182 protein-coding genes, 8 tRNA genes, 3 rRNA genes and 1 pseudogene (1 of these 194 running past the window's edge) are annotated in these 174407 nt (G+C 45.4%); 140 read left to right on the top strand and 54 right to left on the bottom strand.

The genetic code is table 11. The annotated features are described in order from the left end of the window. Positions 1-251: 251 nt before the first annotated feature. The 5 genes from ICN48_RS03755 to ICN48_RS03735 form a co-directional block, all read right to left on the bottom strand. Positions 252-1109, bottom strand: coding sequence for an FUSC family protein (locus tag ICN48_RS03755; protein WP_216152369.1), 858 nt, complete (start codon positions 1107-1109; stop codon positions 252-254). Further along, positions 1085-1990, bottom strand: coding sequence for a hypothetical protein (locus ICN48_RS03750; RefSeq protein ID WP_216152368.1), 906 nt, complete (start codon positions 1988-1990; stop codon positions 1085-1087). The genes ICN48_RS03755 and ICN48_RS03750 overlap by 25 nt, the downstream gene beginning before the upstream one ends. Further along, positions 1968-3029 (bottom strand): HlyD family secretion protein, encoded by a 1062-nt coding sequence (locus tag ICN48_RS03745; RefSeq protein WP_216152367.1) that lies wholly within the window; start codon positions 3027-3029, stop codon positions 1968-1970. The genes ICN48_RS03750 and ICN48_RS03745 overlap by 23 nt, the downstream gene beginning before the upstream one ends. Next, positions 2974-4422: a TolC family protein gene (locus ICN48_RS03740; RefSeq protein WP_216152366.1), complete on the bottom strand. Its 1449-nt coding sequence runs from the start codon at positions 4420-4422 to the stop codon at positions 2974-2976. Before ICN48_RS03740 ends, ICN48_RS03745 begins: the two co-directional genes overlap by 56 nt. Positions 4423-4549: 127 nt before the next feature. After that, positions 4550-5676, bottom strand: a protein-coding gene (locus tag ICN48_RS03735) for an IS3 family transposase (RefSeq protein WP_370624129.1) whose coding sequence is annotated in 2 segments (ribosomal slippage) — positions 4550-5409 and positions 5409-5676 — 1128 coding nt in all. Because the reading frame shifts where the segments join, the coding sequence is not laid out codon by codon here. A gap of 346 nt (positions 5677-6022) precedes the next feature. Between ICN48_RS03735 and ICN48_RS03730 the strand changes: the two genes are divergently transcribed. The 4 genes from ICN48_RS03730 to ICN48_RS03715 all read left to right on the top strand — a co-directional run bounded on the left by ICN48_RS03730 (position 6023) and on the right by ICN48_RS03715 (position 8809). Further along, the gene (locus tag ICN48_RS03730) at positions 6023-6952 is read left to right on the top strand and encodes a helix-turn-helix domain-containing protein (RefSeq protein WP_216152364.1); all 930 of its coding nucleotides are present in this window, start codon (positions 6023-6025) and stop codon (positions 6950-6952) included. A 149-nt stretch (positions 6953-7101) separates the two neighbouring features. Continuing rightward, entirely contained in the window at positions 7102-7539 is a 438-nt protein-coding gene (locus tag ICN48_RS03725; RefSeq protein WP_216152363.1) for a polymer-forming cytoskeletal protein, read from the top strand. A gap of 86 nt (positions 7540-7625) precedes the next feature. Further along, entirely contained in the window at positions 7626-8537 is a 912-nt protein-coding gene (locus ICN48_RS03720) for a M23 family metallopeptidase (protein ID WP_216152362.1), read from the top strand. Between the two features lie 110 nt (positions 8538-8647). Then, positions 8648-8809, top strand: a complete 162-nt coding sequence (locus tag ICN48_RS03715) for a BrnA antitoxin family protein (RefSeq protein WP_370624132.1) — start codon at positions 8648-8650, stop codon at positions 8807-8809. A 247-nt stretch (positions 8810-9056) separates the two neighbouring features. Here ICN48_RS03715 and ICN48_RS03710 read toward each other — a convergent pair whose 3' ends face one another. Together ICN48_RS03710 and ICN48_RS03705 are read right to left on the bottom strand one after the other, a co-directional pair. Further along, positions 9057-10664: an Arm DNA-binding domain-containing protein gene (locus tag ICN48_RS03710; RefSeq protein WP_216152360.1), complete on the bottom strand. Its 1608-nt coding sequence runs from the start codon at positions 10662-10664 to the stop codon at positions 9057-9059. Then, the gene (locus tag ICN48_RS03705; RefSeq protein ID WP_216152359.1) at positions 10657-10890 is read right to left on the bottom strand and encodes a hypothetical protein; all 234 of its coding nucleotides are present in this window, start codon (positions 10888-10890) and stop codon (positions 10657-10659) included. The genes ICN48_RS03710 and ICN48_RS03705 overlap by 8 nt, the downstream gene beginning before the upstream one ends. Before the next feature lie 156 nt (positions 10891-11046). Here ICN48_RS03705 and ICN48_RS03700 point away from each other — a divergent pair, with 156 nt between their 5' ends. Then, a complete protein-coding gene (locus ICN48_RS03700) occupies positions 11047-11271 on the top strand; it encodes a helix-turn-helix transcriptional regulator (RefSeq protein WP_255539444.1) in 225 nt (74 codons plus the stop codon). 148 nt (positions 11272-11419) lie between these two features. On the opposite strand, the gene ICN48_RS03695 is transcribed toward ICN48_RS03700, so the two are convergent. Then, positions 11420-11495 (bottom strand) — tRNA-Arg (locus tag ICN48_RS03695). Between the two features lie 103 nt (positions 11496-11598). Here ICN48_RS03695 and ICN48_RS03690 point away from each other — a divergent pair. Then, a complete protein-coding gene (locus ICN48_RS03690) occupies positions 11599-11826 on the top strand; it encodes a hypothetical protein (protein ID WP_255539443.1) in 228 nt (75 codons plus the stop codon). A gap of 52 nt (positions 11827-11878) precedes the next feature. Here the strand turns inward: ICN48_RS03690 and rsmI are convergent, their stop codons facing one another. Next, positions 11879-12772: a 16S rRNA (cytidine(1402)-2'-O)-methyltransferase gene (rsmI, locus tag ICN48_RS03685; protein ID WP_216152358.1), complete on the bottom strand. Its 894-nt coding sequence runs from the start codon at positions 12770-12772 to the stop codon at positions 11879-11881. Between the two features lie 103 nt (positions 12773-12875). Between rsmI and ICN48_RS03680 the strand changes: the two genes are divergently transcribed. Genes ICN48_RS03680 through ICN48_RS03670 form a run of 3 tightly spaced genes read left to right on the top strand, consistent with a single transcriptional unit; the run spans position 12876 to position 14534 of the window. After that, on the top strand, positions 12876-13478 hold the full coding sequence (locus ICN48_RS03680) for a phosphoheptose isomerase (RefSeq protein WP_216152357.1): 603 nt from the start codon (positions 12876-12878) through the stop codon (positions 13476-13478). A gap of 33 nt (positions 13479-13511) precedes the next feature. Continuing rightward, positions 13512-14162 (top strand): BON domain-containing protein, encoded by a 651-nt coding sequence (locus tag ICN48_RS03675; RefSeq protein ID WP_216152356.1) that lies wholly within the window; start codon positions 13512-13514, stop codon positions 14160-14162. A gap of 18 nt (positions 14163-14180) precedes the next feature. Further along, on the top strand, positions 14181-14534 hold the full coding sequence (locus ICN48_RS03670) for a c-type cytochrome (protein ID WP_216152355.1): 354 nt from the start codon (positions 14181-14183) through the stop codon (positions 14532-14534). Positions 14535-14555: 21 nt separating this feature from the next. Here ICN48_RS03670 and ICN48_RS03665 read toward each other — a convergent pair whose 3' ends face one another. Next, complete coding sequence (locus ICN48_RS03665; RefSeq protein ID WP_216152354.1) at positions 14556-15212, bottom strand: GNAT family N-acetyltransferase; 657 nt, start codon at positions 15210-15212, stop codon at positions 14556-14558. A 482-nt stretch (positions 15213-15694) separates the two neighbouring features. Here ICN48_RS03665 and ICN48_RS03660 point away from each other — a divergent pair. The 53 genes and pseudogenes from ICN48_RS03660 (at position 15695) to dsbD (ending at position 55816) form a co-directional block, all read left to right on the top strand. Then, positions 15695-17227 (top strand): 16S ribosomal RNA (locus tag ICN48_RS03660). A 58-nt stretch (positions 17228-17285) separates the two neighbouring features. Then, positions 17286-17362: transfer RNA gene (locus ICN48_RS03655), tRNA-Ile, on the top strand. Positions 17363-17392: 30 nt separating this feature from the next. Next, a tRNA-Ala gene (locus ICN48_RS03650) sits at positions 17393-17468 on the top strand. Positions 17469-17736: 268 nt separating this feature from the next. Next, positions 17737-20610, top strand: a 23S ribosomal RNA gene (locus ICN48_RS03645). 106 nt (positions 20611-20716) lie between these two features. Continuing rightward, positions 20717-20830: ribosomal RNA gene (rrf, locus tag ICN48_RS03640) — 5S ribosomal RNA — on the top strand. The 16S, 23S and 5S rRNA genes sit together here with 5 tRNA genes alongside, the layout of an rRNA operon. Before the next feature lie 105 nt (positions 20831-20935). Then, positions 20936-21020 (top strand) — tRNA-Tyr (locus tag ICN48_RS03635). 5 nt (positions 21021-21025) lie between these two features. Further along, positions 21026-21099: transfer RNA gene (locus tag ICN48_RS03630), tRNA-Gly, on the top strand. 21 nt (positions 21100-21120) lie between these two features. After that, positions 21121-21195, top strand: a tRNA-Thr gene (locus tag ICN48_RS03625). Positions 21196-21259: 64 nt separating this feature from the next. Further along, a complete protein-coding gene (gene tuf, locus ICN48_RS03620) occupies positions 21260-22450 on the top strand; it encodes an elongation factor Tu (protein WP_216152347.1) in 1191 nt (396 codons plus the stop codon). 27 nt (positions 22451-22477) lie between these two features. Beyond that, a tRNA-Trp gene (locus ICN48_RS03615) sits at positions 22478-22553 on the top strand. 20 nt (positions 22554-22573) lie between these two features. Beyond that, positions 22574-22951 carry a preprotein translocase subunit SecE gene (gene secE, locus ICN48_RS03610; RefSeq protein ID WP_216152353.1) on the top strand — a complete coding sequence of 126 codons (378 nt, stop codon included), beginning with the start codon at positions 22574-22576 and terminating at the stop codon, positions 22949-22951. A 7-nt stretch (positions 22952-22958) separates the two neighbouring features. After that, positions 22959-23531 (top strand): transcription termination/antitermination protein NusG, encoded by a 573-nt coding sequence (gene nusG, locus ICN48_RS03605; protein ID WP_216152352.1) that lies wholly within the window; start codon positions 22959-22961, stop codon positions 23529-23531. 166 nt (positions 23532-23697) lie between these two features. Next, positions 23698-24129 carry a 50S ribosomal protein L11 gene (gene rplK, locus ICN48_RS03600; RefSeq protein WP_068320088.1) on the top strand — a complete coding sequence of 144 codons (432 nt, stop codon included), beginning with the start codon at positions 23698-23700 and terminating at the stop codon, positions 24127-24129. Between the two features lie 2 nt (positions 24130-24131). Beyond that, positions 24132-24833, top strand: coding sequence for a 50S ribosomal protein L1 (gene rplA / locus ICN48_RS03595; RefSeq protein ID WP_071464433.1), 702 nt, complete (start codon positions 24132-24134; stop codon positions 24831-24833). 236 nt (positions 24834-25069) lie between these two features. After that, positions 25070-25588, top strand: a pseudogene (rplJ, locus tag ICN48_RS03590) (50S ribosomal protein L10); the annotation flags it as partial. 159 nt (positions 25589-25747) lie between these two features. After that, positions 25748-26122, top strand: a complete 375-nt coding sequence (gene rplL / locus ICN48_RS03585) for a 50S ribosomal protein L7/L12 (RefSeq protein WP_173941805.1) — start codon at positions 25748-25750, stop codon at positions 26120-26122. A gap of 227 nt (positions 26123-26349) precedes the next feature. Next, positions 26350-30450: a DNA-directed RNA polymerase subunit beta gene (gene rpoB, locus ICN48_RS03580; protein WP_216152350.1), complete on the top strand. Its 4101-nt coding sequence runs from the start codon at positions 26350-26352 to the stop codon at positions 30448-30450. A gap of 1 nt (position 30451) precedes the next feature. Continuing rightward, positions 30452-34714, top strand: coding sequence for a DNA-directed RNA polymerase subunit beta' (gene rpoC, locus ICN48_RS03575; RefSeq protein ID WP_216152349.1), 4263 nt, complete (start codon positions 30452-30454; stop codon positions 34712-34714). Positions 34715-34891: 177 nt separating this feature from the next. Next, on the top strand, positions 34892-35272 hold the full coding sequence (gene rpsL, locus ICN48_RS03570; protein WP_011901896.1) for a 30S ribosomal protein S12: 381 nt from the start codon (positions 34892-34894) through the stop codon (positions 35270-35272). 150 nt (positions 35273-35422) lie between these two features. Continuing rightward, positions 35423-35893: a 30S ribosomal protein S7 gene (gene rpsG / locus ICN48_RS03565; RefSeq protein ID WP_011901897.1), complete on the top strand. Its 471-nt coding sequence runs from the start codon at positions 35423-35425 to the stop codon at positions 35891-35893. 27 nt (positions 35894-35920) lie between these two features. Beyond that, entirely contained in the window at positions 35921-38023 is a 2103-nt protein-coding gene (fusA, locus tag ICN48_RS03560) for an elongation factor G (RefSeq protein WP_216152348.1), read from the top strand. A 51-nt stretch (positions 38024-38074) separates the two neighbouring features. Continuing rightward, a complete protein-coding gene (gene tuf, locus ICN48_RS03555; protein WP_216152347.1) occupies positions 38075-39265 on the top strand; it encodes an elongation factor Tu in 1191 nt (396 codons plus the stop codon). 133 nt (positions 39266-39398) lie between these two features. After that, positions 39399-39710, top strand: a complete 312-nt coding sequence (gene rpsJ, locus ICN48_RS03550) for a 30S ribosomal protein S10 (RefSeq protein WP_011901899.1) — start codon at positions 39399-39401, stop codon at positions 39708-39710. Between the two features lie 197 nt (positions 39711-39907). Further along, positions 39908-40564: a 50S ribosomal protein L3 gene (rplC, locus tag ICN48_RS03545; RefSeq protein ID WP_216152397.1), complete on the top strand. Its 657-nt coding sequence runs from the start codon at positions 39908-39910 to the stop codon at positions 40562-40564. 11 nt (positions 40565-40575) lie between these two features. Beyond that, the gene (gene rplD / locus ICN48_RS03540) at positions 40576-41196 is read left to right on the top strand and encodes a 50S ribosomal protein L4 (protein WP_216152346.1); all 621 of its coding nucleotides are present in this window, start codon (positions 40576-40578) and stop codon (positions 41194-41196) included. Beyond that, positions 41193-41507, top strand: coding sequence for a 50S ribosomal protein L23 (gene rplW / locus ICN48_RS03535; protein ID WP_216152345.1), 315 nt, complete (start codon positions 41193-41195; stop codon positions 41505-41507). The genes rplD and rplW overlap by 4 nt, the downstream gene beginning before the upstream one ends. Positions 41508-41509: 2 nt before the next feature. Further along, complete coding sequence (rplB, locus tag ICN48_RS03530) at positions 41510-42340, top strand: 50S ribosomal protein L2 (RefSeq protein ID WP_216152344.1); 831 nt, start codon at positions 41510-41512, stop codon at positions 42338-42340. A gap of 19 nt (positions 42341-42359) precedes the next feature. Then, positions 42360-42638: a 30S ribosomal protein S19 gene (gene rpsS / locus ICN48_RS03525; RefSeq protein ID WP_011901904.1), complete on the top strand. Its 279-nt coding sequence runs from the start codon at positions 42360-42362 to the stop codon at positions 42636-42638. 7 nt (positions 42639-42645) lie between these two features. Continuing rightward, positions 42646-42978 (top strand): 50S ribosomal protein L22, encoded by a 333-nt coding sequence (gene rplV / locus ICN48_RS03520; RefSeq protein WP_215392687.1) that lies wholly within the window; start codon positions 42646-42648, stop codon positions 42976-42978. 8 nt (positions 42979-42986) lie between these two features. Continuing rightward, positions 42987-43814, top strand: a complete 828-nt coding sequence (gene rpsC, locus ICN48_RS03515; RefSeq protein WP_216152343.1) for a 30S ribosomal protein S3 — start codon at positions 42987-42989, stop codon at positions 43812-43814. A 2-nt stretch (positions 43815-43816) separates the two neighbouring features. Beyond that, entirely contained in the window at positions 43817-44230 is a 414-nt protein-coding gene (gene rplP, locus ICN48_RS03510) for a 50S ribosomal protein L16 (RefSeq protein WP_011901907.1), read from the top strand. 14 nt (positions 44231-44244) lie between these two features. Beyond that, complete coding sequence (rpmC, locus tag ICN48_RS03505) at positions 44245-44439, top strand: 50S ribosomal protein L29 (RefSeq protein WP_216152342.1); 195 nt, start codon at positions 44245-44247, stop codon at positions 44437-44439. 12 nt (positions 44440-44451) lie between these two features. Continuing rightward, positions 44452-44721: a 30S ribosomal protein S17 gene (rpsQ, locus tag ICN48_RS03500; RefSeq protein ID WP_011901909.1), complete on the top strand. Its 270-nt coding sequence runs from the start codon at positions 44452-44454 to the stop codon at positions 44719-44721. A 183-nt stretch (positions 44722-44904) separates the two neighbouring features. After that, a complete protein-coding gene (gene rplN / locus ICN48_RS03495; RefSeq protein ID WP_015420241.1) occupies positions 44905-45273 on the top strand; it encodes a 50S ribosomal protein L14 in 369 nt (122 codons plus the stop codon). A 9-nt stretch (positions 45274-45282) separates the two neighbouring features. Then, positions 45283-45591, top strand: a complete 309-nt coding sequence (gene rplX / locus ICN48_RS03490; protein WP_011901911.1) for a 50S ribosomal protein L24 — start codon at positions 45283-45285, stop codon at positions 45589-45591. A gap of 16 nt (positions 45592-45607) precedes the next feature. Continuing rightward, entirely contained in the window at positions 45608-46150 is a 543-nt protein-coding gene (gene rplE, locus ICN48_RS03485) for a 50S ribosomal protein L5 (protein ID WP_046329383.1), read from the top strand. Between the two features lie 9 nt (positions 46151-46159). Then, a complete protein-coding gene (rpsN, locus tag ICN48_RS03480) occupies positions 46160-46465 on the top strand; it encodes a 30S ribosomal protein S14 (protein ID WP_011901913.1) in 306 nt (101 codons plus the stop codon). Between the two features lie 24 nt (positions 46466-46489). Beyond that, positions 46490-46885: a 30S ribosomal protein S8 gene (rpsH, locus tag ICN48_RS03475; protein WP_216152341.1), complete on the top strand. Its 396-nt coding sequence runs from the start codon at positions 46490-46492 to the stop codon at positions 46883-46885. A gap of 10 nt (positions 46886-46895) precedes the next feature. Continuing rightward, positions 46896-47429, top strand: a complete 534-nt coding sequence (rplF, locus tag ICN48_RS03470) for a 50S ribosomal protein L6 (RefSeq protein WP_215358832.1) — start codon at positions 46896-46898, stop codon at positions 47427-47429. Between the two features lie 13 nt (positions 47430-47442). Then, positions 47443-47796 (top strand): 50S ribosomal protein L18, encoded by a 354-nt coding sequence (rplR, locus tag ICN48_RS03465; protein ID WP_046329386.1) that lies wholly within the window; start codon positions 47443-47445, stop codon positions 47794-47796. Between the two features lie 18 nt (positions 47797-47814). Next, a complete protein-coding gene (gene rpsE / locus ICN48_RS03460) occupies positions 47815-48333 on the top strand; it encodes a 30S ribosomal protein S5 (RefSeq protein WP_011901917.1) in 519 nt (172 codons plus the stop codon). Between the two features lie 24 nt (positions 48334-48357). Next, positions 48358-48546, top strand: a complete 189-nt coding sequence (gene rpmD / locus ICN48_RS03455) for a 50S ribosomal protein L30 (RefSeq protein ID WP_215358833.1) — start codon at positions 48358-48360, stop codon at positions 48544-48546. A gap of 27 nt (positions 48547-48573) precedes the next feature. Further along, positions 48574-49014 (top strand): 50S ribosomal protein L15, encoded by a 441-nt coding sequence (gene rplO, locus ICN48_RS03450; RefSeq protein WP_215358834.1) that lies wholly within the window; start codon positions 48574-48576, stop codon positions 49012-49014. Between the two features lie 17 nt (positions 49015-49031). Continuing rightward, positions 49032-50369: a preprotein translocase subunit SecY gene (gene secY, locus ICN48_RS03445; protein WP_216152340.1), complete on the top strand. Its 1338-nt coding sequence runs from the start codon at positions 49032-49034 to the stop codon at positions 50367-50369. Positions 50370-50373: 4 nt separating this feature from the next. Further along, positions 50374-50592 carry a translation initiation factor IF-1 gene (gene infA, locus ICN48_RS03440; RefSeq protein WP_068320132.1) on the top strand — a complete coding sequence of 73 codons (219 nt, stop codon included), beginning with the start codon at positions 50374-50376 and terminating at the stop codon, positions 50590-50592. Positions 50593-50625: 33 nt separating this feature from the next. Then, the gene (gene rpmJ / locus ICN48_RS03435; RefSeq protein ID WP_012357167.1) at positions 50626-50742 is read left to right on the top strand and encodes a 50S ribosomal protein L36; all 117 of its coding nucleotides are present in this window, start codon (positions 50626-50628) and stop codon (positions 50740-50742) included. A 24-nt stretch (positions 50743-50766) separates the two neighbouring features. Further along, on the top strand, positions 50767-51132 hold the full coding sequence (gene rpsM / locus ICN48_RS03430; RefSeq protein WP_015420253.1) for a 30S ribosomal protein S13: 366 nt from the start codon (positions 50767-50769) through the stop codon (positions 51130-51132). A gap of 18 nt (positions 51133-51150) precedes the next feature. Further along, complete coding sequence (rpsK, locus tag ICN48_RS03425; RefSeq protein ID WP_011901923.1) at positions 51151-51558, top strand: 30S ribosomal protein S11; 408 nt, start codon at positions 51151-51153, stop codon at positions 51556-51558. Positions 51559-51674: 116 nt separating this feature from the next. After that, positions 51675-52298: a 30S ribosomal protein S4 gene (gene rpsD, locus ICN48_RS03420; protein ID WP_215358836.1), complete on the top strand. Its 624-nt coding sequence runs from the start codon at positions 51675-51677 to the stop codon at positions 52296-52298. A gap of 23 nt (positions 52299-52321) precedes the next feature. Further along, a complete protein-coding gene (gene rpoA, locus ICN48_RS03415) occupies positions 52322-53302 on the top strand; it encodes a DNA-directed RNA polymerase subunit alpha (protein WP_216152339.1) in 981 nt (326 codons plus the stop codon). A gap of 16 nt (positions 53303-53318) precedes the next feature. Next, positions 53319-53714: a 50S ribosomal protein L17 gene (rplQ, locus tag ICN48_RS03410; protein ID WP_068320139.1), complete on the top strand. Its 396-nt coding sequence runs from the start codon at positions 53319-53321 to the stop codon at positions 53712-53714. 69 nt (positions 53715-53783) lie between these two features. Beyond that, a complete protein-coding gene (gene cutA / locus ICN48_RS03405; protein WP_216152338.1) occupies positions 53784-54134 on the top strand; it encodes a divalent-cation tolerance protein CutA in 351 nt (116 codons plus the stop codon). Next, on the top strand, positions 54131-55816 hold the full coding sequence (dsbD, locus tag ICN48_RS03400) for a protein-disulfide reductase DsbD (protein ID WP_216152337.1): 1686 nt from the start codon (positions 54131-54133) through the stop codon (positions 55814-55816). The genes cutA and dsbD overlap by 4 nt, the downstream gene beginning before the upstream one ends. 16 nt (positions 55817-55832) lie before the next feature. Here dsbD and hemB read toward each other — a convergent pair whose 3' ends face one another. Continuing rightward, entirely contained in the window at positions 55833-56867 is a 1035-nt protein-coding gene (gene hemB, locus ICN48_RS03395; protein ID WP_370624128.1) for a porphobilinogen synthase, read from the bottom strand. Then, positions 56845-57510: a ribosome biogenesis GTP-binding protein YihA/YsxC gene (gene yihA / locus ICN48_RS03390; protein ID WP_216152336.1), complete on the bottom strand. Its 666-nt coding sequence runs from the start codon at positions 57508-57510 to the stop codon at positions 56845-56847. The genes hemB and yihA overlap by 23 nt, the downstream gene beginning before the upstream one ends. Before the next feature lie 114 nt (positions 57511-57624). Here yihA and ICN48_RS03385 point away from each other — a divergent pair, with 114 nt between their 5' ends. Next, positions 57625-58350, top strand: coding sequence for a cytochrome c (locus ICN48_RS03385; RefSeq protein WP_216152335.1), 726 nt, complete (start codon positions 57625-57627; stop codon positions 58348-58350). Between the two features lie 92 nt (positions 58351-58442). Here ICN48_RS03385 and lysA read toward each other — a convergent pair whose 3' ends face one another. Both lysA and ICN48_RS14060 read right to left on the bottom strand, forming a co-directional pair. Then, the gene (gene lysA / locus ICN48_RS03380) at positions 58443-59741 is read right to left on the bottom strand and encodes a diaminopimelate decarboxylase (protein ID WP_216152334.1); all 1299 of its coding nucleotides are present in this window, start codon (positions 59739-59741) and stop codon (positions 58443-58445) included. After that, complete coding sequence (locus tag ICN48_RS14060) at positions 59741-59932, bottom strand: lipoprotein (protein WP_216152333.1); 192 nt, start codon at positions 59930-59932, stop codon at positions 59741-59743. Before ICN48_RS14060 ends, lysA begins: the two co-directional genes overlap by 1 nt. Before the next feature lie 47 nt (positions 59933-59979). Between ICN48_RS14060 and cyaY the strand changes: the two genes are divergently transcribed. Beyond that, a complete protein-coding gene (gene cyaY, locus ICN48_RS03370; protein WP_216152332.1) occupies positions 59980-60357 on the top strand; it encodes an iron donor protein CyaY in 378 nt (125 codons plus the stop codon). Here cyaY and aroB read toward each other — a convergent pair. The 4 genes from aroB to ICN48_RS03350 are packed head-to-tail and all read right to left on the bottom strand — an operon-like array spanning position 60354 to position 63800. Next, a complete protein-coding gene (aroB, locus tag ICN48_RS03365; RefSeq protein WP_255539450.1) occupies positions 60354-61436 on the bottom strand; it encodes a 3-dehydroquinate synthase in 1083 nt (360 codons plus the stop codon). The two genes, cyaY and aroB, sit on opposite strands and share 4 nt — an antisense overlap. Positions 61437-61452: 16 nt before the next feature. Beyond that, positions 61453-61977, bottom strand: coding sequence for a shikimate kinase (locus tag ICN48_RS03360; protein WP_216152330.1), 525 nt, complete (start codon positions 61975-61977; stop codon positions 61453-61455). 12 nt (positions 61978-61989) lie between these two features. Beyond that, complete coding sequence (locus ICN48_RS03355; protein ID WP_255539441.1) at positions 61990-63111, bottom strand: secretin and TonB N-terminal domain-containing protein; 1122 nt, start codon at positions 63109-63111, stop codon at positions 61990-61992. After that, positions 63108-63800, bottom strand: coding sequence for a hypothetical protein (locus ICN48_RS03350; protein WP_216152329.1), 693 nt, complete (start codon positions 63798-63800; stop codon positions 63108-63110). Before ICN48_RS03350 ends, ICN48_RS03355 begins: the two co-directional genes overlap by 4 nt. Positions 63801-63941: 141 nt before the next feature. Here ICN48_RS03350 and ICN48_RS03345 point away from each other — a divergent pair, with 141 nt between their 5' ends. The 16 genes from ICN48_RS03345 to hisD all read left to right on the top strand — a co-directional run bounded on the left by ICN48_RS03345 (position 63942) and on the right by hisD (position 82508). Next, positions 63942-66278 (top strand): penicillin-binding protein 1A, encoded by a 2337-nt coding sequence (locus tag ICN48_RS03345; protein ID WP_216152328.1) that lies wholly within the window; start codon positions 63942-63944, stop codon positions 66276-66278. Between the two features lie 12 nt (positions 66279-66290). Continuing rightward, positions 66291-66995 (top strand): transposase, encoded by a 705-nt coding sequence (locus ICN48_RS03340; protein WP_216152327.1) that lies wholly within the window; start codon positions 66291-66293, stop codon positions 66993-66995. Positions 66996-67189: 194 nt separating this feature from the next. Beyond that, positions 67190-71935 carry a glutamate synthase-related protein gene (locus tag ICN48_RS03335; RefSeq protein WP_216152326.1) on the top strand — a complete coding sequence of 1582 codons (4746 nt, stop codon included), beginning with the start codon at positions 67190-67192 and terminating at the stop codon, positions 71933-71935. A 47-nt stretch (positions 71936-71982) separates the two neighbouring features. After that, positions 71983-73446 (top strand): glutamate synthase subunit beta, encoded by a 1464-nt coding sequence (locus tag ICN48_RS03330; protein ID WP_216152325.1) that lies wholly within the window; start codon positions 71983-71985, stop codon positions 73444-73446. A gap of 10 nt (positions 73447-73456) precedes the next feature. Further along, entirely contained in the window at positions 73457-74311 is an 855-nt protein-coding gene (locus tag ICN48_RS03325; RefSeq protein WP_216152324.1) for an ABC transporter ATP-binding protein, read from the top strand. Continuing rightward, a complete protein-coding gene (gene mlaE / locus ICN48_RS03320; protein ID WP_216152323.1) occupies positions 74308-75096 on the top strand; it encodes a lipid asymmetry maintenance ABC transporter permease subunit MlaE in 789 nt (262 codons plus the stop codon). Before ICN48_RS03325 ends, mlaE begins: the two co-directional genes overlap by 4 nt. 21 nt (positions 75097-75117) lie before the next feature. Next, complete coding sequence (gene mlaD / locus ICN48_RS03315; RefSeq protein ID WP_215360632.1) at positions 75118-75600, top strand: outer membrane lipid asymmetry maintenance protein MlaD; 483 nt, start codon at positions 75118-75120, stop codon at positions 75598-75600. Further along, a complete protein-coding gene (locus tag ICN48_RS03310) occupies positions 75597-76349 on the top strand; it encodes a VacJ family lipoprotein (protein ID WP_216152322.1) in 753 nt (250 codons plus the stop codon). The genes mlaD and ICN48_RS03310 overlap by 4 nt, the downstream gene beginning before the upstream one ends. Positions 76350-76423: 74 nt before the next feature. Then, positions 76424-77065 (top strand): phospholipid-binding protein MlaC, encoded by a 642-nt coding sequence (locus ICN48_RS03305; RefSeq protein ID WP_216152321.1) that lies wholly within the window; start codon positions 76424-76426, stop codon positions 77063-77065. 18 nt (positions 77066-77083) lie between these two features. Beyond that, positions 77084-77341, top strand: a complete 258-nt coding sequence (locus ICN48_RS03300; RefSeq protein ID WP_216152320.1) for a lipid asymmetry maintenance protein MlaB — start codon at positions 77084-77086, stop codon at positions 77339-77341. 5 nt (positions 77342-77346) lie between these two features. Then, entirely contained in the window at positions 77347-78099 is a 753-nt protein-coding gene (locus ICN48_RS03295; protein WP_216152394.1) for an ABC transporter ATP-binding protein, read from the top strand. Next, positions 78096-78884, top strand: a complete 789-nt coding sequence (locus ICN48_RS03290; protein WP_216152319.1) for an ABC transporter permease — start codon at positions 78096-78098, stop codon at positions 78882-78884. The genes ICN48_RS03295 and ICN48_RS03290 overlap by 4 nt, the downstream gene beginning before the upstream one ends. Before the next feature lie 32 nt (positions 78885-78916). Beyond that, positions 78917-79165 (top strand): BolA family protein, encoded by a 249-nt coding sequence (locus ICN48_RS03285; RefSeq protein WP_216152318.1) that lies wholly within the window; start codon positions 78917-78919, stop codon positions 79163-79165. 71 nt (positions 79166-79236) lie between these two features. Further along, positions 79237-80511, top strand: coding sequence for a UDP-N-acetylglucosamine 1-carboxyvinyltransferase (murA, locus tag ICN48_RS03280; RefSeq protein ID WP_216152317.1), 1275 nt, complete (start codon positions 79237-79239; stop codon positions 80509-80511). Between the two features lie 20 nt (positions 80512-80531). Next, on the top strand, positions 80532-81158 hold the full coding sequence (hisG, locus tag ICN48_RS03275; RefSeq protein WP_216152316.1) for an ATP phosphoribosyltransferase: 627 nt from the start codon (positions 80532-80534) through the stop codon (positions 81156-81158). A gap of 27 nt (positions 81159-81185) precedes the next feature. Further along, positions 81186-82508, top strand: a complete 1323-nt coding sequence (hisD, locus tag ICN48_RS03270) for a histidinol dehydrogenase (protein WP_216152315.1) — start codon at positions 81186-81188, stop codon at positions 82506-82508. A gap of 11 nt (positions 82509-82519) precedes the next feature. Here hisD and hisC read toward each other — a convergent pair whose 3' ends face one another. Next, a complete protein-coding gene (hisC, locus tag ICN48_RS03265) occupies positions 82520-83587 on the bottom strand; it encodes a histidinol-phosphate transaminase (RefSeq protein WP_216152314.1) in 1068 nt (355 codons plus the stop codon). A 109-nt stretch (positions 83588-83696) separates the two neighbouring features. Here hisC and ICN48_RS03260 point away from each other — a divergent pair, with 109 nt between their 5' ends. From ICN48_RS03260 to hisF, 5 genes are all read left to right on the top strand, one after another. After that, complete coding sequence (locus tag ICN48_RS03260; protein WP_216152313.1) at positions 83697-85025, top strand: RNA-guided endonuclease TnpB family protein; 1329 nt, start codon at positions 83697-83699, stop codon at positions 85023-85025. A 63-nt stretch (positions 85026-85088) separates the two neighbouring features. Further along, positions 85089-85676 carry an imidazoleglycerol-phosphate dehydratase HisB gene (hisB, locus tag ICN48_RS03255; RefSeq protein WP_216152312.1) on the top strand — a complete coding sequence of 196 codons (588 nt, stop codon included), beginning with the start codon at positions 85089-85091 and terminating at the stop codon, positions 85674-85676. Between the two features lie 60 nt (positions 85677-85736). Beyond that, positions 85737-86399, top strand: coding sequence for an imidazole glycerol phosphate synthase subunit HisH (gene hisH, locus ICN48_RS03250; RefSeq protein ID WP_216152311.1), 663 nt, complete (start codon positions 85737-85739; stop codon positions 86397-86399). Positions 86400-86417: 18 nt separating this feature from the next. After that, the gene (gene hisA, locus ICN48_RS03245; protein WP_216152310.1) at positions 86418-87179 is read left to right on the top strand and encodes a 1-(5-phosphoribosyl)-5-[(5-phosphoribosylamino)methylideneamino]imidazole-4-carboxamide isomerase; all 762 of its coding nucleotides are present in this window, start codon (positions 86418-86420) and stop codon (positions 87177-87179) included. Further along, a complete protein-coding gene (gene hisF, locus ICN48_RS03240) occupies positions 87179-87937 on the top strand; it encodes an imidazole glycerol phosphate synthase subunit HisF (protein ID WP_216152309.1) in 759 nt (252 codons plus the stop codon). Before hisA ends, hisF begins: the two co-directional genes overlap by 1 nt. An 8-nt stretch (positions 87938-87945) precedes the next feature. On the opposite strand, the gene ICN48_RS03235 is transcribed toward hisF, so the two are convergent. Together ICN48_RS03235 and ICN48_RS03230 are read right to left on the bottom strand one after the other, a co-directional pair. After that, a complete protein-coding gene (locus tag ICN48_RS03235; RefSeq protein ID WP_216152308.1) occupies positions 87946-88338 on the bottom strand; it encodes a type II toxin-antitoxin system HicB family antitoxin in 393 nt (130 codons plus the stop codon). A gap of 11 nt (positions 88339-88349) precedes the next feature. Then, complete coding sequence (locus tag ICN48_RS03230; protein WP_216152307.1) at positions 88350-88532, bottom strand: type II toxin-antitoxin system HicA family toxin; 183 nt, start codon at positions 88530-88532, stop codon at positions 88350-88352. Between the two features lie 135 nt (positions 88533-88667). Between ICN48_RS03230 and hisI the strand changes: the two genes are divergently transcribed. The 6 genes from hisI (at position 88668) to tatC (ending at position 91475) form a co-directional block, all read left to right on the top strand. Then, complete coding sequence (gene hisI / locus ICN48_RS03225; RefSeq protein WP_216152306.1) at positions 88668-89063, top strand: phosphoribosyl-AMP cyclohydrolase; 396 nt, start codon at positions 88668-88670, stop codon at positions 89061-89063. Positions 89064-89104: 41 nt separating this feature from the next. Then, positions 89105-89506, top strand: a complete 402-nt coding sequence (locus ICN48_RS03220; protein ID WP_216152305.1) for a phosphoribosyl-ATP diphosphatase — start codon at positions 89105-89107, stop codon at positions 89504-89506. A 2-nt stretch (positions 89507-89508) separates the two neighbouring features. Continuing rightward, complete coding sequence (locus ICN48_RS03215; protein WP_216152304.1) at positions 89509-89865, top strand: histidine triad nucleotide-binding protein; 357 nt, start codon at positions 89509-89511, stop codon at positions 89863-89865. A 16-nt stretch (positions 89866-89881) separates the two neighbouring features. Next, on the top strand, positions 89882-90103 hold the full coding sequence (tatA, locus tag ICN48_RS03210) for a Sec-independent protein translocase subunit TatA (RefSeq protein WP_216152303.1): 222 nt from the start codon (positions 89882-89884) through the stop codon (positions 90101-90103). A 67-nt stretch (positions 90104-90170) separates the two neighbouring features. After that, positions 90171-90647, top strand: a complete 477-nt coding sequence (gene tatB / locus ICN48_RS03205) for a Sec-independent protein translocase protein TatB (protein ID WP_216152302.1) — start codon at positions 90171-90173, stop codon at positions 90645-90647. 39 nt (positions 90648-90686) lie between these two features. After that, positions 90687-91475, top strand: coding sequence for a twin-arginine translocase subunit TatC (gene tatC, locus ICN48_RS03200; RefSeq protein ID WP_216152301.1), 789 nt, complete (start codon positions 90687-90689; stop codon positions 91473-91475). On the opposite strand, the gene ICN48_RS03195 is transcribed toward tatC, so the two are convergent. After that, positions 91451-92914, bottom strand: coding sequence for a tetratricopeptide repeat protein (locus tag ICN48_RS03195; RefSeq protein WP_216152300.1), 1464 nt, complete (start codon positions 92912-92914; stop codon positions 91451-91453). The two genes, tatC and ICN48_RS03195, sit on opposite strands and share 25 nt — an antisense overlap. Positions 92915-93122: 208 nt before the next feature. Here ICN48_RS03195 and ICN48_RS03190 point away from each other — a divergent pair, with 208 nt between their 5' ends. From ICN48_RS03190 to ICN48_RS03170, 5 genes are all read left to right on the top strand, one after another. After that, complete coding sequence (locus tag ICN48_RS03190; protein ID WP_216152299.1) at positions 93123-94352, top strand: porin; 1230 nt, start codon at positions 93123-93125, stop codon at positions 94350-94352. Positions 94353-94573: 221 nt separating this feature from the next. After that, complete coding sequence (locus ICN48_RS03185) at positions 94574-95479, top strand: amino acid ABC transporter substrate-binding protein (RefSeq protein WP_216152298.1); 906 nt, start codon at positions 94574-94576, stop codon at positions 95477-95479. 23 nt (positions 95480-95502) lie between these two features. Then, the gene (locus tag ICN48_RS03180; protein ID WP_216152297.1) at positions 95503-96291 is read left to right on the top strand and encodes an amino acid ABC transporter permease; all 789 of its coding nucleotides are present in this window, start codon (positions 95503-95505) and stop codon (positions 96289-96291) included. 23 nt (positions 96292-96314) lie between these two features. Next, the gene (locus ICN48_RS03175) at positions 96315-96983 is read left to right on the top strand and encodes an amino acid ABC transporter permease (protein ID WP_215362491.1); all 669 of its coding nucleotides are present in this window, start codon (positions 96315-96317) and stop codon (positions 96981-96983) included. Positions 96984-97017: 34 nt separating this feature from the next. Beyond that, a complete protein-coding gene (locus ICN48_RS03170) occupies positions 97018-97752 on the top strand; it encodes an amino acid ABC transporter ATP-binding protein (protein ID WP_216152296.1) in 735 nt (244 codons plus the stop codon). 18 nt (positions 97753-97770) lie between these two features. Here ICN48_RS03170 and ICN48_RS03165 read toward each other — a convergent pair whose 3' ends face one another. From ICN48_RS03165 to mscL, 3 genes are read right to left on the bottom strand one after another with little or no spacing between them, the layout of a single operon-like run. After that, entirely contained in the window at positions 97771-98958 is a 1188-nt protein-coding gene (locus ICN48_RS03165) for a Do family serine endopeptidase (protein WP_216152295.1), read from the bottom strand. Between the two features lie 10 nt (positions 98959-98968). Next, complete coding sequence (locus tag ICN48_RS03160; RefSeq protein WP_216152294.1) at positions 98969-101200, bottom strand: glycosyltransferase family 41 protein; 2232 nt, start codon at positions 101198-101200, stop codon at positions 98969-98971. 1 nt (position 101201) lies between these two features. After that, positions 101202-101624: a large conductance mechanosensitive channel protein MscL gene (gene mscL, locus ICN48_RS03155; protein WP_216152293.1), complete on the bottom strand. Its 423-nt coding sequence runs from the start codon at positions 101622-101624 to the stop codon at positions 101202-101204. A 137-nt stretch (positions 101625-101761) separates the two neighbouring features. Between mscL and petA the strand changes: the two genes are divergently transcribed. The 8 genes from petA to ICN48_RS03115 all read left to right on the top strand — a co-directional run bounded on the left by petA (position 101762) and on the right by ICN48_RS03115 (position 108086). Then, positions 101762-102364 carry a ubiquinol-cytochrome c reductase iron-sulfur subunit gene (petA, locus tag ICN48_RS03150; protein ID WP_216152292.1) on the top strand — a complete coding sequence of 201 codons (603 nt, stop codon included), beginning with the start codon at positions 101762-101764 and terminating at the stop codon, positions 102362-102364. Positions 102365-102374: 10 nt separating this feature from the next. Further along, positions 102375-103775 carry a cytochrome bc complex cytochrome b subunit gene (locus tag ICN48_RS03145; protein WP_216152291.1) on the top strand — a complete coding sequence of 467 codons (1401 nt, stop codon included), beginning with the start codon at positions 102375-102377 and terminating at the stop codon, positions 103773-103775. A 31-nt stretch (positions 103776-103806) separates the two neighbouring features. Next, on the top strand, positions 103807-104580 hold the full coding sequence (locus ICN48_RS03140) for a cytochrome c1 (protein ID WP_255539438.1): 774 nt from the start codon (positions 103807-103809) through the stop codon (positions 104578-104580). A gap of 98 nt (positions 104581-104678) precedes the next feature. After that, positions 104679-105290: a glutathione S-transferase N-terminal domain-containing protein gene (locus ICN48_RS03135; RefSeq protein ID WP_216152290.1), complete on the top strand. Its 612-nt coding sequence runs from the start codon at positions 104679-104681 to the stop codon at positions 105288-105290. A gap of 29 nt (positions 105291-105319) precedes the next feature. After that, positions 105320-105727 carry a ClpXP protease specificity-enhancing factor gene (locus tag ICN48_RS03130; protein ID WP_216152289.1) on the top strand — a complete coding sequence of 136 codons (408 nt, stop codon included), beginning with the start codon at positions 105320-105322 and terminating at the stop codon, positions 105725-105727. 17 nt (positions 105728-105744) lie between these two features. Then, a tRNA-Thr gene (locus ICN48_RS03125) sits at positions 105745-105820 on the top strand. A gap of 81 nt (positions 105821-105901) precedes the next feature. Next, a complete protein-coding gene (locus tag ICN48_RS03120; protein ID WP_216152288.1) occupies positions 105902-106567 on the top strand; it encodes a hypothetical protein in 666 nt (221 codons plus the stop codon). 13 nt (positions 106568-106580) lie between these two features. Then, complete coding sequence (locus tag ICN48_RS03115) at positions 106581-108086, top strand: tetratricopeptide repeat protein (protein ID WP_216152287.1); 1506 nt, start codon at positions 106581-106583, stop codon at positions 108084-108086. On the opposite strand, the gene ICN48_RS03110 is transcribed toward ICN48_RS03115, so the two are convergent. Further along, positions 108083-109408 carry an MFS transporter gene (locus ICN48_RS03110; protein WP_216152286.1) on the bottom strand — a complete coding sequence of 442 codons (1326 nt, stop codon included), beginning with the start codon at positions 109406-109408 and terminating at the stop codon, positions 108083-108085. The genes ICN48_RS03115 and ICN48_RS03110 overlap by 4 nt on opposite strands. A 196-nt stretch (positions 109409-109604) precedes the next feature. Between ICN48_RS03110 and ICN48_RS03105 the strand changes: the two genes are divergently transcribed. Then, entirely contained in the window at positions 109605-110189 is a 585-nt protein-coding gene (locus ICN48_RS03105; RefSeq protein ID WP_216152285.1) for a phasin family protein, read from the top strand. A 112-nt stretch (positions 110190-110301) separates the two neighbouring features. On the opposite strand, the gene rmuC is transcribed toward ICN48_RS03105, so the two are convergent. The 5 genes from rmuC to hemA form a co-directional block, all read right to left on the bottom strand. Then, on the bottom strand, positions 110302-111576 hold the full coding sequence (gene rmuC / locus ICN48_RS03100; protein WP_216152284.1) for a DNA recombination protein RmuC: 1275 nt from the start codon (positions 111574-111576) through the stop codon (positions 110302-110304). Positions 111577-111605: 29 nt separating this feature from the next. After that, positions 111606-111914, bottom strand: a complete 309-nt coding sequence (gene grxD, locus ICN48_RS03095; RefSeq protein ID WP_216152283.1) for a Grx4 family monothiol glutaredoxin — start codon at positions 111912-111914, stop codon at positions 111606-111608. 95 nt (positions 111915-112009) lie between these two features. Continuing rightward, the gene (prmC, locus tag ICN48_RS03090; RefSeq protein ID WP_216152282.1) at positions 112010-112852 is read right to left on the bottom strand and encodes a peptide chain release factor N(5)-glutamine methyltransferase; all 843 of its coding nucleotides are present in this window, start codon (positions 112850-112852) and stop codon (positions 112010-112012) included. Positions 112853-112876: 24 nt separating this feature from the next. After that, positions 112877-113956 (bottom strand): peptide chain release factor 1, encoded by a 1080-nt coding sequence (gene prfA / locus ICN48_RS03085; protein ID WP_216152281.1) that lies wholly within the window; start codon positions 113954-113956, stop codon positions 112877-112879. Next, complete coding sequence (gene hemA / locus ICN48_RS03080; protein ID WP_216152280.1) at positions 113957-115273, bottom strand: glutamyl-tRNA reductase; 1317 nt, start codon at positions 115271-115273, stop codon at positions 113957-113959. It lies immediately after the preceding gene. Position 115274: 1 nt separating this feature from the next. Between hemA and ICN48_RS03075 the strand changes: the two genes are divergently transcribed. Next, positions 115275-115571 carry a hypothetical protein gene (locus ICN48_RS03075; RefSeq protein ID WP_255539437.1) on the top strand — a complete coding sequence of 99 codons (297 nt, stop codon included), beginning with the start codon at positions 115275-115277 and terminating at the stop codon, positions 115569-115571. Here ICN48_RS03075 and ICN48_RS03070 read toward each other — a convergent pair. Genes ICN48_RS03070 through ICN48_RS03055 form a run of 4 tightly spaced genes read right to left on the bottom strand, consistent with a single transcriptional unit; the run spans position 115560 to position 120086 of the window. After that, positions 115560-116315 carry a uracil-DNA glycosylase gene (locus tag ICN48_RS03070; protein WP_216152279.1) on the bottom strand — a complete coding sequence of 252 codons (756 nt, stop codon included), beginning with the start codon at positions 116313-116315 and terminating at the stop codon, positions 115560-115562. The genes ICN48_RS03075 and ICN48_RS03070 overlap by 12 nt on opposite strands. A gap of 6 nt (positions 116316-116321) precedes the next feature. After that, on the bottom strand, positions 116322-118097 hold the full coding sequence (locus ICN48_RS03065; protein WP_216152278.1) for a M61 family metallopeptidase: 1776 nt from the start codon (positions 118095-118097) through the stop codon (positions 116322-116324). Positions 118098-118102: 5 nt separating this feature from the next. Further along, positions 118103-118819, bottom strand: a complete 717-nt coding sequence (locus ICN48_RS03060; RefSeq protein WP_216152277.1) for a DsbC family protein — start codon at positions 118817-118819, stop codon at positions 118103-118105. Further along, the gene (locus tag ICN48_RS03055) at positions 118812-120086 is read right to left on the bottom strand and encodes an FAD-dependent monooxygenase (protein ID WP_216152276.1); all 1275 of its coding nucleotides are present in this window, start codon (positions 120084-120086) and stop codon (positions 118812-118814) included. Before ICN48_RS03055 ends, ICN48_RS03060 begins: the two co-directional genes overlap by 8 nt. Positions 120087-120126: 40 nt before the next feature. On the opposite strand from ICN48_RS03055, the gene ychF reads away from it, so the two are divergent. Next, positions 120127-121221 (top strand): redox-regulated ATPase YchF, encoded by a 1095-nt coding sequence (gene ychF / locus ICN48_RS03050; protein ID WP_216152275.1) that lies wholly within the window; start codon positions 120127-120129, stop codon positions 121219-121221. A gap of 73 nt (positions 121222-121294) precedes the next feature. Here ychF and ICN48_RS03045 read toward each other — a convergent pair whose 3' ends face one another. After that, the gene (locus ICN48_RS03045) at positions 121295-121645 is read right to left on the bottom strand and encodes a hypothetical protein (protein ID WP_216152274.1); all 351 of its coding nucleotides are present in this window, start codon (positions 121643-121645) and stop codon (positions 121295-121297) included. Positions 121646-121750: 105 nt separating this feature from the next. Here ICN48_RS03045 and ICN48_RS03040 point away from each other — a divergent pair, with 105 nt between their 5' ends. Further along, positions 121751-122320, top strand: coding sequence for a hypothetical protein (locus ICN48_RS03040; RefSeq protein WP_216152273.1), 570 nt, complete (start codon positions 121751-121753; stop codon positions 122318-122320). On the opposite strand, the gene trpC is transcribed toward ICN48_RS03040, so the two are convergent. From trpC to rpe, 5 genes are read right to left on the bottom strand one after another with little or no spacing between them, the layout of a single operon-like run. Then, positions 122301-123104 carry an indole-3-glycerol phosphate synthase TrpC gene (trpC, locus tag ICN48_RS03035; RefSeq protein ID WP_216152272.1) on the bottom strand — a complete coding sequence of 268 codons (804 nt, stop codon included), beginning with the start codon at positions 123102-123104 and terminating at the stop codon, positions 122301-122303. The two genes, ICN48_RS03040 and trpC, sit on opposite strands and share 20 nt — an antisense overlap. 10 nt (positions 123105-123114) lie before the next feature. Beyond that, positions 123115-124140 (bottom strand): anthranilate phosphoribosyltransferase, encoded by a 1026-nt coding sequence (gene trpD / locus ICN48_RS03030; protein WP_216152271.1) that lies wholly within the window; start codon positions 124138-124140, stop codon positions 123115-123117. 17 nt (positions 124141-124157) lie between these two features. Then, a complete protein-coding gene (locus ICN48_RS03025) occupies positions 124158-124724 on the bottom strand; it encodes an aminodeoxychorismate/anthranilate synthase component II (RefSeq protein ID WP_216152270.1) in 567 nt (188 codons plus the stop codon). Continuing rightward, a complete protein-coding gene (gene trpE / locus ICN48_RS03020; protein WP_216152269.1) occupies positions 124708-126213 on the bottom strand; it encodes an anthranilate synthase component I in 1506 nt (501 codons plus the stop codon). Before trpE ends, ICN48_RS03025 begins: the two co-directional genes overlap by 17 nt. Next, positions 126213-126938 carry a ribulose-phosphate 3-epimerase gene (gene rpe, locus ICN48_RS03015; protein ID WP_216152268.1) on the bottom strand — a complete coding sequence of 242 codons (726 nt, stop codon included), beginning with the start codon at positions 126936-126938 and terminating at the stop codon, positions 126213-126215. The genes trpE and rpe overlap by 1 nt, the downstream gene beginning before the upstream one ends. A gap of 49 nt (positions 126939-126987) precedes the next feature. Between rpe and apaG the strand changes: the two genes are divergently transcribed. The 3 genes from apaG to ICN48_RS03000 all read left to right on the top strand — a co-directional run bounded on the left by apaG (position 126988) and on the right by ICN48_RS03000 (position 129426). Then, positions 126988-127362: a Co2+/Mg2+ efflux protein ApaG gene (gene apaG, locus ICN48_RS03010; RefSeq protein ID WP_216152391.1), complete on the top strand. Its 375-nt coding sequence runs from the start codon at positions 126988-126990 to the stop codon at positions 127360-127362. A 129-nt stretch (positions 127363-127491) separates the two neighbouring features. Beyond that, positions 127492-128622, top strand: coding sequence for a murein transglycosylase A (locus ICN48_RS03005; RefSeq protein WP_216152267.1), 1131 nt, complete (start codon positions 127492-127494; stop codon positions 128620-128622). 27 nt (positions 128623-128649) lie between these two features. Further along, positions 128650-129426 (top strand): enoyl-CoA hydratase, encoded by a 777-nt coding sequence (locus ICN48_RS03000; protein WP_216152266.1) that lies wholly within the window; start codon positions 128650-128652, stop codon positions 129424-129426. Between the two features lie 20 nt (positions 129427-129446). Here ICN48_RS03000 and ICN48_RS02995 read toward each other — a convergent pair whose 3' ends face one another. The 4 genes from ICN48_RS02995 to bioA are packed head-to-tail and all read right to left on the bottom strand — an operon-like array spanning position 129447 to position 134002. Then, positions 129447-130643, bottom strand: coding sequence for a M20 aminoacylase family protein (locus ICN48_RS02995; protein ID WP_216152265.1), 1197 nt, complete (start codon positions 130641-130643; stop codon positions 129447-129449). Between the two features lie 56 nt (positions 130644-130699). Continuing rightward, the gene (gene bioD, locus ICN48_RS02990) at positions 130700-131419 is read right to left on the bottom strand and encodes a dethiobiotin synthase (RefSeq protein WP_216152264.1); all 720 of its coding nucleotides are present in this window, start codon (positions 131417-131419) and stop codon (positions 130700-130702) included. Next, positions 131412-132659, bottom strand: a complete 1248-nt coding sequence (bioF, locus tag ICN48_RS02985) for an 8-amino-7-oxononanoate synthase (protein ID WP_216152263.1) — start codon at positions 132657-132659, stop codon at positions 131412-131414. The genes bioD and bioF overlap by 8 nt, the downstream gene beginning before the upstream one ends. Next, the gene (gene bioA / locus ICN48_RS02980) at positions 132656-134002 is read right to left on the bottom strand and encodes an adenosylmethionine--8-amino-7-oxononanoate transaminase (RefSeq protein WP_216152262.1); all 1347 of its coding nucleotides are present in this window, start codon (positions 134000-134002) and stop codon (positions 132656-132658) included. Before bioA ends, bioF begins: the two co-directional genes overlap by 4 nt. Before the next feature lie 89 nt (positions 134003-134091). On the opposite strand from bioA, the gene bioB reads away from it, so the two are divergent. The 19 genes from bioB (at position 134092) to lpxC (ending at position 155140) form a co-directional block, all read left to right on the top strand. Continuing rightward, positions 134092-135141: a biotin synthase BioB gene (gene bioB, locus ICN48_RS02975; RefSeq protein ID WP_216152261.1), complete on the top strand. Its 1050-nt coding sequence runs from the start codon at positions 134092-134094 to the stop codon at positions 135139-135141. 5 nt (positions 135142-135146) lie between these two features. Further along, positions 135147-135776, top strand: coding sequence for a 2-polyprenyl-3-methyl-6-methoxy-1,4-benzoquinone monooxygenase (gene coq7, locus ICN48_RS02970; protein WP_370624127.1), 630 nt, complete (start codon positions 135147-135149; stop codon positions 135774-135776). 304 nt (positions 135777-136080) lie between these two features. Next, complete coding sequence (gene mraZ / locus ICN48_RS02965) at positions 136081-136509, top strand: division/cell wall cluster transcriptional repressor MraZ (protein WP_216152389.1); 429 nt, start codon at positions 136081-136083, stop codon at positions 136507-136509. A 12-nt stretch (positions 136510-136521) separates the two neighbouring features. After that, positions 136522-137472: a 16S rRNA (cytosine(1402)-N(4))-methyltransferase RsmH gene (rsmH, locus tag ICN48_RS02960; protein ID WP_216152260.1), complete on the top strand. Its 951-nt coding sequence runs from the start codon at positions 136522-136524 to the stop codon at positions 137470-137472. Continuing rightward, positions 137469-137735, top strand: a complete 267-nt coding sequence (gene ftsL / locus ICN48_RS02955; protein WP_216152259.1) for a cell division protein FtsL — start codon at positions 137469-137471, stop codon at positions 137733-137735. The genes rsmH and ftsL overlap by 4 nt, the downstream gene beginning before the upstream one ends. Further along, complete coding sequence (locus ICN48_RS02950) at positions 137732-139504, top strand: penicillin-binding protein 2 (RefSeq protein ID WP_216152258.1); 1773 nt, start codon at positions 137732-137734, stop codon at positions 139502-139504. Before ftsL ends, ICN48_RS02950 begins: the two co-directional genes overlap by 4 nt. Beyond that, a complete protein-coding gene (locus tag ICN48_RS02945) occupies positions 139501-141051 on the top strand; it encodes a UDP-N-acetylmuramoyl-L-alanyl-D-glutamate--2,6-diaminopimelate ligase (RefSeq protein ID WP_216152257.1) in 1551 nt (516 codons plus the stop codon). Before ICN48_RS02950 ends, ICN48_RS02945 begins: the two co-directional genes overlap by 4 nt. Then, a complete protein-coding gene (gene murF, locus ICN48_RS02940; protein ID WP_216152256.1) occupies positions 141051-142499 on the top strand; it encodes a UDP-N-acetylmuramoyl-tripeptide--D-alanyl-D-alanine ligase in 1449 nt (482 codons plus the stop codon). Before ICN48_RS02945 ends, murF begins: the two co-directional genes overlap by 1 nt. Beyond that, on the top strand, positions 142490-143659 hold the full coding sequence (gene mraY, locus ICN48_RS02935; RefSeq protein WP_216152255.1) for a phospho-N-acetylmuramoyl-pentapeptide-transferase: 1170 nt from the start codon (positions 142490-142492) through the stop codon (positions 143657-143659). The genes murF and mraY overlap by 10 nt, the downstream gene beginning before the upstream one ends. A 13-nt stretch (positions 143660-143672) precedes the next feature. Further along, positions 143673-145295, top strand: a complete 1623-nt coding sequence (murD, locus tag ICN48_RS02930; protein ID WP_370624126.1) for a UDP-N-acetylmuramoyl-L-alanine--D-glutamate ligase — start codon at positions 143673-143675, stop codon at positions 145293-145295. Beyond that, complete coding sequence (ftsW, locus tag ICN48_RS02925; RefSeq protein WP_216152254.1) at positions 145292-146563, top strand: putative lipid II flippase FtsW; 1272 nt, start codon at positions 145292-145294, stop codon at positions 146561-146563. Before murD ends, ftsW begins: the two co-directional genes overlap by 4 nt. Then, positions 146560-147633 (top strand): undecaprenyldiphospho-muramoylpentapeptide beta-N-acetylglucosaminyltransferase, encoded by a 1074-nt coding sequence (gene murG, locus ICN48_RS02920; protein WP_216152253.1) that lies wholly within the window; start codon positions 146560-146562, stop codon positions 147631-147633. The genes ftsW and murG overlap by 4 nt, the downstream gene beginning before the upstream one ends. Continuing rightward, on the top strand, positions 147630-149066 hold the full coding sequence (gene murC / locus ICN48_RS02915) for a UDP-N-acetylmuramate--L-alanine ligase (RefSeq protein WP_216152252.1): 1437 nt from the start codon (positions 147630-147632) through the stop codon (positions 149064-149066). Before murG ends, murC begins: the two co-directional genes overlap by 4 nt. Then, the gene (locus ICN48_RS02910; protein WP_255539436.1) at positions 149059-150072 is read left to right on the top strand and encodes a D-alanine--D-alanine ligase; all 1014 of its coding nucleotides are present in this window, start codon (positions 149059-149061) and stop codon (positions 150070-150072) included. Before murC ends, ICN48_RS02910 begins: the two co-directional genes overlap by 8 nt. Continuing rightward, the gene (locus ICN48_RS02905) at positions 150069-150926 is read left to right on the top strand and encodes a cell division protein FtsQ/DivIB (protein WP_216152251.1); all 858 of its coding nucleotides are present in this window, start codon (positions 150069-150071) and stop codon (positions 150924-150926) included. Before ICN48_RS02910 ends, ICN48_RS02905 begins: the two co-directional genes overlap by 4 nt. A gap of 9 nt (positions 150927-150935) precedes the next feature. Continuing rightward, the gene (gene ftsA / locus ICN48_RS02900) at positions 150936-152165 is read left to right on the top strand and encodes a cell division protein FtsA (RefSeq protein ID WP_215321364.1); all 1230 of its coding nucleotides are present in this window, start codon (positions 150936-150938) and stop codon (positions 152163-152165) included. A 59-nt stretch (positions 152166-152224) separates the two neighbouring features. After that, the gene (ftsZ, locus tag ICN48_RS02895) at positions 152225-153565 is read left to right on the top strand and encodes a cell division protein FtsZ (protein ID WP_216152250.1); all 1341 of its coding nucleotides are present in this window, start codon (positions 152225-152227) and stop codon (positions 153563-153565) included. Positions 153566-153677: 112 nt separating this feature from the next. Then, the gene (locus ICN48_RS02890; RefSeq protein ID WP_216152249.1) at positions 153678-154178 is read left to right on the top strand and encodes a peroxiredoxin; all 501 of its coding nucleotides are present in this window, start codon (positions 153678-153680) and stop codon (positions 154176-154178) included. 47 nt (positions 154179-154225) lie between these two features. Continuing rightward, positions 154226-155140: a UDP-3-O-acyl-N-acetylglucosamine deacetylase gene (lpxC, locus tag ICN48_RS02885; protein ID WP_216152248.1), complete on the top strand. Its 915-nt coding sequence runs from the start codon at positions 154226-154228 to the stop codon at positions 155138-155140. Between the two features lie 31 nt (positions 155141-155171). Here the strand turns inward: lpxC and ICN48_RS02880 are convergent, their stop codons facing one another. Further along, complete coding sequence (locus ICN48_RS02880) at positions 155172-155702, bottom strand: hypothetical protein (RefSeq protein WP_255539435.1); 531 nt, start codon at positions 155700-155702, stop codon at positions 155172-155174. 24 nt (positions 155703-155726) lie between these two features. Between ICN48_RS02880 and secA the strand changes: the two genes are divergently transcribed. The 6 genes from secA to ICN48_RS02850 all read left to right on the top strand — a co-directional run bounded on the left by secA (position 155727) and on the right by ICN48_RS02850 (position 163877). Continuing rightward, positions 155727-158492 (top strand): preprotein translocase subunit SecA, encoded by a 2766-nt coding sequence (gene secA, locus ICN48_RS02875; RefSeq protein WP_216152247.1) that lies wholly within the window; start codon positions 155727-155729, stop codon positions 158490-158492. 170 nt (positions 158493-158662) lie between these two features. Next, entirely contained in the window at positions 158663-159121 is a 459-nt protein-coding gene (locus ICN48_RS02870) for a (2Fe-2S)-binding protein (RefSeq protein ID WP_216152246.1), read from the top strand. A gap of 13 nt (positions 159122-159134) precedes the next feature. Beyond that, complete coding sequence (locus ICN48_RS02865; RefSeq protein ID WP_216152245.1) at positions 159135-161258, top strand: molybdopterin cofactor-binding domain-containing protein; 2124 nt, start codon at positions 159135-159137, stop codon at positions 161256-161258. Positions 161259-161339: 81 nt separating this feature from the next. Continuing rightward, entirely contained in the window at positions 161340-162575 is a 1236-nt protein-coding gene (argJ, locus tag ICN48_RS02860) for a bifunctional glutamate N-acetyltransferase/amino-acid acetyltransferase ArgJ (protein WP_216152244.1), read from the top strand. Between the two features lie 15 nt (positions 162576-162590). Next, entirely contained in the window at positions 162591-163448 is an 858-nt protein-coding gene (locus ICN48_RS02855; RefSeq protein WP_216152243.1) for an ATP-binding protein, read from the top strand. 12 nt (positions 163449-163460) lie between these two features. Beyond that, positions 163461-163877 carry an NUDIX domain-containing protein gene (locus ICN48_RS02850; RefSeq protein WP_216152242.1) on the top strand — a complete coding sequence of 139 codons (417 nt, stop codon included), beginning with the start codon at positions 163461-163463 and terminating at the stop codon, positions 163875-163877. Here ICN48_RS02850 and zapD read toward each other — a convergent pair. From zapD to ICN48_RS02820, 6 genes are read right to left on the bottom strand one after another with little or no spacing between them, the layout of a single operon-like run. Next, positions 163874-164626: a cell division protein ZapD gene (gene zapD, locus ICN48_RS02845; RefSeq protein WP_216152241.1), complete on the bottom strand. Its 753-nt coding sequence runs from the start codon at positions 164624-164626 to the stop codon at positions 163874-163876. The genes ICN48_RS02850 and zapD overlap by 4 nt on opposite strands. An 11-nt stretch (positions 164627-164637) precedes the next feature. Next, complete coding sequence (coaE, locus tag ICN48_RS02840) at positions 164638-165324, bottom strand: dephospho-CoA kinase (RefSeq protein ID WP_216152240.1); 687 nt, start codon at positions 165322-165324, stop codon at positions 164638-164640. Next, on the bottom strand, positions 165279-165779 hold the full coding sequence (locus tag ICN48_RS02835; RefSeq protein ID WP_216152239.1) for an A24 family peptidase: 501 nt from the start codon (positions 165777-165779) through the stop codon (positions 165279-165281). Before ICN48_RS02835 ends, coaE begins: the two co-directional genes overlap by 46 nt. Next, positions 165779-166825 (bottom strand): type II secretion system F family protein, encoded by a 1047-nt coding sequence (locus tag ICN48_RS02830; RefSeq protein ID WP_216152238.1) that lies wholly within the window; start codon positions 166823-166825, stop codon positions 165779-165781. Before ICN48_RS02830 ends, ICN48_RS02835 begins: the two co-directional genes overlap by 1 nt. Next, positions 166816-167895, bottom strand: coding sequence for a GspE/PulE family protein (locus tag ICN48_RS02825; RefSeq protein ID WP_216152237.1), 1080 nt, complete (start codon positions 167893-167895; stop codon positions 166816-166818). The genes ICN48_RS02830 and ICN48_RS02825 overlap by 10 nt, the downstream gene beginning before the upstream one ends. Further along, positions 167892-169184 carry an HlyC/CorC family transporter gene (locus ICN48_RS02820; protein ID WP_216152236.1) on the bottom strand — a complete coding sequence of 431 codons (1293 nt, stop codon included), beginning with the start codon at positions 169182-169184 and terminating at the stop codon, positions 167892-167894. The genes ICN48_RS02825 and ICN48_RS02820 overlap by 4 nt, the downstream gene beginning before the upstream one ends. Positions 169185-169302: 118 nt before the next feature. Here ICN48_RS02820 and ICN48_RS02815 point away from each other — a divergent pair, with 118 nt between their 5' ends. After that, complete coding sequence (locus ICN48_RS02815; protein WP_216152235.1) at positions 169303-169818, top strand: methylated-DNA--[protein]-cysteine S-methyltransferase; 516 nt, start codon at positions 169303-169305, stop codon at positions 169816-169818. Between the two features lie 3 nt (positions 169819-169821). Here ICN48_RS02815 and ICN48_RS02810 read toward each other — a convergent pair whose 3' ends face one another. After that, on the bottom strand, positions 169822-170805 hold the full coding sequence (locus ICN48_RS02810) for a squalene/phytoene synthase family protein (RefSeq protein WP_216152234.1): 984 nt from the start codon (positions 170803-170805) through the stop codon (positions 169822-169824). Between the two features lie 118 nt (positions 170806-170923). Here ICN48_RS02810 and ICN48_RS02805 point away from each other — a divergent pair, with 118 nt between their 5' ends. Together ICN48_RS02805 and ICN48_RS02800 are read left to right on the top strand one after the other, a co-directional pair. After that, entirely contained in the window at positions 170924-172339 is a 1416-nt protein-coding gene (locus ICN48_RS02805; RefSeq protein ID WP_216152233.1) for a sodium:solute symporter family protein, read from the top strand. Positions 172340-172445: 106 nt separating this feature from the next. Next, positions 172446-173465 carry a 2-dehydropantoate 2-reductase gene (locus tag ICN48_RS02800; protein WP_216152232.1) on the top strand — a complete coding sequence of 340 codons (1020 nt, stop codon included), beginning with the start codon at positions 172446-172448 and terminating at the stop codon, positions 173463-173465. A 73-nt stretch (positions 173466-173538) separates the two neighbouring features. Here the strand turns inward: ICN48_RS02800 and ICN48_RS02795 are convergent, their stop codons facing one another. Next, positions 173539-174306, bottom strand: a complete 768-nt coding sequence (locus tag ICN48_RS02795; protein WP_216152231.1) for a fumarylacetoacetate hydrolase family protein — start codon at positions 174304-174306, stop codon at positions 173539-173541. 56 nt (positions 174307-174362) lie between these two features. Here ICN48_RS02795 and ICN48_RS02790 point away from each other — a divergent pair, with 56 nt between their 5' ends. After that, positions 174363-174407, top strand: the beginning of a protein-coding gene (locus ICN48_RS02790; protein ID WP_216152230.1) for a reductase. 885 nt of this gene lie beyond the right edge of the window; only the first 45 of its 930 coding nucleotides appear in the window; it begins with the start codon at positions 174363-174365; the stop codon falls past the right edge of the window.

The raw sequence follows: 174407 nt of genomic DNA, 5'->3' as shown, positions 1-174407 counted from the left end.
AGGCAAAATGCATTTCAGAGGAAGGTGCAAAAGCGGTCACGCTGATTCTGAAACAGGTGGTCACGCTCACTCTGAAATGACCGGTCATTTGCCTGAAATGGGTGGTCACGCTGGTCTGAAATACGCAGAAAGTACTAAAAAACTATGAATAACAAAAATGAGGATTGCGCTGAGCATAAAAACATCAATACCTCCGCCAAAGATATTCTCAGCATAAAAATTGAGTAGCTTGAGTGGGTTTTGAAAATTAGTCATGTTCTGTAGTTAAGAGACGTTATTTGAGTGAACTTGCTAAGGGCATTATTTAGCTTCAGCGCCCTTCTTTGAATCGTAGACTTTATTTTGGCCTGCATTTCGACAGGCTCCTGCTGGGCATAGGAGAGATCTAAAAGGAGCGATATCACTCTTTGTTGCACTCTATTAATCCTATTGGCAGCACGTAGCTCATTACACGGGCCGCCAAGTCCATACCCAGAAGCGGAGAGTAACTCTTCAAAAGATTCTGACTCTGCTTTTAGCGCCATTGCCTGATCGACACCTGCCAAAGTGCTAAGTTGAAAGAGATTCTTGGAAATACTAGCTGCAATTTTTTGAGTCGACTCTACTAACTCAACTCTGGCATTACGGACTCCATATACATATTTTTGAATAAACAAAAATAAAGTGATGCCCGCTAAAACAGCCATAAAACGTGCAATGAGAAACGATATTGGCTCAAAAGAGGTAAATGGCAGATTCATATATTCAAAATTAAGACAAATCGCCACGGTTACAACCATAATGAAGTAACGATAGTTTTGCTGAACAGCAAACCCCAACACATAAGCCAAAATAATGCCCACAAGAAACACAAGCTGATTGTTATATCTTAGGAATATTTCCAAAACTGTGGCTATTAGCAATCCAGCAATGGTGCCTATGATTCGGTTGCGGGACTTTTCTATTGTCAAACTTGCGCTAAAGGGTCCAATGATCGCAGTCACCGATACTGCTACCCATAATCCTTGATCCCACTGCAAAACTTGAGCAACTAGAAGTGAGAGAACAATTAGCCCCACGACCTGCAAAATTCTATTTTTAAAATTTAGGCTAGGCATTTTGAATTCCAATACTCAGCTAGATCTTTTATGGTAGCGGCCAATTTGGCATCTCTCAAAACCTCAGTGCTCTGCGTCAGCTTATCTAGCTCTATTACACGTGATTGGCAGATAGAACGATGAATTACATCAAGCACATCCAGCGTGGATTTGGCATGTATTTTTTGAGCAAATGAATTACCCCTGATCTGGAGCTGGAGTGACTTGAAGAATGGCATTAATCCATAGATGGCTGGCTGAACTTGCTCAGCCTGGTTTTGCATCGCCAACAAGCTCATCAAGGTCTGATTATCAAACTTGTTCAAATTTGAATCGCCCCCAATAAATTGGCGATCAGCCTCTATTAAGCGAAGCGCTGCACTTTTAATAACCCGATCATGAAGATTTGGAAAAAGAAGCAAAGCAAATAATCCTGCAGCAGCATATTCAAAATAGAATAGAGCGTGATTAATCACGCCATTAAGATCGGTTGCAACATCTCCCTCAAGCGAGACGATTCCGATCAGAATCAATATACCCACTACATTCGCGCTCATGCCATCTTTAGCAATGAGGCGGTAAAGAATCAACGACCATACTCCTACGCCGACCAATAAACCCCACTTGAAATAGGAAGCCAACCCAAAAATAGAGTTGGTAATGACGCAAAGTATGGCGATGCAAATGTAGCCTAGGACCTTTTTCTTACGGGAATTCATTGGCGGCAATTCAGTTGCTGCAACGGCAACAGCCGTAACTAGCATTTCTAGAACTGGAACTGTTGGTGATTTAAAGAATGCATTAACGATAAAAAGCACAACCCCAACATAAGCCACTTTTAAGGCTGACAGGCGGCACACCCAATAAGGGTCTGCCCGATCAAATAAGGGGCTACTGACCGCGTATACGAACATACGCAGACATCCCATTCTCAAGAGGATACTTAGGATCAGTGCTTGTTATTTCAATAATTACTGGAAGTCTTTGAGGAAGTAAAAGCCATTTATTTTCTGTGGCAATAATTTGATTACCCGTGAAGGGTTGGGTAATTTGCCTAGTAATGCCAAATGGATTGCTAACAACAACCCCTTCGAACGATTTGCTTCCAAAGTAGATTCTTGGGTATACCGTTACTTTGTCGCCCTGCTTTACGCCAGCCAAATCTGTTTCTTCGATATTGGCTTGGACATATACATTGCCGCCATTTACTAGAGTAAATAACGTTTCTCCGGGCGCTATATTTTTACCAATACCTAAAAAGACGTTTTGGACTTGACCATCCGTAAGAGCCTTAATTGTGGAATCATTTAAAACAATTTCTGCCTGATCTCTGGCGCTCTTTAATACTGTCAAATTATTTTTAGCCATCTCAACTTCGTATTGATCTATTTCCAGCTGATCTGCGAACCCTGCTGTGATATTTGCTTGAGCCTCAATCTTATGCTTCAAATCAGAGAGCTCAATTTGTGGAATGCCGCCTTTCACTGATGGATGATTTTTTTGGCGATATTGATTTTTAAGAATTTCTAAATTCTCTTTGGCTGCCTGCAAGTTGTGCTTTGTAAGATCAACTTTTTTGGATAGGGCTTTAATACTGGTTAAGCCTTTTTCATATTGCGCATCTGCAGCCTCAAAGAGTAATCTGTAGTTATCCGAATTTAGCTTTACTAAAGTATCTCCCGGCTTAACTACCTGCCCATTCTTAACCAAAACCTCAGCAACTGATCCGGCCACTTTCGAAGAAACTGGCGTTTGAATGCGGACAATGTAAGCATTGTCAGTTAATGTAAATAAAGAAGTTAAAAAGTATCCGATGGCAAGCAATCCACCCAAGGCGAAGATTGCTGTAGCAAAGTTGACCCTGCCCAATTTCTGACGCAAATTGAGCTGGGCAAGTTTACTTTTGAGTAGGTCGTACTGTTCCGTTAGATATTTCAAGATTTTGTTCTTCATAAATTGATCCACCGCCCATGCTTTGATATAACTTAGCCATTGCAATTAACTCAGTAAGCTTTGTCTGCGTTACTGCAGCATCTACCAAGTTATATTGGGCTTTATTTTCAAGAAACTGCGATTCAGAGAGTAAACCCTGCCGATACATTGACTCTGATATTTTCAAATTATTTTTAGCTTTAACAAATGCTTCAGTGTCATGCCATAGCTTTACTCTTTGGGCATCGTATGCAGATAACGCATCATCAGTTTCACGTAATGCAGAATTAACTATATCAATGTAAGCAATAGCAGCCGATCTATAAACTGCATTACTGGAGCTAATAGCCCCGATTATCTTAGGGTCAAGCACCAATGCAGCGTACGCAGCCTGAAAATTAGCATTTGAGCTGGCGTTTGATCCGTTCTGAGTGGTTTTTATATTAGTCACCAATGCGTTTAAGCTAATTGATGGAAACAGCGAACTGGCAGTCGCGGTCACCCCATAGTTTGTAGCATCTAATCTTGCCCTTGCAGCAGCAACATCTGGTCTAGTAGACACTACAGATGCCGGCATATTTCCTGGGGATGGGACATCGGTATTAATTTGATCCAATGATTGCTTGGTTTTAATTCGACCAATTCCTCTGCCCACCAGAATTAAAAGAGCATTTTGCGCAGCCTGATGATTTGCGTAGTTTTGTGCAAGCTGGCCTGAGATTGCATTTAACTCCAGCTCCAATTGATTCTGGCCATATTGAGTACCTAGGCCTCTTGCAGATAAAGAAGAGGTGATTTGAGCACGCTTTTTTAAAGACTCCTGCATATCCCGCAGTATCTGAGTCTGGCGTTCGGTTACCAGTACTGCTACATAAGCGGTAGTTACTTGGGCAATCATCGCCGTTCTAACCGCAAGGTAGTCGGCCTGAGAGGCCTCCAGTATTTGCCCTGCCTGATTTTGCCTGGCTGGCTGCTGCAATAAATTCACTACATAGGTGGGCAAAAAGCCAACAAAGCCTCCTATATTAGCTACTGGGACAGACAGTCCTTGGAAAAATAGCGTGGTATTGCCATTGATTGATCCCCCAAAAAAATTGAGAGAAGGTAGCCAGCCAAGTTTGATCGTATCAAGTTGTGCCTGAGCTTGCTCGATGTTATTAATAGACTGGAGTACTTGACGGTTATTTTTTAGACTCTCGCTGACGAGTTCATTTAACTCATCGCTTTTGAGCTGTTGCCACCATGGATACAGAGGCAAAGACTGTTCTTTGGAAACGTTTTGACTTGCAGGCCATTGATCTGGCAATGTAACCTGAGGTGGCGTACCGTCGCCATACATCATGCAACCATTTAAAGCGGCACAGATGACGTAGGCAGAAATGAATTTTGTCGTAGCAAAGACTTTGGGGGACATGCTCAAATTTAGGCCATCTAATGCAGGTTTATGAGTAATTTATTACCAATTATGACCCGCTTTGATAGAACTGGCTCTGCTCCTTTGAATAGTTTTCCCCAATTTATAAGTGGATTCTCTACTCTGCTTAAGCTGCCTTTAATGCTGGGGGCAGGATCTTAAAATACATCTCATCTGGAGTCATTCTATCAAGACTGGAGTGTGGCCTTTGGGTGTTGTACCAAGCAAGGAACTCCAAGATCTTACTTCTGGCATCGGCAACGGATTCATAAGCATGCAGGTAGACGTGGTCGTACTTCAGAGTTTTCCATAGTCTTTCAATGAAGACATTGTCCCGCCAATAGCCTTTGCCATCCATGCTAATTTGCGCCCCTGATTGGGTCACCAGACTAACAAAGGCTTCTGCCGTAAATTGACTGCCTTGATCGACATTCACGATTTGTGGATAGCCATGCTTTTGATAAGCCTCTTCTAGCACTTCTACGGCATGGCAGGCTTCTAGCGTAATAGCCACCTTAGCCGCCAATACTTTACGACTAGCCCAGTCAATCACGGCAGTCAGATACACAAAGCCTTTGGCCATGGGGATGTAGGTCGTATCTAAGGCCCAGACTTGATTGGCCCGGTCAATTTTCATGGCGCGTAGCAAATAAGGATAGATCTTATGTCCAGGATGCTTGGCGCTCGTGTTCTTCTGGCAGGATAGCGGAACAATGCCCATCTTCTTCATGAGCGTGGATACATGGCGTCTGCCGACCTTAAAGCCTTGGCGGTTTAGTTGATCGCGCAGCATCCTTGCTCCCATGGTGGGGTGTTGTAGATGTAACTCATCAATGTGGCGCATGATTGCCAAGTCTTTACTTGAGGCGGGTTTTGGCAAGTAATAGACCGTGCCACGGCTGATGTTCAAGAGTTTGGCTTGGCTACTAATGGGCAGTTCGTGATCTGGAGCAATCATTTGCCTGCGCTCAGCAACCCCGCTTTGCAAAGCGCGCTTTCCAAAAAATCATTCTCCAGTGCCAGCTGACCAATCTTGGCATGCAGCACCTTCAGATCCACAGGCGGGGTATTGGGTTCACCTCCAAAGACATCGGCTGCCCGGTCTACGAGCTGACGTTTCCATTCAGTAATCTGGTTGGGGTGGACATCATGCAGCACTGCTAGCTCTGCGATGGTCTTATCCCCAACAATGGCTGCTAGCGCCACTTTGGCTTTTAACTTAGGTGAGTGGGTACGTCTTGGTCGTCTTGCCATTTGCTCTCTCTACTTTCTGGCCTAAAGGGCCTATTAAAATAGCAGAGAATTCACTTATGGGGGTGTTCAGATTTGTGGGGCCAGTTCACTTGGAGTGGTACTAAAAATCAAAGCGGGTCATTTATCTGTCACGATGAATCGTAATGTGTGGTCACGATCGCTGAAATAGGCAGCTAGCCCATTCTAATATTTTCAAATCCCGTGCTACCTTTCGGGGTTGTCAAAGACGTTTGTCGGCGCGAAGAGTGGGTTTTGAAATTCCCCCCCCCCATAAGTATGGGATAGACAAGAGCAGAACCGGCCTGTATTTTTACGACTATCTAGACTTTAATGATAAGAGTTTAATGTGCCGAAAATTATTGGGAGTCGCTTCAAACAGGCCAGGGAGTCTCTAAACCTCTCCATTGAGGACTTAGTCAAAAAAACAACTTATTCCAAGCTTCAATTGCAGCAAATTGAAGAGGGCGGCCACAGGGCTTTCTATACTTTAGCAATTCAATTTCAGTGTGCGAAGAAGGTGGCGGATATTTTGGGCCTAAGCCACGAAGAGGCTTTTGAGGCCACCCAGAGTGAAATGCTAACAGGTGTAGACTCAGACTTAAGTTTGAATACATCGAAAATTCATGCAGATGCAATAAATGCCGATTGTAAATTGGTGGAGCTACGTCAACCGCAGAGCCAGCCATCCATGCCCGTCATCGATAACAAGAAAACCAAAAAAACAAGCGCAAAAACTTGGCCACTTTGGAGCATTGCGGTCGCTATGATTGTTGCTGTAATGTGTGCTGCTGTTCCCCCGATTTTAGAGGCTAAGCGGCCTGGGCTAGTTGCGGAAGAAAGCTCCGGGCCACCCCCTCCGGTGGAGCAGGCAGATCCAATGGATGAACTGGCTACGGCCCAGCCAGCCGAACGGCAAAGTCTAGAGCAATCCCAGGGATCTTCTGCTCCCCAAAAAAATACTACATTGTCTTGCCAACTGCCTGAATCACCCAATCTGAGCATCGCGGGGTATATTCCCTCAAAGGCAAGTAAACCAGGCAATCAAATATATGTGCTCAATAAAGGAGTGGCGCAAACCATTTGCTTTGAAGATGTTACCGGGAAGTTGCGCGAGCTTACAGTATTGCCAAACGAAGGCTTTAGTTTTTTTGGACGACCTCCTTTTAAAATTGTTTCAAAGACACTAAATCAATTTGAAATCTACTATCAGGGGTTCAGAGTGAGGCCAGAGCTGCTTGGTCAAGCCATTTCATTGAGCGAGCTTAAGATTGATTAGGATTATTTTTTGGCTAGAATTGCCTCCCCGCAATGATCAAGATCATGGGTAGCCAATCGAGAGGATTGGCAGAGTGGCCTGAATGCATTAGCAATTATGCCGCAACTTTTTTAAACAGGCCGCCACCCTTCATTATACAAAGAATGTCTATGTTTAAGAAAAAAAATTTAACCCTAGGGAAGTCTAATGAAAGTTTTGAATCCATTATTGGGGAATCTTTACGAATAGATGGCAATCTAATCATTAGTCAATGCATTCGAATTGACGGGGTGGTCAACGGCAATATCTTTCAGGAGGAGGGGATGGAGGCGACGATTGCTGTAGCCAAGGGGGCCAAAGTCACAGGCGATGTTCGTGCGCAGCATGTCATTATTTCAGGCGAGGTAAATGGCAACATTTTTTCGGCTAATCGGGTGGAATTATTAAACACCGCTCGCGTTCAAGGTGACATACGTTATGGCTCAATTGGCCTAGAGGTTGGCGCCAAGATTACTGGCAAGCTCGATGAAATAAATCAGCTTGATTATCCATCCTCGAGTGAATTGGTTATTGAGCAGGCTAAGAAAAAAAATCAGCCGGCTAATTAAGTTTTGATATGCAGTTATTTTGGGTATCAGGATCGGTTGGAAAAATTAGAAGGGTTAATCTAACCCTTAAAGCTCTTGGCATTGCTATGCTCCTCTTTTCGGCTTGCTTAATTTTCATCGGGGTGGGCTTGCAATATGCTGGGTTTCGGATGGCGGTTGAATACAACCCAAAGTTAGCTCGGCAACTTGGCAATCTTCATACTGCCGTGGAGATAGAAAACCTCAACTCTTTTTATCGCACTCGCCTAGTTGAAATTCAGGCGGAGCTTGATAGTCACCACAGGAAGGCTATTCAATTGCAGCTAGCTAATGAGAAGCTCATCGCTCTAGCCACTCCGCCAGCCATTATCAAGGAACGTGCTAATGCCAAATCCTTGGGCGGCCCTTACTTGCCCAATCGAGGCAAGGGCAATGATAATTTATCGGGAAGTCTGTTTGATGCTTTTGCAAGTATCTTATCTGGACTGAGAGAGGCAAATAATCACCTTGATCATGCTATTGAGCATGTCAATCAGCGCATTGCTTGGTTGGGTAGCAAGCCAATAGGCTTTCCCATTCAAAGGAATATTGATATCTCAAGCCCATTTGGCGAGCGTATTGACCCAATTAATCGTGGGTATAGCGCTCATCAAGGCATTGATTTTCAAGCCCCTATGGGGGCGCTGATTTTTTCCTCAGGAGTAGGCATTGTTGACAAGGCTGGCTGGGATAGCGAGTATGGCAAAGAGGTCATACTTAATCATGGGGATGGTTATTCCACGCGCTACGCCCATGCCAGTGAAATTTTGGTAACTAAGGGCATGAAAGTAGAGCGCTTAACTCCGATAGCCAAGGTGGGTAAAACCGGCAGGACTACCGGAGCGCATTTGCATTTTGAAATCTTGAAAGATGGTAAACCTACCAATCCAAACCTTTGGCTTGTGGGTTTGCGCCCTGAAGTTGGGCTAGGCGAGGCGACAGGGGACCCAGACAAAGAAAAGAGAGGAAAAGGACCATGAAACGCAACTTAGCCCTTACCAATAAAGAAGGTGAAGTAAGAGAATTGCCTTGCGAGGACTTCAGAGAGTTCAAATCTGCCCCAAGATGCTACCCACATACCTCATGAAAAATAGGGGTTTATGGCCCACAAAAAGCACCTAAAAAGGTGGCGGCTAACATTTGCCTATCACCCGATGCGATTCGGGAGCTCAAGACTGCTGGCGATAGATGGCAGGCTAGAGTTTCTGCTACTTTGCGCCATATCAGTAATGAACGTCCTATTGCTGGATAACATTTTGACATCGAGCAAGGGGTGATGAAATATTTTTTTGGAGTGTAAATTGACAACAAGGTATTGCAGTAGTTGCAACTCGACTCGGTTGATTGACGGTGGTCAAGTTGTGAGTTTTCGTAGCAGTGATGGAGCTATTCGTACACGCTGGCGCTGTCATGTGTGCATGAAGGCGGCCCAGAAAGTCAACACAAAGCTGGGCAAATGCTTTAGGTTGGTTTACAAAGCCTAGCTAACGATCTTCTCGCTAAGGTCTTCGCAATAACAGGGTCCCCGCTGGGTGATCTGAAGGTGGGATTGAGTTAACTTTAGGGGGCACAGAATGGCCCGAATGTTTGGCAATTTCTAACCAAGGATTGGCTATCAGCGCAGCATCGGCATTTGGATTTACCCGAGTGTCGGGTAGCTGATTTGGCAAATTCGGAGGGGCAAAAGGAGGCAACTTGGGTTGGTTTATTGCCTGAGGCTCGGGCAATTGTGGCGTTTGTTCAATTGCCTTAGTTGCTCGACTCTGAGTTTTCGGTAAATGATTCACTCCAATGCTGTTCGGATTTATACCTGAGTGGGCACTTACTTCATTGAGTGATTGGGGATCCACAATGGGGTGTGGCTGGTCTTGCATCTGCGCTGCCATGAGTCTTTCAAAGGCGCTTCCATCCTGGCGGGTCAAGTTTGGAATGAATCGTGAGTACACTCGAAAGAGCATCTCGGTGGTGGTGGTGTGTCCCATCTGACGTGCGATCCATTCGGGGGCTTCTCCAGAGGCCAACATGAGGGTGGCAAAGGTATGGCGAGTTTGATAGGGCACTCGCTTTTTCAGGCCCAACAATCTTAAGAGCGGATACCAAACTCGCTTAGAAATATTGCGATGAGAAATCGGTGTTCCCGCGCTGGTTGCAAAAACATAGACGCCCTGCCCTGTCACTTTGTGTTGAGCCAAGAGTGCATCAAAGACCATCTGAGACATTTGGATGTCGCGTTCGGATTCTCCGGTTTTGGGAGTTTCCTCATAGTCATTCACAATCGTCTCTTTTATGGAAATCGTACGGCGCTCAAAATCGACGTACTGCCATTTGAGGCCATCGATCTCACCAGTGCGAGTGCCGGTAAAGAAGCGAACAATGTAGTAATTCTTAAAGTCGGCCCGAACCGTGCGAAGAATATCTTGGACTTCTTGTATGGTGAATGGCTGAACATCAGTCTTACCCACTCTTAAGGGTTTGATATTGATAAAGGCCGGGGCAAATTCATATCGGTCGGCAGCCTCTGTCAATATCATCCGCAATGGAGTCATGATGTGATTAATGCGGGAAGCAGAAAGACTCTCTTTGTTCTTAATTCCCGGCAACTTAGCTAAAGATGCCCGAAAGGTAAGAATGTCACCCTTTTTGATTTCATTTACTGGTCTAGGGCCAAATTGATGAATTAGGGAGTTATTCAGTACACCTCTGGTGGTCGTTCTATGGGAACGCTTCCACCCTACTTCCATCTCTGAGTACCATTGATTGGCAAAGTCAGAGAACAAGGGCCCATTAGCTTGGGCTTGCACGGGGAGGGTTGTAATAGGGGTTGGTTGAGTCTTAAAAGAAGGGTCAATCCTTGATGGTATTGATTCTGGTGGCGATCCGTTTTCCAGCAATTCGATGGCAAGAAGCTGTTTACTGCCTGGAAAGTAGTCTCGATAGCAAAAGGTACGGCTCTTAATCTTGCCCGTAATTTCATCTAAAACCTTTTGCATCTTTTTGCGATTAAGTTTGGAGTCCTCTAATAGAGACTGCTCACGGCACCGCACCTTGAGGTATTGAAAGTCAAAGTACAGTAGCCCCGTTTCTTTTCTTACGCGGATATTAGGCATATAGGGCATCTCCTTGAGCCATTGGAATTGTCGAGATTGCAGCCATGGCTTTAAACATGTCTTGCTCCACGTTTTCCCAGATATAGAGAATCTTGCGACCTCCAAAAGGGCGGAAATAGTGGCGACCCTCTAATAAGACAGAGTCCTTGAGCTGATCGCGAATCGTGCGGGGGTCATATTTGATGCGAGCCGATAGCTCTTCGGTTGTTAGATAGGTGTTGTTCATAGCGGTAAAGCTCCTTTAAATTCATTACAATCAAATGATCATTTTGTAGTCATGAAGGCTAAAAGTGATCTTCTGTAGATCATTATATGCCTATTATGATCTATTGCAAGTATTTATTTATATTTGAAGATACATAATGATCTTTAGGAGACTATTTTGCGGATTTACCTGGCGCGGATGCTTGGAGAGCACAAGAAGAAGATTTCAGATGTAGTGAGGGACACTGGCGTGAATCGGGGTACGCTAACGCGGATGTATTACGAGAGGGTGGAAAGAATTGAGCTCGATGTGCTCGATATCTTGTGTGAATACTTTGGGTGCACAATTGCCGATTTATTAGAACCCCAGAAGCCAGGGACTAAAAATGACACAGAGGCTTAACTAAGCTAGTACTCAGCAGGGATTCTGTGCCAAATAATTTGTCACAGAGTTGGGCGCAGATTTGTCACACAGACAAAAGAAGAGGCGGAGAAAAAGCCCTGAGATTCACCCAAATTCAATAGAATCAAGGCTTAACGATATTACTTAGTGGTGCGCCCGGCGCGAATCGAACGCGCGACCCTTGGCTTCGGAGGCCAATACTCTATCCACTGAGCTACGGGCGCTAGTGAAAAACTGGTTTCTCTCATATTGTAAGTGCCTATAAGTTTAATCTCTAGTTATAATAAGTGTAAGGCAACCCTTAAAACCGTTAAACGATAAATTCTTATGAGCAACGAGCACGGAAATCTGATTAAGTCCCCAAAACAACTCATCATCATGGTGTTTGTAAGCTTTTTTGTGCCACTCATCATCATTTTGTTGTTAATGGTATTTGTGAACAATGGCAAGCGTGCAGATTCGGCTGCTTCTGCTGATCAAATCATTAAACCAGTTGCGCAATTGAATTTTAAAGATGCTAGTGAGCCTACGGCACCTGCAAGCAACGCTAAATAAATCTTTGACTTCTATAAAAAAGCTGGCCTTGTGCCAGCTTTTTTATTTCCATCTACTCGCTCTTTGCATCTAAGGCAACTTGATACGCCTCTTTCTTGCTGAGGCCTAATGTTTGCGAAAGAACGGCGGCAATTTCTTTGCTGCCGAGATAGGGGCTTAGTGCGCTTGCCCATAACAAAAGAGAGGAATGCTCGGGAGCCTCATCACCATTAGATGAGCGCCCTGCCACCACAATCACAAATTCACCCTTAAGGCTCTCTGCTGTGTCAAGCCAATTGGCAACATCTTGCGCCTGAAGTGATACAAGCTGCTCAAATTTTTTAGTTAACTCACGGCATACTAAAAGTTGACGACCGATCTCTAAATTTTTTGAGAGCAAAACCAAAGTCTCTTTAATGTGATGTGGTGACTCAAAAAAGATGCTTGCCTTTTTGCTGCTGGAAATATCTTGGATAAGTGCATCACGCCCTTTAGTTTTATTGGGCCAAAAACCCAAAAATTGAAAGCGACCTTCCGAGTTGTGCATTACGGAACCGGCTGCTGAAATCGCGCTTGAGACTGCACTTGCTCCCGGAATAGGTATGACTCTTAGGCCTGCTTTTTGAACCTCATTTACCAGCCTTGCGCCGGGGTCTGAGACTCCTGGCGTACCTGCATCTGAAATATATGCCCAACGCTCGTTGTTAGCCAGATGTTGGATAACAGTTTGTGCCCCAGTGATTTCATTGTGTTCATGTAGCGCTAAACATTTTTTATGAATGCCAAATTGCTGCAGTAGTGCTGCGCTATGTCTAGTGTCCTCACAAGCAATCCCATCGACTGCATTTAAAACATGCAGGGCGCGCAAAGTAATGTCACCCAAGTTGCCAATAGGCGTAGCAACCATATAAAGAGCCCCAGCAGGCAAATCTTGTTGTTTTAAAAAATCAAATGAGCTAATTTCCATGGGGGCTGCCTGAAAAGGTTAAACAATTAGCAAGAGGATACGTTGCTTTTGAGATATGCTGATTGCTACTGAAATTAGAGCATCTTTGGCGCATAATAATGCTATGGAAAAAGAGATTAATGAGCGTCTGCGTAAGCGCGCATCCCAGCATTTTTTGGACAGCATTGCTGTAAAGCAGGAGGCCGAAAAACTACTGCCAGAATCTGTTGCTAGGGGCGTACTGGCGATGGTGGATTGTTTGCGTGCTGGCGGCAAGGTAATGGCTTGCGGCAATGGCGGTTCTGCGGCTGATGCCCAGCACTTTGCGGCAGAGCTCGTTGGCCGCTTTGAGAGAGAGCGCCAAGAGCTGGCTGCGATTGCTCTGACAACAGATACTTCAATTTTGACGGCCATTGGAAATGACTACAGCTACGATGAGATTTTTAGTAAGCAAGTTCGAGGGCTGGGAAAAAAAGGCGACATTCTCATAGGAATTTCTACTTCTGGAAACTCAAAGAATGTCATCAAAGCAATTGAGGCTGCAAAGAAGATGGGAATCAAAATTATTGCGCTTACTGGCAATGGTGGCGGAAAAATTGCTCAGCTATTAGATCAAGACGATATTCATTTGTGCGCACCATCAACTCGCACTGCGCGCATTCAAGAAACGCACCTGGTTTTACTTCATGCCTTATGTGATGGTGTAGACCACGTTTTACTAGATTAAAAATTATTGTTACTTCAATATAGAAAAAGCCACATGAAAACCTCACTCATCAGAACATTGTTTCTCACAACTCTTGTTGCAACGCAGATCTCGGGTTGTGCGGTAGTTGCTGTTGGTGGCGTAGCAGCTAGCGCAACCATCATGGCAGATCGTCGAACCCCCGCAGTGCAAGCAATTGACAAGGGCATTGAGCTAGAGGCAGAGAATGCATTGGCAAAACGATTTGGTGATAACGCACACATTAATGTCACTGCATTTAACCAAAAAGTATTGCTTACTGGTGAAGTAAAAGATGATGACATTAAGAACGAGGCTGGCGCTTACGTAAAAGCAATGAAGAATGCACGCTCGGTCTTTAATGATTTGGTTATAGGGCCTAACAGCACCTACACATCACGCGCGAATGATTCCTATCTTGAGTCTAAGATCAAGTCACAAATGATTTTTACTGACCAGCTGCCATCAAACTCGATGGCTATTATTGCTGAAGGAAGCAGTGTTTACTTGATGGGTATCTTGACGCAAAGCGAAGCAGAGCTCGCCAAAAAAGTTGCAAGCAATACTAGTGGTGTAAAAGAAGTTTTCGTTTACTTTGACATCATTTCTCAAGAAGAAAAAATGCGTTTAGAAAAACAAGGTAAGGCCGATCAAACACAGCCTAGCAGCCCACCAAAATTCCAATAATTTTTATAGAGATTGGTGATGTTCAATAAGCGAGCAATCGTAAAAATAGTTTTTCTTTTTACGATGCTCGCTTTTTTAGTGCCGATTGCGCAAGCGACTGTTGAGGATGACAATGCATACGCTATTGCAAAGCAAAATGCCTGCTTAGGTTGTCATGCAATTAATAAAAAAATTGTTGGCCCAAGCTTTCAATCTGTAGCCGAAAAATATAAGAACACCCCAGGCGCACAAGCTTTTCTAAAAAATAAAATTGCCAAGGGCGGATCTGGTTCTTGGGGTGTAGTCCCTATGCCTGCCAATACAAAATTAAGTGACGCAGATTTATCAGCGCTAACTGGTTGGGTATTGCGTGGCGCACCCAGTAAGAACTAATGCAGGAATCGAATTAATTAATTAACGCGCAAGATCAGGTCTGCCTAAGAGCCACCACCATGCTTGGTTGGAGCGCTTGAGATTTTCTTTTAAGGCGTAATCGAGATCAGCCCAATGCACATTGGCAGCCTCTGCCACAATGGTCGCAGGACTCGCTGGCGGAAGCTTGAGACAGGCATCAGCATCACCATAAGCATATTCAACGGTCATCCCAGCCTTTTGTGCCAAATGCATCATCGCCTTGTTGTTGGCAAGGCAGTGCACATATAGAGTCTCTATGCGGGTATTGCGTGAATGCACTGCTGAGCGCTCCAAAAGAGCCGTGCCTAAGCCCTGAGAGCGGCCTTCAGGCAATACAGAGACCCCAAATTCAGCCGCACGTGCTTGACCCTTATGCTCTGGTAGATAGGCTAAATGTGCCATGCCAATAAGCTTAAGATTCAAATCAAACACACCAAAAACAACGTCTTTATTGAAATCAAGGTGTTCAACATAGTGACGAATAACCTCATGAGGGGTCTGTGTGCCAAAGCGCAAGCGCCTATCTTCATCATTTAGTTGCAATAAATGATTCAATATTTCTTGCCTATAACCGGCATGCAGCTCGCGCACGGGTACAGCCTGGCCAGCTGTATAAAGGCTCGAAGGCAAGTGGCTATTCGCTAATTTGTTGTTCATCAAACCATATTAGCAGTTATAGGTGAAAATTTCAGGGTTTTCCCTAGGTTTGTTGGAAAAAGGCTAAATAAACATGAAAAAACAGCATAATTTTTTGGCTGATTGAGGCAAAACACAAAAAAAATTGAAATTTTTTAAAAAAAGGTAATTTTTTTTCGAAAACTAAACCCTTGTTTTTATTGGGTTTATTTCCAAAGAAAGAAAAAACTTCACCTTTTTTAAGTAAAAGACTACGAAAGGTGTTGACGAACCTAAAAAAGTGGGATATAGTCTCACCTCTCTGCTGAATGTTTTACGAAATACGAAATAAGTCAGCCCTCTTTAAAAATTAGTCAACCGATAATTGTGGGTACTAAGTGAAAGCATCCAGTCCTTCGGGACAGATGTAAATAAATAGTACTCATAGACAGTAAAAAGATTTGGTTTTATTACCAAGTCAATTTCTTGAATGAGTGCGACGATCCGCAAGGATCACAGGAATTGAACTGAAGAGTTTGATCCTGGCTCAGATTGAACGCTGGCGGCATGCCTTACACATGCAAGTCGAACGGCAGCACGGGTGCTTGCACCTGGTGGCGAGTGGCGAACGGGTGAGTAATACATCGGAACGTACCTTATCGTGGGGGATAACGCAGCGAAAGCTGTGCTAATACCGCATACGCCCTGAGGGGGAAAGCGGGGGATCGAAAGACCTCGCGCGATTAGAGCGGCCGATGCCTGATTAGCTTGTTGGTGGGGTAAAAGCCCACCAAGGCGACGATCAGTAGCTGGTCTGAGAGGACGATCAGCCACACTGGGACTGAGACACGGCCCAGACTCCTACGGGAGGCAGCAGTGGGGAATTTTGGACAATGGGGGAAACCCTGATCCAGCAATGCCGCGTGAGTGAAGAAGGCCTTCGGGTTGTAAAGCTCTTTTGTCAGGGAAGAAACACCGGCTCTAACACAGTCCGGGAATGACGGTACCTGAAGAATAAGCACCGGCTAACTACGTGCCAGCAGCCGCGGTAATACGTAGGGTGCAAGCGTTAATCGGAATTACTGGGCGTAAAGCGTGCGCAGGCGGTTATACAAGACAGGCGTGAAATCCCCGGGCTTAACCTGGGAATGGCGCCTGTGACTGTATAGCTAGAGTGTGTCAGAGGGGGGTAGAATTCCACGTGTAGCAGTGAAATGCGTAGATATGTGGAGGAATACCAATGGCGAAGGCAGCCCCCTGGGATAACACTGACGCTCATGCACGAAAGCGTGGGGAGCAAACAGGATTAGATACCCTGGTAGTCCACGCCCTAAACGATGCTGACTAGTTGTTCGGGATTTACATCCTGAGTAACGTAGCTAACGCGTGAAGTCAGCCGCCTGGGGAGTACGGTCGCAAGATTAAAACTCAAAGGAATTGACGGGGACCCGCACAAGCGGTGGATGATGTGGATTAATTCGATGCAACGCGAAAAACCTTACCTACCCTTGACATGTCACTAACGAAGTAGAGATACATTAGGTGCTCGTAAGAGAAAGTGAACACAGGTGCTGCATGGCTGTCGTCAGCTCGTGTCGTGAGATGTTGGGTTAAGTCCCGCAACGAGCGCAACCCTTGTCTTTAGTTGCTACGCAAGAGCACTCTAAAGAGACTGCCGGTGACAAACCGGAGGAAGGTGGGGATGACGTCAAGTCCTCATGGCCCTTATGGGTAGGGCTTCACACGTCATACAATGGTGCATACAGAGGGTTGCCAACCCGCGAGGGGGAGCTAATCTCAGAAAATGCATCGTAGTCCGGATCGTAGTCTGCAACTCGACTACGTGAAGCTGGAATCGCTAGTAATCGCGGATCAGAATGTCGCGGTGAATACGTTCCCGGGTCTTGTACACACCGCCCGTCATACCATGGGAGTGGGTTTTGCCAGAAGCCGTTAGCCTAACCGCAAGGAGGGCGACTGCCACGGCAGGGTTCATGACTGGGGTAAAGTCGTAACAAGGTAGCCGTATCGGAAGGTGCGGCTGGATCACCTCCTTTCTAGAGAAAAGATGCTGAATCCTAGTGCCCACACTTATCGGTTGACAATAAAAGCCACGGGTCTGTAGCTCAGCTGGTTAGAGCACTGTGTTGATAACGCAGGGGTCGTAGGTTCAAGTCCTACCAGACCCACCACCAGCCAGAAACAAGACTTAGTGGGACGTTGGGGGATTAGCTCAGCTGGGAGAGCACCTGCTTTGCAAGCAGGGGGTCGTCGGTTCGATCCCGTCATCCTCCACCATCATCTAAATGTCAAAACTAAGCGATCCAACGATTGTTTAGTTTTGCCATTTATGGCTGTTCTTTAAAAATTTGAGTAAGCAAAGTGTCAAATGTTTCTTTGAGAGGACATTTGACAATGTAATAAGGGTAAAGATTGAATCATCAATCAGTAATACAAACGAGTTTTACCAAGTCCTTAACAAAGTACTTACAGTTTGGATTACGGCAAACATGTCAGAAGTAGAAGTAAAACCTATAACGGTTACTAGCAATGGTGCTCGTTATAGGATCAAGTGAATAAGTGCACATGATGGATGCCTTGGCGATTACAGGCGACGAAAGACGTTATAACCTGCGATAAGCCCCGGGGAGCTGGTAAATAAGCTTTGATCCGGGGATTTCTGAATGGGGAAACCCACCACTTTTGTGGTATCCATACCTGAATACATAGGGTATGAGAAGCGAACCTTGTGAACTGAAACATCTAAGTAGCAAGAGGAAAAGACATCAACCGAGATTCCCAGAGTAGTGGCGAGCGAAATGGGAACAGCCTTCTAGTGATATCTCAGTAATTAACAGAATGGAATGGAAAGTCCAACAATAAAGGGTGATAGTCCCGTATGTGAAAATTATTGAGTGGTACTAGGCTAGAGACAAGTAGGGCGGGACACGTGAAATCCTGTCTGAATATGGGGGGACCATCCTCCAAGGCTAAATACTCGTAATCGACCGATAGTGAACAAGTACCGTGAGGGAAAGGCGAAAAGAACCCCGGGAGGGGAGTGAAATAGATCCTGAAATTGTGTGCATACAAACAGTAGGAGCCTCGTAAGGGGTGACTGCGTACCTTTTGTATAATGGGTCAGCGACTTACATTCAGTAGCAAGCTTAACCGAATAGGGAAGGCGTAGCGAAAGCGAGTCCGAATAGGGCGCTAGTTGCTGGGTGTAGACCCGAAACCAGTTGATCTATCCATGGCCAGGTTGAAGGTGCGGTAACACGTACTGGAGGACCGAACCCACTAACGTTGAAAAGTTAGGGGATGAGCTGTGGATAGGGGTGAAAGGCTAAACAAAACTGGAAATAGCTGGTTCTCTCCGAAAACTATTTAGGTAGTGCCTCGTGTATCACTGTAGGGGGTAGAGCACTGTCATGGTAGTGGGGTCCATTGCGGATTACTGCGCCATAGCAAACTCCGAATACCTACAAGTGCAAGCACGGGAGACAGACATCGGGTGCTAACGTCCGGTGTCAAGAGGGAAACAACCCAGACCGCCAGCTAAGGTCCCTAATATATGCTAAGTGGGAAACGAAGTGGGAAGGCTAAAACAGTCAGGAGGTTGGCTTAGAAGCAGCCATCCTTTAAAGAAAGCGTAATAGCTCACTGATCGAGTCGTCCTGCGCGGAAGATGTAACGGGGCTAAGCATATAACCGAAGCTGCGGATCACAGCAATGTGATGGTAGGAGAGCGTTCTGTAAGCCTGTGAAGGTGTCTTGTAAAGGATGCTGGAGGTATCAGAAGTGCGAATGCTGACATGAGTAGCGATAAAGGGGGTGAAAAGCCCCCTCGCCGTAAGCCCAAGGTTTCCTGTTCAACGTTCATCGGAACAGGGTGAGTCGGCCCCTAAGGCGAGGCAGAGATGCGTAGCTGATGGGAACAAGGTTAATATTCCTTGACCATTGTTAGATGCGATGGGGGGACGGATCGCGGAAAGTTGTCCGGGTGTTGGAAGTCCCGGTTCTTGCGTTGGAGATGGCTATTAGGTAAATCCGGTAGCGTAATTCAAGGGCGTGAGACGAGCGAATTTATTCGCGAAGCAATTGGAAGTGGTTCCAAGAAAAGCCTCTAAGCTTCAGTCTAACAAGACCGTACCGCAAACCGACACAGGTGGGCGAGATGAGTATTCTAAGGCGCTTGAGAGAACTCAGGAGAAGGAACTCGGCAAATTTGTACCGTAACTTCGGAATAAGGTACGCCCTGGTAGTTTGACCCTGTACAAGGGGAGGACGAAAGGGTTGCAATAAAAAGGTGGCTGCGACTGTTTAATAAAAACACAGCACTCTGCAAACACGAAAGTGGACGTATAGGGTGTGACGCCTGCCCGGTGCTGGAAGATTAAATGATGGGGTGCAAGCTCTTGATTGAAGTCCCAGTAAACGGCGGCCGTAACTATAACGGTCCTAAGGTAGCGAAATTCCTTGTCGGGTAAGTTCCGACCTGCACGAATGGCGTAACGATGGCCACACTGTCTCCTCCTGAGACTCAGCGAAGTTGAAATGTTTGTGATGATGCAATCTACCCGTGGCTAGACGGAAAGACCCCATGAACCTTTACTGTAGCTTTGCATTGGACTTTGAATCGGTCTGTGTAGGATAGGTGGGAGGCGTTGATAACAGGATGCTAGTTCTGTTGGAGCCAACCTTGAAATACCACCCTGATTTATTTGAGGTTCTAACCTTGGCCCGTTATCCGGGTCGGGAACAGTGCATGGTAGGCAGTTTGACTGGGGCGGTCTCCTCCCAAAGTGTAACGGAGGAGTACGAAGGTACGCTTGGTACGGTCGGACATCGTACCTAAAGTGCAATGGCAAAAGCGTGCTTAACTGCGAGACCGACAAGTCGAGCAGGTGCGAAAGCAGGTCATAGTGATCCGGTGGTTCTGTATGGAAGGGCCATCGCTCAACGGATAAAAGGTACTCTGGGGATAACAGGCTGATACCGCCCAAGAGTTCATATCGACGGCGGTGTTTGGCACCTCGATGTCGGCTCATCTCATCCTGGGGCTGTAGCCGGTCCCAAGGGTATGGCTGTTCGCCATTTAAAGAGGTACGTGAGCTGGGTTTAAAACGTCGTGAGACAGTTTGGTCCCTATCTGCCATGGGCGTTGGAGATTTGACGGGGGCTGCTCCTAGTACGAGAGGACCGGAGTGGACATTCCGCTGGTGTACCTGTTGTTTCGCCAGAAGCATCGCAGGGTAGCTATGAATGGAAGAGATAACCGCTGAAAGCATCTAAGCGGGAAACTTGCCTGAAGATGAGATCTCCCGTAGGTTTAACCTACATAAAGGGTCGTTGAAGACCACAACGTTGATAGGTCGGGTGTGGAAGTGCAGTAATGCATTAAGCTAACCGATACTAATTGCCCGTTAGGCTTGATCCTATAACCAGCACTATTGTGTTGGATGTTTGCCAGATTTAATCTGCATCCTTATTACATGCTTACTCAAATAGAGTTGTTGATTTAATCAGCAACTCGACCCTCTACGCCCGGTGACCATAGCAAGTTGGAACCACTCCTTCCCATCCCGAACAGGACAGTGAAACGACTTTACGCCGATGATAGTGCGGATTACCCGTGTGAAAGTAGGTAACTGCCGGGCACCAATGCGACGCCCAGACCCTCTTAGGTCTGGGCGTTTTTACTTGTGCAAAGCGTTTAGAGATATTGACAGAAACTCCATTTGGAGTCAGAATATTGGGTTCGCGGAGGGGTGTCCGAGCGGCTAAAGGAGGCAGACTGTAAATCTGTTGGCTATGCCTACGTAGGTTCGAATCCTACCCCCTCCACCAGATGTGCGGGATTAGTTTAATGGTAAAACAGCAGATTTCCAATCTTCGGTCAAGAGTTCGATTCTCTTATCCCGCTCCAGAATTTGTTGCATTAGATTTGGCCCATGTGGCTCAGTGGTAGAGCACTCCCTTGGTAAGGGAGAGGTCGGCAGTTCGATCCTGCCCATGGGCACCATGTTTGATTTTATTAATTGTGTATTTCGTGTTTGGTTTAAGAGTTAACTAAAGGCAGATTAAAAATGGCAAAAGAAAAATTCGAGCGGACAAAACCGCACGTAAACGTAGGCACCATCGGTCACGTTGACCACGGTAAAACCACATTGACAGCAGCAATTGCAACCGTGCTTTCTAAAGCATTCGGTGGCGAAGCTAAAGCATACGATCAGATCGATGCTGCTCCAGAAGAAAAAGCACGCGGTATTACGATTAATACAGCACACGTTGAGTACGAGACAGCAAACCGTCACTATGCACACGTTGATTGCCCAGGACATGCTGACTACGTTAAGAACATGATTACTGGTGCTGCTCAGATGGACGGCGCAATTTTAGTTTGCTCTGCTGCTGACGGCCCAATGCCACAAACTCGTGAACACATCCTCTTGGCACGCCAAGTGGGTGTTCCTTACATCATCGTGTTCCTGAACAAGTGCGACATGGTTGATGACGAAGAGTTGTTAGAGCTCGTAGAAATGGAAGTTCGTGAGCTTTTATCTAAATACAAATTCCCTGGTGATGACACACCAATCGTTCGTGGTTCTGCTAAGTTAGCCCTTGAAGGCGACGAAGGCCCATTGGGTAAAGAAGCCATCATGAAATTGGCTGAAGCATTAGATACCTTTATTCCTACTCCAGAACGTGCTGTTGATGGCGCCTTCTTGATGCCAGTAGAAGACGTGTTCTCTATCTCTGGTCGCGGTACTGTAGTTACAGGCCGTATCGAGCGCGGTATCGTTAAAGTTGGTGAAGAGATCGAAATCATTGGTATCAAGCCAACACTCAAGACAACTTGTACTGGTGTTGAAATGTTCCGCAAATTGCTCGACCAAGGTCAAGCAGGCGATAACGTTGGTATCTTGTTACGTGGTACAAAACGTGAAGAAGTTGAGCGCGGCCAAGTATTGGCTAAGCCAGGTTCAATCACCCCACATACTCACTTTACAGCCGAGGTTTACATCTTGGGTAAAGACGAAGGTGGTCGTCATACTCCATTCTTTAACAACTATCGTCCACAGTTTTACTTCCGTACAACGGACGTAACTGGTTCAATCGAGTTGCCAAAAGACAAAGAAATGGTGATGCCTGGTGATAACGTTTCGATTACCGTAAAGCTCATCGCTCCAATCGCGATGGAAGAAGGTTTACGTTTTGCGATCCGTGAAGGTGGCCGTACTGTTGGCGCCGGTGTGGTTGCAAAGATTTTGGCTTAAGTAGTCATTTGTAATGAGTTTTTATAAAGGGGTGTAGCTCAATTGGCAGAGCGTTGGTCTCCAAAACCAAAGGTTGGGGGTTCGATGCCCTCCGCCCCTGCCACGATTTGAACTGAAAGCAAAATGTCTCATCAAACAGCAAGTCATTCTGAAGAAAAAAGCAGCTGGGTCACTGTACTCGCTGCTTTAATCGTCGTTGCAGCGTTAGTTTTGTACTACACGCTCGCTGATCAATCTATATTGATTCGTCTTGCTGTTTTATTTGGCGGCATCGCAGCTGCAGTTTTGATTGTGGCAATTTCTCCTGATGGGCGTCGTTTCATCGCCTACGCAAAAGATTCTTGGTATGAAGTAAAAAAGGTTGTTTGGCCAACTCGTAAAGAGACCACCCAAATGACTCTAGTCGTATTTGGCTTTGTTCTGATCATGTTCTTGTTTTTGTGGATTGCAGACAAATTGATTGAATGGCTAGTTTTTTCAGTCTTTTTGGGCTGGAAGTGAGTAAAAAATGATTGATTCTGAAGTAGCTACTAATCCACAGGCTACCGGCAATATGCGCTGGTACGTCATTCATGCTTATTCTGGAATGGAAAAGAGCGTGAAAAAAGGCCTTGAAGAGCGTATTGCACGCTCTGGTATGCCTGAGAAATTCGGCCGTATTTTGGTCCCTTCCGAAGAGGTTGTGGAGATCAAGTCCGGCACTAAGTCAGTTTCTGAGCGTCGTTTCTTCCCAGGATATGTCCTGATTGAGATGGAAATGACGGATGAAAGCTGGCATTTAGTAAAAAACACTCCAAAAGTGACTGGCTTTGTAGGTGGGGTTCGTAACCGCCCAAGCCCGATTTCCACTGCGGAAGTAGCAAAAATCATGGATCAAATGCAGGCTGGGGTGGATAAACCTAAGCCTAAGACCCTATTTGAAGTTGGCGAGATCGTGCGAGTTAAAGAAGGACCATTTGTTGATTTCAACGGAAATATCGAAGAAGTCAATTATGAGAAGTCAAGATTGCGCGTTTCTGTTACAATTTTTGGCCGCGGTACCCCAGTTGAGCTGGAGTTCGGCCAGGTAGAGAAGATGTAAAAACAAGGACTTAGTCCTTTTTTGCGGTAGCAGTAAAAGTTGTTTTAGATGGTTATTTAGATTTAGTAATTAACCGAGGAGCGGAGCTAGAAAGCCAAAAACTAGCGAAGCGTTTACTCAACAGCGGTCTTTCCTTATGAGGTTAGGCGCGCTTTAAGGAGCACACATGGCAAAGAAGATTATTGGCTTTATCAAGCTGCAGATCCCTGCAGGTAAAGCAAATCCATCACCACCCGTAGGTCCAGCATTGGGTCAACGCGGTCTTAACATTATGGAATTCTGTAAGGCGTTCAATGCTCAAACTCAGAGCATGGAACCAGGTCTTCCAATTCCAGTCGTGATTACAGCGTTTGCTGATAAGAGCTTCACATTCATCATGAAGACTCCTCCAGCGACCATCATGATCAAGAAGGCTGCGAAGATTGAAAAAGGATCACCACGTCCTCATACCGATAAAGTGGGTTCAATTACTCGTGCTCAAGCGGAAGAAATCGCTAAAGCAAAGATGCCAGATTTGACAGCAGCCGATATGGACGCAGCTGTTAGAACAATCGCTGGTAGCGCCCGTTCCATGGGCATCACTGTGGAAGGTCTCTAATCATGACTAAATTATCTAAACGCGTTAAAGCAATTCAATCTAAAGTTGATCGCAACAAGTTCTACTCATTAGATGACGCATTGAACCTCGTTAAAGAGTGTGCAACTGCTAAGTTTGATGAGTCAATCGACGTTGCGGTTCAGTTAGGTATTGATGCTAAGAAATCTGACCAAGTTGTGCGTGGCGCAGTAGTGCTCCCAGCTGGTACAGGTAAGCATGTTCGTGTAGCTGTTTTTGCTCAAGGCGAGAAGGCTGAGCAAGCTAAAGCCGCTGGTGCAGAAATCGTTGGCATGGAAGAACTTGCTGAGCAAATTAAAGGCGGCAAAATTGATTTCGATATTTTGATCGCATCCCCAGACACAATGAAAATTGTTGGTACTTTAGGTCAAGTATTAGGCCCACGTGGTTTGATGCCAAATCCAAAAGTTGGAACAGTTACTCCTGACGTTGCTACTGCAGTTAAAAATGCAAAAGCTGGTCAAGTTCAGTTCCGTGTGGACAAAGCCGGCATCGTGCACGCAAGCATTGGCCGTCGTTCATTTGAGCCAACTGCATTGAAGTCAAACTTGCTCGCATTGCTTGAGGCGTTGAATAAAGCAAAGCCACCTGCATCTAAGGGTATTTATTTAAAGAAGGTTGCCGTAAGCAGCACCATGGGTGCCGGCGTACGCGTAGACCAAGCATCGTTACAGGCGGCAGCTTAATTAGCTTGTAACAAAAAAGAACTTTGGGTCGACTCCCGCTCTTTGGGTGAGAGTCGAACATCAAAGACCGTTGGTGAATTAGTTGCTTGTAAAGAGTTAATTCTTAATCGTTACGAAAGTAATAGCCAGCGCAGATGGCGACCCTGAAAAGATTTTCACAAGAACTTTGTGAACAAATGATCAGACGCTGGTGTGTAACCCCAACTGGAAACAGTTGGTTTTTTAGGAGTTAAACCGTGCCTTTGAATGTACAAGACAAAAAAGCGATTGTTGCTGATGTCGGCGCTCAATTGGCTGGAGCTCAAACAGTCGTGCTTGCTGAATACCGCGGTATTCCAGTAGAGCAGTTGACAAAGCTACGTGCTAGCGCACGTGACCAAGGTGTATATCTTCGCGTTTTGAAGAACACATTGGCACGCCGTGCTGCACAAGGCACACAGTTTGAGCCTCTTGCTGATTCGATGGTTGGCCCCTTGATCTATGGCATCTCTGCTGATCCGATTGCTTCGGCAAAAGTATTGCAGAACTTTGCTAAGACTCAAGACAAGCTAGTCATTACTGCTGGCTTATATAACGGCAAGTTGTTGGACGTAGCGGGTGTTAAATCCCTCGCGTCTATTCCAAGCCGCGACGAGTTGTTATCTCAGTTGTTGGGTGTGATGTTGGCCCCAGTTTCTGCAATGGCTCGCGTATTGGGCGCAGTAGCAGCACAAAAGGCAGAAGGAGCACCTGCTCCTGTTGCAGCACCGATAGCAGAGGTAGTAGCAGCCCCAGCAGAAGTAGTTGCTGAAGCCGCCGCTCCAGAAGCAAGTGCTGAGCCTGCAGCCGCAGCCCCAGAAGCTGGAACAGAAACACCGCAAACCCCTGCCGCTGAATAAGCGACAGATTAACTATTTAAGTATTAGGAGCTAAAAATGGCGATTACTAAAGAAGAAATCATTGATGCAGTAGGTAGCATGTCCGTTATGGATTTGAACGACTTGGTTAAGGCGTTCGAAGAGAAGTTTGGCGTTTCAGCTGCAGCGATGGCTGTTGCTGGTCCTGCTGGTGCAGCTGGCGGCGCTGCTGCTGAAGAGCAAACAGAATTCACTGTTAACTTGCTCGAAGCTGGCGCAAACAAGGTTTCAGTAATTAAGGCAGTTCGCGAAATTACTGGTCTTGGCTTGAAAGAAGCTAAGGACTTGGTTGACGGTGCACCGAAGCCAATCAAAGAAGCTGTTGATAAGAAGACAGCTGAAGAAGCTAAGAAGAAGCTTGACGAAGCAGGCGCTAAGTCAGAAATCAAGTAACACAAACTTTTCTAACGCCTCCCAAAAGGAGTCGTTAGTTACGTTGGGTTTGATCTTTAGAGGTCAAACCCGATTTCATTTCTGATTGAAATCGGGTTTGCCTTCTGATACGACTGCAGAATGCAAGTTTGGTCGGACACTGAATCTATACGATTGAGTGTTGTCCGCCAGTGATTGGTAGTGGCCAATCGCCAAATCTTTGTACAGTCGCTGAATTCGGAGATGAAATGAACTATAGCTTCACCGAACGCAAGCGAGTCCGTAAAAGCTTTGCTAAGCGAGTAAATAACCACCAGGTTCCGTACCTGATCGCAACGCAGCTGGAATCCTACGCTAAATTTTTACAGGCTGAAAAGCCAGCAATGTCTCGTCTTACTGAGGGACTTCAAGCTGCCTTTACATCAGCATTCCCAATTGTGTCTAACAACGGCTATGCACGTATGGAATACGTGTCTTACCAGTTATCACAGCCACCATTTGACGTTAAAGAATGTCAACAGCGTGGTTACACATACCACTCTGCCTTGCGTGCAAAAGTTCGCTTGATTATTTATGATCGCGAAGCGCCTACTAAGGTTAAAGAGGTAAAAGAGAGCGAAGTCTACATGGGTGAAATTCCACTCATGACAGAAAATGGCTCTTTTGTGATCAATGGTACTGAGCGCGTGATCGTTTCTCAGTTGCACCGTTCCCCAGGCGTGTTCTTCGAGCACGATAAGGGTAAAACACATAGCTCAGGTAAGTTGCTGTTCTCAGCACGCATCATTCCTTACCGTGGTTCATGGCTCGATTTCGAGTTTGATCCGAAAGACATTCTCTATTTCCGCGTTGACCGTCGTCGTAAGATGCCTGTCACCATTTTGCTCAAAGCAATTGGTTTAAACAACGAACAGATTCTTGCTAACTTCTTTAACTTTGACCATTTCTCATTAACTGCTAACGGCGGTTCAATGGAATTTGTGCCAGAGCGTTTGCGTGGTCAGTTGGCTAGCTTTGATGTGCTCGACAAGAATGGCGTTGTTGTCATTCAAAAAGACAAGCGTATCAATGCAAAGCATATTCGTGAACTCGAAGCTGCTAAAACTAAAACAATCGCTGTACCAGACGACTATTTAATTGGTCGTGTAGTGGCACGCAATATTGTTGATCCAGATTCTGGTGAAATCTTGGCCTACGCTAATGATGAAATCACTGAAGAGGTATTGGCTACATTGCGCGATGCAGGCATCAAGCAATTAGAAACTATCTACACCAATGATTTGGATTCTGGTGCATACATTTCTCAGACATTGCGTACTGATGAAACTGCGGACCAAATGGCTGCTCGTATTGCCATCTACCGCATGATGCGTCCTGGTGAGCCTCCAACAGAAGATGCTGTTGAAGCCTTGTTCCAGCGCTTGTTCTACAACGAAGATACTTACGATTTGTCACGCGTTGGCCGTATGAAGGTCAACAGCCGTTTGAACCGTCCAGAAATGGAAGGCCCAATGGTTCTGTCAAACGAAGATATTCTCGACACTATTAAGTCCCTCGTAGATTTGCGTAACGGCAAAGGCGAAGTAGACGATATCGATCACTTGGGTAATCGTCGTGTACGTTGCGTTGGCGAATTGGCTGAAAACCAATTCCGTGCTGGTTTGTCACGTGTTGAGCGTGCGGTTAAAGAACGTCTCGGCCAAGCCGAAACAGAAAACCTCATGCCTCATGACTTGATTAACAGCAAGCCAATCTCTTCTGCTATTCGTGAGTTCTTCGGTTCTTCACAGTTGTCCCAGTTTATGGACCAAACCAACCCACTTTCAGAGATCACGCACAAGCGTCGTATTTCTGCATTGGGACCTGGTGGCTTGACCCGCGAGCGCGCAGGCTTTGAAGTGCGCGACGTGCATCCAACCCACTACGGACGTGTTTGCCCAATTGAAACTCCAGAAGGACCAAACATTGGTTTGATCAACTCACTCGCGTTATTTGCGCGTTTGAATGAGCACGGTTTCTTAGAAACCCCATACCGTAAAGTTTCCAATAGCAAGGTAAGCGATGAAGTGGTTTACCTCTCAGCAATTGAAGAAGCAAAGTATGTGATTGCTCAAGCAAACGCAACAATCGACAAGAGCGGTAAGTTGGCCGACGAATTGGTTTCTGCTCGTCAAGCTGGTGAGACCATGATGGTTAGCCCAGAGCGCATCGATTTCATTGACGTTGCTCCTAGCCAGATCGTTTCTGCTGCTGCTTCACTCGTTCCATTCTTAGAGCACGATGATGCAAACCGTGCTTTGATGGGTGCAAATATGCAGCGTCAAGCAGTTCCTTGCTTGCGTCCGGATAAGCCATTGGTTGGTACAGGTTTAGAGCGTATTGTTGCGGTTGACTCCGGCACAGTTATTTTGGCGTCTCGCGGCGGTATCGTTGATTATGTCGATGCTAACCGTGTTGTGATTCGTGTAAACGATGATGAGACAGCTGCCGGTGAAGTTGGTGTGGATATTTATAACCTCATCAAGTACACCCGTTCAAACCAAAATACCAACATCAACCAACGTCCAATCGTTCAGGCTGGTGATCGCGTAGCGCGTGGTGACGTTGTTGCTGACGGCGCATCTACCGATTTGGGTGAATTGGCTTTGGGTCAAAACATGACTGTGGCATTTATGCCATGGAACGGTTACAACTTCGAAGATTCAATCTTGATCTCTGAAAAAGTTGTTGCTGATGACCGCTACACCTCCATTCATATTGAAGAGTTGTCAGTAGTTGCACGTGATACCAAACTTGGTTCAGAAGAAATTACTCGCGACATCTCTAATTTGGCAGAGTCACAACTCTCCCGTTTGGATGAGAGCGGTATTGTTTACATCGGTGCTGAAGTTGAAGCTGGCGACGTATTGGTTGGTAAGGTAACTCCAAAGGGCGAGACTACTCTCACTCCTGAAGAGAAGTTACTACGTGCGATCTTCGGTGAAAAAGCATCTGACGTTAAAGATACTTCTTTGCGTGTTCCATCTGGAATGATCGGTACTGTTATTGATGTTCAGGTCTTCACTCGTGAAGGTATTGAGCGTGATGCACGTGCACAGGCGATTATTCAAGAAGAATTACAACGCTATCGTTTGGACTTGAGCGACCAGTTGCGTATTGTTGAGGGCGATGCCTTCATGCGTTTAGAAAAACTGTTGATTGGCAAAGTTGCCAATGGCGGTCCTCAGAAATTAGCTAAAGGCACTAAGATTGACAAGGAATACCTTGCCAGCTTAGATAAATACCATTGGTTTGACGTTCGTCCAGCAGATGATGAGGTTGCCTCACAAGTTGAAGCAATTAAATCTTCTATCGAAGCGAAGCGTAAGCAATTTGATGAGGCTTTTGAAGAGAAGCGCACCAAGCTTACCCAGGGCGATGATTTACAGCCTGGCGTAACAAAGATGGTTAAGGTGTACTTGGCCGTTAAGCGTCGTTTACAGCCTGGTGACAAGATGGCCGGTCGTCACGGTAACAAAGGTGTGGTTTCTAAAATCGCCCCTGCGGAAGATATGCCATTTATGGCTGACGGACGCCCTGTTGACATCGTCTTGAACCCATTGGGTGTTCCTTCCCGTATGAACGTAGGGCAGATCTTGGAAACCCATTTAGGTTGGGCGGCTCAAGGTATTGGTAAGCGTATTGATGAGATGGTTCGTCAACAAGCTAAGCAAGCTGAACTTCGTAAGTTCATGAAGCAGCTTTACAACGAAACCGGTCGCATTGAAGACATTGACAACTTTACTGATGAGCAGATCACAGTTTTGGCTGAGAATTTACGCCAAGGCTTGCCATTCGCTACTCCAGTGTTTGACGGTGCTACTGAAGCTGAAATCGGACGCATGCTCGAGTTGGCGTATCCAGAAGATGTTGCTAAATCTTTGAAGATGACCCCTTCACGTCAGCAAATGATTTTGTGCGACGGCCGTACTGGCGATCAATTTGAGCGTCCAGTAACAGTTGGTGTAATGCACGTCTTGAAACTCCACCATTTGGTCGATGACAAGATGCACGCACGCTCAACCGGACCTTACTCTTTAGTAACGCAACAGCCATTGGGCGGTAAAGCTCAGTTTGGTGGTCAGCGCTTTGGTGAGATGGAAGTCTGGGCCCTCGAAGCATACGGTGCTTCATATGTCTTGCAGGAAATGCTGACAGTGAAGTCCGATGACGTCGCAGGCCGTACCAAGGTTTACGAAAACATCGTCAAGGGCGAGCACACGATTGATGCTGGCATGCCCGAATCCTTCAACGTGCTGGTAAAAGAAATCCGTTCGTTGGGTATTGACATTGACATGGAGCGCAACTGATATGAAAGCATTGCTCGATTTATTTAAGCAAACGCAGGGCGAAGAGCAGTTTGATGTCATCAAAATTGGTCTCGCATCTCCTGAGAAAATTCGCTCATGGTCTTTTGGTGAAGTACGCAAACCAGAAACCATCAACTACCGGACTTTTAAGCCCGAGCGTGATGGTTTGTTCTGCGCCAAGATTTTTGGACCAACCAAAGACTACGAGTGCTTATGCGGCAAGTACAAGCGCTTAAAGTTCCGTGGCGTAATCTGCGAGAAGTGCGGTGTTGAAGTTACTCTCGCCAAGGTACGTCGTGAGCGTATGGGCCACATTGAGTTGGCAGCCCCTGTAGCGCACATCTGGTTCTTGAAGTCCTTGCCATCCCGTTTGGGCATGGTTCTCGATATGACATTGCGTGATATCGAGCGCGTTCTCTACTTTGAAGCATATGTAGTGGTTGATCCTGGCATGACTCCTGAAGGCGCGATGAAGCGTGGTCAGATCATGTCTGAGGACGAATACATTGCCAAGACTGAAGAGTATGGTGACGGCGCATTTACGGCCATCATGGGCGCGGAAGGTATTCGTGATCTCTTGCGTTCGATTGATATCGATCGTGAAGTAGAGACCATTCGTGCTGATTTAAAAGCTACTGGTAGCGATGCCAAGATCAAGAAATACGCTAAGCGCTTAAAAGTGCTCGAGGCGTTCCAGACTTCAGGTATTAAGCCTGACTGGATGATCATGGAAGTGTTGCCAGTATTGCCACCTGAATTGCGCCCATTGGTGCCATTGGATGGCGGTCGCTTTGCTACCTCCGATTTGAACGACCTCTATCGTCGTGTAATCAACCGTAACAACCGTTTGAAGCGTTTGTTAGAGTTGCGCGCACCAGAGATCATCGTTCGTAACGAAAAACGGATGTTGCAAGAAGCGGTTGACTCATTGCTCGACAACGGTCGTCGCGGTAAGGCTATGACTGGTGCTAACAAGCGTCCTCTCAAGTCCTTGGCTGAGATGATTAAAGGTAAGAGCGGTCGTTTCCGTCAAAACTTGTTGGGTAAACGTGTTGACTACTCTGGTCGTTCAGTTATCGTGGTTGGCCCTACATTGAAATTGCATCAGTGCGGCTTACCAAAATTGATGGCCTTGGAGTTGTTCAAGCCATTTATTTTCAACAAGCTTGAGACTTTAGGAATTGCAACCACCATCAAGGCTGCAAAGAAAGAAGTTGAAAGCCAGACTCCAATCGTTTGGGACATTCTCGAAGAAGTGATTCGTGAACATCCAATCATGTTGAACCGTGCACCTACGTTGCACCGTCTTGGTATTCAGGCTTTCGAGCCAATGCTGATTGAAGGTAAAGCAATCCAATTGCACCCATTAGTCTGCGCGGCATTTAACGCGGACTTTGACGGTGACCAAATGGCGGTTCACGTTCCTTTGTCGCTCGAAGCGCAAATGGAAGCACGTACATTGATGTTGGCTTCGAACAACGTATTGTTCCCAGCTAACGGCGAGCCATCAATCGTTCCTTCACAGGACGTGGTGTTGGGTCTGTACTACGCTACACGTGACAAGATCAACGGTAAAGGCGAAGGCATGGTCTTCGCTAACATTACTGAAGTAGTACGTGCATACGAAGCAGGTCAAGTTGAATTGGCTTCTCGTGTTGCTGTTCGTATTACTGAGTTTGAGATTGTGGACAAGAAGGCAGAGGGCGATGCCCGTTTTGCTGAAAAGACCAAGATCTATCAAACATCAGTTGGCCGTGCAATCTTGTCTGAGATTTTGCCTAAAGGCATGTCTTTCGAGGAAATTAACAAGCCCTTGAAGAAAAAAGAAATTTCACGCTTGATCAACACTTCATTCCGTAAGTGTGGATTGCGTGAAACGGTTATTTTTGCTGACCGCCTCTTGCAGTCTGGTTTCCACTTGGCTACCAATGCTGGTATCTCAGTTGCGATCGACGATATGTTGATCCCGACCTCTAAAGAGCGCATCATCACCGAGGCTTCTGCCAAGGTTAAAGAGTATGACAAGCAGTTCATGTCAGGTCTCGTAACCAATCAAGAGCGTTATAACAACGTGGTTGATATTTGGGGTGCAGCAGGCGACCAAGTTGGTAAGGCAATGATGGACGAGTTGTCACACGTTGACGTACTCGACCGTAACGGTAAGACTGTGCGTCAAGAATCCTTTAACTCTATCTACATGATGGCGGATTCTGGTGCGCGTGGATCTGCAGCGCAGATTCGCCAGTTGGCTGGTATGCGTGGTTTGATGGCTAAGCCTGATGGCTCGATCATTGAAACCCCAATTACTGCGAACTTCCGTGAAGGCTTGAACGTATTACAGTACTTCATTTCAACCCACGGTGCTCGTAAAGGTCTTGCTGATACCGCGTTGAAGACAGCGAACTCTGGCTACTTGACACGTCGTTTGTGCGACGTTACTCAAGATCTCGTGGTGATTGAAGATGATTGCGGCGCAACTTCTGGCGTAACAATGAAGGCGCTGGTTGAAGGCGGCGAAATTATCGAAGCATTGCGCGATCGTATTTTGGGTCGTGTATGTATCGGTGACATCGTTCACCCTGATACACAAGAAGTCATTGTTCCGAATGACACATTGCTTGACGAAGATCATGTTGATCAAATCGTGGCATTGGGTATCGACGAAGTTAAAGTTCGCACAGTATTGTCTTGCTTAACCCGCTTTGGCTTATGCGCTAAGTGCTACGGACGCGATCTAGGTCGCGGTGGTTTGGTGAACGTTGGTGAAGCAGTTGGTGTTATCGCTGCTCAGTCCATCGGTGAGCCAGGCACACAGTTGACGATGCGTACCTTCCACATTGGTGGTGCAGCGTCACGTGCTTTGGTTGCAAGCAATATTGAAGCCAAATCTAACGGTGCTTTGAAGTTCTCTGGCACGATGCGTGTTGTGAAGAACGCCAAGGGTGAGCAGATCGTGATTTCACGTTCTGGTGAAGCCTTGATCGTTGACGAGAATGGTCGTGAGCGCGAGCGTCATAAAGTACCTTACGGTGCAACTCTCTTGTTGAAAGAAGATGCTGCTGTTAAGGCTGGCGCAAGCTTGGCGACATGGGATCCATTAACACGTCCGATTATTTCTGAGTACGCGGGTATCGCTCGCTTTGATAACGTTGAAGAAGGCGTCACCGTTGCTAAGCAGGTTGACGAAGTTACTGGTCTGTCCACTTTGGTGGTGATTGACGGCAAACGTCGCTCTGCTGCAAGCAAAGGCGTTCGCCCAATGATCAACTTGGTTGATGACAAGGGTAACGAAGTCATGATCGCCGGTACTGATCACCCTGTAAACATTGGCCTCCAAGTAGGCGCTTTGATTACTGTTAAAGATGGTCAGAAGGTCGAAGTTGGTGAAGTATTGGCACGTATTCCAATCGAATCACAGAAGACTCGCGACATTACCGGTGGTTTGCCACGCGTTGCAGAATTGTTCGAAGCACGTTCACCAAAAGATGCAGCTGTACTGGCGAAAGTTACTGGAACCGTTTCCTTCGGTAAAGAAACCAAAGGTAAACAGCGTTTGGTCATTACCGATATGGATGGCGAAGCCAATGAATTCTTGATTCCAAAAGAGAAGCAAGTTCTCGTTCATGACGGTCAAGTTGTGAACAAGGGTGAGATGATTGTGGAAGGCCCTGCTGATCCACATGACATTTTGACTCTCAGAGGTATTGAAGAGTTGGCGATCTACATCGTTGATGAAGTTCAAGACGTTTACCGTTTGCAAGGCGTGAAGATTAATGACAAGCACATTGAAGTGATCGTGCGTCAAATGTTGCGTCGTGTGCAGATCACTGATGGTGGCGATACTGCCTACATCACTGGTGAGCAAGTTGAGCGTTCAAAACTGTATGACGCTAACGATTTAGTGATTGCCGCAGGTAAGCGCCCAGCCCAGTTCGAAAACGTACTGTTGGGTATTACTAAAGCATCCTTGTCGACAGACAGCTTCATTTCAGCGGCTTCTTTCCAAGAAACCACCCGTGTATTGACCGAAGCCGCCATTATGGGCAAGACCGATACACTCCGTGGCCTCAAGGAAAACGTCATTATTGGTCGTCTGATCCCTGCTGGTACCGGCTTGTCTTATCGCCGTGCACGCAAGGTCAGAGAGCAATTCGAGCGTGACCGCGCTCAAATGATTGCCGCCGAAGAGGAAGCAATGGCCAATATGCCTGTAGAAATTGAGGCTGAAGTCGTTGCTCCTGCTGGGGAGGCTGATCCGAGCTAATTTGGTAATTCTGGCCAGAAATGGCCAGTTTTTTCCCCATTTGGTTGACGGAAAAGGCTGGCCAAGCTAGAATGCTGAGTTCTACTGATTCAGAAGAGGGTCTTTTTGACCTAGAAATTCTCTAAGTCATTGATTTTCTTAAAAAAAGCAACAAAGAAGTACTAACCGAGCTATTTTATGCCAACAATTAATCAATTAATACGTAAGCCAAGATCCAGGCTGATCGTTAAAAGCAAGAGCCCTGCACTGGAAAACAGTCCGCAGCGCCGTGGTGTTTGTACACGTGTGTACACCACTACTCCTAAAAAGCCTAACTCTGCGCTGCGTAAAGTAGCTAAAGTTCGCTTAACCAATGGTTTTGAAGTCATTTCATACATTGGTGGTGAAGGCCATAACCTCCAGGAGCACTCAGTAGTGTTAATCCGTGGTGGTCGTGTAAAGGATTTGCCAGGTGTTCGTTATCACATCGTTCGTGGCTCACTTGACTTGCAAGGCGTTAAAGACCGTAAGCAATCACGTTCCAAGTACGGTGCTAAGCGCGCTAAAAAAGCTGCTTAATAGCAACTTAAAGTATTTGCAGCAAGTCTTCGTTTGTCAGACTTAAAAGACAAGTAAGTGGTTGTTCCGTCTAAGAATCTTCTTAGATAGTAGGGCAACCGGAGCGGGTGATCCATGTGGGTCGCCCCTAACTGAACTGAAGGAGTAGTTATGCCACGTCGTCGTGAAGTTCCCAAACGGGAAATTTTGCCGGATCCAAAATTCGGTAATGTAGAAGTAGCTAAATTCATGAACGTCCTCATGTTGGACGGCAAGAAATCGGTTGCAGAGCGTATCGTTTACGGTGCCTTTGATCACATCGAGAAAAAAGCAAACAAAGAACCACTCGAAATTTTCTCAACAGCTATGGGCAACGTTAAGCCAATGGTTGAGGTGAAGAGCCGTCGTGTTGGTGGCGCTAACTACCAGGTTCCTGTTGAAGTTCGCCCATCACGCCGTTCTGCTTTGGCAATGCGCTGGGTGCGCGAAGCTGCTAAAAAGCGCGGTGAGAAATCTATGGCTCAACGTTTGGCCAACGAATTATTAGAAGCTGCAGAAGGTCGCGGCGGAGCAATGAAGAAGCGTGAAGAAGTTCACCGTATGGCAGAAGCTAACAAAGCTTTCTCACATTTCCGCTTCTAATCAAATAGTCAAGAAAAGGCACCAACAGTGGCACGTAAAACCCCTATCGACAAATACCGCAATATCGGTATTTCTGCGCACATTGACGCAGGTAAGACAACAACTACGGAACGCGTTCTGTTCTACACCGGTGTTAATCACAAGATCGGTGAAGTACATGACGGCGCTGCAACCATGGACTGGATGGAGCAAGAGCAAGAGCGTGGTATCACGATTACTTCTGCTGCTACTACAACGTTCTGGAAGGGTATGGCTGGTAATTTTCCAGAGCACCGTATCAATATTATTGATACCCCAGGACACGTAGACTTCACTATTGAAGTTGAGCGTTCAATGCGCGTGTTGGATGGTGCTTGCATGGTTTACTGTGCGGTAGGTGGTGTGCAGCCACAATCCGAAACTGTTTGGCGTCAAGCGAACAAGTATCAAGTTCCACGTTTGGCATTCGTAAACAAGATGGACCGTACCGGTGCGAACTTCTTCAAGGTTTATGACCAAATGAAGACTCGCCTCAAAGCAAATCCTATCTTGATTCAAATTCCAATCGGCGCAGAAGAAAACTTCAAGGGCGTTGTAGACTTAGTAAAGATGAAGGCCATCTATTGGGATGAAGCCTCACAAGGTACTAAGTTTACCTACGAAGATATTCCTGCTGAATTACAAGCTTCTGCTGAAGAGTGGCGCGAGAAGATGCTCGAAGCTGCTGCTGAAAGCTCAGAAGAGTTGATGGAAAAGTATCTCGGCGGCGAAGGCTTGACCGAAGAAGAAATTAAAGCAGCATTGCGTCAACGCACTATTGCCAATGAAATCGTTCCAATGTTGTGCGGAACCGCTTTCAAAAACAAAGGTGTTCAGGCGATGTTGGACGCAGTAGTTGAGCTGTTGCCATCCCCATTGGATGTTCCACCAGTTCCTTGTGAATTAGAAGACGGCACACCTGCAACACGTGAAGCGTCTGATAATGCTAAGTTTTCTGCATTGGCATTTAAGATCATGACTGACCCATTCGTTGGCCAGCTCATTTTCTTCCGCGTTTACTCAGGTGTAATGAAATCTGGCGACACAATCTACAACCCAATTAAGGGCAAAAAAGAGCGTGTTGGACGTTTGTTGCAGATGCATGCTAACCAACGTGAAGAAATTAAAGAAGTTTATGCTGGCGATATCGCTGCAGCAGTAGGCCTAAAAGACGCAACTACTGGTGAAACATTATGTGATCCAGATAGCATCGTGATTTTGGAGCGCATGGTATTCCCAGAGCCAGTGATTTCACAAGCTGTAGAGCCAAAGACTAAGGCTGACCAAGAAAAAATGGGTCTTGCTTTGAATCGCTTGGCGCAAGAAGATCCTTCTTTCCGTGTGAAGACTGACGAAGAATCAGGCCAGACAATTATTTCCGGTATGGGCGAGCTCCACTTGGAAATTTTGGTTGACCGTATGAAGCGTGAGTTCAGCGTTGAGGCAACTGTTGGTAAGCCACAAGTTGCTTATCGCGAAACCATTCGCAAAGTTTGCGAAGAGATCGAAGGGAAATTCGTTAAGCAGTCTGGTGGTCGTGGTCAATACGGTCACGTGGTATTGAAGTTAGAGCCACAAGCCCCAGGCAAAGGTTTTGAATTCGTTGACGCTATTAAAGGTGGTGTAGTTCCACGTGAATACATCCCTGCAGTAGAAAAAGGAATTATCGAAACATTGAATTCCGGTATTTTGGCTGGCTATCCAGTTGTAGATATCAAAGCTACATTGTTCTTCGGTTCATACCATGACGTTGACTCCAATGAAAACGCATTTAAGATGGCAGGCTCAATGGCATTCAAAGACGGTATGCGTAAAGCATCCCCAGTGTTGCTTGAGCCGATGATGGCTGTTGAAGTTGAAACACCAGAAGATTTCATGGGTAACGTAATGGGTGACCTCTCATCCCGTCGCGGTATTTTGCAAGGTATGGATGACATTCCAGGCGGCGGTAAGATTGTTCGCGCTGAAGTGCCGTTGGCAGAGATGTTTGGTTACTCAACTGGCTTGCGCTCGTTGACCCAAGGTCGCGCTACCTACACCATGGAATTTAAGCATTATTCCGAAGCACCGAAGAACGTTGCTGAAGCAGTCATGGCTGCTAAAGCGAAGTAATTTATCCACATTAATTTTGAATATTGACTAGCTAAAGAAGGCAGATTAAAAATGGCAAAAGAAAAATTCGAGCGGACAAAACCGCACGTAAACGTAGGCACCATCGGTCACGTTGACCACGGTAAAACCACATTGACAGCAGCAATTGCAACCGTGCTTTCTAAAGCATTCGGTGGCGAAGCTAAAGCATACGATCAGATCGATGCTGCTCCAGAAGAAAAAGCACGCGGTATTACGATTAATACAGCACACGTTGAGTACGAGACAGCAAACCGTCACTATGCACACGTTGATTGCCCAGGACATGCTGACTACGTTAAGAACATGATTACTGGTGCTGCTCAGATGGACGGCGCAATTTTAGTTTGCTCTGCTGCTGACGGCCCAATGCCACAAACTCGTGAACACATCCTCTTGGCACGCCAAGTGGGTGTTCCTTACATCATCGTGTTCCTGAACAAGTGCGACATGGTTGATGACGAAGAGTTGTTAGAGCTCGTAGAAATGGAAGTTCGTGAGCTTTTATCTAAATACAAATTCCCTGGTGATGACACACCAATCGTTCGTGGTTCTGCTAAGTTAGCCCTTGAAGGCGACGAAGGCCCATTGGGTAAAGAAGCCATCATGAAATTGGCTGAAGCATTAGATACCTTTATTCCTACTCCAGAACGTGCTGTTGATGGCGCCTTCTTGATGCCAGTAGAAGACGTGTTCTCTATCTCTGGTCGCGGTACTGTAGTTACAGGCCGTATCGAGCGCGGTATCGTTAAAGTTGGTGAAGAGATCGAAATCATTGGTATCAAGCCAACACTCAAGACAACTTGTACTGGTGTTGAAATGTTCCGCAAATTGCTCGACCAAGGTCAAGCAGGCGATAACGTTGGTATCTTGTTACGTGGTACAAAACGTGAAGAAGTTGAGCGCGGCCAAGTATTGGCTAAGCCAGGTTCAATCACCCCACATACTCACTTTACAGCCGAGGTTTACATCTTGGGTAAAGACGAAGGTGGTCGTCATACTCCATTCTTTAACAACTATCGTCCACAGTTTTACTTCCGTACAACGGACGTAACTGGTTCAATCGAGTTGCCAAAAGACAAAGAAATGGTGATGCCTGGTGATAACGTTTCGATTACCGTAAAGCTCATCGCTCCAATCGCGATGGAAGAAGGTTTACGTTTTGCGATCCGTGAAGGTGGCCGTACTGTTGGCGCCGGTGTGGTTGCAAAGATTTTGGCTTAAGTAGTAAATAGATTCAGGTAGTGGAAGTAAATAATATTTAGCGGTTTGCTAACCGGTGACATCAGTGCTGCTGATGTCACCGAGCTCTTTAGATGTATAACGTGGCAGCACCACAACGCTCTTTGGAATTAATATGCAAAACCAAAAAATTCGTATTCGCCTTAAAGCATTTGATTACCGTTTAATCGACCAGTCTGCAGCTGAAATCGTTGATACAGCTAAGCGTACTGGTGCAGTTGTTAAGGGTCCAGTACCTTTGCCAACCCGTATTGAGCGTTTTGATATCTTGCGTTCACCACACGTGAACAAGACATCCCGTGATCAGTTAGAGATCCGCACCCATCTCCGTTTGATGGATATCGTTGATCCTACAGAGAAAACTGTAGATGCTTTGATGAAATTAGATCTCCCAGCAGGTGTGGACGTCGAAATTAAGTTGCAGTAATTTGTTGTTTCCGGTCTTTTTGCTTGTCAAGACTGGGTTTTCGGGATAGAATCTAAGGCTTCGCTCAATTATTTGGGCGAAAATCTTAGTTTTATCAGCACTAAAAACGTTGTAAGTTATTGATTTAGAAGTACTTTTACTTGTAAATCACTTAAATTAATTTTGCCGACCAATCGAAGTCGGCGTGGAGCATGAATATGAGCTTAGGCTTAATCGGCCGCAAGGTCGGCATGACCCGTCTATTTACGGACGAAGGGGATTCAATCCCTGTGACCGTAATTGACGTGAGCGACAACAGAATCGCTCAAATCAAGACCCAGGCAACTGATGGCTATGATGCTATCCAGTTAGCACATGGCACACGTAGAGCTACTCGCGTTACTAAAGCAATGGCTGGTCACTTCGCCAAAGCTGGTGTGATGGCTGGTAACGGGCTCAACGAATTCCAATTAGACGCAGCAAAAATCGCAGAAATGACGCCAGGACAAGTAATTCCTGCTGACACTGCATTTACTGCTGGTCAAAAAGTGGACGTACAGGGTGTGTCTATCGGTAAGGGCTACGCAGGTACCATTAAGCGTTATCACTTCGCTTCTGGTCGTGCATCCCACGGTAACTCACGTTCACATAACGTACCAGGCTCTATCGGTATGGCGCAAGATCCAGGTCGCGTTTTCCCTGGTAAGCGTATGACCGGTCACTTGGGTGACGTTGCACGTACAGTTCAAAATTTAGTCATCGCACGCATTGATGCAGAACGTAATCTCATCATGGTTAAAGGCGCTATTCCAGGTGCCCCAGGCGGTAAAGTTATTGTTACTCCAGCGGTGAAGACACCGTTGAAGAAGAAATAAGGAGAGCGAATATGGAACTTAAGCTTTTCCAAGACAACGGTACTTTAGGTGCGGGCGTACAAGCTTCACCAGAAGTATTCGAACGTGAATATAACGAAGCCTTGGTACACCAAGTTGTAGTGGCTTACCAAGCAAATGCACGCAGCGGTAACCGTGCACAAAAAGACCGTGAGCAAGTTAAGCACACAACCAAGAAGCCTTGGCGTCAAAAAGGTACTGGTCGTGCACGTGCTGGTATGAGCTCTTCCCCGCTGTGGCGTGGAGGTGGTCGCATATTCCCGAATTCTCCAGAAGAGAATTTCAGCCAAAAAGTAAACAAGAAAATGTACCGCGCTGGTATGAGATCAATTTTGTCTCAGTTGGCCCGCGAAGGTCGTTTGAATGTAGTTGATCAATTTTCTCTTGACGCTCCAAAGACTAAAGTTTTAGCTGACAAAGTTAAAGCAATGGGCTTGGATTCAGTCTTGATCATTGTTGATCAGGTTAGCGAGAATTTGTACTTGGCATCACGTAACTTGCATAAAGTTGCTGTATGTGAGCCACAGCACGCTGATCCATTAGCTTTGGTTCAATACAAAAAAGTATTGGTAAGCAAAGCAGCGATCGCAAAAATTGAGGAGTTGCTGAAATGAGCCAAGTCCGTAAAAACGATCACAGCCTAATGAAGGTTCTACTTGGACCGGTTATCTCTGAAAAAGCCACTATGGTTGCAGAGAAAAACGAACAAGTAGTTTTTCAAGTAGCCCGCGACGCAAATAAGCTCGATGTTAAACAAGCAGTTGAATTGCTCTTCAAAGTGCAAGTTGACTCAGTTCAAATCGTGAATCAAAAAGGTAAGCCTAAGCGCTATGGCCGTTTTGAAGGTCGTCGTGACCATACCAAGAAGGCCTATGTGAATTTGAAGCCAGGTCAAGAAATTAACTTTGAAGCGGAGGCGAATTAATCATGCCTTTGATGAAGACAAAACCGACCTCACCAGGTCGTCGCTCAATGGTCAAGGTGGTCAATCCTGACCTCCATAAAGGTAAACCTTTTGCACCGTTGTTAGAGCCACAGTTTCAAAAAGCGGGCCGTAACAATAACGGTCACATCACTACCCGTCATAAAGGTGGTGGTCATAAGCATCACTATCGCGTTGTTGATTTCAAACGCAACGACAAAGATGGTATTCCAGCAAAAGTTGAACGCTTGGAATACGATCCAAACCGCAGTGCAAATATTGCATTGATCGTGTTTGCTGATGGTGAGCGTCGCTACATTCCTGCTGCTAAAGGTATGACTGTTGGTCAGGCATTGATGAGTGGCTCAGAAGCCCCAATCAAGTCTGGTAACAACTTGCCAATTCGCAATATTCCAGTTGGTAGCACCATTCACTGCGTTGAAATCATGCCAGGTAAAGGTGCGCAAGTTGCACGTTCCGCCGGTGGTTCAGCAGTATTGTTGGCTCGTGAAGGCGTTTACGCTCAAGTGCGTTTGCGCTCTGGTGAAGTTCGTCGTGTTCTGATTGACTGCCGCGCCACTATTGGCGAAGTTGGCAACGAAGAGCATAGCTTGCGTGTTATCGGTAAAGCTGGTGCAAATCGCTGGCGTGGTATTCGCCCAACCGTTCGCGGTGTGGCAATGAACCCAGTAGATCACCCACACGGTGGTGGTGAAGGTAGAACTGGCGAAGGCCGTGTACCTGTATCCCCATGGGGCACTCCAACCAAAGGTTATCGTACACGTCGCAATAAGCGTACAACTTCGATGATCGTTCAACGTCGTCAAAAACGTTAAGCGATAAGGATAAATAGATATGACACGTTCAGCTAAAAAAGGCCCATTTTGCGACGCCAGCTTAGTAAAAAAAGTTGAAGTTGCACAAGCCAACAAAGACAAAAAGCCGATCAAAACTTGGTCACGCCGTTCAACAATCCTCCCAGACTTTATTGGTCTGACGATTGCTGTGCATAACGGTCGTCAACACGTTCCGGTATATGTATCAGAAAACATGGTGGGTCATAAGTTAGGCGAATTTGCCTTGACCCGTACTTTCAAAGGTCACGCTGCTGACAAGAAAGTAACGAAGAAGTAAGGGGATGATGATGGAAGTTAAAGCTATTCACAAGGGTGCCCGCATTTCTGCGCAAAAGACACGTTTGGTCGCTGACCAAATTCGTGGTTTGCCAATTGCTCGCGCATTAAACATTTTGAACTTCAGCCCCAAGAAAGCTGCCTTCATTGTGAAAAAAGTGGTTGAGTCTGCAGTGGCCAACGCTGAACACAATAAAGGTGCTGATATTGATGAGCTCAAGGTATCAACAATTATTGTTGATAAAGGTACGTCCTTGAAGCGCTTCACAGCACGCGCAAAGGGTCGTGGCAATCAAATTGAAAAACAAACATGTCACATTACCGTGACCTTGAGTAACTAAGGAAAGATATGGGACAAAAGATAAACCCAACCGGATTCCGACTCGCGGTAACGAAGAATTGGACATCAAAGTGGTATGCAAACAATACTGACTTCGCAAAGATGTTGAAAGAGGACGTAGATGTCCGCATCTATCTCAAGAAGAAATTAAAGAATGCATCTGTAAGTAAAGTTGTGATTGAGCGTCCTGCAAAGAATGCCCGTATCACTATATATAGCTCACGTCCAGGCGTTGTAATCGGTAAAAAAGGCGAAGATATTGAAGTACTCCGCCGCGAATTACAAAAACGTATGGGTGTTCCAGTTCACGTAAACATTGAAGAAATTCGTAAGCCAGAAGTTGACGCGCAATTAATTGCAGACTCAATTACCCAGCAGCTCGAAAAACGTATCATGTTCCGTCGTGCGATGAAGCGTGCAATGCAAAATGCAATGCGCCTTGGCGCACAAGGCATCAAGATCATGTCATCAGGCCGTTTGAATGGTGCTGAGATTGCTCGTCGCGAATGGTACCGTGAAGGTCGCGTTCCACTTCATACATTGAAGGCCGATATCGATTACGCAACATCAGAAGCTGAAACTACATACGGCATCATCGGTGTAAAAGTTTGGGTATACAAAGGTGACACATTGGGTCGTGGTGCAGAAGCTCAAGTTGCTGCACAAGCCGCTGAACCAGCTGCCGAAGAAAAGAAAACTCGTCGTGCTCCAAGCAAGACAGCTGCTCGTAAACCAGCTGCTGGCACAGACAAGCCATTAGTTGCTGCTAAGCCAGCAGTAAAGCGTGTGCGTAAGGTTGAAACACCTGCCGCAGATACGCAGAAGTCAGGAGAGTAAGTATGCTACAACCAAAGCGTCGCAAGTATCGTAAGGAACAAAAAGGCCGTAACACTGGCGTGGCAACACGCGGTAGTTCAGTTGCCTTTGGTGACTTTGGATTGAAGGCCGTTGGCCGTGGTCGTTTGACTGCTCGTCAAATCGAGTCAGCACGTCGTGCAATGACTCGTCACATTAAACGTGGTGGCCGTATTTGGATTCGCATTTTCCCAGATAAGCCAATTTCACAAAAACCTGCTGAAGTACGTATGGGTAACGGTAAAGGTAATCCAGAGTACTACGTAGCTGAAATTCAACCAGGCAAAGTGCTCTACGAGATGGACGGTGTCGATGAGCAATTGGCGCGCGAAGCTTTCAAGCTTGCTGCCGCTAAGTTGCCTTTACAGACCACTTTCGTGATTCGCCACTTAGGTTGATCGGGATAGAGATTATGAAAAATACAGAATTAGCTTCAAAAGATCTGACAGCTTTAAATGCAGAGTTAACCGAGTTGCTTAAGACCGGTTTCAAGCTCCGCATGCAAAAAGGTACTCAGCAACTCACAAATACCAGCCAATTGGGTAAAAATAAGCGCGACATCGCTCGTGTGAAGACTTTTATCGCCCAAAAGACTGCAAAGAAATAAGGAAAAAGGGATATGACAGAATTATCTAAACCCTTGCGCCGCACCCTCGTGGGCCGTGTTGTTAGCGACAAAATGCAGAAAACTGTGACGGTGTTGGTTGAGCGTCAAGTTAAGCATCCAGTGATTGGTAAGTATGTTGGTCAATCCAAAAAGTACCACGCTCATGACGAAGCTGGCACATACAAGATGGGTGATACCGTTGAAATTGCTGAATCTAAGCCAATTTCACGCACTAAATCTTGGGTTGTGACCCGTTTAGTTGAGGCTTCAAAGGGTATTTAAAGAAATATTGGGGATTTTGGTGAAGTTTCTTCCCAAATCCCTATTTTACGTAGTAGAATAGAGGGCTTCTCTGGTTTTATTGGAGAAGCAGTGTTTTTCATTAATTCCGGGTTTTAACTTTCGTTAAAGCCCATAGACGGAACCAAGACTGTTTGCCTTTGGCCAATAAGTTGGGGATTAGAAATGATACAAACCGAAAGTAGATTACAGGTTGCCGATAACACAGGCGCCAGTGAAGTTTTGTGCATCAAGGTATTGGGCGGCTCTAAGCGTCGCTACGCCAGTATCGGTGATGTCATTAAAGTGACTGTAAAGTCCGCTGCTCCACGTGGCCGTGTAAAAAAAGGTGACATTTATAACGCCGTAGTAGTGAGAACTGCTAAGGGTGTTCGCCGTCCAGATGGTTCATTGATTAAGTTCGATGGCAACGCTGCGGTATTGCTCAACGCTAAGTTAGAGCCAATTGGCACACGTATCTTTGGACCAGTAACGCGCGAGTTGCGTACTGAAAAGTTCATGAAGATCGTTTCTCTCGCCCCCGAAGTTATTTAAGAGGCTGATATGAAAAAGATTCGTAAAGGTGATTCAGTAGTTCTGTTGACTGGCCGCGATAAGGGCAAGCAAGGAACTGTTACAGCCGTTCTCGAGAACAAATTAGTGATCGAAGGCGTAAACATTTATAAAAAGAGCGTCAAGCCAAATCCAGCAGCCGGTGTTACTGGCGGCATGATTGACAAGACGATGCCTGTTCACATTTCTAATGTGGCTGTGGTCGACGGTAACGGCAAACCATCACGTGTTGGTATCAAACTCGTGGATGGTAAAAAGCAACGTTTCCTCAAAACCACCGGCGCAACTTTAAGCGCATAAGGGGCACGGAGAAATTATGAGCACACGTTTTCAAGAGCACTATCAAGCTAAAGTCGTTGCAGATTTGATCGCCAAGTTTGGCTACAAGTCTGTAATGGAAGTTCCTCGTATCACCAAGGTAACCCTGAACATGGGCTTGGGCGATGCAGTGAACGACAAGAAGATTATCGAAAATGCAGTTGGTGATTTAACTAAAGTTGCTGGCCAAAAGCCTGTTGTAACTAAAGCTAAAAAAGCGATTGCAGGTTTCAAAATTCGTCAAGGTTACCCAATCGGTGCCATGGTGACATTGCGTGGCGCACGCATGTACGAATTCTTGGATCGTTTCGTTACTGTTGCATTGCCACGTGTACGTGACTTCCGTGGAATCTCCGGTAAAGCATTTGACGGCCGCGGTAACTACAACATCGGCGTTAAAGAGCAGATCATTTTCCCTGAAATCGAATACGACAAGATTGATGCCCTCCGTGGCCTCAATATCAGTATTACGACGACCGCTAAAACTGACGAAGAAGCAAAAGCTTTGTTGGCAGCGTTCAAATTCCCTTTCCGCAATTAAGAGGTTAACGTGGCAAAACTATCCCTAATTGAGCGCGAGAATAAGCGCGCAAAAACTGTAGAGAAGTACGCTGTAAAGCGTGCTGAACTCAAAGCAATCATTGCTGATCAATCACGCAGCGATGAAGAGCGCTATGAAGCTCGCTTGAAACTACAGGCACTTCCACGTAACGCAAGCCCGATTCGTCAAAGAAATCGTTGTTCATTAACCGGTCGCCCACGTGGCACATTCCGTAAGTTCGGTTTGGCTCGTAGCAAGATTCGTGAAATCGCCTTCCGTGGCGAAATCCCCGGTTTAACCAAGGCCAGCTGGTAAGCGGCGAAAGAATTAGGAGAACTCATGAGTATCAGCGATCCAATCGCCGACATGTTGACAAGGATCCGCAATGCGCAAGCAGTGCAGAAACCCGTAGTCTTGATGCCGTCGTCAAAAGTAAAAGTAGCCATCGCAAAAGTTTTGCAAGATGAAGGCTATATCGAAAGTTTTGAAATCAAAGGTGAAGCAGCTAAGCCAGTGCTACACATTGATCTCAAATACTATGCAGGCCGTCCTGTTATTGAGCGTATTGACCGTGTATCAACACCAAGTCTACGTATCTATAAAGGCCGTCATGACATTCCAGAGGTAATGAATGGCTTGGGCATTGCAATTATTTCAACCCCTCAAGGCGTAATGACAGACTGCAAAGCACGTGCAACAGGCGTGGGCGGCGAAGTTATTTGCTACGTAGCTTAAGGAGCGAAATATGTCCCGCGTAGGTAAATCACCAATTACAGTTCCTAAAGGCGCTGAAATCAGCATCAACGGTGCAAACGTTACTGTTAAAGGCCCATTGGGCACTTTGACTCACAACTTGCATCCTTCTGTTGGTTTGAAACAAGAAGATGGCGTATTGACAGTTGTTTTAAATAACAACTCACCAGAAGCTGGTGCACAGTCAGGTACAGCCCGAGCTTTGGTTAACAACATGGTTGTTGGCGTAACTGCTGGCTTTGAGCGTAAGCTCAGCTTGGTAGGCGTTGGTTACCGTGCTGCTGCTCAAGGTGAAACATTGAAATTGCAGTTAGGTTTCTCACACGACATTATTTACAACCTGCCAAAGGGTGTAAAGGCTGAGACTCCTACTCAAACTGAAATCATTATCAAAGGTTCCAACAAGCAGCAAGTTGGCCAGGTCGCAGCTGAAGTTCGCGCATACCGTTCACCAGAGCCATACAAAGGCAAGGGCGTTCGCTACGTGGATGAGGTTGTGCATCTGAAAGAAACTAAGAAGAAGTAAGCGAGATTAGAAAATGAATAAAGACGAATCCAGACAAAGACGCGCTAGGCAGACTCGTATTCGCATTGCCGAAGCTTTGGCAAATCGCTTAACAGTTATCCGTAGCAATACTCATATTTCTGCTCAGGTTTACAGCCCATGCGGAACCAAAGTTGTAGCAGCTGCTTCAACAATGGAAAAAGATTTGCGCCAAGCGATCAAAAACGGTGGCAACGCTGAAGCGGCAAAACAAATCGGCAAGTTAGTTGCTGAGCGTGCTGTTAAAGCAGGCATTGTTGATGTTGCGTTTGATCGTTCCGGTCATCGTTACCACGGCCGTATTAAGGCCTTAGCTGAAGCTGCGCGTGAAGCCGGCCTGAAGTTCTAATAGGGTTTAGGAAAAAACATGGCAAAAATGCAAACTAAGATGCAAAACGAAGAGCGTGATGATGGTCTTCGCGAGAAGATGATCGCTGTTAATCGTGTAACTAAAGTGGTTAAAGGCGGTCGTATTCTCGGCTTCGCTGCACTCACTGTAGTTGGCGATGGCGATGGCCGCATCGGTATGGGCAAGGGCAAATCAAAAGAAGTTCCAGTTGCCGTTCAAAAAGCAATGGACGAAGCTCGTCGCAAGATGATCAAAGTAACTTTGCGTAAAGGTACTTTGCAGCACACTGTTACTGGTCAGCATGGCGCGTCACGCGTTTTGATTTCACCAGCTAAAGACGGTACTGGAATTATTGCTGGCGGACCAATGCGTGCGATTTTCGACGTAATGGGTGTAACTAACGTGGTTGCTAAGTCACTTGGCTCTACAAACCCATACAACTTGGTTCGTGCAACCATTGATGGTTTGAGCAAGATGAGTACTCCTGCTGAGATTGCTGCTAAGCGCGGTAAATCAGTTGAAGAGATTCTCGGCTAAGACCAAAAGATTAGGAATCTATAAATGACAACATCTAACTCCAAAGTCAAACTGCAATTAGTACGCAGCTTGATCGGTACACGCGAAAGCCACCGTGCAACTGTACGAGGCTTAGGCCTTCGTCGCATCAATTCAGTTTCTGAATTGGAAGACACTCCAGCTGTTCGCGGCATGATTAATAAAGTTTCTTATCTAGTTAAAGTCGTTGGCTAATAACTAGCAAGTAAATAGGCGAAGAATATGCAACTCAATACAATTAAACCTGCAGAAGGCTCCAAGAAAAACCGTCGTCGCGTTGGTCGCGGCATTGGTTCTGGTCTTGGTAAAACTGCTGGCCGCGGTCACAAAGGTCAAAAATCCCGTTCTGGTGGTTTCCATAAAGTCGGATTTGAAGGCGGTCAGATGCCTATGTATCGTCGTTTGCCAAAACGCGGTTTCGTGTCTTTGACACGTCGTCACGTTGGTCAAGTTACCTTGAATGACTTAGCAAAAATCAACTTGCCAGAAGTAGACTTATTGGTATTGAGAGCTCACGGCTTTGCTGGTGAGCAAATCAATGCGGTTAAGGTTATCAAGACTGGCGAGCTAAAGATTGCTGTAACCCTCAAGGGCATCACAGCAACTGCCGGTGCAAAAGCAGCTATTGAAGCTGCTGGTGGCAAATTGGTTGAATTGGTTTAATAGGTCTTTTAGTAGATATGGCATTAGCACCTACCAATAACGCAAACACTGCAGCAACAGGCGGCAAGTTTGGCGAATTACGCCAACGCTTGATTTTCCTGGTGCTGGCTTTGCTCGTGTTCCGTTTGGGTGCTCATATTCCAGTCCCTGGAATTGATCCCGACCAATTGGCGCAGTTGTTTTCTGGCCAAAAAGACGGCATCTTGGGAATGTTTAACTTGTTCTCAGGTGGCGCCTTATCTCGTTTCACTGTATTTGCTTTGGGTATCATGCCGTATATCTCTGCGTCGATCATCATGCAGTTGATGACGATTGTTGTTCCATCTTTAGAGTCGTTGAAAAAAGAAGGCCAAGCAGGTCAACGCAAGATTACTCAATACACTCGCTACGGCACAGTATTTTTGGCAACATTTCAGGCATTAGGCATTTCTGTTGCGTTGCAAGCCCAGCCAGGTTTAGTAATTAACCCAGGCTTGATGTTTGAGCTCAATACTGTAGTTACTTTGGTAACCGGCACAATGTTCTTAATGTGGCTTGGTGAGCAAATTACTGAGCGTGGTCTTGGTAACGGTATCTCCATTATTATTTTCGGCGGTATTGTTTCAGGCCTACCAAATGCGCTAGCAAGCTTGTTAGAATTGGTTCGCACCGGCTCAATGAATATTATTTCTGCATTGCTCATCGTTGTTATCTGCGTAGCGGTGACTTATTTTGTAGTGTTTGTAGAGCGCGGTCAGCGCCGTATCTTAGTGAACTACGCTAAGCGTCAAGTGGGTAACAAGATTTATGGTGGCCAGTCCTCTTACTTCCCATTGAAGTTAAACATGGCTGGCGTTATTCCTCCAATTTTTGCATCATCGATTATTTTGTTCCCTGCGACTATTGCCGGCTGGTTTACATCAGGCGAGCCGACCAATATGTTCAGTAGAGTTATTAAGGATTTGGCAGCCACTTTGGCTCCAGGTCAGCCCGTTTACACGATTTTGTATGCAGCAGCGATTATTTTCTTCTGTTTCTTTTATACCGCATTGGTATTTAATAGCCGTGAAACTGCCGAGAACTTGAAGAAGAGTGGCGCATTTGTTCCGGGTATTCGTCCAGGTGATCAGACAGGGCGTTATATCGACAAGATCTTAGTGCGTTTGACTCTAGCTGGCTCTATTTATATGGTTCTAGTTTGCCTGTTGCCAGAATTCTTGGTCTTGAAGTACAACGTGCCGTTTTATTTCGGTGGTACTTCATTGTTAATTATTGTTGTTATTGCAATGGATTTCATGGCTCAAGTTCAGTCATATGTGATGCAACAGCAGTACGGCTCTTTGATGAAGAAGGCTAACTTCAAGATGGGCGCTTAACTGAATGTCTAAAGACGATGTAATTCAGATGGCGGGAGAAGTTGTAGAGAATTTGCCGAATGCGATGTTTCGCGTGAAGCTAGAAAACGGACATGTGGTTCTAGGGCACATTTCCGGAAAGATGCGGATGCACTACATTCGTATTTTGCCGGGAGATAAGGTGACTGTGGAGATGACTCCATACGATCTTACGCGTGCCAGAATCATTTTCCGCGCGAAGTAAAGATTAAGGTACATATTTTTTTAGAGGTGAGTTATGAAAGTTTTAGCATCCGTTAAGTGTATTTGCAGAAATTGCAAGATCATTAAGCGCAAACGCGTTGTTCGCGTGATCTGTTCTTCAGACGCACGTCATAAGCAGCGTCAAGGCTGATCTGGTTAATTAAGAGGAAATCTCATGGCACGTATCGCTGGGGTAAATATCCCAAATCATCAACATACTGTTATCGGTTTAACAGCAATTTTTGGCATTGGCACAACTCGTGCACGCAAAATTTGTGAAACTACAGGTGTTGCAATCGACAAAAAAGTTAAAGACCTTACTGACGGTGACTTGGAAAAGTTACGTGATGAAGTAGGTAAATTCATTACCGAAGGTGACCTTCGTCGTGAAGTAACTATGAGCATCAAGCGTTTGATGGACTTAGGTTGCTACCGCGGTGTTCGTCATCGTAAGGGCTTGCCTGTACGTGGTCAACGTACTAAGACTAATGCGCGTACCCGCAAGGGCCCACGCAAGTCTGGTGTGCAACTCAAGAAATAATCAAGAAAGTTTATTGACATGGCAAAACAACAATCCGCTTCCGCCGCTTCACAGCGCGCTCGTAAGAAGGTTAAAAAGAACGTTGCTGACGGTATTGCACACGTTCACGCTTCTTTTAATAACACCATTATTACGATCACTGATCGTCAGGGAAATGCGCTTTCATGGGCAACTTCTGGCGGCCAGGGTTTCAAAGGCTCACGTAAATCAACACCTTTTGCTGCTCAGGTAGCTGCAGAAGTTGCTGGTAAAGCTGCCGTTGAATGCGGCATCAAGAACTTGGAAGTTCAGATCAAAGGCCCAGGCCCAGGTCGTGAATCAGCAGTTCGTGCATTGAACTCATTGGGTATCAAGATCACTGAGATTCAAGACGTAACTCCAGTTCCACACAATGGTTGCCGTCCTCCTAAGCGTCGTCGTATCTAAGCTAGGAAGTTGGCTGTACAGGTTTTAGTAGTTTTTTATTAAAGCCCACTGTTCGCCTGATTTAAAAGGCGAACTCACCGTCGGTCGTAAGACTGCGGCAAAGAAAGGAAAGCATCGTGGCACGTTACTTAGGGCCTAAGGCCAAATTAGCACGTCGGGAAGGTACCGACTTATTTTTAAAGAGCGCACGTCGCGCCCTGTCAGACAAGTGCAAGTTAGATACTAAGCCTGGTCAACATGGTCGTACATCTGGCTCAAGAACATCTGATTACGGTAATCAATTGCGTGAAAAGCAAAAGGTTAAGCGTATGTACGGAATTTTAGAGCGTCAGTTCCGTCGTTATTTCGCTGAAGCTGAGCGTCGTAAGGGTAATACCGGTTCGATGTTGCTTCAGTTGTTAGAGTCACGTCTTGATAACGTTGTTTATCGTATGGGCTTTGGTTCTACTCGTGCTGAAGCACGTCAGTTGGTTTCCCACTGCGCAATTTTGCTCAATGGTAGCCCTGTAAATATTCCATCTATTCAGGTTAAGCCTGGTGATGTAGTTGCTATTCGTGAAAAAGCGAAGAAGCAAGCGCGTATTACAGAATCATTGAATTTGGTTGGACAAATGACTCCCGTTACTTGGGTTTCAGTTGATGCAGCTAAGCTCGAGGGAACATTTAAGCAAGTGCCTGACCGCGAAGATATTAGCGGTGAAATTAATGAAAGTTTGATCGTTGAATTGTATTCACGCTAATTAGGCACTCTCAAGGAAAAAATATGCAAACAAATTTGCTCAAGCCAAAGATTATTTCTGTTGAAGCGCTTACCGCCAACCAAGCTAAGGTTGTTATGGAGCCGTTCGAGCGTGGCTATGGCCACACACTCGGAAATGCATTACGTCGCGTACTCTTGTCCTCGATGGTTGGTTATGCACCAACTGAAGTAGCAATTGCTGGTGTTGTTCATGAGTACTCCACATTAGATGGAGTTCAAGAGGACGTAGTAAACCTCTTGTTGAACCTCAAAGGTATCGTATTTAAGCTGCAGTCACGTGACGAAGTTACTATCAATTTGCGTAAAGAAGGCCCAGGCGTTGTTACTGCAAAAGATATCGACTTGCCACATGATGTAGAAATCATGAACCCTGATCATGTGATCGCTCACTTATCAGCTGGTGGCAAGTTGGACATGCAGATCAAGGTCGAAAAAGGCCGTGGTTATGTGCCAGGTAACGTACGTCAGTACAGCGATGAAGCTACTAAGATCATTGGTCGCATTGTGTTGGATGCCTCATTCAGCCCAGTAAGCCGTGTTAGCTATGCTGTTGAATCTGCTCGTGTTGAGCAGCGTACCGATCTCGATCGTTTGGTAATGACTATCGAAACAAACGGTGTGTTGTCTCCTGAAGAAGCTATTCGTCAAGCAGCTACTATTTTGGTTGACCAATTGGTTGTATTCGCAGCCCTCGAAAGCAGCGAAGTTTCTGGTGATTTAGCACCAAGCCGTTCATCAATGGTTGATCCTATGTTGATGCGTCCGGTTGATGATCTCGAGCTCACAGTTCGCTCTGCAAACTGCTTAAAGGCTGAGAACATTTACTACATTGGTGACTTGATTCAACGTACAGAGAATGAATTGTTGAAGACGCCTAATCTAGGTCGCAAATCTTTGAATGAAATTAAAGATGTTTTAGCGGCTCGTGGCTTAAGTCTTGGCATGAAACTCGAAAGCTGGCCTCCAGCTAACCTCGAGAAATAATTAGAAAGGAAGCATCATGCGTCACGGAAACGGCTTACGCAAACTAAACAGAACATCATCACATCGCCTAGCGATGCTGCGCAATATGTCCAATTCACTTTTGGAGCACGAAGTCATTAAAACGACTTTGCCAAAAGCAAAAGAATTGCGCATGGTTGTTGAGCCTTTGATTACCTTGGGTAAAAAAGACAACTTAGCAAACCGTCGCTTAGCATTTAATCGCACACGTGATCGCGATATCGTAGCCAAGCTCTTTACAGAACTCGGTCCACGTTACGCAACACGTCCAGGTGGCTACCTTCGTATTTTGAAGTTTGGCTTCCGTCATGGCGACAATGCACCAATGGCTTTGGTTGAGTTAGTAGATCGTCCAGAAGTTGATGAAACAGCAGTAGTAGCTGAAGAGGCTTAAGTCTCACGGTTACGGTAAAAAGCCAGGCTTCGGTCTGGCTTTTTTCATTTATCAGGTTATAAATAGAGAATGTCTGAAAACTTCCCAGTGAATCACAGCAAGCTTCTAGTGGTGTTAACTAGCCTGCCAGATGCGGAGGCTGCAAAAGCCTTAGCTCGAGGCTTGATAGTGGGGAATTTGGCTGCCTGTGTCCAGATTACGGATGGCATTCAATCTATTTATCGCTGGGAAGGGAAAGTTTGCGAAGAGCGTGAAGTATTGCTCTCTGCAAAGACGACAGAATCAAAATGGCTTGAGATCTCTGCATTTATTAAAAATACACATCCATACGATCTTCCCGAGATATTGGCATTTTCTCCGGAGCAATATGAAGAGCAATACGGCAAGTGGGTTGAGTCTGAGGTAAATTCGAAGTTATGAAATTACATTCTTTTTTGGCTAGAATTTTTGCGCTCTTGCTACTCATCTCTGCGCAGGTTTATGCGGCGCAAGATTTCTTGCCTCCAGAGAAAGCATTTCGAGTAGAGGCTACTTGGCTGGATAACTCCAACCAAGTGGAGCTGGAATTTTTGCCTGCTAAAGGTTATTACATCTATCAAGAATCCCTCAAATTTCAAGCAGGTAATCAGGCTGGAAAGCTTGGTAATATAAGGCCTTCATTACCAACTGGCTTTGAAAAGTTTGATGAAACTTTTCAGAAAAAGTTGCAAGTATATAAAGAGCCATTCCTCGTATTTCTAGATATTAAGCCTGTAGTTGGTCAAGCCGTTCACTTAGAGATCACTCTTCAAGGTTGTGCAGAGGCCGGTATTTGCTATCCACCTATGACACTGAAGTTTTTACTCGCTGGGCCTGGTGTAAAGGCAGCTCCAATTCCAGATATTTTGGATGGTGTCACTGCAGTTAATGTTCAAGCAAGTGGTAAGGGTGGTCAATTCAGCTTGGCGGATTTATGGCGCGAGCGTGATGATGTCAATGCGATCAGTCGCTTTCTGGAAAGCACTTCTACGGTTTATTTATTTTTAGCTTTCTTTGTCTTGGGGCTTGCTCTGGCATTTACGCCTTGCGTACTCCCCATGTTGCCAATCCTATCGAGTGTCATCTTCGGCACTCAGGGCGGTAAAGCGATATCTAAGGGCCGTGCCAGTGCTCTAGCGCTAGCCTATGTCTTGGGCATGGCCTTGGTATATGCATTAGCTGGAGTGCTGATGGCTGCCTTAGGCGGCAGTGTTCAGCGTGCCTTACAAAGCCCCGTTGCGCTTGGTACTTTTGCCTTATTGCTCTTGGCCCTTTCGGGTAGTTTGTTTGGCTTATATGACCTACGTTTACCCTCATCTTGGCACCACCATGTAGACAAGCTGGCAGGTCGTCAGAAAGGCGGAAGTCTATTTGGTGCTTTTACTCTGGGGGGCATCTCTACCTTGGTGGCCAGCCCATGCATCACAGCTCCTTTGGCAGGTGTCCTAGCCTTTATTGCCCAAACAGGTTCTATGAGTCTGGGTGCTGGACTACTCTTTGTGATGGCGCTGGGAATGGGTCTGCCACTTCTCTTTATTGCTATTGAAGCTCGAATTTTGATTCCATCTACTGGCATTTGGATGGTGTGGTTACAGCGTACTTTAGGCGTATTGCTCGTTGCTACTGCTGCTTGGATTGCCTCACCTTTAATTCAGAAAAATGAGCCCGCTGGATCTGTAAAAACGATTAATGGACAGACCATTCATAAAGTTGGCGAATTGTCTTTTGTAGTGATTCACTCTCCTGCAGAGCTAGATGTGCAATTAAGTAAAGCCAAGGAAGAGAAGAAAGTAGTCCTCCTCGATTTTTATGCTGACTGGTGTATCAGTTGCAAAGAAATGGAGGTAAATACCTTTGCAAACCCTGAAGCCACCAGTCAACTTAAGCAACTGATTTTATTGCAGGCAGATGTTACTGCTTACAGCCCTGAGAACCAGGCAATACTTAAGCGATTTGGACTGTTTGGCCCCCCAGGAATTTTGATCTTCAACCAAAATTCAGAAGAGCTCAAGGATCAACGCGTGATTGGGTATATGCCACCACAACGCTTTATTGAACGCTTAAAACAAGCCACCGGCAATTAATAGAAAATTAGTTTTTTTATTTACTTGCTGGGTTTGTTTTAAGTAGGCGTGCAGCTTCGAGTGCAAAGTAAGTCAGAACACCGTCAGCACCAGCACGTTTAAATGCGAGTAGCGATTCCATCATGACGGCATCGTGATCTAGCCAGCCATTTTGTGCCGCAGCTTTCAACATGGCATATTCACCACTGACTTGATAGGCATAAGTGGGATAGTCAAACTCTTCACGCACGCGACGCACGATATCTAAATAAGGCATGCCCGGTTTAACCATCACCATGTCAGCGCCCTCGTTGATATCTAGTGCCACCTCCCGCAAAGCCTCGTCTCCATTGGCGCAATCCATTTGATATGTTTTTTTATCTGCTTTGCCAAGATTTTTTGCAGAGCCTACAGCATCTCTAAATGGACCATAAAAAGCAGATGCATATTTAGCTGAGTAAGCCATGATGCGTGTGTGAATCAGCTTCTTCGCCTCTAGTGCTTCACGAATTTTTCCGATACGACCATCCATCATGTCTGATGGTGCAACGATGTCGACGCCAGCCTCAGCCTGGGCGATTGCTTGCTGAACTAAGATCACAGTCGTCTCATCATTGAGAATGCGACCCTGTTCATCAAGCACACCATCTTGACCATGACTTGTATATGGATCAAGCGCCACGTCAGTCATGATGCCTAGATTTGGGAAACGTTTTTTGAGTTCGCGAACCGCCGTTGGAATGAGTCCGTTAGGATTAAAAGCCTCTTTACCATCCGGCGTTTTTAATGCTGCGTCAATGACCGGAAAAAGTGCTAGAACTGGAATGCCTAAATCTACGCACTCTTGCGCAACTGGAATCAGCAAATCTAAAGAAACGCGATTGATGCCAGGCATAGAGGCAACTGCATCTGATTTGCTTTGGCCTTCAAGCAGAAAGACGGGGTAGATCAAATCATTCGCCGAAATACTATTCTCTTGCATCAGGCGCCGAGACCAATCATCACGACGCATACGACGGGGACGATGTCCTGGAAAATTAAGTAAAGAGTTAGCTGGTGATTTCATCTTCATGAGTTTCTGCTTCAAATAGCCATTTAATAATTAAATTATCTGCTTCTTCAAGGCCGATCCGCTTGGTACTTGAGAATAATTGTGCCGTAAGTTGTTTGGATTCGCCTGTACCATCGGGCAATGCAGGGTCATATTGCTGCAGGCGCTTCGTAACAGCTTCAAGAGCATGTTTGCACTCGCTTTTGTTCAATTTGTCGCATTTACTCAGCAAAACATGGATAGGCTTGCCTGTTGACACAAACCACTGAATCATTTGCTCATCTAGGTCGGTTATGCCGCGTCTAGAGTCCACAATGAGGATCATGCCTACTAACTGCTCCCGCTCCTGTAAATAGTCACTTAGAAGGGCATTCCAGTGGTATTTGGTCTCATGGTTTACAGCTGCGTAGCCGTAACCCGGCAAGTCAACCAAATACGCTAATAAGTCGTCTTTAGCAAAAACGCCAAAATAATTGATATGTTGGGTGCGTCCAGGGGTTTTACTAGCAAAAGCGAGCCTTTTTTGGTTACAAAGCACATTTAACGCACTAGATTTACCCGCATTTGAGCGGCCGGCAAAAGCTACCTCTCGGAGCGGAGTGGCAGGTAGGCAATGGGTGTCATTGACTGTGGTGGCGAATCGGGCTTGAAAGAGTTTAGACATGTCCAGAAGCTATTGTAAAATCACGCAAAATCATGAAATATCTCATGGTGTTGGGTAAAAAGTTGTAAATGCAGGGCCCAAACACTTTTAGGAATTTTTGCCAAGGTAAACATAATGCGTCAAACCTCCCAAATCTCCAAATTAACTAGCTTACGTGCTGGTTTTGCGGCTCTCTCTATTTTCGCTCTGATCGGCGTATCGGGTTCAATTTTTGCTGCCGATCCCGCTCCCATGGCCCCAGCTGCCGAAGCCAAGGCTGCCGTGCCAGGCAAGCCAAAGGTGGATGCTGCAGCTGGTGAAGCACTATATTCAAACGGCGATGCAACGCGTGGCGTTACTGCCTGCATCACCTGCCACGGCCCTAAGGGTCAGAGTGCAATTGGCACATGGCCAAAGTTATCCGCTCAACATGCGGCTTATACAGCTAAGCAACTGAGAAACTTCAAAGAAGGTACTCGTGCTAACCCAATCATGATGGGAATGTCCGCAACCTTGACCGAGCAAGATATGCAAAACATTGCTGCTTACTTGGTAAAGCAACCTGCTTCCCAGGGTGTTGCACAAGATAAAGAAACCATCGCATTAGGTCAAAGTATTTACCGTGGTGGTATCGCTGCCAAAGGGGTGCCTGCTTGCGCTGCATGCCACAGCCCTACAGGCGCTGGTATTCCTTCGCAGTACCCACGTCTAGGTGGTCAGTGGGCTGAATATACTAATGCACAGTTGCTCGCGTTCCGCGAAGGTGTTCGTAAAAATAGCAGTCAAATGACTGCGATCGCTACTAAGCTTTCGGATCAAGAGATGAAAGCAGTTTCTGATTACATGGCTGGTTTGCATTAATTCGTTAAAGCATAAAAACAAAACCCCGCTAAATAAGCGGGGTTTTTTATTACCAAATTTTTAAAGACTACTTTAAGTTTTTTTCTAAAAAATTATTTAGGCAAAACGCTTTCGCTTGCAAACATGTCAGCAGTTTTTTCACGTGCGCGAATAACGTAAGCATTTTTTCCATCAACCATAATCTCTGCAGGTTTTGGGCGTGTGTTGTAGTTAGAGGCCATCACAAAGCCATAGGCACCAGCAGACAGAATAGCAAGAAGATCTCCTTCTTCTACGGCAAGTTCACGATCTCTACCAAGCCAGTCGCCTGATTCGCAAACAGGGCCTACAACGTCGTATATAAGGCTCTTGACTTGCTTGGCTTGGGTTGGGGCGATGCCGTGGTGCGCTTCATATAGAGCGGGGCGCATCAGTTCGGTCATGGCTGCATCAACGATACAAAAGTTTTTCTCAGTACCAGGCTTGAGGTACTCCACAGTCGTTAGAAGCACGCCAGCATTGCCTACCAATGATCTGCCTGGCTCAAGAACAATATCTAAGTGGCCAAAACCACGTTCAGCCACTCGATTCAATAAGGTGTTCGTAAACTCAGTGATGTCTGGTGGAGTTTCATCACTATAAGAAATGCCAAGACCGCCGCCAAGGTCAAGATGGTGAATCACAATACCTTCTTTTTTCAATTGCGCTACGAGATCTAACACCTTATCTAAGGCATCCAAATACGGTGCAGTGGTAGTGATCTGGGAACCGATATGACAATCGATACCTACAACATCGATTTGAGAAAGTTGTGATGCTTCACGATAGGTTTTTAAAACCTCGTGATACGCAATACCAAATTTATTGCCCTTAAGTCCAGTTGAAATATAAGGATGAGTTTGCGCATCTACATCAGGATTGACGCGCAAGGAAATTGGGGCGCGGCAATTCAGTTTTGTCGCAACACGATTGATCTGGTGGAGTTCTGCAATTGATTCAACGTTGATACACTTCACCCCGGCCTGTAGCGCAGCAGCGATCTCATTGGCAGATTTACCAACACCTGCAAACACTAAGCTTTTTGGGTCAGCACCAATCGCTAAGGCGCGCGCTAATTCACCGCCACTAACTAAATCAAATCCAGCGCCTAGTTTTTTGAAGCAATCAATCACCGCCAAATTACTATTCGCTTTCATCGCATAGTGCACACGTGCACGGCGTTTACCTTGCGGATCAACGCAAGCTTTGTCATATGCTTGGTAAGCTTCAGTGAGTGCTTTTTTGCTATAGACATAAAGCGGTGTTCCAAACTCCTTTGCTAAATCAGCCATTGGAATTTCTTCGGCATACCAATTGCCATCACATTCGGTAAATCCGGATAACTGAGGAAGGGGAATTGCTTTGCTTGTCATTACTTGGCCGATGAAGAATTGCTTGGGCTAGCAGAGGTTTGAGGTGGGTATAGCTTGCCTTTAGTTTCTGGCTCGGTAGGAGCGGGCGGAACTGGAGGCACATTTGGCATATATAGCGGCCCTCTTACCCCACACCCCACAAGGGATATTAGAAGGCTAAAGCAGAGGGTTCTATTAAGAATCGCTATCATGAATGTCTCTAAAACGAATGATTGAATATAGCATGCAGGACTCCGGTATGAACACAAACAATCCAGGCACAGAAACCATTGATGACAAGCAGTTTTATCAGCTGGGAAGCGATTTATTGCAATCTATCGAGGTGGCATTAGAGGCTGCTGATGATGCCTTAGATCTTGATTTGGATATCGAGCGCCAGGGTGGAAATGTAATCAATATTCGATTTAAGGATAAAAGTGTCATTGTTGTGAACACTCAACCACCTTTGCATGAGATTTGGGTTGCTGCTAAATCAGGCGGATATCACTATCGTTGGGCAGGAACCATGACAAAGCCTTTGTGGCTTGATACCAAAACAGGAAAAGAGCTTTTGAGCGACTTAACTGAATTTGCGAGCGCTCAGGCTGGTCAGGCCGTAAAGATTAGCTTAATTTAAGCTGCACCAGTAGCGCTTAATGTCTCAATTACTTGAGCGTCAGCTACGCTTTTAATCTGAGCCTTACCAATTTTTTCTAACACTACGTAACGGATCTGCCCGCTCTCGGTTTTTTTATCCACCTGCATGAGCTCCATATAACGTTCAGCGCCAAACTTAGGTGGTGTAATTGGTAAATTCATGGATTGAATGATTTTGGTGAGGCGCTGAACATCTGCTTCACTGATGTAATTGAGCCGACGTGATAAGTCTGCCCCAAGCACCATACCGCAACCAACGGCTTCACCATGCAGCCATGCACCATAACCCATGCCCGCTTCAATTGCATGACCAAAGGTATGGCCAAAGTTCAACGTTGCACGAATGCCACCTTCTCTTTCGTCGGCAGATACCACTGCAGATTTAATTTCACAGGAGCGTAAGACAGCGTGTCCCATTGCTTCGGTGTCACATGCCAATAATGGTTTTGCATTAGCCTCGATCCAATCTAAGAATTGGGCATCGGCAATAGCGCCATGTTTGACTACTTCTGCAAGACCGGCAGATAACTCTCTTGGAGGCAGCGTCTTTAAGGTGTTGAGATCGGCAATCACAGCTGCTGGCTGATGAAAGGCGCCAATCATATTTTTACCAAGTGGGTGATTAATACCAGTCTTGCCACCAACGGAAGAGTCTACTTGGGCAAGTAGGGTAGTCGGAACTTGAATAAAGCGAACGCCGCGCATGAAGCTGGCTGCAGCAAACCCAGTCATGTCACCTATGACACCACCACCCAAAGCGACCAACATAGTTTGACGATCGGCGCCAAACTTTAAGAGATCATCAAAAATCAGCTGAAGATTTTTCCAGTCCTTGTAAGGCTCACCATCAGGTAGAACAATTGTTCTAACAGGTTTACCAAAAGTGCTAAGTGTTTTGGTAAGGCGCTCAGCATAGAGGGGGGCAACCGTAGTGTTACTAACGATATAGATAGAGCTTGCTTTTTCACAGGCGCTAAATAAGCTTGCTTGATCAATCAAATCTGTACCAATATAGATCGGGTAGCTGCGATTACCGAGATCAACTTCAAGTGTTTTCATCATAGTGCCAATGTATTTAAGCGCAAAGTTCAAGCTGCATAATTAAGGTGTTGACTAGTTGATTGACGCTGGGTTTTCCAGTCTCAATCACATAGTCGGCGATTTCGCGATAGAGTGGATCGCGGATGGCATATAAGTTTTCTAGAATTTTTTTAGCATCACCATTTTTTAAAAGGGGGCGACCTTCGCCGCCTTTAGTGCGATGCCAAAGTTCAATTGGATTGGCATGCAGATAAATGACGGTGCCATGCTCGCTTAATGCCTGGCGATTTTCTGGTGAAAGGATTGCGCCGCCACCGGTTGCCAAAATAACGTCTTGCTCGGCAGTAATTTCACGGATGGCTTGCGCTTCTCTTTTGCGAAAACCTTCTTCGCCTTCCATTTCAAAGATGACAGGAATTTTTACGCCACAACGTTCTTCGATGACATGGTCAGCATCTAAAAAGCGACGCCCCAATTTTTTAGCCAGTACCTTGCCGACGGTCGACTTCCCGGCGCCCATGAGGCCAATTAGAAAGATATTGTTTGTCGAAGAGTTCACCCCTCGATTTTATTAGGGTTTGTCGAGAACGGTCGGTGTTAAGAAGACGAGCAGCTCAGTTTTGTCTTGTAGTTTAGATTTATGGCGGAAAAAATGGCCAATGAGGGGTATATCTCCCAATAAAGGGATTTTCACTTCATCTTCGCGTTCAGTAGTTTGGAAGATGCCGCCAATGATTGCTGTACCTCCATTTTCAACTGTCACCTCTGAGCTCAGGCTTTTGGTGTCAATGGCATAACCTTGCTCTGTTTTCATGCCAACGGTGTCTTTATTGATGCCAACCAGCATGGAAATCTTGCCATCCGGATGAATTTTGGGAAGAACTTCAAGTCGCAGGTTTGCCTTTCTGAATTGCAATTTACTGCCATTTTGATTCGATGTTTGGTATGGGAGCTCCGTTCCTTGCTCAATAGTGGCCTTCACTTGATCGCCAGTCATGATGCGAGGGTTAGAAAGAATCTTTCCTTGGCCCTCTGATTCGAGCGCAGAAAGTTCTGCTTGAAGAATTCGACTAGCATTTTTAGAAACAAGGGTTGCGGCTATGGATGCTGGATTAAAACCGCTTAATCCAGCTCCGCCCAAGTCGATATTGCCCACCAGCTTTTGCTCTGCGTTACCTCCAATCCCATTAGCCTGGTAGCCAAGCTTAACGCCTAGCTCTCTGGCAAAGCGCTCATCAGCTTCGACAATTCGTGCCTCAATGAGAACTTGTCTTGGACTATTAATGTGATCTCCTCCAAAGGGAAGGGCGGCATCCTCGCGCCGGAATTTTTGAAAAGCTTGGATTTCTGCATGAGGCCCAATCCAGTAGATTTCTCCGTTGCGTACTACCCTCAAGCCACGACTTGCCAAAATAGAGTGAAGGGCTGTTTGCCAGGGAGTATTTTTGAGGTCTATCGAAATTGTTCCCTGAATAGACTCGCTTAACAAAAAATTGGTGTTTCCCAATTTGGCCATAATTTGCAAAAGCTCTGTCATTTCGATGTCTGTAAATTGAAGGCTAATGGGGCTTAGAAAATGATTTTGTGAAGACAGGCTTCCTGCTGCTGGATTGCCTAATAAAAGCATCAATACAGCCATCCAAGTGCTGAAATTTTTTAAGCGTTTTTTGATGCTTTTTGGAATGGTTTTCATGGGCTTTTGGAAGCCTTTAAAACCAGAGATTTACCTTGGCTATGGGTAAGGGTGACAAGTCCTTTTTCAATATTGCTCAGACGCCATTCCCCCAAAACCTGAGCCCCTTTTTCAAAGACGAGATGGCTTTTGCCTGTATGAAAATAGGCTTGATAGGAGATACCCATTTGGGAAGCCCCGAGGTAGCGCCAGCGGCGGAGTTCTGACTCATGAGTAGGCATTTGAGGTTTACTGAAAACCTTGACATCTGGTTTTTTCTCCTCTAATGAGTGAATGCTCACTTCTAATTCATCTAATGCAATATATAGTTCATCTTGATCCTGATGGATTTCATCACGCATTAAAGACAACTCTTTTTTTAGTTCTAAGATCTGCTTTTGAGACTCCTCAAGAGCATTTTGAGAGCTGCTATCAAGGGCGTTATAGACAACAAAAAATCCAACAGCTATCGCAACCAAGGCACCAACAAGGATGGCGGGAACCGTCAATCCCTGCGTTAAATTTTTAATCTGACTATGGCTTAGGGACCCAGTGAATGAATTGCCATTGCTTTGACTTGAGGGTCTGGGTGGAATGCTTTTTTGAGGAGGTGGCTTCCGAATTCCATGGGGGTCTGGGATGGCTGGATCATCACCCAGATCACTCAAAATCTCATCAAAAGATTGGTTGGAAATATGGCGTGCTGGCATGCCCATATTCTTAAGCTTTGAAGGCTGAAAATCCATCGGCTTGGCTTGAACCCTATGTCAGAAAACCCCCTTTTGCCGCACCCAAAAGAAGGGTTTTGGAGCTTTTAGTGAAATTGTCTAAGCACCCTATAATTTGGACATATGGCCTTACCTCCAAAAGACAAGCCGCCGCTGAATCAGCGTCCCATTCGTCCATCCGATAGACGTCCTCGGCAAACACGAGTTGAGCCTGGCTCGCAACGTAAGAATTCAAGCAATCCTCTCGTAAAGGCATTGTTAATCATCGGTGTAGTTTTTGCCTTGGTAATCACATTGCTGATGGGCTACGCCTTTTTAGTAGCCAAGCCTAACCTTCCGAAAATTTCTGCCTTAACTGACTACAACCCTAAGACTCCCCTGCGTATCTATACAGCGGATAAAGTGTTAATTGGCGAGTTTGGCGAGGAGCGCCGCAAGGTAATCCCGTTAAATGAAATTCCACAAAGCATGCGCAATGCTGTTTTAGCCATTGAAGATGATCGTTTTTATTCTCATGGTGGTGTGGACTACGTTGGAATTTTGCGGGCAGCAGTAACCAATTTGCGCGGTCATCTTTCGCAGGGTGCCTCGACGATCACCATGCAAGTAGCGCGTAATTTTTTCCTCAGTAATGAAAAAACGTTTAGTCGAAAAATATATGAAGTACTGCTTGCATGGGAGATTGAGTCTCAATTAACCAAAGACAAAATCTTGGAAATCTATATGAACCAGATTTTCTTGGGTCAGAGGGCGTTTGGATTCTCGAGTGCCGCGCAGATATATTTTGGCAAAGAACTCAAGGACATCACGATTGCAGAATCAGCAATGCTCGCTGGCTTGCCAAAAGCGCCGTCGGCCTATAACCCAGTGAGCAATTTCCGCCGCGCCAAGATTCGCCAAGAGTACATCCTGCAGCGTATGCGTGATCTGGGTTACATCACGCCTGAAGAGTATCAAAAAGCCATGATTGAAGAGTTGCATATTCGTGGTCTTGGCAACGAGTTTGCAGTTCGAGCGGACTTCCCAGCTGAAATGGTTCGTCAATTACTGTTCACGCAGTATGGGGAGGCAATTTATTCACAGGGGATCGATGTCTACACGACTATCTTGAAGGCCGATCAAGATGCTGCTTATAAAGCAGTCCGACGTGGAATTTTTGAATACGATTTACGACATGCTTATCGTGGCCCAGAGGGTTTTATCGATCTTCCTGAGGACTCTGTGAAACGCCAGCGCGCGATTGATGAGGCATTACTTGCTTACCCACAGCTAGATGATTTGCAGTCTGGTGTTGTGCTTGATGTGAAGCCAAAAGAAATGCAGGTCATGATTGCGACTGGAGACACCATCACTATTAAAGGTGAGGGTATGAAGTTAGCGGCCGCATCCATTACTGATAGTACTCAACCCAAAAAACGTTTGCGTCCTGGTGCTGTAGTGCGCCTTTTGTCGGATGGCGGCGTTTGGAAGTTAGCCCAATTGCCTCAAGTTGAGGCTGCCTTTGTGTCCATGAATGCTGAGACTGGGGCAATTCTGTCTTTAGTGGGCGGTTTTGATTTCCGTCGCAACCAATTCAATCACGTGACACAAGCTTTGCGTCAACCAGGCTCTTCATTTAAGCCATTTATTTATGCAGCAGCTATTGAAAAGGGCTTCACACCCAGCACGATGGTGAACGATGCGCCTTTATCAATTGGCAGCATGGAAACTGGTAGTCAAGCTTGGGAGCCCAAAAACTACGATGGTAAATATGACGGCATGATGCGTCTGCGCAATGCATTAGCAAAATCGAAGAACTTGGTTTCAGTTCGCATCATTCGCGCCATCGGGCCTTCTTATGCACAGGAATATATTCAGCGTTTCGGTTTTGAGCCAGAAAAGCATCCCCCTTACTTAACAATGGCTTTGGGCGCGGGTTCTGTAACCCCGTTGCAGATGGCTTCTGCTTATAGTGTTTTTGCCAATGGTGGCTATCGTGTAGATCCATTTTTGATTGACAAGATGGTGGACTCTAAAGGCACCGTCATGTTCGAAGCAAAACCTACTCGTGCAGGCGAGGATGCGCCCCGTGTGTTGGATGCGCGCACTGCATTTGTGATGGACAGCATGCTGCAAGAAGTAACCAAGACGGGTACTGCAGCCTCAGCGCGTGGTAAGTTGGGGCGCAGCGACATTGCTGGTAAAACAGGCACAACGAATGATTCGCACGATGCCTGGTTTGCTGGCTATAACCCTAAAGTAGTTGCGATTGCATGGATTGGCTTTGATAAGCCTGCGAGTTTGGGCGATCGAGAGACTGGTGGCGGACTTGCTTTGCCAATGTGGATTTCTTATATGGCGACCGCATTAAAAGATAGCCCTCAGATCTCGCGTGAGGTACCAAGTGGAGTAACTCAAGTGGATGGCGACTGGTTTATTCCTGACTTCTCTAGCAATGGCGGTGTACGCGAACTACAATAGTTCGTTTTCAACATGGCACGGCAAGCTCGCACAGTAATACCAGGCCAAGCAATGCATGTGATGGTTCGTGGCAACAATCGCGAAACACTCTTTTATACCGATGCAGACCGGCGTACTTACTTGGAATGGTTACGAGAAGCAGCGGGGCAATTTGGGTGTTCAGTACATGCTTTTGCATTAATGCCAAATCATGTCCATTTATTAATGACACCCCAAAGCGAAGATTCGCTTGCTAAGACAATGCAATCTCTTGGACGTCGTTATGCGCAATACTTTAATCAGCAGCATCGTCGGTCTGGCACTATTTGGGAGGGTCGGTATCGCTCTTCACTCATTGACCCGGATTATTTCCTGCGCTGTCAGCGCTACATAGAGCTCAATCCAGTGAGGTCTGGATTTGAATCTTATCCTCAAGGTTCTACTTGGACTAGTTTTGCTACCCATATTGGGGGCAAGTCCGAGCCTTGGTTGGTAGATCATCAGCACTTTTGGAAGTTGGGTAACACGCCTTTTGAGCGCCAAATGAGCTGGGCTAACTTTGTAAAAGAGGGCGCGCCTCACTGGGAGGATCGCCAAATTACCGAATCACTTATTCGTTCTAAGCCTTGGGTGAGTGATATTTATGCGAAAAAGCTCTTTAAAGATGCGCCAGGGATAGCTACAATTCGGCACCGTGGCCGCCCTAGAAAAATAAACCTAGTAAATTCAATAACTTAGTCAGATAGTTAGTAGTCTAGATATAAGCTAGGGTGTTGAAAACTGCCACTCTGTCCCCATATATTTAATTCATATTGGTGCGGCATCAAATTAAATGGGACAGACTCATTTTATTTCTATTGCATCGGTATGGGTATTCACCTATATTTGATCCTCCAAAAGTAATCAGGCCTTTGTCGCCCCTCGGAAATACTATGACTAGAAAATTAAATTCAGATCTTCGCCCAATCGCTCAAGGTTTATATGACCCTAGAAATGAGCATGACGCTTGCGGCGTAGGATTCGTTGCACACATTAAAGGCAAGAAATCTCATGAGATCGTTTCTCAGGGTTTACAGATTCTTGAGAATCTAGATCACCGGGGAGCGGTAGGTGCAGATCCTTTAATGGGTGATGGTGCCGGTATCTTGATTCAGATTCCTGATGCTTTGTATCGCGAAGAAATGGCAAAGCAAGGTGTGACCTTGCCGCCGTTAGGTGAGTATGGCGTTGGCATGATTTTCTTGCCAAAAGAGCATGCTTCACGTCTAGCTTGCGAACAAGAATTAGAGCGTACTGTACGTTTGGAAGATCAGGTAGTTTTAGGTTGGAGAGATGTTCCGGTAGATGTGAAATTACCGATGTCACCAACGGTGCAAATGACCGAGCCATTTATTCGTCAAATTTTTATTGGTCGTGGCCGCGATATCATGACAACCGATGCGCTTGAGCGTAAGTTGTATGTAATTCGCAAGACAGCAAGCCACGCTATTCAAGATTTGCACTTGAAGCATGGTAAAGAATATTTCGTTGCCTCAATGTCAGCCAGAACCATCGTTTATAAGGGTTTGCTGTTGGCTAACCAGGTGGGCGCTTATTACGAAGACTTGCAAGACAAGCGCACAGTATCAGCACTTGCTTTAGTGCATCAACGTTTCTCTACTAATACTTTCCCTGCTTGGGAATTGGCCCATCCATACCGCATGATTGCGCATAACGGTGAGATCAATACTGTTAAAGGTAACGTTAATTGGGTTAATGCACGTGAGGGTGCTATAAGCTCGCCTGTGCTTGGTGATGACCTGCAAAAAATCTGGCCATTAATTTATCCTGGCCAGTCTGACACTGCTTGTTTTGATAACTGTTTAGAGTTGTTAGTGATGTCTGGCTATCCGTTGGCTCAAGCCATGATGATGATGATTCCAGAGGCATGGGAACAGCATGCATTGATGGATGACAATCGTCGCGCTTTCTACGAATACCATGCAGCAATGATGGAGCCATGGGATGGCCCTGCAGCAATGGCATTTACAGATGGTCGTCAAATTGGCGCAACCTTGGATCGCAATGGTTTACGTCCAGCGCGCTATTACGTAACAGATGATGATTTAGTCATCATGGGCTCAGAGGCGGGTGTATTGCCAATTCCTGAGGGCAAGATCGTTCAAAAATGGCGTTTGCAACCAGGCAAGATGTTCATGATTGACATGGAGCAAGGTCGCATCATTGATGACATTGAATTAAAGGATGCGGTATCTAAGGCTAAGCCATATAAGAGCTGGATCGATGCGGTTCGCGTGAAGCTAGATGAAGTTGATGCCAGCAAGGCGGACTTGATAGACGAGAAAATGACTATTCGTCCAGCGGCTAAATTGTTAGATCGTCAACAGGCATTTGGTTACACCCAAGAAGACATCAAGTTCTTGATGGCCCCAATGGCCACCAATGGCGAAGAGGCTATCGGTTCAATGGGTAATGACAGCCCATTGGCAGTTCTCTCTAACAAGAACAAGCCGCTCTATAACTACTTTAAGCAATTATTCGCGCAAGTAACCAATCCTCCGATTGATCCAATTCGCGAGAATATGGTGATGTCATTGGTTTCTTTCATTGGGCCTAAGCCTAATTTATTAGATACCAACAACATCAATCCACCAATGCGTTTGGAAGTAAGTCAGCCAATTCTGGATTTTGATGACATTACTAAGATTCGTCATATTGGCCATTACACCAATGGTAAGTTCCGCTCTTACGAGCTGGATATTTGTTATCCAGCCTCATGGGGCAAAGCAGGTATTGAGGCGCGTTTGGCATCACTATGTGCTGAAGCTGCAGATGCCGTTCGTTCCGGTTACAACATTTTGATCGTGAGCGATCGTCAGGTTGATGAGAAGCACGTAGCAATTCCTGCTTTACTCGCAACCTCAGCGATTCATCAGCATTTGGTGCAAAAAGGTTTACGTACCAGCGTTGGCTTAGTCGTTGAAACTGGCAGTGCGCGTGAGACGCATCACTTTGCGCTCTTGGCTGGTTATGGCGCTGAAGCTGTTCACCCGTATCTCGCAATGGAAACCTTGGCTGAAATGGCTAAAGGCTTATCCGGTGATTTATCTGCAGAAAAAGCAGTAAAGAACTTTGTGAAGGCAATTGGTAAAGGCTTGCAAAAGGTCATGTCCAAAATGGGCATCTCCACTTACATGTCTTACACCGGCTCACAGATTTTTGAAGCAATTGGTTTAAATCACGACATCATTGATCAATACTTCAAGGGCACTCCATCAAACGTTGGCGGTATCGGCGTGTTTGAGGTAGCTGAAGAAGCCTTACGCATGCATACATCTGCATTTGGTAACGACCCAGTCTTAACCAATATGCTCGATGCTGGTGGTGAATATGCATTCCGTATTCGTGGTGAGAACCATATGTGGACTCCTGACACGATTGCGAAGTTGCAGCATTCCACACGTATTGGCGCTGAGAAGGGCTACCAGACTTATAAAGAGTACGCCAATATCATTAATGATCAAACCAAGCGTCAAATGACTTTGCGCGGTTTGTTTGAATTCAAGATTGATCCAGCAAAAGCGATTCCATTGGATGAAGTGGAGTCTGCAAAAGAAATCGTGAAACGTTTTGCAACGGGCGCAATGTCTTTAGGCTCTATCTCTACGGAAGCGCACGCTACATTAGCAATCGCTATGAATCGTATTGGCGGCAAGTCCAATACTGGTGAGGGCGGCGAAGATCCAAACCGCTATGTGAATGAACTTAAAGGCATTCCAATCAAGAAAGGCGAGACTTTAGCCAGCATCTTGGGTAGTGATGTTGTTGAGGCCAATATTCCATTGCAAGATGGTGATTCATTGCGCTCTAAGATTAAGCAGGTTGCTTCTGGTCGTTTTGGTGTGACTACTGAATATTTACGTTCTGCAGATCAGATTCAGATCAAGATGGCACAAGGCGCCAAGCCTGGTGAAGGCGGTCAATTGCCTGGTGGCAAGGTTTCTGATTACATCGGTAAGTTGCGTTTCTCAGTGCCTGGTGTAGGTTTGATTTCTCCTCCTCCGCACCATGATATTTACTCCATTGAAGATATCGCTCAGTTGATTCATGACCTGAAGAACGTCAATCCCAAGGCTGATGTTTCTGTGAAGTTGGTTTCTGAGGTAGGAGTTGGTACTGTTGCTGCTGGTGTTGCAAAAGCAAAAGCAGACCACGTTGTGATCGCTGGTCATGATGGTGGTACTGGCGCATCTCCACTGTCTTCAATCAAGCATGCTGGCTCTCCATGGGAACTCGGTTTGGCTGAAACACAGCAAACATTGGTTCTTAATGGTTTGCGTAGCCGTATTCGTGTTCAGGCTGATGGCCAAATGAAGACTGGTCGCGACGTAGTGATCGGCGCTTTATTGGGCGCAGATGAATTTGGTTTTGCGACTGCACCATTGGTAGTTGAGGGTTGCATCATGATGCGTAAGTGTCATTTGAATACCTGTCCAGTTGGTGTTGCTACTCAAGACCCTGAATTGCGCAAGAAATTCTCTGGCAAGCCAGAGCACGTTGTGAACTTCTTCTTTTTTATCGCTGAAGAGGCTCGCGAGATCATGGCGCAATTAGGTATTCGTAAGTTTGATGACTTAATTGGTCGCGTTGACTTGTTAGATACCCGTAAAGGCATTGAGAACTGGAAGGTGCATGGCTTGGATTTCAGCAAGATTTTTGCTGAGCCACAAGTTGCCGCAGAAGTTCCACGCTACCAAGTGTTAACTCAAGATCATGGCTTGGCTAGCGCACTCGACAATATTCTGATTGAGAAGAGTGAGCCTGCATTAGAGCGTGGTGAAAAAGTTTCCTTCATTGTTCCAGTGAAGAACGTGAACCGCACAGTTGGCGCGATGCTTTCAGGTGAAGTTGCTCAACGTTATGGTCATGCAGGTTTGCCTGATGACACTATCCATATTCAATTGAATGGCACTGCCGGTCAAAGTTTTGCAGCCTTTTTGGCGCGGGGCATCACTTTGGATTTGGTGGGCGATGGAAATGACTACGTTGGTAAAGGTTTATCCGGTGGTCGTGTGATTGTTCGCGCTCCGCATGAGTTCCGTGGTGATACAGCGAAGAACATCATTGTTGGTAATACTGTTCTCTATGGCGCAATTGCTGGCGAGGCTTTCTTCAATGGTGTGGCTGGTGAGCGTTTTGCAGTTCGTAACTCTGGCGCTACTACTGTTGTTGAAGGTACGGGCGATCATGGTTGTGAGTACATGACTGGCGGAACAGTAGTTGTGTTGGGCGCAACAGGCCGCAACTTTGCTGCGGGTATGAGCGGCGGTATTGCTTATGTTTACGACGAAGATGGCTTGTTTGATAAGTGCTGCAATACCAGCATGGCGACTTTGGAAAAAGTATTGCCTTCTGCCGAGCAGATTGCCAAGATGCCAAAGTCTGAATGGCATGCTCCTGTCGATGTTAAAGACGGTGGCGAGCGTTTAACTGATGAGCAAATTTTAAAGGGCTTAATTGAGCGCCACTTCCGCCACACTGGCTCTGAGCGCGCTAAAGCAATCTTGGCCGACTGGGAAAATGCTCGCGGACGTTTTGTGAAAGTGCTTCCAACTGAGTACAAACGTGCTCTAGGCGAGTTGTGGGAAAAAGCTCAGAACAAAACTGTTGCGGCTTAAGCCACTTGATCAATAAAGACATTAAGAAAAGATACTAAGGATTCGATATGGGTAAGGTCACTGGATTTATGGAGTTTGAGCGCGTTGGTGAAACGTACGAAGCGCCGGTTAAACGCCTCCATCACTACAAAGAATTTGTTGCCGCTTTAACTGACGAAGAAGCTAAAGTTCAGGGCGCGCGTTGTATGGACTGCGGCATCCCGTTCTGCAATAACGGCTGCCCAGTGAACAACATCATTCCTGACTTCAATGACTTGGTATTTCATAATGACTGGAAGAATGCATTGGATGTTTTGCAATCAACCAACAACTTCCCAGAGTTTACGGGCCGTATTTGTCCAGCGCCTTGCGAGGCTGCTTGTACATTGGGAATTAATAGCACTGCGGTCGGTATTAAATCGATTGAGCATGCCATTATTGATAAGGGCTGGGAAAATGGTTGGGTTAAACCACAACAACCTAAAACGAAGACTGGTAAAAAAGTAGCAGTAGTGGGTGGCGGCCCAGCGGGTATGGCAGCTGCGCAGCAATTAGCGCGCGTTGGTCATGATGTAACCGTGTTTGAAAAGAATGATCGCGTAGGTGGATTACTGCGTTACGGCATTCCTGATTTCAAAATGGAAAAGTGGTTAATTGACCGCCGTGTAGAGCAGATGCAAGCTGAAGGCGTTAAATTTGAGACAGGCGTTTTTGTTGGTAAAGAAGCGATTGGTGCGGAAGTAAAGAATTACTCCAACAAAACGGTTTCTCCTGAGCAGTTGATGAAAGATTTTGATGCAGTAGTCATCACCGGCGGTGCAGAGCAACCACGTGATTTGCCAGTACCAGGCCGTGAATTAGCAGGCGTGCACTATGCATTGGAGTTTTTGATTCCTCAGAATAAAGAGAACGCAGGCGACTTTAAAAATGAAATTCGCGCAACAGATAAGCATGTAGTCGTTATCGGTGGTGGTGACACAGGTTCAGATTGTGTTGGAACTTCAAATCGTCACGGTGCAACCAAGATTACCCAGTTTGAATTACTCCCTCAGCCTCCAGCAGTTGAGAACACCCCTTTGGTGTGGCCATATTGGCCAACAAAGCTGCGCACCTCTTCATCGCATGAAGAAGGTTGTGAGCGCGACTGGTCTGTTGGAACAAAGCGTTTTGAAGGCAAAAACGGCAAAGTCGAGAAATTGATTGGTGTTCGTTTAGAGTGGAAAGACGACAAGATGGCAGAGGTGCCAAATTCTGAATTTGAAATCAAGGCAGATTTAGTGCTTTTAGCAATGGGTTTTGTGTCTCCAGTTCAGCAGGTTCTGAATGCATTTGGTGTTGAGAAAGATGCTCGCGGCAATGCAAAAGCAACAGAAGATGGTCAAAATGCCTATCAAACTAACGTTCCTAAGGTGTTTGCAGCGGGTGATATGCGTCGCGGACAGTCTTTGGTAGTTTGGGCAATTCGTGAAGGCCGTCAATGTGCCCGTTCAGTAGACGAGTATTTAATGGGGTCTTCTGTTTTACCTCGATAATGTCGAGAATATGAACAGTGGCCAGCCAAACTCCTTGGATGTAAGCAAACAAGCTATAGGTGAAGTTATCGTCTCTATTAAAGACGTCAACTTTTCCTATGCTCCAGGTGAGCGGCAGATTTTGTCGGGACTCAATATGGAGTTTCGACGTGGGCAAGTAGTTGCTGTAATGGGTGGCTCGGGCTGTGGCAAGACTACTATCCTTCGTTTGATTGGCGGTCAATACACCGCACAGTCGGGGCAAGTTCTTTTTGAAGGTCAAGATATCGGCAAGATGAGCGGTGCTGCGTTAATGGCTGCTCGTCGTCGCATGGGGATGCTTTTTCAATTCGGCGCTTTATTTACTGACCTCAGTGTTTTTGAAAACGTTGCTTTCCCTTTGCGTGAACATACTGACCTTAGTGAAGAATTATTGCGTTCACTAGTATTGATGAAACTGAATGCAGTGGGTTTGCGCGGCGCACGCGATTTAATGCCTTCGCAGATTTCTGGTGGCATGGCAAGACGTGTTGCTCTCGCTAGAGCGATTGCATTAGATCCACCACTGATCATGTATGACGAGCCATTTGCTGGCCTTGATCCTATCTCTCTTGGTATTACAGCGCGCTTAATTCGGGATCTCAATAATGCCCTGGGAGCCACGAGTTTATTGGTTACTCACGATGTTGAAGAGACTTTTGCAATCGCAGATTATGTCTACTTTATTGCGAATGGTCGGATTGGGGCAGAAGGCACTCCTGAGGAGTTAAGCCGCTCCACAGATCCTTTCGTTAGACAGTTTTTAGATGCTGCGCCCGATGGCCCTGTGCCTTTCCATTATCCAGGAATCAGTTTGGCGGAAGACTTTGGTATGAGTAATTCATGACTAAACTTATAAATCTTTTTGGAGACCTTGGATTTTTTGTACGTCGCAATTTGAGTAGTCTTGGCTTGGCTGCTCGGATGTTTGTAGCCGTGATCATGCGCTCGGGATTCTTGCTCAAGAGACCACGCTTGGTAATTGATCAAATTTTATTTGTCGGCAACCACTCTTTTATCATCATTGCCGTTTCAGGATTATTTGTTGGCTTCGTTTTAGGTTTGCAGGGTTACTACACCTTAAATCGTTATGGTTCAGAGCAGGCACTTGGTTTATTGGTTGCCCTCTCCTTAACTCGAGAGTTGGGGCCTGTCATTACCGCTTTATTGTTTGCTGGTAGAGCAGGTACCTCATTAACGGCTGAGATTGGTTTGATGAAGGCTGGCGAACAATTGACTGCAATGGAAATGATGGCGGTTGATCCCTTAGGCCGTGTGATTGCCCCCCGGCTTTGGGCGGGCATTATTTCGATGCCAATTTTGGCCACTATATTTACAGCCGTTGGTGTTCTGGGTGGTTATTTGGTAGGTGTACCCCTCATTGGGGTCGATTCTGGCGCCTTTTGGTCCCAGATGCAGGGCGGAGTCGATTTGTTCTCCGATATTGGCAACGGCTTAATTAAAAGCATGGTGTTTGGTGTGGCAGTTACGTTTATTGCTCTTTACCAGGGTTATGAATCTAAACCTACGCCAGAAGGTGTTTCGCAAGCAACTACCCGTACGGTGGTGATTTCTTCTTTATCGGTTCTAGCATTGGATTTCTTGCTAACCGCGATGATGTTCTCAAATTAGAAAGAATAAACTGGGGCTCTTATGAGAAAAAGTGCAATTGACGTCTGGGTAGGAATTTTCGTTGCCATTGGTTTGCTGGCAGCCCTCTTTCTTGCGCTGAAGGTTGGCAATATGAATGCAGTGTCGTTCGCGCCGACATACAAAATTTCTGCACGCTTTGACAATATCGGCGGTTTGAAGCCTCGTGCACCCGTTAAAAGTGCAGGCGTGGTTGTGGGCAGAATTGCCAATATTTCTTTCGATGACAAGACTTATCAAGCAACAGTGGTAATGACCATTGAAGACTCGTATAAGTTTCCAAAGGATTCTTCAGCAAAGATTTTGACGTCGGGCTTACTAGGTGAGCAATATATTGGTCTTGAGGCTGGCGGTTCTGATGATATGTTGACCAATGGTGAAAAGATCTCGCAGACGCAATCAGCTATCGTTTTAGAGAATTTGATTAGCCAGTTTCTTTACAACAAAGCAGCAGACAGCGGCCAAGAAAAGGGCGCAGCAAAATGACCTTGTTCATTCTGCGCAAAATCAAGACAGCTTTCTTGTTTGGCTTGATTGCCACTATGGTTGGCTGTGCATCTATTCCTGCTGGTACAGAGCGCTCCCCTCAGGATCCTTGGGAGCCATTTAACCGTTCAGTATTTGAATTTAACGAAGGCTTAGATGCGTATGTATTAAAGCCGGTAGTGGCTGGCTATCGCTTTGTATTACCTGAGTTTGTGCGCGATGGAATTTATAACATCTTTAGTAACTACAACGACATCTACACTGCCCTTTACAACTTACTACAAGGCAAGCCAGGCGATGCCTTTAATGATCTTATGCGGGTAGTGGTCAATACGACTATGGGACTGGGTGGTCTTATTGATTTAGCAACACCTGGCGGGCTTGAAAAACACAAAGAGGATTGGGGTCAAACTTTAGGGGTTTGGGGTGTGCCCTCGGGTCCTTATGTAGTTCTGCCATTTTTTGGTCCAAGTAATGTGCGCGACACTTTTGGCACAGTGGCTGACTTGGAGTCTGACTACCTATTTAGCTTTGTGAAGGACATTGGTCTGCGAAATAGTATTACTGGTTTGCGCGTGGTCAATGCCCGAAATACTTACTATGAAGCTGGCGATTTGCTCGATGGCGCTGCAATTGATAAGTACAGTTTTATGCGAGATGCGTATATTCAGAGACGGGCGTATCAAATTAATGAGGGCCGAGATGATGAAGAGCCTCTCATGCCGGCTTACGAGAATCCATACCAATAAGCTAAGTAAGCCAGCAATATAGTGTGAAGCGACTAAAATGGGTGTCAATATCAATAAAGATGGCGGGCGGAAATATGAAAAGCTTTAAAAAAATCTTCAGCTATACCTTTGCAGCCCTAATGCTCGCATCCGGTACTGTTTTAGCTCAAACTCCTGACCAATCAACACCTCCAGATGCCTTAATTAAGATGGTGGTGACTGAGGTAATGACAACAGTTAAGGCTGATCCAGATATTCAAAAAGGCAATATTCCAAAGATCGTGGATTTAGTCGAAAAGAAAATTGTTCCCTATACCGATATGCGCCGCACTACAGAAATGGCAATGGGCCCTAATTGGAAAAAGGCAACACCTGAGCAGCAGGCTCAACTGACATCCGAGTTTAAGAATCTGCTGATTCGTACCTATTCCGGAGCCTTAAGCCAATTGCGCGATCAGACTGTGCAATTTAAGGCTCTGCGCGCCGCTCCAGACGATAAAGAAGTCGTTGTGAAGACAGTGGTGCTTGGTCGTGGCGATCCAGTTCCTTTGGACTACCGTTTAGAGAAAACGACCAATGGTTGGAAAGTCTACGATATGAACATCATGGGTGTTTGGTTGGTTGAGGCTTACCGCAACCAGTTCTCCAATCAAATCAGCCAAAACGGCATTGAAGGCCTTGTGAAATTCCTTCAAGATCGTAATAAGCAGTTGGCCAGCGCTAAGCCCGCCAATTAATTGTTAAGCGTCCAAATCATGCCTTTTCTTTTGCCAAAAATGGTAACGCAAGCAAATGCTTTGCAGTTACAAAAAGAGGGCTTATTGAATATCCCAAACTTGCGCTCGATAGACTGCTCAGCATTAAAAGACTTTGATTCCACGGTATTGACCGTATTGTTAGCGTGGCAGAAAAAGCTCAAGTCCGAGGGACAATCCATTTCCATAGAGCGGGCACCAGAAAAGTTGAAAGTATTGGCCAGCGTTTATGGTGTTGCTGCATTGCTAGGTTTGTAATGGCAATGCACCCTGCAATATCTATTCAAAATATATCTAAGCAGTACGGAGCGCTCCAAGCTTTAGATGAGGTATCTCTCACGATTGAACCTGGAGAATTTTTTGGTTTGTTAGGCCCAAATGGCGCTGGCAAAACTACTTTGATTTCTATTCTGGCTGGCCTGGTGAGGCCTAGTCATGGTCATGCAGCCATTATGGGCGCCGATGTTCAAACGGGATTTCGCGAAGCGCGGCGCATGCTTGGCGTAGTTCCGCAAGAGCTAGTCTTTGACCCGTTTTTTACTGTGCGTGAGACTTTACGTTTTCAGTCTGGTTACTTTGGAATTAAAAATAACGATGCATGGGTAGAGGAGATCATGGCTAATCTTGATCTCACTTCCAAAGCCGATAGTAATATGCGCTCTTTATCTGGAGGCATGAAGCGTCGGGTACTCGTTGCTCAAGCTTTAGTTCATAGACCACCAGTCATTATTTTAGATGAGCCTACTGCTGGAGTTGATGTTGAGTTGCGCCAATCTTTATGGCAATTTATCAGTCGATTAAATCAAGATGGCCATACGATTGTTCTGACTACCCATTACCTGGAAGAGGCTGAAGCTCTATGTCAACGTATTGCCATGCTCAAACAAGGCAAGATTGTGGCGCTTGATACCACTGCTAATTTACTGAGTCGTTATGGATCCGTCAAAAAAGATGGCGAAGGTAAAACTGATTTAGAAGAAGTCTTTGTCAACATCATGTCTGGGGGTGCCCAATGAAGAACGGGTTGAATAGACCTGCTTTGGAATATGGCAGCGGTTTCCCAACGCTATTGTTCAAGGAAGTAAAGCGCTTCTATAAGGTCGCTTTTCAGACGGTGGCTGCACCAGTTCTTACGGCCGTGCTCTATCTCATGATCTTTGGACATGTGCTTGAGGGCAGGGAAGTCTATGGGCGCTTTAGTTATACAGCCTTTTTAATCCCGGGCCTTGTGATGATGAGTGTTTTGCAAAACGCATTTGCAAATACCTCTTCTTCTCTAATTCAGTCAAAAGTTACCGGTAACTTAGTCTTTGTTTTACTAGCCCCATTAAGTCATTTCGAGTTTTACTCTGCTTATATTTTGGCTGCTGTATTTCGGGGCATTGTTGTGGGATTAGGGGTGCTGTTAATCACGATCTGGTTTGCCACGCCCACCCTGGAATATCCATTGTGGATTTTGGTATTTGCATTCTTAGGTGCTGCGATCTTAGGAAGTCTTGGTTTAATTGCTGGCATCTGGGCAGATAAATACGACCAGTTAGCGGCTTTTCAAAACTTCATCATCATGCCCGCCACAATGTTGTCGGGCGTCTTCTATTCCATTCACTCTTTGCCACCCGCATGGCAGGTGGTGTCGCACTTCAATCCTTTCTTTTACATGATTGATGGCTTCCGTTATGGGTTCTTTGGGGTTTCTGATAACTCTCCTTGGGGTAGCCTGGCAATTGTGTTTTGCTTTTTTATAGTGGTGTCAGTGATTGCTCTACGGCTGCTGCAAAAGGGCTATAAGCTCCGTTATTAATTGTTTACACCCTGGTTTTATTAGGAGAAGAAATGCTACCCACCCCAGAACAAATTGAAGGCTATATCAAGCAAGGCATCAACTGCACCCATATTCAGGTTGAAGGCGATGGCCAGCATTTTTTTGCAACGATTGTGAGCCCTGAGTTTGAAGGTAAGCGTTTGATACAACGTCACCAATTGGTATACAGCGCAATGGGCGATCGTATGAAGGCGGAAGTACATGCCCTGTCAATTAAGGCATTTACCCCTGAAGAGTTTACGCAGAATTCAGCAGCGTAAAAATTTACCCTATTACTCTTTACGCATTACCTACTGAATATTAATAACTAAGCTTTTACTGGAATCGTTTCATGGATAAATTACGAATGGTTGGCGGCTCTCCTCTTAATGGGGAGGTAGTCATTGCTGGTGCTAAAAATGCTGCTTTGCCAATTCTGTGTGCATGTCTATTGACCGATCAACCAGTCGTATTGCGTAACGTTCCTGACTTGCAAGATGTGCGAACCATGCTCAAGCTTTTACAAGAAATTGGCGTGACGGTAGATTTTCCCAATGCAAGCGATCGCAGTCATATGGTGTTGAGCGCAGCTGTAATCAAAAGCTCAGAAGCTACTTATGAAATGGTCAAGACCATGCGTGCTTCGATCCTAGTGCTTGGCCCACTCTTAGCCAGAATGCATAGCGCTAAAGTTTCCTTGCCTGGCGGTTGCGCTATTGGCGCGCGCCCTGTAGATCAGCACATTAAAGGCCTAAAGGCGATGGGGGCTAGCATCAAGATTAAGAGTGGCTATATTCAAGCAGAAACCGAGCCTCAATCTGATCGATTGAAGGGCGCCTCTATCTTGACTGACATGATTACCGTAACCGGCACTGAGAATTTGTTGATGGCTGCTACTTTAGCGTCCGGTACTACTATTTTAGAAAACGCAGCGCGCGAACCTGAGGTTGGTGATTTAGCTGAACTGCTGGTAAAGATGGGCGCAAAAATATCTGGGATCGGAAGTGATCGCTTGGTGATTGAAGGTGTAGAAAAGCTTCATGGCGCTGAGCACTCAGTCATTGCGGATCGTATTGAAGCAGGCACATTCTTGTGCGCGGTTGCCGCTACTGGCGGTGAGATCACGGTAAAACATTGCCGTCCAGATACTTTAGATGCAGTCATCGTGAAGTTAAAAGAAGCCGGCCTTCAAATGGAGATCGGACCTGATTGGATTAAAGCCTCTATGCGGGGTCGTCCAAAAGCGGTCAATTTCCGTACCTCTGAATACCCTGCTTTTCCAACCGATATGCAGGCGCAGCTCATGACTGTAAATGCAATTGCATCGGGTAACTCAACCATTACCGAAACGATTTTTGAAAATCGTTTTATGCACGTACAAGAGCTCAATCGTTTGGGTGCAGATATTGCCATTGAAGGCAATACTGCAATTGCTCAGGGAGTAGAAAAACTTTCTGGCGCAATTGTGATGGCTACCGATCTACGTGCCTCAGCCAGCTTGGTGATTGCTGGATTGGCTGCTCAGGGCGAAACCCAGGTAGACCGGATTTACCATTTGGATCGCGGTTATGACCGCATGGAACATAAGTTAACCCTCTTGGGCGCCAATATTGAGCGCATAAAGTAAGGCTGATGGATAATTAGTCCATGAAATTGACTTTAGCGCTCTCCAAAGGGCGTATCTTCGAAGAAACCGCAGAGATCTTGTCCAAGGTAGGCATTGTGCCGTTGGAAGATCCCGAGAAGTCACGCAAACTCATTATTGAGACCTCCAATCCGGACGTTCGCCTCATTATTGTTCGCGCATCTGATGTACCAACTTATGTGCAATTTGGCGGTGCTGATTTTGGAGTGGCTGGATTGGATGTTCTGATGGAAAAAGGTGCTGATGGATTGTATGTACCTTATGACTTAGATATTGCAAAGTGCCGCATGTCTGTTGCTGTTCGTGAGGGGTTTGATTACGCTGCGGCAGTAAAGCAGGGATCTCGTTTAAAAGTCGCCACCAAGTATGTCAACTGCGCGCGTGAGCACTTTGCTAATAAAGGCGTTCATATCGATACGATCCAGCTTTATGGCTCTATGGAGCTAGCCCCTTTGGTAGGCTTAGCAGACGCTATTGTGGATTTGGTGTCTACAGGAAATACATTAAAAGCAAATGGTTTGGTTGAGGTTGAACCCATTGCAGATATCAGCGCTCGCTTGGTAGTGAACCAGGCTTCGTACAAGCGTAAGCGTGCACAGCTACAACCTATTTTTGAGTTGCTGAAGTAATCAGTATCTAGCGAAAAGTCTTCATTAATGTCTGCACAAATTAACGTTAAGCGTCTCAATAGTAAAGATGCCGGCTTCAGAGAAATTCTGTTGGCTAGCCTTTCATTGCCTACCGCTGATGATGAGGCTATTGATGCTGCAGTGCTTAAGATTTTGGCAGCAGTAAAAGCCCAAGGCGATGAAGCGGTTCTAGGATTTACAAAACAGTTCGATCGCTTGAATGTTGCAAGCGTCTCCGAATTAGAGGTGCCTCGCAAAGATTTAGAACTTGCTTACAACTCTTTATCTGCAGAACAAAAAAATGCTTTAGATATTGCTGCGCAAAGAGTGCGCGCTTATCACGAGCAGCAAAAGATTGAAGCGGGTTGCCATTCTTGGGAGTATGAGGAAAAGGATGGAACACGATTAGGTCAAAAAGTAACTCCATTAGATCGTGTTGGTATTTATGTGCCTGGAGGCAAGGCGGCTTACCCTTCATCCGTATTGATGAATGCCATTCCTGCAAAAGTGGCTGGTGTCGCTGAAGTCGTTATGGTGGTGCCCACTCCGGATGGTGCACGTAACCCACTGGTCTTGGCGGCGGCATATCTTGCTGGTGTTGACCGCGTCTTTACGATCGGCGGCGCTCAGGCAGTTGGTGCTTTAGCTTACGGCACTAAAACAATTCCATCAGTCGACAAAATTGTTGGGCCAGGGAATGCTTATGTGGCCGCCGCTAAGCGCAGGGTATTTGGCATTGTGGGTATTGATATGATCGCTGGCCCTTCTGAAATTTTGGTGCTTTGTGACGGATCTAGTAATCCAGATTGGGTTGCAATGGATTTGTTCTCCCAAGCTGAGCATGATGAACAAGCCCAGTCCATCATGCTTTGTCCTGATGCTGCATTTATTGAGCAAGTCCAGTCCAGCATCAATAAGCTTCTCCCAGAAATGCCAAGAGCAAAAGTAATTGAAGTTTCGCTCACAAACCGCGCCTTATTGATTCAAGTAAAAGACATGTCGGAAGCATGTGAGATTGCTAATGCAATTGCTGCTGAGCACTTGGAGATTTGCGCTGCTGAGCCTCGTAAGTGGGCAGATCAAATTCGACACGCTGGCGCTATCTTTATGGGTAACTACACTAGTGAATCACTGGGTGACTATTGCGCTGGCCCCAATCACGTATTGCCAACTGCGCGTACTGCACGTTTTTCTTCGCCACTAGGTGTATATGATTTTATTAAGCGCTCTAGCATGATTGAAGTCAGTGAGGCTGGCGCACAAACTTTGGGCGCAGTTGCTAGCACGTTGGCTCACGGTGAGGGCTTGCAAGCCCACGCTCGCGCAGCTGAGATGCGCCTCAAAAAGTAAGCCCAAAAAACTTAATTCAGAATTTCTCTTAAAGCAGTGATAAGTTCGTTGCTTTGCTCATCCGTGCCAATTGTTATCCGCAAGAACTCTTCTATGCGTGCAGATTTAAAGTGACGAACGATGATGCCTCTGTCACGTAAAGCTTGATAGAGCTTAGCTCCAGCATGCTTTGGGTGACGCGTGAAAATAAAGTTTGCAGTTGAAGGTAGGGTTTCAAATCCTAATGCCCCGAGTTGCTCAACCATCTTTGTGCGAGTTTGCATTACCTTGGCAGAGGTTTCTTCAAGATGCGCTTGATCCTCAATCGCCGCAATAGCACCGGCTTGAGCAAGGCGCCCTAGTGGATAAGAATTGAAACTATTTTTAACTCGCTCCAAGCCCTCGATTAAATCTGGATGACCAACGGCAAAACCAACACGCAGACCAGCTAGGGCGCGAGATTTAGAAAGCGTATGGACAACTAGGAGATTTTCGGGGCAGTCATCACCACACAAGAGTGGAATACAAGATTGCGTTCCATAATCTACATAAGCCTCATCAATGACCACTACAGAATCTTTATTGCGCAATAGTAAGGCTTCAATATCTGAACGGGGGATTGATCTACCTGTTGGCGCGTTTGGGTTGGGGAAAATAATTCCACCATTAGGCACTTTGTAGTCAGCAGTATTGATCTCAAACTTTTCACCCAATGGAATGGTTTTGTAATCAATTCCAAAAAGCTTGCAGTACACGGGATAAAAACTGTAGGTGATATCTGGAAAATGAACTGGTTCACTTTGTTTGAGCAATCCAGCAAAGACGTGAGCCAAGACTTCATCTGAACCATTACCCAAAAAGACCTGTTTTGGGTCTAAGCCGTGTAATTTAGCGATAGCTTGCTTAAGGGCTGTGCCTTCTGGGTCGGGATAAAGGCGTAAATCCTCAGTATTCTGAGCTTCAATTGCAGCAAGTGCCTTTGACGATGGGCCATAAGGACTTTCATTGGTGTTGAGTTTGACCAGCCGCTGCATTTGCGGTTGCTCCCCGGGAACATAGGGGGTTAGGGTTTGAACAACAGGGCTCCAGAAACGGCTCATGAGGGTTCTTAGGTTAATGGTTGGGTGTAAAGTTTAACTATTGTGCCGTAAACGCCTGTTTTAGAGTGGGCGTATAAAGCTGAGTTTTAACTTGTTAAGCATTGGTTAATTGATTAACACTGTATATAATTACAGTATTCTTGGAGCTATCAAAATTCGCCTTTATCCTAACAAAATCCAAGAACAAAAATTAGCTCAAGATTTTGGTAATGCGCGCAAGGTTTGGAACTTGGCCTTGGATTTAAAGCAAAAAGCCTATGCTAACGGCGAGTCGCTTTCTTGCTACGATATTAAGAAGATGCTCCCTGTTTGGAAAAACGGGGAATATGACTACCTTAAGCAAACTCACTCCCAAGTATTGCAAGAAAGCATTTTGCATTTGGATGGGGCTTATAAAAATGCGTTTGCTCGCGTTAAGCAATGCAAGCATGCAACGAGTCGCCGCACTAAAAACAGTAATGTATTTGGCTTTCCGGTATTCAAGTCTAGATATGATTCTCGTCAAGCTATTAGCTATCCGCAAGGTGTTACGGTATCAGGCAACAAAATTACCCTACCCAAAATAGGTCAGATTAAAGCCCGCGTGCATCGTGAGATTGTTGGAAAAATGAAGACGGTTACCATCTTGCGTGAGAGTACGGGAAAGTATTACGCTGCTATTTTGACGGAAGACTTTAAGCTAATTGCCGAGCCATTGCAGTCTTTTGATGCAGCGAAGATTATCGGTATTGATTTGGGCGTTAAGGATTGGATTGTCGATAGCAATGGCAATAAACTACCTAACCCCCATCACCTTAAGAAGTCACTCAAAAAACTACACCGATTGCAAAAAGATTTATCACGCAAGATTGAGTTTGCTAAGGATAGATGTATTGCTGATGGCAAACCTACGATAGAACAGCGTAACTACTTTGGCAGCAATATCGCCAAAAATAGAAAACATGTAGCGCTGGCACATGAGAAGGTGCGACATGCCAGAGAGAATTATCAGCACCAAGTTTCTTTCATTCTAGCCAACGAAAACCAAGTGGTCGTGGCAGAAACTTTAAATATCAGGGGTATGATGGCCAATCGCAGGCTATCAAAAGCCATTGGCGATTGCGCTTGGGGCGGGTTTTTAATTAAGCTCGATTACAAGCTCAAGGCTAAAGGTGGACAACCTGTTCAAATCTCCACCTGGTTCCCGTCCACCAAGACATGCAACCATTGCGGGGTTATTAACGAGCACATTACGTTAAATGATCGCATGTGGACCTGTAGCTCGTGTCATGCTACCGTTGATAGGGATATTAATGCAGCGCTCAACATCAGAGATGCTGGCATTGTGAAAATAAAGGCCGCAGGACTGTCGGTCTACGCCCATGGAGGCCATGTAAGACTTGATGCGGTTGGTCAAGCGGCGGCCGCTGAAGTGGGAAGCCTCTGCGATTATGCGTGAGGAGCAGTCACGAATGATATTATGAGGCTTCAATCAACACTTCGCCTCGCGGCGCAATGAAGCATGCGGCAAGCCGACGTCATCCGAAATACTTCGGAAACCAAAATTCAGATTTCCATCAATTTAGATGGAACTGGTAAGGCCGAACTGGCCTCTGGAGTCCCTTTTCTCGATCACATGCTCGATCAGATTGCCCGTCACGGCATGATCGACCTTAAAGTGGTCGCTAATGGTGATACCCATATTGATGATCACCATACCGTTGAGGATGTGGGGATTACTTTGGGGCAGGCCTTTGCTAAAGCAGTTGGTGACAAAGCGGGAATTACTCGTTACGGCCATTCTTACGTGCCCCTAGACGAAACGCTTTCTCGTGTTGTGATCGATTTCTCAGGTCGTCCAGGCTTGGAATTTAACGTTCCATTTACGCGTGCGCGGGTAGGTGACTTTGATGTGGATCTCAGTATTGAGTTCTTCCGTGGTTTTGTAAACCATGCGGGCGTAACTTTGCACATCGATAATCTGCGCGGCATCAATGCGCACCACCAAATTGAAACCGTTTTCAAGGCCTTTGGTCGTGCTTTGCGCATGGCTTTGGCAGTTGATCCACGTGCTTCAGGCGCTATTCCTTCAACTAAAGGAAGTCTTTAATCTAGATTCCCACGGTTGCTTAGAAGACAACAGTAGATAACAATAGATAGCAGGTAAATTTTGGCGCAAACCATTGCGATCGTCGATTATGGAATGGGTAATCTCCGTTCTGTATATCAAGCATTTCATCATGTTGCACCGGATGACAATGTATTGATTGCACATCAACCGGAAGAGATCCGCTCAGCTGATCGTGTCGTATTGCCTGGTCAAGGTGCTATGCCAGATTGCATGAAGCACTTAGAGGAATCTGGTTTGTTAGAGGCTTTATTAGAGGCCTCTAAAAGCAAGCCGCTTTTAGGAGTTTGTGTGGGCGAGCAAATGTTGTTTGATCAAAGCGCTGAAGTGCGGACCAGTGGTAGTGACCAATGGACGCCGTGCTTAGGCTTGATTCCTGGTGAAGTGCGCCGTTTTGAGTTGACTGGCAAGAAGCAGTCAGATGGGTCGGCATATAAAGTGCCGCATATGGGCTGGAATCAGGTTCGTCAGGATAGCAAGCACCCACTTTGGAATGGCATACCGGATTTAACGAGCTTTTATTTTGTGCATAGTTACTATGTAGTACCGCAGCGCAATGAGGATATTGCTGGCTCTACGGAATACGGTGACTGGTTTACTTCTGCAGTGGCGCGAGATAATATTTTTGCAACTCAGTTTCATCCAGAAAAAAGTGCAGAATACGGATTAAAGCTTTATAAAAATTTTGTTTCTTGGCAACCTTAATACTTCTAACCATTTGCTATGCTGCTGATTCCCGCGATTGATCTAAAAGACGGCCACTGTGTTCGACTCGAACAAGGTGATATGGACAAAGCCACAGTGTTTTCTGAAGATCCAGGGGCGATGGCAGCGCATTGGATTAGTAAAGGCGCACGACGTTTGCATTTGGTCGATCTAAATGGCGCCTTTGCAGGCAAGTTAAAGAATGAGGCTGCAATCAAATCCATCCTCAAAGCAGTGGGTAATGAGATTCCCGTGCAACTCGGTGGCGGCATACGTGATCTTGAAACGATTGAGCGTTTATTGGATGACGGTATCAGCACAGTCATTATTGGTACGGCTGCAGTGAAAAACCCAGGCTTTGTGCAAGATGCCTGCACGGCATTCCCTGGACATGTGATGGTTGGGTTGGATGCGCGTGATGGCAAGGTGGCTACGGACGGCTGGAGCAAAATTACTGGCCATGAAGTGATCGACCTTGCTAAAAAATTTGAGGACTGGGGCGTTGAGGCCATTATTTATACCGATATTGGGCGAGATGGCATGCTTAAGGGAGTGAACATTGATGCCACAGTCAAGTTAGCTCAAGCGATTCGTATACCGGTCATCGCAAGTGGCGGACTGTCTAATAATCAAGATATTGATGCGCTCTGCAAGGCTGAAGAAGAGGGTGTAATGGGCGTGATCGCCGGGCGCTCTATTTACGCCGGTGATCTTGATCTTGCGATAGCTCAAAAATATGCTGATGAGTTAACCCTCAAGTACACAAAGAATATTTTCTAGTGTTAACCAAGCGAATTATTCCTTGTCTTGATGTCACTGCAGGGCGCGTAGTAAAGGGTGTGAACTTTGTTGGTTTGCGTGATGCCGGTGATCCAGTGGAGATTGCAAAACGGTATGACACACAAGGTGCCGATGAGCTCACCTTTTTGGATATCACTGCGACCTCCGATGGGCGCGATCTCATTTTGCATATCATTGAAGATGTTGCATCTCAAGTTTTTATTCCTTTAACTGTTGGCGGTGGTGTGCGCGCAGTTGCAGACGTGCGGCGCTTACTCAATGCTGGCGCTGACAAAGTGAGCATGAATTCTTCTGCGGTAGCCAATCCAGATTTAGTCTCTGATGCGGCGGCTTATTACGGCTCTCAATGTATTGTGGTAGCGATAGATGCTAAACAAACTGAGGCGGGTAATTGGGAAGTGTTTACTCATGGCGGCAGAACGGCCACGGGGATAGATGTAGTGCAGTGGGCTAAGGAAGTTGCCAAGCGCGGTGCTGGTGAAATTTTATTAACCAGCATGAATCGCGATGGCAGCAAGAATGGTTTTGACCTATCCTTAACTGCTGCTGTAAGCGATGCAGTATCAGTACCTGTTATTGCTTCTGGTGGCGTTGGTAATTTGCAGCATTTGGTCGATGGCATTACCAAAGGTCATGCAGATGCCGTCTTGGCTGCCAGTATTTTTCACTATGGTGAGTTCACTGTTGGCCAAGCAAAAGAATATATGGCAGCCCAGGGTATTCCGGTTCGAATTTAGTCTGAGTTTTAAGCGCTAATCGCCATATGTGCAATAAAAGCAGAGCGATTTTCACCAGCGGATTTAGCCTTCGCATCCAATCTTGCCAGCACTCTTTTTGGTAAAGAGATATTCACTCTTTCAATATCGTCGGATAGTAAAGCTGGGTCAATCTCGGCAATTGCCCAGATATATCCTTTGAACTCTTTCTTTTTCTGAAGATCAGTAATGGAGCTGGGCTTGGGTATATCTTGACCAGCATCTAAAGCTGCTTCAATCCAAAGCTCAATTGCTTCTTTGGCATTCTCAATCGCCTCATCGATTCCGCTGTCAGCGGCTGAGAAGCACCCTGGCATATCAGGAACAATTACGCCCCACGCCAACTTATCTCCACCCGGTTCAATTGCAATTGGATATTTCATGAGTTATTCCTTTATTTGATCCCCGCTTGTTTCAGTAGCTTTTGAACCAATCCAGTTCCCAGATCCTTTTTGGGGTGGGGAACAGTGATGTGTCCTCCTTTATGGGGGTGATTGAAGACATGATGAGAGCCTTTTGAGCCCCGTAAAACCCAACCATCTTTTTCTAACGCCTTGAGTAGTTCTTTGCTGTTCATTCCTGAATTATAAATTCTATACACATCATACACACAATTAAGGTAAGTGTCATTGAATGACAGCGGGTCATTGGGGTAGGTCTTCGGCAACTGCTTATTTGCTTAGGACAAAACAATTCTGTCAAAATTGAACAAATGTCAGATACAAATAAAAACCCACAAGAACTCGCTTTGCTTGAGGCTGTGACTTGGAATGAGCAAGGCCTCGTGCCCGTTATCGCGCAAGAAGTTGATAGCGGCGATGTATTGATGATGGCCTGGATGAATCGCGATGCCCTTTTAGAAACATTACGTTTGGGCGAAGCGGTCTATTGGACTCGCTCTAGACAAAAGCTTTGGCATAAGGGCGAAGAATCTGGCCACACCCAAAAAATAAAAGAAATTCGTTTGGATTGCGACGGCGATACGATTTTGCTATTGGTTGAGCAGAAAGATCGCATTGCATGTCATACGGGAGAACATAGTTGTTTCTTTCTGCGTTTGGACCCAACAACAACCTCCTGGATTGATGAGTCAGTTGCAAAAAAATAGAGAAGCAAGGATCTTCAACCTAAAAGACATAAAATGACCAGATGACTAGCTCTGCAAATAAATCCTCTAATCTCGATTCTGCATTTGCCCATTTGGCCGATGTAGTAGATCAACGTCGTGATGCCTTTAAGGCGGGTCATGCAGATCCTAAAACTTCATATACCGTTTTACTCTTTTCGAAGGGTGATGATGGAATCTTGAAAAAGATTGGCGAGGAAGCTACTGAGGCCGTGATGGCAGCAAAAGATGCCCGGCACTCTAATTTGGCGGCCGATCAGCAAAAACTGCTGGTGGGCGAAATGGCTGACTTGTGGTTCCACTGCTTGATAGCCCTGTCTCAATTTAACTTGCGCCCAGAAGATGTTATTGCTGAGCTTGACCGTCGTTTGGGCACTTCTGGCATCGAAGAGAAGGCCGCTAGAAAAGCTGCTGACAAAGAATAAGCATGTCACACGACCCTAATTGCCTATTTTGTAAGATTTCTCAAGGTTTGATCCCATCCCAGAAGGTCTACGAGGATGAGGAAATCTATGCTTTTAGGGACATCAATCCGGCAGCGCCTGTTCATTTTCTGATAATTCCTAAAAAACATATACCCATGTTGGCATCGGCAGAAAGCATAGATACGCCTTTGCTAGGTAGAATGATGGAATTAGCACCCCGTCTTGCCAATGAGCAAGGTTGTCGTCCTGGTAAGGATGGCGGCTTTAGATTAATGGTAAACAATGGTGTGGATGGTGGGCAGGAGGTTTATCACTTGCACTTACATGTGATGGGCGGTCCCCGCCCCTGGAAAAAATAATCCAAGGAGATTAAAGATGGGTTCATTTAGCATTTGGCATTGGTTAATTGTTTTGGTTATCGTGATGTTGGTATTCGGTACCAAAAAATTACGTAATATCGGCACAGACTTAGGTGGCGCCGTAAAAGGTTTTAAAGATGGCATGAAAACCTCTGAAGAGCCTAAAGAGCAAATTCAACAAAGTTCTGCAACAGCAGAAAAGACAGTTGATGTGCAGGCTAAAGACGTCAATAAATAAGTAACAAATAAGCTATAACTAACTGAGGTGCAATAGAAAGACATGCAGCTTTTAAACGACTGGTTAAATGATTGATATCGGAGTTTCAAAGCTTGCGCTAATTGCGGTAGTTGCTTTGGTGGTAGTTGGTCCAGAGCGTCTACCTAAAGTGGCTCGGATGGCTGGTAATTTATTTGGACGCGCGCAGCGTTATATGGCTGACGTCAAGTCTGAAGTCAATCGCCAGATGGAAGTAGAAGAGTTTAAAAAGTTTCGTGAAGAAACTACCGCCACGCTGAAGGAAGTTGAAAATAGTATTAGCTCTACTGCTCAAGAGGCTGGAGCCAATCTTAGCGATCAAGCAGATATCTTTGAAACCAGCTTTGAAAAGCCGCCCCTCGACGAGAAGGAAGTGCTACGCAAAACTAAGCGCCAAGGCCGTAATAGTTGGGGTGTACGCCGTGCTGCAAGGCCAGTTTGGTTTAAGCGCTCTGCTGGCATCCGTACTCGTGTGCAATCTGGTGCTGCCAGAATGAAGCGCTTTCATCACAGCGCTCTCAAATAAAAATAATCAGTAAAAGTAAAAGAATAAAAATATCTACGCATGACTGAAAATAATTCAACTGAAGACTCGGGATTACAGGAAACGTTTCTATCCCACTTATTTGAATTGCGCGATCGCGTAATCAAGTCAGCCTTAGCAATCATTGCTGTATTCGTTTGTTTGGTTTATTGGGCGCCAGATATTTTTCATCTGTTTGCGCAACCATTATTAGAGGCCTTGCCTGCTGGCGGAAAAATGATTGTGACTGATGTCACGGGCTCATTCTTTGTGCCCATGAAAGTCACTATGCTCGTGGCATTTCTGATTGCGTTGCCTGTGGTGATGTATCAGCTCTGGGCATTCATTGCGCCTGGTCTCTATTTGCACGAAAGAAAACTCATTCTGCCTTTGGTGGTGAGTAGCTACACCTTATTCATTACTGGTATGGCGTTTGCTTACTTTTTAGTATTTCCAACGGTATTTAAGTTTATGGCTAGCTATAACGCACCCCTAGGTGCGGAGATGTCGACCGACATTGATAACTATTTAAGTTTTGCCATGACAACCTTCTTGGCGTTTGGTATTACCTTTGAAGTGCCTGTTGTAGTGGTTGTCTTGGTGCGTATGGGTATGGTGCCCTTGGCCAAGCTGAAAGAAATTCGCCCTTACGTTATTGTGGGCGCCTTTGTCATTTCTGCAGTTGTGACGCCGCCCGATGTGCTCTCACAATTACTGCTAGCTGTTCCAATGACGCTGCTTTATGAGCTTGGCTTGTTAATTGCCCGTTTTTATGTGCCCAAGCCATCTGAAGAAGATGCAGAAGATCAGTCGACTTCTACGCCTACTTGATTCTTGGAAAAAGTATTCGTTAGCCATTTGGTGACACGGTCAAAGCGATAGCGTCTTTGTCTGAGGTTGCCCTCAAGACCTATTTCTGATCCTGCAAATGCTTTTCCAGCAGCCAAAAGGGCGCGACGTTGTTGGATAGTTTCAATCTGAATCAACCTAGGCAAGATTTTTGGCAATTCCCAGCGAATATCCACCACCACACAATGTTCATGCTGTAGCTGGCCCACCTCAGACAACAACAGCTCTGCTTTACTGAAGTTAAATTGGTTTGCAATGATGATGCGATGACAGAGCAAGAGCCAATCTTCATCTAGCTTGTGTTCAGCATGGTGATTAATCGCTTGTTCAGCGCATTGAGCTAATTCAAACCATTCATTCAATTTGGGATTAGGGCAACTTTCTAAAATTTTGCTCAGCAATTCTTTTGCTTCTGGCACACCTTGCTGGTGTGCTTGCCATACCCAATAGGAAGCTTGAAGACCGCGAACCTTCTCTTCATTCTTTTCGCGCTTGCGCCAAAGATTGGCGCCTTTACGCAGTTGCGCTTGTGGATGGCCAAGATCAGCAGCGCGATCGATGGCGCGATCACTCTCTACAGCGTTGTAACCAGAGAACTGTGGGCGACGATAAATTTCACCAAGCGCATACCAAGCATCGCGATCACCATCTTTAGCAGCAAGCTCTAACCAATAGGCGGCTTTCTTCAGTGAGGCATTTGATTTTGTTTCGGCCACTTCGACTCTTTCGTCGAGTTGCGCAAGGCGCAAACCTAGAGTTAGTTTTGCAATCGTTAAACCAAGCTCAGCAGATTGAATTAATGCGTCTTCATTTTGTTCGTTAAGCCAGACTTGCCACAATGAAGATAGTGCTTCGTTCTTGGGTTGTAATTTAATTAGCAATTCTTTTGCGTTGCTTGCAAAAGAAGAGTTACTCTCCGCAAGATCCTGCAAATATTGTCTAGCTATCTTCTGAATGCTTGAAAAATCTAAAGAAGCTATTTTTTTTGGTGTTGAAGATGAGGGCTTCTTTTTAAGCCAGTCGAACAATTGGGTTTGAATTTCTTGATTGACGGGATTAATTAATAGATCTACAAGCTGCCACTTGGCAGCAAAATTGAAATCAGATGCATCCCCAGATTCAGCCAACCTCCAAAAGGAGCTCCAACCAAACGCAAAAGCGGGGGAGTTAAAGGTTTCAGCCAGTGGAATGTTCGCAACTTGGCTTATAAGATCAAAAATTTCAGCGTCACTAGAAGTTTTATTCTCAAGTACATGATTAGTAATGGAAAAATAGGATTTTTCAAACCAAATCAGTGCGTTAGCAGGTTGAATAGGGGTTTTAAAAGCACCAGTTAAATAGGCTTGAGCCAATTTTTGTTGCGCCGATACATCACCTAAACGGGCTGAGCTAAGGATTTTTAAGAATTCGCGACTTGCCATATGACAATTTTGGCATCTGGAGCCTATAAAAGACAGAAATCGATGGTCTTGTTGCCGAGATACAACGAAGAAAGCCAAAAAACTACCTTTTGACAAGCAAAAAGAACTCCTAAATACCCTGACCCCCGGTCTAGCGGGGCAAAAGAAGCAAAATTCATAGGTCCCAGTTTTATTTGGGCATTACTTTTAATTTTTGGAGATTTAAAGAATGAAAAAATCGCTATTAGCAGTTGCAGCTATCGGTGCATTTGCATCTGCTGCTCAAGCTCAGTCCAGCGTAACCGTTTACGGTATCTTGGACGTTGGTTACATCGGTGGTAACACACGTGTTCAAGACTCAGCAAAAGGAAATGCTACTGGTTACAACAACGGCACAACTAAAACAACAGTAAACCAATTCGGCCAAGGCGCTGAGCAAACTAACCGTTTGGGTTTCAAAGGTGTTGAAGATTTGGGCGGCGGCACATCAGCTTTCTTTACAGCTGAATTTGCATTAGCTCCACAAGACCAAACCTTGTCTGGCAATAAAAACGGTGGCTTGTCTAACCGTCAAACTTTTGTTGGTTTGAAAAAGAACGGTATTGGTCAAACAGCTATCGGTTTGCAATACACACCAATCTTTAATGCTGGTGCTGTAACTGATCCTGGTCAATACAACAACATGACTGGTAACGTAATTTATGCTGGTTCCACAGGTATTTCTGCTGCTAACGCTGGTACAAACAACGTTGGTTTCACAAACCGTACAGCCAATACTTTGTCTGTTAAGTCTGATAACTTTGCTGGTTTCACTGGTAGTGCAATCTACACATTGAACAACATAAATTCTACAGAAACTAGCTCTTCAATTCTGACTACTGGCGGTAATTTAAATGCAAGCGGTTGGGGTTTAGGTGCTGATTTTACATACCATAAGTTCTACATCACTGCTGCTTATCAGGCTTTCAAGCAATTGACAGTGGCCAATGGCGATCCAACTGCAACTGCTATTTGGACTAACGCTCAAGCCAACGGCGCAACTGCTTCTAACCTTGCAAGTGCGCAAAACGTACAAGACAACCAGTTCTATGCTGGTACAACTTATGACTTCGGTATCTTGAAGGCATATGCACAGTATGTAAGCCGTAAAGCAACTTCAACAATCACTACAAACTACTACCTCAAGCGTTCTGCTGAGCAGATCGGTGTTCGTAGTTACATCACTCCAACTGTAGAAGCTTGGGCTTCTGCTGGTTTGGGTCGTTACACATCGTTTGGTACAAACCAACCAACAGCTAACTTTAACGGCTGGCAGTTAGGTTCTAACTACTACCTCAGCAAGCGTACAAACTTGTATGCTATCTATGGTCAGCATTTGACATCTACAGCTGCTGCTGGCTCTACCACAACTGGTGGTGGTACAAGCAACTACGCTATTGGTGTACGTCACACTTTCTAATTTAAGGCTAGCGTAAGCTAGTTTTAATTAGAATTAAAAACCACCCTTCGGGGTGGTTTTTTATGCCCTTACGAATAGGTTTACCTAACGGGGTTATACGGCCTTTGCTTATTTCCCTTAGGTATTCCATTGATTGCGGTTTAGATATGGAAAAGTGTATTATCAAATTTATTAATGATTTTGCGATAACCGCTAAATTTTGATTAACAAAAGGATATTCAATGAAACTCAAATCTTTGGCATATTTGTCAGTGGCAATGTTTGTTGTATCAGCAAATGTAATGGCGGCATCCCCAACGTTGGACAAAATTAAATCAAGCGGTGCCGTGACAATGGGCGTTCGCGAATCTTCCATTCCAATGTCCTACACCACAGGCGATAGCCGCTTTGACGGCTACCATGTTGAAATCTGCCGTATGATTCTGGGCGATATTAAAGATAAGCTGGGCATGAGTACCCTTCGCATTAATTACCAGCCAGTAACATCTCAAAATCGCGTTCCCTTGGTACAAAACGGTACCGTTGATATCGAGTGCGGGACAACAACTAATAATGTAAGCCGAGCCAAAGATGTTGGTTTTGCCAATACGCTTTATGTTGAAGAGGTTCGCATTGCTGTTAAGGCAAACTCCGGCATTACTTCAATCGCCCAACTTAATGGCAAGAAGGTAGCAACCACTACTGGAACTACTTCTGTGCAACTGTTGCGTAAAAATGAAAAGGCAACTGGCGTCAATTTTGATGAAGTATTTGGTAAAGACCATGCTGACAGCTTCTTGCTCTTGGAATCTGGTCGTGCTGATGCTTTTGTAATGGATGGATCTATTTTGGCGGGTAATATTGCCAACTCAAAGAATCCAAAAGATTTCAAAATTGTTGGTGAAGTACTCAGTACAGAGCCAATTGCAATCATGGTCTGCAAGGATGATCCAGAATTTAAAGCTGCTGTAAATGCTGCGATCGCTAAGATTGTTGCTAACGGCAAAATGCCTGGTTTATGGAACAAGTGGTTCTTATCACCAATTCCACCTAAGAATATTGTGGTTGGTCTCGAGCTTTCTCCAGCAACTAAAAATGCTTGGGCAAACTTGAATGACAAACCCGCGGAAGACTACAACAAGAAATAATCTAATAAAAATAAGTTTCTACTATGTCATTAGATTTAGGTGTCTTTTGTAAGAGCACCTTAGATGGAGAAGTGGTTGAGCACTGCTTCTCCTCACTATTTGGACTTGGGAAAAACGCTGACCCTAGTTATTTAGATTGGCTTTTTAAAGCATGGGGCTGGACACTGGCCGTTTCATGCTTAGCTTTATTGATCGCCTTGGTTTTGGGTGTCGTGATGGGTACGCTTCGCACTTTGCCGAATAACGGTAGGCTTAGTAGATCGCTTGTATGGCTATCAACCACCTGGGTTGAGTTGTTTAGAAATATCCCTGTATTGGTTCAAGTATTTCTTTGGTATCACGTCATTCCTGCCTTTGTTTTGCCCTTGAAGGCTCTACCTTCCTATTGGCTCGTTAGTATTGCGCTTGGATTTTTTACCTCATCACGTATTGCTGAACAGGTAAGGGCGGGAATTCATTCTCTTCCTAGCGGGCAACGAGCAGCCGCTACAGCGCTAGGACTGACTACACCGCAAACCTATCGTTACGTTATTTTGCCGATGGCCTTACGTATTGTGCTGCCTCCGCTTACATCGGAGAGTATGAATATTATTAAGAACTCTTCCGTCGCTTTCGCGGTGTCCGTGCCAGAGCTCACCTTATTTGCGATGCAGGCGCAAGAAGAAACATCGCGCGGAGTTGAGATTTACTTAGCGGTAACGCTTTTGTATGCTCTTTCAGCTTTCTCCGTAAATCGTGTGATGTCTTATATAGAAAAACGCACCAGAATTCCTGGTTTTATTGCCCCGAGTAACGATACGGGAGCTCATTGAATGCTTCTAATATGGGTGGCAATATGCTGAGTTTAGATTTAAGTTTTTACAACTGGGAACTCTTCACCAATTACATTCTGAAGGGCCTTCTTTTCAGTGTTCAGCTGACAGTAATCGCTACTGTTGGCGGAATCATTGCGGGAACATTTCTGGCCTTAATGCGACTTTCTGGAAAGCCGGCGTTAGTTTATCCCGCGACTTTTTATGTCAACGTCATGCGATCCATTCCACTGGTAATGGTCATTCTTTGGTTCTTCTTGCTCATTCCGATGCTGATAGGTAGACCGATCGGAGCAGATTTATCGGCAACTATTACTTTTATTGCCTTTGAGGCGGCCTTTTTCTCGGAGATTGTGAGAGCAGGAATTCAGTCAGTACCCAAAGGCCAAACTTACGCAGGTGAAGCACTTGGAATGACTTATGGTCAGAATATGAGGCTAGTGGTTCTGCCTCAAGCTTTCCGCAACATGATCCCAGTCTTTATGACGCAGACTATCATTTTGTTTCAGGACACCTCTTTGGTCTATGCAATCGGAGCCTATGACCTATTGAAAGGTTTCGAGATTGCAGGTAAGAACTACGGACGTCCGATAGAAACATATTTATTGGCAGCTGTAACCTATTTCCTGATTTGCTTCTCGCTGTCAAAAGTAGTGCGTCTTATTCAGGCCAAAGTGGCGATCATTCGCTAATCTTGTTAATCGAATGCTAAACAAATAATTCATCATGATAGAACTTAGAAACGTTTCTAAATGGTACGGCTCTTTCCAAGTGCTTACGGACTGCTCTACCTCAATTAAAAAAGGTGAGGTGGTTGTTATTTGTGGACCTTCTGGTTCTGGAAAATCCACCCTCATTAAAACCATCAATGCGCTTGAACCTTTCCAAGCTGGGGAGATTTCGGTTGATGGCATTGATTTGCATGATCCTAAAACAAATTTACCTAAATTGCGTTCTAGGGTTGGCATGGTGTTTCAGCACTTTGAGCTTTTCCCGCACCTCAGTATCACTGAAAATCTCACCCTTGCACAAATGAAGGTATTGGGTCGCTCCGCCGCTGATGCCAATGCGCATGGCTTAAAGTACCTAGAGCGGGTTGGTTTGATCGCTCAAAAAGATAAATTTCCTGGTCAGTTATCAGGAGGGCAACAACAACGGGTTGCAATCGCTAGAGCGCTCAGTATGGACCCAATCGTGATGCTCTTTGATGAGCCTACATCTGCGCTAGACCCAGAGATGGTCGGAGAAGTTTTGGATGTAATGATCAAGCTTGCTAATGAAGGTATGACGATGTGTTGCGTTACCCACGAGATGGGCTTTGCAAGAAAAGTGAGTCATCGCGTGATCTTTATGGATCAAGGCCATATTGTTGAAGACTGCAGCAAGGCGGAGTTTTTTGATAATCCTGAAGCTCGCTCCCCAAGGGCTAAAGACTTCCTATCAAAGATTCTCGCTAATTAATATTTCAGATTAACGAATTTAATTCGCTTGTTGCTTGGGTTTAGGGCGCTTGCCGACTTGAGCCGTTAATTCTAATTCTTTGCCTTTTCGCAAAATAGTGAGTTTTGCTTGGTTGCCAGGACTGATTTGAGCAACCTGATTAAGGAGTCCGCGGACATCTTTAGTGGGGTTGCCATTCACGGCAATCAAAACATCGCCCGGTTTTACGCCGCCACGTGCGGCAGGACCACCCTCAAGAACGCCTGATAAGAGAACGCCATCCGTATTGGCAGGCAACCCTAGAGACTCTGAGAGCTCTTTTGAGAGGTTTTGTGGCTCTACCCCAATCCAACCCCTGGTGACACTGCCATTGGCCAGAATAGACTCCATAACCTGCTTAGCCAGATTGACTGGAATTGCAAATCCGATGCCCATCGATCCACCGTTATTTGAGTAAATAGCGGTGTTAATTCCAATCAGGTTGCCGCGAGTATCAATCAGCGCGCCTCCAGAGTTACCCGGATTAATAGCCGCATCTGTTTGGATGAAATTCTCAAAAGTGTTGATACCTACATGATCCCTACCTAATGCAGAAACTATTCCCGAGGTCACAGTTTGACCAACGCCAAACGGATTGCCAATTGCAAGAACAACATCGCCCACACGCACCGATTCAACTTTCCCAAAAGTGATTGGGGTAGGCAATTGTTTTGCTTCAATTTTTAATACTGCAATATCCGTTTCTGGATCGCTACCAATCACTTTCGCCTTTACCTTGCGACCATCAGATAAAGCGACGTCAATATCATCCGCATCGCTAATCACGTGATGGTTGGTCAAAATATAGCCTTCGGGGCTGACTAAAACTCCAGACCCTAAACTCGAGCTTGGCTCTTCTTCTGGAGGCTGGTCCCCAAAAAAGAATTTAAATAAGGGATCTGCAGAATTTGGTCCACCACCCTTGCGAGTCTTCGGTTTGGCAGAAACTTTGCTAGTGAAGATATTGACTACTGCAGGCATAGAGCGCTTAACGGCTTCATGATATGAGCCTGGACTGAGTTGGCCGTCGTAATTACTTTCTTTTAATGAAACAGTTTCTGCCAAAGAGCCAATCTTTGAAGCTGAAAGCCACTCTGGCTTTAAGGTAGCAACGATAAATAAGGCTGCCAGCAAGATGGTGACAGCTTGCGCAAATAAGAGCCAGTATTTTTGAAGGGGTGAGTTCATTGAGCGTGCTTTATTTTTGAGTCTGTTGAATCAGAAAAGTTTCTAATGCTTTGATGGGCTCTAGGTCGTTAAACAAAATGTCTTTAGATTGTGCAATCTTATCTCTATACGTGTTTAGTCGTTCTCGATTCTGAAGCAACTCCACGGCTAAATTTATATAGGCATTATTGGTTTGGCATACCAAATCTTCAAGCCCAATGCAATTCAGAATTGCGCTAGCCAAGCGCCCCCGCATTCTTGCGCCCTCGATAGTGATAATGGGCAGGTCACATGCAATTGCCTGCATAGCAGTATTGAATCCTGAAAACCCAATGGTATCTAGGTATAGATCTGCTTTTTGCATCAGCCCATGAAACTCTTCTTTTTTGAGAAAGGGGATAAAGTGTAAAAATTGTTTGGCATCAAGTTGCGCATTTGAAAATGCAAGTTGAAGGCGCTCCTTCAAGATGGCAGTGAGAGTTTCATCAAAGTTAAAGAAGATGAATTGGCACTGACCAACCCGTTTTGCGATTTCTACAAATACAAAATCATCTTTTGGGTTGTATTTAGAGGGCGATCCAGCGCATAGCAGGATAGGCAGTGAGGGGTCTATGCCAAGAGCAGCAAGATTTGGGGTGATTGGCTTAACGAACTCATTCTCAAAATACGTTCCCAGATTTGGGAGTCGAATTAATTGTTCGCTATAAAAATGCTCTCCACCATTAGGCTCTAGCATCTGCCCTGACAGATAAAAGTCAATCGTCTCAAGACCAGTCGTTTCAGGATGTCCCCAGCTTACTGCCTGCACTGGCGCTAAACGCAAGCATGCGAGGGCCTTGCTGGTTGTATCCATAGCAATTTCTGGGTAGAGCAATAGATCAAGATTTTGTGCAATGATAGTTTGGGCGGTGCGCTCAATAGAGTTGGTGCAATTGATATAGCTTGTTGCTTTTAATTTGGCTAACTCAGTTTCTGTATCTTCTAGACCATTGGTATTAAAGAGATTAATTTCAAATTGATCTGGATTGAGGTGGTTTACCCATCCTTTTATGATGGCGTGCCATACAGGATGGTTGCAGAAAAAATGGCTCACAATGCCGATGCGTATTTTGTTTTTTGAACCCGGAGCCTGTGCACTGCTTCTTAGGCGATCCTGAATAGCTAAAGCTTGCTTAGAGCAAAGTGCCCCATATTGAGAGAGCAGGGGCTCGTTATTTTCGTCTTGGTAGGCAAGATAAAAAGGGTGGCGCTTTACGATATTGAAGATTTCATCAGGGTTGGAGCTTTGATGACTATTGGCTTTTAGGTGCTCAAGCTGATTGGAAAAAGAGGCTCTAGAGTCCCTTAATTCCTGTACATTTTTGTAGACCTTTGGAATTTGGGCAATCGTTAAGGCAAATTGAGTTGCTAAATTAGAGGGATCTAGAGTTAAAGATTTTGCGTGATACGTTTTTGCTAAATCGCAATCACCGGTGTCGTAGTAAATCTCGCCGAGTAGAAAAAAAGTTTTTGCATGCTCAGGATTTATTGTAAGTGCGTGTTGATAGCAATCAATAGAGGAACTAATCTGCTTAGCTTTCTTTAAGCTATTTCCAAAATTTAAACACGCATCTAAATATCTGCTGTTAATTTGTAATGCACGCTCGAAGCACTGAAAAGCATCTTCGTAAGCATTTAATTGAGTGAGAGCATTGCCAAGATTATTGTAAGCAGTTGCTAGGTTTGGGCTGGCCTCAATCGCTTTCTCAAAAAGAGCAATTGCTTTTTCCGGATTACCCTCTTCCAAAAGAATGACGCCTTGATTGCTTAATGCTTCGCCATAGCTAGGGCGCAATGCGAGGGCTTGCTGGTAGGAGCTTACAGCCTCTTGGTTTCTATTTAAACCTTTTAAAGCGTTGCCACGATTATTGTGCGCCTCTGGAATATTCGGATTGCTGACAATAGCTAAATCAAAGCACTCGAGTGCTGATTGAAAATCAAAAATTGCATTGTGCACAAGCCCAAGATTACTTAAAGTTTGTGCTGAATTTGGCGCAATATGATTTGCGCTATTTAAAAAGTTCAGCGCATTTTGAGGCTCATTTTTTTGATATGAACGAATACCCAACAGATTTAATGCATCAATATTTTCTGTATCGAGTAAGTGGGCCTCCAGAAAAAGTTTATCTGCTTCTTCTGGATTTCCTTGTTGCAGCAATCTCAAGCCATTTTGAAAAATGAGTTGAGATTGCTCCCGTGCTGACTGATGAGAATTGTTAGACAAATTATTTTTTTAGGCTATCACGAATCTCGCGAAGCAAAACCACATCTTCGGGAACGGGGGGAGGGGGCGGGACATCCATCAGGCGGATCTTATTAACTACTTTGACCATTTGGAAGATGACAAAGGCCAGAAGGACGAAGTTAATGGAGATGGTGATGAAGTTGCCATAGGCAAAAATGGGTACCCCAGCCTTTTTGAGGGCGTCAAAGGTTCTAGGCACCCCTTCTGGAACATGGCCTAGAACGATAAAAAGGTTGGTAAAGTCAATATGACCCCCTAAAAGGGTCGAAATAACGGGCATAACGATGTCATTTACCAGGGAATCCACGATTTTTCCAAAAGCGCCGCCAATAATGACGCCGACCGCCAAATCGATCACATTACCCTTAACGGCAAAGTCCCGAAACTCCTTTAAAACGCTCATAAATGCCCTCCTTTGAATTTAGATACCGATTAACCCAAGATTAACCCCATAACTTTCTTGCTTACCCTACTTTTTACTTTAAAATCCTACCTTTAAGCAATTTCCACCCATAAATACCCTTTCTAGGAATTTTGTAAATGAGTGACAAGCCCTGTATGGACAAGGATCGCCGTAACTGGTTGATCGCCACATCGGCGGTTGGAGGCGTAGGAGCAGCCGCAGCCCTTTACCCTTTTATTGACAGTTTTGAGCCTTCTGAGCGTGCAAAAGCCGCTGGAGCAGCTGTTGAAATTGATATCACTGGCATGCAGCCAGATGAAATGAAAATGGTTGAGTGGCGCGGTAAGCCGGTTTGGGTAGTTCGTCGCACGCCTGAACAGGTTGCTGAGTTATCAAAAATTGACAACGAATTGGCCGACCCAAATTCGTTGCGTGATCCATCACAATTTACGCCTCCCTATGCCCAGAACCAGTGGCGCTCAATTAAACCCGAGTATCTCGTAGTGGTTGGCATCTGCACGCATTTAGGTTGCTCGCCAACACCAAAATTTGAAGCCGGTGCTCAACCTTCCTTGCCAAATACTTGGCCAGGCGGCTTCCTTTGCCCATGTCATGGTTCTACATTTGACATGGCAGGTCGTGTGTTTAAGAACAAACCAGCCCCAGATAATCTTGAAGTGCCGCCGCATATGTATTTGAGCGACACCAAGATTCTGATCGGCGATGATAAGAAGGCCTAAGGAGAGATAAATGGCATTCCAAGAAAAACAAGTCCCAGCAGACGCCTCCGCAGCCCAAAAGCTAATGGCTTGGGTTGACTCACGTCTACCCGTAACTGAAGCATTTAAGCGTCATATGAGTGAGTATTACGCGCCGAAGAATTTAAATTTCTTCTATATTTTTGGCGCATTGGCTATCGTAGTTTTGGTTAACCAGATACTTACCGGTATTTTCCTAACCATGAACTACAAGCCTGATGCTGCAAAGGCTTTTGAGTCAGTTGAATACATCATGCGCGAAGTTCCATGGGGTTGGGTGATTCGCTACATGCATTCCACTGGAGCATCGATGTTCTTTGTGGTGGTGTATATGCATATGTTCCGTGGTTTGATCTACGGCTCTTATCGCAAGCCACGTGAATTGATTTGGATTTTCGGTTGCGCAATTTTCTTGTGCTTAATGGGCGAGGCGTTCTTCGGTTACTTGCTCCCATGGGGCCAGATGTCTTACTGGGGTGCCCAAGTCATTGTGAACTTGTTCTCTGCAATCCCATTCATTGGTCCTGACTTATCTTTATGGTTGCGTGGTGACTATGTTGTGGGCGATGCAACTTTGAACCGCTTCTTTGCATTCCACGTTATTGCAATTCCATTGGTATTGGTTGGTTTGGTAGCAGCTCATATTTTGGCCCTCCATGAAGTTGGCTCAAACAATCCTGATGGCGTTGAAATTAAAGAGAACTTGGACGCAAATGGTCATCCAGTTGATGGCATTCCATTCCACCCTTTTTACTCAGTCCATGATGTGATGTATCTGGGTGGGTTCTTGATGATCTTTGCTTGCATCGTGTTCTTTGCTCCAGAGATGGGCGGTTATTTCCTTGAGGCAAATAACTTTATCCCTGCAAATCCGTTCGTAACGCCAACACACATTGCCCCAGTTTGGTATTTCACGCCGTTCTATTCAATGTTGCGTGCAACTACAACTAACTTCTTATTGCCTTTATGGATCTTCCTTGCAGTCATTCTCGGAATGTTTGCTCTGAAGAGTAAAGATCTGAAGGTTAAGGGTGCATGCGCTGCAATCGCTTTGGTATTAGCTGGTGGCTTCTTCTTATTTGACGCTAAGTTTTGGGGTGTTGTGATCATGGGTGGCTCTGTTGTGATCCTATTCTTCTTGCCTTGGCTTGATCATTCGCCAGTGAAATCCATTCGCTATCGCCCACAGTTCCATAAATATATTTATGGCGTGTTTGTGGTGAGCTTTGTGATCTTGGGTTACTTAGGCATTCAGCCACCTTCACCAGTATTTGAAAAGATTTCTCAGGTATGCACTATTTATTATCTGGGCTTCTTCTTGGCAATGCCGTTCTGGAGCACGCTTGGTAAATTCAAGCCAGTTCCAACGCGCGTTACTTTTGAGTCCCATTAATTCAGATACCACAGAGAAACTAGGAACTAGTATGAAACGAATTCTGCAAACTTTGATGGGCGTCTGCCAAGCAACAGTATTGGTTGCTGCCCTGGGCTTTGGCATTAGTGCCAAAGCAAATGAAGGTGGCTTCCCTTTAGATCAAGCCCCTAATCGCGTTAGCAACAATGCCTCATTGCAAAACGGTGCAAAGCTGTTTGTGAACTACTGCTTGAACTGCCATGCAGCCGCAAGCATGCGTTACAACCGTTTGCGCGATATTGGCTTGACTGATCAACAAATCAAAGACAACCTCATTTTGACTGATGCCAAAGTGGGCGACTTGATGACCATCTCGATGACACCAAAAGAAGCTAAAGCCTGGTTTGGTAAGACTCCACCCGACTTATCGGTCGAGGCGCGCGCCCGCGGAGCGGACTGGCTCTACACCTACTTCCGTACTTTCTACAAAGATGACACGACTCAAACTGGTTGGAATAATTTAGTTTATCCAAACGTTGGTATGCCACACGTACTCTGGCAGTTGCAGGGCGAGCGAGCCGCCAAATTTGAGGAGCGTAAAGATCCTCATGACGAAGGCAGAATGGAGAAAGTATTTGTAGGTTTTGAGCAGTTAACCCCAGGCACTATGAAGACAGAAGAGTACGACGACAACATCGCCGACTTAGTTGCTTTCCTGTCATGGATGGCTGAGCCAGTACAGTTGGAGCGTAAGCGTCTTGGCGTGGTGGTGCTCTTGTTCTTGGCTATCTTCACCCTCTTGGCCTGGCGCTTGAATAAAGCCTATTGGAAAGACGTTCACTAATAAGATTTGATGGGTCCTGATGTTAGGACCCTTGGTGAAATGATTTAACGCTGTTGTGCGTTTGTTGTATTGAAGTAGAAATTTAAGGAAATAAATTTATGATGGTGTTGTACTCGGGTACTAATTGCCCATTCTCGCAACGCTGCCGTTTGGTGCTTTTTGAAAAAGGCATGGATTTTGAAATCCGCGATGTCGACTTGTTCAATAAGGGTGAAGACATTTCAGTCATGAACCCATATGGCCAAGTTCCTATTTTGGTTGAGCGCGATTTAATTTTGTATGAGTCAAACATCATCAATGAATACATTGATGAGCGTTTCCCTCACCCACAGTTAATGCCGCCCGATCCAGTGGCTCGTGCACGCGCACGCCTCTTCCTCTTCAACTTTGAGAAAGAGTTATTTGTACACGTTGCTGCATTGGAAAACGAAAAAGGCAAAGCTGCTGAAAAGGTTCATGAAAAAGCGCGTTTAGCAATTCGTGACCGCTTGACTCAGCTCGCACCTATTTTTGTAAAAAATAAGTACATGCTTGGCGACGAATTCTCCATGTTGGATGTTGCTATTGCGCCTTTGTTGTGGCGTCTTGAGCACTATGGCATTGATCTTTCTCGCAATGCCGCTGCTCTCCTGAAATACGCTGAGCGTATTTTCAGTAGACCTGCTTACATTGAGGCTTTGACACCCTCTGAGAAGGTAATGCGCCGCTAAGCTTTCCTAGCGGTTCATTATTGGTCAGTATGTCTGACGTTCCAAGCAACAAACCCTACCTAATCCGTGCCCTACACCAGTGGTGCACGGATTTTGGTTTTACGCCTTTCGTAGCGGTTTTCGTAGACGCTAGAGTAGAGGTCCCGATGGAGTTTGTGAAGAACGACGAGATTGTTTTGAATCTCTCTTTAGAGGCTTGCCATCAGCTACAGATGGAAAACGACTGGATAAGCTTTCAGGCAAGATTTGGCGGCGTTCCTCGGAAAATTATGGTCCCAGTTAGCCATGTTCTTGCTATCTATGCCAGGGAGAATGGCCAAGGCATGTCCTTCCCGTTTGATCCAGCCCAGGCCAGAGATATTCATATTGCTGACTCAACAGATGAGGCCTCTGAAAAGCCAAAAACCACAAGACCCTCCTTGAAGATTGTGAAATAGGTTAAAATATTATTCGTGCCCCTTTAGCTCATCTGGTAGAGCAACTGATTTGTAATCAGTAGGTGGTCTGTTCGAGTCGGACAAGGGGCACCAAATATCTTTATTTGAATTATTTGAAGACAACGCTCAAATAATTTTGGTGAAAACATCCTTTCTCCATCATTAAGCTCCCCAATGAAAAATAATGAGTTCTGGGTATTTTTTGATAGCATCGCTGCTCCTCAATTAGCTCATCGAGAAAAAACATTTCGAAAAATTTTTGAATATCTAGATTCAATTCATGGACCAATAGTCATAGTTGAAACTGGATGCGCGCGACTCGCAAATAATTGGGCCGGCGATGGTCAAAGTACTGTGATGTTTGACAAATACATTGCGACCCGTGATACCGAATCCGTATGCTATACGGTAGATATCAACCCGCAATCGGTTGCAGCATGCAAAAATTTGGTAAGTAAAAGGGTATCTGTAAATCAGGATGATAGCGTTCATTATTTGACTGGGCTTAATAGGCACTTTACTGCTGAGAATAAGACTATTAATTTCCTTTATCTAGATTCTTTTGATTTAGATATGCAGTATTGGTTCCCTTCTTCTGCACATCATTTAAAAGAAATGCTAGCAATTTTCCCTTGTGTGGATGAGAAGACTTTGGTTGTAGTTGATGACTGCCCTCTAAATGTAAATTTTTTACCCGGTGAAAATCAGCAAGTATCATTTTTAACGAGCCCTGAAATTGGTGGTAAAGGTCGTTTAGTGGCTGAGTTTGCTAGTGCCGCAGAAGCTACTTTGCTATTTGCAGAATATCAAGCTGGGTGGGTGGGTTTTAATAAACAATAAGAATTGGCGAGGAATGGATTTAGGAACTCAAATTCTTATTAAGAATGCTCTACATCATCTTCAGCTTAAAGAGTTTGATAAAGCTCAGGCATTACTAAATAAAGCCTTGGTCTCCTCTCCTGGTGAGTCCGATGTTTTCCGCTTAATGTCTGTAAATTCAGCGCTGCAATTTAAGTTTGAGGATGCGCTGAAGCTTATTGATCAAGCAATCGAGCTGGATCCCGGCAATGGAGTTGCTCATAGCAATCGTGGAAATATTTTAAAAGAACTTGGTCGTTATGAAGAGGCGCTAGCTGCCTTGGATGAAGCCATCAAAATTACCCCCACTTATGCAGAGGCTTATAGCAATAAAGGGAATGCTCTTCAAGAGTTATATTGCTTTGAAGATGCCTTGGGATGGTATGACCGTGCCGTTTCATTAAACCCTCATTACGCAGAGGCATACAGCAATAAAGGTAACGCTCTGCTTTTATTGGGACGCCCCGAGGAAGCCATGCAATGCTTTGATCAAGCTACTGCCATTAATCCTAATTATGTAGATGCATACTGGCATAAAGGTTTGCTTCAATTAATTTACGGTGACTATGAAAATGGTTGGCAAAATTATGAAGCTCGTTGGTTTAAGTCGAATCCAATTCAGTTTCAATTTACGAATACTCCAAGACTCGAAAGTCTCGATAGCATTGCGGGCAAAAAGATCCTTATTTGGTCCGAACAGGGTCTGGGTGATACCTTACAGTTTTGTCGCTATATAAAACCTTTATTTGAACTTGGTGTGCAAGTGACATTTGGGGTCCCCGCTCCGCTTCTCAATGTATTGGGAGGGTTAGCAAAATTCTGCAATCTGATTGCCATTAATGACATTAAGAATGATGGTTTTGATTTTCAGTCGCCCTTATTAAGTCTGCCTTTGTTGTTTAAAACAGCCCTAGACTCAATTCCCAATCAAATCCCTTATTTAGATGTTAATCAAGCGCAGAAGAGTTCTTATGAACAAGGGATCGTAAACAATCAAAACCTTCGAGTAGGGCTAATTTGGAATGGCGGCTTTAGGGCTGAGCATCCAGAGCTGTGGGCTATTAATAAACGCCGTAATATTGAATTGGATCAAATTGCGGTATTAAAAGACATTCCGGGAGTGGATTTTTTTGGTCTGCAAAAAGGCGATCCCGCTGAATCAGAACTAGCCGCTAGAAAAGATCAAGTCTGGCCTGAGCTTATTAATTGCGTTCATTTACTCAATGACTTCTCAGATACTGCTGCGCTGATGGATTGCCTAGATCTGATTATTTCTGTAGATACCTCTTCAGCACATTTGGCTGGGGCACTCGGTAAGCCAGTATGGATTCTCAATCGCTACGATTCTTGTTGGCGATGGTTAAGAGGTAGAGAGAATAGTCCCTGGTATCCAACAGCAAAAATCTATCAGCAAAAACAACCGGGTAATTGGGATGAGGTCGTTGCGCGTGTAAGGCTTGATTTGAATGATCTTGCGCAAAAGAAGCGCGCGGCACTTTAAGTGTTGAGATCAACTTTTTTGGTTTCTGGTAAATAAAAGAGAGCCGTTAATCCTGCGCTTGCCAAAAAAATAGTCGGATACCAAAGGCCGGCGGTAGCCGTTCCCCATTGTTGATTTAGCCAAGTGACAATCAGGGGGAGTAGGCCGCCAATCCATCCAGCTGCTAAATTATGAGGAAGTGTTGCAGCGCTATTGCGTGATTTTGCTGGAAACAATTCTGCTAAAAACGCCGTTTGTGGGCCGACTACTAATGCCAAAGCAAGAGATAGGCATGCAAGAATTGCACTAATGAGCAGAAGATTTTCATTATTGCTTAGTTGTTGATATGAACTGCCTAAATACTGAAGTGCATTAAATGCTGGAATCGTAATTACCGCACCAAAAATAAGACCGCTGACAACGACAGTCTTGCGTCCCACCTTATCAGAGAGCCAACCCGCAAACACTGTCAGCGGCAATAGGCAGAGTGTTGAATAAAGGCTGAGTTGGTCGACGATTTCGGGCGCTAACTTGACGGATGTTTTTAAAAAGATTGCTGTGTAAACCTGTACACAGAAAAAAAGAACAGCACCACCAGATGAAATACAAAAGAATAGTAAAAACATTCTTTTGCGCGTCTGAGGATCACGGAAATTGCTTATTAAAGGATTCTCGAGCTTGCTGTTATTTTTGGAGAGCCCTAAAAACACGGGCGTTTCCTCTAAAGCCATTCGTGCCTTAAATGCGATTAACAACAGCACAATGGAAATCCAAAAAGGCACACGCCAACCCCAGGATTGAAATTCTTCTGGCGATAGGTAATTTCTGAGCAAGGCAATTTGCAGAGTCGAGAACAGAATGCCAAGTGGACCCATGAGTTGTAAGAAGCTCGTTTTAAATCCTCTATACTCATTACCGGCATGCTCAGTGAGATAAACGGCACTCCCGCCGATCTCCCCACCAGCTGATAGCCCCTGAAGAAGGCGTAAAGCTACCAAGAGGGTTGGCGCCCAAATTCCTGCTTGGGCATAGGTGGGCAAAAAGCCAACGCTAACAGTCGCAATCCCCATCAGGACAATGGTGATCATGAAGACTGGCTTACGGCCAATCCGATCGCCCATAGAGCCAAAAAGAGCAGCTCCAATAGGCCTAACCACCATCCCAACACCAAAGGTTGCCAAACTCGCTAAAAGGGCTGTATTTGGGTCGGTTGAGGGAAAGAATAGGGGGGCGAAAACTACTGCTAGGGTCGCAAAGGTTAAAAAGTCGTACCACTCCAAAAAGGTTCCAAAGCAGGCTGCAATGGCCACTTTTCGGTAGGTATGATTATTCTGGTTCGACATTAAGTGATTGATTATGCTAAGTTTATTTTATTTAAGGGATATATTTGTTGCAAAGCAGCAAAAACTTCTTGATTTGCCCTATTCCTTCAGTTACAGTTTCATGGTGCAGTGCAATATTTAAGGTATCTACAGTTTTCCATCTCTTAAATCGTGTGCTTAATTGACTAGTTGTACCACTTAATTTCTGGAGAAATACATGAACCAAGATCAAATCACCGCTAAATTGTCCCAAATTAACAGCAAAGGCCTTGAGGCTTCATTTTCTTTGAGCGAAGCTGCTTTGGAAAATGCTCAAAAATTGGCTGAGTTGAATTACGCAGCTTCTAAAGATGTATTGGTAAACGCTCAAGATGGTATTCAGCAAGTTTTGACAGCTAAAGATCCAAAGCAAGTTACTGAAATCTTTACTGCTGATTCTTTGCAAGCTGCTGGTAACCAAGCCGTTGCTTATCAAAAGAAAGTAAGCAAAGTATTGCGTGATGGCAATAAAGAGTTTTCAAACGTAGTTGACGCAAGCATCGACCAGTTGCAAGATGGCTTCCAGGATTGGCTCAATACAGTTACTGCTAATGCGCCTGCAGGTTCTGATGCTTTCTTGTCATCATTCAAGACTGTATACGGTAGCGCGTTGCAAAGTTTTGAACAGTTCCGCGCTGCTAGCAAGGAAGCTTTTGTGAATGCAGAAAAAACTGCTGATCAAGCAATCGAAACTGTACAAGGTCAAATTGCCCAAGTTAAAAAAACTGCTACACCTGCATCACGTAGCCGTAAATCTGCTTAAGCTAGAAGACTTAGATTCAGTAGTTAGAATAAAAAACCCCGCTTAGTGTGAACTAGGCGGGGTTTTTGTTTGTCTAAATTTTTTCAATATTTATTTAGGCTACTGGCTGCAATTATTCGAAGTCAGAAGAGGATTCAATCAAGGGTGTAGCCAGATTTTTACTGGGCTTAACGCCTAACTCACGTACTTTTTCAGCAGAACGAATGAGATTGCCCTTGCCAGTTTTTAGTTTGTTGAATGCATCGTGATAGCTCGTTTGCGCTTGATCGAGACGTTGTCCGAGTTTCTCAAGATCATCTACAAAGCCAACAAACTTATCGTAAAGGTTGCCACATTGTTTTGCGATCTCTAGAGCATTTCTATTTTGATGATCTTGTCTCCACAGATGCGCTACTGTTCGCAGCGTCGCCATGAGAGTGCTTGGACATACCAACACAATATTTTTTACTAGAGCTTCTTGATATAGATTGGGCGCAGTCTTTAATGCAAGCAAGAACGCTGGCTCAATAGGTACAAACATTAAAACAAAGTCAACTGAACCCACCCCATAAAGCGAGCTATAGTTCTTTCCAGATAGGCCTTGGATGTGCTGGCGTAAAGACTGAATATGGGAGGTCAACTCTTGCTCAGCAACTACAGGATCCGTAGTTTCAGCATGACGAGCATAAGCTGTTATAGATACTTTGCTATCAACAACCAAACTTCTACCTTCGGGTAACTTAATTACCACGTCGGGCTGCAGACGCGATCCATCAGTTTGAGTGTGGCTATCTTGAACAAGGTATTCCTCTCCTTTGCGAAGGCCTGAGGATTCTAAAATGGATTCCAACACTAGCTCGCCCCAATTACCTTGAACCTTGGAGTCCCCTTTTAGGGCCTGGGTTAAAGAGCGCGTTTCATCTGACATACGAAGATTGAGATTGGCTAGGCGCTCGATTTCACTTTTGAGGGCATGGCGTTCACGGGCTTCATTGCCATAGGAAGTGCTGACCTGCTCTTTAAATTCTGTCAGCTTGGTTTGCAATGGCTTTAGTAAGGCATCTAGGCTGGCTGTATTTTGTTCGGTAAAGCGCTTGGACTTATCTTCTAAGATTTCATTGGCCAAATTTTTGAACTGATTTGTTAGTGCTTCTTTGGCCTCATTAAGAGACTCAATTCTTCCTAGGCCCTGTTTACGTTCTGAGTCTAATTCTGCTTCGAGACGAATCGCATTTTGTAGTGCTTGGTCGCGTTCTGCGCGCAAGCTAAGCGCTAGAGCAAGCTCTGTTTGGGCTTGCAGCTCAACACGAGCAAGGCTAGAGCGGAGATTCAGTGCATAAACTAAAAGGCCTGCACAAACTCCAAATGGCAGGCCAAATAGTAGAAGAGAACTTAAATCAAAAGTCACAGCGTCAAAGGCCTTGGCGAAAAGTTTGCTTAAGCTTTAACGAGTTTTTGTAATTCGCCAGACTGAAACATTTCAGTCATGATGTCAGAGCCACCAATAAATTCACCATTGATGTAGAGCTGAGGAATCGTTGGCCAATTTGAAAACTCTTTAATGCCTTGACGAATTCCAGCATCTTCTAAGACGTTTACTGTATGGAGGTTTTCAACACCGCTAGCGCGCAAGATGTTGATAGCGTTCCCAGAAAAGCCGCACTGTGGAAACTGTGCAGTTCCCTTCATGAATAAAACTACTGGATGGCTAGTAACGATTTCTTTAATTTGAGCTTGTGAGTCCATAGATTCTTTCTAGTAGGGCGACCTTCTTACGAAGATGGTTTGATAATAGGGTTTGACTGATTTTAAGACTTAATGCGAAAAAAGGTTATTTCACCCTATTTTCTGCCTGAGGCGACACGGTAATGACCACCTAAATCCAAATGTGTTTGTATGTCATGAAAATCAGCTTGTTTCATGAGGGCTACAACCGCTTCTGACTGGTCAAAGCCATGCTCAACGGCAAGTAGGCCATTTGTATTTAGATGGCATTTGGCGCCTGAAATAATAATTTCTAAGCAGGTGAGTCCGCTACCATGATCAGTCAGAGCAGAGACTGGTTCAAAGCGCAGGTCACCCTGATTTAAATGGCTATCCTGGGAGGCGATATAAGGTGGATTGCTGAGAATGATGTCAAAAGACATATTTTTATCTAATGCTTCATACCAGTTTCCTTGCAAAAACTGTACACGAGCGGCGATATTCAATAAGACAGCATTTTTTTGGGCAATTGCTAGGGCTTCGAATGATTGATCGGTGGCGGTAATTTGTGCGCTGAGTGATTCATACGCAAGCGCTAAGGCAATGGCTCCAGACCCCGTTCCCAGATCAAGAATGTTCACAGGGCCATTTAAGCGATTGATTTCACGTAAACCAATTTCAACCAAGAGCTCGGTTTCTGGGCGTGGTATCAAAACGCCAGGGGCAACATACAGCTCAATATTATGAAACCCCCTTTTACCTACTAGGTAGGCAATTGGCTCACCATTAAGCCTTCTAATTTCAAGATCTCTCCAATCTGCCAATGCTTCTGCGTATAGCGTCATCTCATCTCGAGAAAGCAGGGCTGAGCGAGGAAGTTGGTAATGTTTATCTAGAACGTGGGCCATGAGGATTTTTGCCTCTGCTGGCGAAAGGGCTGTATCTCTCAATAGAGAGCGCAGACTTAAATCTTTACTCACGGTTGTAGTTATCGCTTTAATAGCTTAGTTATCACCGAGGGCTGCAAGTAACTCCGCTTGATGCTCGGAGGCAAGAGCGTTGCAAAGATCATCGATATCACCATCCATCATGGCATCGATTTTATAAAGCGTAAGGTTAATACGATGGTCCGTGATACGACCTTGGGGGAAGTTATAGGTGCGGATGCGATCGCTACGATCACCAGAGCCAACCAGGGACTTGCGGGTCTGCGCTTCGAGTTGATGTTTCTCACGTTCCCGGGCATCCATAATGCGAGAAACCAATACCTTCATTGCTTGCTCTCGATTGCGGTGTTGGCTACGATCATCTTGGCACTCCACTACTGTGCCGGTAGGTAAGTGTGTAATACGCACTGCTGAGTCGGTCTTATTAATGTGCTGACCGCCAGCGCCTGAGGCGCGGAAGGTGTCGATACGTAATTCAGCAGGATTAATTTTGACTGCTTCAAGTTCGTCTGCTTCCGGCATCACTGCCACAGTACAGGCAGAGGTGTGAATGCGTCCTTGAGTTTCCGTTTGGGGAACTCGTTGCACACGATGACCACCGGATTCAAACTTGAGACGTGAGTAGACAGATTGACCTACTAAGCGCAGAACAACTTCTTTGTATCCGCCTAAATCAGATTCAGCGGCACTGACCATTTCCACTTTCCAGCCTTGGCGCTCAGCAAAGCGGGTATACATGCGCAGGAGGTCACCAGCGAAGAGTGCACTTTCATCACCACCAGTACCCGCACGAATTTCTAAGAAAACATTGCGGTCATCATTTTCATCCTTAGGAAGCAAAAGCTTTTGTAATGTGCTCTCAAGCTCTTCCATCGTAGCTAAGGCCTGTTTTTGCTCATCATCAGCAAAGTCCCTCATCTCCGGATCTTTGCGCATATCTTCCGCAGCTTGGGCATCTGCCTCGGCCTGCTTATAGAGGCCAAACTGCTCAACAACGGTAGCAATGTCAGAATGTTCGCGCGTGAGCTTCCGGTAGGCATCCATATCTTTGGTTGCCTCTTCAGAAGTTAATAGGGAGTTAAGTTCGGCTAAGCGCGTGTCTAGGTGGTCTAGCTTAGCCCGCATGCTGGGCTTCATCTAATGGTCTTCTGGCTTGGAATGCGAGGCGAATAGTTTAGGTAACAACTTAATCAGGGCGTCACGCTCAGCGCCATTCGAGTGTTGAAGTGCATGGAGCGAACCATGCAAAAATTTATTGGTTAAGCCTTGAGCCATAGCATTAAGAACTTCTTGTGGATCTTCGCCGCGCATCAAACGTTTCATTGCACGATCAAGTTCGAGTTGACGCAATCGTTCACCTTGCTGCTGAATATCCTGAATGAGTGGGACTGCATTACGGCCTTGCATCCAATGCATAAAATTACCAACGCGATCTTCGATAATTGCTTCAGCTTGGCTAACAGCTGCTTGACGCAAATTTGCGCCAGTCTGAATCATGACTCCCAGATCATCAACTGTATAGAGATAGATATCATCTAATCGAGAGATCTCAGGTTCAAAGTCTCGTGGTACTGCTAAATCAATCATCACCATAGGCTTGTGGCGACGCTGTTTCAGTGCACTCTCTACCATACCAAGACCAATAATAGGCAAGGATGAGGCGGTGCTCGACACAATAATGTCGAACTCGTGTAAACGTCCAGGCAGCTCTGAGAGCTTGAAAGATTCAGCCTCTATATCTTGCTCTGAAATAGAGTCTGCTAACTCCTGGCCACGCTCAATAGTACGGTTGGCAATAGCCACCATCTTCGGTTTGCGAGAAACAAAATGGGTGGCGCATAAGGTGATCATTTCACCCGCGCCAATAAATAAAATCTTTTGATCTGAGATCTTTTCAAAGATTCGCTCTGACAGGCGAACAGATGCTGCTGCCATAGAAATGGAGTGCGCGCCAATTTCAGTAGAGCCACGAACTTCTTTTGCTACCGCAAACGTTTTCTGAAAGAGTTGGTTGAGATAGGTTCCTAAAACACCAGCATCGTTTGCAGTGCGAACAGCATCTTTCATTTGACCCAAAATTTGAGTCTCACCAATCACCATAGAGTCTAAACCGCAAGCAACTCTGAACGCATGTCGAACCGCATCTGATTGTGGCAGCGAATAAATATGCGGCTCAAGACTGCTTGGAGCAAGTTGTTGGGTTTTAGCTAACCAATCAAAAGTAGCTTCATGTAAAAGCCCTGCAGCACTAGCATCATTTGCTGCGCAGTAGACTTCAGTGCGGTTGCAGGTTGACAAAATAGTGGCCTCGGGCAGCCCAGCCTGATTCGCGCCAACCAAATGTTGGCGAAGATCGTGTAACGCTTCTTGAAGAAATTCAGGGTCAAAGGCGACCTTTTCCCGAACGGCTAGCGGCGCTGTGTGATGATTGATGCCGAGTGTCAACAACTTCATAATGTCAATTATAGATTTGATGGCAGCATTAATGGGGGTATCAATGGGGTTTTTAGCTTTTCTGGTGATTGGGGGTATTTCTGGGGCATCGGCCTGGATTTTTTACCCTGGCACTTCCTCTGGGCTTAGATCCGGAAGGATCCTCATTGCCTTCTTGCTTGGGTTTATTGCGGCAGCCATCAGCTCGTATTTAGGGCAATACTGGGATCTGTTCCAGTCTGGGCAAATCCTAGAATGGGCTAGCGCTATTTTTGCTTCTTGTGCAGTGGGTTGCGTTTTTACTGCTTTAGCTAAATAAATCAGTTTGAGTGCTTTCGATCCACACAATGGGCGGGGAATTGTGCTCACTTAGCAATTGATTGGCTTTGGTGAAGTGACCACAGCTTGCTTTACCTCCAGGCTCTAAAAAAGGCCTATCCGTCTTATAAACCCCTAAGCCAGATGGATGAGAGGACTGCAAAATATGCTGAGAATTGCCACCCTGAATCAGCGGCAATTTAGATTGGGCATGCCCTCCCCACAGCATCCAGACGAGATGAGGCTTTTGCTTTGATAGCGCGCTAATGAGGTGGTCAATAAAACTCTTCCACCCTAAATTTGCATGGCTACCTGCTTCACCTAATTTGACGCTTAAAGCCGCGTTGAGTAAAAGGACTCCTTGTTCAGCCCAGTGATGAAGATCTCCATTTGGTAAAGATCCAAAACCTTCTAGCATCAGTGCTTTACTGATGTTTCGTAGTGAGCTGGGAAATGCTCGTGAGTTCACTGCAATCTCGGCGGGTATCGAAAATGCTAATCCCTGTGCCAAACCGGCTGAATGGTATGGATCTTGGCCTAAGATTACTACTTTTACTGAATGGACTGGGCTCAGTTTTAGGGCTTTAAAAAAGTTTTGAGGCTCAGGCCTGACAGCACTCAGATCTAAATCTAAAAGAGTCTGTAAATTTTTCTCTAAAGTTTGCCAATCTGATGACTCGAAATAACTCCCAAGTAATTCTTGCCAATCATTTGGAATATCGTCTTTTGAAAATAACGCTTTCAATTTTGGTCAAACATCTTTCTTGGGAAATAGTTCGTATTGAACCGGTATTGAGGCGGACTGAAGCGAGACCATACGCTCATGCTCCAAATCATCACGATAGAAGGTAATGCGAAGATGCGCATTTTCGGAAAGACTACCTAAGACCCTATCCCAGCAGGCACTCGTGACCCGCTGCCCATCAATACTGGACAGTAAGTCACCAGTTGCTAAGCCTGCTACTTGAGCAATGCCGCCATCAAGAACGTGGGTCACCTTCAGCCACCCATTGGCATCGGTATGACGCATACCAAATTGCAACTTTAACTTTTCTAGAGTCGACTGGGATTTGAGTTTTACGGAAATGAGATTTGAGCCTATCCATTTTTGTAGTGGAATATCTTCAAAGCCAAAAATATATCGCGCCTTCATCTCATTCCAAATTTCCCCAAAGTCGTTGCCTAGCAACTCAAAAATCAACTCATCTAGCCCATCCTCTGCAATGCCCTCGCTGCCATGCTTGCGCCAAAGCAGGCGCATAAGGTCGTCAAGAGATTGTTTATTTTTAGTAAATGCGCGTATTTGTAAATCTAGGCCAAGCGCAAGTAAGGCGCCTTTGCCGTAGTAGCTTACAACGGCATTCGGCGTGTTCTCATCAGCCTGGTAATACTTGGTCCATGCATCAAAAGAGCTATCAGCCAAACTCTGCTTCTGGCGGCCAGGACCGCGCAAAATACCATTCCAATTGTCGGAAACTAGTTTTAAATAAGTTTTGAGATCAATGCGTTTGCTACGCAATAACTGAAGGTCGTCGTAATAACTGGTAAAGCCTTCAAATACCCACAGCAGCCGAGTGTGGTTACGCTTAGAGAGGTCATAGGGTTGAAACGCTTTAGGCTGAATTCTTTTCACTAGCCATGCATGAAAATACTCATGACTACACAAGCCTAGAAATTCTCTATAAGTAGATTCTTCAAAAAGAATATTTTCTTGGGGAATCTGATCGCGACGACAGAGTAATGCAGTGCTATTACGATGCTCAAGACCGCCATAGCCATTTAATACTGCGTTGACCAAGAATAGATATTCGCCAAAAGGTGCGCGTTTAGTTTTAGGCTCAAAGAGATCAATAGTGCTTGTACAGATGGCTTGCAAATCTTGCGCTAGACGCTTGGCATCAACAATGTGATTGCATCCTTGGATTGCCATGCGATGAGCAACGCCATTCGATTTCCAGTGAACCAGTTGAAAATCGCCCATTGCCACAGGATGATCTAGAAGATCATCATAATTTTGTGCCATGTAAAAACCAAATCCCCGCTCATCTGTTTTGACTGCCCTTAAGGTAGTTTGCACCGTCCAATGATCAGCAAAGGCAAGTTCTGGAGGGGTGATGGCAAGCGAGCAAGACAAGTGCTCTTGCCCTTGAACGGCTAAGCACAAGCTCGAGGCATTAAAGAATGCTCTTTCGGTATCTAAATATGCAGCGCGAACTGAAGAGTCAAAAGCATAAACAGTGGTGAGGATTTCTACCGAGCCGTTCAGTGGCGGTAGTAGCCAGTGGTCGTTATCGATACGCTCGAGAGCAATTTTTTTTCTAGTGCCTGTAACTGAATACGCCTCAATTAACTCGATTTGTTTGCTGAAATCACGAATTAAATAACTGCCCGGAATCCAAGCCGGCATTTGCAATACTTGCCCATTTGGATCTGGATTGGCAATGTGTAATTTGACACGAAAGCGATGACCATGCAGATCTGCCGGCCAGATCGTATATTGGATTGCAGGTAAGTCGGCATGGTCCATGATGATTATTTCAGTGAGTTAAATTTCTTTTCGATATCTGTGATTTGTACTGCACCAGGAAAGCGGCTGCCATCTGTAAAGAATAGCGTCGGTGTACCTGTGATGCCATAGGTCTTGGCAAAAGCCAAGTTCTTATCTAGCGGTGTAGTGCACTCACCCTTGCCGCTAGGAGCTATGCCGTTAATCATCCAATCAATATATGCCTTGTATGGATCAGAAGAACACCAAATCTGTTTTGATTTTTGCACGGAGTCAGGCGACAGGATCGGAATCAAGTAGGTATAGATAGTCACATTATCAAGTTGTTGCAGCGACTTTTCTAAGCGTTTGCAGTAACCACAGTTGGGGTCAGAGAAAACGGCTAGCTGTCGACTGCCATTACCGCGTACATTTTTGATGGCGTTAGCAGGGTTTAAGTCGCTCCATTTAATCCGGTTTAAATCAGTTTGTCTTTGCTCAGTAATATTTTTACCTGAAGCAAGCTCAATGATTTCTCCCTGTATGAGGTATTTTGCAGAGGCATCAGTGTAGAAAATATCATTGCCAACCAAGACTTCATATAAACCAGTCACCGGCGCTGGTGAAACACTTTTTACTTTAGCGTTTGCCCCCAACTTCTTTTGAATCTCGGTTTTTATTTGTTGTTCTGGTTGTGCGTGAAGTGATCCGGTGCAAAGTAACGTTGCGCTGATAAAAGTAATGGCAGCCAAGAATTTATTCAAAATCAATTTCTCCCAAAGCGCGTTCAATCAAGCGCTGTTTTATAAAGTGACTCTTATTCACGAGACCTAGACCCCAGTTACGGAGCTGGCGTTCAGTGCTGCTACTTGCAGAAAATAATTTCTTGAGTTTATCGGTTACCCATAAGAGTGCGCTAGTATCGCCCTGGCGCTGACGTTCATAACGACGCAATAGCACGATGTCGCTTGGTGATCGGAAGGATTCCCGTTTACCTAAAATATTCAGTAAAACAGCAACATCACGTAAACCCAAATTGAGGCCTTGCCCAGCTAATGGGTGCATGACATGGGCGGCATCGCCGATCAATACTACCTTTGGGGAGGCTTCTGGACCAATAAATCGTTTGGCTCGAATTTTTCTCAAAGGAAAGGCAGTAGGAATTGAGTTGAGAGTCAGTTCACCTAACTGCTTAATAATTGCGCCGTTAGCAATGGATGCAAATTGATTCAACCATTGCGCTTGATCGAGTTTTAACAAATCACTGGCATTTTCTGGTGAGGTTGACCAGACCATGGAAACTTGTTTTCCAGGTAATGGCAACATGGCAACAATATCGCCACCTGGCAAGAACCACTGAAAAGCAGTTTCTAAATGAGGGTAGGTGCAAAGCCAATTAACAACCACTGCGCTTTGTGAATAATTTTCTTCGCTTGCACTCATGCCTAGTTCATTACGAATAGGAGAGTTGGCACCGTCGGCTGCAATGACAAGTTGTGCACGAATACTGCCGCCATTTTTTAAATTCAGAGTACTCCCATCAGTATCTACATGAATTTTTTCAACAGCATCATTAACACGCTCTAGTTTGTTTTGAAAACGCGAAGCTTGATCAATAGTGTGCTCAATTAAGTTGGCCTCTCCAATCCAGGCGAGTTGCGGAGTACCTGCTTCAAATGCAGAAAGATGGAGGGTGTCATTTTTTTCACCTCTATCGCCATAGATTCGCATATCTCTTACTGGTTGCAGACGGTCGTGATCAAGCGCATCCCAGATTTGTAAATGGGACAGTAATTTTTGGGTGCTAGGGGAAAAAGCGTAAATTCTTTGACCCCATTGAGTGCCTTGCGGGTTTGGGACGTTTTGTCCTAAGTCGGGGGCAATCTCGATGGTATTGAGACCAAGCTGGGCTAGGCCTAGGGCGCAAGCCTTACCTACAATGCCTCCGCCAACCACTACAACATCTACGGTACGGTTTTGAGAGCTAGAAATCGAGGACTTTGAGAGGTGATTTTGTTGAACTTCTGACATAACTCGATGATATCGAAACCAGCCCATTTACAATATAGGCATGTCTTTGAAATGTGGCATCGTCGGCCTGCCTAACGTCGGCAAATCTACCCTCTTTAATGCGCTTACCAAGGCTGGAATCGCAGCGGAAAACTATCCTTTCTGCACGATTGAGCCTAACGTGGGCGTTGTTGAGGTTCCTGACCCCCGTCTAGCCGCTTTGGCTGAGATCGTGAAGCCTGAGCGCATCCTGCCGGCGGCTGTCGAATTTGTCGATATTGCTGGTTTGGTAGCTGGAGCCTCAAAAGGTGAAGGTCTTGGCAATCAGTTTTTAGCGAATATTCGTGAAACTGATGCTATTACCCATGTCGTACGGTGTTTTGAGGATCCCAATGTTATCCACGTTGCTGGAAAAATTGACCCTATTGCTGATATTGGTGTGATTGATACCGAATTGGCTTTATCGGACCTGGCAACAGTCGAGAAAACCTTGAATCGCTCAAGTAAGGCTGCTAAGTCTGGAAATGATAAAGAAGCTGCGGCTTTAGTTGCCGTTCTTACTAAAGTGCAAGCCCATCTGGATTCTGCTTTACCAGTACGTAGTTTGAATCTGAGTGACGACGAAAAGCTATTGATTAAACCCTTGTGTTTGATTACTGCTAAACCTGCCATGTACGTTGCAAACGTAAAAGAAGATGGATTCTCAAACAATCCGCATCTTGAGGCAGTTAAGCAGCATGCTGCAAAAGAAAATGCTCCTGTTGTGGCTGTATGCGCCGCAATTGAGGCAGAAATCGCTGACTTGGAAGAGGCTGACAAGATTGAGTTCTTGGCGGACTTAGGCATGGAAGAGCCAGGCTTGGATCGCGTGATTCGTGCGGGTTACTCGTTACTCGGTTTACAAACGTATTTCACAGCAGGCGTTAAAGAAGTTCGCGCATGGACTATTCATGTGGGTGATACAGCGCCGCAAGCGGCTGGTGTTATTCATACTGACTTTGAGCGTGGATTTATTCGTGCCCAGACTATCGCTTACGATGATTTTGTGCAGTTCAAAGGCGAGACAGGCGCCAAGGAAGCCGGCAAGATGCGTGCCGAGGGTAAGGAGTATGTTGTTAAAGATGGTGATGTATTGAACTTCTTATTTAACGTCTAAATTATTTTCATCTTTGCCAAAGAAAAAGCCCTTTTCAGGGCTTTTGTCTATGCAGCACGTAGGTTGAATATTCTTAAGCGGCTTTTGCTGCTTTCTCTAAGCATTTAGAAATATCTTCATAGCGCTTGAGAGCCGCCTTGGTCGGAAGCACTTCTTTTTTGCGTCTATCGGCATTCGCTGCCATTTTGATATAGCCCAAAGCACTAAGATTTTTGAGGCGTCCGTGCAGGGTAGCTTGTGAACCTAAATCGGAAATTGAAATCAGATCACCAACCAATATTGCCTGCTTAGCATGAGCGCAAGAAACAATCTTATTGAGCAAACTCTCTTCGATGCAATCAAGTTTTTTTCCTGGATTGATGCGATCGAGAGCATCAATTAAGTTGAGGAACTTGATATAGGATGATGATTTAGTGTATAACATATTTGTATTTAATTCTAATGACTTTAGGACTATCGTTAGTGTATTCCCTTATTCTGATTTTAGCAATTGATGCGTATCAATAAAAATTAATCCATACTGATGTCAATGTTTAAGTTGTTTAAAATTTCTTCAGAATGGTTTATTGAATGCGCCATTAGTGCGATGGCGTACACATTACTCTTTTATTTCAATAGCTGGCTTACCAATAGTATTGCTTTTGGTCTTGGGGTAAGTTGGATTTATTTGCCGGCCGGTCTGCGCTTATTTCTCACATTGATTTTTGGTTTGCCAGGAGCTATCGGTATTGCTGTAGCTTCTTTCTTAATTAGCTATCACGGTGATTTCTCGCAAGATGTAACGGTATGCATTGGTGTTGGGATCATTTCTGGATTTGTCCCTTACTTAGCTAGATATTTTGCCTTCAGAAATATTCGTCTTGAGTCAGATTTGAGTAATTTAAATTTCCCAAAACTCATTGCTTGTATTTTGACTTTTTCATTGCTTTCAGCAGGCTTCCATCAGTGGCGGTTCTCCATGATGACTTTAGAGGATGCGGGCAGCTTAAATCACTTTGTGGTGATGTTTATTGGCGATGTTCTCGGTTCATTTCTACTGATTGCTTTAATCAAATACTGCTTAGATCTAGTGCGAAAGATTAGGAAAACAGCTCACTAAGGGCTGTGCCTGGATCTATGGCACGCATAAATGCTTCCCCAACTAGAAAAGCATTGATTTGATTGTTACGCATGAGCTCTACATCAGCGCGATTCAAAATGCCCGACTCTGTCACTAAGGTTTTATTGCTAGGAACCATAGACATTAAAGAAAGGGTGGTTTGAAGTGTTACCTCAAAGGTCTTGAGGTTACGGTTATTAATACCAAGCAATGGTGTCTTAAGCTCTAATGCTTGCTCTAATTCTGGGGCATTGTGAACTTCGACCAAAACATCTAAATCTAATTCATGGGCACAAGCTTCGAGCTCTTTCATTTGATTTAGGTCTAAGCAAGCTACGATTAACAAGATTGCATCGGCACCAATTGCGCGGGCTTCATATACTTGATAAGGGTCTATGGTGAAGTCTTTGCGCAGAACGGGAATTTGACATGCCGCACGCGCTTCTTGTAAGTAGATATTGTTTCCCTGGAAATAATCTTTATCAGTAAGCACTGATAAACAAGCGGCGCCATGCTTTTCATAAGATTGAGCGATGGCTGCAGGTAAGAAGTTTTCACGCAAAACGCCTTTACTTGGACTGGCTTTTTTAATTTCAGTGATAACTCCGGCTTTACCAGCAGAGATTTTGTTCTCAATAGCTTGAATAAAGCCTCTTGGCTTGAGCAGGGGATCTTGATTGTTGGCCTCAGCTTGCTCGCGCTGATTAGCAAGCGATATTTTCTGCAGGCAGTTGGCTACCTCAATCTTTTTAGTAGCAACTATTTTGTCGAGGATATCGCTCATGAATAATGAATTATTTAGATTGTGTTGCTGCAACAAAGGTGTCTAATTTTTGACGTGCCGCACCAGAGGCAATGGCCGCTCTAGCCAAAGTAACGCCGCTGGCAATATCTTTAGCTACACCAGCCACATAAAGTGTTGCTCCAGCATTGAGACAAACGATGTCACTGGCTGCACCTGGCTTCCCATCGAGTACATCCAGTACTATTTTCTTAGACTCTTCAGCATTGCTAACTTTAAAGCCATTAGTGGGGGCGATATCTAATCCAAAATCTTTTGGATGAATTTCGTATTCACGAACCACGCCATCCTTGAGTTCGCCTACTAAGGTTGGACCCTCTAGGGAAATTTCATCTAGGCCATCTCGGCCATAAACCACTAGTGCATGATCCATCCCTAGGGCCTGTAATACACGCGCCTGAATACCAACGAGATCAGCATGAAAGACACCCATTAATATCCGCTTGGCATCAGCAGGGTTTGTCAGAGGACCTAGGATATTAAAAATGGTGCGTACGCCAAGTTGTTTACGAATTGGCACTACGTTCTTCATTGCTGGATGGTGATTGGGGGCAAACATAAATCCAGCGCCTACTTTTGAGATGCATTGCGCGACTTGATCGGCAGATAAGGCCAGATTAACGCCAAGCGCCTCTAATACGTCTGCACTTCCTGATTTACTACTCACACTGCGGTTACCATGCTTAGCAATTTTTGCGCCCGCTCCTGCTGCTACGAACATCGCTGCTGTAGAGATATTGAAGGTATGTGCACCATCGCCGCCAGTACCCACTACATCTACTAAATGACTGCGGTCATCAACCTTAACAGAGGTGGCAAACTCACGCATCACTTGTGCAGCTGCGGCGATTTCACCAACAGTTTCTTTTTTAGTACGTAGGGCAACTAGCAATCCAGCAACAAGCTCTGGTGACATTTCACCGCTCATGATGAGGCGCATCATTGCTGTCATCTCGTCATGAAAGAGTTCACGATGTTCAATGCAGCGTTGTAAGGCTTCTTGCGGTGTTATTGGCATAGCACTGTTAATAAACTTTATTTGTTTTGCAAAAAATTCTTAAGCAGGGCATGGCCGTGCTCAGAAAGAATGGATTCTGGATGAAACTGCACACCTTCAACTGCAAGATCTTTATGACGCACGCCCATGATCTCGCCGTCAGATGAAGTTGCGGTTACCTCTAGCATTGCAGGCAAAGAGCTTTTCTCAATAGCTAGCGAGTGGTAGCGGGTCACTTTAAACGGGTCGGGCAAATTTTTAAACACGCCCATACCAGTATGGTGGATGCTATCCGTTTTGCCGTGCATTACCTTTTGGGCGCGAATCACTTTGCCGCCAAATGCTTCACCAATGGCTTGGTGACCTAGACAAACTCCAAGGATTGGAATTTGTCCGGCATAACGCTTGATTGTTTCAACGGATATACCTGCCTCAGAGGGACTGCAGGGCCCGGGCGAGATACAAATGCGTGCGGGATTCAGTTTGGCAATTTCTTCCACGGCAATTTCATCGTTACGAAAGACTTTTACCTCTTCACCGAGTTCTGCAAAGTACTGAACTAGGTTGTAAGTAAACGAATCGTAGTTATCAATCATTAGGAGCATCGAGTCCCCCTTGTACTAAATCTGCTGCAGTTAATACTGCGCGTGCCTTGGCTTCAGTTTCTTTCCATTCGGCGGTCGGGTCTGAGTCAGCTACAACGCCTGCTCCAGCCTGCGAGTGCAGCATGCCGTCACGAATAACGCCTGTACGAATAGCGATTGCCACATCCATATCGCCTGAGAAGGATAAATAACCCACTGCGCCACCGTATACACCGCGCTTCACAATTTCCATTTCATCAATGATTTCCATTGCCCGAATTTTTGGAGCCCCTGATAAGGTGCCTGCAGGGAATGTGGCCCGTAAGACATCCATATTGCTCATATTGTCCAAAAGATCGCCCTCTACAGAGCTCACAATGTGCTGAACATGGGAGTATTTCTCGATAGACATGGAATCTGTTACTTTGACTGAGCCAGTTTTAGCAATGCGACCCACGTCATTACGTGCTAAATCAATCAGCATGACGTGCTCAGCGATTTCCTTTGGATCAGCCAAAAGCTCCTTGGCTAAGCGCTCATCCTCTTCTGGATTGGCTCCGCGAGGGCGGGTGCCTGCTAATGGGCGTATGGTCACAATCTTCTCAGTAGCCCGTTTTTCTTGGCGGACCAAAATCTCAGGGGATGAGCCAACAATTTGCATATCGCCAAAATCATAGAAATACATATAAGGCGATGGATTCAGTGAGCGCAGAGCTCTGTACAGAGCTAACGGAGAATCTGTAAATGGCTTGCTAATGCGTTGACCGATTACCACTTGCATGCAATCACCGGCCAAAATATATTCTTTGGTTTTGAGTACCGCTTTTTCAAAATCTTCCGCTTTGAATTTACGGATGAGATCGGTTTTAGTACTCGGTAAAGAAACCGGCATATTTGCTGGCTTACCAAGGCATGTCAGTAATTCTTTTAGACGGGCCTGTGATTTTTCAAAGCTATCTGTAACGCTTGGGTCCGCATAAACAATGAAGTAAATTTTTCCAGCTACGTTATCAATCACAGCTAGCTCTTCAGTCAGCATGAGTTGAATATCAGGCACACCCAATTCATCCGGCAAGTGATGCTTAGCTAAACGGTGCTCAATATAACGAACCGTGTCATAGCCAAAGTAACCGGCAAGACCACCACAAAAGCGCGGCATGTCAGGCTGCAAAGCTACCTTAAAGCGTTTGAAGTAAGCATCTACAAAGTCGAGTGGATTATCAGTATTGGTCTCGATAACTAGTCCATCGGTTACCACTTCGTTAACTGGTGCAGAAGGAGTCCCAACAGTTCTCACGATTGTCTTGGCAGGCAGGCCAATAAAGGAGAAGCGGCCGAAACGCTCGCCACCCAATACGGACTCGAGCAAATAAGAATTTGTCTTGCCGAACGCTTGAGTGAGTTTGACGTAGAGGGATAGCGGGGTCTCTAGGTCCGCTAAAACCTCTTTAATTAGAGGAATGCGATTGAAGCCCTGCTTTGCTAGAGCGTTAAATTCTTCGAGCTGCATTACGCTTTCCCTGACTTGCCTAATTCAGTGCGCATTGCTCCAATTACTTGTGCGTAATTCTCTTTTGCATAAATTGCTGAACCTGCGACAAAAGTATCAGCGCCTGCTCGTGCTACTTCCGCAATATTGTCTACTTTAATTCCGCCATCCACTTCAAGACGAATGTGTCGACCAGTTTCTGCTTGAAAGCGATCAAGACGTGCGCGCACTTGAGTAATCTTATTGAGAGTGCTCGGAATAAATGATTGACCACCAAATCCTGGATTCACAGACATGAGTAATACAAGATCCAGTAATTCCAAAGTGTGATCGAGATAATCTAGCGGCGTAGCTGGATTAAATACTAGGCCCGCTTGACATCCTTGATCGCGAATCAAGTTCAGTGTGCGATTGACGTGGGGACTTGCTTCAGGATGAAAGCTAATTAAATTTGCTCCCGCTTTAGCGAAGTCAGGAACGATACGATCTACCGGCTCAATCATGAGGTGCACATCAATCACTGCTGGCTTGCCATCTTTGTTTGCATAGGGGCGAATAGCCTCACAAACTAAAGGGCCAATAGTGAGATTCGGTACGTAGTGGTTATCCATCACATCAAAGTGAATCCAGTCTGCGCCCGCCACTAAAACGTCCTGCACTTCCTTGCCTAGGCAGGCGAAGTCAGCCGACAAAATAGACGGTGCAATGATAAATTGACTGTTTGAGGATGATTTTTGGCTTTCCATCCCTAGATTCTAGCTTGCAGTTGGATTCAGGATGAAGCAGAATTCGACCATGAATCCCCACGAAATGACTGTTTCGGTGAAAGCCCAATACCTCCCAGAGCAATCTGACCCTGATAACCGCCAATTTGCCTTTGCTTACACGGTCACCATTCGCAATACTGGAACAGCTAGTATTCAGGTGATTGCACGCCACTGGTTCATTACCGACGGGGATAACGATGTCCAGGAGGTTCGCGGCTTAGGGGTAGTGGGGCAACAGCCATTATTGCGCTCTGGTGAGCATTTTGAGTACACCAGCTGGGCTACTTTGCCAACCCCTGTAGGCACAATGCGTGGGGAGTATTTTTGCGTTACAGAGGATGCCCAGTTCTTTCAGGCCCCTATTCCAGAATTTGCCCTGGTGATGCCACGCACACTCCATTAATCCAGGGCGTAAAAAACTTATTTCTTGCCTTTGCCTGTCCATAGGACAATAAACAGCAATAGCCCTAAGGCAACAGCGCCCTCAAAAGCGAACAGTAGCATTGGGTATTCATCGAGTAAATTGGCAATCATGATTTCTAAATTTAAATTGGTTTCGCTAAGTGTATTCGCTATCCTCATAGCTAGCTTGATTGCAGGGTGTTCAGCACCCCCTACTCGTACCACAGGATCTCGTGCTGGCGTTTCTGGCGCTTCACCAACTAGTTATAGCTCTTCGATTGCCAGTTTTAGCGCAGTTTCTTGGCAAGCTTTGCCAGGGTGGCAAGAAGATGATCTATCTCAGGCTTGGCCAGCTTGGTTGAAAAGTTGCGATGCTTTGCGTAAGAAAAATAGCGAAGTGAATTGGCGACAAGCCTGTACTCAAGCTAACAATGTATCAAGTAGGGATACACAAGCGATTCGTAAATATTTCGAAAGTAATTTTCAAGCTTATGAAATTCGCAATAGCTCAGCAAGTGACACGGGCTTAATTACTGGTTATTACGAGCCAGTGATGAATGGCTCTCTAACCCGCACGAGTACTTACAACGTCCCTCTCTATGGATACCCTAACGCATGGCGCAAATCTAAACCTAACCCAGGCCCAAGCCGGGCTGAACTCATGAGCTCTGGCATTTTGCAGGGCTCTGAAATTGCATGGGTACAGGACCCAGTAGCAGCTGCTTTTATGCAAATCCAAGGCTCTGGAAAAATTCGTCTTGAAGATGGTCGCATCTTGCGCCTTGGTTATGCTGGTACCAATGATCAACCATTCAAATCATTTGCTCAGTGGTTATTAGATCGCAAGGAAATTACTCGCAGCGAAGCCACCATGCAAGGTATCTCTCAATGGGCTAAACGTAATCCCGGCCAAGTGAATGAAATGCTGAACGCGAATCCTCGTTTTGTTTTCTTCAAAGAGTTACCGGGTAACGTGGCGGCAGATCTAGGCCCCAATGGAGCCCTAGGAGTTCCGCTGACTAGTGAGCGAAGTATTGCGGTGGACTTACAAGCTTTGCCATTGGGTGCACCTGTCTTTTTAGCGACCACTAAACCATTGAGTACTCAGCCTTTGCAAAAATTAGTCATGGCACAAGATACGGGTAAAGCCATTGTGGGTGGCGTAAGAGCAGACTACTATTGGGGGTCTGGAGATTCTGCTGGAGAAATGGCGGGTCGTATGAAACAAAATGGCAGGATGTGGTTATTACTTCCACGTTAATCAAATACATATCACCGAAAGAAGGTCATGAGCTACAAAACAATTTTGACTGAAGTAGAAGGTAAGGTTGCTACCATCACCTTAAATCGTCCCGAAGTACTAAATGCGTTGAATGATCAACTCATGGAAGAGCTTGGTGCTGCATTATTGGCTTTTGATGCAGATGACAATATTGGTTGCATGATTATTACTGGTAGTGAAAAAGCATTTGCTGCTGGAGCAGATATTGCTTCTATGGCTAAATATGGATTAAAGGATGTCTATCGCAGCGACTTTATTACCCGTAACTGGGAGGAGATTAAAAAAGTTCGTAAGCCAGTAATCGCTGCAGTATCTGGTTATGCGCTTGGCGGTGGATGTGAGTTAGCCATGATGTGCGACACCATTATGGCTGCTGATAACGCCAAATTCGCACAGCCTGAAGTGAAGCTCGGCATTATTCCAGGCGCTGGCGGTACGCAACGTTTGCCGCGCGCAGTATCGAAAGCAAAGGCTATGGACCTTGCTCTGACGGGTCGCATGATGGATGCTGCCGAGGCCGAGCGCTCAGGTCTAGTGGCGCGTATCTTCCCGCAAGCAGACTTATTGAAAGAAGTGAAGGCAATTGCTAAAGGCATTGCAGATATGCCTTTATTGACTGCGATGATGGTGAAAGAAAGTATCAATACCGCCTATGAGACTACCTTGTCTGAAGGTATTCATTTTGAACGCCGTCTCTTTCACGCTTGCTTTGGAATGAATGATCAAAAAGAAGGTATGGCAGCGTTTATGGAAAAACGCCCAGCCAAATTTACGAATTCTTAACTGCAGTAGGTTAAAAGAATTTAGTTCTTTTCTAGGAAGCGTTGAGCTAATTTGACCCAATAGCTCACGCCTACTGGAATCAAGGAGTCATTGAAATCATATGAGGGATTGTGCAAGTGGCATGGACCCATGCCATGACCCACAGAGCGATGATCCCCATCTCCATTCCCTAAAAAGACATAACAACCTGGCTTTTCAAGCAACATAAACGCAAAATCTTCAGCACCCATCGTTGGATCGACAGAGCTGTCGACGTTTTGTTCGCCAACCAATTCGCTCATCACCTCTGTTGCAAATTTAACCTCATTTTCATGATTAATGAGAGGGGGGTAATTTCTAGAGAAGGTAGTTTCAGCCTGGCAATCAAATGCACCTGCAACACCATGGGCGATTTCGCGGAGCCGTTGTTCTATTAGATCCAATACATCTAGAGTAAATGTGCGAACTGTGCCACCGATGAAGGCACTATCCGGAATGACATTACTAGTCTCACCTGCATGAAATTGTGTAATCGATAACACTGCAGCGTCTACAGGGCGCTTGTTGCGCGTGATGATGCTTTGCAAGGCAAGCACTACTTGTGCGCCAGCAAATACTGGATCTGCGCTGTTATGAGGAAGGGCGGCATGTCCACCCTTGCCCGTGATGTTGATTTCAAAAGTATTGCTAGATGCCATCATGGGACCGGCAGTAACACCAAAGTGACCTGCCGCAAAACCAGGCCAGTTATGCAAACCAAATACCGCATCGCATGGAAACTCTTTAAAGAGTCCATCCTTGATCATTTCATTCGCACCAGCACCACCTTCTTCGGCCGGTTGAAAAATAAAAATTACCGTACCTTTAAAGTCGCGATGATTTGATAAATATTGTGCGGCCCCCAGGAGCATTGCCGTATGTCCATCATGTCCACACGCATGCATCTTTCCAGGATTTTTTGAGGCATGAGCAAAGTTGTTGTGTTCTTGTAATGGCAGGGCATCCATATCAGCGCGTAGGCCAATCATCTTTCCTGGACCTAAGTCACCATCTAGTCGACCAACTACGCCTGTTTTTCCCATGCCACGGTAAACAGTAATTCCCCAGCTAGAAAGTGCTTCAGCTACCAGATCAGCGGTGCGATTTTCTTCGAAGCGTAATTCAGGATGCGCATGAATATTGCGTCGAATTTCTTGAATAGCTTCCGCGGAGTCAGTAATTTCTGGGATTAAATGCATTCCTTCATCTTATCCGAAAGTCTTTTGATGTGCCTTTGGACGGGGGCGAATGCTTATTATTGCTTAGGCAATTGAATGTGCTTTGCAGCAAAAATCAAGGCCTCAATGGAATAGGGGCTATTAATGGCTTTTTGAAGTTCTTTTGGAAGCGTTGGAATGAGGCCTAAAAAAGGGATACCCATTCTGGCTTGTAAGGTTTGGAGGTTTTCTTGCAGAAGTGGCATTTCTGTGGATAGGGTATTAGCTACCCAGCCAGAGATCCTTAAATTGCGTGCTTTGAGTGCCTCATAAGTAAGGAGGGCGTGATTTATACAGCCTAACTTCATACCCACTGCGAGAATGACTGGTAAATCAATTGCTTGCGCGAAATCACTTAAGTCCTCATTTTCATTAAGTGGAATTAGCAAACCGCCTGCGCCTTCAACTACGACGCAGTCTGCCTGCTTTTGAACTTCCTGAAATGCTTCAGTGATAACCCGCATTTCAAGCTTCAATCCTTGGTGCTTTGCTACGAGATGAGGAGCGGCTGGCTGATCCACTACATAAGGGCACAAACTTAATTTAAGGGGGCCGAGGTTTGAGGCAAGTCGGAGAGTTTCAATATCTTCGTTCTGAGTGAGGCCCTCTGAATCTAGGTAAGTTCCAGCAACTACTGGCTTAAAGCCGATAGCTTTTATTCCTAGCTCGCGCAATTTCAGAATGAGTGCTCCGCTTACTAAGGTTTTACCAACCTCAGTATCGGTGCCAGTGACAAAGAGGCCATTGAGCTTACTCATGAGATGCCTTTTCCATGACCTGTTGTTCAATGGCTTTCAAGCTAATGATTAACTGACGTAAATCTGCCTCGCTGTGATTGGCAGAAAAGGTAATACGCAATCTTGCGCTGCCATTGGGTACGGTAGGGGGTCGAATAGCTGGAATCCAATACCCCGCTTCATCCAATAACTGTGCAGCAAGCAAAGCGTTGGCATTGCTACCCAAAATCACAGGTTGAATTGCGGTGCAAGAAGAAACTTTTTCCCATTGAGAGAACTGCATCTCATCTTGCCAGATACGAATGAGTTTATTGAGTTGAGTGCGACGATTACTCCCTTCATCGCCGCTAATAATCTCTAAACTCTTAGATAAGGTGTGCGCAATTGCAGGGGGGGTTGCTGTGCTGTAAATAAAAGGGCGCCCCTTTTGAATCAGCCACTCAATGAATGTTGCTTGTGCGCAAACAAAAGCGCCGCTGACACCAGCAGCCTTACCAAGAGTGCCGATATAAATAATTCGATCGGAGCAGATATTTCCTTGCTCCAAAATACCGTGACCTAGCTTTCCTAAAACTCCGAAGCCGTGAGCATCATCTACCAACAAAAGTGCATCGTATTGTTCAGCAAGCTTTAATAGTTCTTTTACTGGAGCGAGATCGCCATCCATGCTAAAGACACCATCAGTAACAATAATTTTAAGAGGATTCTGATCTGTCTTGAGTTGTTCGCTTAATGAGTCGATATTCGTATGATCAAACAGGGAGACGCTGGCTTGAGTTTGTGCGGCCGCCAAACGAATGCCATCAATTAAAGATGCATGATTTAGTTTTGCCGAATAAATGCTGGTGGATTTTTGTGGTGCAAGCATTGCTAGGGCTGTAATGGCAGTGAGATTTGCGAGATAGCCAGTACTAAAAAAGAGTGCACGTGCATTTGGGATATGCTGCTCTTGAAAAGAGGCTAATTGTTTTTCAAGGCGCTCATGAGCGATGCTATGACCGCTTATAAGATGGGAGGCTCCGCTACCTACCCCATAATTTTTGCCGCCTTCAGCCAGTGCTTTAATCAGTTCTGGATGGTTTGCGAGCCCCAGATAGTCATTGCTACAGAATGCCTTTAATTCACGCCCTTCAACCAAAGCTTTGGTATCGCATGGAGATTCTGTGGCCCGGAGTTTACGTTTGAGTAATTGCGACTCAAGAGCATCAATTTGCTCTTTCGCCAAATTGATGGCTTTGAATGTGTTCGCAGAGTTGGTCATGCCAATGTTTTCTCAAGGGCAACTTGCACGGCTTTACCTAATTGCATAGTTTCTGCAGGTGACAAAATATAGGGAGGCATGACGTAAATAGTATTGCCGATTGGTCTGATTAACACGCCTTCATCCAAACTATTTGCAAACATTGTGCGCGCAAACGTCTTCGGATTCTTTAGAGACTCAAGCTTAATGTCGAATGCCAAGATCATTCCCTGTTGGCGCCAATGCTCAATTCGAGAATCCACTTTTGCCCACATAAATGCAGCTGCTAAATCGTGTGAGCGCTCAATATTTTTCTCTAGTACTTTGTCTGTTTCAAATATCTCAAGACAGGCTAGGGCTGCAGCACAGGCTAATGGATTGCCGGTATACGAATGAGAATGCAAAAACCCTTGCTGGGTCTGATCGCCATAAAAAGCTTGATAAATCCGATCAGTGGTTAGGCAAAGTGACAGTGGCAAATACCCGCCACTAATACCTTTTGAGAGTGTTAGAAAGTCTGGCCAGACACCAGCATGCTCACAAGCGAAAAATTTACCACTGCGCCCGCAGCCCACCGCAATCTCATCGGCAATCAGATGTACCTCATATCGATCGCATAACTCCCTTGCTAAGCGGACATATTCAGGGGAGTGCATGGCCATCTGACCGGCACATTGCACCAAGGGCTCCACAATGATGGCAGCAATATTGTGATGCTCTCTTGTTAATAATTCTTCAAGTTGTTTGGCTGCATGCTTTGCGACATCTTCTGCGTTCTCGCCTGCTTTTGCCTTACGGGCATCTGGCGATGTAATTGTGAACACCTCTTGCAAGAGTGATCCATAGGCCTCTCGAAAAATAGCAACGTCAGTGACGGCTAACGCACCGAGTGTTTCTCCGTGATAGCCATTCTGCAGGCAAACAAATTTTTTCTTTTGCGGCTTGCCATTCAGTTGCCAGTAGTGGTGACTCATCTTTAATGCAATCTCAACAGCAGATGCGCCATCAGATGCGTAGAAGACATGACCTAAGTGGTGATTGGTGAGTGTAGAAAGTTTTTCTGATAACTCAACGACTGGCTGATGGGTAAATCCTGCGAGCATGACGTGCTCGATTTTTTCAAGTTGCGCAGTAATGGCTTGATTGATGCGTGGATTGGAGTGACCAAATAAATTGGTCCACCAAGAGCTGATGGAATCGAGTAGGGCTTTTCCATTTTCGTCATAGAGCCACGCACCCTTACCCTTTGTAATAGCAACCAAGGGAAAGGACTCATGCTGTTTCATCTGAGTGCATGGGTGCCAAACTGCGGCTAGGCTGCGATCAACAAGGGGGGTTTGATTTAAATCAGAAATAACCTTCATGTTTGATATTTGAACACTAGTTTTTCCAAATTTAGGCTTGTATCTGTTATGTTTATGCCTTGAATCTACCCATTTTCTGGAATTTGCCCATGCAGGACACTCAAACCGTTGAAAAACCCTTAACCCAGTTCAAATCCAAAGCGGATTTGCATCAGGACATAAATATAGGGGTCCAAGTATCTGGCGAGTGGTCGGTGACTCAAATTGAGGCCTTATTTGCTCTTCCCTTAAATGAGTTAATGCTTAAGGCTCAAGATACTCACAAGTCATATTTTCCAGAGGGTGATGTGGAATTAGCCACTTTGTTGTCAATTAAGACAGGCGGCTGCCCTGAAGACTGCAGTTACTGCCCCCAAGCTGCTCGTTATGACACCGACGTCAAGGCTGAGAAGTTGATGGGATTAGAAGATGTTCTAGAGGCAGCTAAAGCCGCTAAGGCCGCCGGTTCTAACCGTTTCTGTATGGGTGCCGCTTGGCGCGAGCCCAAAGATCGCGATATTGAAAAAGTTACCGCCATGATCAAGGGTGTGAAAGCTTTGGGTTTAGAGACTTGCGCCACCCTAGGCATGCTAGAGGCAGATCAAGCCCAGGCTTTGCAAGAGGCTGGCTTAGACTTTTACAACCATAACCTAGATACTAGCGAAGATTTTTATCGCTCTGTGATCTCTACCCGCGGCTATCAAGACCGCTTGGATACGATTTCTAATGTCCGCGCTGCTGGCATGTCTGTTTGCTGCGGTGGTATTGTTGGAATGGGCGAATCTAGGCAGCAACGAGCTGCATTTTTAGCCCGTTTGGCTAATTTGAATCCTTATCCAGAGTCTGTTCCCATTAATCATTTGGTTCCAGTGGCTGGAACGCCATTGGCAGAGCAAAAGCCTTTGGATCCTCTGGAGTTTGTGAGAACAATTGCGGTTGCAAGGATCACTATGCCTAAGGCCCGAGTACGTTTATCTGCTGGTCGTCAGGAGCTCGGTAGGGCAGTTCAAGCTATGTGTTTTATGGCTGGTGCCAATTCGATTTTCTATGGTGAGCAACTACTCACTACCGGTAATCCTGAGGCAGAACAAGACCGTGAGCTTTTGGCAGAGCTTGGTTTGAAGACCAAGCAAAGCTGTAAAACAGAGGTTCTTGTTTAGTTTTCATGTCCCCGATGGATCGCCTCATTCTAGAGTTTGATTCTGCACTTAGGTCGGTAGTTGGGGGTGCTAATGCCCATAGACCTATTCCAGACTCTGATGTGGGGAGTAGTTCAGGGTTAGATGCTGCTGAACGTAAACATGCGGCAGGACTCATGCGTGTGAATCACGTTGGTGAAGTTTGTGCGCAAGCGCTCTATCAATCGCAAAAATTAGTCGCACGAAATCCAGAAATTCGGGAGATGTTAGATCACTCTGCGCAAGAGGAGATGGATCACCTTGCGTGGTGTGAAACTCGTCTTCAAGAGCTCGGGTCACACACTAGTTATCTTAATCCACTTTGGTATGCGGGATCCTTTGCAATCGGCTTGGCGGCTGGCTTAGCGGGGGATAAGTGGAGTTTAGGTTTCGTTGCTGAAACAGAAAAACAAGTTGAGAATCATCTAGAAAGTCATCTTGAAAAATTACCCAAAGATGATCAGCGATCTCGAGCAATTGTTGACCAAATGCGCATCGATGAAATTATTCACGGACAGGCTGCAAAAGATGCTGGTGGTGTAAATTTACCCGAGCCCGTTCAAAAAATAATGCAGGTCATGTCAAAGATGATGACCACTACTGCTTACAAAATTTAAAACTGAAATTGGATTTGATTAACCAAATCAATTTCTAATTAATTCCGGATATATTTTTTTACCAATTACTGTTTTTAAATACAGTATATTTAGGCATTATCCTGCCCAATAGCTAAGATCTATTCTTAAGTATATTTTCCAAGCCATTGTTTCAAGTAGCTATTTTACTATCACCATTTTCTCAACACATGACGCTAAGTGTTTGTAAACACTAGGGAAATTCCTGAAAAAACTCCCAAAAACACTTGACCCTCTTAGTGCGATCCTCTAAAGTGGGAGGAAGTGTGAAAAAGTGGGGTAAATGGTGTTTCAAGGTGCGTCAGCTCTCAATTTAGATGCAAAAGGCCGCATGTCTGTGCCGGCTAAGCATCGTGACGCCTTGTTGGTACAGGGCGAGGGTCGAATCACGCTCACAAAACACCCCGATGGCTGCCTCCTCCTCTTCCCAAGACCAGAGTGGGAAACCTTCAGAGCAAGGGTTGCACAGCTTCCCATGGATGCTCATTGGTGGCGCCGTATTTTCTTAGGTAACGCAGCTGAAATGGATTTAGATAGCGCTGGTCGCGTATTGGTAAGTCCTGAGTTGCGTGCAGCAGCAGGCATTGAAAAAGAAGTGATCTTGCTTGGTATGGGCAGTCACTTGGAATTGTGGGATGCAGTTACATACGCCGCAAAAGAACAGGCTGCGATTGCTCAAGGCATGCCTGAAGCGCTCAAGCAATTTAATTTTTGATGACAGGGTGCCATGAACATAACTCATCGCCCAGTATTACTGGCCGAGGCGGTGACGGCGCTAGTTGGCGGTCTGCTGATTCAAAATCAAAATACACAAAAACAAATTTTGGTAATCGATGGAACCTTTGGGCGCGGCGGTCATACGCAGGCACTGCTCAAGGAGTTGAATCCTTCTGCGCGCATGATTTCATTCGACAAGGATTTAGATGCGATTGCAGTAGCACAACAAATCAACGACCCACGACTCAAGATAGTGCACGACAGTTTTGCGCAGATGGATCAGTACGCAGCACCGGAATCGGTCGATGGCATTTTATTGGACTTAGGAATCAGTTCGCCGCAAGTAGACGAAGCACATCGGGGATTTTCTTTTCGTCGAGAAGGTCCGCTCGATATGCGCATGAATACCGACCACGGTTTGACTGCGGCACAGTGGTTGGAGCAAGCACCGCCAGAGGAAATCACACAAGTGATTAAGACTTACGGAGAAGAACGCTTTGCTTTTCAGATTGCGAAGGCTATTGTGGCCAAGCGCGAAGAAGGCTTGTCTCCAAAAACTACAACCGAGTTAGCCAGTCTCGTAGCTAGCGTAGTGCGCACTCGTGAGGCAGGTCAAGATCCTGCAACAAGAACGTTTCAAGCATTACGTATTTTTATTAATCGTGAGTTAGAAGATTTAGAACTTGGTTTAAAAGCAGCCCTGAAATTACTAAAGCCCGGCGCAAGACTTGCCGTGATTAGTTTTCATTCACTCGAAGACCGCATCGTGAAGCAGTTCATGCAAGCACATGCAAAGGTAGAGGTTCCACGCGGTTTGCCTGTGCGCGAAAGAGATTTGCCTCAAAGCGCACTTGAAATTATTGGCCGCGTTAAGCCAAGCGATGCTGAGGTATCTGAGAATCCACGTGCACGTTCAGCAATTATGCGCGTAGCTGAAAAACGTGTAGGAGTGGTTGCATGAATCGTGCCACTTTAACTTTACTCGCTTTATTACTAATTTGCGCTCTTTCATTGGTAGCAGCTCAGCAGCGTGCTCGTAAGTTATTTATTCTTCAAGAGCGCGCACAGATTGAAGAGCGCAAGTTAAATCAAGAATGGTTACGCTTGGAATATGAGCAGCGCAATCTCTCCAAGTCTGCCCGTATTCGCGACGTTGCTCGCAATCAATTGCATATGTCTCCGATTACTCCTGAGCGTACTTTGTATTTAAAGGAGGCTAAATGAGGCCGGTCGGTTTCTCTACTACGCCAAATTTAGTTTTGCGTCTGCCAATGTGGCGGTCGCGTTTGATGCTATTCCTCTTATTCTTTGTTTTCATGATGCTATTACTACGTGCATTTTGGATTCAGGGCCCGGGAAATGCATTCTATGAAGCTAAGGGTGTGCGCGGCACTCAGCGTGAATTAGAGCTGCCCGCTAGTCGTGGGAAAATTTTGGATCGCAACGGCCAAGTGATTGCAACCAGCCTGGAGGCGAAGTCCGTTATCGCCTATAACGATACTGTCCCAGATGATTTATCGGCAGATAAAGTTCAAAAGTTGGCGAGCCTCTTGCAGATGAGTGAAGCAGAGTTGCGTAAGAAGTTAAAAGAAGAGCGCAAGCAGATTTTCTTGAAGCGTCAAGTTGATCCCGCTGTTGCACAACAGATTAAGCAGTTGGAAATTCCAGGCATTGGCTTAAATAATGAATATCGCCGCTTTTACCCAGAAGGCGAGGCGATGGCGCATGTGGTTGGTTTTACTAATGTGAACGATAAGGGCCAGGAAGGCATGGAGCTCTCCCGTGAGAATGAGCTCGCTGGTCATCCAGGTCAAAGACGTGTGGTGGTAGATCGCTTGGGTCGCGTTGTTGAAGATGTAGCGATCTTGCAATTGCCACAAAATGGTAAAGATCTCAATCTCTCTATTGATAGCAAGATTCAGTTCTTAGCTTACAACGCTGTTAAAGATGCAGTTGAAAAGCATCACGCAAAAGCGGGTGGCGCTGTAGTGCTCGACACACAAACGGGCGAGATTTTGGCATTAGCAAATTACCCAAGCTACAACCCAAATGATCGCAGGTATTTAACGGGCGAGCAATTACGTAATCGCGTATTAACGGATACCTTTGAGCCTGGCTCAACGATGAAGCCATTAACAATTTCAATTGCTTTAGAAAAAGGCGCAGTCAAGCCGGATACCAATATGGTGATTGGTGCGAAATATTTAGTAGGTCCTAAGCCTATTACAGATACCCATCCCTATGGAAATCTCACAGTCGCACAAATTATTCAAAAATCTAGCAACATCGGTACAGCAAAGATTGCGATGAATAATCTTTCTGCTGAAGAAATGTGGGATTTCTATACTGCAGTTGGTTTGGGTCAGGCACCGAAAATTGGTTTCCCTGGTGCTGTTGCAGGTACAGTGCATCCTTTCAAAAAATGGATGCCTACTGATCAGGCGCGTATTGCGTTCGGTTACGGTATTTCTGCGTCACTCTTTCAGGTGGCACGCGCATACACAGTCTTTGCACGTGATGGCGAATTAGTTCCCCTGACGATTGAGCGTAGTCCTGAGTTCAAGCCAGGCACTAAAGTCCTCTCTCCAAAAACAGCGATTGAAATGCGCAACATGATGGAAGCGGTTACTGAGCCGGGGGGAACTGCAGTCAAAGCGCAGGCTGAAGGTTATCGCGTTGGCGGAAAAACAGGCACTGCCCATAAATTAGTTGGCAAAGGATATGGCAATTCTTATCGCGCTTACTTTGCTGGACTTGCCCCCATTAGTGCGCCACGTATTGTGGTTGCGGTAATGATTGATGAGCCTACTGGTGGAAGTCATTATGGTGGTGATGTTGCAGCACCCGTATTCTCCACAATTGTTGGGGAGACGCTCCGTTCATTGAATGTCTTGCCAGACAGTAAAGTTAAGCAAATGGTATTGGAAGATAAGGCTTCAGAAGAAATTCGGCCAGTAGCTGCACAGGCTCAACATGTGGTTTTGAAGCGATGAGGGTGAACTTGAAAATAGACACCAATCATTTGATTGACCACTTACACACACTAGCAAATGCTTCTGCAAAAGTGTGTGCAGATACTCGCCAGATTCAGTCTGGCGATATCTTTTTTGCCTACCCTGTAGGTCATGGCAATGCCTTGCGTGATGGTCGTCAATTCATTGAGGCAGCATTAGAGAATGGCGCAGCCGCAGTGGTCTTCGATCCAGCGGGTGTAGGTAAGCAATATTTAGATCATCCACAATGTTTTGCTGTTGAGCAGCTTGCGACAAAAGCAGGTGAGCTATGCGCACAATGGTATGGCCATCCGAGCAAGGGATTAAAAATCATTGGCGTCACTGGCACCAATGGCAAAACCAGTATCACGCAGTGGTTAGCTCAAGCCTTAGATGCAAGCAATCATCGCACAGCAGTTTTAGGTACCTTAGGTACTGGCTTCCCGGGAGAATTAGTTCGTACTGGATACACAACTCCGGATGCCCCTAAATTACAGACCCAGCTAGTAGAGTTGGCCAAAGCCGGCGCAAAACAAGTGGTAATGGAGGTGTCTTCACATGCACTACATCAAGCTCGAATTGCCGGTACTGAATTTAATTGCGCAGTGTTCACTAATCTGACGCAGGATCATTTGGATTACCACGGCAGCATGGCTGATTATGCTGAGGCAAAAGCGAAATTATTTCGCCAAGCCGGGCTTCAACATGCGGTCATTAATTTAGATGATGCTTTTGGTCGCGAGTTAGCGATGAATTTGTTGGCGAGAGAGAACTTAAAGGTCTGGGCATATGGATTATCCCCATCTGTCTTCAATGGCTTTGAAAAATTTGGCGATCGTTTACAACGTATTTATGCAAAAGACATTGTGCTAAGTGGCTCGGGCTACGACTCCACATTTGTTTGTGAGGGTGTCGGTAGCGTTCAAATACATATTCCGTTACTAGGCGAATTTAATTTAAGCAATGCATTGGCCGTATGGGCAGTATTGCTTACACAGGGAATTCATTGCGAAGGTGCTGGCAAAAAAGTAAGTCAATTAAACCCGGTGCTTGGTCGTATGGAGCTCATTCGCCTTAGCAAGCAACAAAAAACAGAGGGCTTATTGGCAATTGTCGATTACGCACACACGCCTGATGCCTTAGAGAAAGCCTTACAAGCATTGCGCCCTATTGCTGTTCAGCGTGGTGGAAAAATTTGGTGTGTATTTGGTTGTGGTGGTGATCGTGATGCTAGTAAACGTTCATTGATGGGCACCGTTGCTGAGCGCAATGCTGACCACATCCTCATTACTAGCGATAATCCGCGCTCCGAAGACCCACAAGCCATTATGCAAATGATTCGCAGCGGTATTAAGGCGGATGCACCAAATATTCAAATGATCGCCGATCGTGCGGCAGCTATCATGGCTGCAATTCGTCACGCTGATGCGCACGATATTGTTTTGATTGCCGGTAAGGGTCATGAAACCACCCAAGAAATCAATGGTAAGAAATTCGATTTCTCTGACCAAGAGCATATTCGCTTAGCTGCGGGAGGAGGGGTCTGATGTCAGTCATGACAACCCTTGCGCAAGCACAGGCTATGTTGCCTGGAAGCACATTAATTAATGCGTCTGCAAAAGCTGCGCAAGAATTAGTCATTTCCCGGGTGGGAACGGATAGTCGTCAGATCAATCGCAATGAATTGTTTGTTGCCTTGGTTGGCGAGCGCTTTGATGCGCATGACTTTTTATCTGATGTAGCTAAGGCCGGCGCTGGTGCGGCTCTCATTAGCAGTCAAGATAAAGTTCCGGCAGACTTGCCTGCAATTTGTGTGTCAAATACCCGCATTGGATTAGGAAATTTGGCAAAAGCATGGCGTGCTAATCATCCTATCCCTTTGGCATTGGTCACGGGTAGTAACGGCAAGACCACTGTTAAAGAAATGATTTCCTCCATTTTCAAGGCTGCAGTTGGTGAGCAGCATACGCTGGTTACTAAAGGTAATCTAAATAACGATATTGGTTTGCCATTAACACTCTTGAAATTGCGTTCAACAGATCGCCTCGCAGTTGTTGAGCTCGGCATGAACCATCCCGGTGAAACAGCGCAGTTAGCTGCAATTGCACAAGCGAATATTGCATTAATTAATAATGCCCAGCGCGAACATCAGGAATTTATGGCAACGGTTGCAGCAGTGGCAGAAGAGCACTCTGATGCGATTCGTGCCTTGCCAGATGATGGCATTGCAGTATTTCCAGCAGATTCAGAATTTGCAAATGTTTGGCGTCAGGCTGCTGCCGGTCGTCAAGTAATTGACTTTGTTCTCTCGTCTGCACTGACTAAAACTTCAGCTTCAGTGACTGGAAGTCTTTTAAGTAATGGCAGGGTCCAGATACAGGCTGAACAGGGCACCATCGAAGTTCAGTTAAATACTTTGGGCAGTCACAATGTCCGAAATGCTTTGGCTGCAAGTGCTGTTGGTATAGCTGCTGGTGTAAGCATTGAAAAGATTAAGCAGGGTCTCGAGTCTTTCTCACCAGTTAATGGCCGTATGCAAGCAAAGGTGATTGATTCAAATCACACCTTAATTGACGATAGCTATAACGCCAATCCTGACTCTGTAAGAGCTGCAATTGATGCCCTCAAACAATCTGGCAACTTATCTTGGTTGATTTTGGGCGATATGGGTGAAGTTGGCAATCAAGGTCCAGAGTTCCATCGGGAAGTTGGGGCCTATGCGGCGGAACAGGGAGTCTCAAAGTTGTTTGCTTTGGGTGAGCAATGCGAATTTGCTCTGCAGGGATTTAATGAGGTTGCTAGCAGTAATGAGGTGAAATCTAGCGCAGTTCATTTTTCCGATATGAATGGTCTGATTGCGCAATTAAGAGATGCGCTGCATGCACAGTCTAGTGGCAGCAATCAACATCTCAATATTTTAGTTAAAGGTTCACGGTTTATGCGTATGGAGCGTGTAGTGCAGGCCTTATTAGAGGAGGCTAAAACATGCTCTTAATGTTGGCGCAATGGTTGCAAGATGATTTTGGATTCTTTCGGGTCTTTAACTACATCACCTTTAGAGCGGTGATGGCTACTGTGACTGCTTTGTTAATTGGTTTGGCTGCAGGGCCTTGGGTGATTCGTAAATTAGCCGCCTTAAAAATGGGTCAAGCCGTTCGCACCGATGGACCGCAAACCCATTTAGTGAAATCAGGTACGCCTACGATGGGTGGTGTATTAATTTTGATAGGCATCTTTATCTCATGCATGTTGTGGGCAGATTTAAGCAATCGTTTTATTTGGATTGTGATGATCGTTACTTTTGGTTTTGGTCTAGTGGGCTGGGTAGATGACTACCGTAAAGTGGTTTACAAAGATCCTAAGGGTATGGCCTCGAGAGAAAAATTTTTCTGGCAAACATTGATTGGATTATTTGCTGCAATTTATTTAGCATTCTCGGTGTCCGAGGTAAATAACTTCAAAGTATTGCAATTGTTTTATGAATGGCTCAGAAGTGGCTTTGCACTAGATCTACCTGCAAAAACGGATTTATTAATACCCTTCATGAAAGAAGTCAGCTACCCGTTAGGAATAATGGGCTTCATCATCTTGAGTTATCTAGTGATTGTTGGTAGTAGTAATGCCGTCAATCTGACTGATGGCCTTGATGGTCTTGTCATCATGCCGGTGATTTTAGTTGGGGCTGCTTTAGGTGCCTTTGCCTATGTGATGGGTAATGCGATTTATGCAAAGTATCTCCTCTTTCCTTACATACCAGGCGCTGGTGAGCTAATGATTTTCTGCGGCGCTATGGGTGGCGCTGGTCTGGCATTCCTTTGGTACAACACGCATCCTGCACAAGTATTTATGGGTGATGTAGGCGCGCTAGCTCTAGGTGGAGCGCTAGGCACTATCGCCGTGATTGTTCGTCAAGAAATTGTGTTGTTTGTGATGGGCGGCATTTTCGTTGCCGAGACTGTCTCAGTCATGCTTCAAGTAACTTGGTTTAAGTTCACAAAAAAACATTTTGGCGAAGGCCGTCGAATTTTCCGGATGGCACCATTGCATCACCATTTTGAATTGGGTGGATGGAAGGAGACGCAAGTGGTAGTACGTTTCTGGATCATCACCATTCTTTTAGTCTTAATTGGCTTGTCTAGCTTGAAGTTACGGTAATCCAAAAGTAAATATGTTGATCCTAGAAAACACCTTTGCAAATTCAGCTTTCATGGCTGATGAAGGCTATCAAGCACCCCACCGATTCCTTATTTTAGGATTGGGTGAGTCAGGCGTTGCCATGGCAAAGTGGTGCTTACGTAATGGCGCAGAAGTACGCTTGGCAGATACGCGCGAACAATCAACATTTACTGAGAAACAAAATGCTTGGCTCGATGAGCTTCGTATTGCAGGTTTAAAAGATATTTGTTTTGGTCCCTTAACTGAAGGCCTGCTGAAAAATATTGATGTGATTGGTATCAGCCCGGGCCTTTCTCCGGTGCAAGACCCAACTTATTCTTTCTTAGTAAAAGCTGAGGAGGCTGAAATCGATGTTTGGAGCGAAATTGAATTTTTTGCTCGAGCAATATCTGCTTTAAGTCGGATGGCGCAAGAACAAGGGTCAGGCTATACCACTGCAGTGTTGGCGGTTACTGGTACTAATGGAAAAACGACCACTACTGCATTAACTGGTCAGCTGTGCGAGCGTGCTGGCAAGAAAGTTGCTGTTGCAGGAAACATTAGTCCTGCAGCCTTAGAGAAGTTGATGAGTTGCTTAGATACAGCAGATCAAATGGTGGATATGCCTGATGTCTGGGTATTGGAGCTCTCGAGTTTCCAATTGGTCTACACGCATACACTGAATGCTACAGCGGCAACCGTGTTGAATATTACACAAGATCATTTAGATTGGCATGGTGATATGCAATCATATGCAGAGGCTAAGTCAAAAATATTTGGTACAGATACAGTTTGTATTCTGAATCGCGATGATCCCCTTGTAATGGGATTGCTTTCCGAGAAGCAAAAGACTGATAACCCTATTGTGACGTTTGGATCTAATCGCCCAAATGAGCAAGGTGCTTTTGGTGTTGAGCATGACTTACGTGCAGGCGGAATTGATTGGCTGGTATGGGCTGAAGTTGATGAGGACGTTGAGCCAAAGCCTAAGCGTCGTCGTAAATCCGCAGCTATAGAAGAAGATGAGCCTTTAAGACTTAAGCGTTTGATTCCTGCAGATGCACTAAGAATACGTGGACGTCACAATGCATTAAACGCCTTAGCAGCGCTTGCCTTAGCCCGTGCTGCAAATTTGCCGATGAATGTGCTATTGCATGGTTTGCGTGATTACCATGGTGAGCCGCACCGTGTGCAAAGTATTGCGATTGTTAAAGATGTTGAATATGTTGATGACAGTAAAGGTACGAATGTAGGCGCTACTGTTGCTGCATTGAATGGTCTTGGTAGCAATGAGTCTGGAAGACGTATTTGGTTAATTGCTGGCGGTGAAGGTAAGGGGCAAGATTTCAGTCCATTACGTGAGCCAGCATTACGTTTTGTAAAGGGTGCTTTCTTGATCGGCAAAGATGGGGCTGCAATTGCTGAGGCTTTAGGTTCTGATATTCAAATTACAAATTGCGGTGATCTGAAGTCCGCCGTTCAGGCTGCAGCAGCACAAGCTATCTCTGGAGATTTAGTACTGCTTTCTCCTGCTTGCGCAAGCTTAGATCAATTCCGCGATTACGTTGAGAGAGCTCAAGTATTTGCTGCAGAAGTAGAGGAATTGGGCATGCAATTTGAAGGAGTTCAGGTATGAACTTAAAAGAGAAATTATTCCCTGAAAATCGCCTTAGACTAAATCGCTTCTGGAATTTTTCCCGTGGCGGTATTGATAACTTCCGTACTGGTTTACGAGATGCGGTATCAGGCGTAGAGCAGACCCGTTCACGCATGATGGACTATGACCAGTTGCTCGTATGGGCAATTCTGTCGCTGATGTTAATTGGCCTAGTAATGGTGTACTCCGCTTCTATTACTTTAGCCGATGGACCGAAGTACGCAAATTACAGCAGTAATTTCTTCCTTATTCGTCACGTGATTTCTTTGGTGATCGCGATTGGCGTCGGGATCTGGGCTTTTAAGATTCCTACTAAGATATGGGATCGTTATTCGCCAGTGATTTTTGGATTCACTGTCTTGCTACTGATCGCCGTATTGATTCCTGGCATTGGTAAAGGTGTCAATGGTGCAAAGCGCTGGATTCCCCTGGGCTTAATGAACTTTCAGCCCTCCGAGTTAATGAAATTTGCTGCAGTAATTTTTGCAGCAAGCTATACCGTTCAACGTCAAGAATATCTCCATTCGTTTGTTAAAGGCATGCTACCGATGGGTATTGCGGTTGCCTTGGTGGGTGGATTGTTAATGGCAGAACCAGATATGGGCGCATTTGTGGTGGTCGCCTTAATTGCATTCGGCATCCTCTTTTTAGGTGGTATTAATGCCAAGTTATTTGGTGGATTAATTGCTGTTGGTTTGATGAGTGGCGCAACGATGATTGCGCTCTCTCCGTTTCGTCGTGGACGTATGTTGGCTTTTATGGACCCGTGGCAAGTCGACAATGCTGCCAATAAGGGTTATCAGTTGACACACTCACTTATGGCGTTTGGTCGTGGCGAATGGTTTGGTTTAGGTCTTGGCGGCAGTGTAGAAAAATTACATTACCTACCAGAAGCGCATACCGACTTCATCATGGCCGTGATTGGTGAAGAGTTAGGCTTTGTTGGTGTAGTGGTCATGATCTTCTTGTTTTATTGGATCGTCCGCCGCGCCTTCTTAATTGGCCGTACTGCTTTGCAATTGGATCGCAGCTTCGCTGGTTTGGCTGCTAAAGGTGTTGCTATCTGGATTGGTTGGCAGGCCTTCATTAATATGGGCGTGAACCTCGGGCTACTTCCAACCAAGGGTCTGACTTTGCCCTTAGTCAGTTATGGCGGCTCTGGAATTTTGATGAATGCAGTTGCTGTGGCAATGTTGCTACGCATTGATTTTGAAAATCGTATCCTGATGCGCGGAGGGAAGCTTTGACAAAACCCTCAATTCTGGTGATGGCTGGTGGTACTGGCGGGCATATTTTCCCAGGTCTTGCTGTGGCTGAATATTTGCGGATTTGCGGTTGGAATGTCTCTTGGTTAGGTAACCAAGCAGGCATGGAGTATCGCATTGTGAAGTCTTGTGATTTTCCGTTTGAGGCAGTTGAGTTTGGTGGTTTGCGTGGCAAGGGAATAAAAGCAAAGTTGATGCTACCTATTAATCTTATGCGGGCTTGCATTCAAAGTTGGAAGATCATACGCCGTATAAAACCAAATGTTGTACTTGGTATGGGTGGTTACATTACTTTTCCTGGTGGTTTGGTTGCTAAGTTTTTGAAGCGACCACTAGTCTTGCATGAGTCAAATTCTGTTGCTGGTAGTGCAAATTTGGCGTTGAATAAAATTGCGATGCGAACCTTGACTGGCTTCCCTGACACGATGGCGCATGCAGAGTGGGTGGGTAATCCTATTCGTGAAGAGTTTGATCATATGTTAGCGCCTGCAGCTCGTTACGAACAGCGTCAGGGACCGTTATCTGTATTGGTGGTGGGCGGTAGCTTAGGTGCCGCTGCCTTAAATGAAAATATTCCAGCTGCTCTGGCATTAATTCCAGAAGAGTCACGTCCTAAGGTGATACACCAGGCAGGCGATAAACATTTGGTGGATTTACAAAAAAGATATGCTGACTTAGGGATTGTTGCAGATATTCGCCCTTTTATAGACGACATGCCCGCTGCATATTCACAGGCTGATTTAGTGATTTGTCGCTCAGGCGCTATGACAGTTTCTGAAATAGCTGCTTGTGGGGTTGCGTCCTGTCTTATTCCTTTCCCATTTGCTATTGATGACCATCAAACTGCGAATGCGCAGTTTCTATCAAATGTGGATGCAGCGGTTTTATTACCGCAGCCATTGCTTAATCCACAAGATTTGGCAATGATGATTCAAAACTTCAATCGTACAGAATTAAAAGAGATGGCATTGCGTGCACATGCGCTAGCAAAGCCCCATGCAACTCAGCGAGTAGCTGAAGTATGTGCAGATTGTGCGGGGGTGGGTGTATGAAGCATATCGTTCAGCAAATTCACTTCATCGGTATCGGTGGTGCTGGCATGAGCGGCATTGCTGAAGTGCTTTTGAACCTGGGTTACCAGGTTTCAGGATCCGATCTTGCTGATGGTGCAGTGACTAAGCGTCTAAGAGAGCTGGGTGCAGTCATTCATATCGGCCATGATCCAAAAAATATTGGTACCGCTGAAGCTGTTGTGATATCTACTGCTGTTACAGGAAATAATCCAGAAGTTTTGGCTGCACGCGCAGCAAAGGTTCCAGTCATACAACGCGCGGTGATGTTGGGTGAGTTAATGCGCCTAAAGCAAGGTATTGCGATTGCAGGAACACACGGTAAGACAACTACCACTAGCTTGGTAGCATCAGTTTTAGCTGAGGGCGGGCTTGATCCAACATTTGTGATCGGTGGGAAGCTTAATTCAGCAGGCGCTAACGCTCGTTTGGGGCGTGGCGATTTCATTGTTGTAGAAGCAGACGAATCAGATGCTTCTTTTTTGCAGTTATTCCCTGCAATGGAAGTGGTAACCAATATTGATGCTGATCATATGGATACTTATCAGCATGATATGGCGCGTCTAAAGCAAGCATTTGTCCAGTTTATTCAGCGCATGCCGTTTTATGGTGTGGCAGTGCTTTGTATTGATGATGCCAATGTACGTGACATCATTCCTTTCGTATCTCAGCCGGTGCTACGTTATGGCACATCAGAAGATGCAGATATTCGTGCAAGTAATGTTCGTGCCGATGGGACTCGGATGCACTTTACAGTTGATCGTCGGACAGTACGTAGGCATGGCAATAAGCCGGGACCGCTAAATATCACCCTCAACTTGCCGGGCTTGCATAACGTTCGCAATGCCTTGGCTGCAATTGGAATTGCAACAGAGTTGGGTGTAGGTGATGAGGCAATTATTAAAGCGCTCTCTGAATTTAGTGGGGTTGGCCGTCGCTTCCAGCGCTATGGAGAAATTCCGCTGGCATCTGGTGGCAGCTTTACCTTAATTGATGATTATGGCCATCATCCAGTTGAGATGGCGGCAACGCTAGCAGCGGCCAGAGGTGCTTATCCAGATCGCCGTTTAGTCTTGGCATTCCAGCCGCACCGCTTCACTAGAACGCGTGATTGCTTTGGCGAATTTGTTCAGGTACTTAAAAGTTTTGATGCATTGATCTTGACTGATGTATATCCAGCAGGGGAAGCAAAAATTCCAGGAGCCGATAGCAAGAGCTTGATGAAAGCTGCTATCGCAGAGGATAAGAACTCCAAAGCTTTATTAAATACAGGTGCTGTTGCCTATGCTGCAAGCATTGCCGAAATGCCAGAAAAATTGAGTCAAGTTTTAAAAGATGGGGATGTACTAATCACGATGGGTGCAGGTTCAATTTCTGCTTTGCCACATACACTTGCGGAGGCAAAGAATGTCTAAGGTAGTTGCTAATTTTGACTCTTGGGGTGATCGCGCAAAGGCTAGCTTAGCTGGCTTGGACCCTAGGTCTTTCGGTCGCGTTGGCGTATTGCTGGGTGGTAAATCTGGTGAGAGAGAGATCTCTCTCTTGTCCGGCAATGGCGTATTAGAGGCCCTGCGTGCAAAAGGGGTTGATGCTCACCCTTTTGATACTGGTTTGCGTTGCCCCACTGAATTAGCGAAAGAAAATTTTGATCGCATATTTATTTCTCTTCACGGTCGCTTTGGCGAAGATGGAACTATTCAGGGCTTACTTGAATTACTAGGCTTGCCTTATACCGGTAGTGGAGTTTTGGCATCTGCTCTAGCTATAGACAAAATTGTTACTAAGCAAGTCTGGATTAGTAGCGGACTCTCGACTCCTGAATATGAAGAGCTGACAGTTGATAGCGACTGGAATGCGGTTGTGAAGCATTTGGGGCTACCTTTGATTGTGAAGCCTGCGCATGAGGGCTCTTCATTGGGCTTAACAAAAGTCAAGTCGGTAGACGAGTTGCCTGCTGCATACAAGCTTGCCGCTGGATTAGATAAAAAAGTGATTGCAGAGACTTGCATCATTGGTGACGAACTCACTTGTCCATTGGTTGGTCAGGGAAACGCAGCTGAAGCCTTACCTGTAATCAAAATCATTCCACCGCAAGCAAATTACGATTTTCATAACAAGTACTTTTCTGACGAGACTCAGTACTTATGTCCAACCGGACTTGCGCCTGAAGTAAATGCCGCTGTCCAAGAGCTGGCTTTGGCTGCATATAAAGCTTTGGGCTGCCGTACATGGGGACGTGCAGATGTGATGTTGGAACAAAAGACTGGCAAGCCTTACTTACTGGAGATGAATACTTCTCCCGGCATGACTTCTCACTCTTTGGTGCCAATGGCTGCTAAGGCTGCTGGTATTGAGTATGCCGACTTGGTGCTTTGGTTGTTAAGTCAAACATTGCAGGAAAAGGAGAGCGCCTCAATATGAGCAACTTCATGGACCGCTTCGGTGAAATTTTCTCGATGTTGATGGCTCCACTTTGGAATCATTCGCAGCGGATGGAAAAGTTGAGCCGTTTCATGATGCGTTGCTTTGTCGTAATGCTGGTGGTTGGTATTTTGGTTTGGTTAAGTCAACGACCTGTATTTGCATTGAAGCAAATTCAAATTGAACCGGTTGCCGGTCAAACGTTGAAACACATTAATAAACCTATTGTGAAACAGCAAGTGCTTGAAACTGTGCAGGGTAATTTTTTCAGCGTTCGTTTAGAAGATGTTAAGCGAGGTTTTGAAGGTATGCCTTGGGTAAGACATGCGAATGTTCGTCGTGTCTGGCCGAATGGCTTAGTAGTGAGTATTGAGGAGCAGAAGCCTTTTGGTACTTGGGGCGGTGCCGATAGCCATACCCTTATGAATACTCATGGTGAACTTTTCACTGGTCGCGTTTCTGAGGTTGGTGATGATGCCCGTCTAGTCGACTTCTCCGGCCCTGCGGATGCCGGCAAAGAAGTGATGAGCCTTTATGAAAAAGCCAACAACTGGTTTAAGCCGTGGGGTGCTGAAGTAACCAGTCTTGCACTAACTGAGCGTTATGCCTGGCATGTAAGGCTTTCCAATGGTATGAAGGTCGAATTTGGACGCGATGAAGAAAGCTCCGATAAAAATTTAACAGAAGAGCGTGTGGCGCGCTTATTTAAGTATTGGCCACAAGTTCAAGAGAAGTGGGCGAATCGAGTAGATGCAGTCGATTTGCGGTATGCAAATGGTTTTGCAGTTCATCTTGCTGCTGCAAGTTTGAAAAAGAATGAAGTAGATGGCAAAAAAAGTGAGCTGAAGCAATGAGGAATAGTAATGAGTAAAGACAATCGCGATATTTTGGTTGGTTTGGATATTGGAACTTCCAAGGTCGTTGCCTTGGTTGCTGAATTAGCTCCCGATGGTCAATTCAATGTGGTTGGTGTTGGCCAAACTGCATCCAAAGGATTAAAGAAGGGTGTTGTAGTCAATATTGAGGCAACTGTTCAGTCGATTCAGAAGGCGCTTGAAGAGGCTGAGGTAATGGCTGATCGCCAGATTGTGCAAGTATTTACAGGTATTGCGGGTAACCATATTGTGAGTTTTAACTCGAGTGGCATGGTTGCCATTCGCGACAAAGAAGTTGGCTCTGGAGACGTTGAGCGCGTTCTCGAAACAGCAAAAGCAATCAATATCCCAACTGATCAACAGATTCTGCACATCCTGGTTCAAGAATTCATTATTGATGGCCAGGAAGATGTACGCGAACCAATTGGTATGAGTGGCCTTCGCTTAGAAGTAAAGGTGCACATTGTTACTGGAGCCGTTAGCGCCGCACAAAATATTGTCAAGTGTGTACGTCGTTGTGGTCTCGAAGTAAATGATTTGATATTGCAACCTTTGGCTTCAAGCTTGGCGGTGTTAACTGAAGATGAAAAAGAGCTTGGTGTTGTATTGGTCGATATTGGTGGCGGTACAACCGATATTGCAATTTATTGCCAGGGCTCAATTCGTCACACAGCGGTTATTCCAATTGCGGGCGATCAAATCACCAATGACATTGCGATGGCATTACGTACTCCAACGATTGATGCTGAGGATTTGAAGATTGCACATGGCATTGCCCGTCAAGAGATGGCTGATCCAACTGCGATGATTGATGTTCCTGGCGTTGGGGATCGTGAGCCACGCCCTATGTCTAAACAGGCTCTGGCGGCAGTCATCGAGCCACGAGTTGAAGAGTTATTTACCTTAGTAAGAGGCGTAGTTCGTGACTCTGGCTATGAAGACATGGTTTCTTCTGGAATTGTTTTAACTGGAGGCACTGCACTGATGCCTGGCATGGTCGAGTTAGCCGAGCAAGTTTTCTTGAGGCCTGCTCGTATCGGTACCCCTGAGTACCGTGGTCATCTTCATGAAGTTTTACGTAGCCCCAGATATGCCACCAGCATTGGTTTGCTAATGGAAGGCCAGGCGCAGTTATTGCGCGGCCGTCGTGTTTCTCAATCAGGCGCGCTGCAAGGTGTTATCTCGCGTATGAAGGAATGGTTTGCAGGTAATTTTTAAGCAATTTTTAAGTTTTTTTCGTCGTCGTCAACGTAGTACGTATTTACCTAGGAGGGTATATGGAATTTGAAATGTTAGATCAAGAAACAGCCGGTAAAACCATTATTAAAGTGGTTGGAGTCGGTGGAGCTGGTGGTAATGCTGTCCAGCACATGATCCGTCGCGGTGTTAATGGCGTAGAGTTCATTTGCATGAACACCGATGCTGGCGCTTTACAGCGTTCTGAGGCATCTGTGAATTTGCAACTGGGTTCTAGCGGATTAGGTGCAGGAGCAAAACCAGAAATTGGTGCAGCTTCAGCCGAAGAGGCTCGTGCCCGTATTGCCGATACCTTGCAAGGCGCTCACATGGTGTTCATTACTGCTGGTATGGGTGGCGGTACTGGAACTGGCGCAGCTCCAATCGTGGCTCAAGTAGCTAAAGAAATGGGTATCTTGACTGTTGGGGTGATTAGCAAGCCATTTGATTTTGAGGGTGTAAAGCGCCTGAAAGTTGCAGAGAATGGCGCTGCTGAACTCGAATCTTATGTAGATTCATTAATTGTTGTGCTCAACGAAAAGCTCTTTGAAGTCATGGGTGAAGACGCTGAGTTTGATAAAGCATTTGCTTGTGCTGATGATGTATTGCATAACGCTGTTTCAGGTATTGCAGAAATCATCAATGTTCAAGGCTTAATTAACGTTGACTTTGAAGACGTTAAAACAGTCATGGGTGAGCAAGGTAAAGCCATGATGGGAACTGCAACTGTTTCTGGGATGGATCGCGCTCGTTTGGCTGCTGAAGCTGCGGTTGCTTCACCATTGCTTGAAGGTGTTGATTTATCAGGTGCGCGCGGTGTATTAGTGAACATTACTGCTAGCCGCTCATTGAAGCTATCTGAGACTCGTGAAGTCATGGCTGCAATTCGTGGGTATGCTGCGGATGATGCAACTGTGATTTTCGGTACTGTATATGACGAGAGTTTGGGCGATGCGTTACGTGTGACTGTTGTTGCTACTGGCTTAAATAATCCTCAAGCTCGTAAAAATAATCAACCTGAAGTTGTTTGGAGACAAGCAACAGGTACTCACGATGCAATGCCAACGATGGCAGATCTCAATAGCTTTGCCCCTGCTAGCGCATCTGCAGCAATTAGCAGAGTAAGTTTGGATTCTGCTTTAAGTACTAGCGCAGGTTTAGCAATGACAGGTGCTGGAAGTGCTCCAGCAGTGGCAGCGCAACCTGCAAGTACTGGTGTTGATTACAGTCAATATGATTTACCACGTGTTTTTCGTAGCTCTCGTGAAGCGCCTCCTGCGCCTAAATTAGGTGCAGATAGTTCTCCTCAAGCGAAATCCATGTTGGATAAAGGGGCTGATTATTATGAAATTCCAGCCTTTTTACGTAAGCAAGCAGATTAATTAGCCGCTTAATACAATAGGTGATTGCAAAATGCCAGCGCGGCGCCCCTCCGGACGACGAATCCTGCGCTTGCGTTGGCATGCTTACTAACAATTATTTATTGGAGATGTCATGATTGAAGTTGGACAAAAATTACCTAACGCTACGCTTTATGAGTTTATGAATGAAGAGAGCGAAGGCTGTTCCTTAGGGCCAAATGCCTTCGAAGTCGAAAAGATTGCAGCTGGAAAAAAGATTGTGTTGTTTGCATTGCCTGGCGCATTTACACCGACTTGTTCTGCAAAACACGTACCTGGTTATGTTGAGCACTATGATGCGATTAAAGCTAAGGGTGTCGATGAGATTTGGTGTGTTTCAGTAAATGATCCATTTGTTATGGGTGCATGGGGACGCGATCAAAAGGTGGGTAAAAAGATTCGCATGTTAGGTGACGGCAGTGCTGAGTTCACTAAAAAGCTTGGTTTGGAGTTGGATTTAATTTCACGCGGACTGGGTGTGCGTTCTGATCGCTATGCCATGATTATTGAAGATGGCGTTGTGAAGTCATTAGATCGCGAAGCTCCTGGTAAGTTTGAAGTTAGTGATGCCGCTTCTATTTTGAAAAAGCTGTAATTCAAATTTTTATATAACGAATACTCCCTGAATTTAAATAGCCAAATATGATGAAGCAACGCACTATCGCTACTCCGGTCAAAACCGTAGGGATTGGCTTGCATTCTGGTCGTAAGGTGACGATTTCTATTAAGCCTGCACCAGCAAATTCAGGGGTTCAGTTTGTTAGGGTAGATACACCTGAACAGTCGGTTGTGCCTGCAACCGCTTTAGCTGTATGTGATACAAGACTTGCCTCGGTTATTCAAAAAGATGGTGTTCGCGTTTCAACTGTGGAGCATCTACTTTCAGCCTGTGCTGGTCTTGGTCTAGATAATTTATTCATTGAGCTTGATGGCGAAGAAGTACCCATCATGGATGGAAGTGCGGCCTCTTTTTTATTCTTAATTGAATCTGCTGGTATTGCAGAACAAGATGCACCACGTCAATTTGTAGTCATTAAAAAACCAGTAGAGGTTCGTGAAGGTGACAAACTTGCACGCTTAGAGCCATTCTTTGGATTTAAATTAGATTTCACGATTGACTTCAAACATCCGGCAGTTGATAAAACTGGCCAACGGTTTGTAGTGGATTTCGCAGAGCAAGCTTACCGTAGTGAAATTGGTCGTGCGCGTACTTTTGGTTTTGCGCATGAAGTAGAAGCTTTGCGCGAAATGGGCTTAGCGCGTGGCGGCAGTTTAGATAATGCGATTGTTTTGGATGAGCATCGAATTTTGAATAACGAAGAGCTTCGTTATGAAGATGAGTTTGTGCGCCACAAAATTTTGGATGCAATCGGTGATCTCTACCTCATTGGACATCCTATTGTTGGCGCTTATGTTGCTGAGAAATCAGGACATGCTCTTAACAACGCACTTTTACGTAAGCTTTTGGAAGATCCAAGTTCTTATGAAATCAGCTCATTTGCTGAAAATAAGGCACCCGGAGCCTATTCTCAGGAAAGCCAACCCCTCTTTTTCTAAGGGGTACCAAGCTGGCTGAAGTGATTTTTAGCTACTTTGGTTTGTTTTTAAGCAGCTTTTCAATAGATGAGCGCAACCCTGAATCTGGCCCTAACTTCTCTAATAAAGACTCCCAAGACTTTTTAGCAACCTCATTAAGTCCCTTTGGTCTTTCACGTTGAGCGTCTAAACGGGGTTTTACTTCCCAGGCGGGCGGAGCGGGCTTCACCCGCACTTTTATAGCCTTACAGAGTAGTCCGGATTTAGATAACTCATTGATTAAACTAGGTAATATCTGCTGTAAGCGGGTTGCGATGCTGGCACTATTGACCAGCAAAAAGAGCTCATCTTCCGAGCCAGAGCGCCATCCAGCTTCAATTTTTGAGCTCAGATGTCCTAATTCGAGCTTTGTTAAGCTTGAGTTAATGACCGTTTTAAGTTTGGCTAGATCTTCGGTTTTAGCCAAAATTCCCCCAAGCCCATCAGACTCCCTGAGGTAATCCATCCAGTCATGGGCTTTGTGCTTCCTGGATGGTTTGGGGGCAAAGTTCATAAAAAATAGGGTTACGGGTGATAAACTCAAGGACTTAATTTTCTTCAATATCCCATGGTAATCGGTCTTCTTAAAACCCTGGTCGGCAGTCGTAACGACCGCCTCTTAAAACATTATCGCAAAGTCGTTGCCAAGGTCGGCGCTTTTGAAGCCAGCCTGCAATCTTTGGATGATGACGCTCTTTCTGCAAAAACTGCAGAATTCAAGTCGCGCCTTACTTCTGGAGAGTCCTTGGACGACATCGCGGCAGAAGCTTTTGCGGTAGTCCGCGAGGCAAGCACACGCGTTATGAAGATGCGCCACTTTGATGCGCAGATTCTGGGCGGATTAGCCCTACATCAAGGCAAGATTGCAGAGATGGGTACGGGTGAAGGAAAAACATTAACAGCAACCCTTCCAGTCTATTTAAATGCTTTGACTGGTAAAGGTGTGCACGTTGTAACCGTCAATGATTATTTGGCACAACGCGATGCTGAATGGATGTCTAAGTTGTATAACTTCTTGGGTATGAAGGTGGGTGTGAATTTATCCCAAATGGATCACACTACCAAGCAAGAGGCTTATGCCGCTGACATTACTTACGGCACCAATAACGAATTTGGCTTTGACTACTTGCGCGACAACATGGTTCAGGATTTGAACCAACGCGTACAACGTGGTTTGGCTTATGCAATCGTTGACGAAGTTGACTCTATTTTGATTGACGAGGCTCGTACGCCGTTAATCATCTCTGGCCAAGCAGAAGATCACACTGATCTGTATGTCAAGATTAATGCCCTGCCATCTCATTTAGAGCGTCAAATTGGCGAAGAGAAGGCTGATGGCACTGGTGTTGAGAAGCCGGGCGACTACTGGGTAGATGAGAAATCCCAGCAGGTTTATTTGACCGAACAAGGGCATGACAAGGCTGAAGCTGTATTGGTTCAGTTGGGAGCGCTCAATGATGGCGACTCTCTCTATGCGCCACAAAATATTACCTTGATGCACCACGTATATGCAGCATTGCGTGCACACTGCCTGTATCACCGCGATCAACATTATGTTGTTCAAAATGGCGAAGTCATCATTGTGGATGAATTTACTGGCCGCTTAATGCAGGGTCGCCGTTGGTCTGATGGCTTGCATCAGGCTGTAGAAGCAAAAGAAGGCGTGCAGATTCAGAACGAGAACCAGACTTTAGCTACGATCACCTTCCAAAATTACTTCCGTATGTATGGCAAGTTGGCAGGTATGACTGGTACTGCTGATACAGAGGCATATGAATTTAAAGAAATCTACAGCTTAGAAACTGTTGTGATTCCGCCCAATCGCATTAGCCAAAGAAAAGATAAGCAAGATCAGATTTATAAGTCTTCTCGCGAACGCTATGACGCAGTAATTAAAGATATCGAGGATTGTTTTGAGCGTGGTCAGCCAGTATTGGTGGGCACCACTTCTATTGAAAACTCGGAGTTAATTGCTGGCTTACTAGATAAGCGCAAGTTACCGCACCAAGTCCTAAATGCAAAGCAGCATGCTCGCGAGGCAGAAATCATTGCACAAGCTGGTCGTCCTAAGATGATTACGATTGCTACCAATATGGCGGGTCGTGGTACCGACATTGTTTTGGGTGGCAACGTTGGTAAGCAGTCATCTTTAATTGAGGCTGATGGTTCGTTTTCTGATGCTGAAAAAGCTGCCAAGATTAAGCAACTGCAGGATGAGTGGCAAAGCATTCATGACCAAGTGTTAGTTGCTGGTGGCTTGCATATCATCGGTACAGAGCGTCACGAGAGCCGTCGTATTGATAACCAGTTAAGAGGCCGTTCTGGCCGCCAGGGTGATCCAGGCTCTTCTCGCTTCTATCTTTCGTTAGACGATTCACTCCTACGTATTTTTGCTGGTGATCGTTTGCGCTCTGTGATGGATCGACTCAAGATGCCGGATGGTGAGCCGATTGAAGCGGGCATGGTTACCCGTTCGATTGAGTCTGCCCAACGCAAAGTTGAGGGTCGTAACTTTGATATTCGTAAGCAATTGCTTGAATACGACAACGTTGCCAATGATCAGCGCAAAGAGACTTATCGTCTTAGAAATGAAGTACTTGAAAGTGCCGATATTGGTGAATTGATTGCCAACTTACGCGAAGATGTTCTGCGTTCCGTTTGCTCTGTGTATATTCCCCTGGAATCTATGGAAGAGCAGTGGGATTTAGTTGGACTTGAAAATGCCCTAGCTAGCGAGTGGGGCCTTACGATTGACCTGAGAGGTTGGATTGAAAGCGCTGAGGCCATAGACGATGCAGAAATTGTTGATCGGGTACTGGAAGCTGCTAAGGAAGCATATGATGCAAAAGTCGATCTCTCCGGACGCGAATCTTTTGCCAGCTTTGAGCGCTCAGTACTCTTGTATAGCTTAGATAGTCATTGGCGTGAACATTTGGCTGCCTTAGATCATCTGCGTCAGGGTATCCATTTGCGTGGTTATGCGCAGAAGGATCCTAAGCAAGAATATCGCCGTGAAGCATTTGAGTTATATGGTGAATTACTCAGCGTTATTAAGAATGATGTTGTGAAAAGCATCATGACTGTTCAGATTCGCAGTGCTAATGAATTAGATCAAGCCTCGGAGTCGATGAATGATGACTTGGCTAAGCTTTCTGATGTCCAGTATCAGCACGCTGATCCTGAAAAAGAAGTAGCTGGATCAACTGGTGACCGCGGCGCTGCAATTGATATTCAGCCTGCACCTCTTCGAACTGGACCAAAGGTCGGTCGCAATGACCCTTGCACTTGCGGTAGCGGGAAGAAATATAAGAATTGCTGCGGCGCGTTGGCTTAAAGCAATACCTATTTGACAGTGCTAAATGGCTCAGATCAATCTGAGCCATTTTTCTTGGTGGAATCCCTAATCATTAGAATCCCCTCAGATTCTGTATATCTGTCATGATTTGTAGGTATAAAAACAATTAACTTGTTTTCAACATTTCAAATCTAACTAAGGGGGGCGTTATGGCCGTGTCTTTTACTCTCAATGGCAAAGCTGTTAATTTTGATGGGGATCCTGAAACACCAATTCTCTGGGTCTTACGAGACCATTTAGATGTAACTAGTCCAAAGTATGGCTGCGGCGCAGGACTATGCGGAGCATGTACCGTTCACTTAGAGGGTGCCGCTATTCGTTCTTGCTCCACCCCTGTGTCTGCTGCAGGCGGCAAGTCGGTGACTACTCTTGAAGGGTTGGCCGCAAAAGTTGGAAAAGCGCTTCAAGATGCTTGGATCGAGTTTGATGTCCCTCAATGTGGGTATTGCCAGACTGGGCAAATGATGTCTGCGGCTGACTTATTGGCAAAGAAAAAACAGCCCAGTAGCGATGATATTAAAAATGCCATGAGTGGAAATATTTGCCGTTGCGGAACTTATCCTCGCATCGAAAAAGCAGTCAAACGCGCTGCAGATAAATTGGCATAAGGAATCAAGAAAAATGAAAAATAATTCTTTAAAAAATCTTGGGCGTCGTCAGTTCATTCAGCAAAGCTCTGCTTTGACTGGCGCATTAGTGATTGGGATGCATCTTCCTTTAACAAGCCAAGCCGCTACAGGTGATGCCGGCAAACCCGCTTTAGCAAATGCTTGGGTACAAATTACCCCAAATAATCAAATTACTTTAATCTGTGCCCGCTCTGAAATGGGCCAAGACGTATATACCTCCTTGCCAGCATTGCTAGCTGAGGAATTAAATTTGCCTCTATCGATGATTCGGGTTGAGATTGCTGGAGTGGCCCCTGTGTACATCAATGCGATGTTGGGCGGCCAAATTACTGGGGGCTCAACTTCAGTACGCGAAGCTTTTGATAAGTTAAGAACTGCAGGCGCTGCAACTCGAACTGTTCTCGTGCAGGCTGCCGCTCAACGTTGGAATGTTTCGGCTACCGACTGCAAGGCAATGAATGGCAAAGTAACGCACTCGAATGGGAAGTCAGCTACCTATGGTGAATTAGCCGCAGATGCAGCTAAGTTACCGCTTCCAGAGAAGCCGACCTTGAAATCACCTGCAAATTTCATGGTGATTGGCAAGGAAACGATGCGTCGTCTCGATACGCCTAGCAAAGTTGCTGGAAAAGCTGTTTATGGAATTGACGTCAAGATTCCAGGGATGGCGATTGCATCTTTAGCTCAGTGCCCGGTAATCGGGGGTACTCCAACAGCGTTTGATGCTTCAGCCGCACTTAAGGTAGCAGGGGTAATCAAGGTTGTACAAATTTCTGATGGTGTCGCCGTCTTAGCAAAAGATTTTTATGCGGCCCGCAAGGGTAGGGATGCCCTCAAAATCTCCTGGAATGAAGGCGCTAATGCGACCCTGAGCAATGCAGTTGTTCGAAAGTCATTGGAAGAAGGCTTATCTAAAAAAGGCGCGGTGATAAAAACTGTAGGCAATCCAAATGCAAGCGTAGCTAGCGGCAAGCCGTTGAGTGCCCAATACTTTTTGCCATATTTAGCGCATTCCACTATGGAGCCTGTGAACTGCTCTGCAGACGTGTCTAATGGCAAGTGCAGAATTATTGGACCCATTCAGTTTCAGCAAGGTGGTCAAGCAGTGGCCGCAGCTGCAGCCGGTGTTAAGCCAGAAGATGTCACGATTGAAACAACATTCCTCGGTGGTGGATTTGGCCGTAAGTTAGAGCTGGACTTTATTCGTCAGGCTGCAGAAATTTCTAAAGCCGCTGGAATGCCTGTCAAGATGCTTTGGACCAAGGAGGATGACATTACTCATGACTTCTATCGTCCAATGAGTATTCATCAAGTGGATGGTGTTTTAGATGCTAATGGGCAGTTAGCTTCTTTAAAGGCCAAAATGGTTTCTCAATCAGTGACTGCACGAGCCTTTCCTGGTTTTGTGAAAGATGGTTTTGATCCATTTATGGTTGAAGGCTCCAACAATATTACTTACGAAATACCCAACCTAGAAATCACCAACGTGATTACGGATACTGGACTTCGGGTAGGTTATTGGCGCTCCGTCAGCAATGCACTCAATGCATTTGCAATTGAGAGTTTTGTAGATGAGGCTGCTAAAGCTGCCGGCAAAGATCCTGTGGCTTATAGGATGGCATATTTAGGCAAGCACCCGCGCGCAAAAGCTGTTCTGGAGTTGGCAGTGAAAAAGTCTGGATATGTTCCGGGCAGTAAGCGTTTTGGTGTTGCGCAGATGGAGTGTTATGACACCTATTCTGCTTGCATACTTGAGTTAGATCCTGCGGCTAAAGATACCAAGGTTAAGAAAATTACTTTCGTTTCTGACTGTGGAATTACCGTGCATCCTGACCAAGCAAGGGCGCAGCTGACTGGTGGTGTGATTTATGGCCTGAGCGCAGCTCTGAGTAATGAGATTACGATTGAAAACGGTCGAGTGCAGCAGAATAACTTCAATAACTACCCTAGCTTGCGACAAAATCAAGTGCCCGTAGTTGAAGTGCATTTGGTACCAAGTCAGGAGAAGCCAGGTGGTTTGGGTGAGGTTGGAGTACCTTTAGTGGCGCCAGCTTTAGTAAATGCAATTGCCGCATCAACTGGCAAGCGCATTCGGGAGCTGCCAATCAAGACATAGCATTCTGAATGGGGATTAAGCAAGTAAAGCGCGCTCAGAAGGCGCGCTTTATTTTTGAGCCTCATCTACAATTATCGGACTATGACTGTTAACTTACCCCTCCCCCAAAAAGCCGAACTCAAGCCCGTTAAAGGCTTCGAAATGGGCATCGCCGAAGCCGGCATTAAGAAGGCAAACCGCAAGGATTTGTTGGTGATGACTTTAGCTCCCGGATCGCAGGTAGCTGGCGTTTTTACGTTGAATCGTTTTTGCGCTGCCCCTGTGCAAGTCTGTCGCGAGCATCTCGCTCAAGAAGGTCGCAATGGTGAAATCCGGGCCCTGGTTGTAAACACTGGAAATGCCAATGCGGGTACGGGTGAGTCTGGCATGAAGCATGCCTTGGAGACCTGTACGGCTTTAGCAAAAGACCTCAAGATCAATCCTGAGCAGATCCTACCTTTTTCAACTGGTGTGATTCTTGAGCCGCTTCCGATTGAGAAAATTATCAGCGCTATGCCAAAGGCAGTAGCAAATTTAGGTGAAGATAATTGGCTTGATGCGGCTGAAGCGATCATGACTACTGATACTCAGCCTAAAGCTACATCAGTAACAGTACAAATGCCCGAAGGGCCGGTGACGATTACTGGGATCTGTAAGGGTGCGGGCATGATTCACCCCAATATGGCAACGATGCTCGGCTTTATTGCGACAGATGCTGGGTTTGCGCCTGGTCTCTTAGGTAGCCTTACTCGTGAGATTGCCGACCTTTCATTTAATGCCATCACGATTGATGGCGATACCTCTACTAACGACTCTTTCATTATTATGGCGACGGGTCAGTCGGCCGTGCAAATTCAATCCGCAGGCGATTCTGGCTACGCCGTATTGCGAGATGCATTAATTGCTCTAGCCAGAAAGCTAGCGCAAATGATTGTGCGTGATGGTGAGGGCGCGACAAAATTTATGACGATTGATGTTGTCGGCGGCAAGACTCTTGAGGAGTGCCGCTTGGTTGCAAAAGCAGTTGCACATTCACCTTTGGTAAAAACAGCTTTCTTTGCGAGTGACCCTAACTTAGGCCGCATCCTGGCAGCAATTGGTTATGCAGGTATTACGGATTTGGATGTCAATCGTGTGCAAATGTGGCTGGGTGATGTTTGGGTGGCAAAGGATGGTGGGCGCAATCCTGATTACCAAGAGGCTGATGGTCAAAGAGTAATGCAGGCCCCAGAAATCACGATCAAGATTGACTTAGGTCGTGGCAACGCAACCCAGACCATGTGGACTTGTGATTTATCGCACGACTATGTATCCATTAATGCAGATTACCGCTCATAAAAGACCTCTCAAAATATGAATGAAAAATTAGACCGTCTTTTAGACCATCTTGATACCTTTTTGCCCAAGCCTCTCACTGACGAGCAGTGGAAATCCTCTACTGCATTTAGATGGCGCCGTCGCGATAGTATTTTTGGCAGCATTGGATTTTTGCAGCCTGTAAAACATGTATCCGATATTACCTTTGAAGACCTTCAGAATATTGACCGTCAACGCGATGCCATTCGCGACAACACAAAAAACTTTATTCAAAAAAAGCCAGCCAATAATATTTTGCTCACAGGAGCTAGGGGGACTGGAAAGTCCTCACTAATTAAAGCAAGTTTGCATGAGTTCGCAAGCCAAGGCTTGCGTCTGGTTGAGGTTGAAAAAGAGAATTTGGCGGATTTGGCAGACATTACTGAACTTTTGGCTGAACGCCCAGAGCGATTCATTATTTTTTGCGATGATTTGTCATTTGAGGATGGTGAGTCTGGCTATAAGGCCATGAAATCAGCCTTAGATGGCTCTGTTTCTGCCCAAGTCGACAATATTTTGATCTATGCCACCTCCAATCGCCGTCATTTATTGCCTGAGTATATGAAAGATAACGAAGGCTATGTTCATGGCGATGATGGAGAGATTCATCCTGGGGAGGTCGTAGAAGAAAAGATTTCTTTATCGGAGCGCTTTGGTCTTTGGCTATCTTTTTATCCGCCAAAACAAGATGAGTATTTGGCAATTGTGGCGCATTGGCTTCAGCATTTCGGTTTGAGTGCTGCACAAATTGAAGCGGCACGTTCCGAAGCCTTGGTCTGGGCATTGGAGCGCGGTTCACGCTCAGGTAGGGTTGCTTGGCAATTTGCCAAACATTGGGCTGGCTCAAAGTCTTAAGTGATTTAATTCATGAGCGAAATTAAACGTCCTGTTACTGAGGTTGCCGCTGGAATATTGCTTGATGCGGAAGGCCGTTACCTTTTAGGGCAGAGGCCTGAAGGCAAGCCTTACTCAGGTTATTGGGAAGTTCCAGGTGGAAAAATCGAAAAAGGAGAAACCGTTTTCGAGGCGCTTAAGCGAGAACTGCAGGAAGAGCTTGGTATTGATATTCAATCGAGCGAGGAGCTTACTGTCTTAGAGCATGACTACCCACACGCTTATGTTCGCTTGCATGTGAGCATTATTCGCGATTGGAAGGGGGTTCCCAAGGGTTGTGAGAATCAAGCCTTATCGTGGGAATTGCTCTCCGCAGAAAAGCCTAGCGTGGAGCCTTTATTGCCGGCCGCTTGGCCAATGCTGGAAAGGCTTAGAAGCCTTTTACTTTAAAGCTGGCAGAGGGTTAGTTTAAAGGGCACATCGGCATTTACCAGCTGTGCTCTTTTATCCCGCTCAGACTTCAAGAAGCGCACAGAAAGTAAGTATTTATTTGCGCTGATCTCTGAAAATAAAGTGTCATCCTCGACAGCGATACGCATTAATTGGTATACCTTGCCAGATGGTGCTTGCTGAAAGGAGCCATTATGTGCAACTACATCCTTAGCTTCACCAGATTGACGAAGCAACCTTAAAAATAATTGACATGCTTCCTGCCATGGCAAGAGTGGAGAGATATATTTTTCCAGTAACTCACGACGTTCAGAAGTGGGACTATTTTTCCAGGCATGATAGCTTGGTAAATCAATTGGGCTGGTGCCACCAGGAATATTTAATCGAGTACGAATAGCATTTAACCATTCACTTTCAGTAATGGCCGAATTAGGTCTTCCTGCGGATTGATTGATTCCACTAGCAACAGCATCAATCTCAGAAAGAGTTTGTGTAAGCGCCTCTTGATCAACCTTTTGCGATGACTTCAATCCATTGAGCGCATACTTTTGACGCTCAAATTCTTTTAGTAGCAATGACTTGATATCTCCACGAGCGCCAATGTCGCCAAGATCAAATAGGGTGGAGATAGCATTGTGGTGCAACTCAGGATCATCTGAGCGGACAAAGTGGTTGTAACGGGCGAACAAATACTCCAGTCGAAGCATGCTTCGAACTAATTCATTGAAGGGATATTCGTAGACAATCACAAGCCCATATTCTATGACGAACTGCTGGGATCTTTCTGAATCTGTAGGATTTTTTGGTGCAACTTCAAAACCTCGGCACGCAAGTCGTCTAGGCTACCTTGGTTTTCAATAACCATATCCGCATGGGCAATGCGTTCTTGCCTACTGGCTTGAGCTTTTAGGATGCTTTCCACTTCATTTCGGGGTAATTTGCTGCGGTGCATCACCCGTTCAATTTGAATCTCTTTTGGACAATCCACCACTACAAGGTAATCCAATAGGGATAACCAGCTTCCTGACTCAATTAATAGAGGCACCACAAAAACCAGGTAAAGAACCTTTGCTTGAATCAGCTGTTTTGCCTGCTGAATCGTTTCTGCCCGAATGAGGGGGTGGGTAATATCCTCTAAGGCTTTTCTGGCATGGGGGTCAGCAAACACTAGGGTACGCATCTTGGCCCTATCCAGCGCTCCGTTAGGGTCAATAAATTCTGGTCCAAACTGCTTTTGAATTAGGGGGACTGCAACTCCATTTAGAGCGGTGATCTGATGGGCTATGAGATCCGTGTCTATAACGCCCGCACCCAATTGAGCCAATTGATCGCTAACCGCAGTTTTACCTGAGCCAATACCACCAGTGAGGCCAATAAAAGGTGTATGCCCTTTTAGTTCACCTAGACTAGCTTGTTCAGAAGGAGGGTTTGTAGGGTTTGTGGCCATAACAACTCAATGATGCCAGCAATGGCAAGAAAAGGACCAAAAGGAAATGCTGAGCGATGATTTTGCTTATTCCATTGCAACCAAATGAAGCCGCCTATTAATCCAGATATGGATGCGATGAGAAGAATGCTGGGCAATGCATACCAACCAAGCCATGCACCTAGCGCTGCCAATAGCTTAGCGTCTCCCATGCCAATACCATCTTGCTTTTTAGCTAGTCGATAAAGAAGATTTAGAAGCCAAAGAGAGGTATACCCAAGAATTGCGCCAATGACCGAGTCTTGAAAAGAGACGAGCCCCTGGTTAGAAAAGCCACTCACCAACAGGCCAGATAGGATCAGCGGGTATGTGATGACGTCGTGCAATCGGAAGGTGCGTAAATCAATATAAGCCAAGTACATGAGGGTGGCTATTAAAAGAATTCGTATCCAATCGAGAAAAACTAGATTACCCATTAAACAATCTGTCCTAGATTAAAGATGGGGAGATATAAGATTATGACCAGACTTCCAACAATGAATCCGACAATCATAATTAACAAGGGTTCCAAGCTTTGACTTAAGGTATTGAGTCGATTACTTAATTGCGAGCCTATTATCGATGAGCGCCTTTGAAGCATTTCGGCAAGTGCACCACTTTCTGATGCAATACTCAGTAGTTGCAACGTTTCAAGATCAAATAATAAGTGCTTAGGATCTGCTTTTACTATGGCATCCCCAAGGGGCCAGCCGCGAGTCAGGTGTTTGAATATCTCAGCACTAAAATCATGGCTAAGCCAGTGATTGGATGATTGTGCGGTAACTCTAAGTGCATCCGGTAGAGGTAAGCCAGATTTTAGAAGGTGACCTAGAGTCCGGCACCAGCAAGTAAGAGTTGCCAATCTCAATAGCTGTCCAATGATGGGGATATAAAAGCTCAGTCGATCACAATGTTTTTGTAATCTTGGAAGCTTGGACCATGTAAGACTAAACAGCGCAGTGATACTGATTAGGAGAATAGTGGCGATGACATAGAATTCTTCAAGCCAAGACGATGCCTGAATTAATGCTTGAGTTGGTGCTGGCAAGTCCGCTTGAAAATGAGCAAATACATCCTTAAAGACGGGTACAACCCAAATCATCATGACGATTATCAGAAGACAAGAGCTGCTTAGGGTAATTATGGGATAACTCAGTGCCTGTTGAATTTTCCGGCGCAATTCAATTTGTTCCACCAGTTGTTGGCAAATTGTCTTCAGGGCCAAATTGAAATCACCAGTTCGCTCGCTTACGCGAATGAGATTAATAAACTCCATTGAAAATAGATTTTTTTGGGTACGCAGGCATTGGGAGAGGCTTTCTCCCTTTTTAAGTTGAGTATGGATATTGTTAACCCAGAAAAGCCAGGCTTTTGGGGCGGTTGAGTAAATTAGCTCAATCGCATTTAAGAGGGGTAGGCCTGCCTCTAGAAGTGTTAAGAGCTGCTCTGCAAAGTGAAGCTGGTCTTTTTTGCTTAATGCCATGAGCCTACCTCTGCATCCAGGGCCGCTTGATTGATAAGGCCGGCTTGCACGTGAATGAATCCAGCATCTCGCATCCTGATAGGTGAAGAAGATGAGCTAAACAGATGCGCCTTACTCAACACTTCATGGACGCCAATCCGCCCAAAGTAACCGCTGCCTTTACAGGTTTGGCATGGGGATTTTGTGATGAGATTTTTTCCGAGACAGCGCTGACAAGTCTTGCGTACCAAACGTTGTGAACTGACGCTCAAGAGACAAGACTCAAGAGATTCTTGATCAACCCCTAGATTTTTAAGTCTTGGAACTACCCCATTGGCGTTACGCGTATGTAAGGTGCTGAGTACGAGATGTCCGGTCTGGGCTGCCTGTATAGCCAGCTGAGCGCTAGCGGCATCTCGTATTTCTCCAATCATGATGACATCTGGATCCTGTCTCAGTAGGGCGCGAATGATGGTCGGAAAATCTAAGCCTGCTCTAGGGTGATACGCCACCTGATTGACGCCTGCGAGACGAATTTCAATTGGGTCCTCAATTGAACAAAGGTTGCGATGATCTTGATTGAGTTGACGCAGGCAGCTGTAGAGGGTCCGCGTCTTGCCGGACCCTGTTGGCCCAGATACCAAGATGAGCCCATGAGATTGAGAAAGTGCTTTCTGAAGTATCTCCAGTTGGTCTGGCAGAAGGCCAATTTCGTGAAGGTCGAGTTCATCAATAGAGCTTGGCAATATGCGGATAACCGCTTTTTCTCCATAAAGGGTTGGCAAAATGGAGACTCGGCAATCTATATTGGGTTTAGAAAAGTCATGACCTATGGAAAGTCGCCCATCTTGCGGAAGCCGTTTTTCTGCGATATCTAAACGGGCAAGAACCTTAATGCGCGTAATCAAGCGCTCATGACATTCAATAGGATGGTGCGACTGTATTTGCAGAAGACCATCTACCCGAATACGGATGAGTGTGGCTAGTTTTCCAGCCTCAATATGTATGTCACTTGCTCTAGCATCTAAGGCGTATGAAGTGATTTCATACCAAGTCCGAATGATAAGCGAGTCATCAGAAACAACACTCAATCTTGCTCTTGAACCAGTTTAGCGGGACGATAGAGTTTCACTGTCTTGATACCTTGATCATCAAACTGAATGATTTCCATGACGATACCTGCAATGCGAATACTGACATCATGGTCAGGAATGGCCTCGAGTTTTTCGAGAATAAGACCATTTAATGTGCGCGGTCCGTCCAATGGAAGATTCAGGTTAAGTAGTCGATTGAGGTCTCTCAGGGAAGCGCTACCTGTTGCTAGGTAGGTGCCATCAGCAAGCCAGCGAGGATCGGTAGAAAGGTTGGAGAAGGAGGTTGTGAATTCACCAATAAGCTCTTCTACGATATCTTCAAAGGTAACCAGGCCTAGAACTTCACCATACTCATTTACAACCAAACTTAAGCGTTGTTGGTTATCTTGAAAAAATTGCATTTGCTGTAAGACTGGCGTACCACTTGGGATGAAGTAGGGCTCATTTACTAAGGACCTAAAATCTTCATGCTTCAGGTCGGTGTCACCCAACAAAGATAGCGCTTTCTTGACAGAGAGAATGCCGATAATGCCTTCAGAATCGCCGTCACAGACGGGTAATTTGTTGTGATAGCAGGTTTCTAGTTGCTGCATTACTTCATCAATTGGCCTTGACAGGTCTAGAACCTCAATCCTGGATCTCGGTGTCATCACATCATCAACGGTAATATTTTCTAGGTTAAATAAGTTGAGCAGAATGTTGCGATGATGGTTGGAAACAAAGCGGTTTGATTCCAGAACGAGACTCCGCAATTCTTCTTTACTCATAGCCCTACTATCGGAGGAGGACTGTAAGCCAGAAACTTTCATCAGGCTAGATACAAAACTATTAATGAACCAAAGTAAAGGCTTGAGGACAAAAGTAAGTGGCAAGATAAACCAGCCCACATTAGAGGCAATCTTTTCAGGGAAGGCGGCACCAATGACCTTAGGGGTAATTTCGCTAAAGATGATGATAAGTAATGCAACCACTAAAGTGGCAATTGAAAGTACAAGGCCACTATCGCCAAAAATATGCAGAGCAATACCGGTTACTAAAATAGGTAATACCGTATTAATCAGATTGTTGGAAATCAAGAGTACTGATAACAACGAGTCAATCCGCTTTAATAATCTTTCCGCTAAAGCTGCTCCCGCATTTCCACCATTGGCCATTGCTCTTAGGCGATGACGATTGGAGGACAGCATGCTGGTTTCTGCCATCGAGAAAAAGCCAGAAAGCGCTAGTAAAAACAGGACCAGAGCAACTTGGCCATAAAAGGGCCAATCGTCAAAAAAAGTGTCCATTCGGTATGCCTGAAAAAAGTAAGTATGAGTCAATATAGCAAAGTGGCATTTGGCCGGCTATAGCTATGGACTAAAGGCCTGTCATCCCACCTGTGTATTTGTGTAAGAATTACCTGATATGGCTTCCTCAACAACACTATCATCCCCAAACAGTGCTAGCTACTGTGTTATTACAGCCCCTTTTGGATGTCTAGGCATTTTGACGGAGTTGGTGGAGGGTAGTTTGATGGTTTCCAGAATTGATTACTTGTCTGCTCATACGGCTTTAATCACACCACAGAATCAATTGGCTAAAGAAGTGGCGAGACAGTGCAAAGCGTACTTCAAAGACCCGCATTGGCAATTCGATTTACCAACCAAGCCTGCGGGCACCGAGCATCAGAGAAAAGTGTGGGCTAGCATTCAAGAAATCCCGGCCGGTAAAACAAAAACCTATGGTGAGGTGGCTCAGAAGATTAAAAGTGGGGCACGAGCTGTAGGCACGGCTTGCGGTGCTAATCCTTACCCTTTAATTGCGCCTTGTCATCGAGTGATATCGGCCCAGGGAATCGGGGGCTTCATGAAAGAAAACTCCCCTGGTTTATATCGCCAAATTAAGCTCTGGCTTTTAAAGCATGAGGGTGCTGTGAAATAACACTTATTTTGCTAGAGATCTACTACTAAGATAGAAAAAAGTCTTCATTAAGGTATCACTTTTAACGGCCCACTTTGTAAAGCCATAAAAAGTCATTACGGTATTTCTAGAAAGCTTGACTTCATCCTTTTTGGAAAATTCAGTTCGATTTGCAATCTTTGAAAGAGTCATGACAGCCAAGCCAAATGCTAAAAAACAAAAACGTCGCATACCCTGTTCTTGTTTGGGAATGAGCACAATGTAATTCAAAGAATCTTGAAGTTTTTGGTAAGCAATTTTCAGAAGATCTCTCTGACCTACATTGTTTGGCTTCCAGGACACGCCTCGCGCCTGATCCTCAGGGGAGTCTTTGAGGATATTGGTCATTTGCAGGGCTTGCCCGAATGCTTTTGCCAAATCTTCATGCCCTGCCATTTGCTTCTTAAAGGCGGTTGAATGGTTGCCAAAGATAGTTGTAAGCAGTTCGCCAACAACACCAGCAACTACATAGCAATACTCTTCAAATTCAGCGAGGTTTTTCAGGCCAGCTTGGCTTTGTTTCCCATGGAAATAAGACATTCCTTCAGACATGATCGAAACGCAACGGCTCACTGCTTCCTGATCATTGCTTGAGCAAGTATGCAAAATGCGCAGAACCGTTGGTGTATGTGCAATTAAATCTAGCTCATCTTGATTATTGTAGTTCTTTAATGCGTCTAGACATGGCTGCACAAACGTTTCTACAGGAGCCTTTTCAAGTACCGCATCTAAAAACAGTCCCGAAAGTAATTGTTTCGTCTGTGCACTTAAGTCTGCGGCATCCTCAATGGTGTCAACAATGCGGCAGAGTAAATAAGCATTGCCGACCACCCTTTCAATATTTGGGGGTAAGAGCGGGATTGTGAGCGCGAAGGTGCGCGATACAGACCCCAAAATGGCTTTTTGGTACGCCAGATCGGCAGATGGGATGGATGTCGGGGTTTGCGGGATTTGTTTCGGTGTTCTCACTCTTGAATTATGTCAGACCATCATCTTTCACGGAGCGCTCCAAAGAGGCGCCTTTTGTTATCTATCAAAAGTGACATAGCCATATAATTTCATCAAATTTCTGAAGGAGCATTTAGGCGTGCTAATTTGGTTCGTCATTATCTATTGGGTTATTTCCGTTGGCATAGGCTTGTGGGCAGCTTTGCGGGTGAAAAATACCGCTGACTTTGCTGCAGCTGGTCACAGTCTTCCTTTGCCAATAGTTACGGCAACAGTATTTGCTACCTGGTTTGGCTCTGAAACTGTTTTAGGTATTCCAGCTACTTTTCTAAAAGAGGGTTTGGGAGGGGTAGTTTCCGATCCCTTTGGATCTTCACTTTGCTTGATTTTGGTGGGCTTATTTTTCGCTCGCCATTTGTATAACCGTCGCATGTTGACGATTGGCGACTTCTTTCGTGAGAAGTATGGTCGAACTGTGGAGGTTTTAGTAACGCTGTGCATTGTGGTTTCTTACTTGGGCTGGGTTGCCGCTCAAATTAAAGCCTTGGGTCTTGTGTTTAACGTGGTTTCTGAAGGAAGCATTTCTCAGACTAGTGGAATGTTGATTGGTGCAAGTAGTGTGCTGATTTACACCTTATTTGGCGGTATGTGGTCGGTTGCGATTACCGACTTTATTCAGATGATCATCATCGTGATTGGTATGTTGTATATCGGTGGAGAAATGACGGCGCAGACTGGCGGCATTGGCGTGGTGATTGAGCATGCAGCTGCAGCGGGTCAATTTAGCAACTTCTGGCCAGAAATGAATTTGGCTTCGATTTTAGGGTTTGTAGCTGCTTTGTGCACCATGATGCTGGGGTCTATTCCGCAGCAAGATGTCTTCCAGCGTATCACATCATCGAAGAACGTCAACATTGCAGTGCAAGCTGCTCTTCTTGGCGGAGTTCTGTATTTTATTTTTGCTTTTGTGCCAATGTATTTGGCTTATTCAGCAACTCTCATTAGCCCTGATTTGGTTGATAAGTATCTCAACACAGATCCACAAATGATCTTGCCTAAATTGATCCTAAATCACGCACCACTCATTGCGCAGGTGATGTTTTTTGGTGCGTTACTGTCGGCTATTAAGAGCTGTGCCAGTGCAACCTTATTGGCGCCATCGGTTACTTTTGCAGAAAATATTGTGCGAGGTTTTTTCAAGCATTTATCTGATCAGGATTTGCTGAAAGTCATGCGGATTACGGTTTTATGTTTTGCAGTCATAGTGACCTTCTTTGCGGTGAACTCCGAGCTGTCTATTTTCAAGATGGTGGAGAGCGCCTATAAAGTCACTTTGGTTGCTGCATTTGTTCCGCTAGCGTTTGGGGTCTACTGGCCAAGAGCCAACTCCTTAGGGGGATTGCTAGCAGTGGTTTGCGGCTTAACTATCTGGATTAGCTGTGAGGTTTTAGCGCCCAATTCCATTTTGCCGCCCCAATTGGCTGGCTTATTTGCCAGTATTGCAGGCATGATTTTGGGTAGCCTAGTACCAAAAGACGCATTAAAAGCTGTTTAGAGTGTGATTTGCTGAAAAAAAGTTGCATATAGGAATATGTTGCACCGCAAAATATTCTCCTCTAATATGACAGTAATACAAAATTTTTTATTCTTATGGAGTTCCTATGAAAATCTGTGTGATCGGCGGAGGCGGTGCTATTGGCGGCTACTTAGCTGTCATGTTGGCACGAGCGGGCAATGAAGTAACTGTTGTTGCGCGGGGTGCAACTTTGGCCGCAATTAAAGAGCGTGGTTTAGCTTTAATCATGGATGATCAGCCAGAACCTTTGGTTGCTCAGGTTAAAGCAGTAGAAAAAATTCGTGATGCCCAGACACCTGACGTTGTGATTCTTGCGGTGAAGGCCCATCAAGTGGAGCCGATCATTGACGATCTAGCAGCCATCATGGGCCCCGAAACCATTTTGATCCCAATGCAAAACGGAATTCCTTGGTGGTATTTCCAGAAGTTAGGCGGCGAGTATCAAGATCATTCAGTTGAAACTGTGGATGCTGGCGGTGTTGCTAAGAACGCTATTAATCCAAACAACATTATTGGTTGCGTGGTGTATCCAGCGACTTTTACACAGGCGCCTGGTGTGATTCGCCACGTTGAAGGCAATCGCTTTCCTTTGGGTGAGTTAGATGGCCAGACAACTGATCGCATTCAGAAGATCTCAGAAATGATGAGCGCAGCTGGATTTAAGTCTCCTATTTTGGACGACATCCGTTCAGAGATTTGGCTCAAGCTTTGGGGCAATATGACTTTCAATCCAATCAGCTCGTTGACACATGGCACCTTGGAGGGCATCTGCCAATATCCATTAACCAAAGAGTTGGCTCGTAACATGATGGCCGAAGCCCAAACTATTGCTGAAAAGTTGGGTGTTACTTTCCGTGTTGATATCGAGCGTCGTATTGCGGGTGCAGAAAAAGTTGGTAAACACAAAACTTCCATGTTGCAAGACTTAGAAGCAGGTCGCAGTTTAGAGATTGACGCTTTGTTGGGATCGGTAATCGAGCTTGGCAAGATTACTCAAACTCCAACACCTTGCTTAAATACTGTATTTGCTTTGACTAAATACTTGGATGAAAACGTACAAGCTTCTAAAGGCAGCTTAGCTTTGCCATCAGTATCTGGTTACTAAGTAATAAAACTTTAGCATTAAAAACCCCCTTGCTATGTTCAGTAGCAAGGGGGTTTGTTTTAAAAAACCTGAATTACTCGAAACGATTATCGAGACGTCCCACGCCATCAATAATGATGCTCACGTTGCTACCAGGCTTCATGGAGCCAACGCCTACTGAAGTGCCGCAGGCAATGATGTCTCCTGGCGAGAGTGGTACATCTTGAGAAATCAAGCTCACTAGTTTTGCCGGCGAGAAAATCATATCTGCAATCGGATAGTTTTGGCGCTCTTGATCATTGAGAATAGTCTTGATTGTCAACTTACTTGGATCTACATCGGTGGTGATGTATGGACCAAATACACCAAAGGTATTAAAACTTTTTGCGCGAGTCCACTGCGCATACCCAGGGTCACGATTGAGGATTTCAATAGCAGTGACATCATTAATACAGGTGTAGCCAAAGATGGCTTTAGCTGCTTGTGCCTCATCGACCTCATAACAGTGTTTGCCAATCACAATTCCAAGCTCACCTTCGTACACTACTTTGCCGGAATAGGACTTGGGAGTGCGAATGACTTGGTTTGCTGCCAAGAAAGAGTTATTACCTTTGAGGAAGTACAAAGGCTCAGCAGGAACTGTATGCTCAAGCTTGGCGACCAATGCATGAAAGTTATCCACCATCGCAACCATCTTGGAGGGGGTACAAGTAATATCAATGACTACATCAGTTAACTTGATAGTGGCGCCGGTGGCTTTAGGATCATTAAATAAGTCACCTTCGTACACGGCAATTTGATCGCCCTGTACTTGCCCTAAACCACTTTTTCCTTGGTGTTGAAATCTAAGCCACTGAGCCATGATAAGTTCCTATGAAGTTAAATATTTGATATGCAATATCTTACAGGGATGAATTGATGTCTAAGACTTCTGAATTCACATTTGCACCAGAACAGGATCAG

This window comes from Polynucleobacter sp. JS-Safj-400b-B2 (assembly GCF_018881975.1).
Taxonomy (GTDB): Bacteria; Pseudomonadota; Gammaproteobacteria; order Burkholderiales; family Burkholderiaceae; genus Polynucleobacter.
Note: the sequence above shows the minus strand (reverse complement) of the source record. Positions and strands in the feature narration are given on the sequence as shown.

Excerpts from the sequence above, each read along its gene's own strand:
- ICN48_RS03750 (WP_216152368.1), bottom strand. The coding sequence starts at position 1,990 with ATGTTCGTATACGCGGTCAGTAGCCCCTTATTTGATCGGGCAGACCCT.
- ICN48_RS03745 (WP_216152367.1), bottom strand. The coding sequence starts at position 3,029 with ATGAAGAACAAAATCTTGAAATATCTAACGGAACAGTACGACCTACTC.
- ICN48_RS03740 (WP_216152366.1), bottom strand. The coding sequence starts at position 4,422 with ATGTCCCCCAAAGTCTTTGCTACGACAAAATTCATTTCTGCCTACGTC.
- ICN48_RS03725 (WP_216152363.1), top strand. The coding sequence starts at position 7,102 with ATGTTTAAGAAAAAAAATTTAACCCTAGGGAAGTCTAATGAAAGTTTT.
- ICN48_RS03720 (WP_216152362.1), top strand. The coding sequence starts at position 7,626 with ATGCTCCTCTTTTCGGCTTGCTTAATTTTCATCGGGGTGGGCTTGCAA.
- ICN48_RS03710 (WP_216152360.1), bottom strand. The coding sequence starts at position 10,664 with ATGCCTAATATCCGCGTAAGAAAAGAAACGGGGCTACTGTACTTTGAC.
- ICN48_RS03705 (WP_216152359.1), bottom strand. The coding sequence starts at position 10,890 with ATGAACAACACCTATCTAACAACCGAAGAGCTATCGGCTCGCATCAAA.
- ICN48_RS03690 (WP_255539443.1), top strand. The coding sequence starts at position 11,599 with ATGAGCAACGAGCACGGAAATCTGATTAAGTCCCCAAAACAACTCATC.
- rsmI (WP_216152358.1), bottom strand. The coding sequence starts at position 12,772 with ATGGAAATTAGCTCATTTGATTTTTTAAAACAACAAGATTTGCCTGCT.
- ICN48_RS03680 (WP_216152357.1), top strand. The coding sequence starts at position 12,876 with ATGGAAAAAGAGATTAATGAGCGTCTGCGTAAGCGCGCATCCCAGCAT.
- ICN48_RS03675 (WP_216152356.1), top strand. The coding sequence starts at position 13,512 with ATGAAAACCTCACTCATCAGAACATTGTTTCTCACAACTCTTGTTGCA.
- ICN48_RS03670 (WP_216152355.1), top strand. The coding sequence starts at position 14,181 with ATGTTCAATAAGCGAGCAATCGTAAAAATAGTTTTTCTTTTTACGATG.
- ICN48_RS03665 (WP_216152354.1), bottom strand. The coding sequence starts at position 15,212 with ATGAACAACAAATTAGCGAATAGCCACTTGCCTTCGAGCCTTTATACA.
- tuf (WP_216152347.1), top strand. The coding sequence starts at position 21,260 with ATGGCAAAAGAAAAATTCGAGCGGACAAAACCGCACGTAAACGTAGGC.
- secE (WP_216152353.1), top strand. The coding sequence starts at position 22,574 with ATGTCTCATCAAACAGCAAGTCATTCTGAAGAAAAAAGCAGCTGGGTC.
- nusG (WP_216152352.1), top strand. The coding sequence starts at position 22,959 with ATGATTGATTCTGAAGTAGCTACTAATCCACAGGCTACCGGCAATATG.
- rplK (WP_068320088.1), top strand. The coding sequence starts at position 23,698 with ATGGCAAAGAAGATTATTGGCTTTATCAAGCTGCAGATCCCTGCAGGT.
- rplA (WP_071464433.1), top strand. The coding sequence starts at position 24,132 with ATGACTAAATTATCTAAACGCGTTAAAGCAATTCAATCTAAAGTTGAT.
- rplL (WP_173941805.1), top strand. The coding sequence starts at position 25,748 with ATGGCGATTACTAAAGAAGAAATCATTGATGCAGTAGGTAGCATGTCC.
- rpoB (WP_216152350.1), top strand. The coding sequence starts at position 26,350 with ATGAACTATAGCTTCACCGAACGCAAGCGAGTCCGTAAAAGCTTTGCT.
- rpoC (WP_216152349.1), top strand. The coding sequence starts at position 30,452 with ATGAAAGCATTGCTCGATTTATTTAAGCAAACGCAGGGCGAAGAGCAG.
- rpsL (WP_011901896.1), top strand. The coding sequence starts at position 34,892 with ATGCCAACAATTAATCAATTAATACGTAAGCCAAGATCCAGGCTGATC.
- rpsG (WP_011901897.1), top strand. The coding sequence starts at position 35,423 with ATGCCACGTCGTCGTGAAGTTCCCAAACGGGAAATTTTGCCGGATCCA.
- tuf (WP_216152347.1), top strand. The coding sequence starts at position 38,075 with ATGGCAAAAGAAAAATTCGAGCGGACAAAACCGCACGTAAACGTAGGC.
- rpsJ (WP_011901899.1), top strand. The coding sequence starts at position 39,399 with ATGCAAAACCAAAAAATTCGTATTCGCCTTAAAGCATTTGATTACCGT.
- rplC (WP_216152397.1), top strand. The coding sequence starts at position 39,908 with ATGAGCTTAGGCTTAATCGGCCGCAAGGTCGGCATGACCCGTCTATTT.
- rplD (WP_216152346.1), top strand. The coding sequence starts at position 40,576 with ATGGAACTTAAGCTTTTCCAAGACAACGGTACTTTAGGTGCGGGCGTA.
- rplW (WP_216152345.1), top strand. The coding sequence starts at position 41,193 with ATGAGCCAAGTCCGTAAAAACGATCACAGCCTAATGAAGGTTCTACTT.
- rplB (WP_216152344.1), top strand. The coding sequence starts at position 41,510 with ATGCCTTTGATGAAGACAAAACCGACCTCACCAGGTCGTCGCTCAATG.
- rpsS (WP_011901904.1), top strand. The coding sequence starts at position 42,360 with ATGACACGTTCAGCTAAAAAAGGCCCATTTTGCGACGCCAGCTTAGTA.
- rplV (WP_215392687.1), top strand. The coding sequence starts at position 42,646 with ATGATGGAAGTTAAAGCTATTCACAAGGGTGCCCGCATTTCTGCGCAA.
- rpsC (WP_216152343.1), top strand. The coding sequence starts at position 42,987 with ATGGGACAAAAGATAAACCCAACCGGATTCCGACTCGCGGTAACGAAG.
- rplP (WP_011901907.1), top strand. The coding sequence starts at position 43,817 with ATGCTACAACCAAAGCGTCGCAAGTATCGTAAGGAACAAAAAGGCCGT.
- rpmC (WP_216152342.1), top strand. The coding sequence starts at position 44,245 with ATGAAAAATACAGAATTAGCTTCAAAAGATCTGACAGCTTTAAATGCA.
- rpsQ (WP_011901909.1), top strand. The coding sequence starts at position 44,452 with ATGACAGAATTATCTAAACCCTTGCGCCGCACCCTCGTGGGCCGTGTT.
- rplN (WP_015420241.1), top strand. The coding sequence starts at position 44,905 with ATGATACAAACCGAAAGTAGATTACAGGTTGCCGATAACACAGGCGCC.
- rplX (WP_011901911.1), top strand. The coding sequence starts at position 45,283 with ATGAAAAAGATTCGTAAAGGTGATTCAGTAGTTCTGTTGACTGGCCGC.
- rplE (WP_046329383.1), top strand. The coding sequence starts at position 45,608 with ATGAGCACACGTTTTCAAGAGCACTATCAAGCTAAAGTCGTTGCAGAT.
- rpsH (WP_216152341.1), top strand. The coding sequence starts at position 46,490 with ATGAGTATCAGCGATCCAATCGCCGACATGTTGACAAGGATCCGCAAT.
- rplF (WP_215358832.1), top strand. The coding sequence starts at position 46,896 with ATGTCCCGCGTAGGTAAATCACCAATTACAGTTCCTAAAGGCGCTGAA.
- rplR (WP_046329386.1), top strand. The coding sequence starts at position 47,443 with ATGAATAAAGACGAATCCAGACAAAGACGCGCTAGGCAGACTCGTATT.
- rpsE (WP_011901917.1), top strand. The coding sequence starts at position 47,815 with ATGGCAAAAATGCAAACTAAGATGCAAAACGAAGAGCGTGATGATGGT.
- rpmD (WP_215358833.1), top strand. The coding sequence starts at position 48,358 with ATGACAACATCTAACTCCAAAGTCAAACTGCAATTAGTACGCAGCTTG.
- rplO (WP_215358834.1), top strand. The coding sequence starts at position 48,574 with ATGCAACTCAATACAATTAAACCTGCAGAAGGCTCCAAGAAAAACCGT.
- secY (WP_216152340.1), top strand. The coding sequence starts at position 49,032 with ATGGCATTAGCACCTACCAATAACGCAAACACTGCAGCAACAGGCGGC.
- infA (WP_068320132.1), top strand. The coding sequence starts at position 50,374 with ATGTCTAAAGACGATGTAATTCAGATGGCGGGAGAAGTTGTAGAGAAT.
- rpmJ (WP_012357167.1), top strand. The coding sequence starts at position 50,626 with ATGAAAGTTTTAGCATCCGTTAAGTGTATTTGCAGAAATTGCAAGATC.
- rpsM (WP_015420253.1), top strand. The coding sequence starts at position 50,767 with ATGGCACGTATCGCTGGGGTAAATATCCCAAATCATCAACATACTGTT.
- rpsK (WP_011901923.1), top strand. The coding sequence starts at position 51,151 with ATGGCAAAACAACAATCCGCTTCCGCCGCTTCACAGCGCGCTCGTAAG.
- rpoA (WP_216152339.1), top strand. The coding sequence starts at position 52,322 with ATGCAAACAAATTTGCTCAAGCCAAAGATTATTTCTGTTGAAGCGCTT.
- rplQ (WP_068320139.1), top strand. The coding sequence starts at position 53,319 with ATGCGTCACGGAAACGGCTTACGCAAACTAAACAGAACATCATCACAT.
- cutA (WP_216152338.1), top strand. The coding sequence starts at position 53,784 with ATGTCTGAAAACTTCCCAGTGAATCACAGCAAGCTTCTAGTGGTGTTA.
- dsbD (WP_216152337.1), top strand. The coding sequence starts at position 54,131 with ATGAAATTACATTCTTTTTTGGCTAGAATTTTTGCGCTCTTGCTACTC.
- hemB (WP_370624128.1), bottom strand. The coding sequence starts at position 56,867 with ATGAAGATGAAATCACCAGCTAACTCTTTACTTAATTTTCCAGGACAT.
- yihA (WP_216152336.1), bottom strand. The coding sequence starts at position 57,510 with ATGTCTAAACTCTTTCAAGCCCGATTCGCCACCACAGTCAATGACACC.
- ICN48_RS03385 (WP_216152335.1), top strand. The coding sequence starts at position 57,625 with ATGCGTCAAACCTCCCAAATCTCCAAATTAACTAGCTTACGTGCTGGT.
- lysA (WP_216152334.1), bottom strand. The coding sequence starts at position 59,741 with ATGACAAGCAAAGCAATTCCCCTTCCTCAGTTATCCGGATTTACCGAA.
- ICN48_RS14060 (WP_216152333.1), bottom strand. The coding sequence starts at position 59,932 with ATGATAGCGATTCTTAATAGAACCCTCTGCTTTAGCCTTCTAATATCC.
- cyaY (WP_216152332.1), top strand. The coding sequence starts at position 59,980 with ATGAACACAAACAATCCAGGCACAGAAACCATTGATGACAAGCAGTTT.
- aroB (WP_255539450.1), bottom strand. The coding sequence starts at position 61,436 with ATGAAAACACTTGAAGTTGATCTCGGTAATCGCAGCTACCCGATCTAT.
- ICN48_RS03355 (WP_255539441.1), bottom strand. The coding sequence starts at position 63,111 with ATGAAAACCATTCCAAAAAGCATCAAAAAACGCTTAAAAAATTTCAGC.
- ICN48_RS03350 (WP_216152329.1), bottom strand. The coding sequence starts at position 63,800 with ATGCCAGCACGCCATATTTCCAACCAATCTTTTGATGAGATTTTGAGT.
- ICN48_RS03345 (WP_216152328.1), top strand. The coding sequence starts at position 63,942 with ATGGCCTTACCTCCAAAAGACAAGCCGCCGCTGAATCAGCGTCCCATT.
- ICN48_RS03340 (WP_216152327.1), top strand. The coding sequence starts at position 66,291 with ATGGCACGGCAAGCTCGCACAGTAATACCAGGCCAAGCAATGCATGTG.
- ICN48_RS03335 (WP_216152326.1), top strand. The coding sequence starts at position 67,190 with ATGACTAGAAAATTAAATTCAGATCTTCGCCCAATCGCTCAAGGTTTA.
- ICN48_RS03330 (WP_216152325.1), top strand. The coding sequence starts at position 71,983 with ATGGGTAAGGTCACTGGATTTATGGAGTTTGAGCGCGTTGGTGAAACG.
- ICN48_RS03325 (WP_216152324.1), top strand. The coding sequence starts at position 73,457 with ATGAACAGTGGCCAGCCAAACTCCTTGGATGTAAGCAAACAAGCTATA.
- mlaE (WP_216152323.1), top strand. The coding sequence starts at position 74,308 with ATGACTAAACTTATAAATCTTTTTGGAGACCTTGGATTTTTTGTACGT.
- mlaD (WP_215360632.1), top strand. The coding sequence starts at position 75,118 with ATGAGAAAAAGTGCAATTGACGTCTGGGTAGGAATTTTCGTTGCCATT.
- ICN48_RS03310 (WP_216152322.1), top strand. The coding sequence starts at position 75,597 with ATGACCTTGTTCATTCTGCGCAAAATCAAGACAGCTTTCTTGTTTGGC.
- ICN48_RS03305 (WP_216152321.1), top strand. The coding sequence starts at position 76,424 with ATGAAAAGCTTTAAAAAAATCTTCAGCTATACCTTTGCAGCCCTAATG.
- ICN48_RS03300 (WP_216152320.1), top strand. The coding sequence starts at position 77,084 with ATGCCTTTTCTTTTGCCAAAAATGGTAACGCAAGCAAATGCTTTGCAG.
- ICN48_RS03295 (WP_216152394.1), top strand. The coding sequence starts at position 77,347 with ATGCACCCTGCAATATCTATTCAAAATATATCTAAGCAGTACGGAGCG.
- ICN48_RS03290 (WP_216152319.1), top strand. The coding sequence starts at position 78,096 with ATGAAGAACGGGTTGAATAGACCTGCTTTGGAATATGGCAGCGGTTTC.
- ICN48_RS03285 (WP_216152318.1), top strand. The coding sequence starts at position 78,917 with ATGCTACCCACCCCAGAACAAATTGAAGGCTATATCAAGCAAGGCATC.
- murA (WP_216152317.1), top strand. The coding sequence starts at position 79,237 with ATGGATAAATTACGAATGGTTGGCGGCTCTCCTCTTAATGGGGAGGTA.
- hisG (WP_216152316.1), top strand. The coding sequence starts at position 80,532 with ATGAAATTGACTTTAGCGCTCTCCAAAGGGCGTATCTTCGAAGAAACC.
- hisD (WP_216152315.1), top strand. The coding sequence starts at position 81,186 with ATGTCTGCACAAATTAACGTTAAGCGTCTCAATAGTAAAGATGCCGGC.
- hisC (WP_216152314.1), bottom strand. The coding sequence starts at position 83,587 with ATGAGCCGTTTCTGGAGCCCTGTTGTTCAAACCCTAACCCCCTATGTT.
- hisB (WP_216152312.1), top strand. The coding sequence starts at position 85,089 with ATGCGGCAAGCCGACGTCATCCGAAATACTTCGGAAACCAAAATTCAG.
- hisA (WP_216152310.1), top strand. The coding sequence starts at position 86,418 with ATGCTGCTGATTCCCGCGATTGATCTAAAAGACGGCCACTGTGTTCGA.
- ICN48_RS03235 (WP_216152308.1), bottom strand. The coding sequence starts at position 88,338 with ATGAAATATCCAATTGCAATTGAACCGGGTGGAGATAAGTTGGCGTGG.
- ICN48_RS03230 (WP_216152307.1), bottom strand. The coding sequence starts at position 88,532 with ATGAACAGCAAAGAACTACTCAAGGCGTTAGAAAAAGATGGTTGGGTT.
- hisI (WP_216152306.1), top strand. The coding sequence starts at position 88,668 with ATGTCAGATACAAATAAAAACCCACAAGAACTCGCTTTGCTTGAGGCT.
- ICN48_RS03220 (WP_216152305.1), top strand. The coding sequence starts at position 89,105 with ATGACTAGCTCTGCAAATAAATCCTCTAATCTCGATTCTGCATTTGCC.
- ICN48_RS03215 (WP_216152304.1), top strand. The coding sequence starts at position 89,509 with ATGTCACACGACCCTAATTGCCTATTTTGTAAGATTTCTCAAGGTTTG.
- tatA (WP_216152303.1), top strand. The coding sequence starts at position 89,882 with ATGGGTTCATTTAGCATTTGGCATTGGTTAATTGTTTTGGTTATCGTG.
- tatB (WP_216152302.1), top strand. The coding sequence starts at position 90,171 with ATGATTGATATCGGAGTTTCAAAGCTTGCGCTAATTGCGGTAGTTGCT.
- tatC (WP_216152301.1), top strand. The coding sequence starts at position 90,687 with ATGACTGAAAATAATTCAACTGAAGACTCGGGATTACAGGAAACGTTT.
- ICN48_RS03195 (WP_216152300.1), bottom strand. The coding sequence starts at position 92,914 with ATGGCAAGTCGCGAATTCTTAAAAATCCTTAGCTCAGCCCGTTTAGGT.
- ICN48_RS03190 (WP_216152299.1), top strand. The coding sequence starts at position 93,123 with ATGAAAAAATCGCTATTAGCAGTTGCAGCTATCGGTGCATTTGCATCT.
- ICN48_RS03185 (WP_216152298.1), top strand. The coding sequence starts at position 94,574 with ATGAAACTCAAATCTTTGGCATATTTGTCAGTGGCAATGTTTGTTGTA.
- ICN48_RS03180 (WP_216152297.1), top strand. The coding sequence starts at position 95,503 with ATGTCATTAGATTTAGGTGTCTTTTGTAAGAGCACCTTAGATGGAGAA.
- ICN48_RS03175 (WP_215362491.1), top strand. The coding sequence starts at position 96,315 with ATGCTGAGTTTAGATTTAAGTTTTTACAACTGGGAACTCTTCACCAAT.
- ICN48_RS03170 (WP_216152296.1), top strand. The coding sequence starts at position 97,018 with ATGATAGAACTTAGAAACGTTTCTAAATGGTACGGCTCTTTCCAAGTG.
- ICN48_RS03165 (WP_216152295.1), bottom strand. The coding sequence starts at position 98,958 with ATGAACTCACCCCTTCAAAAATACTGGCTCTTATTTGCGCAAGCTGTC.
- mscL (WP_216152293.1), bottom strand. The coding sequence starts at position 101,624 with ATGAGCGTTTTAAAGGAGTTTCGGGACTTTGCCGTTAAGGGTAATGTG.
- petA (WP_216152292.1), top strand. The coding sequence starts at position 101,762 with ATGAGTGACAAGCCCTGTATGGACAAGGATCGCCGTAACTGGTTGATC.
- ICN48_RS03145 (WP_216152291.1), top strand. The coding sequence starts at position 102,375 with ATGGCATTCCAAGAAAAACAAGTCCCAGCAGACGCCTCCGCAGCCCAA.
- ICN48_RS03140 (WP_255539438.1), top strand. The coding sequence starts at position 103,807 with ATGAAACGAATTCTGCAAACTTTGATGGGCGTCTGCCAAGCAACAGTA.
- ICN48_RS03135 (WP_216152290.1), top strand. The coding sequence starts at position 104,679 with ATGATGGTGTTGTACTCGGGTACTAATTGCCCATTCTCGCAACGCTGC.
- ICN48_RS03130 (WP_216152289.1), top strand. The coding sequence starts at position 105,320 with ATGTCTGACGTTCCAAGCAACAAACCCTACCTAATCCGTGCCCTACAC.
- ICN48_RS03120 (WP_216152288.1), top strand. The coding sequence starts at position 105,902 with ATGAAAAATAATGAGTTCTGGGTATTTTTTGATAGCATCGCTGCTCCT.
- ICN48_RS03115 (WP_216152287.1), top strand. The coding sequence starts at position 106,581 with ATGGATTTAGGAACTCAAATTCTTATTAAGAATGCTCTACATCATCTT.
- ICN48_RS03110 (WP_216152286.1), bottom strand. The coding sequence starts at position 109,408 with ATGTCGAACCAGAATAATCATACCTACCGAAAAGTGGCCATTGCAGCC.
- ICN48_RS03105 (WP_216152285.1), top strand. The coding sequence starts at position 109,605 with ATGAACCAAGATCAAATCACCGCTAAATTGTCCCAAATTAACAGCAAA.
- grxD (WP_216152283.1), bottom strand. The coding sequence starts at position 111,914 with ATGGACTCACAAGCTCAAATTAAAGAAATCGTTACTAGCCATCCAGTA.
- prfA (WP_216152281.1), bottom strand. The coding sequence starts at position 113,956 with ATGAAGCCCAGCATGCGGGCTAAGCTAGACCACCTAGACACGCGCTTA.
- hemA (WP_216152280.1), bottom strand. The coding sequence starts at position 115,273 with ATGAAGTTGTTGACACTCGGCATCAATCATCACACAGCGCCGCTAGCC.
- ICN48_RS03075 (WP_255539437.1), top strand. The coding sequence starts at position 115,275 with ATGTCAATTATAGATTTGATGGCAGCATTAATGGGGGTATCAATGGGG.
- ICN48_RS03065 (WP_216152278.1), bottom strand. The coding sequence starts at position 118,097 with ATGGACCATGCCGACTTACCTGCAATCCAATATACGATCTGGCCGGCA.
- ICN48_RS03055 (WP_216152276.1), bottom strand. The coding sequence starts at position 120,086 with ATGTCAGAAGTTCAACAAAATCACCTCTCAAAGTCCTCGATTTCTAGC.
- ychF (WP_216152275.1), top strand. The coding sequence starts at position 120,127 with ATGTCTTTGAAATGTGGCATCGTCGGCCTGCCTAACGTCGGCAAATCT.
- ICN48_RS03045 (WP_216152274.1), bottom strand. The coding sequence starts at position 121,645 with ATGTTATACACTAAATCATCATCCTATATCAAGTTCCTCAACTTAATT.
- ICN48_RS03040 (WP_216152273.1), top strand. The coding sequence starts at position 121,751 with ATGTTTAAGTTGTTTAAAATTTCTTCAGAATGGTTTATTGAATGCGCC.
- trpC (WP_216152272.1), bottom strand. The coding sequence starts at position 123,104 with ATGAGCGATATCCTCGACAAAATAGTTGCTACTAAAAAGATTGAGGTA.
- trpD (WP_216152271.1), bottom strand. The coding sequence starts at position 124,140 with ATGCCAATAACACCGCAAGAAGCCTTACAACGCTGCATTGAACATCGT.
- ICN48_RS03025 (WP_216152270.1), bottom strand. The coding sequence starts at position 124,724 with ATGCTCCTAATGATTGATAACTACGATTCGTTTACTTACAACCTAGTT.
- trpE (WP_216152269.1), bottom strand. The coding sequence starts at position 126,213 with ATGCAGCTCGAAGAATTTAACGCTCTAGCAAAGCAGGGCTTCAATCGC.
- rpe (WP_216152268.1), bottom strand. The coding sequence starts at position 126,938 with ATGGAAAGCCAAAAATCATCCTCAAACAGTCAATTTATCATTGCACCG.
- apaG (WP_216152391.1), top strand. The coding sequence starts at position 126,988 with ATGAATCCCCACGAAATGACTGTTTCGGTGAAAGCCCAATACCTCCCA.
- ICN48_RS03005 (WP_216152267.1), top strand. The coding sequence starts at position 127,492 with ATGATTTCTAAATTTAAATTGGTTTCGCTAAGTGTATTCGCTATCCTC.
- ICN48_RS03000 (WP_216152266.1), top strand. The coding sequence starts at position 128,650 with ATGAGCTACAAAACAATTTTGACTGAAGTAGAAGGTAAGGTTGCTACC.
- ICN48_RS02995 (WP_216152265.1), bottom strand. The coding sequence starts at position 130,643 with ATGCATTTAATCCCAGAAATTACTGACTCCGCGGAAGCTATTCAAGAA.
- bioD (WP_216152264.1), bottom strand. The coding sequence starts at position 131,419 with ATGAGTAAGCTCAATGGCCTCTTTGTCACTGGCACCGATACTGAGGTT.
- bioF (WP_216152263.1), bottom strand. The coding sequence starts at position 132,659 with ATGACCAACTCTGCGAACACATTCAAAGCCATCAATTTGGCGAAAGAG.
- bioA (WP_216152262.1), bottom strand. The coding sequence starts at position 134,002 with ATGAAGGTTATTTCTGATTTAAATCAAACCCCCCTTGTTGATCGCAGC.
- bioB (WP_216152261.1), top strand. The coding sequence starts at position 134,092 with ATGCAGGACACTCAAACCGTTGAAAAACCCTTAACCCAGTTCAAATCC.
- coq7 (WP_370624127.1), top strand. The coding sequence starts at position 135,147 with ATGTCCCCGATGGATCGCCTCATTCTAGAGTTTGATTCTGCACTTAGG.
- rsmH (WP_216152260.1), top strand. The coding sequence starts at position 136,522 with ATGAACATAACTCATCGCCCAGTATTACTGGCCGAGGCGGTGACGGCG.
- ftsL (WP_216152259.1), top strand. The coding sequence starts at position 137,469 with ATGAATCGTGCCACTTTAACTTTACTCGCTTTATTACTAATTTGCGCT.
- ICN48_RS02950 (WP_216152258.1), top strand. The coding sequence starts at position 137,732 with ATGAGGCCGGTCGGTTTCTCTACTACGCCAAATTTAGTTTTGCGTCTG.
- ICN48_RS02945 (WP_216152257.1), top strand. The coding sequence starts at position 139,501 with ATGAGGGTGAACTTGAAAATAGACACCAATCATTTGATTGACCACTTA.
- murF (WP_216152256.1), top strand. The coding sequence starts at position 141,051 with ATGTCAGTCATGACAACCCTTGCGCAAGCACAGGCTATGTTGCCTGGA.
- mraY (WP_216152255.1), top strand. The coding sequence starts at position 142,490 with ATGCTCTTAATGTTGGCGCAATGGTTGCAAGATGATTTTGGATTCTTT.
- murD (WP_370624126.1), top strand. The coding sequence starts at position 143,673 with ATGTTGATCCTAGAAAACACCTTTGCAAATTCAGCTTTCATGGCTGAT.
- ftsW (WP_216152254.1), top strand. The coding sequence starts at position 145,292 with ATGAACTTAAAAGAGAAATTATTCCCTGAAAATCGCCTTAGACTAAAT.
- murC (WP_216152252.1), top strand. The coding sequence starts at position 147,630 with ATGAAGCATATCGTTCAGCAAATTCACTTCATCGGTATCGGTGGTGCT.
- ICN48_RS02910 (WP_255539436.1), top strand. The coding sequence starts at position 149,059 with ATGTCTAAGGTAGTTGCTAATTTTGACTCTTGGGGTGATCGCGCAAAG.
- ICN48_RS02905 (WP_216152251.1), top strand. The coding sequence starts at position 150,069 with ATGAGCAACTTCATGGACCGCTTCGGTGAAATTTTCTCGATGTTGATG.
- ftsA (WP_215321364.1), top strand. The coding sequence starts at position 150,936 with ATGAGTAAAGACAATCGCGATATTTTGGTTGGTTTGGATATTGGAACT.
- ftsZ (WP_216152250.1), top strand. The coding sequence starts at position 152,225 with ATGGAATTTGAAATGTTAGATCAAGAAACAGCCGGTAAAACCATTATT.
- ICN48_RS02890 (WP_216152249.1), top strand. The coding sequence starts at position 153,678 with ATGATTGAAGTTGGACAAAAATTACCTAACGCTACGCTTTATGAGTTT.
- lpxC (WP_216152248.1), top strand. The coding sequence starts at position 154,226 with ATGATGAAGCAACGCACTATCGCTACTCCGGTCAAAACCGTAGGGATT.
- secA (WP_216152247.1), top strand. The coding sequence starts at position 155,727 with ATGGTAATCGGTCTTCTTAAAACCCTGGTCGGCAGTCGTAACGACCGC.
- ICN48_RS02870 (WP_216152246.1), top strand. The coding sequence starts at position 158,663 with ATGGCCGTGTCTTTTACTCTCAATGGCAAAGCTGTTAATTTTGATGGG.
- ICN48_RS02865 (WP_216152245.1), top strand. The coding sequence starts at position 159,135 with ATGAAAAATAATTCTTTAAAAAATCTTGGGCGTCGTCAGTTCATTCAG.
- argJ (WP_216152244.1), top strand. The coding sequence starts at position 161,340 with ATGACTGTTAACTTACCCCTCCCCCAAAAAGCCGAACTCAAGCCCGTT.
- ICN48_RS02855 (WP_216152243.1), top strand. The coding sequence starts at position 162,591 with ATGAATGAAAAATTAGACCGTCTTTTAGACCATCTTGATACCTTTTTG.
- ICN48_RS02850 (WP_216152242.1), top strand. The coding sequence starts at position 163,461 with ATGAGCGAAATTAAACGTCCTGTTACTGAGGTTGCCGCTGGAATATTG.
- coaE (WP_216152240.1), bottom strand. The coding sequence starts at position 165,324 with ATGGCCACAAACCCTACAAACCCTCCTTCTGAACAAGCTAGTCTAGGT.
- ICN48_RS02835 (WP_216152239.1), bottom strand. The coding sequence starts at position 165,779 with ATGGGTAATCTAGTTTTTCTCGATTGGATACGAATTCTTTTAATAGCC.
- ICN48_RS02830 (WP_216152238.1), bottom strand. The coding sequence starts at position 166,825 with ATGGCATTAAGCAAAAAAGACCAGCTTCACTTTGCAGAGCAGCTCTTA.
- ICN48_RS02820 (WP_216152236.1), bottom strand. The coding sequence starts at position 169,184 with ATGGACACTTTTTTTGACGATTGGCCCTTTTATGGCCAAGTTGCTCTG.
- ICN48_RS02815 (WP_216152235.1), top strand. The coding sequence starts at position 169,303 with ATGGCTTCCTCAACAACACTATCATCCCCAAACAGTGCTAGCTACTGT.
- ICN48_RS02800 (WP_216152232.1), top strand. The coding sequence starts at position 172,446 with ATGAAAATCTGTGTGATCGGCGGAGGCGGTGCTATTGGCGGCTACTTA.
- ICN48_RS02795 (WP_216152231.1), bottom strand. The coding sequence starts at position 174,306 with ATGGCTCAGTGGCTTAGATTTCAACACCAAGGAAAAAGTGGTTTAGGG.